The following is a 230,686-nucleotide window of genomic DNA, read 5'->3' on the forward strand; positions in this document are numbered from 1 at the left end:
GTAGTCCACTGGACGACTGATATCGGCGATTTTGTGGTTAATGACGCCAGATCCTCGGGGGATGTTTGACGGTGAACTAAACAAAAAAAAGCCCAGCGCATTAAGGCTGGGCAAAAAACAGTTAGGAGAAACGTCAATAATAAACTGTTGGCCTTATATTAGACCCAAGCGGGCTTGGCACTCGTTTATTATGGGTATCTAAGTGTGATTGCAGGTATCGAGCTTTATACGTAAGATAACTCGCGAATTTTCCAGGATGTATTATGAAAGTATCTGATTTCCATTTTGACTTGCCCGAATCACTCATAGCTCGTTATCCGACACCGCAACGCACATCCAGCAGGTTGATGCATTTGTGCGGTGAAAACGGGGATGTGCATCATCTTAATTTCACCGACATAGTCGGGTTAGTTAATCCAGGCGACTTGCTGGTGTTTAATAATACCCGGGTGATACCCGCGCGATTGCTCGGACAGAAACTATCCGGGGGCAAGGTCGAGGTATTAATTGAGCGTGTCATCGATGAACATAATGTTATTGCCCATGTGCGGGCCAGTAAATCCCCTAAGATTGGCAGCCGGTTATTGCTCGAAGGAGCCCTTGAGGTTGAAATGACAGGCCGTCAGGATGCCTTGTTTGCCTTGCGATTTTTGCATCCCGAGCCTGTCTTGGTTTTGCTTGAACAATACGGTCATATGCCATTACCCCCTTATATCGACCGACCCGATGAGGACTCAGATAAAGAACGTTATCAAACTGTCTATAACCAAAAACCCGGGGCCGTCGCCGCCCCTACTGCGGGTTTGCATTTCGATGAGGGTATTTTGGCGCAACTCAAAGACAAAGGCGTCAATAGCGAATTTGTCACCTTACATGTAGGAGCGGGTACCTTTCAGCCGGTGCGTGTGGATAATATTCTCGAACATCAAATGCATTCAGAATACGCAGAAGTACCTCAGCGGGTAGTCGATGCCGTACTGGCTACCAAAGCGGCAGGTAAACGCGTCATCGCCGTAGGGACGACGTCGGTGCGCTCCCTTGAATCTGCCGCCCAGGCATCTTTAGCTCAAGGGTCGGAACTGCAACCCTTTTTCAGTGATACCGATATTTTCATTTATCCAGGGTATAAATTCCAGTTGGTAGATGCAATGCTGACCAACTTTCACTTGTCAGAATCAACATTGATCATGCTGGTCAGTGCGTTTGTCGGCAAGCGCAATATCATGCAAGCCTATAGCCAAGCAATTGAACATCAATACCGATTTTTCAGTTACGGCGATGCTATGTTTCTAGAAAAATCGCTGACTTAAGGTCGTGCAGTATAAATAAACTGTTATTAATTTTTATCGGCTCGATGATTCGTATATAATCCGGCCTCTTTTTTCCTGCCACGCCACATGTGGGGCAGTTTTTGAACAGTTGAATTACCACGCTGGTGTCTGAACTAGCCAGCAGGAATGTTTTTATGCAATTTGAATTAGACAATACAGATGGCAGGGCGCGTCGCGGACGCTTGAAATTTGCCCGTGGCATAGTGGAAACGCCGGCATTTATGCCAGTGGGTACCTATGGCACCGTGAAGGGAATGACCCCGGAAGAGTTAGATGAAACCGGAGCGCATATTTGTTTGGGTAACACCTTTCATTTGATGTTGCGCCCGGGTACGGAAATCATCAAGCAACACGGTGACCTGCACGATTTCATGAACTGGCATAAACCTATTCTGACGGATTCCGGCGGTTTTCAGGTGTTTAGCCTAGGGGATTTACGCAAGATTACCGAAGAGGGTGTGACCTTTCGCTCACCGATAAATGGTGAGAAGATCCTGTTAACGCCGGAAAAATCCATGCAGGTGCAACGGGATTTGGGGGCCGACATCGTGATGATATTTGATGAATGTACTCCGCACCCCGCTACTGAGAGCGAAGCCCGTCAATCCATGGAATTATCGTTACGCTGGGCCCAGCGCAGTAAAGCAGAACACGGGGATAACCCCGCCGCCCTATTTGGTATTATTCAAGGTGGCATGTATGAGGGCCTGCGGGATGTATCTTTACAAGGCTTGGAAGACATTGGTTTTGATGGTTACGCCATTGGCGGTCTGTCTGTGGGGGAGCCCAAAGAAGATATGATGCGCATTTTGGATCACACCACTGATAAAATACCTGCGGGGAAACCGCGTTATTTGATGGGCGTGGGTAAACCTGAAGACCTAGTCGAAGGTGTACGCCGTGGTGTGGATATGTTCGATTGTGTGATGCCCACGCGAAACGCAAGAAACGGTCACTTGTTTGTCACCGACGGAATTGTCAAAATTCGTAATGCGGTACATAAAACCGATATCGGTCCTTTGGATCAAAAATGTGACTGTTACACTTGTAAAAACTATTCCCGGTCATATCTCCATCATCTGGACAAGTGCAACGAGATCCTTGGGGCGAGACTTAATACCATACATAACTTGCGGTATTATCAGCGGATTATGCAGGGCTTAAGAGATGCAATTGCAGAGCAACGCTTAGATGCCTTTGTGACTGAATTTTATGCACAAAAAGAAATGCCGGTACCGGCGCTATAACTACAAAACTTTAATGGGGAATTTATGAGCTTATTTATCTCTGACGCGTTTGCGCAGGCAGCACCAGGTGGTACGTCAGGTGGCGGCTATGAAATGTTAATTATGCTAGGTGTTTTCGGCCTGATTTTTTATTTTATGCTTTATCGTCCTCAAGCCAAACGGGTTAAAGAACATAAAAACCTGGTGAGTTCGCTTAGCAAAGGCGATGAGGTCCTGACGCAAGGCGGCATGGTTGGCAAGATTGTTAAAGTCGCAGAAGACAAAGACTTTATCGAAATCGCCCTAAACGACACCACTAACATAGTGGTACAAAAATCGGCCATCTCGGCAGTGTTACCTAAAGGTACCATGAAAGCGATTTGATTCGTTTTACCTTAAATAAAGCGGGCCAATGCCCGCTTTATTTATGTTTACGTCAGAAATACGGAAGGATGCTCTAGTGTTAAACCAAACTCCGCTATGGAAGTACTTGTTGGTGATCTTATTGGTCGGCATATGTACTTTATATGCGTCTCCAAATTTGTATGGTGAAGATTATGCTGTGCAGATCTCCGCTGGAAGTAACGCAGTAGTTGATGCAACTACTGTTGAAAAAGTTAGGACTGAATTGGCTGCCGCCAATATCATCAGTAAAAGTATTGTGCTTGAAAATGAACAAATACTGGTTCGTTTAAGTGACGCTGATACTCAGTTAGTGGTCCGTGAAAAAATAGAAAAAGCGCTTGGGGAAGGCTATTTTGTGGCGATGAATTTAGCCCCTGATACTCCCCAATGGTTGGAAGCGTTGGGTGGCACCCCGATGAAGCTAGGCTTGGATTTACGCGGGGGCGTGCACTTCTTGATGGAAGTTGATATGAATTCTGCGGTGGCCAAATCTCTTGAAGACATGGTGGGGGATTTTCGCACCGCTCTTCGAGAAGAGAAGATCCGTTATCGTACGGTTAAGCAGGGTGATGCCTCAGTGGACATCTATTTCCGCGATGAAGATGCCCTGGATGAAGCGCAGTTTTTTCTCAGAAACCGCAACCGTGATCTGGCATTTACCGAAAAAGACGGCTTGATCCTGCGTGCCAGTATGTCTGAGCAGAAACTGGCTGAAACCCGGGATTACGCGGTAAAACAAAATATTACGATTATTCGCAACCGGGTCAATCAGTTGGGCGTGGCTGAGCCTACCGTGCAAAAGCAGGGGCCAGACCGCATAGTGGTTCAGCTACCGGGTATTCAAGATACAGCCAAGGCGAAAGAAATCTTAAATGCAACAGCCACCTTAGAATACCGAGAAGTTGACCTTGAGCATGATGTAAGAGATGCAATTAACGGTCGTGTACCTGCTGGCTCTGAATTGTTACCTTACCAAAAAGGTGGCCCGCAATTACTCAAGAAAAAGGTGATTGTACAAGGTAGTGAGATCATTGACGCGACGAGTGGCGTTGACCAGTATGGTTCGCCTAAAGTGTCTATTTCACTTAACTCCAAAGGTGGAGCTAAGATGCTCAACTTCACCAAACGTGCGGTAGGTAAACCTATGGCTGTGGTTTTTATCGAATATAAAACCACAGGTGAACGGGATGAAAATGACAAGCTGATCTTTGAAGAAAAGAGGCGGATTATCAGTGTGGCGACCATCAACGGTATATTTAGTAATGCCTTTGAAACCACAGGTTTAGATTCCCCTCAAGAAGCTTACAACTTGGCTTTACTGTTAAGGGCCGGGGCGTTGATTGCGCCAGTGCAAATTATTGAAGAGCGCACTGTTGGCCCTAGTCTCGGTCAAGAGAATATCGATTTGGGTATGCAAGCGATCGTTTGGGGCTTTGTGGCTGTGTTAATTTTTATGCTTATCTATTATAAAAAGTTTGGAATTGTCGCGAATATGGCTTTGACCCTGAACTTGGTGATGATCGTAGGTATTATGTCGATGATCCCAGGCGCCACGTTAACTCTACCCGGTATGGCCGGCATAGTCTTAACCGTTGGTATGGCGGTTGATGCTAACGTATTGATTTTCGAGCGGATAAGAGAAGAATTGCGCGATGGCCGTAGTCCACAGCAAGCCATACATCACGGTTATGACAGTGCATTTTCAACCATTTTAGATGCCAATATCACTACTTTCCTTGTAGGTTTAATATTGTTTGCTGTGGGAACGGGCCCGATTAAAGGGTTCTCCATTACCTTGATGATCGGGATCGCCACGTCTATGTTCACTGCCATTATAGTGACACGTACCATTGTTAATGCATGGTGGGGCGGAAAACGCCTGACCAAGTTGTCAATATAGGATCACCCACATGCAAATATTAAATATGAAAGACACTATCGCCTTTATGTCGCTGAAAAAACCAGCGGCAATACTATCGGCGTTGATGATAATTGGTTCGCTGGTGTCACTGAGCATCAATCAGCTTAATTGGGGACTGGATTTTACTGGAGGCACGCAGATTGAAGTGGGTTATGCGCATACCGCTGATTTAAGCCAAATCCGAAAACAACTAGAATCTTCTGATTTTAAAGATGCCGTGGTTCAAAACTTTGGCAGTAGTCAAGATGTACTGATCCGCTTAGCGTCTCGTGAAGGTGTTAAACCTTCTCAGTTGGGTGATGCAGCGATAAAGGTATTGAAAGAAGCCGACAGCACCGCTGAAATGCGCGGTAGTTCTTATGTGAGCTCAAGTGTTGGTGAAGAACTCACCGAGCAGGGTGGATTAGCCATGCTGGTGGCCCTGATTTGTATCCTCATCTATGTAGCGCTGCGTTTTGAGTGGCGTTTTGCGTTGGGTTCGGTTGCGGCATTGACCCATGATGTGATCATTACCCTAGGCTTGTTTTCAATTTTTAGACTGGAATTTGATTTAACCGTTCTGGCAGCAGTGTTGGCGGTGATTGGGTACTCCTTGAATGATACAATCGTGGTGTGTGATCGTATACGTGAAAACTTTCGAAAAATACGCAAAGCAGAGGCAGAGGAAATTATTAATATTTCTCTCACACAAACGTTGAACCGAACCATCATTACTTCGTTAACCACTATCTTAGTGTTACTTGCCTTATTCTTCGTGGGGGGAGCGACTATTCATGGTTTTGCCACAGCGTTGTTGTTTGGAGTGGTAATAGGCACTTATTCTTCTATCTATGTGGCTAGCTTGGTGGCTTTGCGACTGGGGATAAGCAGAGAAGATTTAATGCCCACAGAAATAGAAAAAGAAGGTGCCGACCAGGAGCCAATGGTTTAGGTCACTTGAGATATAAAGCCATCTGGGTGATCAGATGGTTTTTTTTGCTTTGGTTTAAGTATTATCCACTAGGATAAAGCCTTCATCCAGCCAGCCTGTTACTCCTCCAATCATTTTTTTTACCGGTCTGCCCAATTGTGCAAGTTTGACTGCCGCTTTTTCGGTGGCATTACAGTGTGGACCTGCGCAATACACCACAAATAATGTCTCTTTAGGGTATACACTCAGGGTCTCAGTGTTTATGTTTTTATGGGGTAAATTTATCGCCTGTTCAATATGCCCGGAAGCAAACGGCCCGTGGCCGCGAACATCAAGCAGTACAAAATCTTGCCTGTTGTTAGTCATAGCAAAATGCACATCCCAACAATCTGTTTCAAACTGCAGTAGCTGCCCAAAGTGGGCCAGAGCTAGTTCGCTGCTGGCGGCAGGTATACGTGAAACCACTGATGCCATATTGTACTCCATCAAAAATCGGTTAAAGAAGAAGACAATTATGCCGAATCTGGCATAGATTGAAATTGGCATAGCGGCCATTATTCGATAAAAATACGCCAAATAGCGCTTTATTGGTGTCTGTTGCGGATTTTCGGTCGTGCCATTGGCAACAGAAGAAGAGAAATACAGCTTTATTTGGGACACGCTAAAAACAAAAAAAGGGCGAACCTAAGGTTCGCCCTTTACAGCAATTGGCTTATGCCAATCGGTACTAATTAGCCTTTTAAATATTTCACTAAGGTTTGAACTACTTTGGGGCTACCGGCCACTATCTCGCCCTTGTGCATGGGGTCATTGCCACCACTGTAGTCAGTGACCAGACCACCTGATTCACGCACTAACAACTCACCTGCGGCGATATCCCAGGGTTTCACGCCCTTTTCCCAATAACCATCATAACGTCCAGCGGCAACATAGGCTAAGTCTAGAGCCGCGGAGCCACAACGACGTATGTCACCGGCTTGCATATAGATTTGGCGGAAACTTTCCAAGTAGGTGGGTACTGAATCTTTGTTTTTAAACGGCAATGCAGTGGCCAAAATGGTTTGGCTGAGTTCTTTGGCTTTACTGGCGCGAATGCGGAAACCGTTAAGCTGGGCACCGGCGCCTTTGCTGGCGGTAAATAACTCGCCACGGATAGGATCGAAGACTACTGCTTGGTCTAATCTGCCTTTATGCATCAGGGCGATGGACACGGCAAAATGGGGGATACCCTTGATGAAATTGGTGGTGCCGTCTAATGGATCAATGATCCATTTGAAATCGTCGTCACCTTTAACTACGCCACCCTCTTCGCCGATAAAACTGTGTTCAGGAAAAGACTGCTGAATTTTGCGAATGATAGCCTGTTCGGCTTCTTTATCGATACGGGTCACGTAATCGTTGTTGCCTTTGGCTTCAATCATCAACTCGGATTGATTCTCGAAACCACGAGCGATAATGTTGCCCGCCACGCGTGCGGCACGTACCGCTATATTCAGCATAGGATGCATAGTTAAACCACCAATTTTAAAAGAACGTTAAATAATACAGGTTGCCCACCACAGTAGCTGGGCAAAAAATCGCCGGCTAGTCTACCAAAACTACTAACAGAAGCAATCATAATCTGTCTTTATCCCTGGTATGTTAAGATAAGGCCCTTAAAACCGCCGCCTCCCAAGACGAGATCACACTATGTTAAAACGTATCCACCATGCAGCCATAATCTGCGGCGATTATCAGCAATCAAAACATTTTTACACCCAAATATTGGGCTTGCAAATTATAGCCGAAAATTACCGTGTCCAGCGAGACTCCTATAAGCTTGATTTAGCCTTGCCCGAGGGCGGGCAGATTGAGCTTTTTTCTTTCCCTGACGCGCCGCCCAGACGCAGTAGACCAGAGGCCCAGGGGTTACGGCATTTGGCGTTTGTGGTCGACGACGTTGAGCAATTTAGTGCACACCTGACGGCCCTCGGCGTGGCCGTCGAAGCCATACGTGTAGATGAATATACCGACAAGAAGTATACTTTTTTCAGTGATCCGGACGGGCTGCCGTTAGAGTTATATCAACAATAAGTGAGGCTGGTTGTGCACCTAATTAACCCATTAAACATGCTTTTAATCCCCACCCGGGGCGCTAGCTTCCGCCTGGGCTAAAATATGCTATTATGCGCGCCCTAAAATCCTATCCGCGTCACGGAACTGGTTGTTATGCTTGAAAATATAAAAATTGTGCTGGTGAAAACCTCACATACGGGCAATATCGGCTCCACTGCCAGGGCCATGAAAACCATGGGGCTGAGCCAGTTGGTATTAGTCGACCCTTTAACCCCACCTGATGGCAAAGCCAGTGCCTTGGCGGCTGGAGCCGGGGACGTTTTAGCCAACGCCCAAACAGTCAGTACGTTGGCCGAAGCGGTGGCGGATTGTGGATTAGTCATAGGCACCAGCGCCCGTTCCCGTACGTTGTCTTGGCCCATGTTGGAACCACGGGAATGCGGCACGAAGTTAGTTGATGAAGTAGCAAAAAAACCTGTTGCCCTGGTGTTTGGCCGTGAAAATAACGGTCTGAGTAACGATGAGCTGCAACAGTGCCATTTCCATGTATGTATTCCTGCTAACCCTCAATACAGCTCGTTGAATTTAGCGGCCGCGGTACAAACCTTATGTTACGAAATTCGCATGGCACATTTGGCGCAAGTTCGCCAGCCAGAAACCCCGGTTGAATATCCGTTGGCAGGGGAGCTGGAAGGTTTTTATAGTCATTTGGAACAAACCCTGCACAAAACGAATTTCATTATTCCCCAACACCCAGGTATGGTCATGACTAAACTACGTCGCTTGTTTAATCGTGCGCGACCCGAGGCCCAAGAGTTAAATATTCTGCGCGGCATATTAGCATCAGTTGATAAATCGATGAAAAGCAGTAAATAGCTATGTTTGAACGTATGAAAGAAGATATTCAAAGCGTTTTTCACCGGGATCCTGCGGCGCGAACCCGCTTTGAGGTAGTTACCAATTACCCAGGTTTACATGCCATCTGGATCCATCGCCTGAGCCATCGACTTTGGAAGGCCAATTGGAAGTGGCTAGCCAGAAGTATTTCAACTTTCTCACGCTGGTTAACCGGGGTAGAGATCCATCCCGGGGCTAAACTGGGGCGTCGTTTTTTTATTGACCATGGTATGGGCGTGGTGATCGGTGAGACTGCCGAGATTGGTAATGATGTCACCCTTTATCACGGCGTGACGTTAGGGGGGACCAGCTGGTCGGCGGGAAAACGCCATCCTACCTTGGAAGACAATGTCGTTATTGGTGCCGGAGCCAAAGTGCTGGGGCCTATTACCATGGGCAAAGGGGTAAAGGTCGGCTCAAATTCTGTGGTGATCAAAGATGCGCCAGAAGGCGCCACTGTGATTGGTATTCCCGGGCGCATTGTTATGCCTGTCTCACCGGACGTTTCCCATAAAAACGGTCAGCGAGAGAAAATCGCTCGTAAATATGGTTTCGATGCCTACGCCGTTGCCTTGGATAATCCCGATCCTGTCGCCAATGCTATAGGCCTGATGTTAGACCATGTGCATTTGATCGATACCAAAGTGGAAGATATGTGTAAGGCAATTAACCAGATGGGCGGTGACGTTTGTGGTAAGTCCTTACCCACACTGGAACTGGATACCTTCACCGAATGTGTCACAAGTGTTGACAAAGCGAAAAACAAAGAGTCCTTCGATCCCCATATTTAAGCCCAGATTAGTCGTGAAATACAGTGTAATACTTGAGTAAAACAGTAGGGTAAATACTTGACTGAAATAGTAGGATAAATACTTGACTAATTTAGTCGGGTTTGGGACAATGGCGCCAGGTTATTAGATAGGTGTTCAGTATGAAATTAACTTCTAAAGGACGTTACGCGGTGACCGCCATGTTGGATGTAGCATTGCATTCCCAACGTGGCCCCGTGTCGTTGGCTGATATATCTGAACGCCAAGAGATCTCGCTTTCTTATCTCGAACAACTGTTCTCACGTTTACGTAGAGAAAAGCTGGTCGACAGTGTGCGGGGCCCCGGTGGCGGCTACAAACTCGGGCGCAAGCCTGATGAAATCGCCATCGGCGCAGTGATCCGGGCGGTGGACGAGTCCGTAGACGCTACGCGCTGTCAAGGGCAATCAGACTGCCAAGGTGGCGAACGTTGTTTAACCCATAGCCTATGGCAAGACTTGAGTGAACGTATTAGTGGTTTCCTGGACGGGATCACCTTAGGTGAACTTATGGCGCAACACGATGTGAAATTTGTGGCGAGTCGGCAAGATAAAACCAAACATCTTAATTATATTGCAGCGCGCGAAATAGAAATTAGCCTGCAGTAATAAGCGGAGTAAACAATGAGCGACATTAAGTTACCAATTTATTTAGATTATTCCTCAACTACCCCAGTGGATCCTCGGGTTGCAGCCAAAATGGCCGAGTGTTTAACCAACGAAGGCAATTTTGGCAATCCGGCATCCCGTTCACACCGCTTTGGTTGGCTAGCGGAAGAAGCTGTTGATGTCGCCCGTAATCAAATTGCGGATCTGGTTAACGCCGATCCCCGGGAAATAGTATTTACCTCTGGTGCTACTGAATCCAACAACCTGGCCATCAAAGGCGCCGCGCATTTTTACGGTAAAAAAGGTAAACATCTGATCACCGTTAAAACCGAACACAAAGCGGTACTCGATACCTGTCGCCAGCTTGAACGCGAAGGTTTTGAGGTGACTTATCTGGATCCAGAGCCTAGCGGTTTACTTGACCTGAATAAGCTGTTGGCAGCCATTCGGCCAGACACCATCTTAGTCAGTGTTATGCACGTGAATAACGAAATTGGTGTCATCCAAGACATAGCCGCTATTGGCGAAATATGTCGGGAACGGAAAATAATATTCCATGTTGATGCGGCCCAAAGTACCGGGAAAGTGCCAATTGATTTACAAGTTTTAAAAGTCGATTTGATGTCCTTTTCAGCCCATAAAACTTATGGTCCTAAAGGGATAGGCGCATTGTACGTAAGCCGTAAACCTCGGGTGCGTCTGGAAGCGCAAATGCATGGCGGCGGTCACGAACGCGGTATGCGCTCGGGCACCATGGCGACCCATCAAATAGTGGGCATGGGTGAAGCGTTCCATTTGGCCAAGGTAGAAATGGCCAGTGAAAATGAGCGCATCTTGGCTCTGCGTAATCGTTTATTGAATGGCATTAGCGATATCGAAGCGGTTTACGTCAACGGTGATTTAGAACATCGTGTGGCGGCCAACTTAAACATCAGTTTCGCTTATGTCGAAGGCGAATCATTGATTATGGCCTTAAAAGATATGGCGGTATCGTCCGGGTCTGCCTGTACTTCGGCAAGCTTGGAACCTTCCTATGTGCTTAGAGCACTGGGATTGAATGATGAATTGGCGCACAGCTCAATTCGTTTCACTATCGGTCGTTTTACTACTGAAGCAGAAATCGATCATGTGATTAGTGTCGTACGTAATGCGATCGACAAATTGCGTGATATGTCACCGCTTTGGGATATGTACAAAGAAGGCATCGACTTGAGTACCGTAGAGTGGGCTCACCACTAAAGGGTGATCCGCACAACTGGAATTTTACAGTAAGGCGCAAGCCTTTCACTAATGAGGTAACCATCATGGCTTACAGCGAAAAAGTTATAGATCACTACGAAAATCCACGTAACGTAGGTGGATTTGACAAAAATGACCCCAGCATAGCGACCGGCATGGTCGGGGCACCCGCTTGCGGTGATGTAATGAAATTACAGCTCAAGATTGGTGCAAACGGCATTATTGAAGATGCCAAATTTAAGACTTATGGCTGTGGTTCGGCAATTGCGTCCAGCTCGCTGGTCACCGAGTGGGTAAAAGGCAAATCAATTGATGAAGCCGTGTTGATTACAAACACCCATATTGCTGAAGAATTGGCCTTACCGCCGGTTAAAATCCACTGCTCTATTCTGGCAGAAGATGCCATTAAAGCGGCAGTTGCGGATTACAAAAGCAAACGTAGTTAATAAACGTGGTTAATAAACATAGTTAAACCCTAATTAGTAAGCATAGTGATAGCAGAAAATCAGTATAAGGAGCAAAGTGTGGGGATTAAAATATCCGACGCCGCGGCGAAACGAGCATCAAGCTTTCTGGAAAACAGAGGCTCAGGGCTAGGCTTGCGCTTGGGAGTGAAAACCACAGGTTGCTCTGGTTTAGCCTATGTTTTAGAGTTTGTTGATGATCTTAATCCAGACGATCACGTGTTTGAAGACAAGGGCGTGAAAATCATTATCGACGGTAAAAGTTTGGTCTACTTGGACGGTACCCAATTGGATTTCGCTAAAGAAGGCTTGAATGAAGGCTTTCAGTTTAACAATCCCAACGCCAGTGGTGAATGTGGTTGTGGCGAGAGCTTCAACGTTTAAAGATCATCACAGGCTTACCCAGCCTGTTTGTGGCGTTGCATACTCGGGGTAAATGATTATCCCGGTTTGCACTTGTCAAATAGGATCCAGAAGAATGTCCCTTATATGAACTACTTTGAGCTATTTAATTTATCGCCTGCCTTTAAGCTTGATACCGCGCAGCTCGCCAAAACCTATCAAACACTCCAACTGCTTACCCATCCGGATAAGTTTGCCACGGCAGGGGAGCGTGACAAACTGATTGCCTTGCAAAAAAATGCGCAGGTCAATGACGCCTACCAGGTGTTAAAATCCCCCTTAAGCAGAGCTGAACATATGCTTGAGCTGCGTGGCGTAGAGCTCAAACATGAACAGCAAACCATGCAAGATGGCATGTTTTTGATGCAGCAAATGCAGTGGCGTGAACAATTGGAAGAGGTGGATAATACCAACGATCCCGTATCTGAACTGGACACGTTGACTGAAGAGATTGAGCAACACATCCAGCAACAGCTGGAGCAATTGGAAACCCTGTTATCCCAAAACAGTGCTCAGGGTGATGAGGCTGGGGCTGATGTAGTGAGAAAATTAAAATTCCTTTATAAGCTCAAACATGAAATAGCAATCAAAGAAGACGCCCTAAGCGACTTTTGAATTAACCCAACGGCATAAATTTATGGCATTACTACAAATAGCAGAACCTGGATTAAGCGCGGTTCCACATCAACGCAAGTTGGCTGTGGGAATTGATTTAGGTACCACCAATTCTTTAGTGGCCACTGTTCGCAGTGGCCAGGCAGAAACCCTAGCCGACAGTCTAGGCCAACATTTACTGCCCTCAGTGGTGTGTTATCAACCTCAAGGTGCAGTGGTGGGAGAACTGGCGAAACGTGATGCTAGCCTGGATCCGGCCAATACAATAGTGTCAGTTAAGCGCTTTTTGGGACGCAGTTTGGCAGATATTCGTCAGGCTTACCCTAACTTACCCTACGATTTTGACGAATCAAATCCCAATTCTCCGTTGATTAAAGTGCGAACAAAAACGGTCAATCCTATTGAGGTGTCGGCAGAGATCCTATCTACCCTTAAGCTGCGTGCCGAACAGAGTTTGGGGGAAGTGTTAAACGGTGCTGTGGTGACGGTACCTGCTTACTTTGATGATGCCCAACGCCAGAGCACCAAAGACGCGGCAAAGCTGGCAGGTTTAAATGTACTGCGTTTGCTCAATGAGCCAACCGCGGCGGCTATTGCCTACGGGTTGGATTCAGGCCAGGAAGGCGTTATAGCCGTATACGATCTTGGCGGCGGCACGTTTGACATATCAATATTGCGTTTAAGCAAAGGGGTGTTTGAAGTGTTAGCCACAGGCGGTGATTCTGCATTAGGCGGCGATGACTTTGATTTGCTGCTGGTGGAATATATCCGCCAGCAAACCGGCCTGGATTCTAAACTTTCACAAGGTCTGCACCGTACATTGCTCGACCAAGCCAAACTGGCCAAAGAAACACTCAGTGATAGTCAGTCGGTTGCCATTGAAATAATAAATGACAGCGGGCACAGTTATTCCCTCGATATCACCCGAGAGGTATTCGAACAATTAATTGCTGATAAGGTGAAAACCACCTTACGTGCCTGTCGACGCGCATTAAAAGACGCCGAACTGAGCAAAGAAGGGGTATTGGAAGTTATCATGGTGGGGGGCTCTACTCGTGTACCTTTAGTACGCACCCAGGTGGGCGAATTTTTCGCCAAGACACCCCTGACCTCAATCGATCCGGACAAGGTAGTAGCAATTGGCGCAGCGATACAAGCTGATATCCTGGTTGGCAACAAGCCTGACGACGATATGTTATTGCTCGATGTGTTGCCTCTTTCCCTTGGGATCGAGACCATGGGCGGATTGGTAGAAAAGATTATTCATCGCAATACGACTATCCCTGTGGCCAAGGCGCAAGAGTTCACCACCTTTAAAGATGGCCAAACGGCTATGATGGTACACGTGTTACAAGGTGAACGGGAACTGGTAGATGATTGCCGTTCCCTGGCAAAATTCACCCTTAAGGGAATTCCCCCTATGGCGGCCGGTGCGGCACACATTCGCGTTACTTTTCAGGTAGACGCCGATGGTTTGCTCAATGTCACCGCCATGGAAAAATCTAGCGGGGTGCAAACACAAATTCAGGTTAAGCCATCATATGGCCTGGATGACAGTCAGATTACTGAGATGCTCAAAGCATCGACGGAACACGCCCAGGGCGATATGCAAGCGCGTATGTTAAAAGAGCAACAAGTGGAAGCTGCCCGCGTTCAGGAAGCGTTGCAGGCTGCCTTGAGCACTGATGGTAAAACGTTGCTCTTAGCAGATGAGATCGACGCCATCCAACATGCCTTATCGTTTCTGGCAGAGGTAGCCAAAGGTGATGATGTTGAAGCGATTAAGCATGCCATTGAAGCTGTAGATAAAAGCAGTCAATTGTTTGCAGAACGGCGAATGGATCATTCTATAAAACAAGCGTTTGCCGGTCACTCGGTAGACAGTATTTAACGCTCTTAACGCAAAGCGTATAGTAGTTATCAAGCATTAGAGGAAACGCAAGCATGCCACAAGTGATTTTTTTACCCCACTCGGAACTATGCCCAGATGGCGCGGTAATTGAAGTTGACAGCGGAACAACAGTATTGGATGTAGCCCTAAAAAACGGTATTGGCATAGAACACGCCTGTGAGAAATCCTGTGCTTGTACGACTTGTCATGTGATCATTCGAGAAGGTTTTGATTCCCTGGATGAAAGCGATGAATTGGAAGATGATTTGTTGGATAAAGCCTGGGGTCTGGAGCCTGATTCACGTCTGGGATGTCAAGCTATCATCAAGGATGAAGATCTGGTGGTTGAGATACCCAAATACACAGTCAATCAAGTGAGTGAAGGCCACTAGGACGCCATTCGCCGTTACATCAGATTACCTTAATAAAACCAGCTCTTTGCTGGTTTTATTGTTATTGGCATTAAGTAAATGTTAACTGTACATAAACACAGTGATTGTGTTATCTTTTTAGGGGTTCAAGCAAACAGGAATTAAATATGACCATCATTACCAGGTACGTTGTAGAACATAAAGGGGTTGAAAAGTTTGTGACCACGGATAAAAAAGAGGCCGATCAATACGATAAAATGCTGGATGTAGCAGATAACTTAGCTGAGTATATTGAAGCCAAAGGCATGAAATTCGAAGCTAATATGTTAGAAGACTTAGCTGTGATGCTGTCAAAAAATAAAGATGCTGTGGCGAAATTGTTCAAAGGAACAGAAGCTAAATCCCTATTATCTGAAGAAAAGGCAGAGGTCGTGTCCCTGGGCAAAAAGAAAGCCTAGTGATATTTGTAATTCATGTCGAACCTTAGCCCGGTTGCCCTAACGTAATCGGTTTCGCTGCTGTCTGCTGTGGAGCTTGTCAGTAACCCTCAAGCGTTTTACCCAAGGTTAAAAGGGAGTTTTGACACTGAGGTGAGGGTATTTTGAAAATATGATGATAGTGCACTTAAGATTAATAAAACGTTTCAGCCAAAGTGCTATTTTATCTGACTCAATCCAGTAGCTGGCTTAAACGGTTTTTTAGTTCGATCTCCTGGTCTTGCGTTAAGGCCTTATTCTGCTTGTTGCTAATGATAAATAAATCTTCAGCACGCTCGCCTATGGTGGTGATTTTTGCCATGCGCAGAAAAAATTGCATCTCTACCAGCAGGTTGCCTACCTTGGCCAGTAAGCCCGGCGCGTCCAGAGCCTCTAGTTCTACCAGAGTGACATCCGGTTGGCTGGAATAGAAACGTACTTTAGTGGGAACAGCCAGTTGCTTCATCTGTCGGGACATTTTGCGTCTGTTTTGGTGTTCCTGTCCTGGCTTGTTTAATTGATCGGCCACCGCGTCGGTCAAGCTTTTTAGGCGACTGGAGGAGTTGATACGATCACCGTTATGTTCCAAGATAATAAAACTGTCAAACACATAACCATCATGGGTTTTCATGATTTGGGCATCGTGAATGGAGCAATTACGGCTATCGAGCACCGATGCTACCTGAGCAAACAGGTTAATTTTATCTTTACCGAAAACCAACAATTCGGTACCGGACTTTGCGGTGTTTTCATTGGCATCGACCAACAAAAAATCGTCTGTCATGGGATGAGAGGCCAGGATAACACTTGCATGCCAGGCAATTTGCTCTGGCTTAAAACGCACAAAGTAATCATCGCTAAGACGGGTCCAAAACTGTTCAATCTGAGTTTGGTTAATGCCTCTATCCAGTAAGATTTTTTTGGCCTTGGCCTGGTGCTCATCGATGCGATCTTGCAAGGCAACTTTGCATTCCAGGCCGTTATCCAGGGCTTTCTGGGTCAACAGGTAGAGCTCACGTAACAGAGTGGCTTTCCAGTCATTCCACAGGCTGTCATTAGTAGCCCGGATATCTGCCAAGGTCAGTACGTACAAATGGTTTAATCGATTATGAGTACGCACATTACCGGCAAACTCGTTGATCACATCGGGATCGTATATATCCCGGCGTTGGGCCACAACAGACATTAACAAGTGGCTTTCCACTAACCAACTGATGAGTTGCGCATCCTTTTCGTCAATATTGTGATTCTTACAGAATTCCATTACGTATTTGGCGCCAAGTTTGGAATGATCGCCATTTCGGCCTTTGGCGATATCGTGAAAGATGGAGGCGATATACAACAATTCCGGTTTATCTAAATTACGCACTATGCGTCCGCACCTGGGAAACGCAATATTGCTTGGACGGCCGTATTCATAAACATTTTTCACCAGGCGATGGGTATGTTCATCAACGGTATAGGCATGGAATAAATCAAATTGCATCATGCCTACTATATGGTCCCATTGGGGTAAATAGGCTTGTAAGACACCATGTTTGTACATGATGTCCCAAGCTAAACCGAAAAAATCTGGGTGCTGTAGCAGTTTAATAAATAATGTTCTGCATTCGGGACGTTCACAATAATACTGACTATGGAATGTCCGTCTGGCATTACGCAGTTGACGCAAACAGGTGGAATGCAATCCTTGTACTTGTGGGTTGTCTGCGATGAGTAACAAACACTGCAAAATATCTTCAGGTTTGGTAAATACATTGTCGTGACGGATGGCCAATAAACCATCGGCGAGTTCAAAACTATTATTGATCACTACTGTGTGTTGAACCTTGATATGCAACACATCCTGACCAAAACGTTGCAGCAACATCTCGTTTAGTTCACTGATGCGCCTTACCGTCCTGAAAAATGATTTCATCATGCGTTCAACTGAGGCTTTACCGTCATCGCCATAACCTAGTCGGCTGGCCACATCATTTTGGTAATCAAACAACAGGCGGTTTTCGCTGCGCTGGGCTTGCAAATGTAATGCAAAGCGGATGCGCCATAACGTTGAGCGACACTCCAGCAGCTCCTGGAATTCTTCCTCGGTAAAATATCCACGTTCTACCAGTTCGGTGCCCTTGAGCACTTTAAAATGTTTTTTGGCGATCCAGCCAATATTTTGTATATCCCGCAGACAGCCAGGACTTTCTTTGACATTCGGTTCAAGATTGTAAGATGTGCCTTTGAATTTCGAGTGACGGATGGCTTGTTCTTTGGATTTTGCCAGGAAAAAATCTTTGCTGGTCCAATAACCCCGAGAGTGAATTTTCTTGCTCAGTTGCTCAAGAGTGTCCTGATTGCCTATAAGCAAACGTGCCTCAATCAGGTTGGTGGCTATGGTGACATCGGCTTTGGCCAGGGTGACTGTTTCTTTGATGGTGCGTACTGCTTGCCCCACATCCAGACCAATATCCCACAGGAAAGTAATAAATTGGCCCATTAGCTCTTGCTGGGCCGACGAGAATTTTTTGGGGCTCAGCAGTAGCAGGTCGATATCGGAATAGGGTTGCAGTTGCCCCCGTCCATAACCGCCCACTGCAATGAGCGCCAACTGACTTTGTTTATGTAAATCCAGTAGCTGCCAGGCGTGGCGCAGCATAGCATCGACAAAGGTAGCGCGGCTTGTAACCAAATTATCTACATCGCAGCGGGAAAACTCACTATTTAGCCACTCGTAACTGTTGCTGATACATTCCTTGAAGGCAGGGATATTATCCGTTGAACTAATAAGTTTGATTTGGCGCAGTAAGCTTTGAAGCGACAATGAACTTTCCTCTATCAAAGTTGAACCCTAAGCTGGATTTTACTCCCGGGTAACAAAGTTAAACTACTAAGGGTTATCTTTTTAACTGTTATCAGAGCCTGGGATAAATAATCAATTCATCAAGAAATTCATTATTTATCATAAGGTTAAATAATTCATATTAGTGAGTAATGATGCGGTCGATTTGCTCGTCGTCGCGCAGGGTCAAAATTTCGACCCCATTTTCGGTCACAAGTAGGGTGTGTTCCCACTGGGCACTTAGGCTGCGATCTTTAGTTACCACTGTCCAGTCGTCGGGCAAAACTTTGGAATAACGTTTGCCGGCATTCACCATAGGTTCAATCGTAAAACACATGCCGGCTTGTAACATCTCACCGGTATTGGGTTTGCCATAATGCACGACCTGAGGTTCTTCATGAAAGTTCGCCCCTATACCATGACCACAATATTCCCGCACTATAGAGTAATCATTACTTTGGGCATGTTGCTGAATAACATGGCCTATGTCTCCCAGACGTATCCCAGGGCGCACCATTTTAATGGCCATGTATAAAGATTCCTGAGTGACCCGGATCAACCGCTCAGTCATAATGCTGGGTTTACCCACCACAAACATTTTCGATGTATCGCCGTGGTAACCATCTTTGATCACCGTCACATCGATATTCACGCTATCGCCGTCTTTGAGTTTTTTGTCTGCAGGTATGCCATGACAAATTACATGGTTGACTGAGGTGCAAATGGATTTTGGAAAAGGCGGATTACCATAATGCAGTGGCGCGGGTATGGCCTGTTGATGATTAACGATATAATCGTGACAAATCTGATTTAATTCATCCGTAGTCACGCCTTTTTTTACAAAAGGACCGATCATTTGCAAAACGTCTGCGGCAAGTCTGCCGGCGACGCGCATTTTTTCTATTTCTTGCGCTGTTTTGATGGTAGCTGGCAATTCAATTTCCTAATTTGTTTGGTCTAAAACTAGTGTGACTATATTAGCGTTTAGCGGCGCTGGTGTATAGGGCAGGGATCCTAAACTTGAATAATTCCCGCAGCCGTGGTATAAAGCGCCCCGCTGAAATTAATCATTGTTTACCAATGATTAATTTGCAGCGAAATAATCTTAAATAACACACATACATCGACACACTTTTCGGGGTGTTTGCATAAACGTAACCGTTATACGGTAAACGTTATGCAGATCGAGAATTGGGATGTATGGAGGCCTAACCCCATATAAAGGAAACTAAAATGGCAAATGTATCAATGCGTGATCTGCTCCAAGCAGGCGTTCACTTCGGTCACCAGACTCGTTATTGGAACCCAAAAATGAAACCTTTCATCTTTGGTTCACGTAACAAAGTTCACATCATCAACTTGGAAAAAACCGTTCCAATGTTCAACACTGCGTTGAATTATGTTGGTAGTGTCGCTTCCAAAAAAGGAAAAATCCTTTTTGTAGGCACCAAACGCGCAGCCAGCGATGCCGTGCGTGACGCAGCAATCAAGTGTGACCAATTCTACGTGAATAAACGTTGGTTGGGTGGCATGTTGACTAACTGGAAAACCGTTCGTCAATCAATCAAGCGCTTGAAAGATTTAGAGCAGCAGAGCCAAGATGGAACGTTTGACAAAATCACTAAAAAAGAAGTGTTAATGTTACAACGTGAAATGGCTAAGTTGGAAAACAGCTTAGGTGGGATCAAAAACATGGGTGGTCTTCCGGACGTCCTATTTGTTGTTGACGCCGATCACGAGCACATTGCGATCACCGAAGCACGTAACCTGGGTATCCCAGTTATCTCTATCGTTGATACCAATTCAAACCCGGATGGTGTGGATTACATCATTCCAGGTAACGATGATGCGATCCGTGCCGTTCAATTATATTTGAACACAGCGGCAGACGCGGTTATCGACGGTCGTGAGAAAAATATTGAAGTTCAGGCTGAAGAAGGTGAATTTGTTGAAGCTGCTGAATAATCAGCTGTTCTGCATTCGCTAGACAAGTCTGCTGATACACCCATGTGTATCACGTAAAAATTAAACAGGGGCTGATGCCCCTGTTTTTTAATCTTAAACAGTACCACTTTTTGCTGAGGAAACGACAATGGCAGTGACAGCAGCCCTAGTTAAAGAATTACGCGAGCGTACCGCTGCAGGTATGTTGGATTGTAAAAATGCGTTAGTTGAAGCCAATGGTGACATTGAGCTGGCAATTGAAAATATGCGTAAAAATGGTCAAGCCAAAGCCGCCAAAAAGGCCGGCCGTATTGCCGCCGAAGGCGTGATCCTGACCAAGGTTGCCGACGGCGTGGCAACGATGATCGAATTGAACAGTGAAACAGATTTCGTTGCTCGTGATGACGGTTTTGTTAAATTTGGTCAGCAATTGATCGACGTGGCATCGGCTAACAGAATCAATGACATCGACACCTTAAACAATGCCACAGTTGATGGCGTTAAAGTCAGCGAAGCTCGTGACACCCTGGTTGCCAAGATTGGTGAAAACATTAATCCACGCCGGGTAGTTTCGGTTGAAGGTGACAACCTGGCAGCCTACGTACACGGTGCACGTATCGGCGTTATCGCCATACTGCAAGGTGGTGATGAAGCCTTGGCTAAAGACATTGCCATGCATGTTGCCGCGGCTAGTCCGCAATTTGTCAGACCTGAAGATGTACCGGCTGAAGTTGTTGAAAAAGAAAAAGAAATTCAAATCGACATCGCTATACAGTCAGGCAAGCCAGCGGATATCGCTGAGAAGATGGTTGCAGGTCGTATGAATAAATTCACCGGTGAAGTGAGCCTGACCGGTCAACCTTTCATCAAAGATCCGTCTATGACCGTGGCGCAATTGCTTAAATCAAAAGGTGCTGAAGTCATTAACTTCGTACGTTTTGAAGTGGGTGAAGGTATCGAGAAAAAAGAAGAAAATTTCGCCGCAGAAGTTGCCGCTCAAATGGCTGCCGCTAAGAAATAATTGTGCCATTGGCTTTTGCCAAAAGCTAATGTCATATAAACTACAGGCACCTCAATTTGAGGTGCCTTTTTATATGTGTTTCAAACAGTAAAACGATATAAGTGATTGGCAATTTCAGGGGGGCTGTATCATGCACTCGCATTTGACCTGGTTATATTTTAATTAGTGCTTGTGGCGAGTAAACGACTGTTTTTTGATTGCCTATATCGTTGTACCGATTGTTATTTTGACCCTCATTATTCGTAAAATAAGGAACTGCCAGCCGATGAGTACTGCACCTAAAACTGCCTACCGAAGAATATTATTGAAGCTAAGTGGCGAAGCCTTGATGGGTAAAGAAGGCTTTGGGATCGATCCTAAAGTCCTTGAACGCATGGCCCAAGAAATTAAAGAACTGGTGGAACTTGGCATTCAAGTTGGTCTGGTCATTGGTGGTGGCAATCTGTTTCGTGGCGAAGGTCTGGCGAAAGCGGGCATGAACCGGGTGGTAGGCGACCACATGGGTATGCTGGCTACCGTCATGAACGGCTTGGCGATGCGCGATGCCTTACATCGTGCCTTTGTTAATGCGCGACTTATGTCGGCCATTCCCCTCAACGGTGTGTGTGACGCCTATAATTGGGCAGAAGCGATTAGCTTGCTTAAATCTGGTCGGGTAGTGATTTTTGCTGCCGGTACCGGCAATCCGTTTTTTACCACCGATTCTGCCGCCTGTTTACGTGGCATTGAGATAGAAGCCGATGCCGTGTTAAAGGGCACTAAAGTGGATGGTGTCTATGATTCAGACCCAGCTAAAAACCCCCAGGCGACCCTATATAAACAGCTGAGTTATAGCGAAGTATTGGATAAAGAACTTAAAGTGATGGACTTAGCGGCATTCACCCTGGCTCGGGATCACAATATTCCCATTCGTGTATTTAACATGAATACTCCTGGCTGCTTACGCTCGGTGGTGATGGGTGAAGACGTCGGGACAATCATTTGCCATCCGCAGAAATTAGATAAAAGATAGGAAGAGACATTATGATTGATGACATTAATCTGGACGCGCGTGAGCGCATGGAGAAAAGTATTCTAGCCTTACGTGGGCAGTTTACTAAAATTCGCACGGGTCGTGCTCATCCAAGTTTACTTGATAGCATTATGGTGCCTTATTACGGCGCACCGACACCTTTAAAACAGCTGGCGAATGTTATCGCCGAAGATTCTCGGACGCTGGCACTGACCGTGTTTGACAAAAGTTCGGCCCAGGCCGTAGAAAAAGCCATTATGCAATCGGACTTGGGTTTAAACCCCATGAGTGCCGGGTCTGTGATCCGTATTCCTATGCCTGCGTTGACTGAAGAGCGCCGTAAAAATTTAATTAAAGTGGTTCGCGGCGAAGCTGAACAGGGCCGGGTGGCTATACGTAACATCAGGCGGGATGCCAACAGTGACATCAAAGAGCTGCTCAAAGAAAAGGAAATCAGTGAAGATGACAGTCGTCGCGGTGAAGAGACGATCCAGAAGTCAACTGATGAATTTGTCAAACAGATAGATGAGATTTTGGTTGCCAAAGAACATGAATTAATGGAAGTCTAGTGGCTCACTGAACTATGAATTCAGAATCACTCAGTACCTCAAAATTTGTACCCCAACATGTGGCTATTATCATGGATGGTAATGGCCGTTGGGCAAAAGAAAAAGGCAAAATCCGCACCTTTGGCCATAAAGCCGGGGTAAAGGGGGTGCGAGCCTCGGTGTCGTTCGCCTTGAAAAACGGCATAAAAGCTCTGACCTTGTTCGCCTTTAGCAGCGAAAACTGGAACCGTCCCCAAGAAGAAGTCGGGGTGCTGATGGAACTGTTTAAAATGGTCTTGGTTAGTGAAGTCAAAAAGCTGCATAAGAACAATGTTAGACTTAAAGTCATAGGTGATACCAGCAGATTCGACAAGAAGCTGGTGCAGAAAATTGACGAGGCGGAACAACTTACTCAGCACAATAATGGGCTGGTGCTCAATATCGCCGCCAATTACGGTGGTCGCTGGGATATAGTGTACGCCGCTAAACGTCTCGCCCAGCAAGTAGAAGAGGGCCACATTAACAGTCAGGAAATAGACGAAGAGAAGTTTAATGCCTTGACCTGCCTGGGATCCTTACCCGCCCTGGATTTACTTATTCGCACTGGCGGTGAAACCCGTATCAGTAATTTCTTGTTATGGCAGATTGCTTATGCCGAGCTGTATTTCACCGATACTTATTGGCCAGACTTTGACGAACATGCGTTTCAAATGGCGATCAATGATTTTGCTGACAGACAGCGAAGATATGGGATGACGGGCGAACAGGTCAGCTGATGGCTGTCACTTACGCTGGTTTCTTATCTCTTTTTATAGAGGGCTCACTATGTTGAGACGACTATGTTGAAACAACGAATCTTAACTGCACTTATACTGGCACCGCTGGTATTATTCGCTATTTTGTTCATGCCTATGTTCAGTTTTCAAATGGCGATGACCTTGGTTATGGGGTTGAGCGCGTGGGAATGGGCCAACATGTCCGGTTTTATCACGCCCAAGACTAAAGGTGTTTATACCTCCATCATAGTGGCCATATGCCTGGCCTTTACGTTCTGGGTGCCAGTTGACGCTATTTGGTATCAAGGACAATTGGTCGACGTTTATCACTATGTGTTGGGCATCGCGGCCGTTTGGTGGGCTGTATCCTTGCTCATGATCATCGCTTATCCAAAATTTAGCGCCTTTTGGCGCACGAATCGTGCCATTCAAGGCCTATTTGGAGTATTCACCTTGGTGCCTACCTGGGTAGCGGTAGTGTCACTGCGCACTAGTCTCTACGACGTAGACAGTTTTTACGGTGCTTCATTAATATTTTATGTATTGGGCATAGTATGGGCCGCAGATATCGGTGCCTTTTTTGTCGGAGTTAAGTTTGGTCGACATAAGTTGCGCCCCCGAGTATCGCCGGGTAAAACATTCGAAGGGTTAATGGGCGGGGTTGGGGCTTCATCTTTGATCATTGCTTTTGCCGCGCTGCATTACGCGGTGGATCCCAGCCGCATATGGCTAAATATTTTGATCGGTGGCCTAACGGTAGCCGTTTCAGCACTGGGGGATTTAAATGAAAGTATGCTTAAGCGCTGTGCTGGTATAAAAGACAGCGGTACATTATTACCCGGGCATGGTGGGCTACTGGATCGTATCGATAGCCTCACCGCAGCTTTCCCCGTGTTCGCATTCTGTTACGTGTCGTGGATGGCCTGATGCAAAATATCTGTATCCTGGGGTCAACGGGTTCTATCGGTCAAAGTACTATAGACGTGGTTTTGCGCCATCCTGAGCGATATCGGGTATTTGCTTTAACCGCCAATAACAGTATCAGCCCGTTAATTGAGCAGGCGCGTCTGTGCCAACCTGAATATCTGGTATTGGCCGATGAACTGCAATATGTCCAGGCAAAAAAACAACTGGCGGATGCAGGCTTAAGTTGTCAATTATTGGTTGGCGCCGATGCGCTTGAACAGGTATCCGCTGCCTCGGAAGTCGATATTGTTATGGCCGCTATAGTCGGGGCTGCCGGATTGTTACCCACCCTAGCTGCCGTACGGGCAGGCAAAAAAGTGCTGCTGGCCAATAAAGAGTCTCTGGTAATGTCCGGCGAATTATTTATGAGCCAGGCGCGCAGCAGCCAAGCCCAGCTGTTACCTATTGACAGTGAACACAATGCTATTTTTCAGTGTTTGCCGCAAAATTATCAATATGGGGACTTATGCGCTTCAGGTATCAACAGCATATTGTTAACCGGCTCCGGTGGTCCATTTTTACAGACGCCATTGGACGAGCTGGCAGGTGTGACGCCGGCCCAAGCTTGCGCGCATCCCAATTGGGATATGGGCCAAAAAATATCTGTTGATTCGGCCACCATGATGAATAAAGGGCTGGAATTCATCGAAGCGCGCTGGTTGTTTGGTCTGCAAAGCAAGGATATTCAAGTGGTCTTGCATCCGCAAAGCATTATTCACTCCATGGTGCAGTATCGTGATGGTTCAGTTATAGCCCAGATGGGAAACCCGGATATGCGCACCCCTATTGCCCATGGCTTAGCCTACCCGGAGAGAATTGATTCCGGGGTTGCCCCCTTGGATTTCCAACAATTAGCCGCCTTTAGTTTTTGTTTGCCAGACAAGGCACGCTACCCCAATTTATATTTGGCCATCGAGGCCGGTGACGCCGGCCAGTATGCAACCACTGTCTTAAATGCTGCCAATGAAGTGGCAGTGGCCGCATTTTTGGCCGGTAATATAGGTTTTGGGCACATCGCCCAGGTAAATCAGGAATGCTTGCAACAAACCGCCAGTAGCCACCTAGCGGATATAGATGCCGTTATAGCCTGTGACCAGCAAGCCAGACGAATGGCCTCGCGTATTATTACCAATCTTTCTACTGGAGCTGTGTAAATGTTGTCTTTTTTGTGGACTTTAGGCTCTTTTGTCGTTGCCCTGGGTATTTTGGTGGCGGTGCATGAGTGGGGGCATTTCTGGGTTGCCAGGCGCTGTGGTGTCAAGGTCGAACGTTTCTCCATCGGCTTTGGCAAAGCACTGTGGCGCCGTACCGACAAGTTAGGCACCGAATATGTGATCGCTGCCATTCCTTTGGGAGGCTATGTCAAGATGCTCGATGAACGAGTGGACGATGTCAAACCGGAAGATTTAGCTTTTGCCTTCAATCGCCAGCCTGTGCTCAAACGTATCGCTATCATTGCAGCCGGACCTCTGACCAACTTTGTGTTTGCCATATTCGCCTTGTTTTTGATGTATCTCATTGGGGTGGAATCTGTCAAACCTATGGTGGGAGAGATCAAACAGGACAGTATAGCGAGCATTGCAGACGTACCAGCAGGGGCCATAATAAAAAAAGTCGGTGAGCGGGAAACCCAAGACTGGCAGGCCGTCAACCTTGAGCTGATTTCGCATATTGGCCGGGATCAGATGCAGCTCACCCTGACTTTGCCAAATAGTTCGGTCACACAGACAAAAACGTTAGATATACGGTCTTGGGCCTTTGATCCGGATAAAGACTCCGCTATTAGCAGTTTAGGCTTGTCTGTATACCGTCCCGCGATCTTGAATGTGATAGGCTTAGTGGCCGAAAACTCTGCTGCCCAAGCAATAGGCCTGCAAGTTAAGGATAAAATTCTGCAAGTTGATGGAACTCCAATGGAAAATTGGGAACAAATAGTCAGCTACATTGCGCAAAATCCCAATACCGCTATCGAAATAACGGTATTGCGGGACAACCAAACGGTAAAATTAACTGGAATGGTTGGAACTCGGGAAGATGATGGTAAAGTACTGGGCTATTTGGGCGTCAGCCCAACGCTAGCCCCTTGGCCTGATGGGTTGTTATTTACTCATCAGTATGGTGTGTTAGCCGCGGCGGGACAAGCTACACAGAAGACCTGGCGGCTTATGACCCTTAGCGTTGAGATGTTAGGGAAATTGCTGACAGGCGATGTGTCAGTGAAAAATCTCAGTGGACCCATAGCGATTGCCCAAGGAGCTGGCATGAGTGCGAGTTCGGGTTTAGTGTATTTTTTGAGCTTTTTAGCGTTAATTAGTGTCAATTTGGGAATTATTAACCTTTTACCCATTCCTGTGCTTGATGGTGGCCACTTACTCTATTACTTTATAGAGCTTTTGAGCGGCCGACCTGTACCTGACTCCGTGCAAGAGATTGGCTTTAAGATTGGCGGTTTATTGTTACTGCTGTTTATGAGTATCGCCGTAATAAACGATATTACGCGTTTGTAATTTTATCGGCCAATATGGTCAAAACACAAAATATGTGCGCTTAGGAAGAATTTTATTAAATGAAGTTTAAACAGTTAGTTGTTGCCGGATTCATGCTATCCATTGCTAGCTTCGCAGAGTCGGCTCAAGAAAGTGAATTTATCGTTTCAGACATCAAGGTAGAGGGCTTGCAACGTGTTGCCTTGGGCGCCGCCTTAACATATATGCCGGTAAAAGTCGGTGATGAAATGAACAGCTTTCGTATTGGCCGGATCATCCGTTCGTTATACGCCTCCACTCACTTTGAAAGTATTGAGGTCTTGCGAGATGGCGAGGTATTAGTTGTGCGCGTCAAAGAACGGCCAACGATCAGCAATATCATTTTGGAAGGCAACGATGATATCAAGGATGAACAACTGCAAGAAAGCCTGGATGGCAGCAACATAAGATTGGGAGAGCCGCTGGACAAAACAGTATTAACTTCAATCGAGAATGGCCTGAAGGATTTCTATTACAGCATTGGTAAATATAATGCCGATGTGAGTGCGATCATCACGCCCTTACCGCGCAATCGGGTTGATTTAAAGGTACTGTTTGAGGAAGGCGATGCGGCCAAAATCGAACAAATCAATATAGTGGGTAACGAAGTCTTTGCCGATGATTTGTTATTCGAACAGATGGAACTGAAATTTGATGCACCATGGTGGGACTTCCTATCAGAAACTCGTTATCAGAAACAGACTCTGTCCGGGGACATGGAAACGGTTACCAGTTATTATAAAGACCGGGGTTATTTACGTTTTAGTATAGATTCCACCCAGGTGTCCATGACACCTGAAAAAGCGGGTATTTATATCACCCTTAATGTCGACGAAGGCGAGCAATATAAAGTCTCGGAAGTGGAATTAGTCGGTGATATGCTCGGCCATGAAAATTATTTAAAACTGGTGTTACCTATTACCCCTGGGGAGCTCTATAACCAGGCTGAAGTGACTTATACTGAAGAGTTTATCAGCAAATACCTGGGCCGCTTTGGCTATGCTTACCCCACAGTGACCACCATTCCCGATATTAATGAAGAAAACAAAACCGTGAAATTGACCCTGTCGGTTGATCCGGGCAAACGCATTTACGTGAGACGCATCAATTTTGAAGGCAACTTAGGCACAGCCGATGACGTATTGCGTCAATCAGTTAATCAAATGGAAGGGGCCTGGTTATCAAACGCCACCCTGGAATCGTCGAAAAATTCTTTATCACGTTTGACTTACATGGAAAGTGTGGATTTTGAAACCATTCGTTTGCCGGGTGAAGACGACAAGGTTGATGTTAATTTTACGGTAAAAGAACAAGCCTCAGGCTCGTTTAACGCCGGTATAGGTTACGGTGACAGAACCGGACTGAGCTTGCAGGCAGGGATCCAGCAGGATAACTTCCTAGGTACCGGTAAACGTATCGCGCTTAACCTGAGCACTAATACCTATCAAAAAAGTGCCCAAGTTTCCTATACTGATCCCTATTTCACCATTGACGGTATCAGTCTGGGCGGCTCCATAGGCTACAGTGAATTTGACGGTGAAAATGCCGGTTTCATTCAGTACAACTCCAAGCAATACTCAGTCGGGGGCAACATAGGTTATCCCATAGATGAATTCAACCGCATCAACTTCGGGTTGACGTACAGTAATGTGGAGTTATTCCAAAATACCTCTTATGAACAAACTACGCGTTTCTATAATCAGTTTCTGGATATTAATAACCAAGATGCATCGATAAAATACGAGAGTTTTCTGGCGTCAACGGCATGGACACGCTCGACCTTAAACCGGGGGGTCTTCCCCACTGCAGGTTCGTCCCAGCGCGCTTCTTTCAGTATTACCACGCCAAATTCTGACGTTAATTATTTTAAGACTGAGATAGATACCAAGTTCTATTTTCCGTTATCACAAAATCAGCGCTGGTCAATTTTGGCCCGTTTGAAATTGGGTTATGGTAACGGTTATGGCACGGCCAATGGTGTTGACCAAATATTACCCTTTAACCAAAACTTTGGCGCCGGTGGCAGTGACTCACTGCGGGGATTTGAAAACAATACCGTAGGCCCTCGTGGTGTTCAGTTAACTCCAACAGCATTGCGGGATATTGACGGCAATGTCATTTATGGTAGCCCAGAAACAGATTCTCTGAGCATTTCAACTCGCTCCTTAGGTGGCAATGCCATGGCCCTTGGCGGAATTGAGTTGATAGTGCCTACACCTTTTGTCGAAGCTGACTTTGATAATTCCGTACGTAGTAGCCTGTTCGTGGATGTGGGCAACGTGTGGGATACAGAATTCAGGTACGATAGATATAAAGACCTACAGGTGAATCAGCAATTTAACAATGACCCATTAGCAGATTATAGCGATTACGCTCTGTATAGAGCTTCCGCTGGAGTTTCTGTACAATGGTTGTCACCTATGGGACCCATGGTGTTCAGTTTTTCCAGAGCTATTAAGGAAAGAGAAGGGGATGACATTAAGTTCTTCTCCTTTAATATCGGTCAAACATTTTAAAGCAGTAACGCGAGTTAGCGTTGAACTAGTATCAGAAATAGGAGTTTCTTTTGAAAAAATTTACCAAAAGTTTAGTTGCAGGCGCATTATTTAGTGCCACAGTGTTGAGTTCAGCGGCTATGGCTGAGCAGAAAATTGGTGCCGTAAACGTACAAGGTATCTTCCAGTCAATGCCTCAGGCTGCAACCATTCAACAGGACCTGGCAGCCGAGTTTAAAGATAAAACTGAAGAAGTCAGCCGTCTGGAAAAAGACATTAAGTATTACCTTGAAAAAAATCAGCGGGATGCGGCTACCATGAGCGCCAAAGAAAAATCTGGTTTAGAAACAAAACTTAATGAGTTGCGCGAACAATACAGCGCCAAGGCTCAGCCATTACAACAAGAAGTTCAGGGTCGTTTAAAAGAAGAGCAAAATAAATTGCTGGGTTTTATTAAACAATCCATAGACGTTATTGCCGCCAAAGAAAAATATGACGTGATCTTAAACGCCAATGCCGTGGCATTTATTAATCCTGATCACGATATCTCGAAAAAAGTGTTGGAGCAGGTTAGCAAAGTTAAATAATTAACTTTGCTAACGTTAGAATATTCGCCTAAAAAGGGAAAACATTGAAGCACTCTGTCAGTTTACAAGACTTAGCATTGCACATAGGTGCACAGCTGCACCTGGTGGGCGCAGATAACCAGGATACCGTTATCAATGGTTTATCGACCTTGGCTTCAGCGGGTGATGGTCAGATTTCCTTTTTGTCCAATAGTCGCTATCGTAGCCAGCTTGAAAAAACCGGCGCCCAAGCTGTTATCTTGCAACCTGACGATTTAGCACATTGCCCCTGTACTGCACTGGTAATGGTTAACCCCTATGTGGGGTTTGCTTTGGCCGCGCAGCTATTGGATACCACGCCCAACTCAGCCCAGGGAGTTTCAGCCCAGGCAGTTATTGCCGATGATGTGGAGGTGGGAAAAAACGTCAGTATAGGTCCTTTTGCAGTACTTGAAGCAGGCGTTAAGCTTGGGGACAACGTGCAAATTGGTAGTGGCTGTTTTATCGGTAAAGAGGCTCACATTGGTGCCAATACCAAACTTTGGGCGAATGTCAGCATTTATCACCGGGTTAGATTAGGCCAACATTGCCTGGTGCAAGCGGCCACCGTCATTGGCGCGGATGGTTTCGGTTATGCTAATGATAAAGGCACGTGGATCAAGATCCCGCAGCTGGGTAGCGTTATCATCGGCGATAGGGTCGAGATAGGTGCCAGCACTACCATAGATCGCGGTGCCCTGGATGATACTGTAATAGACAATGGGGTGATTATTGACAATCAATGTCAGATTGCCCACAACGTCGTCATCGGTGAGAACACGGCTATAGCAGCTTGCTCAGTGGTGGCAGGTAGCACTATTATAGGCCGTAATTGTAGTATCGCTGGCTTGGTCGGCATAAACGGACACATCGCCATTTGTGACAACGTGCATATTACTGGCATGAGCATGATCACTAAGAGTATCGATCAGCCTGGGGTTTATTCTTCTGGTATGCCAGCCATTGCCAATCGAGAGTGGCGCAAAAATGCGGCGGTGTTGCGTAATCTTAACACCCTCAATCAGCGTGTCAAAACACTAGAAAAATCGCATTTATAATAAGTAACCCTTACTGGACAGTTACTTTATTGAGGAGATAACCTGTTGGTTAAAAATATAAATCAGCTCGACATTGAAGATATACTCGAGCTTTTGCCCCACCGTTACCCGTTTTTATTGATCGATAGGGTCACCGATTATAGCCTCGGTGAGTCAATTACAGCCTATAAAAATATTACCTTTAATGAGCCATGTTTTACCGGTCATTTCCCCGGTAAACCCATTTTCCCAGGGGTATTGATCCTGGAGGCCTTGGCGCAAGCTGCGGGTGTACTGGGGTTTAAAACCGCGGGTAATAGTGATGATCTGTATTTATACGCAGGCATCGACAAAGCGCGCTTTAAACATCCCGTCGTACCCGGTGATCGTCTCGATATGGTGATCACCTTGATTAAAGAACGCCGGGGGATTTGGAAATTCCATGGTGTCGCCAGCGTCGCAGGTAAAGACGTGTGCGTCGCTGAATTTATGTGTGCCATGCGGAAACTTTAAACGTGATCCATCCATCAGCAGTTATTCATCCCACGGCTAAATTGGCCGACAATGTGAAAGTTGGTCCATTTTGTCTGATCGGGGCTAATGTGGAAATAGGCGCCGATAGCGTTCTGGAATCCCACGTTGTGGTAAAAGGGCACACAACAATTGGTAAGAGTAATCGCTTCTTTCAATTCGGTTCAATTGGTGAAGATTGTCAGGATAAAAAATACGCAGGCGAGCCCACCCAACTGATCATAGGTGACAACAACGTATTTAGGGAATCGGTCACCGTGCACCGGGGTACCGCTCAGGATAAGGCTTTGACCCAGATTGGGTCGGACAATCTATTTATGGCCTATGCCCACGTTGCTCACGACTGCGTGATAGGCGATCACAGCATTTTGGCTAACAACGCCACCCTGGCTGGGCATGTACATGTGGGCGATTGGGTGATATTGGGCGGCATGAGTGCTTATCACCAGTTTTGTCATATCGGCTCCCATAGTTTCGTAGCGGGTGGTGCGATAGTGCTACGAGATGTACCGCCCTACGTTATGATAGGGGGGGACAAAAGTGCTCCCCACGGGATCAACAGTGAAGGTTTAAAACGTCGGGGCTTCGACAAGGACACTATCTTGCAGTTGCGCCGAGCCTATAAGATTTTGTATCGTAACGGCAATCGAGCCGATGAAGCGGTGGAGTTACTCAGGCCGATGGCTAAAGACACGATAGAAGTGAAAATGTTGGCGGATTTTGTGGCCTCCTCAGCAAGAGGTATCGTGCGCTAAATCATGAGCGAACAAGCTATTAGAGTGGGCATAGTGGCCGGAGAAGCCTCTGGTGACATCTTGGCCAGTGGGTTAATTCGCAGTATTAAGCGTCAATACCCCAATGCTACCTTTGAAGGCATTGCGGGGCCGCGTATGCAGGCCCAAGGTTGTACGTCCATTTTCGAAATGGAAGAATTGTCGGTGATGGGACTGGTCGAAGTGCTGACACACCTGCGTCGCCTGTTATTTGTACGCAAGAGTTTGTATGGACATTTCAGAGATAATCCACCGGATATTTTCATCGGGGTTGACGCCCCGGATTTTAACCTGCGTCTTGAACGTCCCCTTAAAAAAATTGGTATCAAAACTGTGCATTATGTCAGCCCAACCGTTTGGGCCTGGCGTGAGAAACGGATCTTTACTATTGGCAAAGCTACTAATCTGGTTTTGAGTATTTTCCCGTTTGAGCAACAGCTCTACGATAAACACCATATACCTTGTCAATATGTGGGCCACACTATGGCTGACGCTATCGCGCTTGTGCCTGATAAGCTGGCTGCGCGCAAATTCCTGGATGTGCAACCGTCTGCTAAGGTCTTGGCCGTATTACCCGGCAGCAGACACAGTGAAGTGGAAATGTTACTGGGTATCTTTATGCAAAGTGCCCTGGGATTAGCACAACATATACCCGAGTTAAGTGTGTTAATTCCCGTGGTCAACAAACAACGTAAACAACAGGTCGAAAGTTACTTACGGGAAAACCCTTTGTCTGTGCGGCACCGGATAGTCATCGGCCATGCCCGTGAGGTGATGATAGCATCAGATGCGGTATTATTGGCCTCAGGTACGGCCACCCTGGAGGCCATGCTGTGTAAACGCCCCATGGTTGCCGCTTATAGATTGAATTGGTTAACCCATCGGATGATGAAGCGCCTTTATAAGGCCAAATATTTTACTTTGCCTAATATATTAGCTGATGAATTGTTGATCCCTGAATTGTTACAAGAAGCGGTTAATCCCGAGAATATTATCGCTAATTTATTGCCCTTTTTTAATGAGGACACAACTGCGACGGACAAACTGGTGCAGCGATTTAGCGAGATACATGAACTTTTAAAACGCGATGCAGACAGCCAAGCAGCCCGAGCGGTTATCGACCTGGTTAGAGCGGATACAAAGGCTAAAATATGACCTACTATATCGCCGGGGTCGATGAAGTCGGCCGTGGGCCATTGGTGGGTGATGTGGTCACGGCCGCGGTGATACTTGACCCAAACAAACCTATAATCGGTCTTGCGGACTCGAAAAAACTGTCTGCGAAAAAACGCGATGGTCTGTTTATACAAATCACTGAACGTGCCTTGGCCTGGTCTGTTGGCAGAGCCTCACCCCAAGAAATTGATCAGTTGAATATATTGCATGCCACTATGCTTGCGATGAAAAGGGCTGTACAAGGGTTATCTATCCAGCCCCATCATGTCAGGGTGGACGGCAATCGCTGCCCGGACTGGCACTATTCCAGTGAAGCAGTCATTCAAGGTGACAGTTTGTTTGCTGACATTTCCGCAGCCTCTATTATTGCTAAAGTGACCCGGGACGCAGAAATGCTAGCCCTGGATTTACGTTACCCTGCTTATGGTTTTGCCCAACATAAGGGTTATCCCACTAAACTACATATGCAAAAACTTGCACAACTCGGCCCTCTGGCCGAGTATCGTATGAGTTTTAAGCCTGTTCAGCAGTCACTTGTGAACCGCCATGGACAACTAGCAGGAAAATAAATGTCTGAATGCAACTTTGTGCACCTCAGGATGCACAGTGATTATTCCATGCTTGACGGTCTGAATAAGATCAAGCCACTTATCGCCCATGTTAAATCCCTGAATATGCCAGCCGTGGCGCTTACCGATCAAATGAATATGTGTGGCCTGGTTAAATTTTATAGCCAAGCCCATGCCAATGGCATCAAACCTATTATTGGCACCGATTTTTGGGTGCAATCGGCAGCCCTGGAAGGGGCTGTTTTTCGTCTTACTTTATTGGCCACCAACAACAAGGGTTATAAAAATATAACCCTATTGATTTCCAAGGCGTACTTGCGAGGCAGTATTGAAGACAAAGCGGTCATCGATCAACAGTGGCTGGTAGAACACAGTGAAGGGGTGATTATTCTCTCCGGCGGCCGCTTAGGCGACCTGGGCGTCTTTTTAACCAAAGGTAATGTACCCGCCGCCCAGCAAGTTACCCAGTTCTATCAACAGCATTTTGCTAACCGTTTTTATATCGAACTGACCCGCACAGGTCGTCCAGGGGAAGAGGAATATTTACATCGCGCCGTGAAATGGGCCAGTGAACATGACTTGCCTGTGGTGGCAACCAACGAAGTGTGTTTTATTGCTCCTGAGGGCTTTGACGCCCATGAAATCCGGGTGGCTATCCATGATGGATTTACTCTCAATGATCCACGTCGGCCTAAGCTTTACAGCGAGCAACAATATCTGCGTAGTAGCGAAGAAATGCTTGAGCTGTTTGCCGATATCCCGGAAGCGATTCAAAACACGGTGGAAATTGCTAAACGTTGCAATGTTACTGTCTTACTGGGTACCTATTTTTTGCCGGACTTCCCCACAGGGGATATGTCCATCGCCGATTTTTTAGTAAAAGTATCCGAAGAAGGGCTGGAAAAACGCCTCGAATTTTTGTTCCCCGAGCAAGAAAAACGCATGGCTGCTCGTCCTTCTTACGACGAACGTTTGAAGATAGAGCTGGTGGTGATCAACCAGATGGGATTCCCGGGTTATTTCCTGATCGTTATGGAATTTATCCAGTGGAGTAAGGACAACGGCATTCCCGTAGGCCCAGGGCGTGGGTCAGGCGCAGGCTCATTGGTAGCATATGCTTTGGGGATCACCGATCTGGATCCGCTGCAGTTCGATTTGCTGTTTGAGCGTTTTTTGAATCCCGAGCGGGTATCCATGCCGGATTTCGACGTCGATTTTTGTATGGACAGGCGAGACGAGGTTATCGATCATGTCTCGCAATTATATGGTCGAGACGCGGTATCCCAGATCATTACATTTGGTACCATGGCCGCTAAAGCTGTGGTGCGAGATGTGGGACGGGTCTTGGGTCATCCTTATGGTTTTGTTGATCGCATATCCAAGCTGATCCCCCCCACACCGGGCATGACCTTGGCTAAGGCTTTTGAAGAAGAGCCGCGTCTGCCGGAACTTTATGCCCAGGACGAAGACGTTAAAGATCTGATCGACATGGCGCGTATCCTGGAAGGGGTTACTCGAAATGCCGGTAAACACGCAGGTGGCGTGGTTATCGCACCCAATAAGATCACTGATTTTGCGCCTCTGTATTGTGACAATGAAGGCAAAAATCCGGTTACCCAGTTTGATAAAAATGACGTGGAAACCGCCGGACTAGTGAAGTTCGATTTTTTGGGGTTGCGCACCCTGACTATCATTCAATGGGCCATCGATATGATTGCCAGTGGCCGTGGGGTCAACATTGATATCACTGCTATTCCATTGGTTGATGCCAAGTGTTTTCAACTATTGCAGCGCTCAGAAACTACAGCCGTTTTTCAGCTTGAATCCCGGGGCATGAAAGATCTGATCAAGCGCCTCAAACCCGATAGCTTTGAAGATATTATCGCCTTGGTTGCCTTGTTCCGACCCGGTCCATTGCAGTCCGGTATGGTCGATAACTTTATTGATCGTAAACACGGCCGGGAAGAAATCTCTTATCCCGATGCCAAGTATCAACACGAATGTTTAAAAGAAATACTGCAACCCACTTACGGTATTATCCTGTATCAGGAACAGGTCATGCAGATTGCCCAGGAAATGTCAGGGTACAGCCTGGGGGGGGCAGATTTATTGCGCCGGGCAATGGGCAAGAAAAAACCCGAAGAGATGGCCAAACAACGGGAATCCTTCGAAACCGGAGCTAAAGATAACAATATCGATCCGGAGTTAGCGATCAAGATTTTCGACCTGGTAGAAAAGTTTGCCGGTTACGGTTTTAACAAGTCCCACTCCGCGGCTTATGCCTTGGTATCCTACCAAACCTTGTGGCTTAAAACCCATTATCCCGCCGAGTTTATGGCCGCTGTTATGTCAGCGGATATGGATAATACCGACAAAATTGTGACGTTGGTGGATGAGTGTCAACGTATGGGGATCACCCTTTTACCCCCTGACGTTAACGCCGGTAGTTATAAATTTACCGTGGATGCAGAAGGTCGCATTGTGTATGGCATAGGTGCAATTAAAGGGGTAGGTGAAGGTCCCATAGAGGCGATTATTTCAGCTCGAGAGGTGCATCATAAATTTACTGATTTGTTTGATTTTTGTGCCAAAGTGGATATCAAAAAGATCAATAAACGAATTCTTGAAAAACTGGTCTATGCTGGCGCACTGGATACGCTCGGACCCCACCGTGCATCGATTATGGCAACCCTGCCCGATGCCATAGCCGCTGCTGACCAGCATGCAAAGGCAGAATCCCATGGTCAATCGGATATGTTTGGTTTATTGACCACCGAGCCTGAGCAGGTTCAACAAGCTTTTGCCAATGTGTCAAAATGGCCGGAAAAGGTCTGGCTGGATGGTGAGAAACTTACCCTTGGACTATATTTAACCGGTCACCCTATTAATCAGTATCTTGAAGAAATAAAACATTATTCCACCGGACGACTGATCGATCTCAAACCCACTAATAAGGATCAAATGTCTTTTGCAGTTGGTCTGGTTTTAGGGGTGCGGGTGATGACCAACAAACGTGGGCGAAGATGGGCCATCGTTACCTTGGATGATAAAAGTGCTAGAATTGATGCGCGTTTTTTCCCAGATTTATTTGAACAATACGAAGAAATACTGCAACCTGACAAGATCTTGCTGATAAGTGGACAGGTCAGCTTTGATGATTTCTCCGGGGGCAATACAATAGCCGCCCGCGACGCCATGGATATAGTCCAGGCCAGGGAGAAAAACGTCAAATGTTTAAGCATGCAACTTGAGTCCGACTGGTGTAATGAAACAACAGTCGCTAAACTGCAAACAATATTGGCCCCTTTCCAAGGTGGCAGTTGTCCAGTACAAACCAGGATCACACATCCTGATGTAGAAGTTTCTTTAGCCTTTGGTGTCCAGTGGTATGTTACCCCTGAAGACCAACTGCTGTTTGAATTGCAGCAACTGTTGGGAACACAACAGGTATCGCTGGAATTCCATTGATTTAAACGGACAATCCGTTAGTTAACAAATAATAAATTAGGTGTGGAATGAGCTTGAACTTTTTGGATTTCGAAAAACCGATCGCCGATCTCGAAGCTAAGATCGAAGGTTTGCGTCAGGTAAATCAGGGCGGTGAATTTGACATTAGCATTGAAGAAGAAATTACCAAGCTAAGAGAAAAAAGCGCTGAGATGAGCAAAAAGATCTTTGCGGACCTAGGAGCTTGGCAGGTTTCGCAATTAGCCCGCCACCCCATGCGACCTTATACCCTGGATTATATACCACGTATATTTACCGACTTCGACGAGTTGGCCGGTGATCGTGCCTTTGCTGATGACAAGGCCATATTGGGTGGTTTGGCCATGTTGGACGAGCAGCCAGTCATGGTTATCGGTCACCAAAAAGGTCGGGATACCAAAGAAAAGATCAAACGTAATTTTGGTATGCCTAAACCCGAAGGCTATCGAAAAGCCTTGCGTTTGATGCAAACCGCCGAGCGCTTTCATTTGCCGATTATTACCTTTATCGATACGCCAGGAGCCTACCCCGGGGTAGGTGCGGAGGAGCGAGGACAGAGTGAGGCCATTGCCCGTAACCTCAAGGTTATGGCTGGTTTGAAAGTGCCGATCATCTGTACCGTTATCGGTGAAGGGGGATCGGGCGGCGCCTTGGCGATCGGTGTGGGGGATAGGGTCAACATGTTACAGTACAGTACCTATTCTGTTATCTCTCCCGAGGGCTGTGCTTCCATTTTATGGAAAAGTGCCGATAAGGCCGCCGTTGCCGCTGAAGCCATGGGCGTGGCTGCTGGGCAAATAAAAGAGTTAGGTTTGATAAATAGCATAGTCGAAGAACCTTTGGGGGGAGCCCATAGGGATCATGATTCTGCCGCGGCCAACCTCAAAGCCACCCTTAAACAACAACTGGCTCAGTTACAAACCTTAAGTATTCATGATTTACTTGAGCAACGTTACGAGCGTTTAATGTCATTCGGTTATTGTTAAGCGAGTTGTTGCGGGTAGCAAACAAGTATTAGGGGAAATTGCGACCACGGAGGGTGTAGAGCCCCTGGTCGCTCGGTTAACATTTATTTTATGAGCCTCATCGAACATATACAGCAACAAGTCTCAGCACTGTTGGCTGAGCTACCTCCACAATCCCGGTTATCTCTTGTGGTGGCCTTTAGCGGTGGTGTTGATTCCCATGTTTTGTTGCACGCCCTGGCTAGCCTAAAAGCGCACCAAGGCAGCACCCAGCCCGTGTTACCAGATTTCGAATTAAGCGCCATCCATATCCATCATGGTTTAAACCCCAAAGCAGATGCCTGGCAGCAGCATTGTCAAAAGGTTTGCAGTCAGTTGCGGGTTGTGTTTCACAGCGCCCAGGTCAAGGTTACCAAACAGTCACGGCATAGCCTGGAGGCTCTGGCCAGGCAAGCCCGGTACAGCAAATTAATTGAGCTGGCGCCGTCCCAGAGTATTATCGTCCTAGGGCAACATCAGGATGATCAGCTCGAAACCGTCTTGCTGCAACTTAAACGCGGTGCGGGGCCAAAAGGTTTATCGGGCATGGCTCGCCTGACCGCCAGTAAAAATGAGGCGGCGGTAGGGGCGAGATTATTCCGACCATTACTGAATTGCACTCAGCAACAGATCCTGGCTTATGCCCGCCAGTATAACCTGAGCTGGCAGGAAGACGATTCCAATCAAAATACCGATTTTGAACGCAACTTTTTGCGTCATCAAATTCTGCCCCTGTTAACTGACCGCTGGCCTCGGTTGGCCCACTCGGTCGCTCGTAGTGCCCAATTATGTGCTGAGCAACAAGCATTATTGGATGAAGTGTGTGAGCAAAAACTGGCAGAACTTTGTGCTGATGATAACTCTTTGGATTTATCTCAACTGCATTTACTCAGCGAAACTTGGCAAAAACAGCTCATCAGAACATGGCTGGCCAAGCAAGAGGTGCAAAGTCCGTCCCAGGCGATTTTGCAGCAACTTATCAGGCAGTTGTCTGATGCAGCACAAGACGCCAACCTCCTGATACAATGGCAAAACTGGCAATGCAGACGTTTTCATCAGCGCTTATACTTGCTGCCCTTGTCAGCGGATTTATCTGGCACCCGTTTAGTTTTCGGCGACAAAGATGAATTGCAATTACCCCAACGATTAGGCTGTTTATATTTAGTTCGGGGGGACTTGCACGGCGATCAATCTGCAAATTTCATCACCTTTATGGGCGACAAAAATCAGCTGCAGGTGTGTTTTGGCGGCTACGGTATTAAATTTAAACCTGCCCACAGCAGCTATAGCAAGCCGCTTAAACAATGGTTCAAGCTATGGGAAATCCCCCCTTGGCAACGGGATAAAGTGGCTATTATCAAACACGATGGTTATATCCTTGGGGTGGTCGTCGAGGGAAAATTGATTGCAAGGGAGCCATGCCCTAAAGGGGGAGATCAAACCCTAAAACTGACGTATAGTGCTGATTTGAAATAGTGACGCTTGTAAACTAGTTCTTAATTGCGCGCCCAATCAGCAGGTCATGCCTCTGTCATACTTACCCTGTAGCTTGCCCTGAGTGTTAACTTCGAACTGTATCACTGTTGAAAAAACTTAAGCATTATCAATATGAGCGTTACGCATTGCTGAGCTGAGCTGAGCCGAAATTCATTGTATTTTCAGCTCGCACTACAAGGTTAGCCGGTGGGCGATGTAATCTAAAAAGGCAGAAATACGTGAGGATAACGCGCTGTTACGGTAATAGACGGCGTTAACGAGCTCCCTGGGGTGAGGGCTGGTAATACTGTTGTTTAATACGGGCAGCAGTTTGTTGGTCGCCAGATCTTGTTCGATCATAAAGTTGGAAAGTAAAGCGATACCGTTTCCTGCTAAACACAATTGACGAACGGTTTCACCACTGCTGGCCAATATGTTTGCTTGGATAGGGGTATCTTTGTCTAACGGCCAGATATTGAGCTGCAGGGGGTGGGCAAAACCGATTAAGGCGTGGTGGCTTAAGTTGTCTGCAGAGTCTGGTTGTCCGTGGATGGCAATATATTCCGGGCTGGCTACCATGGATAGTTTACTGCGCCCAAGTAATCGGGCATGCAGGTTTGAATCACTTAGTTGGCCAATACGGATCGCTATATCGGTACGTTTTTCTATGAGATCAATGAAATTCTCACTTGAGATCAACTCCAGTTGAATTTTAGGATAAAGCCGTGTAAATCCCGCTATCAAAGGCACCAATTGGTGCAGGATAAAAGGGCTAGCAGCGTCGACCTTTAAACGACCACGAGGGGCACCGCGCAGATTACGTAAACGCTCCTCTGCTTTTGCCAGCCCCGCCAAACTGTCTCGAATGTCCTGCACAAACACCTGTCCTTCTTCGGTGAGTTCGACCCTGCGGGTGGTGCGATTAAATAAACTGCAGCCTAAGTCTTGTTCGAGTCTGGCGATTGCTCTGGACACTCGGGCCACCTGCACATCCAGTAGTTTTGCTGCGGCGGTAAACCCCCCGCAATCCACTACGGCAAGTAACAACTCCAGATCTTTGTTTTGGGAGATTATTGTCATAATTGATAAGGTGTTTTGTCTTTATTGCTGTTTTTTGCAACAATATCAGGGCGCATACTCTCCGGCAATTCAAATTAACGGAGTAGCTATTATGCCTCTTGCTTTATGGGCGCTGACTCTCAGCGCATTTGCCATCGGAACGACTGAGTTTGTTATCGTTGGCTTGATCCCGACTATTGCCTTAGATCTGAATGTGTCGTTACCTTCAGCGGGTTTGCTCGTTAGCCTTTATGCCTTGGGTGTGGCAATCGGTGCTCCTGTGTTGACTGCACTAACGGGACGGTGGCAGCGTAAAACCGTGTTATTGAGCTTGATGCTGGTCTTTATTCTGGGCAATCTACTGGCATGGTTAGCACCGGGTTACGATACCCTGATCGCCGCCAGAATATTAACCGGACTGGCACACGGGGTGTTTTTCTCTATCGGTTCGACCATAGCCACAAGTTTGGTAAGTAAAGACAAAGAAGCTAGCGCCATTGCCCTGATGTTTACCGGGCTTACGGTTGCTTTGGTTACGGGTGTACCACTTGGCACCTGGATTGGCCAGGGATTTGGCTGGCGCGCCACATTTTTAATTGTGACCTTATTGGGGCTTATCGCCTTGATCGGTAGTGCATTATTGGTGCCGGCTAATCTTAAACAATCGGTGCCGACAAATATTTCGCAGCAGTTGAAGGTTCTGACACAACCCCGGTTATTGCTGGTTTATGCCATGACGGCCGTGGGTTATGGTGGAACGTTTGTAGTCTTTACATACCTGGCGCCCATTCTGCAACAAGTATCAGGCTTTCAGGCCGGCGCCATTAGTTTGATCATGTTGGTTTATGGCGTATCTGTCGCTTTGGGTAATATATGGGGTGGCAAGTTGGCGGATAAAAAGGGACCGATTAAGGCCTTGTCTATTATATTTGCTGCTTTAGCCGCGGTATTGCTGGTGTTCACTTTTACCGCAGACAGTAAGATTGGTGCGCTACTGACAGTCTTGGTTTGGGGAGCTTTCGCTTTTGGCAACGTGCCTGCGCTGCAAGTTTATGTGGTGCAACTGGCGCAAAAGCACACTCCCCAAGCTGTGGATGTGGCATCCGGGCTAAATATAGCCGCGTTTAATTTGGGAATTACCATAGGTTCGATCATTGGCGGAAGTGTGGTAGCGAACATGCGTTTAATCGATACCTCATGGATTGGTGCGTTAATTGTTGTTCTGGCACTTATACTGACCCGCTTGTCTGGCTTTTTGGATAAACGCGAAACCCAACTAGTGGAGCAATCCCAGTAAATGTTTAGCTAAACAAACTGCTAGTCCCAGACCTTCAATTTTATATGTATTTTCGGAGGGGTGGGCCTGACTCGCCACGTTTAAGATCAAATTTTCTATCTTTTGGCGGCACTGTCTGGTGCGATGCATAAGGGGCTATTTTATAAATGCCCAGCCAATGACAAAAAGCGGTCCCCATGACACAGATATGAAACACTTCATGGGGTCCCGCTACACTTGGGATCACCACTGACCCTTGGAAAAAATCGAGCAAAATGTCCAGGGTATACACAAGGCACCGGCAAACTGGGCAGGCGCAGCTTGTCCCCGCGTCCCCGTTGTATTGTCAATACCAGAAACAAGACGGCAGTAAACAACTGTGACATGGCGCTAATGGCTCGCTAAAACCTATAAAGGGCAGGGTGTGCATGTCGACGCAAGACAAGATAATTGCTACCTGTATGTATCTCGATTATGACAATTAGGTGGCAGGGATAGTAAAACGTTAGGTATACAGGCGGAAACCAATAGGGCTAGCGACAAACACTGGAATAGAGTCGCACCAGGATTGGAGTTTTAAGGGGATAGGAATAAACACACACGCATATCGCATATCGCATATCGCATATCGAAAATTGCTTAACACAGCGGCAATATTTTGCCTATTAAAGTCACTCTATTGCAGATTTTGTTAACTTAACTGAATTGGCTAGTTTGTACCCCGGTCTTTTTGATTTGATACATCGCATGGTCGGCGCGTAAAAATAAACTCTGCTCAGTGTCATTAGTCTGATAATTGGCACTGCCTATGCTACAGCCAACTTTGTATTGGCATAATACTGGCTGTTGGGCAATGGCGCGGGTGATCCGCTCGACTACCAGTTCATTGGCTGCAGGATCGCTGTCGGTCAACAAACAACAAAACTCATCACCCCCAAATCTAAAGGCAAAATCCGTATCCCGTAAACAACGGGAAATGGTCTGGGCGCAGGCAAGTAAGACCTTATCACCCTCCATATGACCGAAATCATCATTGATTTTTTTAAACCTGTTCATATCAATGACCAACAAACCAAACTGGCTATTGTGGCGTTTAGCTTGGCTAAGTAGACGCCCAATGGCCTCATGATAACTACCACGGTTGCCTAAGGCCGTCAGGAAATCTTTCATCGCCATTTGTTTTATTTTGTGATGTTCCAGCGCATTCTTGAGGGGGTTTTTGAACAATATATGCAGTTGTTGTAGCGTTTGCCAGTGGCCTGTGGTCAACGTCCTGGTAAAACCGTATTTGACGGTCGCAACCGTACCATCAAAACTCTTATAACTTAAGGACTTAATATTACTCGCATTATCTAAATCGCCAAAGCTGTAATCCGCATGATTAAACTGGATTTTTAGGGCGGACAACTGTAACGTATTTTGTAACTGTTGATAAAATAATTCGCTCAGTACTGACAGTTCGATGCTGGTTAACAACCGTTGCATAAAGCTATTGAGATCACCCGGACTCAAGACTTGATTTGCCTGGTTTGCATTGAAAAAGTTTTCGCCAACGTTGTGCTCGTATAACGGGGATAGTTGTTCCAACGTGTTCTCCTGCCAATATATTGGCGAATAAATTAATTTATGATTATTCTGGGGTTTACAGCAATAGTCGTGCCCAAAGTTCTTTTATTCTACTATTGAAGGTTCACATCATCTTATGCATGGAATTTTCGGGAATATATTAATTTTGATGTCAGTGGCCGTCGTCACTGTCTGGTTATTTAAACGGATTAATTTGCCGCCTATATTGGCGTACCTGTTTTGCGGGATCTTGGCCGGACCCGATTTACTCTCCTTATTTGAACACCCTGAGAGCATGCAAATCTTTGCTGAACTTGGGATCGTATTTTTGCTGTTTTCGTTGGGTCTTGAATTCTCTTTGCCAAAAATGCTTGCTATGCGTCATCTAGTGTTTGGGGTGGGGCTGGGGCAAATGGTATTGACTACCCTGGTCTTTATGGGCTTAGGTCTGGTCTTGGGTTTAAGTATTAAAGCGGCTTTAGTCGTGGGAAGCATGATCGCCCTGTCTTCAACCGCCATAGTGATCAAACAAACCAGCGATCTTGGCATTCTCAACACCCCCAGGGCGCAAATGGCGGTTAGTATTCTGCTCTTTCAGGACCTGGCGGTTGTACCCCTTTTGATCATTGTTCCCCTGTTGGCAGCCGGTTCAGAGCAAAGCCTTGCCAGCGCCATTGCTCTGGCATTTGTCAAAGGCGTGGTGGTGGTGGTCATTTTATTGTCAGTGGGCAAATGGGTATTGCCAAGGATCTTTAGCGAAGTGGCCCGTACACGGACCGATGAGCTTTTTGTACTGACCACCATATTGGTGGCCTTGATGGCTGCCGGACTAACCTTTTGGTTTGGGCTGTCCATGGCCCTTGGTGCTTTTTTGGCCGGGATGATGTTAGGTGAAAGTCAATATAAACACCAGTTAGAGGCTGATATCAGACCTTTTAGAGACATCCTCATGGGATTGTTTTTTATTACCATAGGCATGAGGTTAAACCTTACCAGTCTCGCGGGCCAGTGGCATTGGGCCTTATTGGGATTGATTATCATGCTGGTATTAAAAGTCTTATTGATCCGTTTTTCGGCGTGGATTTTCCGGGCCGCCAAACAAGACGCCTGGGCCGCGGGCTTTAAATTGTGCCAAATGGGCGAGTTTAGTTTTGTGCTTGCCGCTCTGGCTGTGGATCATGCCATTCTCACCGGTGCCCAAGGTTCATTACTTTTGAGTATCGGCCTGATGAGTATGGCGCTTACCCCATGGTTGGTAGATAAAAGCCCGGACTTTGCCCGCATGATTGTCAATGCTCCCAAACCGGATTTTGATGATAATGCGGTCATAGGGGCAAAACACGAAGGAATGAAAGATCACGTACTGATTTTTGGTTTTGGCCGGGTTGGTCAATCCGTCAGCCGGCTACTTAAGAGTGAGGCCATCCCTTATATAGTGGTCGACGCGGATCCCGTGCGGGTACAGGAAAGCCAGAGTGCCGGTGAGCCTGTGTATTTCGGTGATGTAAAACAAAAAGACATTTTGCGTGCGGTGGGTATTGAGCGGGCAAAATTAGTATTGTTAACCTTCGACGAACACAATAAGGCCATAAGTGTGATCCAACTGGTGTCCAGTATGTACCCTGATCTACCCATAGTGGTTCGTACCCGCAAAGATTATCGCATGGAAGAGTTGTACATGGCGGGCGCCTCGCAAGTTGTGCCGGAAATACTTGAAGGCAGCCTGATGCTGGTATCCCAGGTCTTACACTTGTCCGGGGTGCCCATGTCACGAATTTTAAAACGAGTTCGCAAGGAGCGCAAAGGCCACTATGGTAATATGCACGGTTTTTTCCCCGGCGAAACCACGGAATTAAGTTATGGTACCCAGGACAAACTTGAATTCATGCATGCGGTAATTTTGACCAATGACGCCTATGCCGTGGGTAAAAGCCTCGAGCAGCTCGACATTCAGCGTATGCGCATCAAAATTAAAGGTTTGAGGCGGGACAATATAGAATTATCTGAACCCGAACTGGCCACGATACTGGTGGCCGGGGATGTTCTGGTGATCACCGGCAAACCAAGGCGAGTTGAACGGGCAGAGAACCTGTTGTTAGAAGGACGTTGATGCCGGTAGCGTTTAAACTATCCTGAAAAATATAAAGTAAAAGTCATGATAAAACCTACACTATATAATCAGCACGCCCCTTAGCCCCTGTTATATCATCCGTTGGTCGGTCGCCCAAGTCGGATTTTGGCGCAGTTTTTTGAGGTTTACCTGGTTTATAAACCCGTGAAATCAGATGTTCGCCTAGACGGCTTGGCTATTTTTGTTATTTATTGCGCTTTTTATCGTTATCTAAAATCAACATGGGTATCATACCGCCATTCAAATGTTGAGCCTTTAGGTTTGATGTTCACAGCACATAGGAATTACCATGATAAATAACGATGTTATGCGTCGTATCCGCTATATATTCGATTTTAGCGACAAACAAATGATAGAGGTGTTCGCCCAGGCTGAATATGAGGCCAACCAGGCACAATTGCACAGCTGGTTACGTAAAGAAGAAGATCCAGAGTTTGTGCGATGCACAGATTTACAGTTTTCATTATTTCTAAACGGGCTGATTAATTTCAAGCGCGGTAAAAAAGAAGGCGCACCTGCGCCAGTAGAGCGAGTGCTGACCAATAACATTATCTTGATGAAGCTGAAGATCGCATTAAATCTCAAAGCCGAAGACATGCTGGAGATCATGGATTTAAGTGAATTTAAAATCAGCAAACACGAGCTCAGCGCTTTGTTTCGCAAACCTGAGAATCGCCATTATCGTCAGTGCCAGGATCAAATCCTGCGTAACTTTCTTAAAGGTTTACAAATTAAAATCCGCGGTGAAGCCGACAGCGAAGACTAAACCTCGTTAACCTGTAACTATGCGCCTAGCCCCTTAGGCATTGCCAAATTGTTGGACGAGGGGCTGATCCATGCTGTGTTGGCGACGACTCTGGACGGCCAGGAAATTATCTGCGCCGCCAAATACCCGTGTTATTTCTTCAAACCGGAACCCGGATTTATGCGTGATAGCTATCACTATCTCAATAAAACCACTAGAATTTAGTTGCGTCCCTGAGCCAATCTATTCGTTACTTGCGTGAGCAAGGCAAATTAAATATAGATAAAACCCTGCAACAATTGACGGATTACACGTGTGGTAACACCGTGACTATCGTCTAGATTTCCAGGAAACTGCGTATTTCGTCCTGGCGTGCTAAACCGTCCTGATAGCCCAATTCGATAAGCTCTCGACAATATTCTTTTTCAAACAACAAATAACTCAGCAAAGTGGTATCTGCTTTATTGTGTAATCCCATCAATCGCAGCAAGGATTTTATGCCCGACGGCATGTGGTGGTAATGTTTGTTAGCCATCTCATTGAAATTGATAGTCGGATTGATCACCAGGCAATCTATGGTCTTGAGTTTACTCTGTTGACGCTGTTTAGTGTTTAACATGGCTATAGTCTGGTTGATACGATCCATGCGTTCTAAATCTGAGCGTAAGGTATCAGCGAAGATAGTATCGAGTAGGTGTCCGGCTATGGACATGTTACTGGGATAATGTTGCATATCGGTAAAACGTGAAACCACTTCAGGTTGTTCTACCCCTATTACCAGTATTTTCTCGGCGCCTAAATGAATAGCCGGGCTAAGAGGTGATAACTGATGTACTGAACCATCACCCAAAAATTCACCATCGAGCTTAACCGGCGGAAATACCATCGGAATGGCCGATGAGGCCATTAAATGTTCCGAATGCAAGGCACAGGCGATACCGCGACGCTTCTCTCTGTGCCATGGCTGAATATCGCTTTGTCCCTGAAAGTAGTTAATAGAATCATGAGTGGTGTAACTAGAGGTACTGATACTGATGGCCCGCAGATATCCCTTGGCAACGTTTTGATCAATGCGATGAAAATCCAGTGATTGTCTGATCAAGCGGCGCAGGGGTTGATTATTTAATAGACTATTTGGGTGCTTCTGATTCAGCTCAGACTGGAAGTTGCGAAAGTAACTTGTAAACAAGTGACTGTAGATTTCACGGACACCGGCTGCGTATACCTGTCTGGTGGTGAAATTTTTCCAAACGTATTCAAGCTTCCTGATCCCTAAATGGTAACAAGAGGCATAACAAGCAAGGCCAGTGGCATTAATGGCGCCCGCTGAACTGCCACATACTATGGGAAAGGGCAGCCCCTGATTGCGGGGTAAAAAGGTGCTGATGGATTTTAATACCCCTAGCTGGTAAGCGGCTCTGGCCCCTCCTCCAGATAGTAATAATGCATATTGATTGCGCTCAAACATAATGTGCGTATTACAGAGCCAGGCTCATTCCTTCAGCGGCAGCAAACAATTCCAGATCCGCCTCGGCAATTCTGACTAACTCCTGGCAATGGGACTCAACCTGGGCAATATTGTCATCGGTACGGGTATGATCGTGGCTATATAGGGCCAGGCGTTTGGCCCGACACGCCATGCTTAACTTCACCGCTTCTTCTGCTACTGAATGTCCCCATCCAGATTTGGTGGGCATATCAGCTAACATATATTGTGCGTCATGAATGATCAGATCTGCGTGCATAGCAAAGTCTACCCATTGCAGAAAATCAGTTTCCTTGCGATAAGGCGGATAAAGTTCATTGTCGGTAATATAGGCAATTTTCGCATTGTCAGCTTCGATAACATAGGCGCTACCGCCACCGGGATGATTCATCACCCGCCGGCTAATGGTGGCACTGTTGAGTTGCCAACGAACGGTATCATTTCCCTGGGGAATGATCTGAATATTGGATGGTAGGCTATGGTAATCAACAGGAAAATAACTGCCACTCATTTGCTTGAGAATATTCTGGTCTTCGGGTAAAACGGTTTGCCCGGGGGTGATAAATATATTGCGCTTGGGTTGGTAGATTGGGGCGAAAAAGGGGAAACCCTGAATATGATCCCAGTGATTATGGCTAAGCAATAAATGAATATCGTTTTGATTTTGGATTAACACCTGACCTAGCTCCCTGATACCGGTGCCTGCATCCAGGATAATATCGGTACCGTCGTCTAATCTGATATGCACACACGCAGTGTTGCCACCATATTTGATGTATTGGGCACCAGGTGTAGGAATAGAACCGCGAACACCGAAAAAGGTCAATTGCATCTGTTAACTCGACTGTATTGGGAGAACAAAAGTGATACCACTTGAGATGGAAAGCCGTGACATTAGCATTATTGTGCTTCGGCATTAAGTGCTAGTTTAATTCTAGGGTATAAAAATAGACACCAAGCGCCATAAGGCGCTTGGTCACGGCAATTTAAAGTGCCAGTACCCATTGCTCGACTTGCTGAATATCCAGCAGTTGTTTTTCTCCGCTGCGGCGGTTTTTATATTCCACCTTATTGTCATCCAGATTACGCTCCCCAATGACTAAGGTATGGGGCAAACCGATTAATTCCATATCGTTGAACATCACCCCTGGGCGTTCTTTTCTGTCATCAAACAATACGTTCACCCCAGCCGCCAGTAGTTTGCCGTAGAGCTCTTCGGCAACCTGTTGAATGCGAGGAGATTTATGCATGTTCATGGGAATAAGCGCCAGCTCGAAGGGGGCGATGGCTGAGGGCCAGATGATCCCGTATTTATCATGGTTTTGCTCAATTGCCGCGGCCACAATACGAGACACTCCTATGCCGTAACAGCCCATAGTCAAAATTTGGTTTTTGCCATTTTCGTCCAGCACACCACATGCCATGGCTTGAGAGTATTTTTTACCGAGTTGGAAGATGTGCCCCACTTCTATACCACGTTTTATTTCCAGATTACCGCAACCGTCAGGAGAGAGATCTCCCGCTTGCACCTTGCGAATATCTGCCACCTGATAATGGTTTGCATCCCGATCCCAATTGACTCCGGTATAGTGAAAATCGGTTTCGTTAGCACCACACACAAAATCGGCTAACACAGCGGCATCACGGTCCACTATCACCGGGATGTTCAGACCAACCGGTCCGATAGAGCCTAAACCGCAGCTAAGGGTCTGTTCAATCTGTTCTTCGCTGGCCATAGCAAGTGGTGTGAATACCCCTGGTTGTTTTTCGGCTTTAATTTCGTTTAGCTGGTGATCACCGCGCAGTACCAGGGCCACCAAAGGATGCTGACCTTTTTTGTCTGGCTCACCCAGCACTATCAGAGTCTTAACAGATTGATTGCTCGGCAGGTCTAATAAACGGGAAACTTGCTCTATGGTTTTAGCGTTAGGCGTGGCCACTTTGGTCAGGGCTTGAGCCGGATCAGGGCGTAGGGTCTGCGGTGCAAGGGCTTCGGCTTTTTCCATATTGGCTGCGTAATCAGAGCCAGTGCTAAAGGCAATGTCATCTTCCCCAGAATCGGCTAATACATGAAACTCATGGGAGGCATTACCGCCAATGGAACCGTTATCGGCGATGACCGGGCGGTATTGAAGGCCAATACGCTGGAAAATATTACAATATGCTTGGTACATATCCTGATAGGTTTTTTCCAGACAGGCATCGGTTAAGTGAAACGAGTATGCATCTTTCATGGTGAATTCACGGCCGCGCATCACCCCAAAGCGTGGGCGTACTTCATCCCGGAATTTGGTTTGAACCTGATACACATTCAGGGGTAACTGTTTGTAGCTGTTGATTTCATTTTTAACCAAAGCCGTTACCACCTCTTCGTGGGTAGGACCGAGGACAAAATCACGCTGCTGGCGATCCTTTATGCGCAGTAACTCGGGGCCGTATTCGTCCCAGCGACCAGATTCCTGCCACAGATCCGCTGGTTGCACCACAGGCATCAATATTTCCAACGAACCGACCTTGTCCATTTCTTCACGCACAATTTGGGCGACTTTATTTAACACCCGTAAGCCCGTTGGTAACCAGGTGTAGAGCCCGGACGCTAATTTTCGTACCAAACCGGCACGCAGCATGAGCTGATGGCTGATCACTTCGGCATCAGCCGGGGTTTCTTTTTGGGTCGATAATAAATATTGGCTTGTGCGCATTGGCTTAGAGGTCTCGAATAAAGGCTAGGTAATAAATCGGCGGCCATTCTACCAGCCGGGAGGGTTGGGCTAAAGTGTAAAGGGCGTAATTAATGAAATTGTCTAATCTTGGGCTGGGTGTTCGATGCTTAATACGTAATTAGCCTGCTCTACGACCTGCCAGCGTATGTTGAGATCAAACAGCGACATGCCAAAAGATTCCTCACTGGCGCGTTTGGCTTTATAGGCTGGGCGCGGATCCTGGGCTAGAACCTGCTCGATTAATTGCGCTAAATTGGCATAGGTTTGTCGCCAGTGCTCAAGTTGTTGCTCGGCTTGGGGGCTGAAATATACCGCCATGTGTTTGGGTGCCTGGGCTGCAAAGCCGCCTGTTGCTTCAGGGATCGCGTCTGCCCAGGGCACATATGGTTTTATATCTAAAATAGGCGTGCCATCGAGTAAATCGACGCCTTTGACGCGTAAGGCTAAACAACCATTTTTGTGGCTAAAAGAGTCAAACTGTACCACTGACAGCCCCAAACCGTTTGGTCTAAAGGTGCTGCGGGTAGCGAGCACCCCTAGTTTATTATCGCCCCCCAAACGCGGGGGTCTGACCGTGGGTGTCCAGCCTTGCTCTGCGGTCTGATGAAAGTGAAAAATTAACCATAGGTGACTGAATTGATCTATTCCGCGCAGCATATTCGGGTCGTTATACCCAGAGTTAAATACAATTTCCCCCACTGCAGCGACTAAATTCGGCTGCCGGGGTATGGCAAACTTCTGTTTATAAGGGGTGTGGATTATGGCGATAGGAGTGAGATCAACAGTCATGGGGATATTTTCTAAAAAGTCAGGGGATATTGTTGCATGGGTTAGGCACAGTTGCTATTGGCTAATACCAGTTTGCTATAAAGTATTGGTATACAAGGTTGTGCGACCAGGAATACCAATTTGGTTGTAAGCCCAATGCTGTGTTATTTGTACCTCTGTTGACATACCTTAGTCCATTAGGTATTGGAAATAGTCGAGCGCTTTGGGTACCATCGGCGAACTGTTATTAAAAGGATCATCTGTAGTGTTTGAACGTTCTATTACCCCTTTACAGCTTGCCTCCAGCCTTTTTCTCAACCAACTTTTAGAGGATCCGCATTTCGATACCTTCGGCTTTGCCCAAGATCGTTTAATTAGTGCCAGTCAATATGAGAACTTTTCCCCTAGCAGTATCAATAGCCGGGGGTTTATCGCTGAAGGCGAACATGCCAGCCTGGTTATTTTTGCTGAGGGGTTAAGTTTGGCGAAAATAGTTGCGGCGACTTTATCGTTATCAGGGCATTTTAATATCCTGTATTTTCAAATGCTGCGTATGCCCCAGTTAACGGGGCAGGGGGTAGTGGTCAAAGTACAGAAAAAGACTGAGCAAGATTTGCGGCCCATGTTGGAAAAAGTGGCCAACGAGCAAAGAGTCGAGCTGTGTTTGGTGGATAACCCGCCAAGCCTGCACAAGCCTGGTTTATTGCTTATGGACATGGACAGCACGGCTATAGCAGTCGAGTGCATAGATGAAATGGCGATACTGGCCGGGGTGGGTGACGAAGTGTCCAAGGTGACCGAGCTAGCCATGCAAGGCAAACTGGATTTTGCCCAAAGCCTGTTAAGCCGCGTGAGCTGTTTAGCCGGAGCGGATGAAAGCATATTACGCCAGGTACGTTGCGCTTTACCGTTAATGCCCGGGCTCTACAATCTGGTTAAGGTGCTTAAAACGTACCACTGGAAGTTGGCGATTGCGTCTGGGGGCTTCAGCTATTTTGCGGATCATCTGAGCGAGCGTTTGGAACTTGACTGGGCGGTGGCCAATCAACTTGTGATTGTTGATGGTAAATTAACTGGCCAGGTTGCAGGTAACATAGTCGATGCTCAGATCAAAGCAGATACATTACTCGAATTAGCCACTCGCTGGGGGATCAGTGCCAGTCAAACAGTAGCTATGGGAGATGGTGCCAATGACTTGCTGATGATGAATGCTGCGGCTCTGGGGGTGGCATTTCACGCTAAACCTGTGGTGCGTCAGCAGGCGGACATATCCGTTAGGCAAGGTGGGCTGGATGCCTTGTTATGGGTCTTGGCTGTTTCATCTGCAGCATAAAAAGCCGTCCGTAGTGGACGGCCGCTGCGTGTTTATGTATTTCCAGCTCAGGTTATTTTGTGAAACGTCCGTCCCAATCTGCGGCGATTTTCACAAAGATAATCCAGGCGGCGACATTTTGCGCTAACTCTTCAGGGTGTACCTTATTGAGTGTGTCATCCGGGGTGTGATGAATATCAAAGTATTCTGCGTGATCCTGTTCCAGGCCCACCGCTGGCATACCCGCTTCAACCATAGGGCCAAAATCTGCTGAGCCATCCGCTACTTTGGCACTGCGTACTATATTGAGCGGTTTCATCAAGGTTAACATGGCGTCAATGGCAGGCAGAGATTGCGGGCCCACATTATTCGATAAAGCCAAAACCCTGCCGGCTCCGCCATCTGATTCAGCGCCGATAATATGATTGTCCAGTTCATCTTTGTGAGCCAGTGCGTATTGGCGCCCGCCATATACCCCTATTTCTTCCGCGGCAAACATCACCACACGTATGGTTCTTTTAGGACGTTGTTGCTGGGCAATTAACTTGGCGGCGGCAACAGTGATAGCAATACCGGATGCATCGTCCACCGCACCTGTACCTAAATCCCAACTGTCCAGATGCCCGCCTATGGCGACTATTTGTTCCGGGTGTTCACTACCTGTGATTTCACCGATAACATTATAAGACAGCGTATCTTCGGCTGTGTGAGTTTTGATATCCAGGCCCAAAATTACCTTTTGCTTGCGGCTCAAGATGCGATCGAGTTGGTCAGCATCGGGATTGGATAAGGCGGCCGCCGGGATCTTGTTAACGCCCTGTTGATAATTGGTCATTCCTGTATGGGGAGATCGTTGACTGTCTGTTCCTACTGAACGGATCACCAGGGCTATGGCGCCTTTTTTGGCAGCCTCGGCCGCACCATTAAATCTCGCAGGGCCAGATTTGGCATAACCACGGCCAGAAGGATGACGTTCCATTTTATTGGAAATATAAACAATTTTTCCTGTGGCGCTGTCGGCCGGCGAGGCAACTAAGTCTTCATAGGTGGAAAAATGCACTATCTGAGCTTCTAACCCACCTTCAGGGGTACTGACCGAACTGCCAAGAGCGGTTATGGTCAAAGGCTGGGGGAAGGGACTAACCACATAGGCACTTGCGTGCATCCGTTGCCAGACCGGTACGGTAACTGGCTCGGTCCAGACCTTATCGAAACCTAATGCTTGCAGTTTAGCTACCCCCCATTTCACTGCCAAAGCATCAGCAGGACTACCGGTCATTCGTGGGCCAATTTCAGTGGTCAGAGATTCAAGTACCTCCCATGCTAAGTTGCTTGTCAGAGCTTGTTCTCGCAACTCTGCAGCTTGTTGCACAGTGATGTTGCTAAGTTCTTGAGCTCCCAGTGACGTTGATAATGCTAGCGAAAGCATTAATCCCGTTATTGTCTGTCCCATGTATCGTTTCCATTAATTGTTAGTTTTGCCAGTTTATTGATAATTAAGGCTTTTGTAATCTTGATTTCGATGAACCCACTATTTAAGCCGGTCGTTCCCCTGAGGAAACTAGATCTTCAATAATTGCTCGATACCTGGACTTTTGCTGTTTTGGTTTACAGGGGGTTGATGATTATCGGCTATGGAGGATCCGTTGAAACCATAACGCTGCATGACTTCATCGGTCACGTCGATTAAATCGCCTACGCCATTTACACTCCACAGCTTTTCTTCCAGTATTTTTGCGCGGTGCAGAGCATAGACTCCCACATAATTTATTTCAGACTGAAGGGTGTCAATATCCGGGCGACCGGTGCGGGATAAAAATACTTTGATCGCAATGAATTGACCGTTTAGGGTGGCCTGGGTAATAAATTCATGGCGCTGTTTATCACTGTCGAATTGCTCCACAAAACAACTTTTTATTGCCTCGCCGATCTGAGTGTCGCCTGGGGAAAAGGCCACAAAGAGTTCGCGCATAACCGGGTGATGACTGCTTTTAATACGGTTTAGGGTGGAGGTGATAAAGTCCAGTTTTCCGCTCATTCCTTCAAATAGGGGGTACAGGTTCATCTGTCCTGGTTGTGCCTGGTAACTGAGTAATATGGCTAGTCGGGTACGAGTCGACCAGGTAGCTGTTGCATCGGGCAGAAACTTGGCCCCATCTTTGCGGATAAAAAAGGCCACATTGAACATATTATTAGCATAGATATTGCGCAGTGCATCTCCGAATCCGGGGATTTCATCTTCATCTCGGTAGGCTTTTAACGTGGAGCGATTGTTTTTAATCAGCTCGTCGAAAAACTCTCTGGTGACATTATTGGACTGGTCGTTTACGACGCCCAGATGCAGCACATTACGATCCTTGGAGATATGCCTGACGTTATAAGATAATTCACTGAGGTCATATTTTTTGGTAACTTGCTGCAGCTGGGGGAAACTTACCTGCACAGCGCTATCCTTTTCCCGGTGAAAAAAGGTCTTGAGCTCCAATTTCAGACCATTGACGGATACATCTTCGGTATTGCCCTCAAAAAGTAACTCATCTATCTTAAGGCGTATCTTGCTGCGCAGCAAAAAACGCGTCTCACGCCTTTGATTGGTATATTTAAATCTGAAGCTACTGACCACAGCTGGCAATCGATTTCGGGGGTGGCCAAATACCTTGAGTTCGACCAGTTGTGAGCGGGTAAGCTTAATTTTCTGGTAAATTTCTGTATTGTGTTTATCGGTTATATTGGTTAATAACGCGATATGACTAAGATGCTGCAGCTTGGACATCAAACGTGGAGTCGGGTGCTGATTCTGGCGCTTTACGGACTCACTGATTGAATCGGCGAGGGACAGAGGCCTGTGGCTTTGTTCCGGTCGCATTTCACTAAACTGTAATTTGTATACCCGCCAACTGGCTTTACGCGCACCATAACCCAGAAATATGGGTTTGAGGTGCGGGCTGGCATTCAACTCATCTTCAGTGGCTGAATAAAAATAGATCTTTTCATTTTTGATGTGATGAAATACATAAATGAAGGTTTCCTGGCACCCTTTGGGCAACGTCAGGCAACGTTTAATGCGCTGATCACTAAGTAGATAACCAATTTTGAGCTCTTGTAATTCATTTGTCCAAAAACCGATATCTCCCCGGTTACGATCATTGGCCAGGGCATAACGGGGTTTAAATTCCCCTGCTTTGTGTTCGATATAAATCGGAATCGAGGTGAAATTAGGGATGTAATACTGTTCATAGGTCTTGTTGTGGATGGCATCAAAGGTGTTGTCCATATTCACTTTATAGCGGCGTTTATTGCCGTGAATAAAACTCTGTAAAAATTTATCAAACCCTGGATCCGGACTATCGGATAAACGTTTGAGCTTTACACGCTGCTCGTCCTTGGAACGATCTATGCCTTCTATTTGATATTGCACGCCTTGGCGTTTATCCAACAAAAACTCCTGTTCCAGACTACGAAATAACACCGACAGACGTTCGCCTAACTTAAACAGATGTTCTTTACTGACCTTGATTTTCAGTCCGCTGACAGATACGTCAACAGTGGTGGCCTGCACACTTTTATTCAGCTCGCCAAACAATTCGACTGTCATGGCGTAATTCATGCGCTCTTCGTTGCGCTGAGAAAAGTTACCAAATTCGATATTGGGGACTAGGTAACTTTGCGTGATCTCGTTGACAGAGTGGTTGTCAGTCTGGCGACCGGACGCTTTTTCCCGTAAGCGGCGATGGATCACACGGTAATTGTTTTCGGTATTGATAACGGCTTCATAGACGCCAATGGTGTATTGTCCAAATGATCGCACCTGGCGCTCGAATACATCAATGGCCATGTCGTCAAGGTAGTGTTCTTTGTTTTCGAACACAAATACCCGACATTTGCCGTCAACGTGACCACGCAAGTCAATAAGGCGAAAGCAGGGTCTGGCCAAACGCTTAAGTTCCATCTTGAGCAAAAAACGCTTTTGTTTGGGTATCGACGCTGCAACCTGAGTTAAAATCTGATTAAACTCGGGTTCATTTATCATAGGTTTAAGCTGTTCTATAATGTCACGGTATTGTTCTAGGTCTTGACTCATAATTAGTTGAATACTTGTTATGTGGCGTTACTGGCACATGTGATAATCTCTTATCGGCATGTTAACGGATTTACGTAGTACATGCTTGCTGGCAGGCTATGTTCTGCTCAGCACTATGGGCCTGCGGATTATTATTAGTCCGGTATTATGTTCGCACCCACCTTTTAGTTAACCACACTGTAGTGAATATTTATGGCAAAACGTAAAACCGCCTTCGTTTGTTCCGACTGTGGCGCAGAGTATCCCCGTTGGCAAGGCCAATGTAATGATTGTAACGCCTGGAACACTATTACCGAGTTTGTCGTTAGCCCAGCTCATAGTCAAGTGGAGCGTAATCTGCGCGGCTATGCGGGGCAAACCGGGGCAAAAATAGAAACTTTGGACAATATCGATCTCGAAGCCTTACCTCGTTTTGCTTCAGGTTTTACCGAGCTAGACCGAGTACTAGGAGGCGGCATAGTACCTGGCTCGGCTATATTAATAGGCGGCTCTCCCGGTGCCGGAAAAAGCACTTTATTGTTGCAGGTGATGTGCCAATTGGCCGTTTCGCGCAGTGCGCTGTACGTCACAGGTGAAGAATCATTGCAACAGGTGGCCATGCGCGCTCAGCGTTTGGGATTACCCAAGGAACGTCTAAAGATGTTGGCCGAAACCAGTATTGAAACCATCTGTGAACTTGCCCTGGAGCACAAGCCGGCAATTATGGTCATCGATTCGATCCAGGTGATGCATGTCGCCGATGTGCAATCGGCACCAGGTAGTGTCTCCCAGGTTCGGGAGAGCGCGGCCTTTTTGACCCGTTTTGCCAAACAGCACCATATTGCCATGTTCCTGGTGGGACATGTGACTAAAGATGGCAGTTTGGCCGGCCCTAAAGTACTGGAGCACTGTATCGATTGTTCCATGATGCTTGATGGAGAAAGTGACAGTCGTTACCGCACATTACGCAGCCACAAAAATCGGTTTGGCGCCATCAATGAGTTGGGCGTATTTGCTATGACCGAAAGGGGCTTGCGCCAGGTGAGCAATCCTTCGGCCATCTTTTTAAGCCGTGATGAGCAACAATCGCCGGGCAGCATTGTCATGGTGGTGTGGGAAGGTACCAGACCGTTATTAGTGGAAATACAGGCTCTGGTGGACTATTCACAAACCGCTAATCCCAGACGTGTAGCCGTAGGCTTGGAGCAGAACCGTTTGGCTATGTTATTGGCTGTATTGCACCGTCATGGAGATGTACAGATGAATGATCAGGATGTATTTGCCAATGTGGTTGGGGGGGTAAAAGTCACTGAAACCAGTGCGGATTTGGCATTGTTATTATCCATCGTTTCAAGTTTTCGCAATCAGGCGCTGGACAAGGAGTTAATTGCCTTTGGCGAAGTGGGGCTGGCGGGGGAAATTCGTCCTGTGCCTAATGGTTCACAGCGCATCAGCGAGGCAGCCAAACATGGTTTTAAACGGGCGATTGTGCCCAAGGCAAATGTGCCCAAAAATCCCATCCAAGGTATTGAAATAATCGGTGTATCCAGATTAAGTGACGCATTGGAGGCATTATAAGGATGGGGTGATTTTTAGCGTTTGCCGATGTTTCAGGACATACATAATAAAAACAATGATTTAGACCTGTTTTTTTAGCCTTCGTTTTATATTAGCACCTTGGCGTATTATTGAACTTTTGTCGATGACTTGTGGCAGACAAAGGGATTGAAGATATAGTGCAATCCATCATAGCCGTGGGTAACAGCTTAAATTTGCAGCGGGTTGCAGAATGTGTTCAATATCAAATGAATATTTTAGCCGTAATGGGATGCAGCGGTATTCAAGATGACTACTTTGCTCAACCCCTAGGTGCCACCAGTACCGCTGCATATCTGGAAAAACACGCTATGGTGAGCAAAGTTAGTTAGTGTTTGTCTGTTTGCTCAGCCAATGGCTACTTTTCGCTGAGCTGGCAGCGCGGTTTCGTTGATCGCTATATTCATAGGCATGAATTTTTAACAGATGCTCAACAAAGCGGTTCTTGGACTGAGTATGTTGCTGTTGAATTGTCATGATTTTTTCTTATTCAGTTGTCGCTAAAGTGGATAATTGTGTGACAGCCACCAAAACAGTAGCTGGAACAGTAGCTGTCACAGTTCATTAACTAACAAGCTTAATCGTTAGCTGCATCCTGAACAGCTTCGCCTGCCGATTCAATATCTTGTCCGGCCCCATCAACCGTGGCACATGCCGACAGTCCTAACGCTAAGAAACCAACTAACATGAATGAATTAAGTAAAGACTTTATGTTTTTTCTCATGGTTAAACACCTTATAAACAGTTAACTCGACAGTTGACCAATTGCCTGTGAAGAGCACGACTTAGTCAGCTAGATTTTCTGTACAACGCACTTTTTAAATACAACATCAGTCTAGCTATTACCATGCCAAGTGCTCAGGCCTTATCTGTTATAGGCTGTACGGCAGTTAGAGCTTTTTTACTACCGGTAAAATGCAATTGCTACATTGAGCTGTGGAAGTTTTTACCTGATACATAATTCAATAGCATTACCTGACTAAGCAGCGGATCAGTGTTGACCTTAGTTTTGGGGATTTAGGAATAAGTTGACGGGGAAGGATAAACAGATATATAGCCAGACCGATTGCCACAGACTTGATGCCAGCAATCGGTCCAGGTAAATTAATTCAGGCTGCGAAGCACATACTGCAAGATACCCCCGTCGTTAAAATAACTAAATTCGTTGGGGGTATCGATTCTGATTTGGGCATCAAAGCTATATTCTGTGTCGTCCTTTTTAACCTTGACCTGGACTTCTTGTTGACCACTGCTAATTGGGTCAACGGAGAATTGCTCTGTGCCATCAAGTTTGAGGCTGGCTGCATTGTCTCCGGGCTTAAATTGTAGGGGCAATATGCCCATACCTATTAGGTTTGACCGGTGAATACGTTCATAACTCTCGGCAATCACTACCTTTACCCCTAACAATAACGGGCCTTTGGCCGCCCAGTCCCGAGAGCTGCCCGTGCCGTATTCTTTGCCGGCAATGACTATGCTGGGGATCTTCTGTTGCTGGTAGTGCATAGCAGCAGCAAATACACTCATTTGCTCGCCTGACGGTTGCAGTCTGGTCCATCCTCCTTCGGTGCCTGGTGCAAGCTGGTTTTTTAATCTGACGTTAGCAAAAGTGCCACGCATCATGACTTCGTGGTTGCCTCGACGTGAACCAAATGAATTAAAGTCTTTTTCTTCAACGCCGTGTTCCCGTAAATACTCAGCAGCTGGGCCATCAGGGGCAATACTGCCCGCAGGGGAAATATGATCCGTGGTCACAGTGTCTCCTAGTTTTAGCAGACAGCGGGCATCGACTATTGCCTCAATGGGTTTAGGTTGGGTCTTAATTCCGTCAAAAAAGGTCGGTTTTTTCACATAGGTCGATTCCGGCCAATTGTATTGCACGCTGTCAACTACCTCCAGGTTATTCCAGGTTTCGTCACCCTCATAGATATGGGCGTAGCGTTCTTTAAACATCTCGCTGGTTACGACAGTACTGACCAATTGTTGAATTTCATTGTTAGTTGGCCAAATATCCCTTAGATAAACGGGTTTACCGTCTGTTGAAGTGCCTAAAGGTTCGTTGAGCAAATCAATGTTCATATTACCCGCCAAAGCATAGGCGATCACCAAAGGTGGCGAAGCTAAATAGTTGGCTTTCACATCTGAGTGAATGCGGCCTTCAAAGTTGCGGTTACCGGATAAAACTGCCGTGACATTGAGTTTTGCCTTGCGAATGGCGTTGCTGATAGGTTCTGGTAGAGGCCCAGAATTGCCTATGCAGGTGGTGCAACCGTAACCGACCAGATGAAACCCTAGGTTTTCCAACTCAGTGGTCAACTTAGCTTTGTTCAAATACTCAGTGACTACCTGTGAACCGGGAGCAAAACTGGTTTTCACCCAGGGTTTAACTTGCAGTCCCAGTTCACTGGCTTTTTTGGCCAGCAGGCCAGCGGCGATCAGTACAGAGGGGTTCGAGGTATTGGTACAACTGGTTATTGCAGCAATGACTACCGCCCCATCTTTAAGCGCAAAATGCTGCCCTTTGTATTCACAATTGGGCTCATGGGTGGGCGGATCCATTTGCTGGCCACCCTCACTTTCGAAACGGCCCTGTTCGGTATCTTGGGTAGAAACAATCAGTTTTTCCTGTTCAGATAACCAACTCGTAAAACGGCTAGCGGCTTCAGTCAACGGGATGCGATCTTGGGGACGTTTAGGGCCCGCAATAGAAGTGACAATGTCTTTGAGATCCAGCTGCAACGTGGCGTGATAAACAGCAGTTTGCTGGGCCTGGGTTCCCCACATGCCCTGGGCTTGGGCATAAGCTTTGATGATTTTGATGCGTCGCTCATCTCTGCCGGTCAGGCGTAAATAAGTTTCAGTTTGTTCATCCAGTGGGAACAGGCCGCAGGTTGCACCATATTCCGGAGACATATTGGCTATGGTCGCCCGATCTGCAACCGTTAGATGTTTGACCCCTTCACCGAAAAACTCGACAAATTTTCCCACTACGCCAAAGTTTCGCAAGGTTTCGGTAATGGCTAATACCAGGTCGGTGGCTGTGGTCCCCGGGGGAAGTTCCCCAGTGATTTCCATGCCCACAACTTCGGGGATCAGCATAGTAACTGGCTGGCCAAGCATGGCGGCTTCAGCCTCGATACCTCCCACGCCCCAGCCTAAAACGCCTAAGCCATTGATCATAGTGGTATGGGAGTCGGTACCTACCAGTGTATCCGGGTAAAGCGTAGCCTGGGCCGTATCTTGTGCATCACTGGCTTGTTGTTCATCGATAAATACGACGCGAGCCAGGTATTCCAGATTGACTTGATGCACTATGCCTTTTCCAGGGGGCACAACCTTGAAATTGTCGAAGGCATCCTGACCCCAGCGCAAAAACTGATAACGCTCTTTGTTGCGCTGCACTTCTTTTGCGGTATTTTTACTAAAGGCATCTTTTTCAGCGAAAAAATCCACCATCACCGAGTGGTCAATAACCAGTTCTACGGGTTTGAGCGGATTTATTTTATGAGGATCCCCACCTAATTCAACCATCGCATCACGCATGGCCGCCAAGTCTACCACTGCCGGTACGCCGGTAAAATCCTGTAATACGACTCTGGATGGTACGAAGGCAATTTCTGTTGGGGTGGTGCTGTTGATATCCCATTTTGCCAGTTTTTCAATATCTTCCTGTTGCACAAAAGGGTGCTGACTGTGACGTAACAAATTCTCCAGCAGGATTTTTGCCGCGAAAGGTAATCGCGAAATCTCGAATGACTCTGGTAAGGTATCGAGGCTGTAATAAGAAAAATCTTCCCCCTCAACTGATAACGTTTTTAAATAAGGTGATGAGTCCGGCATATTATTCTCCGTTTGGTATGTTTTTCCAGGCAGTGTTATTTGACCGGAGGAACGGCCATTACGACCATTCCCCTTGGTTACCTGGTTATTCAGGCTAAATTATTCGGCTTCGCTACGGGGCAGGGCCATCATTTTTTGTTTGATGCTCTGCAGGTAGCCAGGTTCGTTTAGACGCTCGTGATCACATTCTGGACAATGCTCAATCTCCTCAACTTTTAAGTTGCAAATCACATCTTGTTCCAACCAATTAATCGATTTAATGTGTTTGGGGGCGATAAACACTTTCTTGCCACCTGGCAACCATTTATTAGTATCCACTACCAGTAGCGGAATTTCCCAGTTAGTGGTATCCAGGATCAGATCATGTACTTGACCAATGCTGCCGTCGAGGGCCTTAACTTCGTAGCCATGCAACTCGTCAATAGAGCGCAAATGGTTAGCATGAGCTTTATTATCACCCTGTTCTTGTGATTCGAGCTCGTCGGCCAGAGTCTGCTGGGTTAGATCCGGTTGAGCCAGGGCGGTTGGATTGGCATATTCCCCCCACGCTCCAGGACCGGTCCAATAGTAGCCATATCCCAGGTACGAAAAGAGTAATTCTTCGTACTCCCTGGACACGGGTTTGTGTTCATCAATGGAGGGGCTGTCCTTTACTTGCTGCTTGGACAAAGCGACATGTATTTTTTCTTCGTCACTGTCAATTTCACGCAGTGCAATAGGTGAGATAAGCACTTTTTCACCCAGTGGCAGCCACTTGTTGGTATCGGCGTACATATACCTGACCGCCCAGGCGCGATCGTCAAACAGAAAATCTTTACTTACACCTATGTCGCCATCCGTTGCTGCAATCGTAAATCTCTTAATATCTCGTAAACCTGCAAACATAATGTTCTCCCTACCGGTTGATACAAAATTGGCCGTGATCGAAGCTGGAGCTGGGCGCGCTAATATTGCGTCTATTACCCAGAGCCACCGTCAAAACCATGGTCATCCTTAAAATTAGTTATTATTAAGCATTAACACAAGTATCAGCAAAATGCACGCCAGCTCAGCAGGCTAACAAGGGGCGGTGGGTTCAATGGAACTGCTTGATTTCTATACGAATAATATCCGCTAAAAAAGGTAACAATTATCCCTCGGGTGTAATATTTACATGAGTCGGCAAAGGTTCATTACGGGCTGTTACAGGGCAGGGGACATATACTACGTGGGGCCCTGGTCATAACCCGGTAGGCCGTTGATCTTTTCTAGCCATGATTGAGCAGACTGGGACCAAATTTGCAACTTAGGTATAAGTTCATTGCGCTGGTCAACGGCCCCAGTGCGTAAGTTATATGCCTTGGGCCCAATACTGTCAGAGGTTGCGTAAATCCCTGTACCACAATGTTGGCAAAAACCTTGTGCTCGGCGGTTACCGCTGTGAGCAACCTTAATGTATTCCTGAGGCTGGCCTTTGTTAAATGTTAGGCCCTCAATTTTTGTTACCACCACAGTACGAAATGCGCTGGCAGATAATACTGGCAATCCGTACAGTAGCAGATCGTGGCGGTTTCAGGCATAACATCCGCGCTGAATTCAAGTTCACCGCAATGACAACGAGCGGTTATCTTCAGGCTAATTCCTCAATTAAATGTAAAAGTGACACGGCATAACGGTGCAAAAAAACTAACCCAAGATTTTCCAACATACAAAAAACAGACTAAATAAAGTTAGTATGCTCAAACAGCACAGGGTATAAACTCGAAACCAGCCTTGAGGTTTATACTCAGGGCTGACGTCAACGCCCATCATGACTTTGTAATTTAACCAGGCATAAATTGGTGCACTGACAAAAGACACGGTCGTGACAAAGTCTAAAAGGCTTTTAATGTCGGCGCTGAAATCGGTGATGATCCACCAACTGCCCGCGGCTAAAACCCCTAGAGCAACGCTATAGACAACTCCGCCTGAGCGATTTTTGGGCTGGGTATTTGGTGCCGCGTTACTTTGTTGGTGAGAGGCAGGCTGTTCGTCGCGACTTAACAGATAGGCGCGTTTCCACACTTGCGGAAAGCCATCTGCCACTGCGAAGGTAGTAGAAAATAATGCCACAAACGTCACCACGGCCATCAATAACCAGCTCCAGTCGCCTAACGCATTGCTGTATATGCCCACCAGTTGACCGGCAAATGCGGCCGCCGAGTCGGCGAATCCCTCTCCTTGGCCGAACATCAATAATGCCCCTAACCATAAAAAGATGATGGCTAACAGCAAACTGACACCATACCCGATATTAAAATCTGTGGTGGCATTGCGAGCATTTTCTGGGCCTGGTTTGGCGCCACGGGACAAGATCCAAAGTGAGTGCCATACGGATACTTCAACTGCGGTGGGCATCCAGCCAATCAGAGCGACGATAAAGGCAATGCTTGCTGTTACACCTAAATTGATAGTTGGCGCTGCGTTAGACGGGGTAAAGCCTAAACGGCCAATGGCGGCAAACCAGGCAATCACGCTGCATATCACCAGTATGAACATCATCCATTTGAGTAGGGTGTTGAGCACCTTGTAATGACCAACTAACAATACCGCGCACACTACGCCTAATACCAATGCCGCCCACTGAGAAAGGGACAGCATATCGCCAAATAGATTCATGGCTAACGCGGCTGTGACTATGGTCACGCCTGATTGCACAAAAAACATAGTGATAAAAGTTAAGACTAAAAAGAGATAAAACGCCCAATTACCCACAGCGCGATAACCGTCGAGTAAACTCTTTCCGGTTAATCCCGCGTATTTAGGCCCGAATAGGAAAAAAGGATACTTAATAACGTGGGCGAGTAAGATAAAACCCAACAGTGCAAAGCCGAAATCTGCCCCAGCCCGGGTTGCTTGAACTATGTGCGACACACCAATGCTGGTGGCGGCCCAAACGATACCCGGGCCAAGCAAAGCCATAATTTTAGTTAATTTCATTGTGATTGAGGTCCTATGTGCCGATATTTTTACGTTTTAACAGACAATGCCGGGCAATGGCTAAAGTGCGCGCTATTGTGACAAATATCGGAATTAATGCAGTTAGAACGAAATATTTTTGAGCCTTTTGCTATGACAATCAGGCGGTTGTACAAGGAACATTAATTTAAGTTATGTATGAGCGTTTGTAAAATGTAGTTGGCAACCAGGCGCGGTGTTAATTATAATCATTCGTGAGCAAAATATTGGTTCAGCAATATACATACTTGCTATCTCAATCTTACTATTACCGCAGTTAGGATCCCCAAGGTGTTTGATTTTCAAGTATTGCTTACTTTTTACTGGTTATGAACGAGTAAATTCCCCTATCTGATTAATAGACCCTCAACTTGTTAGCTTGAGGGTACTGCGTTTAGTAATTCAAGTAATGCATTCAGAGCAATCGGTTTGACTATATGATGGTTAAAGCCTGCGGCAGATGATTTGCGTCTGTCTTCTGCTTGCCCCCAACCGGTTAGCGCAATGATCGTTATGTCTTTACCCCAATCGTGTTGGCGAATGGCTTCACACACTTGGTAGCCATTAAGTGTCGGCAGGCCAATATCGAGTAGTATCACATCAGGCTGGTATTGCTTTGCGGCGATAAGCGCCTGTTCGCCATCATAAACCACCCTTGTGTTGTGGTTGTGCATCTCAAGTAACATTTGCATACTGTCAGCGCTGTCTTGGTTATCATCGACTATCAGCACGTTGAGAGACACTGAGTGAGCGGGCTTAGGATGTTTTTCGATTGGTATCGGTTGAGTTATTTCTGCCGGCTCACAGGGTAAAAAGACCGTAAATTTGCTTCCATAACCTAAACCTGGGCTTTCACAAACTACTGTGCCACCGTGCATTTCCACTAAACGCTTGACTAAAGAAAGCCCAATACCTAGGCCTCCTTCTGATTGCTCTAGATGATGATGAACCTGAGTAAACAACTCAAACACTTGGGGTCGCATTTCCTCGGCAATCCCCAAGCCGTTGTCTTTGACACTGATTTGTACTTGCTCGTTATGTTGGCGCACACTCAGGGTGATTTCCCCCTCTTTGGGTGTGTATTTGCAGGCGTTATTGAGTAAATTCCCCAAGACCTGGGCCAAACGAGCGGCATCGGCATTGAGGTAGATAGGGTGCTCAGACATATTGACTTGCAAGTTGTGGCCTAAACGCTTGATATAAGGACGGGCCATTTCCACCGCATGTTCAATGATCTGCCTTACTTCTATCTGCTGGCGCTTAAGGGATAGCTTGTCTTTTGATATTCGACTGATATCCAGTAAATCGTCTATAAGACGGACCATTTGCACCACTTGGCGCTCCATTGTTACCACGGCAGTTTGCACCATTGCAGGTTCAGTTTGCACGCTACGGATAAGCTCCAATGAGTTAAGTAGTGGTGCCAGTGGGTTACGTAATTCATGGGCCAAGGTGGCTAAGAATTCGTCCTTACGCCTATCCGCGGCGGATAGTTTATTGGTGAGCTTGGTGAGTTTTTCGGCCATTTGTCGTTGCTCTGTCACATCGGTATTGGTTCCAAAGAAACGCACTAGCTTGCCGTCTTTGTCGTGAATGGCATTCATCCGCGACAAGAACCAGCGAAATTGCCCATCGTGCCCTCTTAGAGGAAAGGTGTCTTCCCAGTCAATGCCTTGCGTTAAACAGGCGGTGAATTTGGCGAAAACTGCCCTTTCATGATCTGGATGATGAAGGGTTCTCCAGCCGCCACCTAGGTTTTGCTCTAGAGTCGTGCCAGTATAAGAAAGCCAACGCTGATTAAACCATTCAATTTCACCTTGGGCGTTGGCCATCCAAGCCAATTGAGGGACATTGTCTGCCATCGCGCGAAAACGCTCTTCACTTAGACGCATGGCGACCTCGTTCTGACGCCTTTTGATGACCAGCTCCGCGGTACGCATGATGATGTCCAGACTATCGAAATCCACTCGATCCGGTGATTGAGGAGTCGGGTAATACATGGCGAAAACACCCAGCACGTCTTTTCCTGACATTATGGGCAGGGACCAACAAGCCTGTAAATTGTGTGAAAGAGCCAGTTCTTTGTAGTTTAGCCACAGGGGATCGCTGGCAATATCGGCCACAAACACCCCTTGTTTGCTCGCAGCTGCTGTGCCACAAGAGCCATTCCCCTCATCAATCGCTAATCCGTTTATTTGCAGTGCATAGACCGCTGGTAGGCTAGGCGCAGCAACAAGCTTTAAGGTTTGGGTATGCTCGTCAACCAACATAATGCTGCCGATCATGCCGTTTTTAGAGTGCTCTTCTAACGACAGGATTAGGGTTTCAAACACGTCGTTTAACGGGGCTTCTTGAGCCATTAATTCTAACGCATTGGTTTGGGCAATTTGTAAGGCTTCGGTGCGTTTGCGATCGCTAATATCTGCCACTATCCCTAACATACGGGTGGGTTTGCCGACATGGGGATTATACAGACTGCCGTGTACGGCTATCCAATGTATGCTTTCATCGGGCCAAATAACCCGGCACTCACAGCGAAAGTCGGTCTTTTGCTCAATGGCTTGAGCGAACTTGTGTTCAACTTCATGTCGATCCTCCGGATGCACATGGTCCAAGAAGCCTTTGCGTCCCCATAGTTCTTCCGGAATGGCTTCATTGTAGCCAAAACAGCGATCGTGATGCAGGGAGCGCTTCGAGGTATCGTTTATTAAATCCAAGTCCCAATCGCCTACTTGGGCCGCTTCTAAGGTTAAATCTAAGGTGGCTTTGCTGGCGCGTAAGGTATCTAAAATACGTAGGTGCTCTGTCCTCACCCAAAAGCGCCGAGCAAATTCAATCACCAGCTCAATTTCGTCGTCCCGCCATGTATAGGGGGGATTACGATAAACCCCTAGTACAAAGTTATTATTTTTCCCTAAGCTAATGGGTACACATATCAGTGCACCTATACCTCTTTGGTTGCCGTCACCGTTGGTGAATCTGGGATCGCTGGCCACATCGTTAACCACTAACGTGAGGTTTTCCGTTTGGCACATTGCTACTTCAGGGGGGATTTCCCCGGTGGTGCTAAATATGGCGAGTTGAGGATTTTTTTGCCACTGATGGGTAATGGCCAGGCGTTCTGAAATAGGGTGAGTTTCAGTAAAAACACAGGCACTTAATGCTAAGTGGTCGACTAAATGTTCAGTGATGATGGTTTTAATTTTGCTTAGGCTGTCGGCACTCAGTAGATCGGCGCTGACTTGTGTGAGCATAGTAGAATTACGCTCTGCCCGTTTGCGCTTGGTGATATCGATGCCCGATGGGATCAATTGTACTACTGTGTCGTGCTCGTCGAAAATGGGGTGAAGCATGAAATCCACATCGATATACTGCCCATCGCCAACACGAGCTATGGTATCAAAGCGAGAGGATGCCCCCCGTTTAGCGTTATTAATTGCCCTGAGTATTAACCGCTGAACTGCCGGATCATAAGACCACCAATAGGTTTTTTCAAAAGCTAATCCGATCACCTCGCTTCCTGTTAGCCCCGCAGATGCCAATGCTGCTTTATTTGCTTCACGCAAAATACCGTCAGGTGTCATGACCCCCATAAAAACAGCGAGTCGCTCTAACACGTCGGTGACGACTTTACCGCCGGCATCGTCGTTGAATACTTTTTGGTTATCGTTGTTGGTCGTCTGGCCCGCACCGCGAGGGGAACGTTTCGCTAATAGGCTGCCTATGCCAGCGCAAATTAATATAAACCACAGGGACTGCATGGAAAATGCAGACACCAGAGAATATGGTATTTGATGACGAAAAATATAACTGACAGCGCACAGGGCAGATAGTGACATTACGTTTGCCACAGCAAAACCTTTACGCTGTGAAAGGTATAAAACGCTGGGTAAAAATAACCATAACGCTTCCCCGGGTGTAAAAACCGTAACCCTGTTATTAGCGACAAGGATCGCCAAAAAAAACATTAATAATGCCCATAAATAGGCAATAACCGATTGCCGTGAATAGCGTACTTGAGAGCGAAAATGCATCATCAATATCCGTCTGTTGAAGGTGTGTTTTTCCTTCCTAATATGGTGGCGATTCTGCACGGTTTTACAGTTATTTCAAGCGACGTTGAAAAATAAAAAAGCCGCCTCGGCTTTTCCTAAGCGGCTTTCAATACGTGGGAATTACCTGGGCAGGTTATCCCGATCCGGGCTCAGATTATTTACTGATTTTTTTGTATTTCAAGCGGTGGGGTTCGACTACATCGTGGCCGTAAGTCAATTTTAACCAGGCGGCATATTCACTGTAGTTCCCATCGAAGAAGTTGATTTTTCCTTCGTCACGGTAATCCATAATATGGGTAGCGACGCGGTCTAAAAACCAGCGATCATGGGAAATTACCATGGCACAGCCGGGGAATTCCAAAATGGCGTTTTCCAGGGCGCGCAGGGTTTCCACATCCAAATCATTGGTGGGTTCATCGAGCAGCAATACATTGCCTCCGGCTTTGAGTAACTTGGCTAAATGCACCCTGTTACGTTCACCACCAGATAGATCCTTGATGAATTTTTGCTGATCGTTACCTTTAAAGTTAAAGCGGCTGCAATAGGCGCGGCTGTTAAGCTCAAAATTGCCTATGCGGATCACCTCAGAATCATCGGAAATTTCTTTGTAAACCGTGTTGTTGCCGTTCATATGATCGCGAAATTGCTCAACACTGGCCAATTGCACCGTTTCACCGACACTGATGTCACCTGAGTCCGCCTGTTCATCACCGCTAAGCATTTTAAACAGGGTAGATTTACCCGCGCCGTTGGGGCCGATGATCCCCACTATGGCCCCTTTGGGCATGGAGAACGTGAGATCGTCAATCAACAGACGATCGCCGTAAGATTTACGTAAATGGCTGACTTCAATAACCTTGTCACCCAGTCGCTCTCCCGGGGGGATAAAGAGCTCGTTGGTCTCGTTGCGCTTTTGATAATCCCCGGTATTGAGTTCTTCAAAACGCGCCATACGTGCCTTGCTTTTGGCATGGCGGCCTTTGGCGTTGGAGCGAACCCATTCCAGTTCGGTTTTGATGGATTTTTGTTTGGCGCTTTCAGTACGTTCTTCCTGAGCTAAACGGGCGTCTTTTTGTTCCAGCCAGGAAGAGTAATTGCCTTCCCATGGGATCCCCTGACCTCGGTCCAGTTCGAGTATCCAGCCTGCTACATTATCTAGGAAATACCGATCGTGGGTAATAGCGACCACTGTGCCTTCATAATCATGTAAGAAGCGCTCTAACCAGGCTACCGATTCTGCATCCAGGTGGTTGGTTGGTTCATCGAGCAGTAACATGTCGGGCTTTTCCAGTAACAAGCGGCACAAGGCAACTCGGCGGCGCTCACCACCAGATAATATACTCACGTCTGCATCCCAGGGGGGCAGTCGCAGGGCATCGGCAGCCCGCTCTAAGGCGTTATCCAAGTTATGCCCATCTTTACTTTGAATAATAGCTTCCAGTTCGCCTTGCTCTTTGGCCAGGGCGTCAAAGTCGGCATCTTCTTCTGCGTAGGCAGCGTACACTTCATCTATACGTTTTAAGGCATGCACCACATCGGCTACCGCTTCTTCAATATTACCGCGCACATCTTTACTTTCATCCAGCTGGGGCTCCTGGGGCAGATAACCAATTTTTAGACCTGCCTGGGGAATGGCTTCACCTTCGATGTCTTTATCTAAACCGGCCATAATGCGCAATAAGGTAGATTTACCTGAGCCATTAATACCCAGTACCCCGATTTTGGCACCGGGGAAAAAGCTCAAAGAGATATTTTTTAAGATATATTTGTTTGGGGGCACGATTTTGCCCACGCGATTCATGCTATATACGTATTGCGCCATGATTTAAACAACTCCATAAAATTTTACCTATTGTAAACACTGGGCATACGTGATGAAAGCACAAGCTGAGACTATTTTTTTATTTTTGTGTTTTGCCTGCAAAAGGGGACGTTAGGCTTTTTTTATTCGGTTTAAATTGTGTGATAGAACCAAAATAGGCCGTGGCTATAATACCCCAGCTATTTTGAAAAATTCGGTGTGCATCCCCTTCTTCACTCGCGTAGTATTTGGCTTGTTAAGGTGCCTTAAGAGAGAGCTATGTTAAAAAAATCATCCGTTTTAGTTATTTGTGTAGGGCTATTTTGTCAGCCTGTACTGGCCAGTCAGTTGATTGAAAATGCCCTGATTGAACACGTTAGCCAGGGGTTAGATGAGACTAAAACCTTGCTGATTAAAACGGTCAATATTAACAGCGGGACCATGAACTTCCCTGGGGTTAAACAAGTAGGTGATATGCTTAAAAAAGAGTATGACGCTTTGGGCTTTACCACCCAGTGGATTGATGGCAGCGAGTTTAATCGTGCCGGGCATCTGGTTGCCACCTATGAGTCACCCTTAAACCCCACAGGGCAAAAATTATTGCTTATTGGCCACCTGGATACGGTTTTTGCCAAAGAGGATACCTTTCAACGAGCCAAGGAAATTGACAACACCCATATCGCCGGGCCAGGCATTTCTGATATGAAAGGTGGCAATGTGATCATGTTAGCGGCGATCAAAGCCTTAAAAACCCAAGGGTTGCTGCAAGGCTTAAATATTAAAGTGGTGCTGACTGGCGATGAAGAGTCTAGCGGTCGGCCGTTAGCAAAATCGAAAAAAGCCTTAATTGATGCGGCCATTTGGGCAGATGTAGCCCTGGGGTTCGAAGATGCTGATGGGGATATTCGCACGGCTGTCACTGCCAGGCGTGGTGCTGCTTCATGGCAATTAACTACAACGGGTAACGCTGCTCACTCATCCCAAATTTTCACTGACAAAGTAGGGGATGGGGCAATCTTTGAAATGGCCCGTATTTTACAAGAATTTCGTTTACAGTTAGCCGACTTGCCACTACTGAGTTTTAACCCTGGGGTGATTGCCGGTGGTACGCGGATTAGCCAAAGTCAGGGCGGGGATGAGATAAGCGCTTTTGGCAAAACCAACGTGGTGGCGCAACATGCTATGGTCAAAGGTGGTTTGCGAGCTGCGTCATTGGAGCAGCTCAAAGGATCCCGTGGCATCATGCAAAACATTGTTGACCAACACCTTGCCCATACGGATGCAACGTTCACCTTTGATGATGGTTACCCGCCGATGAAAGAAACCAAGGGAAATAAATCGTTGCTCGCTCAGTATAGCCAAGTAAGTGTGGATTTGGGCTACGGGCCTATTAGCGCAGTTAACCCCAGAAATGCCGGTGCCGCGGATATCTCTTTTACCGCTGGGCACGTAAAAATGGCCATTGATGGGTTAGGGCTAATGGGAGATGGCGGACACACCAAAGATGAAATCGCCGACATGACTACCTTTAAACAGAACATCGAGAAAACAGCCGTATTAATGTACCGCCTGTCTGGTCTTTAATTTACCCAAACAAGCGGTAAAACAGCTAGGCACTATGCAATTGATACATTTAGCACTAACAGCTTTTTTTATGACCTGCGGTAGTTAAACGGCTAAGCCATTTAGCGCGTCACCCACAACCAGTGCAATGCGCTTGATATGTAACGAAAAGGATCAATATGAAATCGTGTAATTGGGGAATAATAGGCCCTGGCTTTATAGCTGATATGTTTGCCGAGGCGTTAGCCCCCTCACCCCGTGGCCAGTTATATGCCGTGGCAAGTCGCAATGTGACTAAGGCGCAAACCTTTGCCGATAAATACAATGCGGCCAAGGCGTACGGTAGCTACCAAGACATGTTAAACGACCCCAACGTAGATGCGGTATATATCGCTACGCCCCAGAGTTTGCATTACCAGCAAGCAAAAATGTGTTTGGAAGCCGGCAAACACGTATTAATGGAAAAACCCCTGACCATAAACGCCGCGCAAACTGAGTCTCTAATTGCCCTGGCCCAGCGTAAAAATTTGCTACTGCAAGAAGGGCTGTGGAGTCGTTTTATGCCTTGTTTCGAACAGGTGAAAGTGTGGTTAGATGAAGATCGTATCGGCGAACTGCAGTATATTTGTTCGGATATAGGTTTTGCTTTTGGACACCATCAAGGGCATCGATTACACGATCCTAATTTGGGCGGCGGCGCCTTACTTGATTTAGGTGTGTATAGCATTACCCTTAGCCAATATTTGCTGCAAGAACATCCTAGCGAAATCAGCGCCATGAGCCATTTTGGCACCCGCCAAGTGGATGAGAATACTGTGGTCAATATGCGTTACCCTTCGGGACGTTTTTCCCAGTTCACTTGTACTATTGCTGCCCAAGCGAGCAATTCCATGACATTGATGGGCAGCAAAGGGCGCATTGTATTGCCGTATATGTTTTGGAATGGCAACAAGATTATTTTGCAGCAAGAAGACAGGCAAGACGAAGTGATTGAATTTGCCCACCGCGTGAACGGTTTTGAATACCAAATTGAAGAAGCCATGCATATGATGGATAAAAAGCAATGCTGCAGTGCCTTTATGCCCCATGCAGACAGCTTGGCTGTGATGCAAACCATGGATGAAATTCGACGTCAAATCGGCCTGGAATTTAGCCCCGATGCAGAGCGTGTTTAACGTCAATAAGCCGAGGCCGCACAAGCGGCGATCTATCTTTACATCATTAGGTTATAGGTCATTGCACAAAACCTATGTACAAAAAATCCAAAATGACTAGAATATGCGCTCTTTTATGAATCTTAAATAGCCCGCGTATATACCCAAAATTTATGGAATTGCATGGCGGCTGTATATCAATGCAGCCAACCAATATGCCGTTTCAAAGACTAAGCGTATAAAGGCTTTCCCGAGGAGAACTGATGTTATCACGTGATATGAATATTGCCGATTTTGACCCTGAACTAAGTCAGGCCATCGCCCAAGAAACTCAGCGCCAAGAGCAGCATATTGAGTTAATAGCCTCTGAAAATTACTGCAGCCCGCGGGTATTAGAAGCCCAAGGCTCACAGTTAACCAATAAATATGCCGAAGGTTACCCACACAAACGTTATTACGGCGGCTGTGAATATGTGGATATCGCCGAAGATTTGGCCATAGAGCGGGCTAAACAGTTATTTGGTGCCGACTATGCCAATGTGCAGCCGCACTCAGGCTCACAAGCTAACTCTGCGGTGTTTATGGCCTTGCTTGACGCCGGTGACACCGTGCTGGGTATGAGTTTGGCCCATGGCGGTCACTTAACCCACGGATCACACGTGAGCTTTTCTGGTAAAACTTATAACGCGGTGCAATACGGTATAGACGAACAGACCGGTAAAATTGATTACGACGCCATTGAAGCCTTGGCGGTTGAACATAAACCCAAAATGCTGATCGGTGGATTCTCTGCGTATTCAGGCATCATAGATTGGCAGCGTTTTCGCGCCATTGCCGACAAGGTGGGTGCTTATCTGCTGGTGGATATGGCCCATGTAGCCGGTTTAGTGGCCGCGGGTTTATACCCTAATCCGCTACCCCATGCCCATGTGGTGACCACGACTACCCATAAAACCCTGGCAGGCCCACGTGGCGGCTTGATTTTATCGGCCTGTGGCGATGAAGCCATCTATAAAAAACTCAACAGTTCGGTATTCCCGGGTAACCAGGGTGGTCCGTTGTGTCATGTGATAGCGGCTAAAGCCGTGGCCTTTAAAGAAGCCTTGCAGCCTGACTTTAAAGTTTACCAACAGCAAGTATTACTGAATGCCAAAGCTATGGTGGCTGTCATGCAAGAGCGGGGCTATAAAATTGTTTCTGGTGGTACCGAAAATCATTTGTTTTTGCTTGATCTCATCGACAAAGACATCACCGGTAAAGATGCTGACGCTGCCCTGGGCAACGCCAATATTACAGTTAATAAAAACTCGGTGCCTAACGATCCCCGCTCACCTTTTGTTACCAGTGGTTTGCGAATTGGTTCTCCTGCTATCACCCGCCGGGGCTTTAAAGAAGAACAAGCCCAACAAGTGGCCACCTGGATGTGTGACGTGCTGGATAACATTCAAGACACTTCAGTAGTTGAACGTGTTAAGGGTGAGGTTTTGGCCTTGTGTGAGAAGTTCCCGGTTTACGCTTACCGCTAAATCAGTTGCATAATAAAAAACGCACCGACTCAGGTGCATTTTTTATGTCTATCGAAAATCTGCGACAAAAAAGTCAATTATTTGACTTGGATAGTTATTGACTTTTTTGCATACCAGTACTGCTGGTGCAGTTACAACTGATCGCACAGCTCTTGCGTAAATATTTTATTCCCCTGCGAACAACTAAAACACAAGTTAACTTGGCTTATAAGTTGCTTAATAAAAGCCCAAGATCACGAAAAACGAAATGCTGATAAAAAAATGACACTCTTAACTAAAATGTTCCCTATTGGCCTGACAACATACATGTTAGTAGGTTGTTCGTCTTTTAATTCAATGGACTCGTTTAATCTTTTTACGAATGATGACCCCGATGCAAAAACCAGGCTTTGTGCCCGGGATACCGGCGAATTTTATCAGTGTCATGACATAATGATTGAAAATAAAAAAATCGATAAAGACACCAGCTTGTTTAGCACTGACTTGCATTTTCAACTTCTGGGTGAATATACCGAACAAATGGCAACGGATCTTCAGCACGACCTAAAAGGTGTGGTTATTGACGCCCCCATAGTTGTCGCTTCTTTTGTTTATTTAGATTCGACGCTGCAGACGACCAATAACCTAGGTATTCAACTAGCCGAGTATTTTATCAATGATCTGCAGGAGATTGGCTTACCGGTTAGTGATCATAAATTGACCGGGTGGCTTAACGTCAATGCCCAAGGGGATTTTGTATTTTCTCGCAACCAAGATGAATTACGAAATGATCTCGAGATAGGTTATGTCGTCACCGGGACTATGCTTAAAAACGACCGTGGGGTAATAGTTAACGTGCGACTGATCAATTTTAACACGAATGAAATTGCCGCATCAAGTTCGAAGTTTTTGCCCAGTATATTAACTGATAATTTGTTGTAGCCCAATAGCCAAGGGCTAAACGGGTATTCAAAACGAATTGAGTCAATGGGCATAAAATAAAAATTACTGCTGGACAATCAGCACTAGCAAAACTAGCAAAAGCAAATAAATGAGATTATAAACAAAGTTCTGCGTCTATTCCTTCTGAACATTGTTGGTGATCCTCTTTTCTTTGGATTTTACCAAAAAGCCAGCGCCGTAGGAACAATATTACCGGTTAAGACTAGAGACGGTGATTTTTTGCCGGCCAAGGCTGTTAGTTTATAGTTGGCAGCTTGCTGCGAGTTTGTGGTTTAAACAGCAACACTAGGGTTCATCGATCGCACAGACCGTCAGCGCCAAATCGTAAGGTCAACAAACAATCCTCCCAGCTATTATCCTCATTTTAATTTTTCATCTGGCATCCTATTTGCTCACGATTTTACTTTAAGCCATTTATGAGCCGATAAAATATAACCTTAACTGAGAAATATTAGCGCGGATTGCTTTTGCCATAAGCAGTTTATCTAGGTTGGCTCCTTTGGTGATTTGCTTGCACTTAGCAACTAACGAGCACAGAATGCCTACCTAACAGGCTGTATTACCTAATGATTTTAGGCTAAATCAACTATTGTTAGAAAAACTTAAGATTCAAGCTTTTCAGTCGATGCAGATATCGCGGGGTAGTGTCCGTATGAAGTGTTATCGGGATGTATAGTTGTAAACACCTACTAAATTGAGGTTGTAAAGTAAACTGATTAGCACGGCGGCCTGAACATTGGAATGTTAAGCGAACGATTTTTATTAAAGGTTTGCGAACAGAAGCCGTTAAAGTAATTGTACACCCGTAATGTTTCATTAAGCATTACTAAAGACCTTGATTGAAGAGCATAGATACGTAGTTATTTAGTGCCTAATCAATTAATTAATATTTGTTAAATAGGAGTGTTGCTATGCAACCAAATAGAACAAAACTAGCTCTTCATATAGGGGCTGTTGTATTGGGAGCATCGTGTGCTTTTAATGCTGCAGCTGAGACATTTAACGTAACTGTCAATACTATTTCAGATGTAAGTATTCTTGAAGTTACGCAGCTTGATTTTGGCGAAAACATTACCACAGACGCCAGCCAATCTTGCGTCATGGATGCAGATGTTCCGCCAAATACTGCGGTGTTTTCTGATGTTGTTGTAGCGGGAACAAACTATGGATTAATTACTGGCTTGGCTTGTATAGGTTCTGGTGTCACGGTCGCGACGCCTGGTGTATACAGCATCACAGGTGAGGCAGGGCTAGATGTCAATCTGACCCTAAATACTGAAATACAAGCCGGCGGGGATTTTACTTTTTCTCCAGGCCAAGGGTGTGGAGTGGATCATGACGGAACGTCGGCGCTTGATGCGTGTAATGCTATCACGGTCGGGACGCCCATTCTATTGACTATTGCAGACGGTGTAGATGGTGCGCCAGCTATTTCAGGTCAGACCCATTTTACCGTTGGTGGCACCATTGCCATCGGTGCAACAGGCCTTACGTCTGACACTAACTATAACGCCACCTTTTTAGTTAACGTTATTTATTGATCGCAGATCGATTATTAATAATTTAACTATCGTCTGAGAGAATTGGAGTTTCACATGAATTTAAAATTACGCTATATTGCCGCCGGTTTGGCCATTTTACCCGCTTGTACCAATGTTTTTGCAGCTGATGCAACGATGACTGGTTTATTTAAAACCATTAAAAATGTCACTATTAGCCAGGTTGCCGGCTTTGAAATGGTAATCAACGGTTTGCAACCTGCTTCAGGGTCAAATTGTATTATGGCTACTCCTACTACGGCTGCCGACTGGGCAGGTGATGCCAACATGCTTATGTCCAGCACTGGCGCACTAGCAGCCAGTGCTAGCTACGGTGCTATGACAGGTGTAGGCTGTTCTGCTGCGACGCCAGGTGTACCGGGTATTTTCGAAATCGACGGTGCCAGCGGTGCTGACGTTACTATTACCCTAGCCAACGCTAATGCCGGGGGGATAGCCTTTGTACCAGCAGGTTGTGTAGGTGATTATGACGGCCTTGCCGACGGCGATGTATGTACTGCAATGGCAGTAGGTGTTAATGCTCCTATTACTTTGGCTAATGTGGCGGATCAAACCGTCAGTGCCGGTAATGGTGTACCGGTTGCCGGTAAAGCCCGCCTGGTATTAGCTGGTAATGTAACTTCGTCAATCGGCTTAACCGCCGCGACGGCTTATGTGGTGCCGTTTGATATTACGGTCACCTACTAAAAGCTTGGCATTAACGTTATACATTTTAGTATCGAGTCATTATCATCTTGGGTGATGATGACTTTTTTTTCGGAGAGTATTTGTGCTTAAACAACGTATAATCAGAAGCTTAGCATTCACACTAGCTGTTTTGTCTTTATCAAGTCAAGCAATGAGTATTTCAACCTACCGCATCTATTTGGATAGCGATAATAGTAGTGCTTCTTTTCTTATGTTTAATAAAACAGCTGTACAGGAGAAGTGCAGGTTGTCTTTAGTACATAATAATTTTGACGAATACGGCAAGATGAGCCACGTTGACGGCGATGATTTGCCGACTAACTCGGCCGAGCCCTGGATCCGTTTTTCACCGAAGAACTTCACCGCTGAGCCCTTGTCGCCACAAACTGTCCGTTTTAGCCTAAGACGTAAAGCTAATTCAGAGGCCAAAGAGTACCGTTCATACTTGGAAGTATTTTGTGATGAGGTTGAAAAAGCCACGGCAAAATCTGACAATAATTCCAAACTACCCAATATCAGTATCAAGCCAAGATTAGTGCAAAACGTGCCTATTATTGTACGTACCGGAAAACTCGACGCTCAACTCAGCTTTAGTGAATTTGAACTTATTGCAGACAAGTTGTTTTTTAATATCAATCGTCAGGGAAATCGTTCGGTATACGGTAGTCTGGAGTTGATTAATAAACAGACGGATGAGGTTATTAATTATCGCAAGAATGTTTCGGTATACACAGAAACCAACCAGGTCAGGTATGATTTGACCGTGATTGATGTGCCCCGGGATCAGCTGGCAGTGCGGTTTGTGGAAGATAAGCAATACGGTGGTTCTATTACGTATCAGCAAGACGTAGTATTAAATTAGCGATATTGGCATAAAAGTAGCAGGGTCATTGAATATGTTGTAAGAGCCACTGGCTTGTCAAATTAATGGCGTTGTTATCAGAATGTTCAAGTTCCCTATTCGTTTGTTTTTAATATTTTGTGGCTTGTTGCTTACCCATAATTTGGCAGCCCAAGCCCAGTCATTAAACAAAGTGGCACTTGATGAAGAACAACTTATATTACTGGATGTCATACTCAATAATTCTACTATTACCCGCTCCATAGAGGCGTATCAACTCAACGACAAAGTGCTACTGTCCATAGAACCCTTGTTCGATGCGCTGAAAATTCGTTATGTCATCTCAGGTAATACACTGAGTGTCTGGCAAGATGAAGTAGAGCAGCAGTTTGACCTAAGCCAGGTTACGCAGGAACCGGGATCCAATAGTTATCTGTGGGCCTCTGATGATTTTTATTTTTTTACTGAGCTAGCTCTGTTTGAGAGCCTATTTCCGACCAAAATGGAAGTTTCCTACACAGCTCTAGCGTTAAAAATCACCACCCCCGAAAAAGTCGCCATTTTCCCACTACAGAAAATTTCCCAACAGGATCGCTTACGGGAACTCAACCGTATTAGTGGTGGTGGTGCACAACGAGTCGAAAATCAGTTGCCGATCACTATCGCTGACCAATATCGACTCTTTACCCTTCCCCATGGCCGGGTAAATATTGCTGCTGAAACAAATGATAATGAATCCGGATTCAACGGTTCTGTGCAGTTAACGGGCGATTTATTATACCATTCTGCAAATTTGACCATTTCAGACACCCAAAATACGGATGTCGCAGCACGCTTGAATTTAAGCCGTTATAAAACCAAACCTGATGATTATATTTTGGGATTATATGATCAGTACGAGTTTGGTGATGTAAGCAGCCTAACTAATAGCGTCAGCACCAGCACCAGCAGTGGGATTGGGCTGGCCTTTTCCCGGCGTCCAAACAACTATCGACAGAATAACCAGGCCATAACGCTGCAAGAAACCGCACCTCCAGGTTGGGAAGCTGAATTATTTAGGAATAATATATTTCTGGCCGCGACTACCGTGCCTGCAAATGGCTTACTAAATTTTGAAAATGTAGAAGTTATTTATGGCAACAATAAGTATGAAATTAAATTATATGGCCCATTTGGCGAAGAAGAGGTCATCACCAAGTCAGTCGACCTAACCCGAAACTCTCTTGGCAGAGGTGAGTTTTCGCATTTTTTATATGGTCTGGATAAAAATCATCGCTTGATTAATGATAACAGTGATTTGGATTATGGTATTACCGACTATGGTGGCAGTTTTGGCTATGGTGTGAGTGATAATTGGCAAATTGGTGTTGGTTATTCAGTCATTGAAAATGATCGACAATTTTTTAATCTGACAAACGCCCTTACCCTACCTGGGATGGTATTTGAAAATGATCTATCTGTGGACCAGGACGGTAACTATGCACAGTTAAGCACTATAAAGGGCAGTGTATTTGAACAAGATCGATTTTCGTTGTTTTTTGAATCCGCAGAGGATTTTAATAGTGATCGCATTAATGCTTTGGGTAAAAGCAAGGCATTTCAAGCCGCATACTTTCACCCCAGCCGGACAGTAAATGTTGATTTTAATAGCAGTTATCGTGAAGATGATTCCTTCCAAGAACTGAACTTTAGTAACCGCCTGTCAGGTAATATAGGTAAACTTAGACTAAGGCATTCTCTGACGTATTATAACAGCACTATTTTTCAACCTCAGGAAGTCGAGACCTCAGGTTTGTTAGGATCATTGGGCATTAGTGGTAATTTACCCTATGATTTTCGTGTTAGCGCTGACATAAACTATGATCCACAAGCCGATGATCCTATTTTGAAGTCTTCATCTGTTATTGTGCAAAAACGCTTTATCGATCCCTGGGATACCTCTCATTATTTAACTTTCAATTATGCTCCTCTGGCCAATGATCTCGGCACAAGTTGGCGCTTGTCCCATCGGGTAGCCTGGCAAAATGATCAGTTTCAAGTGAATCTATCAAGCTCTTATGCCGAACACGACCGCTGGAGTATTCAGCTAGGCTTACAATTTTTCCTTGGTTATGATTATCACAACAATCGTTTATTATTGAACCAAAGAATTCAAGGTAGCTCTGCGACCTTAGATGTACATACTTATTTGGATCGCCAATTAAACGGCGTACCCGATCCCCTGGATTTTAATTTATCTGACGTAGAATTTATAGGTAATCCTGAGTGGCAACACATTCCAAGCGGTGATAACGGGCGTACCATATTACCCGGCGTTTACGCTGCAACTCCATTTGGATTCTCGGCGAATTGGAAAGAGGGCAGTAACACCATAAACAATGATTACGTGGTGTATACCCATCCTGGTGCCTATGTGGATGTTAATATGCCATTCGTATTATCTACGGAACTGGTGGGTTTCGTTTTAAGGAATAAAAACGGAGAGGAAATTGGCTTACAAAATTCCATTGTCGAGCTGTTTGACGGCGATGATGTATTAATACAAATACAAGATACTGATTTAGATGGTTATTATGAATTTCTTGGTCTTACACCGGGCAAATATAAAGTTCGACTCGCACAAAGCATGTTGCAAGAAAAAGAATATACCGCTGACATAATTGGATTCAACGTATTGGCTGGCGGTAGCGGTGGTTATATGGAGTTGCCTGCGCTGGATGTGCGGCGGGTTGGTGATACCGGAACTAGAGAAGCTGAACAGATAATTACCATCTCGTCAGATGCGGAAAACACTGAAGCGGTTATTTGGGATAAAGATAGCAACAAGCGTAGAGATTATTTTACCCTGCCCACTAAAGAGAGGATAAAGGCCAAACATTCTTTGACACAAGCTAGTGCTGCGGCGAAGTCACTGATAAAAGCAGCTGGTAAGGAAAGTAGTATTGATGCGACTAACAGGATGGCGCCGCAACAGGTGGATCCCAATGCTTCGATGGAGCCCGCAAAAATTTCATTCTTGAATAAAAATACCACTTCAGGTGGATTACCCACGCTGACTATTGGTGCCAATTCAATAAGAAAATTGGGTAATATGGTCACGCAGTCTGCTGTCTCAACTAATGAAATGGAAAATGCGCCTAGGCCAGCGGAGGGCGAGTATGTCATTCAGTTAGGTGCGTATAATGATAAACAATATATCCAAGAACTTATTGAAAGTATGACATCTGCGGTATTTCTGCAGGAAAATTTTGCCATATATGAAAATTCCGTTAGTGGTACTTATCATTTGACATATGGTGCTTTCCCCTCGAGAAGTAGTGGCGTAGAATTTGCTCAAAAAAATATAAGTTCACGACAATCTTTTTTTGTACGTAAAAATGACATGACTGCGCCAATTGCTCAAGACAGTGCTTCCCCCCAGTTGCTTAACTCAGGCTGGGTGATCCAGTTTTTTGCCTCTGAAGCTCCTATAGCTAAAGGCTCTGTGAGCACAGAGTTTGATGCTATAGAAAGTTTGTATCTAGCGACTAAAACGACAGGAAATAAGACTGTGTTCTATTGTTTAATTAGCCACATTTTTAGCAATAAAGAGGCAGCCAACGCTGAGTTAGCCCGTTCCGGTTTAAGCGGGTGGGTGAGCCATAGCAGCAGCTATACAAGTATTAACGAGTTGTAGAAGTACACTTTAAGTAGCAACTCCTTGCATTGGTTAAGTGTCAATCGGTCATTTTGCTATTTTCGTGTGTTCACTGACGCTAATTACAGAGAGAGAATAATATGTTCAGGTTTTTATTGCGTATCAGTATTGTTTGCCAGTGCCTGACGCTGAGCTTCAATACATTCGCTATTACTCCCACTTTTAACCTCGTTCAGGAGATTAATTTTGGCACGGTGATTCAAAGCACGGGGAGTTGTTTAATGATACCTGCTACTGGAGCCCTTACGATTCATCAGGGTACTTTTATTTGCACTTTGCCCGAGGAAGCTAAAAACGGACGTTTTAGTATAATAGCAAATCCCTATAAAACGGTTCAGGTAAAAATGTTGCCTAATCTGGACAATGGTAACGGCTATATGTTTAACCCTAAAGCCGATATGACCAGCGATGCACAACAAAAAGTTATTTACAACAATAATAATTTTGTTGAAATTAATAGTGGTGCTTCTGGGATTATTAACATTGACTTAGGAGGGGAGTTAACCGTTTATAATATTCTTGCTGACGGTCAAACAATTAACTTTAGCTACCCTGCCTCTATAGTCTGGAATGAGTTATAAACGTTCAGCAACTGGCTCCGAAAGCTTTAGAGTCGAGCTATGTAAAGATTGGTCACAGACTTTGAAATACTTAATTGTGTTTGTCGTTTTTATTCTACAGGCGTGTACTACGCCTATCCAAAAAGCGGGGGAACAACATCGCTCAGCGGCCCAGAAGTGGTATGCGTTATCTCAATATACCTCTAGTCATTTACCTTTAAGTGGTTTTACTGTCACTGCGGGTTTGAGCGCTAATACAATCGATGGAAAAACGATGCTTTCTCTGTCAAATATAAGATTAGAACCTAAAGCTAACAGTTTTAGATTTGATTTATTAGAACCACAGTTTGAACATAAATATATATGTAGTCCCGAATGTGTGCAATTCGTTGAATACAAAGCTTTAGAAGGCGAGAATGCCAATACTATATTGGCTAAATACCTCATGAAGTATGAGTTTGATTTGTTTCATTTCTATGGTGAGATGTTTGTATTAAATGAATCACTGGACGGTCTTAAAAAAGAAAATGATCAAATATTGCATGATTATTTGACTTATGTGTCGCATCAACAAAAGGAATTTTCAACGCTAGATGATTTTATTGGTTATTTGAAACAACAATTAACTTTAAATACATTCAAAAAATTTATTAATGATCCCGAAGCTCGCTATATTAACTTAGTCCAAGAATCGTTTAGCGATAAAAATTTTTTTAGGTTAAATCAACCCGATGAATCGTGGAATAATGATATTTTTACTAATCCCCCTGAGAATACGTGGGATGCTGATGAAGGGCTTAACAACCCTGCTACTCGAAGGGGTACAGTGGGCAACAGTCCCGCTGGGGCTTGGGGATCATACGATGAGACTGATGGTCCAGCCCAAGGGTGGGATGTATTTACCATAGGTAAGGAACAGGAAAAATGGCAGTTATCTCAACAAGTCAGCGTCGATGATTTTAAGTGGGCAGACGCCAGAAAAATAATGATAGAAGAAGGTGATGTAGTGTGCAGTTTCGCTGAAAATTATTTTGGTTTAGTTCGTTCGGTATCACCAACTCAAGTTGAGTTGTTTGTACAGGGACAAGCCAAGAAAAATGCGGATGATGTCATTACTAATTTAGCCAGTGGTAGTTTGTTTCAAGAAAGTTCTGGTGTTGCATTTTTGCCTATGACTGAAAATAGACGGTTTCCGACATCCGATATTGCCCCATGTAATATTCAATAATAGTTAGAGTGTGTTTTTTTAGTATTACATTCATAGCTCTGGTCTCCCCTGGTGCTGACGTTTGTCGTAACAATGTCAACAGAATCTTCTTACTCAAGACTCCTAGGTAGGTACTTAAGCTCATAAATTAGCCAAATCCGCTTTTGTGAACGCAGGGTGGCAACCAAACTTGAACAGCGCGGTGACCTTATCGCGCTTCATATTCGCGCGTTTGGCCGTGATGAGTAAGTCTCTCGCTATTTCATGCAATGTTGTTTCCAGGCGACCAGCCGAGTTAAGCAAACCGTATAGCAGGCGGGGCAACCAGTCCGGAGCGCAGCGCGCCACTTTCTGGGTAGATAAACACACATGCGTCATCCCCATTATTCCATAGGTCATAAAACGTTTGAGTAAGGCATTTAATACACTGGCCCAAATCAGCGTGTGAACCCGTTCAGGTTGTTGGGTATTCACTGTTCGCAAACCATTGTAGGATTTGAATTCTTTAAACAGCAATTCAATTTGCCAACGTAGGCTATAAAGTGACAGCACCTGTTCGGCGTTGAATATGTCTCTGGACAAGTTGGTGATGATGTAGCCTCGGCGGGATTTGCGTTTATCCCAAAAAGACACTAAGCGATAGGTGCCGGGCCGTCGCGGCCATTGCACGGTGATATCCAGCAGTCCTTGTTTACATGGCGTCAAAGATGACAGCCGTTTACCCGCCGCTTTTTTGAGGGCTTTACCCTCTGCATTAAACGCCTCAACGATAGAGGGGTTGATAGTATTGTTGGTACGAATAATATAATAGCCGCCTGCCTGGTCAATTTGATGGCAATAGTCAATATCAAAATACCCTGCATCCTCTAAAGCCAGTGTGCCTTCAAGCTCTTCCGGGATAAGCTGGTAAAGACGCTCACTTTCTTTATCCGGCACAATCTCGAGGTAGTTAATCCCGCCCTGGAGCAAATCCATGGTCATATGTAATTCAACCGCAGCAGGATGGGTTTGAGTGAAGCGTCCAGGGAATTGTGAGGCCAACTTAGGATGTAAGCTCAACGAGCTGCCATCATGCAGTTCAATCCGTTTAAACGGATAATGCGCAGGCAACGTCGCACAATGCTGGCTAAACCAGTGCGCAAGTACTTGTTGTACCAGCTGTTTGAAGAAATCGACCATTTCTCTTTTTTTAAGTTGATTGTGAAAAGGCTTGTACTGCATCTCACGCTGGCTGACCTGACAAAAGGTGCGATGAATATCCGCCAGATTGAATTCACTGCGCGTGCCCAGGGTCTGAATAAACGCTTGTACCTGATGATGCCCCTGAAGTTGGCGGCAACGTTTTATCAACCCGCACTGGCGAGCATGGGTCTGAAGAAAAGAAGGGTTAAAAATCGCTGTTAGCTGTTGGCTCAAGTCGGTTATAATGGCGGTGGCGCTCATGTTGTGTACTCAGTTTTTTTCGCGAAATTATTTGATCATGCCTTGAGCGCCATCTAAAGCCTTTATTTCAATATCTTATCTCTTAAGATCCTACCTATGACTCAAGACTAACGATTAAATTAACACAATCGTTACCTGGAATTCGAACGGGGCGTTTCGCTAAGTTTAATTATTGCAGTCGATATTTTGACGCGGTTTTAATCTTTTTGTTACTAACCTTGTACAATAGATATCAGTGGTGTGCGTGTGACGGGCTTAACCTCTAATGGGGCAGCGCCTGTGGTACTTAGCATGATTGCATTAACCACCCCATCGGGAATAAAACTCTGCGCAGATGCCACTACCGCTTTAGATTCAATGCCTACTATGCGGGCATTAACCAAATAACCGTCATTGTATTTTAACAAGGTGCCGCCAACCACATAACGGATGGGAGAATAACCCGTTAAATCTTCATAATCCTTACTGAATGCGAAATCTCCTCTTGGGGTCACCCTAATATAATCGGTGGTTTTATAATCAATAACCGGAATACCTAATTTATGCACTTCGTGCATCAGACTTTCTGATATTTGATTGCCTAACAAGTTTGTTTGGTTGTAATCACTGTCGAGCATCACAAAACTGGTGACCGCTACCGGGGTGGTATTGTTAACATATTGCAGATTGCCCACAAGGTCTTGCATTAAACCACGGACATAATAGTTAATGTTTTTGCTGTTAACCTGGGGTTCATCCGTTTGCTTAACTAACTGCTGTTGAGCTTGTGCAACCTGATTATTAAACAATCTTGCCTGTACCTGATTGTGGAAATTGACACTGGCATCTACCGCCGAGGATGAAGGGGAGTCAAGTCCATTGTCGTTTTGATAATCAGGTACGTATGAAAAGCTAGCTAATCCGCTGTTGTCCGCATTATTTTGTGGTGCTGTGGTAGCTAGTATTGAACAGCCACCGAGTAGGCAAGTGCTTATCGTTATTAGTAAGATGGATTGCATGTTTAACTCCTAATATGCCGTACGGTAAATATTTTTATCATTCATCATCACTTTGCCTTGATGCCACATTACATTACTGGGGATAACGTCTGTTGCTGCGGCGATGACTTTTTGGCTGCTAGTTTCGATTAGTCGGGCGTTTATAGCGATATTTTTCTGTTGTACGGTATAGGTTCCGGTCAAATAGTAATCTGCCTGAACATAAGGGGTTATCTCACTGATCTGTCTGGATAACATTAGATCTTGATTTTGTTGCATTTTAATCGCGGTTGCCGTCTTAAATTCAATCACGTTGAGTCCGGCTTGAGTAGCAAGCGTGACAAAACTCTCCTGAATTTGTTGCCCTAATAGATTTGCTGCAGGCATGTTTTTGCCATCAATGCGTTCAGTGGGCAAAAATGTGCCTACCGCCACTGATTGTTCTAACTGTATGGGTTTTGCGGTGTAGAACAATTGTTTGGCTAATTGTTCTACATAATGATGAATGCCTTGTTCGGCATTGCCTGCCAGCGGTTGTTCATTTGCTGTACTCCGAATGGGAGAAACAGCACAGGCACTCAGTAGTGAAACTACAACCCCGCTTATTATTACGCTAAATATTTTCACGTGCCATCGCCCTGAAATTGATATTTCTAAATCTCTGTTGCATAGATTAAGCGATTTCTGTGCCATTAAGGCACATGGAGCGAATATAAGGCCCACACCTTGCTAAAGTGGCTTTTTAATTGCCGTATCGGCATACTGTGGGCCACTAATTATCTGATTGAAGAGTAATCGCTATGTTTTGTCCCTTCTGTTCAGTACAAGAAACCAAGGTTATTGACTCGCGCCTGGTGGCTGATGGTCACCAGGTTAGGCGCCGCCGGGAATGTACTGTGTGTAAGGAGCGCTTTACCACCTTTGAAATGGCTGAATTAGTCATGCCGCGCGTGGTAAAACGAGATGGCTCACGTGAGCCCTTTAACGAAGACAAGCTTAGAGCCGGTTTGCAGCGCGCTCTGGAAAAACGCCCCGTCAGCACCGAGCAGGTCGAGCAATGTATCAGTCGTTTGAAATCGGCCTTGCGGGCCACTGGTGAACGTGAGATCAGCAGTGAGTTTTTGGGCAACCTGATCATGGATGCCTTAAAAGAACTGGATAAAGTAGCCTATGTGCGTTTCGCTTCGGTGTATCGTTCCTTCGAAGATATTCGCGAGTTTGGTGAAGAGATTGCGCGTTTGGGTGATTAACTTGCGCTTGATGGCCAGCCTTAGCATTAATCATTCTTTCACCAAAGCTTTCACCAGAGCTTTCACCAGAGCTTTCACCAGAGGTGCACAGTGAGCCAATTTACCGCCCATGACGCAAAAATGATGGCGTTAGCCATTCGCTTAGCTGAAAAGGGCCAATATACTACTTCGCCTAACCCCAATGTGGGCTGCGTCATCACTGACGTACAAGATAATATTGTCGGCCAGGGCTGGCATCAAAAAGCCGGCAGCGGCCACGCCGAAGTGCATGCTTTGCAACAGGCGGGCACTAAAGCCAAAGGGGCCACAGCTTATGTGACCTTAGAGCCTTGCAGTCACCATGGCCGCACTCCCCCTTGTGCAGATGCCCTTATATCCGCAGGGGTTAGCAAGGTTATTGCCGCTATGGTCGACCCAAATCCGCTGGTGGCGGGCAACGGCCTTAAAAAACTGGCTAATGCAGGCATTAGGGTAAGCAACGGCTTACTTGAACAAGCCGCCATAGAGCTCAATCGTGGTTTTACAAAACGTATGCTAACTGGCCAGCCTTGGGTGACGGTTAAACTGGCCGCTAGTTTGGATGGCAAAACCGCGCTCAATAACGGCCAAAGCCAATGGATCACCGGGCCACTTGCCCGTCAGGATGTGCAGCGTCACCGCGCCAAAAGCTGTGCGATTTTGTCTGGCTCTGGTACGATATTGGCCGATAACCCATCGCTAAACGTGCGTTACAGTGAGCTTGGACTGACCCCTGAACAATTAGCACCAGAGGCCTTGCGTCAACCGGTGCGGGTATTGCTCGACGGGCGCAATCAAATCCATCCTGATTTACATTTATTTAGTTTGTCGTCGCCTATTTTAATGATTAATAGCCAGCCCAATAACGCAGCGTTTCCTGCACACGTAAGCCAATATCAGGCTCAATCAAACGGGGCTCAGCTTGACCTGCACAACGTGATGCAGCACCTGGGGCAGCTTGGTTTTAATCATATTTGGGTGGAAGCGGGGGCTAAACTTGCCGGTGCCTTATTACAGCATAAACTCATCGATGAATTGATCTTGTATCAAGCGCCCAAACTATTAGGTGACAAAGGACGGGATTTGTTTGCAGTGGACGAATTAACCCAAATGCAGCAAGCTTTTGACTTACAATGGCAAGATATTCGACAAGTAGGCTGTGATCTTAAACTCACGGCTTACCCCAAATTTAGTGTCGAGACACAACCGCACTCGGCAGTGGCGGGCTAAATATGGCCGCCATGTATCAATCATACATAAGATAAGAAGGCATTATGTTTACCGGAATTATTGAAGATGTTGGCCATATCCAGTCATTAACCCCCAGCGGCGATGACATTCGCCTTCGGGTGAGTGTCAATAAACTGGATATGTCCGATGTGGCACTGGGTGATAGTATTGCCAATAACGGAGTATGTTTAACGGTGGTTGATATGAATGCTAGTGGCTTTAGCGCGGATGTATCACACGAAACTATCAAACGTAGCGGTTTTGCCGACTATAAAGCCGGCAGCAAAGTGAACCTCGAAAAAGCCATGTTGCCAACCTCGCGCTTTGGCGGGCATATTGTTAGCGGTCATGTGGATGGTGTTGGCCAGGTAATATCCATTAAACCGGTGGGCCGTTACGTGGAAATTTGGCTGCAAGCGCCCGATGAGTTGGCCCGTTATTTAGCCGAAAAAGGCTCGATCACTGTCGATGGTGTCAGCCTGACCGTAAATGGGATTGATGGCGCCAAGTTTTTAATTACCCTCATACCTCACAGCTTAGAAGAAACCATAATCGGCGGCTATAAAATGGGCACGAAAGTCAACCTGGAAGTGGATGTGGTTGCCCGTTATCTGGAGCGTTTAATGCTGGGTGATAAAGCGGCTGGGTCAGGACAACAACAAAAATCAGATATTAGCATGGCGTTTCTAGCTGAAAATGGCTATTTACGTTGAGGCTCAATGAGCTGAATAACACCGTGGTGTGTGCCACATAAAATCATTTATGCAGAGAACTGCTTAACCCTACAAAGAATTATAAAACTATGCCAATGAATACTACAGCAGAAATTATTGAAGACATTCGCCTTGGAAAAATGGTCATTTTGATGGATGACGAAGATCGGGAAAATGAAGGTGATCTGATCATGGCGGCACAGCATGTTACGCCCCAGGCTATCAACTTTATGGTGACCCATGCCCGGGGACTGGTGTGTTTACCCATGACGGCTGAGCGTTGTAAACGTTTAAATTTACCTTTGATGGTGGATAACAACGGTGCCCAGTTCTCAACTAATTTCACAGTATCGATTGAAGCGGCAGTAGGGGTAACAACAGGTATTTCAGCGGCAGATCGAGCCCAGACTATACTGGCCGCTGTAGCGGTTGATGCCAAAGCCACTGACATCGTGCAACCTGGGCATATATTCCCCCTTATCGCCAAAGAAGGTGGGGTGTTAAACCGGGCTGGGCACACCGAGGCTGGTGTCGATTTACCGCGATTGGCTGGGTGTGAGCCCGCTTCGGTGATCGTCGAGATCCTTAATGAAGACGGCACCATGGCCCGGGGTCCTGAACTGCAAACCTTTGCCAAAAAACATGGTCTTAAGATCGGCACCATTGCCGATTTGATCGAATACCGTAACTTGAATGAAACGACCATCGAACAAGTGGCCAAATGTAAGTTACCCACGGAGTATGGCGAGTTTGAGTTAACCACCTTTAAAGACTCCATCGACAATCAAGTGCACTTTGCATTGTGTAAAGGCGAAGTGAAAGAAGGTGTGCCAACTCTGGTACGAGTGCATCTGCACAATACCCTGAGTGATTTACTCGGTTCTGAACGTTCCATCGAACGCAGTATGAGTTTACCCCAGGCGCTTAAACGCATCGCCAGTGACGGCGGGGTGTTGGTATTGCTTGGTAAAGACGAAGATTTATTGACCCAAGTGAAACAATTTCAGGCTCAAGATAAGGGTGAACAACCCACCGCCGCCGATTGGGTAGGCACTTCTCGCACAGTAGGTGTGGGCAGTCAGATTTTAGCCAGTTTAGGGGTCAAACAAATGCGTTTGCTCAGCAAACCCAAAAAATACCATGCCTTGTCAGGTTATGGTTTGGAAGTGGTGGAATATGTTGAGCCCTAGGGTTTAAAAAAACAAAAATCTGATTAACCTACAAGGCGCTTGTGCTATGATACGCGCCATTTTTTCTAGTTAAGGCTTGTTAAGCATGAATATCATTGAAGGTAACATTCGCGCCACCGGTAAAAAGTTTGCTTTGGTTGTGTCGCGTTTCAACAGTTTTGTGGTTGAAAGCCTAGTGGATGGTGCCCTTGATACACTTGAGCGCCATGGTGAAGTCAATACCCAAGATATCACTCTGGTACGCGTACCCGGTGCATATGAATTGCCTATAGCGGCTAAAAAACTGGCGGAAAAAGGCACTTTCGATGCGATCATTGCATTGGGTGCGGTTATTCGTGGTGGTACGCCGCATTTTGAATTTGTCGCCGGTGAGTGTAATAAAGGTCTAGCCCAGGTCTCCCTCGAGTACGGTATTCCGGTTTCTTTTGGTGTGATCACTACCGACAGTATTGAGCAAGCGATTGAGCGCTCAGGTACCAAAGCAGGCAACAAAGGCGCTGAAGCGGCTTTGGGGGCATTAGAAATGGTAAATGTTATGGCCAATATCGCCGAGCAAATTGAAGGGAAGAACTAGGTGAAACCATCAGCCAGACGCAAAGCCAGAGAGCTAGCGGTTCAAGCCATTTATTCCTGGCAAATGTCGAAAAACCCCGTGGAACAAATCGAGTTAAGCATAGTTACCAGCAACAATATGCAGAAAGTCGATAGCGACTATTTCCTCGAGATATTGCGCGCGGTGGTGCGTAATAGTGCTGAACTCGATATTAAGATAAAACCTTATCTTGGGCGTTTGCCCGAAGAACTCGACCCGGTCGAAAAAGCCATTTTACGTTTGGCAACCTATGAACTGGTAGAACGTTTAGACGTACCATTTAAAGTGGTCATCAATGAAGCCATTGAATTGGCCAAATCCTTTGGTGCTGAAGAAAGCCATAAGTTTGTTAATGGGGTTTTGGACAAAGCTATTAAAACCTTACGTAAGCACGAGTTGTCATAAAAGACGTTTATCCTTACTGGCTTTAAAGTTGGTGTTTTAGTAATAATTTTTTTGAGTATTAAAAAATAAAGTGAAAGAGTTTTCCTTAATAGAAACCTTCTTTAAAACGGTAAGTTTTAAGCGCAAGGATGTATTGATAGGTATTGGTGATGATTGCGCCATTACTCACATTCCGCCAGGGCAGGCATTAGCAACGACCACAGATACCCTTGTTAGTGGCGTGCATTTTTTCGCGGATGCCCCACCCCGGGCGATAGCGCAAAAAGCCATAGCGGTTAATCTTAGCGATTTGGCGGCTATGGGAGCAGAGCCCGCCTGGATCAGCCTGTCGTTGACGCTACCGACTATCGATCAAGTCTGGTTGGAAGAGTTTTCCCGTGGCCTTAAAGAATCGACAGAATATTACTCTATCCAGCTTATCGGCGGCGATACTGTGCAGGGGCCATTGGCTATTACTATCACTGCACAAGGTTTTGTGGCGGCGGATCAGGCATTAACCCGCTCTGGTGCCCAACCTGGCGACTTCGTGTATGTGACAGGCACCTTGGGTGATGCTGGGCTAGGGTTAGATTTGTTGCAAAACAAACTAGAATTACCCAATCCTGAACATAGCGGTTTTTTATTAAAGCGCTTGTATTACCCCACCCCAAGGGTATTTGCCGGTACCAGTTTACGCCGGGTCGCCAGTTCGTGCATCGACATCTCAGACGGCTTAGTGGCCGATCTCAAACATATTTTACAGGCTTCTCACTGCGGGGCGACTTTGCAGCTGGATAAATTACCCCTATCTGAGGCAATGGTGCAAAGTGTGGATATTCATGATGCCTACCGTTATGCATTGAGTGGGGGAGATGACTACGAATTACTCTTTACTGTCAGTGAAGAGCAGAAAAACAGCGTAGATCGGGTTTTGGCCTGCAGCAATGTGCCAGTGACGTGTATTGGCCAGCTCAATGGCATGACCGGCAAAGTTGATTTGCGTTTGCATAATGAACCCTACGATTTTATTGATGCAGGATTCGAGCATTTTCAGCCAAGCTCTGACATGCCTAGCGCCAAGCGCGGCCAATGAACGCCGATATTCGTAAGCGGGTATCACTGGCTAATCCCGTGCATTTTCTGGCCTTGGGTTTTGGCAGCGGTTTAGCTAAAAAAATGCCGGGCACCTTCGGTACGTTGGCCAGCATTCCGTTAGTCGCACTGTTATGTACCTACAGTTCGCTGACAACTTATGCCTTATTGACGTTATTGGCCAGTGTAGCTGGTATCTGGATCTGTGGTAAAACCGCCGACGATATGCAGGTACACGACGAGCCGTCTATCGTCTGGGATGAAGTGGTTGGCATGATGATCACTATGTATGCCGTGCCGTTAAGCTGGCAAACCCTGGTGTTGGGTTTTGTGGTATTTCGTGTGTTTGATATTTTCAAACCCTGGCCGATTAGTTATCTGGATAAACAGGTACATGGGGGCTTTGGCATTATGGCTGACGATGTGCTCGCCGGCGTTTTTGCCATGTTGTGTGTACACCTGGTGTTATATATAGGCTGGTTGTAACACGCCTATACCCTTAATCTTTGAAACTGACTGTTTGGTGGCTACACTCATTTGGCGCCGCCATGTAATTCCAATGATTTTGGGTATACGTCGCTCACTAGGGCATGGGGCCGGCTATTGCAATGAATGCAGGCCAAACATATTGCCTTCGGTATCTGTGGCCAGGGCAATAAATCCGTAATCGCCGATAGACATTTTTTCCCGCTGCACTGTGCCACCTGCCTCGTTGACTCTTGCCGCTTCAACTGCGCAATCCGGGCAGCCAAAATACACTAAAATACTGTTGCCGCCAGAGGACATACCGTCCATTTTAACCAATGCACCTCCGGCTCCATACTGGGTCATGTCTGACTTGAACGCCCACATTTCAATTTCAGCGGCGGTTAACTTTTCTAACTGGGTTTCCAGCACGGTTTCATAAAATTTTTTGGCTCGAGACATGTCCTGAACATAAATTTCAAACCAACCAATAGGATTTTCTTGCATAAGATTGCTCCTGCTTAGTGGGGGATAAAGATAAGGTTTAGCCCTTGGGATGAGATTTTTCAAGTTTGCCAGTCTTCGGTGTCAGTGGGGTAGGGCAATCGCATTAAAAATGGCTTGACACAGATCCCCTAATTTGATCTATTACTTCGCTTTACGCGACGTAATATGACCAAATACAAGCCCACACTTATCGAACATTTCAAAGACATCGAAGATCCTCGTCTTCTAAGAAAACAATTACATAAATTAGATGATATCTTTTTTATTACCCTATGTGCCGTTATCTGTGGCTGTGATGGCTGGGTTGCCATTGAAAAATTTGCCAACATTAAACGCACGTGGTTTGAACAATATTTATCCCTAGAAAATGGTATTCCGTCTCATGATACTTTGGGGCGTATTTTTTCCTTAATTGATCCTGAGCAATTTCAAACCTGTTTTTCTAGCTGGATCAAAGAGATAGTAAAAAATGTCACGGGGGATGTGATCGCTATTGACGGTAAATGCCTTCGACGCTCTCATGATAAGTCATCTAATAAATCAGCTATTTATATGGTTAGCGCATGGTCACATGATAATCAGCTGGCACTTGGACAAGTGAAAGTTGATGAAAAATCGAATGAAATAACCGCCTTACCTTCCCTACTCAAAAACTTAGACATCACAGGCAGTATCATCACAACCGATGCATTAAACACACAAAAGAAATCGGCTGAACTGATCGTGAGTAAAGGCGCTGATTATTTAACCGCACTGAAAGGAAATCAAAGCACCCTACATGATGATGTGATTTTATTCTTTGAAAATACCCCTAAAAGTTATGAGGGCATGTTAAATACTTATAAGAGTATTGATTCAGGGCATGGCCGTATTGAAGAAAGAACAGTGACTTCCTGCAACCGAATTGACTGGCTTACTGAGCATCATACTCACCCACACCTTGCCAGTATTGTTAGCGTTAAATCAAGAAGGTTTCTTGCGAACGAATGGTCAGAAGAAACGCGATACTTTATTAGTAGCGTTAAGCATAACGATGCAGAGAAATTTGCTCACTATGTACGTGCTCATTGGGGGGTAGAGAATAATCTTCACTGGAGATTAGATATGGCATTTGACGAGGATCATTGTCGAATTCGTCAAGGATATGCAGATCAAAACATGGCAATATTACGCCACATATCTTTGAATTTATTAACGTCAGATAAGGATAATAAGGTAGGTATTAAAATTAAGCGGCAAATGGCAGGTTGGGATAATGATTACTTGCTGAAACTGCTACAAATATTTTAATGCGATTGCCCTGGTCAGTGGGGGGAGCACCGAAGGGACAATTTATAGGCAGGCTGTTGTAAGGGGGAGTTAATCCTACAAGGCTTTAATCTGAGCCAGGATACCATCGGTGTCCATGCCTAGCTCAGCATACATTTCCTGTTGTGTGCCTTGCATGATAAATTCATCGGGCAAACCAATACGCAATAGTCGGCAAGTATAAGATGATGTTAACAGTTGTTCACCTACTGCACTGCCAGCCCCGCCCATAATGGCGCCATCTTCAAGTGTGACGAGCAGCTCATGGTCAGCGGCCGCTTTTTTTATGGCGGCGTTGTCCAGGGGTTTGACAAATCGCATGTCGATGACTGTGGCATTTATTTTTTCTGCCGCTGCCTGGGCGTGGGGTAAAAGTGCCCCAAAGTTGAGTATGGCGACTTTTTGACCCTGGCGAATTTCCCGACTCTTACCTATTTCAATAGCTTGCATGGTGGTTTGTGGAACAATACCTGTGCCGGCCCCTCGTGGATAACGTACCGCTGCAGGTTTATTCAATTTGTGGCCGGTAAAAAGCATTTTGCGACATTCATCTTCATCTGCCGGGGCCATGATCACCATGTTGGGAATGCAGCGTAAAAAGGGAATATCAAATGCCCCTTGATGAGTTGGGCCATCGGCACCGACTAATCCTGCCCGGTCAATGGCAAACAATATGGGTAAATTCTGCAAAGCCACATCGTGGATAAGCTGATCATAGGCCCGTTGTAAAAACGTGGAATAGATCGCCACCACCGGGTTTAGCCCTTCTTTGGCCAGTCCGGCGGCAAAGGTCACCGCATGTTGTTCGGCAATGGCCACATCAAAATATTGTTTGGGGTAAGCCTGCGAAAACTCAACCATGCCTGAGCCTTCACGCATGGCCGGGGTAACCGCCATCAATTTGGGATCGACCGCGGCCATATCACACAACCAGTCACCAAATATTTTGGAAAAAGTTGGGTTACTCGGCGCCGCTTTGGGCAACCCTTGAGCTGCGGGATTAAATTTGGGCACAGCATGAAATTTAATCGGGTCTTTTTCGGCTAACTCATAGCCTTTGCCTTTTTTGGTTACCACGTGCAGAATTTGTGCGCCTTTGATATTACGCATATTTTTGAGCGTATCCACCATGGCGCTGACATCGTGGCCGTCAATTGGGCCTATATAGTTAAAACCTAATTCTTCGAAAATGGTGCCAGGTACCACCATACCCTTGAGATGCTCTTCGGCGCGGCTGGCAAACTCCTTGATGGGGGGCACGGAGCTGAGTAGTTTTTTGCCGCCGTCGCGAATTGAATTGAAAAAATTGCCCGTTAACAGACGGGCTAAATGGCTATTTAATGCGCCAACATTTTCGGAGATAGACATCTCGTTGTCATTGAGGATAACCAAGATGTCTTTATCTATATCACCGCCGTGATTTAACGCCTCAAAAGCCATGCCTGCGGTCATCGCGCCATCTCCAATCACCGCCACGACTTTACGCCCCAAGGCTTCCTTGTCGGCGGCCACGGCCATACCCAAAGCAGCACTGATGGAGGTTGAAGAATGCCCTACGGCAAAGGTGTCGTATTCACTTTCTCCTGGCCAAGGAAATGGATGCAGGCCACCCTTTTGGCGGATAGTGGGCATAAGCTCACGTCTGCCGGTTAATATCTTATGAGGATAGGCTTGATGACCCACGTCCCAAATTAGTCGGTCAAACGGGGTGTTATACACATAATGTAAGGCGACGGTCAGCTCGACAGTGCCCAGGCCTGAAGCGAAATGCCCGCTACTTTGGCTGACACAGGTGAGTAAATATTGACGTAACTCGGATGCCAGTTTCTTCAACTTGTCTTGAGGCAACTCCCTGAGTTGGGCGGGAGTATTGGCCAAGGCCAAAAGAGGGTAATGGGCTAGATCCAGAGTCATGAGTTGTGTATCTACTATTATTTGAATTTGGGTTTATCGATCACTTTTAGTGATTGCGAATAATGATGAAGTCGGCAAAGGACTGCAAAACATCAGTATTGTAGGGCAAAGCGGCCAAAGCTTGAAGTGCTTGTTGATGCAGTTCATGCAGATACTGGGTTGCGCCGTCTATACCTAGCATAGCAGGGTATGTGCTTTTGTTTTGCTGTTGATCCGATCCTTGGGGTTTACCCAACACATCCGATTCGCCAATCACATCCAATATATCGTCTTGTACTTGAAAGGCAAGGCCGATAGCCCGTGCATAGCTGAGCAATGATGCTTTGTGATTTGGGGCTAGATTGGTGGCCAGCTCCGCCGCCATTTGCACCGCGGCAACGATCAAAGCGCCGGTTTTTTTGTTATGTAAACTTTCCAATTCATCCTGGTCAATGCGTTTATTGGTGGCGGCCAAATCCATGGCTTGTCCACCGCACATGCCGTGATAACCAGCCGCGTTGCTTAGTATACGAATAAGACTGATGCGCTTTTTTTCGTTGCCTGGGGTGAGCGGGAAATTGGCTAAAACTTCAAAAGCCAGGGTCTGCAGCGCATCTCCGGCCAAAATAGCGTTAGCTTCGTCAAATTGAATATGGCAGGTGGGATGACCTCGGCGCAAATTATCGTCATCCATGGCTGGTAGATCATCATGTACCAAAGAGTAAGCATGGATGGCTTCAAGCGCCAGGGCGGGGGGATCGAGATCCGCTGGTATTACGCTTAACATGTCTCCCACGGCATAAACCAGAAAAGGGCGCATGCGTTTGCCGCCCATCAGCAAGGCATACTGCATGGCCTGCTTAAGCGTGCTGGCATGTTCAGGCAGTGAAGATATTTGGGCTTTTAACAATCCATCAATACGTTGATGGCTTTGCTGTTGTATGTGTTTGAAGGTCATTACTCGGGGGCGACTGAAGTGTCAAAATCGAGAAGCGATGTTTGGCCATTCTGCTCCATCAGTATTTGCACTTTTTGTTCGGCTTGTTTGAGTTTTTGCTGACTGTGGCGAGCCAGTGTTATACCACGTTCGAAGCTTTGCAGGGCATCTTCCAGGCTAAGCTCGCCTTGCTCCATCTGATTGACTATGGTTTCTAACTCCTGCATAGATTGCTCGAAGCTTAAATTTTCAGTTTTTTTGCGGCTGGTCATTGGTTTCAGTTTCGTTGTAATTTGCTCTACTGAGAGTTGAGCGCACCTTACCTGAGGGGGAAATGTCGGTCAAACACTTTTCAAGTTACTGCTGTGTTAAGCTACTTGCTAGGCACAGTCAGTCTTGACTTATTCTCAACCAATAGCAATTATAATTTGTTGAACTCTCCTACAGAAAAGTTCTACTTTGTCGATAAAATAGTGAGCCAAGGTTTTTATAGTGTATAAACCACCGCATACATGAGCCTGCTCCATTTGGGTTATCGTAGAATCTATGACTGTTGATGTCGGGCATCGCATGTCGGGCATCGCATGTCGGGCATCGTATGTCGCACATCGCATGTCGTATATTCCATGTCGGGTATTAGATATGGCATAACGCGTAATACGCTATTTGTTAGGAGTACAGTGTGGATTTAGCAACCATTATAGGCATTATTGGTGCCATGGGTTTTGTAGTCATGGCCATGGTGCTAGGCGGTGATCTTGGTATGTTTTTCAATGTACCTTCCATTCTGATTGTATTTTGTGGCACCTTGTTTGTGGTGTTGTCACAATTCACCTTGGGACAGTTTTTTGGCGCGGGTAAAATTGCTGGCAAAGCATTTATGTTTAAAACTGATTCGCCTGAATCACAAATTGAAAAAATTGTTGAAATGGCCGACGCCGCCCGTAAAGGCGGTTTTTTAGCCCTTGAAGAAGCTGAAATTGAAAACCCTTTTATGCAAAAAGGGGTCGATATGTTGGTGGATGGTCATGATGTAGAGGTAGTGCGCGAAACCTTGGCCAAAGATATTCATATGACCACTGAGCGCCACGAGTTTGGTGCGAGTATTTTTAAAGGCATGGGGGATGTGGCTCCGGCGATGGGCATGATAGGTACTCTGATTGGTTTGGTGGCAATGTTATCTAATATGGATGATCCTAAATCCATTGGCCCGGCGATGGCGGTGGCCCTGTTAACGACCTTATATGGTGCGGTACTGGCCAATATTGTGTGTTTGCCTATTGCCGAAAAACTCGGTAACCGCGCCGTGCAAGAAAAACTCAATCAAAGCCTTATTCTCGATGGCATCATTGGCATTGCTGATGGCCAAAACCCCCGGGTAATTGAGGGAATTTTGAAAAGTTATCTGGCTTCCGGCAAACGTGGCGGCACTGAGGAAGAAGGTTAACTTATGGCCGCAGCGCAAGAGTGTCCTAAATGTCCCCCAGCAGGGCTCCCGGCTTGGATGGGCACCTTCGCCGATTTGATGTCACTGCTGATGTGCTTTTTTGTATTGTTGTTATCATTTTCAGAAATGGATGTGCTTAAATTCAAACAAATATCAGGCTCGATGAAATTTGCATTTGGGGTACAAAACAAAATTGAAGTTAAAGATATTCCTAAAGGTACCAGTGTGATCGCTATGGAATTTCGTCCAGGGAGACCGGAACCGACCCCCATTGAAACAATCCAACAGCAAACGATCGAGATGACCCAACAAATGCTCGAATTTCAAGCTGGTAATGAAGATTCCGCCGGTGGCAGGCAAAAACAGCGCGGGGAACAAAGAGGGGGGGCAGCACAACAAACCGCCAGTGAACAATCGACGTCTAACGACAAAGCTAGCCAAGAAGAAATGAATGAAAAACTCAAAAAAGTGGCCCAGAAACTGGAAAAAGAAATCCTCGATGGTGCCATAGAGATGGAGGCCCTGGGGCAACAAATTACCATCCGCATCCGTGAAAACGGCTCATTTGCTGCGGGTTCGGCTTTTTTACAGCCGCAATTTAAACCCATTTTACGTAAAATTGGCACTTTGTTAGCTGATATGCCTGGAGACATAGAAATATCCGGGCACAGTGATAGTCAGCAAATCTCTAATGAGCTATATCGCTCCAACTGGGATCTGTCTGCTCAGCGCGCAGTGGCGGTGGCAGAAGAGCTACGCAAGGCCCCCGGGTTTGACGAGAGCAGAATGTCGGTGGTGGGTAAGGCTGACACTGCGCCATTACTGGGCGATGATGATGCTACCGCCAGAGGTCGTAACCGCAGAGTCGAGATATCCATTAATCAGGGTAAAGCCAAAATTTCAGAACCTATTTCTGTCCTTGAGTAGATGACAATTTGCGGCGCTAGATTAGCACCAATAAATTGTGTATCCCCTCAGGTATTACGTTCAGTGCTGCTGACAGCGGCGAAGGGGTGGGGTTTTATCGAAAAATATTGAGAACTCCGCCACCGTTACGCCAAATTTCTGCATGTAAGAACGGTTCATCATGCGCACGGCGTCAAGCTGATACATCCAGTCATCAATGGCAAAATCGTATTCACTGCCATCAATCGGCACGGTTAGGGTGTAGGTCCAGTGAAATGCAGAGCCTGAAGCGGCGCCTTGAGCGACCCCTACAATATCTCCAGCGGTACCTGCCACCGTGCCATCAGGTTTGACTTCAAGCTGCCAGACGCGGGTCTGCTGGCTACCATCATTGAAATAAAATTGTTCGTTTAACTGACCTTTGTTGCCATTCCAACTGCCAGTAATATCGACACAAAAACGCTTGGTAAGTTTGCGTGAATAATCCTGCACCACACCCCAGGCCGAGATATCACCGTTGAAATATTCTTTAAGGGAAAATTCCGGTTTGCTATTTTGATACTCATCCAAGGAAGTACTACAACTTGTTAGCACTAATGTTGAGGTTATCAGCGTCGCTGCAGTATATAAATTCACTTCACTTCTCCAATAAGTTGTTGGCGCAATTTTGGAAAACTGCTGTTTTTATCCAACCATATCCGCAGAAAACTTGGACCGAATTCTGGATCCTGGATATTATCCAATAACCTTTGATTATAGAAAAAGGTACTGCTGGAATCTTGGTCAACAATCACTAGCAATTCATCTCCTTTTTGTAAATCTGGCCAAATAAGTTCTAAACGATCGAGCCATGTCTGAGTTTGGGCGGATTTCAATCCCAACTTTTGCCATTCATCTGCGGTTTTATGCAGCAACTCGTTTGCCTTGATATCCCGTAGGTAATGAATTTTCAGCCCCAAGGGCAGTTGCTGTTCGATGTATTGCCCATCTAGGCTGTATAGGCTGGACTGGTATATATCCCAAAACCATATTTGAAGCTTGGCTTGTCCGACTTTTTGCATCTTGGCCAAAGGCTCGGCTAAAGAAATACTACTCCAAGCCAGAACTACCCCCAGTAACACTGCTGCGGGTACATAGTTACGGCTCATCGAGACACTGAGGCGCTAAACGCCGGTTTACTGAGCACCAGTTGCACTGTGCTGATAGTACGTTCCAAAAAACCTCCCTCACAATAACTTAAGTAATAACGCCACATGTTGATGAAGCGTTGGTCATAACCATCTTTGGCCAGTAGCTCATGGTTGGCTAAAAATTGCCTATGCCAATCTTGTAACGTTCGCGCGTAATCCAGGCCAATGTCATGTAAATCCCGGATCATCATGTCGGTATGTTGTTTGAGATGTTGATTGATCAGTAGCTGAGAGGGTAAAAAACCACCGGGGAAAATATGTTTCTGAATGAAATCCACACTCTTGCTGTAACTATGTAATCGATGATCGCTGATGGTGATGGCTTGCAGCACCATTAAACCTTGCGGTTTTAACAACCCCGAACATTGCGCAAAAAAGGTGGGTAAATATTCCTTGCCTACAGCTTCAATCATTTCTACGGATACCAGTTTGTCGTATTTGCCTTCAAGTAAACGGTAATCTTGTTTAAGTAAGGTGATCTGGTGCTGCAAATTTTCTCGCGCCACCCAGTCAATGGCATATTGGTACTGCTCCTGTGAAATGGTAGTAGTTGTGACTTTACAGCCGTAATGTTTGGCCGCAAATACCGCCAGACCACCCCAACCCGTGCCGATTTCAAGTAGATGGTCAGTTGAATTGAGCTGTAACTTGTCACAAATCGCCTTCATTTTGGTTTGTTGAGCCTGCTGTAAAGATGTGGTTGGGTGGGGATATATGGCGGCGGAATACATCATGCTGTCATCTAAAAAGCGGGAATATAGTTTATTGCCCAAATCATAATGGTCGGCGATATTCTTTTTTGCTTGAGTGGCTGAGTTGCGTTTCGCCATATGAGCAATTTTACGCAGGGGCAGGGCAAGCCATTCCATCTTCGCCTCCCAACGGTCTAGCATAGGCAGGTTTCGGGCGAAAATACGGATCACATTGGTCAAGTTAGGGGTTGTCCACAGACCTTCACTATAGGTTTCTCCCGAGGCAACACTGCCACCAAATAATAAACGCCGGTAGACTCGTAAATCCAGAAAATTGATTTCTGCATGTAATTCAGCGCCTTTTTGGCCAAAAATGTCGACCAATACGCCATTCTCTTTAATCACCATCTCACCTTGAGGCAAGCTGGCAAATACTTTTAACATTATCTGCCGACTGATTTTATCCTGCCAAGATAGTTGATCTGCAACTTGGAGTATTTGTTCGCCGTTTGTCATATCTACTTCTTACCTTGTGTTTGGTGAGCATAAAATGGCACACGCTTAATAAATAATTTGGTTGCCTGCCAGTAAATGCCGAAAATAGTTTTTAGGGCCATACTGGGGATTTTTAACAATACGTTGAAAACAGATTTTGAGTTCATTTCCCTGCGTTTTAAATCTAACCGGGTGTCGAGATGGGTAATTTTTTTAATACATTTCAATGACAGATTAAGACGTTCATTTGGCTGCGCAATATTCCACTTATACTGCATGTCCATTGGATTAAAAGGGGAGACGTGAAATGCTTTTGCTGAATCTTGCTGTTGCGCTAAATCGATAAGATAACAATGGCGCTGATCCCAGGGAGTATTGCTGACTTCTGCCAGAGTATGGCTATAGCGGCCGTCTGGTTGGCGCAAATAGTAAAAATTTACCGGGCTAAAATACAGACCAAAGGTTCGAACCTGACCCAATAGGTAGACATCGCCGGTTAAGGGTTCACCTGCCAGCTGTGACATTTTCGCTAATACGGCTTGTTTCAGTGACGTGTTAGGATCACCCAGATAATCCGTACGTCTAAATTGCAAAGGGGCCCAGCCTGACCCGGAGAAAAATCTGACGTTCTGCTCCAGAGCCGGGATCTCGTCCAGTTGCAGCCATAATAGAAAAATATCGTAGCTAAAGGCATGTTTTTTGGGATAATGGCGAGCGTGAAACACGCTGCCTTGATAGATAGCGCTTTGCATTAGAGCTCTTCCCCGAAGTGCTGGCATACATCTAATGCACTGCGTACCCCGTCTTCGTGAAAACCGTTGTACCAATAGGCGCCACAGAAATGTAACCCGTCTACTCCGGATATTTCAAAGCGTCTGGCCTGAGCGTTGATAGCCCCTTGATCAAATTGGGGATGGGCATAATCATAACGACCGAGAATTTTTTGCGGGTTAATATTTTCACTATTATTTAAGGTCACACAGAAAGTCTTATCCGCTTTTAGGCACTGCAGAATATTCATATTATAAGTGAGTACTGCAGGCTCTTGGTCTTCGTTACTGACACCCTTAATCAAATAATTCCAGCTAGCCCAGGCAAGTTGGCGCTTGGGCAATATGCTGCTGTCCGTATGTAACACCACGTCATTCGGTGCATATTTAATTGATCCTAAGATGGCTGTGTGATCCCCAGTAGGGTTAGTTAATATGCCCAGCGCTTGATCGCTGTGGCAAGCAAATATCACCTCATCAAACAATTCGGATTTAGTGTGCTGCACAAATACCGCGTATTTGTCTTCACGTTTAGCCACCGAGCTGACGGGGCTATTAAGGCGGATATTGTGTTTAAAATCTTGAATGAGAGGTATTATATATTGGCTTGAGCCCCCGATTAACGTGTACCACTGGGGGCGGTTGGTAATGTTAAGCAAGCCGTGATTGTTAAAAAATTTCAGGAAAAACCCGAACGGGAATGTTTTGATATTAGCCAAGCTGGTAGACCAAATTGCGGCGCACATTGGCAAAATATAGTTATAGGTAAAGGTGTTGCTGAACTTATGCTCGTGAATAAACTCGTATAGGCTTTGCTGTCCGTGATCCCTTTGCTGGGTTGATTCAGCCTTGCATAACTTGTTGAAACGCACGATATCTCGAACCATACGTATAAACTTAGGCCGGAAAATGTTACGCCTTTGAGCAAACAGACTGTTCAGTGTATTACCGTTGTATTCCAAATCTTCCGCCACATTTTTCACACTGAAACTCATTTCTGTGGGTTGTGATTTAACCTGTAATTGATCCATCAATTTGATGAAATTTGGATAGGTCCAATCATTAAATACAATGAAGCCAGTGTCGATTGAGTAGGCCTTGCCGTCAACTTCAACGTCCTTGGTTGCGGTGTGACCACCTATGTAATCACTGGCTTCATACAAGGTTATGTCGTGATTTTTATGCAGTAAATAAGCGCAGGTCAAGCCTGATATGCCGCTACCAATGATGGCAATTCGTTTGCCCATTTAGTGTTTATCCTGTTGTTTTGTTTTCATTTTTTTACACAGCGCCACCTGCAATGAACTAGGCATTCGCGTGAGTGTACGCAAGATTATGCTAAAAAAAGTCGGAAAATAAATACTCGTGGTTTTTCTGTTTATGCCGGTCATTAGCCCATCTACCGCTCGTTCGACACTGATTTTCATGGGCATGGAAAAATCGTTTTTGGCGGTAAGAGGCGTATTAACAAAACCAGGAGAGACGCTTTGCACAATAATTCCTTGGGAGGCTAAATCGACCTCCATCGTTTTACAAAAATAATGCAGGGCCGCTTTGCTCGCGCCATAGGCTTGGCTTTTGGTAAAGGGTAACAATCTGGCCATGCTATCAACAATCAGCACCTGATTACCTGCCCGTAGATTAGGTAATATGGCAGCAAAACAGTTAACTACGCCAAAAAAATTAGCGGCAAATACGCGTTCAAACATCTGTGTTTCAAATTGTTCTACCTGCACGTATTCACATATGCCGGCATTTAATACATAGATGTCCGCCGCTTGATTTTCGAGGCTCTTCCGGCATTGCTGTTCATCACTGACATCGAAAGCCAGGGTGTTGACGTTTTTTAACCTATCAAGTTGGACTAATTTTTGCGGGTTGCGGCCACAAGCCGTCACCCTAAAGCCGTCTGCGGATGCACGTTTAACCAAACATTCCCCTATGCCTGAGGTCGCACCGGTGACCAGTATATGTTTCATCCAGCAAGTTTCCTTTTTAGATAGCGCACCACCCAACCTATTAAGGGCAGGTGTTCGTAAACCATACTACCCAGATCGTAATAATCATGCTGGTAAACTATCTTGTTGTTTTTTACCAGGATACGGCTCATACCTTGCACCAGTAGGGGACTGCCAGCATTTAGTTTTGGGTGGGAGAAGTTCATTTGCCAACTAACAAAAAGCCTATCGTCAACTTGGCTAATATCGTCAATAATAAAACCACATGAGCCAGTATTGCTTAACAGACTGGCAAAATACTGTTTCAATGCCGGTAACCCCCTATAAGTGGACACCGGATCGATCAACGTTATATCGTCGTGATATAGCTTGGATAGCTGTTTAACGGAGTCTTTATCCAGATGTTGATAAAATTCAACAAAATCTTTTATCACAGTCATGTTTAGATCTTTTTCAGTTTTGATAATTTATATCCCAACTTTTAGTACCTGTGGAAGATAATTTAAGATCAATCTTTACTGCGTAAAATGATTTCGATCTAAATTGTTGGGCACACGTAAAGAGAATATCCTGAGCAAGAGTAAAGTTGATTTGAACTACACGCCTTTTAGTACTCCACTGTTTCCACTGTCGGCGCATATCCTGCCTGAAGGCAAGATGTTGCTTAGGATATTTGAACCCCGTTACCTGACGATGGTAAAAGAGGCTTGTGCCTCTGGACAAGGTTTTGGCATTTGTATGTTAAACCCCCAGGGTAATGAACATCTAAATAAACACATTTACCCCATTGCTACCTATGTCAAGGTCATCGATTTTGACTTGCTGCATGATGGTTTGTTGGGTATCACGGTGGAAGGTCAAAGATGCTTCAGGATCAATAAGATCCAGACTAAACAGGACGGCTTGCGCACCGGAGATTGCCAGTGGCTGGATACCTGGGAAACAACAGATTTGCAACCAGATATCGGTCCATTGGTTACCAACCTGCAGGATATTTTTGCCAAGTATTCGGAGTTGCGAGATTTGTATCATCAGCCTAAATTTTATGACCCTATATGGGTTATCTATCGGTGGTTGGAGCTTATACCTGTGTCTGCTCAGCAGAAGCAGACCTTTATTGATCAACTGGACTATGGGCAAGCGTTGAAATTTCTGACACACTTAATAGAATGATCCTTTACGTTTAATTATCAGTATCAGTTAACATCCCAACAGATGGTGACAGTGATGCTCGTCGGAATACCTTTGCAAGCTAAATACACAAGCCAGGTTGCGCCCAAGGAATGTGCAGACGAAATGTCAGCGTGTTTAGCGCTAATTGGATCCCAGCGTAGTAAGCGGGCTTTTTCAGTGGTGTTTAATTATTTTGCCCCGCGTTTGCGCTCATTCGCTTTAAAACAAATGGGTAACGAAGCATTAGCCATGGAGCTGGTGCAAGATACTATGTCAAATGTGTGGCAAAAGTCCCACTTGTTTGACCCAGAAAAGGGTGCCCCTTCTACCTGGATTTTTACCATAGCCCGCAACATTCGTTTTGATATGTTACGCAAACAGCGTAATCGTAAAGAGGATATTTGCGCCGATGATTTATGGCCTGTGCTGTGCGAACAAACTTCCAATCCTAATGATATAGCCTTAGACGACCAAATTATGTTGCAACAATTAAGTCACCTGTTTGAGAAATTACCCCACAAACAGCGTGTAGTGATTGAAGCTATCTATATTCAAGGCAAATCCCAACAAGAAGTGGCTGACCAGATGTCAGTTCCCCTTGGAACCATAAAATCCCGCATTAGATTGGCTTTGCAGCGTTTAAAAGAGATATTGAAAGATAATGATTAACTTCCACCCTGATGCGGGGCAAATAACAGACTTTGCTGCTGGAAATTGTGCCGCCAATGTGGCATTAATACTTTCGGCGCATATTGATATGTGTCCGCGCTGCCAAAGTCTTTGTATGCAAGCTGAGGAAGAGCTGGCAAAAGAGGTGTTTTCAGTACCGGCAACGTTAAGTGATGATTTTGCCAATATGATGTTAGACATTACCCAAACTCCCTTGGCTGAGCCTAACCAGATTGTAGCGCCGGCAGGTGTACTGGAGCTGGATGGACGTTTTTTTCAGCTGCCACGGGCACTTCACCGCTATACCCAAAAAACCGGCAATTGGTCCCGTTTACTAGGTAAACTTTGGCAAGCTCCCGTCGATATTGGGGGGATAGGCCAAGCTACTTTTATTTACATGGAAAAAGGCGGGCGGGTACCCGAACATACCCACCGCGGTACTGAATTTACCTTGGTAATTGACGGCAAGTTCAGTGATGGATTGGCAGATTATGCTGTGGGAGATTTGACGCGCATGGATAGTCAAAATACACATATGCCCTATTCTAATTCAGATGATGGTTGTTTAGTCTTTGCTATCCTGGATAAACCGCTGCATTTCACCTCGGGTATTGCCCGCTTACTTAATCCCTTTAGCCACTTATTTTTTAAATAACAATAATAAACAGTCATAAAAAAACGCGCAATTTGCGCGTTTTTTATGCCCGGGGCGAGCGATTTTAGCTAATAAAGCTGCTATCGGGATAATTTAACTTTAATGTTTTCATGACGTTATCTTTCAGTTCATCCAATTTTAGTTGACTGTAACACTCAACCATTATTTCCAGCGCCTCTTGCACATGACCCGTGTCCGGATAATATTCAATCACATAACGTCCTCTATTGGCGGCTGCAACATAGGCCTCACGGCGCATATAAAAACGCGCGATGGCAATTTCATATTTGGCTAGGCGATTCTTAATATGCAACATACGTTTCTGTGCATCGGCTGCGTATTTACTCTCTGGGTATTTTTCAATTAAGCGGCGGAAATCTTCAAAGGCTTCCCGAGATTTACTGGGATCGCGATCCGAACGGTCGATGCCGACCAATTCTTGAAATAAATTAGTGTCTGACTCCATATTGGTTAACCCGCGCATGTAGAGTGCATAATCAACGTCTGCATGGTTTGGGTTGAGGCGAGTGAACCTGTCGATGGTCGATATAGCCTCATCGGCTTTGCCTGACTTGTAATAGCTGTAAATTAAATCAAGCTGCACTTGGTGAGACAAAGGGCCAAACGGATAGCGGGAATCTAAGGCACTTAGGGTTGCCGTCGCTGCGTTGAAATTCCCAATCTCCATTTTTTGTTTTGCATCGTCATAGAGGGATTGAGCGCTACGATTGCTGGCCACTAATTCGTCTTCATCCGGGGATGAGGAACATGCACTAATTGTGATGATTGCTGCTGCGAGAAAAACTTTGGATAACGATAATTTTCTAATCATATTGCTCTTATTTGCTGTTATTTATGCGTGCGAAACACGGTATGCGATTCATTACGTTAAAAATCCGCTAGAATAGGGTTTTATTGAACCGATAACTGTCGCGTATTCTAACCTAGCGTATTGGGCTATGCACATATAAATCGTTCCGAAACACTATTAGGGTCTTCTTTGCATGTCTAGCAGCTATGAAAAAATACAACTACAGGCAGTGGTGCCGCACACGTTATTAGGTAAACGATTAGATCAAGCTTTGGCGGAAATGTTCCCCGATTATTCACGTTCTCGACTAAAAGAATGGATATTAGCTGATCAAGTCGCGGTGGACGGCCAAGTTGTGAACAAACCAAGAGAAAAATTGCTTGGGGAGGAGCTGATTGAAATTGATGCAACTATTGAAATTCAGGCTCAGCACCAAGCCCAAACTATCGATCTGAATATCGTATACGAAGATGAGCATATTCTGGTTATCAACAAGCCTGCTAACTTAGTGGTGCACCCGGGCGCCGGTAATGCAGATGGTACAGTGCTGAATGCCTTATTAAGCCATGCGCCAAGCATTGCCATGGTACCCAGGGCAGGAATAGTCCATCGTTTGGACAAAGATACCACTGGTCTTATGGTTATAGCCAAGACCATTACCGCGCAAACACACTTAGTTGAAAAGCTTCAGGCTCGTAACATCAGCCGTGAGTATGAAGCCGTGGTATATGGCACTATGGTGGCAGGCGGCAGCGTAGATGAACCCATTGGGCGTCACCCGACTAAGCGCACCAATATGGCTGTGGTGCAATCTGGCAAACCCGCATTGACCCATTACCGAGTCAAAGAGAAATTTCGCGCCCATACCCATCTGCGCTTGAAACTGGAATCTGGACGTACCCACCAAATACGTGTGCACATGTCACATTTACGTTTCCCCTTGGTGGGAGATCAGGCCTACGGTGGTCGCCCCCGTCTACCCAAAGCGGCTAGTGATGAGATGATTGAAACTATACGCGGATTTCGCCGTCAAGCATTACATGCCATACAGCTAGAACTGGAACATCCGGTGACGGGTGAATGGATGAAATTCCAGGCGCCTCTGCCTGAGGATTTTGTGCACTTACTGCAGGTGCTCAAACAAGACACGGCACTGAATATGGATGATATGGAATAATGCATGGCCGAACCTAAATTCATAACCCCCGAATGGCCAGCTCCATTAAATGTGAAGGCATTTTGCAGCACCAGAGGTGGTGGATTTAGTCATGCACCCTATGACTCGTTGAATGTTGGGCCCCATGTGGGGGACGATCTTAACTTGGTTAATGCCAATCGTGATCTATTACCTCATACACAAAATATCATGTGGCTCAAGCAGATCCATAGTGCAACTTGTATTGAACTGACCAGTGCAAGTCGTCAAAATATGGCCGCTGACGCGGGTTACACCGCTATGCCTGGGATCATTTGTGCCGTAATGAGTGCAGACTGTTTACCTATCTTATTGTGTAATAAAAGCGGCTCCTTAGTGGCAGCCGTGCACGCGGGTTGGAAAGGATTAGCCGCAGGAGTTATCGAAAATACCTTGCAAAAGTTCGACTGTGAAAAAAGTGAAGTTTTGGCCTGGCTCGGCCCGAGTATCAGTCAGCAACACTTCGAAGTGGGAGAAAACGTGCGCAGTGCCTTGGGGAATTATTCTGGTGCGTTTAAAAGTACTAAGCACAAAGATAAATACATGGCCGATCTGTATCAAATCGCCCGAGAAAAGTTAGTCGCCACAGGGGTGCATGACGTATTCGGTGGGCAATACTGTACTTACGCTGAGCCCGAGCTATTTTTTTCTCATCGAAGAAGTACCCATCAAGGGATTATTCATACCGGCAGAATGGTATCGGGTATTTACATCAAGCCAGGGCCTAGCTTAAAACATTGATGTAGCTCAACAATTGCCGTGTCTAAAGTGAAATCCTGCTTGAATATCTGTTTGTTAGCACCCATTAATAGTTTAGTTAATACTCTATAAAATTAAGTGAGCTGCCCCATGCGTTTAGATAGTTTTACTAGCAAATTTCAACTAGCCATTTCAGATGCCCAGTCATTAGCACTTGGCCGTGACCATCAATATATTGAACCTGTGCATTTAATGACTGCGCTGCTTAACCAGCAGGGGGGGTCAGTTCGCTCATTATTCGATCATGGCAAAATGAACGTTAATGCCTTGCGCTCTGCTTTGGCTAAGGCAGTAGACCAACTACCGCGAGTTGAAGGGGTTGGTGGTGATGTGCAAATGGGCAAGGATACCATCACCTTGCTGAATCTGAGTGACAAGATCGCGCAAAAACGTAAAGATCAATACATCACCTCGGAAATATTTGTACTGGCTGCTTTGCAGGACAAAGGCAAGTTAGGAGATATGTTACGTCAGACGGGAGCGACTGAAGACAAGCTTGAACAAGCTATTGAATCTATGCGGGGTGGGCAAAAAGTTACGGATCCTAACGCTGAAGATGTGCGCCAAGCTTTGGAGAAATTTACCACGGATCTTACCGAGCGCGCCGAACAGGGCAAACTCGATCCGGTTATTGGCCGTGATGATGAAATTCGTCGTACTATTCAGGTTCTGCAGCGTAGAACCAAAAACAATCCGGTGTTAATAGGTGAGCCAGGCGTGGGCAAAACCGCGATTGCCGAAGGGTTGGCGCAACGTATTATAAATTCTGAAGTGCCCGAAGGGCTCAAAAATAAGCGCGTATTGTCTCTGGATATGGGGGCGCTGGTGGCCGGCGCTAAATACCGGGGAGAATTTGAGGAGCGTCTTAAAGCGGTACTTAACGAGTTGGCAAAAGAAGAAGGCCGGGTCATTCTGTTTATTGATGAGCTGCACACCATGGTAGGGGCCGGAAAAGGCGAGGGGGCAATGGATGCAGGTAATATGCTCAAACCAGCCCTGGCGCGAGGCGAATTGCATTGTGTGGGTGCCACTACACTGAATGAATATCGGCAGTTTATTGAAAAAGATGCAGCCCTGGAGCGTCGCTTCCAAAAAATACTGGTGGAAGAGCCAAGTGTTGAGGATACCATCGCCATATTAAGAGGCTTGAAAGAACGCTACGAGTTACATCATTCGGTTCAAATAACCGATCCGGCCATAGTGGCCGCCGCCTCGTTATCCCATAGGTACATCAGCGATCGCCAACTGCCCGATAAAGCCATAGATTTAATTGATGAAGCCGCATCCAGTATTCGCATGCAGATGGATTCCAAACCGGAAGACATGGACAGGCTAGAGCGACGCATTATTCAGTTAAAACTTGAAGAACAAGCCTTGGCCAAAGAAAAGGATGAAGCCAGCCACAAACGACTTGAGTTAATTGAGCTGGAGCGTGAACAAGCGGAACATAAATTTTCTGAGTTTGAAACCATCTGGAAATCTGAAAAACAGGCCATGCAGGGTACCCAGAATATCCGGGCAGATTTAGAACAGGCCAAACTGGATTTAGAAATTGCCCGTCGTGCATCGGATCTAAGTCGCATGTCGGAATTGCAGTATGGCCGTATTCCTGAGCTGGAAAGCAAATTGGAGCTTGCCTCGGAGTCCGAATCCAAAACAACGGAAAATCAGCTGCTTAAAAGTCGTGTCACCGAAAACGAGATTGCCGATGTATTGTCGCGCTGGACCGGGATCCCGGTGTCTAAAATGCTTGAGGGCGAAAAAGCGAAACTGTTGGGCATGGAGAGTGCCTTACACCAACGGGTGATCGGTCAGGGTGAAGCGGTCAACGCGGTTTCCAATGCGATCCGCCGTTCCAGAGCAGGTTTGTCGGATCCTGACCGTCCCATTGGCTCTTTCTTGTTTTTGGGCCCTACAGGGGTGGGTAAAACCGAACTGTGTAAGACTTTGGCGAATTTTTTATTTGATACCGAAGATTCCATGATACGCATAGATATGTCCGAGTTTATGGAAAAACATTCAGTTTCCCGTTTAGTGGGGGCACCCCCAGGTTACGTGGGATATGAAGAGGGTGGCTATTTGACTGAAGCGGTGCGCCGTAAACCCTATTCGGTGATTTTACTGGATGAAATTGAAAAAGCTCATCCAGACGTGTTCAATATTTTGCTGCAAGTGTTAGATGCCGGCCGGCTAACGGATGGCCAAGGGCGCACGGTGGATTTTAAAAATACCGTTATTATCATGACCTCGAATTTGGGCTCAGACATCATTCAGGAGCGACATAAAGAGAATAATTATGAGCAAATGAAAAACATGGTACTAGAAGTACTTAACGATCATTTCAGACCTGAGTTTCTCAATCGAGTAGACGAAACCGTGGTGTTTCATCCATTAGGCGTAGAGCAAATTACCGCGATTGCCAAGATACAGTTACAGTTCCTACATAACCGTTTGGAGGCCAAAGGTATTGCACTTGAGGTGACCGACGCGGCGCTACACAAGCTGGCTGAGGCAGGTTTTGATCCTGTGTACGGCGCGAGACCCTTGAAGCGTGTAATTCAAACCGAGATCGAAAATCCCCTGGCTCAGAGGATATTGTCTGGTGACTTGCTCACCGATGGAACGGTGCGCATAGATGCGAATGAACAAGGGATAATCATTCAATAATTGGCAATGGTTAAACCAATAGCGGCAAGTTCATCGGACTTGCCGCTATTGTCATTTAAAGCGTCGATAATAACTGTTCGGCTTCAGGCCTTTCATTAAATGCGACCTTTGATGCTAAGGCATGTTGCAATTCTTCTGTAGCTTCAGGAGTACGTCCTAATTTATCTAGGGTGTAGGCAATATGGTAGCGAATTGCGGGGTTATTAGAATTAGTCGCATATGCCTGACGTAACGACACTAAACCATCCTCAAAGCGTTCCAATTTGACTAATATCCACCCATGAGTATCTAATACCGCAGGTACAGTACTAGCATTGGCAACCGCCTTCTTAGCGTAACTTAAAGCAGTGGTTAAATCTTCAGTCATATAGATATTGGCGAGATTGTTTAAAATCGAATAGTCATCGTTCAATTTATCTTTTTCGACCAATTTTAAATAATGCGATTTAGCCTCTTGCCACTTGTTTTGGTTCATCAAATGGTCAGCTAGTACTTTTCTTCGCCAGTTATTAGTCGGTTGTTCTTCTACTAAACGGATAACCAAAGCCGAGAACTCTGGCTCTTTGACTCCTCTGCGCGCAAGTTCGTACAGTCGAGTTAACGGAAGTTGATAGTCATTCTCTAATTTAATTGCTTGAGTATAAGAGTTATGCGCTTGAACAAATTCTTGCCGAGCTAAAGCTATATCGCCTTTTAATAAAAAAATACTGGGATTTTCGCCGTATTGTTTTTCCAATTTATCCGCCACTTCCTGGGCTACATCGTTTTGATTTAGCTGCAAGTTCAATCTAGCGTATTCCAAATTAAGTAATAAATGCTGCGGTAAATATGTAAGCGCTTTGAGTAATGTATTATTAGCGCCCTCATAGTCACTGACACTTTGCTGCATTGAGCTTAGGCGAAATAATTTTTGCGGATTTTCCAGCCACATATTGTACAATTTTGCTAACTGTAATTTGGCTTCATCAATGTCCCTGTTGGCAATCAATACTTCAGCTTTTTTGATCGAAAATTCAGGCTCAAAGGGAAAATCTTTGACTAATTTATTAACCAGACGCAGTGCCACATCAGCTTGTTGGTTCTTCAAGTAAATATCGAGTAAAAGTAGTTGGGCACTTCTATTTCGTGATTCAAGTATGACTAAGGTTTCAAGTCTGGTAATAGCTGGAATGAAATCATTGTCCTCAGCTTCGACTATTGCCAGCTGTAATTGCGATGCGCTATGACTCGGTTGTTCTGCAACCAATGTATTTAATAGCGTTTTAGCCTGGGAAAAGCGAACTGTATTTTTCAATAACATCGCTTGGTTGAATCGACCTGCAAAATGAGTAGGTGAAATTGCAAATACATTGTCAAGTGATTGTTGCGCTTCATCATATCTACCTAACCTTAGTAAAGCCGCCGCCTTGAGGTTCCAGTAATCCACGTTACGATCATTATTATCAGTGAGTATATCGGCGGTTTTTAATGCATCTTCAAAGCGGCCATTTTGGATATATAGAAAACCCCGGGCCATCAGAAATGCACCATTGTTGGGATCTTTTTGGTTACTTTTTTCAATTAGGCTGATTGCCTCGTCTAATTTCCCCCGCGCAACTAGTGCTTTTGACGACATTAAAATCACCTTCATATTATCAGGGTATATCCCTCGAAGAGTTGATAACCAGTAATCAGCTTTGAAATCTTTGTCATTTCTTAAATATAAATCAGCAAGCTTTAATGCAACGTCCAAATGATCGGTTAACTGTTCTTCTACGCGCTCCAATATGTGCATGGCCGCATCATTTTGGCCCATAGCAATATATATTTCCGCTAACATCGCTACGGCATTAATGTCGCCACGGTTCCTCTCAACATATTTGGCTAAACTTAATCTGGCCAACTCAAAGTTACCTTGAACATATTCGGTCATGCCTTTGACGAACAGTAAGGAATCTTGTTTGTCATATTGCTCATCGGTGACTAAGGTTAACTTGTTACTCAAATTGTCCAAAATATTATTGGCCAATTCACCTTGTTCATCTTTAGATAATATCCAACTGCTTAGTAGCATGGCAAATGGGTCATCGGGTGTTTGGGCGATAATCTCCTCGGCGATGGTTTTTGCTTCGTCTATTTGATCGTTGGAAATTAAAGCATAGGCTAAGGAACGTCTGACGACAGGGTCGTCTGCTTCGATTCTTAATGCGATGCGATAGGCGTCTATCGCAGCTGACAGGTCTTTATTAGCCTCAGCAATCTTCCCTTTTAGGTGCCAGGTTCGATGGTCGTTGGGGGCTATTTTCAAAGACTTGATACTTTGCCTTTCTGCACTGGCTAACTTATTATCACTTAAATCCATATAAGCTAGGCTATTAATGGCTCTGGTATTATTCGGAGACAGATTTAATGCCGCATCGTATTCTGCTCTGGCTTGGTCAGGTTTACTCAAGTTACTGTAAGCTGTAGCTGATAGCATTTTCCATTCAAAGTTACTTGCATCTGTGAGCTTAAAGCCTTTACCTAAATCGATTACGTCTTGATATTGCTGATTGAAAGTTAATACATTTCCTAACGGCAATAATACTAAATTCATATCAATTTTATATTCAATTGCTTGTCTGAAAACTTTAATTGCCTCGTCATAATAGCCATTTCGAGTTAATAACTTGCCCATAAGCAATTTGGCCGGCAAGTTTTTTGGATTGGCTTGTAACGCATTTTTCAGGTAAATATAGGAGGCATCATATTGTTGTTGTTGATAGGCTTGTAAGGCAGATTCATAAAAACGATCGGCAGCCTGAGTCTGAAAAGTGCATAAATAAATCAAGCAAGATAAAGTCACTGCTTTTAATCGAAATGTCATAATGTAAGCCTTATATATCATGCCTACTCTATCTGAGTGCATGCCGGAAATCGCTGGATAACCTACTAATGGTGTAATTAAATGAAATCTGCTAATAACTCAATTTTATTTTTAGATTAAAAAAAAGAAATGGGTATCCATCTCTTTTTTTAATCATTTTATAGGGTTATGTTTACGATTGTTTTCTTCTTCGAGCAAACAAACCTATTGAACCTAACAACATTAAACCTAAAGTCGCTGGGGCTGAAACTTCGCTCGGCGGATTCTCCGTGCTAGTTATCCCTTTAAGCTGCCTGATTTTGAAAGCATCGTCATTGCTATCTATACGGCTGTCAGTAGCGGCACCGAAAACACTGTTATAGGCGCCAACTAACCAATATTGAGATGTTACATTACCCTCATTAACAGAATAATAACTGTCAGTTACCCCGCCATTATATTGGCCCACAGTAAGCCAATTACCTGAATTTTTTTGATTAGCCCAAGTACTCCCATTGAGGTTGTTACCTGAGAAACTGCCACCGCCATTGAATGCCAATAAGGTAAAGTCACCGTCTTGTACCCAACCAAAATCAATTCCTGTCAGTGCAATTGAAGTGTCAAAACTCACTAGCGCCATATCGTAGTCCACGTACCCGGCATTCCCTTGGTTATCGAACGCGTGCCCTGGATAATCTCCGCTACCCTCATCTGAGTTAACTGCGCCCCAGCCGTTACTATTTCCCCAATAATACATTTGTGCTTGATCTATATATGGGTCTTTATCATCAGGATCTGCCCCATCATTACCTTGGGTATCTGACCAGGCACTCAAATCAGCTGTTATCGAGTCACTGCCGTTGGTATCGGTAACTGAAAAATTGCTCGTAGGGCAATTGTTAGAACATGTTTGCACGCTATTATTAGTACTTCCTGGTCTTAAATCCCATTGCCAGGTGGTGGTACTGGCGCTAGCGTTGCCTGCGATTAGGAGCAATATCGTTATAGTTAAACTGCTAAACAGTATTATTTTCTTCATTTTTTATCCATTATTGTGAAAATGTTGTGCGTTTTGATGTTTGCCAACCATTTTAGGCAATATTCGAGCCTTTTGTATTTTTATTTAATAATCAAATGGTTGTAATTGTTTTTGTAAAATAAACCCATTGATTGTAAAAATTACTGACACTCTCATGGCTGCACCGTCTCTTTTCTTGTAGTCAGTTTAAACTTAACTAAGAGGACAGACTATATGTGCAGTTTTACCTAGGTATAAACGCAAATACCGTCGTAATTATTGCTACCAGACATTTGCTGTGGTGACGCAAATCATCAGTTTATGATATCTTTACGCCCTTACTATATTAGAGGGACAGTAATGTCGGAATCCAAGCGTAAAGGCATTTATCTTTTGCCAAACTTATTAACCACTGCGGGTCTGTTTTCTGGCTTTTATGCGGTTGTTGCTTCTATGAACGGCCACTTTGAAGCCGCTGCCGTGGCGATATTTATCGCCATGATCTTTGATGGACTCGATGGCCGAGTGGCAAGGATGACCAATACCCAAAGTGAATTTGGTGCCGAATATGATTCGATGGCAGATATGGTCTCTTTTGGTGTGGCACCGGCATTGGTAGCGTATAATTGGGGACTCAGCGGCCTCGGTAAAATTGGTTGGTTAGCTGCCTTCATATATGTAGCTGGCGCTGCCCTGCGGCTTGCCCGCTTCAATACCCAGATTGGCGTGGCCGACAAGCGCTATTTTCAAGGTTTAGCTAGCCCGGCGGCTGCAGCTTTAGTGGCCGGTTTGGTCTGGGTTGGTGGTGAGTATGATATTGATGGCAACGATTACAGTGTAATAGTGGCTATCGTGACAAGTTTGGCGGGTATGTTAATGGTCAGTAATTTCAAATATAACTCGTTTAAAGAAGTTGATTGGCACGGTAAAGTGCCCTTCGTTGCCTTACTAATAATTATGTTGGTGTTTGTGGTCGTGGCCACTGAGCCTGCATTAGTCTTATTTGTGGTGTTCGCCTTATACGCATTGGCCGGGCCTATTAATACCTTTAGAAGTGTGGACAAGGTCAAGTTAGAACACGTAGTAGGGGATGCGGATGAAAGTGATGCAGATTTCGCCAAATCTGAAAGCGAAGACAATACAGACCCCGATAAACCCAAGGACTGACTAGACACTCTATTAAGATGTTAAGCCGGGCCTGGATTTCTGATCCAGGCCCGGTTTTGCTTAAAGCGTATGTGAAATCTTGTGGGCATCGTTTTGACAAAAAAATGCGCCGCAATAATACCTTCAAGTGTCAGTATATTTTACACATTAAACTTGCGTTTTTAACTTTTGCTTTTAATTATTTGATTTATATTTAGTTTTTTTTCAGGTTTAATTTTTGCATAATTTGTCTCAGGTTGAGCGAAAGACGATTCAGCCACTAAACTAAAAAATAATAAGGTATGGGACATGAAATATTTGAAAAAAATCGCTGTGGTAGCGACGTTAGTTTTCGCAAGCTTCGGATTTACCTCTATATCGGCCAATGCCGCAGTCATTTTCCAAGATGTTTTTATTGATATCGACGTCGCTGACGATAGCAATGTATGGGGGATCACCGAAGCTGACAGTGGATTGTTCGGAACACTAAGATATTCTCCGGGTTTAGTCTTAGGTGGTGGTATTATCACCCCTGAAGATGACCCTTATTTTACTTTTAGTTTTGCCTTAGCAGGGTTAGCTTTTTCCGCGATGGATGATTTTGGTTTTGGTTTTGGTGGCCCTTTTGCATTTACAGATGAATTCGATTTCTTCTCTGGTGTTGTTGGGATAGATTTTTCTAATAATGAAGAGACTGTTTTAATTAATTTTGATGTATTCGAAGTTTACGATTCTTTCTCCGATATTGACCCATCCGTAGTTGGATTTTTATCCTTCGGTGAGACTACACTCGTATCAGAGCCTTCAGTGTTAATCTTGATGTTGGGTGGTTTGGTTTTAGTAACACGTAGAAAATTCACTGCTTAATTCATTTTTTTGAAATTTTAAAAAAGGCCTTTAAGGCCTTTTTTATTGCCTGTTCCGTGGATAAAAAGTCAGGTTATTTATGCTCTTTTATATCGTTAGAGCTTGCCGTGTTATATATAACACTCCACGGCATATACAGCGGCGGTAGGGCAAAGCGCTATTAAGTGTCAGCATTTTTAACAAGACTTGGTTGTCGCATGATCATGCGTTATTAGGGGCACTCGACTAGGTCATTCGACCGAGTCCCCCTTTTGTTCACTTATATTCAAACGATAAGGCAACACTTCTTTTCCCTGCCGAGTTCATATTTTTGCCTTGCCCCCCCGGGACAGTCGACTTGCAAAGAGCAAAAGAGCATGGATAGCAATAGGTTTATACTGCAACATATTCCAGTTGATAAACTGATGTTTGGGCTATTAACAGCTGGCTTATTCTCAAAACCGTCCCCTTAGCTCAAGTTGGATCTGCATTGCTTTCGATAAACCAAGAGAGCTTAAAACCGCAACTTCACAAGGAGGTTGTTTTTACCCTCAGCATATTTTTGGCAGTAAGTTTGACTGGCCGCTGCACTTTAAACCTTTAGCGCATTAAGGGGCAGATGAGGGGAATTGACGGGAGGTAATTTCAGTCTTATTTTCAGCATAAAAAAGGCCGTGCAATTGCACGGCCTTAAATGGTTAATAACGACTATTGAGGGGTATTGAAGTCTGCTTCCACTTCTAATACCGTCATACCGTTCTCATCACCGTTTTCATCAGTATAGATAACGCCACCTAGGTAGTCCTGACCATCTTGTAGTTTAGTCATACCCACGTAAACCCTGTTGGTTTTGCCTTCTCTGGCGATGGTACGGGTTCTAACTACCATTCTCTTTGGTGCAGATTCATCAACATTCCATACATGAAGCGGCGCGTCAACCGAATCCAGTCCTGCTAGACCCCAGCCGTGCACAAATACCAGGTAAGTTGCCGCATTAGCTATTTCTAAAGGCTGTGGATCAATCAGTAGTACTGATTCATCCGAACCACTGGCGGCACTGGCCCCTATCTGAGCACAAGTAGAAAAGGTAGGGCAAGCATAGACATATAGATCTAAATCTATCCCAGCGATAGGCATATCTTTGTCTCTAAGTGCAAACTTAGTGATGCGCGTACCTTGTGGCACATCAATCAAGAAGAAACCTAACCCCGGTTCATTGAACGTAAAGGTACTATCGGGATCTTGTGCAACCGTGTCTACTATTACATCCGAACTGTCCATACCAATGCCTGTGGCAAAAAAACGGCCGTTATAGTTGGTTTGTACCGATAAAGTCGTGCGCGTGGCGTGTTGCGTGGCAACTAACTGCACTTGATCCGGCGCCACTACTTTGGGAGGCAGTACAGGTTTGACGGCAATCGGACTACGTACCGAGTGCGAGCCGTCATCCCAAGTCAGTGAACCAAACTGCCATTGGTCAAATACAACCCCTGCACCATGATTAAATACCACTTGGTAGTAACCGTTGGTGCCTGGGGCGATAGTCATTGAATTGCTTACTTCCCAACTTTCGGAATCAAAATTGTACACTAACAATTCAGCTGCAACCCCAGTTGGTGTTTGTAAATTGGCAGTGTAAGTTGATTCACGATCACTTACATTTGTGACTACGCGTAAAACAGATTGTGGGAAGCCCAGTTCTGAAATGGCGATTGACGCAAGGTTCAGATCACTTGGATCTAAAGACCAACCAGCATTTTGCAATGCTGCGCACGCACCACCAAAGAAATCAGCATCAACAAAGTTACTTTCACCCGCTCCACAGAGGTAGGCGTAGTAATCATTAATACCGATGTCATAGACTAAACCAGGATCAACCATGGAATTAGGCACTACATGGCCTGCACCAAAATCGAAAGGGTCAGCAGGTGTGCTACCGTCTTCTTTGGTTACGTTTTGACGGGCAGAGGTCATCATTGCAGACTTCATGGCCGCAGGTGACCAGTCTGGATGAACTTCACGAATTAATGCGGCTAAACCGGTAATGTGGGGTGAAGACATAGAAGTACCACTGAGGTACTTATAAGACTCACCCATCACACCGTTGTCAATCTGGGAACCAGAGGTACCAGCAAGTATGCGTGCACCTGGGGCAGTGATATCCGGCTTAATAATATCGTCGATTGCTAAGCTAGGTCCACGTGACGAAAAGCCCGCCATTTGGTTGCCAACTTCGGTTTGTTCAATAAAGATATCCGGCCCCATATTGACAGTGATAATCTCACCATCATCGATGGAAGTTTTTAGCTCCTCACCGTCTTCGGTGCTGATCATGACACCGGCAATGTCATAGGATCCGTTACCACCCAGGCCAGTTATCGGGCGTCCGTCACTATATACTATGACTGCAGACGCGCCTGCCAACTCAGCCCGTTCTACTTTTTCGGTGAAGTTACATATACCTCGCTTAATAAGCGCAATGTTACCTGCAATTTCAGCGGCATTATCAAGTGGTGCGCTGCCACCATCAAAACAACCTAGCAAAGGCTGTGCAATTACCAGTTCCCCTTCTATGCTGCCAGTTAGAGCCAATGCTTTTGTAATATTACCTTCTGCAAAGCCGATGGCTTCTTCTGGATCTCTTGAGGTAACTTTTAATACATTAATTAAGCTCGTGCCATCGTAAGTTGATGCACCTACTGTGGTTACCCAAGGAACGTTGTGAGCGACAGTTTCTGGGTCTGGGCCACTATTGCCGGCAGAGTTTGCCGAAAATACCCCGCCTTTAGCGGCGTTAAAAAACGCAATGTGCACCGGATCGGTGGAGGAGGTGGTGCTACCGCTTATTGAAAAGTTAATTACATCTACACCGTCAGCTACTGCGGCGTCGATTGCCGCCACAGAATCTACAGTTGAACATCCACTATTACCATCATCTGAACCGTTCCAGCAGACTTTATAAGCGGCAACACGGGCTCTTGGTGCCATTCCTGAAAGTATACCTGTATTGACCCCAAACAGATTACCGTTAACGCCTTCATTTCCGCCTGCAGTGGTTAGTGTATGAGTACCATGTCCATCAGCATCACGTGGCGAGTCAAACTCGCCGGGTAATAAGGTATTATTCTGTACAAAGGATGCGTTAAAATAGCGCGCGCCTATTAATTTATTATTACAGCTAAAGTCCGGATCAGTACCCGTATCACAAACACCTGCCCAATCCTGACGCGTGACAGCAATGGGGTTAAAACCTGCATCTTCTAAACTTGGGTTTTCTGGCCATACACCAGAATCCACTATTCCTATGATGACGTCTTCACCTTTATTGCCATTTGTATGTAATCCCCCAGGAGCAGTTAACCCCAGAAACGATGGAGTATTGGCCGTATCCATCTTATATAGTTCTTCAGGCCATACATTAAGTACATTAGGATTGGATTTTAATTTCAATAATTGTGTTTCTGATAGTTGTGCAGCAAAACCATTAAAAGCATGTTCGTATTGATAGGTTGCTTTTGCTATACCGGCATTTGCCATTACGTTCATTCGCTGGTTTCGTAATTTCTTCCGATAAATCGTTGAGGCTGTTGAGTTTGGATTGTATTTGGCGTTTTTTAGGACACCTGCAAATCTGTCTGAGATAGTTTGACTTTGACCCATCGAGGCAGCTGGGTTTCCTTTCAGCTGAATAATATAGCGTGATTTTGCAACCACACTACTGGTACTGCCTTCAGTTAAAGTAAACTGACTGCGCTGAACTTCTGTCTGGGCTAACGCTGCTTGAACACTGAGAGTTAATAAACATGCCCCGCCGAGCACTTTAAGCTTGTTGCTAAACATATTGTTTTGATCCTTCATCTAGTTATTGTTTTTTTATTTCTAGTAGGGTGGTTTATGACCTGTTATCCGAAATGGTAAAAATCACTCCCCAACTATAATAAGCTTTAGTTGTGAAGAGCAACCCTTTCAATGATCAATAATTCCCCCCATCGCTATATAATTGAAAAATAAAGATATTTCTCAGTTCATCATTTCTAAGGGATAGTTAAGTGTTCAATTAACGGACGCTTCGCTGTTGTTCAGCAATATGTCTAATGAGGTGGTTAGTGTATCAATTGAATATAAAACAGGCAGTTGAACAATTATTTGCAAATAAGGGTTGCGCTCATCGACGGGGTGTCTATAATGCGCACCTCGCTTCGGGACAGCAGGTTAAACCGCTGAAACGACACCGGCTCAGGCAGGGGGTTCGAGACTCGTAAGAGTCAAGAGATTAGCGGGTTGCAAGGCGGTTTAGTTTGAGATTAAAATTAAATAATACCTTGACAACCAAAACGAACAACGTAATATACGCCTCCCGCTTAAGAGGGTCTTCGGACAACTTAAGCAGAAAGATTAACTAGGCGACGTCATTGAATGGCCGTCACCTTGCGCTGATGAAATCGAAGTACGGTGTTCATCGCCGCGAAACGCTCTTTAACAATTAATAACAAGACAATCTGTGTGGATACTCACTTGATGAGTGTCTACCAACAAAAATTCATGTTCGATAAATATTTAATTGAAGAGTTTGATCATGGCTCAGATTGAACGCTGGCGGCAGGCCTAACACATGCAAGTCGAACGGTAACATTTCAAAGCTTGCTTTGAAGATGACGAGTGGCGGACGGGTGAGTAATACTTAGGGATCTGCCTTTGTGTGGGGGATAACCATTGGAAACGATGGCTAATACCGCATAACGTCTTTGGACCAAAGGGGGCTTTCGGGCTCTCGCGCAAAGAGGAACCTAAGCGAGATTAGCTTGTTGGTGGGGTAAAGGCTCACCAAGGCGACGATCTCTAGCTGTTCTGAGAGGAAGATCAGCCACACTGGAACTGAGACACGGTCCAGACTCCTACGGGAGGCAGCAGTGGGGAATATTGCACAATGGGCGCAAGCCTGATGCAGCCATGCCGCGTGTGTGAAGAAGGCCTTCGGGTTGTAAAGCACTTTCAGTTGTGAGGAAAGGTTGACGGTTAATACCCGTTAGCTGTGACGTTAGCAACAGAAGAAGGACCGGCTAACTCCGTGCCAGCAGCCGCGGTAATACGGAGGGTCCGAGCGTTAATCGGAATTACTGGGCGTAAAGCGCACGCAGGCGGTTTGTTAAGCTAGATGTGAAAGCCCCGGGCTCAACCTGGGAATAGCATTTAGAACTGGCAGGCTAGAGTTTTGGAGAGGGGAGTGGAATTCCAGGTGTAGCGGTGAAATGCGTAGATATCTGGAGGAACATCAGTGGCGAAGGCGACTCCCTGGTCAATAACTGACGCTCATGTGCGAAAGTGTGGGTAGCGAACAGGATTAGATACCCTGGTAGTCCACACCGTAAACGCTGTCTACTAGCTGTTTGTGGATTTAATCCGTGAGTAGCGAAGCTAACGCGATAAGTAGACCGCCTGGGGAGTACGGCCGCAAGGTTAAAACTCAAATGAATTGACGGGGGCCCGCACAAGCGGTGGAGCATGTGGTTTAATTCGATGCAACGCGAAGAACCTTACCTACTCTTGACATACTGGAAATTTAGCAGAGATGCTTTAGTGCCTTCGGGAATCCAGATACAGGTGCTGCATGGCTGTCGTCAGCTCGTGTCGTGAGATGTTGGGTTAAGTCCCGCAACGAGCGCAACCCTTGTCCTTAGTTGCCAGCCTTAAGTTGGGCACTCTAAGGAGACTGCCGGTGACAAACCGGAGGAAGGTGGGGACGACGTCAAGTCATCATGGCCCTTACGAGTAGGGCTACACACGTGCTACAATGGTGAGTACAGAGGGAAGCGAACTTGCGAGAGTAAGCGGATCCCTTAAAGCTCATCGTAGTCCGGATCGGAGTCTGCAACTCGACTCCGTGAAGTCGGAATCGCTAGTAATCGCAAATCAGAATGTTGCGGTGAATACGTTCCCGGGCCTTGTACACACCGCCCGTCACACCATGGGAGTGGGTTGCAAAAGAAGTAGTTAGTCTAACCTTCGGGAGGACGATTACCACTTTGTGATTCATGACTGGGGTGAAGTCGTAACAAGGTAACCCTAGGGGAACCTGGGGTTGGATCACCTCCTTACTATTAGGCAGACCTTGTCAGGTCGAGTGTTCACACAGATTGTTTTGTTGTTAATAAAGAAGAACCGAGAGACTCTTTTGAGGCCCAATGGCCGATAAGAGGGGCTATAGCTCAGCTGGGAGAGCGCCTGCCTTGCACGCAGGAGGTCAGCAGTTCGATCCTGCTTAGCTCCACCAAATTGCTTGCGCAATAATAGGCTTGTAGCTCAGCTGGTTAGAGCGCACCCCTGATAAGGGTGAGGTCGGCAGTTCAAGTCTGCCCAAGCCTACCAAATTCTCGCTTGTGCTGCGTTGGATAGCGCGTCGTTTAGTGGACTAAACGTCCTCCCTATCCGCCTTGCCTAAGCAAGAGTTGTGACTCTTCGGTTTTAAGTGAGTAAGGTTAGCCTTAATCAATGTGTACTTGTTAAGTATCTATTGATTAGGGTTTTTTAAACCCTAAATGTTCTTTAACAATATGGAAAGCTGATAAAGTAATCAAAACGAAGAGAACGCTTTTAAGAGCTTACTCTATCTGATTTGAATGAATACTTGTCACGCATACAACGGCAACGCAAGTTGCACCTAACTTTGGATAAAAGGCCAAAGGGTAGGGCGAGTTATTTCGACGTGCAGACTATGATTGTTTGCTACGAGGAAATAGCGAGTTAGGTTGTTCTAGGCAAAGCCGCAGGAGGAACGAGTGAGGGAATGTACGTCTGTACATGACCGAGTGAGAGACGCCGAAGGTGAAGCATAGGGCAAGCTAAAGAAGCTATTTGGGGTTGTATGGTTAAGTGACTAAGCGTATACGGTGGATGCCTAGGCAGTTAGAGGCGATGAAGGACGTGTAAGTCTGCGAAAAGTTGTGGGGAGCCGACAAAATGCTTTGATCCACAAATATCCGAATGGGGAAACCCACCGCTTCGGCGGTATCATTAAGTGAATACATAGCTTAATGAGGCAAACGAGGGGAACTGAAACATCTAAGTACCCTTAGGAAAAGAAATCAACCGAGATTCCCCTAGTAGCGGCGAGCGAACGGGGACTAGCCCTTAAGCTGATTGTAAGTGAGTGGAACATACTGGAAAGTATGGCGATACCAGGTGATAGCCCTGTACACGAACACGAACTTTAAGTGAAAACGAGTAGGTCGGGACACGTGTTATCCTGACTGAATATGGGGGGACCATCCTCCAAGGCTAAATACTCCTAACTGACCGATAGTGAACTAGTACCGTGAGGGAAAGGCGAAAAGAACCCCTGTGAGGGGAGTGAAATAGAACCTGAAACCGTATACGTACAAGCAGTAGGAGCAGACTTGTTCTGTGACTGCGTACCTTTTGTATAATGGGTCAGCGACTTATATTTTGTAGCGAGGTTAACCGAATAGGGGAGCCGTAGCGAAAGCGAGTGTTAACTGCGCGTTTTAGTTGCAAGGTATAGACCCGAAACCCGGTGATCTAGCCATGGGCAGGTTGAAGGTTGAGTAACATCAACTGGAGGACCGAACCGACTAACGTTGAAAAGTTAGCGGATGACTTGTGGCTGGGGGTGAAAGGCCAATCAAACCGGGAGATAGCTGGTTCTCCCCGAAAGCTATTTAGGTAGCGCCTCGGACGAATACCACTGGGGGTAGAGCACTGTTAAGGCTAGGGGGTCATCCCGACTTACCAACCCTTTGCAAACTCCGAATACCAGTGAGTACTATCCGGGAGACACACGGCGGGTGCTAACGTCCGTCGTGAAGAGGGAAACAACCCAGATCGCCAGCTAAGGTCCCTAAGTTATCACTAAGTGGGAAACGATGTGGAAAGGCTAAGACAGCTAGGAGGTTGGCTTAGAAGCAGCCACCCTTTAAAGAAAGCGTAATAGCTCACTAGTCGAGTCGGTCTGCGCGGAAGATGTAACGGGGCTAAGTGATACACCGAAGCTGCGAACGCATAGCTTGCTATGCGTGGTAGGGGAGCGTTCTGTAAGCCGTTGAAGGTGTGCCGGGAGGCCTGCTGGAGGTATCAGAAGTGCGAATGCTGACATGAGTAACGATAATGGGGGTGAAAAACCCCCACGCCGGAAGACCAAGGTTTCCTGTCCCATGCTAATCAGGGCAGGGTAAGTCGGCCCCTAAGGCGAGGCAGAAATGCGTAGTCGATGGGAAACGGATTAATATTTCCGTACTGTTAATATCAGTGAAGGGGGGACGGAGAAAGTTATGCAAGCCTGGCGTTGGTAGTCCAGGTGAAAGTGCGTAGGGCGTTGGTTTAGGTAAATCCGGACCGACATATAACCTGAGACACGAGACGAGACACCACGGTGTTGAAGTTGCAAATACTATGCTTCCAGGAAAAGCCTCTAAACTTATGATATTAATAACCGTACCCCAAACCGACACAGGTGGTCAGGTAGAGAATACTAAGGCGCTTGAGAGAACTCGGGTGAAGGAACTCGGCAAAATCGTACCGTAACTTCGGGAGAAGGTACGCCGCTGTTTGTGATGAGACTTGCTCTCTAAGCGAATGGCGGCCGCAGTGAAATGGTGGCTGGGACTGTTTATTAAAAACACAGCACTGTGCTAAATCGAAAGATGACGTATACGGTGTGACACCTGCCCGGTGCCGGAAGGTTAATTGATGGGGTTATCTTCGGAGAAGCTCTTGATCGAAGCCCCGGTAAACGGCGGCCGTAACTATAACGGTCCTAAGGTAGCGAAATTCCTTGTCGGGTAAGTTCCGACCTGCACGAATGGTGTAACCATGGCCACGCTGTCTCCACCCGAGACTCAGTGAAATTGAAATCGCAGTGAAGATGCTGTGTACCCGCACCTAGACGGAAAGACCCCGTGAACCTTTACTATAGCTTGGCACTGAACATTGACCCTACATGTGTAGGATAGGTGGGAGACTTTGAAGCGTTGTCGCCAGATGACGTGGAGTCTACCTTGAAATACCACCCTTGTACGTTTGATGTTCTAACGTTGGCCCCTTATCGGGGTTGCGGACAGTGCCTGGTGGGTAGTTTGACTGGGGCGGTCTCCTCCCAAAGAGTAACGGAGGAGCACGAAGGTTGGCTAATCCTGGTCGGACATCAGGAGGTTAGTGCAATGGCATAAGCCAGCTTAACTGCGAGACAGACACGTCGAGCAGGTACGAAAGTAGGTCATAGTGATCCGGTGGTTCTGAATGGAAGGGCCATCGCTCAACGGATAAAAGGTACTCCGGGGATAACAGGCTGATACCGCCCAAGAGTTCATATCGACGGCGGTGTTTGGCACCTCGATGTCGGCTCATCACATCCTGGGGCTGAAGTCGGTCCCAAGGGTATGGCTGTTCGCCATTTAAAGTGGTACGCGAGCTGGGTTTAGAACGTCGTGAGACAGTTCGGTCCCTATCTGGTGTGGGCGTTGGATGATTGAGGGGAGCTGCTCCTAGTACGAGAGGACCGGAGTGGACGAACCGCTGGTGTTCGGGTTGTCATGCCAATGGCATTGCCCGGTAGCTACGTTCGGAATCGATAACCGCTGAAAGCATCTAAGCGGGAAGCGAGCCCCAAGATGAGTCATCCCTGGCAATTTAATTGTCCTAAAGGGTTGTTGAAGACTACGACGTTGATAGGCAGGGTGTGGAAGCGTTGTAAGGCGTTGAGCTAACCTGTACTAATTGCCCGTGAGGCTTAACCATACAACGCCCAAATAGCTTTTTATAAACGCGCTATCGCGCTGTCGTGATAATATGCTTAAGCGCAGGGGTACCCTGCTGACATATTATCTACTCGCTAAAGTAAAAGCGCAGCGACGGTCAAGTGTGTAAATAATAGTAGACGTGTATGAATGACAAGTATTATTAATCGACAGAGTAAGACTAAACGTTTTTTAGCATTGATTACCTCAGCTTTTACATATTGATTTATGCAAGATGAACACGACACGTCATATAGACAGGTCGACTCACCTTGCGTTAATTCATCGCACACAACGCGACTGAATTAACACTTAAAAGTTTAAAGCAGGATGAAGACGACACGTCACTTAGACAGTTTGACTCACCTTGCGCTAATTTACCGCAAAAAGACGCGGATAAATCAGCACGTTTTTTGTCTGGCAGCCATAGCGATACGGCCCCACCTGATCCCATTCCGAACTCAGAAGTGAAACGTATTAGCGGCGATGGTAGTATGGGGTCTCCCCATGCGAGAGTAGCACACTGCCAGACTCCCATTTAAGAAAAAAGACTGCCTTCATCGGCGGTCTTTTTTTGTATCAGGGGTACTGATAATATCAGTGTTTCTATCAATCCTGTATCAGGCAATCTTTATTCTTAATAGCAGGTGGTGTGCTAATCCTGCGGTCGTCCGTCGCTAAGCGGACCCCCAGCCTCTCGCAGAGCTCGAGTCGTTCAGCCGGTTACGCTTCTTCGAAGCTAAAAGCCAACCGTCCTCACCCCCATGCGAGAGTAGCACACTGCCAGACTCCCATTACACGAAAAAGCCCCAACCAGAATACGGTTGGGGCTTTTTTCGTATAAGCGCATTCGCGCACGTGCAAATCCACATGAAAGACCTAATCCATCGGGTAAGGTTTACCTTTAGGTTTTTTGCGTTGACGACAGAGTAACAACCCACCCATGGCGTGTATATCTTCGCATTGTATAAATGAATACGTATGTAGTTCATTGCGGTTTGTTAACATTTAGTTAACATGGGGACTGTGAATTATACTGCGATTGGAATGAATACGTGAAACTTAAAATTGTAACTAACTCGGTGTTACTCATCGGGATCTTTTTTTTATCCGGGCTTAGTCAAGCTGCCGTTAATTTAAATAATCTGGGTGCGAATTATAGTATTGATCAACAACAGATCAATTTTCGTCTTTACTCATCCAGGGCAACTAAAATCGAACTTTATCTGTATGACCAAAGTTCGGGGGTAGGGGAAATATCTCATCACCCTTTGAGCAAAAATGCACAAAATATTTGGACGGTATCTCTGCAGACTAGCGAGTTAGATAGCCGTTTAAGTGGTGCTATATATTATGGCTACCGCGCCTGGGGACCCAATTGGGATTATGACCCTGCATGGCAGGAAGGAAATGATGCTGGCTTTGTCAATGATGTAGATAGCCAGGGCAATCGCTTTAATCCAAATAAATTATTATCGGATCCTTATGCTAAAGAACTCAGTCATGACCACATGACGCCCCAGTGGCCTGACAAGACTGTTTATGCGTCGGGCGTTTTGTATCGTAACTTAGATAGTGGTCCCTTTGCACCTAAGGGGATAGTGTTGGGAATGAATAGTCAGTCAACCGGGACAAAGCCCACCCGCGCGCTAAAGGATGATGTGGTCTATGAAGTTAATGTTCGTGGATTTACCATGAACGATGCAAGCATTCCCGTGCAGTACCGCGGAACTTATAAGGGGGCTGCGTTAAAGGCTGGCTACTTAGCGGATTTGGGTATTACTGCCGTGGAATTTTTGCCAGTACAAGAAACACAGAATGACACTAATGATGTGGATGACTCTTCCACTGATGGTGACAATTATTGGGGCTATATGACATTAAATTATTTTGCTCCAGATCGTCGCTATGCCAGCGATAAGTCAGCTGGCGGACCAACCAACGAATTTAAAGCAATGGTGAAGGCCTTTCACGATCAGGGTATAAAAGTGCTGATTGATGTGGTGTATAACCATACCGGTGAAGGCGGAGCCTGGACCAGCGGTGATCCCACTACTTACAACCTTTATTCATGGCGCGGATTAGATAACCCAACCTATTATTCTCTTACCAATGATAAACAGACTTCATGGGATAACACCGGGGTTGGAGGCAACTACAATACCGTAAACCCCATTGCTCAAGATGTGATCATCGATTCTTTAGATTATTGGATTGAAGAATTTGGCATCGATGGTTTTCGCTTTGATTTAGCCTCGGTACTGGGTAACACCTGTGAGCATGGTTGTTTTAACTATGACAAGCTCGCCTCTAATACGGCACTAAACCGTATTATTAGTGAATTTGCCGAGCGCCCTGCACTAGGTGGTCAAGGCATAGATTTTATCGCCGAACCTTGGGCTATAGGTGGAAATTCTTATCAGGTGGGAAATTTTCCTGCAGGCTGGTCCGAATGGAATGGTAAGTACAGAGACACCATTCGCAAAGATCAAAATCAGATTGGCGTGGAATCCGTCACGCTTGGGCAACTGGCTGACTTCTTTGCCGGTTCAGCTTCGTTGTTTCAAGATGATGGGCGTAAACCTTGGAATTCAGTAAATTTCGTCGTAGCGCATGATGGTTTTAGCCTTAAGGACCTCTATTCCTGCAACGCTAAAAATAACATACAACCATGGCCATATGGAGAATCTGACGGTGGTGAAAGCAATAATCATAGTTGGGATCAAGGAACGTTTAATCAAGCACAAGAACAGCGCAAGGCCGCCAGAAACGGAGCGGCCTTATTATTATTAAGCGCGGGTACCCCTATGATTACTGGGGGAGATGAATATCTTCGCTCACTCAATTGTAACAATAACCCATACAACCTTGATTCTGTAGCTAATTGGCTGAATTACAATTGGGACGCGGATCAAATTAATTTTAATAAGTTTGTAAAAGGGATGATTGAATTCCGAAACAGCCATCCTGCCTTGCGCCCTGCTGATTTCTATCAAAGTGGCGACACAAATGGCAATGTCATGGAACAATTGCGTTGGTTTACGCCCAATGGGGTAGTCGCTGATGCTGGCTATTTTAATGATCCTAATAATCATGCTATTGCTTATCGTATTGATAGTACTGAATTTGGTGAACAAACCTCTGCAATTTATATCGCCTATAACGGCTGGTCCGGTAATGTAAACTTCACCTTACCTTGGCCTGGCCAAGGTAAGGATTGGTACAGAGTTACCGATACCGCAAATTGGAATGAAGGAGCTAATACAGTAAGGTTAACAGGCAACGAAGACTTTATTGGTGGTGAAAATACCTCATATGGTTTAAACGGCCGGGCTGTATTGGTATTAATTTCAAAATAACGCTTAACATCTAGAACGAGTCGATTCGCTGTAGAGTCTGTCGACTGCCTGATTTGAAGACTCTGCCGTTGTCTTTAAAAATACATACCCCGGCGCAGGCTTTGAGCTGGATACTGCTTAGCAGTAACCGGCTTGCCCCCAATTTTCTTTTAAGCCAAAACAGGCACGCAGTGATAACGCTATTTAGACCAGTGTGGTTGCTGCTTATAGTGTTTTTGAGAAGGTGCGGGGCATTATTGGCACGCAGTTCGGTTGCAATACTCATACCTAATGGTCTTTAGTTGTGATCTTTTAAAAATATTTTTTACAACTGACCGAATCCTTTTACTTCAAAATGTTGAAGTGTACAACTCGTTCGGCCTTCGTCTCAAATCGAGAAACTGCGCTGATTATTTGCCTTGGATCTTTTCTTGGCAGCAAAAAATAACCCAGACGTCGCCAGCACATAGAAAATCAAACGCGCCAGCGTCAACTAATAGTTCGCTGCCTTTTTGCCAAATGGTCTGCAATGACTGAATAACAAACTCCCAGTGTGACGACTTTGAAGCATTTATCAGGTGTTAGGCCAATAACTCCTACATTTCGTTGAGGTCGGTTAGCAGGGCATGATGTAGCCAAAAAATTAGACAGTCTCAATGATAAAAAATCGCATCTTGGTGGCCAGAACATAATCTCTTGAGACAGGTTAAGTGCGGCAGTTGAATATACTCTACGATATTAGTTATTTATAAAACAAGCAGTTAAAGCACCTTTTGCGGAGGCGGTTTTATGTACTGTGCAGCGCAAAATCAATTAGCACATTTTCAGGACAGCACCTACACTTGATTCGGGCGGTTAAAAAACGACCAGGCAAAAAAGGTCTGCTTAACTTAAGATCAGCATGTTCAATTAGTAAGAGCGCAAATATGCGGAATGAGCTTGTAGGTTATTTGCTCTAACCGAAGTTGAAAAACTGTACAAACACTGAGTCTGTTACAACAAAGGTTTGTGTGAATGGCTATTGCAATTGCATTAATTTTAATCGTTGTTGGTTCCGTCATATTTCATTTTTGGTCTCCCTGGGGGTTAGCTCCTTTGGCGTCCAATTGGGGTTCCATAGACGACACTATTGTCATCACGCTAATCATTACTGGTGTGGTATTTATCGCTATCAATTTGTTTATGGCAATAGCGATCCTCAGGTTTCGTCACAAAGAAGGTCGCAAAGCAAAATACGAGCCTGAGAATAGAAAGTTGGAAATGTGGCTCACGCTTGTCACTAGTGTTGGGATTATCGCGATGCTCGCTCCCGGCTTATTTGTATATAGTGACTTTGTAAACGTTCCAGAGGATGCAATGGAAATGGAAGTGGTTGGGCAGCAATGGAGTTGGAGTTTTCGCTTCCCGGGCCCAGATCTTACCCTTGGAAAGAGTGACGTTAAAAATATCAGTATTAGTAATCCATTTGGTCTGGACTCATTAGATAGCAATGCCCAGGATGACATACTGATACAAAGCAACCGGGTTTATTTGCCTGTCGATCAACCCGTAAAGATATATATGCGCTCCAAAGACGTGTTGCATGATTTTTACGTACCACAATTTAGAGTCAAGATGGATATGGTTCCTGGCAATGTGTCGTATATTTGGTTAACGCCCACAGTTCTGGGGGAATTCGAAATTCTCTGCGCTGAATTCTGTGGGGTAGGGCATTTTAATATGCGGGGTTATGTGCAGGTAGTGAAGCAACCTGAATATGAGCGATGGTTGGCAAGGCAAACTGTCTTCGCTACTTCTATGCAAGAAAGTAGCGCTTTGCAACTGAGTGCAAGTGCACAAAGTGGTCAGCAATTGGCGCAGACTAAGGGATGCTTAGCGTGCCACGATTTTATGGGCAACTCTATTGGCCCGTCCTGGCAAGACCTTTTCGGTAGTACCCGCAGCATGAAAGATGGAAGTACTGTGCAGGTAGATCATCAGTATTTGAAAGAATCGATCATCGCCCCTGGCGCCAAAGTAGTTAAGGGCTACGCGCCAATAATGCCAACTATTTTATTGACTGAGCTGGAAGTGGATTCCCTTATTGCTTTTATCAAGGAAAATGGAACAAACCTTGCGGATGGGGCTCCAAAAAAAGAATTATCTGGGCAAAAATTGGTCGGGGAGAAAGGCTGTATCGCCTGCCATAGTGCTGATGGAACGAAATTGTTGGGGCCAAGCTGGAAGGGGCTATTTGGTAAAACCCAGACTTTAGCGACTGGGCAGACTCTGAAAGTAGACGAGGCTTATTTACGTGAGTCAATGTTTCAGCCTACCGCTAAAATTGTTGCTGGTTTTCCTCCGATTATGCCGCCTCCTTTGCTTAGCGAGCAAGAGGCACAAGCAATAATTGATTATATAAAAACGTTGTAAACAGTCGAGACAGTATTGCGGAGCACAGATATGGAATTAGATACCGACCATGACATGCACGAACCGCAAAGCTTTTTTACCAGGTATGTCTGGAGTCAAGACCATAAGGTTATTGCCATCCAGTATTCCGTCATTGCTATATTAGTCGGCTTGGTAGCTTTGGTTCTTTCTGGTTTGATGCGTTTGCAGTTAGGCTTTCCTGGCTACTTCGATTTTATCGATCCTAGTGCCTATTATCAGTTTGTCACCATGCACGGCATGATCATGGTTATCTACTTGCTAACGGCTATTTTTCTTGGTGGTTTTGGCAATTACCTGATCCCATTGATGGTGGGAGCCAGGGACATGGTTTTTCCTTTCGTAAACATGCTTAGTGTGTGGTTCTATCTGCTTGCGGTGATCGTCTTGATGGCTAGCTTTTTTGTGCCGGGCGGACCCTCAGGAGCTGGCTGGACCCTGTACCCACCTCAAGCCATATTGCCGGGAACCCCTGGCTCAGATTGGGGCATTATTTTAATGCTGGTATCCTTGGCAATTTTTATCGTCGCGGCCACTATGGGTGGCTTGAATTATGTGACTACCGTTTTGCAAGCTCGCACCCGCGGTATGACATTGATGCGTATGCCGCTTACTGTATGGGGTATTTTTATGGCGACCATATTGGCATTGCTGGCTTTTCCTGCGTTGTTTGTCAGTGCCGTTATGATGTTGTTCGATAAGACACTGGGCACCAGTTTTTTCATGCCTGCTATCTTGTCTATGGGCCAGCAACTGGATCATGAGGGAGGAAGCCCGATTTTATTTCAGCATTTATTCTGGTTCTTTGGCCATCCTGAAGTTTATATAGTGGCACTGCCAGCCTTTGGGATAGTTTCAGATTTAATCAGCACCCATGCCCGCAAAAATATCTTCGGCTACCGAATGATGGTTTGGGCCATTGTGATGATAGGAGTAATGAGCTTCGTTGTTTGGGCTCATCATATGTATGTAAGTGGCATGAATCCTTATTTCGGTTACTTTTTTGCCACTACTACACTTATTATCGCGGTACCAACGGCGATTAAGGTCTATAACTGGGTCCTGACCATTTGGCATGGCAACATCCATTTAAATGTGCCTATGTTATTTGCGTTAGGCTTTGTCTGTACCTTTACTATTGGGGGCCTGACCGGATTATTTTTGGGCAATGTAGTCGTTGATCTGCCATTGTCTGACACCTATTTTGTAGTCGCTCACTTTCATATGGTCATGGGAGTGTCGCCAATCTTGGTAGTCTTTGGTGGTATTTACCACTGGTATCCCAAAATTACTGGGCGAATGCTTAATAATCGATTGGGCAAAATGCATTTTTGGGGAACATTTCTTGGAACCTATGCAATTTATTTCCCCATGCACTATTTGGGCATACTGGGTGTACCTAGACGTTATTTTGCCATCGAAAACTATGCATTTATTCCTGAATCTGCAAAAGACCTAAATGCCGTAATTTCGGTGATGGCGATCTTTGTGGCTCTTATACAACTAGTCTTTTTATATAATCTGGTGTGGAGTTATTTTAAGGGAAAACCTGCGGGTTCCAATCCATGGGGGGCCGCTTCGTTAGAGTGGCAAACCGAGAATACGCCTCCGACACATGGCAACTGGGGGAAAAATTTACCGGTTTGTTATCGCTGGGCTTATGATTACAGTGTGCCCGGTTACCAACAAGATTTTTTGCCGCAAAATTACAAAGATGAGCCAGTAACTAGCAATGACGAGGCGCGGCTATGAGTTTCTTGAGCCCGCTGTTGGAAAAACCCTGGGAGCAAGGTGGGACGGCCCATCACCAAGCTCGCAGTCGGGAGTACACCAGACGTGCGGGTCTACGTTTATTGTTACTGGTAGTATCAGTTTTATTTTTGTTATTCATAATTGCATTTTTAATGCGCTCGCAATATCCGGACTGGCAACCATTAGCGGAAGTACCCGATAATCCCCTGTATAACCTGCGCGCGTTGTGGTTGAACACTGCGTATCTGGGGTTGGCAAGTCTAAGCATTCAATGGGCCAGAATAAGTACTAACAAGGTCGGTTCCATTGGCTTAAAATTGGGTGTGCTCCTCGCCGGCTTGTTCTCCATAGCGTTTGTCACTGGACAATTATTGCTTTGGCAACAACTTTATCAACAAGGGTTTACGGTGAATGAGAACCCGGCACTGAGTTTTTTCTATTTGTTGACCGGGTTGCACGCAATACATGTTGGGATCGGTATTTTAATATGGGTTTTTGCTTTCACCACGCTTATTGCAGGCAGCCCTAGACTGAAACAATACGTGGAGCTGTGTGCCATATATTGGCACTTTTTATTTGGGTTGTGGTTAGTGTTATTTGTCTTGTTGGTGAGTAAACCTGAGACTTACGACGCTATTGTCGCATTCTGTGGGTTAGGCCGAGGGTAACGCAATGACTGCAAAACACTTAATACAAAGCCAGCACGGAGTAGAGGGCTTGGTGTCTGACTGGTCAGCTGATGAGGAAACATTCAAGATCCCTTGGGGGAAAGCCATGATGTGGATTTTCCTGGTGAGTGACACTTTTGTTTTTAGCTGTTTTCTCATCGGCTACATGGTCGTGCGTATGTCTGCGATGGATACTTGGCCCAACTCCAGTGAAGTATTTGCTTTGACTATTGGTGGGCAATCTATTCCGCTGCTTTTGATTGCCATCATGACCTTTATTCTTATCACCAGTAGCGGGACTATGGCGATGGCCGTCAATTTTGCTTATCGCAAAGACAAAACTCGTGCCGCGGTCTTGATGCTGGTAACCGCATTGCTCGGGGCTACATTCGTCAGCATGCAAGCCTTTGAATGGAGTAAGTTGATAGCTGAAGGAGTGCGCCCTTGGGCTAATCCTATGGGCGCTGCGCAATTTGGGGCGGTGTTTTTTATGGTAACTGGTTTTCATGGCCTGCACGTGTCAATTGGTGTCATTTATTTAAGTATTGTGGCGCTGAAGATCGCCAAGGGTCATTATGCAAAACGGGGAAATTACGAAATAGTCGAAATTACCGGGCTGTATTGGCACTTTGTTGATCTGGTATGGGTGTTTATCTTTGCTCTTTTTTATTTGTGGTAACGACACCGATTAATGTCGGTAAAGGGGGTATTTCTGTGGATTTACAAACTCCGGTTGATGCACATGTCCATCAACAGCATCCTGTCAGTCTATATCTGAAAGTTTGGTTACTGTTGTTTGTGCTAAGTGGTCTGTCTTACATGGTTGACTATTTACAGTTGCAAGGGCTGTTACGCTGGTCACTCATTTTGTTGTTTATGGCATTAAAGGCAGGTTTAATCATCAGTATTTTCATGCATATGATGTGGGAGAGAATGGCACTTATCTGTGCAATATTACTACCCCCGCTTTGTCTTTGTTTGTTTATCGCTATTATGGCCATCGAATCAAACTATACGTTTTTTACTCGCATGTTATTTTTTTCCAATGGTTAGACAAGGCGGAGCCCATTTTCTAAGTAAAGGGCCCCAGCCTTTTTAAGACCTAGGGCATAGATTTCATAAACTTATTATACTTATCTTGACCTTTTACTACCCAAGTTGGGGTAGCTACTCCAGTACCTGCATGTTTTAACCCTGCGTGATTAGCGACTACATCCTGGAGTACCGCTTCCTGCTCGGTATCGATATCTACAAAAAATACATGTTTACCGGTTTTTAATAATTTTTGAAATCGTTTAAATTCTTGATTGGGAATTTGAATACCGATCAAGCCGCCTTCCCAAGTACAAAAACCTAATACAATGACCGCCAAAAATCCAAAAGGTAACCAACCGACTTCCGTCAGGTGCCATTCCATAAAATAAGCGATTAACAGCACGACGGCCGCAGCAATAAAACCAACCACTGCGCCCAACTCAGTGGAGTGCACCACATCTTGTTTGAGGACTGCTTCGATGGCGGGTAAATGATGTTTCTCAACTTCAGCATCGTTCTCACTTAATACATGAATTTGAGGGGTAGCCAGACCTTTTGCTTCTAATTCTTGTTCGATAACTTCCAGGTCGTCAAGGTCATCACTGATATAGTAATGTCTCAACATATTTTATCTCCAATTGAGTTACGAAATACAACCTGATAAATAATCAGGTTGCCGACAAGCTTAGTATAGCAGTATTTTTTAATGTAAATTATATGTTATAAAATTCAGGTGCCTGCTAACTTTTTAAATCACGTTGCCAATGTTTTTTTCAAAGGCTTCTTACCTAATAAACCGTTGATCTATTATTAATATCGTCATGAGTAGGGGCAGATACACAATGCTGGCCAAAAAAACTTGCCGAGCATTTTGCAAGCTGTATCGGTTATACAGCTTTAATGATAAAAATAGTAAGCTGAAACCTAATAGTAGTGCTGCTACAAAATATACGTATTTACCTAGGCCTAAAGCGGGTGCGAGTAGAGAAATGGCTAACAGGGCCCCACTAAACACTGAAATTATACTGCGAGTCGCGAGATCAATTGCGGGATTGTCAGGTAATAATTGGTAACCGCCAGCCGCATAATCTTTTTGATACATAGTCGCCAGAGCCATAAAGTGCGGGATTTGCCATAAGTATAAGATACAGGCTAACAACCAAGCTTGGGCTGAAAATTCATTGGTGGCCGCCGTCCAACCCATAATTGGGGGGATGGCTCCTGGTATTGCTCCGGCTAATACAGCTATAGGGGTGTAAGGTTTAAGGGGAGTGTAGATAAATAAATAACAGCCGAGACTGAATAAGGCCAAATAGCCTGTTAGGGGGTTTACGCCATAATATAGCAGCAATACACCACACATCGATGCTATTAAGGTTACAGCATAAGCGTGTTTAATTGACATTTTACCCGAAGGGATAGGTCTATTTCGGGTTCGTTTCATCAAACCATCTCTGTGCCATTCCATGCATTGATTCAAACCATTGGCACCCATAACAATGAGTAAAGTGCCAATAAATAGGCATATAAGTTGCGAATAATTAACTCGAGTGACACCTAACCCATAACCAATAGCGGTGGTGAATAACACTAATAATGACAAACGCAGTTTACCTAACTGTCTATATAACTTGAGGTAGTGCTCTATTGACGCTATAACTTTGGCCATTTTTCTCGCTCCAAAACAGGGTATAGGAGACATATGCCAATAATATTAGGTCACTAATTCATTGACCGCTATTCTCTTTGGCCGACCTCACAGCCTTACTTTATCTCCAAGAAAAATTAGTTAGCTCAGTTGCTTAACCAGCTTAAAGAATTAAAAGTGATGGTTGATATAAGTAACAGCTTAAAATATACGACCGCCGCTCAGTAGTGAAGGTTTCTCAACTTAAGTATTGTTTGTAGTATCTTTCTGCTCTTCATCCGGGGTAGATTCGGCCAACACCACGTGCGATCTCAATGCAACGGGGGACGTTATTTTTGTTGGCTGCTTGGCTGTCGCTCATCACCAGTAGATAAATTTATTTCTACTAATTTTGAAATGGAATGAAATAAATGAAATATTAGCAAACGGTCTTGGGTCTATAATGAGGTGTCTAATAACTATATAACATAAATTACAAAAGGTAGCCGATATGAAACAGATCAAACAAACTACTATTGCAACCGCCATTGGCGCTGTTGTATTAGGTTCACTAGCTTCCGTTAGCCTTCAAGCGAACGCTAATCCATTCGATATGCAGACGTTAGAGTCTGGTTATATGCAAGAAGTCGCTGAAGGCAAGTGTGGTGGTGATAAAGCCGCTAAAGAAGGCACACACGGTGACGATAAAGCCAAAATGGAAGGTAAATGCGGTGGCGACAAAGCTAAGAAAGAAGGCAAGTGCGGCGAAGGCAAATGTGGCGCTGATAAAGCTAAAATGGAAGGTAAATGTGGCGGCGACAAAGCTGAAAAAGCCGATCACGAAGGTAAATGTGGCGGCCAAGCCTAGCAGTCGATAGTTTAGTGCAAAGGCCGGATTAACCGGCCTTTATTTTTTTCGCTTGATAAATAAGGTAAATAGAATCAGTGGTGGCAAAGGGGAATATCTATGGGGCATGAAACTTTCAGTGGTGTTGGGTTGGGTTTACGCCGTGAAATGATGGATGAGCTGTTAGCTGATATCCCCCAATCTGTGAATTTTTGGGAAGTGGCTCCTGAAAACTGGATCCCTCTTGGTGGTAAATACCAACAGCAACTGCGTACGTTTACCGAAAATTGTCAATTTGTCACCCATGGCCTGTCGCTTTCTATTGGTGGCCCTGAACCATTAGATATCAATTTTATCAAAGATGTAAAAGGTTTTCTGGATCAGCACAATATTACTCATTACAGTGAACATTTAAGCTACTGTTCAGGCAAAGGTCACCTTTACGATTTGATGCCCATTCCCTTTACCGAAGAAGCGGTTAACTATGTCTCCCTACGAGTAAAAACAGTCCAGGACATACTTGAAAGACCCCTGGTTTTAGAAAATGTTTCTTATTATGCCGCACCCTCCCAAGCCATGACAGAGCAAGAGTTTACCTTGGCCGTGCTGGACCAAGCGGATTGTTTGATGCTGTTGGATGTAAATAATATTTATGTGAATTCCATTAACCATCAGTATGATGCCCAAGCGTTTCTTGCTGCTATGCCCACATCCAAAATTTTATATGGACACATTGCTGGCCATTTTGACGAAGCGGATGATTTGAAGGTGGATACTCATGGTGCGGATGTGATCCAACCGGTGTGGGATTTACTCGATAAAGCGTATGCACTGCACGGTGTTTTTCCAACCTTATTAGAACGTGACTTCAATATCCCACCTATTAACGAGCTACTTCGTGAAGTTGAAAAAATTCGGTCGATACAGCAGAAATATCAAACGACATCGTATGAATCACAACTTCGAGGTTTGGCGTAGATGTATGATTTCCAAAAAACGCAATTGGCATTTATTGATCATCTAAAAAATCCTGAGCTCAATCCGTTAGATTTAGGTATTGAAGATCGCCGCTTAAAAATATATCGAGAATTATTTTTTAATAATATTAAAGGCTTTCTCAGTTCTGGATTTCCAGTATTACAAAGCTTATACACCGAACAAGCCTGGAACCAGCTGGCGAGACATTTTTTTGCTCAACACCAGTGTCGCTCTCCCTATTTTATCGACATCAGCAAAGAGTTTGTGGAATATTTAAGTAACGCCTATCAACTAACGGAGGACGATCCGCCTTTTTTGCTTGAATTGGCGCATTACGAATGGATGGAATTGGCAATAAGCGTACGAAAACAGTGCCACGAGCTGACACCCTGGGATGGCAAGTCCGTAATTGAAGCAGTTCAATTGTCAGCTTTGGCCAGTGTTGTGAGCTATCAATTCCCGGTACACCAGATTAGCCAGGAATTTCAACCGACAGAAGCTGGCGAAACGGTATACCTGGTGATCCACCGAAATGATCAGTATGAAGTTGGTTTTACCCTGATTAATGCTCTAACTGCACATTTATTGCAAACTATAGAAGTGCAGCAAAATATAAAGCTTGAACACCTGATTAAATTGATGACCGAAAGTTTGCCTCATCTTGACGAACAACAAGTCACAATGGGTGTCAGACAGTTAGTGGAGCAAATGTTGCAACAGCGTATATTATTTCCCTATTAGATTTACTGGTAATTTGGCTATCAATTTGTTCGACTTTGAATTAACATTTGCGGCTGAATCAATATTAGTAAAATCGCGATGTGTGGAGTTTTCAATGCAAAATAATAATGCTACTTATGACCCCTTCAATTTGGGTTACTTGGCAGTGGCGCTTGTGACGTTGTTGGCATTACCTTTAATGCATGTGATCCTCGGCTGGTTCGTTTTTTATCTTTAGCCGTCGTATATTTACTTGTCAATAATAACGGGGAATGCTGTGCCCGCCGCTTATATAAAGTCGGTTATTAAAACCGTACCAGACTATCCCAAGCCTGGGATTTTGTTCCGAGACGTCACATCTATCTTGGAAGATCACAAAGCCTACACGTCAAGTATTGAGTTATTGGTCAAGGAGTTTGCTCATTATAACTTTGATAAGGTTGCAGGTACTGAAGCCCGTGGATTTCTGTTTGGTGCTCCGTTGGCTATCGAACTTGGTATCGGTTTTATTCCGGTCCGTAAACCGAATAAATTGCCACGTAAAGTAATAAGTGAAACCTACGAGTTGGAATACGGTACGGATTCGTTAGAAATTCATGAAGACGCCGTAAAACCTGGTGAAAAGGTATTAATGTTAGATGATTTGCTGGCAACTGGTGGCACTATGATAGCGACTGCTAATCTGATCCGCAGACTGGGCGGTATAGTGGAACATGCCGGTTTTGTTATTTCGCTTCCGGCTTTAGGTGGAGAAATCAGACTCAATGAAATCGGTGTGCAAAGCCATTCAATATGTGAGTTCGAAGGCGAGTAATACTAACTTATGAGTTATCAAGTTCTAGCGCGAAAATGGCGGCCAAACAATTTTAGCGAATTGGTCGGTCAAGAGCATGTGGTGACGGCCATCTCCAATGCGTTAGACAACGATAGACTGCACCATGCCTATTTGTTTACCGGTACGCGAGGGGTCGGTAAAACGACTATCGCCCGCATATTTTCTAAAAGCCTTAATTGTGAACAGGGAATGGGCTCCAAACCCTGCGGTCAATGCAGTACTTGTAAAGAAATTGAGCAAGGTAACTATGTTGATCTGTTAGAGATAGACGCCGCCTCTCGAACCAAGGTAGAAGATACCCGTGAATTGTTGGATAACGTGCAATATCGCCCTACAAGGGGCAGGTATAAAGTGTACCTTATCGATGAAGTTCACATGTTATCCAAGCATAGTTTCAATGCGCTACTTAAAACGCTTGAAGAACCGCCACCTCATGTAAAGTTTTTGTTGGCGACCACAGATCCGCAAAAATTACCCATCACTATTTTGTCTCGATGTTTGCAATTTAACCTCAAAGCCTTGTCCAGAACTCAAATTGCCAAGCAGTTGGAGTATGTATTCCAGCAAGAGCAGATCAATAGCGAGCCTGAGGCGATTAGCCAATTGGCCAGAGCAGCACAAGGCAGTATGCGAGATGCTTTGAGCCTATCAGATCAAGCGGTCGCCCAGGGAAACGGTCACGTTAGTCTGGCAATTGTGACCGATATGCTTGGCTTGATGGATAAAAATCAAGTATTAAAACTGCTAAATTTTGTGTTACAAAAAGATAGTCAGGCAGTTTTCGCCGCTGTTGATAAAATGTCTGAACAAGCACCTGATTACGGCCAAATCCTAAGCGAAATAATGAGTTTACTGCACCAGGTTGCTTTGACCCAATTTGTTCCTGAGGCTTGTAAATTAGAAACGATTTCAGCCAGAGCTATATTTAAATTGGCTAAAAGTGTCGCACCCGAACAAGTGCAACTGCTTTACCAGATTGCACTGCAAGGCAAGAAAGATTTGCCTTTTGCGGCGGATGCCAAAACCGGTCTGGAAATGACTCTGTTACGCATGTTGGCTTTTAGCCCGGTTAAATCATCGTTGGGTATAGATGATCTAGTTGTTAAAATCCCGAACATGGCGAATGATCTCAGTGAGCAAGCGTATCAGCAAGAAACTGACCATCAGGGGACTGTGGTATCTGATGATATACACAAGACTGAAGAGCAAGATGCCAGTTCCAATAAACCGGTATCATCCAAGGTGTTGTCTGATACATTAAATCAAGCTGAATCGTCAATCCCGGTTTGTGCAACGCCAATAACCGCACAACCCACTGAAGCATTATACTCAAATACGGAACAGGATGATTTTGAACAACAACAAGATTTGATCGCCCAGCAACAACATATAATGCAAGAAGCAGAGACGTTTATCGCGCCCGACGGTCCTCACGGGGAAGTTGAGAGATCTGCTACAGCACAAGTCTCTGACACTTCAGCAGAATTACTGGTTAAAAAAAGTGACACTGATAGCACTAGCTCTACCGAGAGCTTATTAGCCTTAAAACGTAAATTGCACCAGCGTCAGCTTGACCAAGAGGAGCAATCTTCTTCGGTAAAAAAGTCTGAAAGAACCTTTGATCCCAGTAGTTTTTTACCTGGCGCTGGGGGCGCGGACGCATATCGTCCTTCGCAAAGCGACAATATCCTAGCTGAGACACAGATTATCCCCGTAAATGAGGCTCAATCTACTCAATCTGACGACGGTGAGTCGCTACCACCCTGGTCAACGGGCGATGAAGCGGTTTCTGAAGTCAGCATTTCTGTGGAGCGTCAGACATTGGTGTCGGGTAAGCCTGAGGAAGTGGCGGACGCCTTATTTGATCCGACTTCACATTTATCCCAGGATCTTGATTGCCAGGTTGATTACGTGGTTCCCGCATTCCTGGAAAATGGCGAGAAGGTGATATCGGCACAACAGCTTGACAGCTGGAGCCAGTTAATCGGTCAGATGCAAGTTGCAGCATTGACCAAACAACTTGCTTTGCATTCCGAGTATTCTCATCAGGGTGACAGCGTCACTTTGAATTTACTCGGTAGCAAACAGCATTTGAATACCGAATCGGCCCACTTGCAATTGCAACAAGCATTGAGTGAAGTGTTGCAACGGGAAATTAAACTTGAGATCACAGTGGATAAGGCCCTTAATACGCCTTTTGCACTGCAGCAAACTATTAACAAAGTTCGCCTCGAATATGCACATCAGGTGGTTGAAAGTGATCCAAATATCAATAGGATCAAGGATACATTCGCCGCTCAGGTGTTAATCGATACGATAAAACCAACTTAATTACCATTAATAAGAGGATAAAGAGCATGATGAAAGGTGGTATGGCTAATATGATGAAGCAAGCGCAACAGATGCAAGAGCGCATGCAGAAAAATCAAGAAGAGCTGGCTAACATCGAAGTGACCGGCGAAGCGGGCGCAGGTTTGGTTAAGATCACCATGACTTGTAATCACAATGTACGCAAAGTGGTTATCGATCCTAGTCTGTTGGACGACGATAAAGACATGATCGAAGATTTGGTGGCAGCAGCAACCAACGACGCCGTGCGCCGGGTTCAAGAGATGACAAAAGAGAAAATGGCCGATGTGACTGGCGGTATGCCGTTGCCACCTGGCTTTAAGATGCCGTTTTAATACGCTTTTATCACTGGTATTTGACAGGTTCAATTGTTGTATTGAGGCGGCGTAATGAAACTTAGTCCACTTATTTTGGAGCTGATCAGCTCGCTAAAATGTTTGCCAGGGGTCGGTCCCAAAAGTGCTCAACGCATGGCATTTCACTTGTTAGAGCGCAATAGGCTGGGGGCTTTGCAATTGAGCAAAGTGTTGCACGATGCCATGGAACATGTCGGCCATTGTCATCAATGCCGAACCTTCACCGAAAACGAGTTGTGCGAAATATGTGCAAATCCTGCGCGAGTGGGTTCAGGGCGATTATGCGTGGTCGAATCGCCTCAGGATGTGATTGCCATCGAGCAAACAGCCGAGTTTAAAGGCTTGTATTTTGTATTAATGGGGCATTTATCGCCGATTGATGGCATAGGCCCTGGCGAAATTGGCCTGGATGAATTAGCGGATTTGATGGACAAAAATCAGTTAAGTGAAGTGATTTTGGCCACCAACCCTACGGTTGAAGGGGAGGCCACTGCCCATTATATCGCACAGATGTGTAGTTCCCGAGAGATTCAGGCTAGTCGTATCGCCCATGGTGTACCTGTGGGAGGAGAGCTGGAGTATATAGACGGCAATACCCTTACCCACGCCTTTGTCGGCCGGCGCTTGATCTAATTGATTGCCCGTACCGGTTGTGTAGCCGGTAACGGGCTTGCATAACGGGCAAATATCGACACAGCCATAGGTGTAAGGTCAGCGATTGACCGTCATCGAATATTGCCGCGGGGCTTAATATAAAAACAAAAATACAAAATTCGGCTTGAAATGTAGCAAACCGGCCTCATCTCCTAATTCATCGTATTTAGTGCTATGAATTAGGAGAATAATACCCATGGCCGAGACCATCCAAAAAGAAACTTATGGTTTTCAAACGGAAGTAAAACAGTTACTCCAGTTAATGATCCACTCACTTTATTCCAATAAAGAAATATTCCTGCGTGAACTTGTTTCCAATGCCGCTGATGCTGCCGACAAGTTGCGTTTCAAAGCCTTGTCCAATGACAGCCTATACGAAGGTGATGGCGATCTGTGTGTAAAGTTAAGCATAGATAAAGAAGCCGGCACGATCACTATAGTCGATAACGGTATTGGCATGAACCGTACGGATGTTATCGAACATCTTGGCACTATTGCTAAATCAGGCACTGCAGAGTTTTTCAACCATCTTTCCGGGGATCAAGCAAAAGATTCTCAGCTAATTGGCCAGTTCGGGGTTGGATTTTACTCATCATTTATCGTGGCTGACAAAGTCACTGTGCGCTCTCGTGCAGCCGGTGATGACGCTAGCAAAGGTGTGGAGTGGACTTCCGAAGGTGAAGGGGACTTTACCGTTGCCGATATCGAAAAAGCCGAGCGCGGAACAGAGATCATTCTACATCTACGTGCAGAAGAAAAAGAATTCGTCGATGATTGGCGTTTACGCTCTATCGTTAGCAAGTATTCTGATCACATCAGCATCCCTGTGATGATGTACAAAGAAGAAGTGCCGGAAAGTGAAGGGCAAGATGGCGAGAAAGAGCCAGCAGTACCTGGGCACTGGGAATCCATTAACAAGGCGACAGCCCTTTGGACACGTGATAAATCAGACATCAGTGACGAAGAATATAAAGAGTTTTACAAACATATCTCCCACGATTTTGGTGACCCTTTGGTCTGGTCTCACAACAAAGTTGAGGGCAAAACGGAATATACCAGTATGTTATATATTCCCGCCAAAGCGCCCTTTGATATGTGGAACCGTGACCAGAAACACGGCTTAAAGCTCTATGTGCAACGTGTATTTATCATGGATGACGCCGAGCAATTTATGCCAACCTATTTACGTTTTGTAAAAGGTTTGCTGGACTCAAACGATTTACCTTTAAATGTATCCCGTGAAATTCTACAAGATAACAAGGTGACCCAGGCAATACGTCAGGGGTGCAGCAAACGTGTATTGCAAATGCTGGAACGCATGGCCAAAAACGAGCCAGAAGCCTATCAAGGTTTTTGGTCAGAGTTTGGTAATGTTCTAAAAGAAGGCCCAGCGGAAGATGTCGCCAACAAAGAAAAAATTGCGGGTTTGATGCGCTTCGCTTCCACTCATACCGACAGCGATACTCAGAATGTGTCTCTGGCCGATTACGTGGGCAGAATGAAAGAAGGTCAGGATAAGATTTATTACATCACGGCTGATAGTTACAAAGCCGCTAAATCCAGCCCTCATTTGGAAATATTCCGTAAGAAAGGCATAGAAGTATTGTTAATGTCAGATCGTGTCGATGAATGGTTGATGTCACATTTAACAGAATTAGATGGCAAAAGCTTCCAGTCTATTACCCATGGCGCGTTAGATTTAGGCGATTTAGAAGACGAAGATAGCAAAAAAGCCCATGAAGACGCAGAAAAACAAGTTGAAGGTTTGATTGAGCGTGTTAAAGCTGTATTGGGTGACAGAGTCGTTGGCGTTAAATTTACTCATCGCTTGACCGATTCTCCGGCTTGTATTGTGGCCGATGAACACGGCATGACTACTCAGATGATTAAACTGATGCAGGCTGCAGGTCAGCCAGTGCCTGAGGCCCAGTATCATTTTGAGCTTAACCCGGAACATCAATTAGTTAAATTGCTAGCAGATGTGCAAGATGAAGAACAGTTCGGTCAGTGGACTGAGGTGCTATTTGATCAAGCCGCATTATCTGAACAGGGTAACTTGAAAGATCCAGCGAGCTTTGTGCAGAAACTAAACAAGCTGTTAATTAACCTGGCTAAATAGGCGTGAATTGCTATAGTTAACTTAAAAAAATGGGCTTTTTAGCCCATTTTCTGTGTATATTACGTTTTAATCCATGTTTTCACTGGTCAAATAAGACATAAGTCTTATACATCTTGTAACTAAAAGGCCGAATGTGTAAAGTTCAGCACTGGATTTTTAAACTTTATAATAAGGCGAGGGAGAGAATATGCGCATTATTCTTCTTGGTGCTCCTGGTGCTGGAAAAGGCACACAAGCTCAGTATCTAATGGGAAAATACGGTATACCACAAATTTCTACCGGCGACATGTTACGTGCTGCGATCACCGCCGGCACCGATCTGGGCATGACCGCAAAACGCGTTATGGATGAAGGCAAGCTGGTTTCTGATGAGCTTATCATTGGTTTGGTCAAAGAGCGTATCGCACAACAGGATTGTGAGAATGGTTTTCTGTTGGACGGTTTCCCACGCACTATCCCTCAAGCTGACGCTATGAAAGATGCCGGTATAATGGTCGACCATGTTATCGAATTTGACGTACCTGATGAGGTGATAGTTGAACGCATGGCTGGTCGCCGTGTCCACCCTGCTTCCGGTCGTGTTTATCACAGCGAGTATAATCCGCCTGAGGTGGAAGGCAAAGACGACGAGACCGGGGAAGACCTGATTGTGCGTCCGGACGACCAAGAAGCGACAGTACGTAACCGTCTGGGTATCTACCATGATCAAACCAAGCCATTAATTGATTATTATAGAGCCGAGGCCGAGGCCGGTCATTGCGCTTATCATAAAATCGATGGAACAAGATCTGTTGATCTGGTCAGTAGCCACCTCTCTGAACTACTCGGTTAAGATATAATAAATATCGTATAATTAAAGCCCACTGTTTACGTGGGCTTTTTTGTATCTAAACAAATTTGTACCGAACTGTAACTAAATGAGCTAATGCATATGTATACACCCATCACTGCTTTTTATGCCGGGTTACTGGCCATGTTATTTTTGTATCTGTCCGTATTGGTGATAGTAAACAGGCGAGGCAAGAAAATTTCCCTTGGGGATGGAGGGGACAAACATTTTATGCAGTTCATCCGTGCCCATGGGAATTTCAGTGAGTATGTTCCCCTTGTATTGGTGATGCAGTTAATTGCTGAAATCAATCGCAGCCATGAGCTTCTGGTGCATCTGATTGGTTTGACGCTGCTGTTTGGTCGACTGATCCATTCCTTTGGTCTGAGACGTCATACAGGCGCGAGTTGGCAGAGGCTCATGGGCATGTTACTGACATTCGCGTCGATGATCATAGCCGCAGTAATTAACCTGACAGTATTATATTAATAGTGGTGTTATACAGCAAAAAAAAACGGCGCCTTAAGGCGCCGTTTTTATTCACTGGGAACATACATATATGGCTAACAACTATTCTTTATTTTCGATCAGTTGGTTGCCGATTTCAATTTTTCTTGGCTTTTTAGCCTCAGGTACTACCCGCTCAAGATCAACGTGTAGCAGGCCGTTTTCCATATCGGCGGCAAGCACTTTAACGTGGTCACCTAATTGGAAATTACGTTCGAAATTTCGTGCTGAAATGCCTTTGTGAAGAAATTTTCGCTCTTCGTCGTTAGTCGCTTTATTACCGCTAACCTGCAAGGTATTTTCTTGCACTTCGATAGAGACTTCATCTTTTGAAAACCCGGCTACGGCCATAGTTATTCGATACTTATCCTCTGCCAACAACTCTATGTTATAAGGAGGGTAAGAAGATTGTTTTTCGTTTCGTGACGCAGAATCAATCATTGAGGCCAGGTGGTCAAAACCAATGAATGAACGGTATAGTGGAGATAGATCAATATTACGCATTTTGCATATCCTCGTTATGAAGCAATATGTTAATTATGTGCCCCGACTAGCGGCGGCGTTCGTTATTCTGGTATCCAAACCTTCCCCTTAAGCGGGCAAATTCAATTCCGTTGAACTTGGGTAGTCCCTTGCGGCGACTACCCTTTCTATCTAAGGGCAGGGTGATAAGTTTTCAATAGATAGACCTAAAGTATTTCGAATTAAATCTCAAGTAATTGATTTTAATAACTATTATAAATTCATCAAAAACAGTATTAAATTAAATCCCGTAATATACGTTCTGATCTGGGTAAATAATAATGTTCGGGATCCAATGAAATTAATATTTTAAACGCTCTGCCTTGGAGTTCCGCTGCAGGCACAAAACCATAGAATCGCGAATCCGCACTATTGTTACGATTGTCACCCAACACCAGATAGTGCTCATTTGGTACGGTAACAGTCGCAAAACTGTCAGCTGTTTTGTTTGCGGGTATTAAACGGATCTTATGGGTAATTCCAGCTAGCTGTTCGATTAGCTCATTGCTGTCGTTTGTAACGCTGTAGGGGACGGCTTGTCCGTTGATCGTTAATTGATTATTGTCCATGGCGATCCTGTCACCTGGAAGACCTACCAGTCGTTTGACTAATCTGTTATCTGCAGCTTTAGATTTAAATACCACTATATCACCACGCTGTGGTTCTCCGGTTTTCAATAACGCAATATCGGTAAAAGGCAGTTCCAGTTGATAGGCCATTTTATTAACCAGGATCCGGTCACCTTCTACTATGGTGGGCTGCATAGAGCCGCTGGGCACAACATACCAGTCAGCTAAACTGCTACGGGAAGCAAACAAGGCAACGACAAGCAACAAAAATAGTGCATTTTGGCGAACAAGCGTATTTATTTTGGTGACCAGGTTTTTCATATTTTTTCCTTAAAAGCTATTCAGACCGTTTAGGTGTTATGAGGTTCCATACGCCCATTGATGTAGGCTAAATCGGCAGGTGAACAGTATCGGCCAGGCTTGCCTCTACCGCGGCCAGAGCATGGATTTGGGTGGTATCATAAAGAGGCACCTGAGTGTGATTTTGTTGTAACAACAAAGCTATTTCAGTGCATCCCAGGATAATGCCCTGGGCTCCTTTGTTATGCATAGCTGCAATGATTTTAACAAATTGCCGGCGTGATTCATCCAGGGTTTTACCCATACATAATTCGTCATATATAACTTGATGAATTATGTCTTGTTCCAGTGGAGTAGGAACAAGGGTATCAATGCCAAATTTGTTTTTTAAACGGGTTTTAAAAAATGCTTGCTGCATGGTGAACTTGGTTCCTAACAAGCCAATTTTTGTCATTCCATCTTCGACTAATTTTTGTCCTGTGACGTCTGCTATATGTAGCAGGGGAATGCGCACTGCTGCTTGAATCGCATCGGCGACATTGTGCATAGTATTGGTACAGATAAGGAAAAAATCGGCACCAGCGGCTTGTAAACTCTTCGCCGCATCGCTCAGTACTTGGCCCGCTTTGTGCCAATCACCGGTTCGCTGATATTCAGCGATTTCGGCAAAGTCCACACTCACCATTACTATTTTTGCCGAGTGCAACCCGCTGAGTTTGGCGTTGGTTATTAAGTTTATGGCCTGGTAATAACTGGCCGTTGATTCCCAGCTCATGCCACCAATTAAGCCTATGGTTTTCATTTTCTTTTCTCATTGAGTTAGGGGGAAGGCCATAGTGACATAATATAACCTTTAAACAGGCATAAAAAAGCCCACTTAAGTGGGCTTATTCACACAAAGAGAGTTCACTTTATTGTTGAATACCTTCGATATTCAAAGATAACTCTATATGTGTTGATGCTGGGCCCAGGTTTTTGGTTATGCCATAGTCAGCCATAGCGATACGAGTCGTGCCTTCAAAACCCACACGGTATCCGCCCCATGGATCTTTACCTTCACCGATTTTAGTGGCCGTAATAACGATGGGTTTAGTAATGCCATGTAAGGTGAAATCACCGAATATTTTTAGCTTTTCACCGCCGACATCTTCTACTTTTTTGCTGACAAATTTGGCTTTTGGATATTTACTCGTATGTAAAAAATCGTCGCTGCGCAAGTGTTTATCACGTTCAGCGTGGTTTGAATCAACACTTTGTGTGTCAATATTAACCTGGATTTTTGCTTGCTCAGGTTTGGCCGGATCGTAACTGAATTTACCGTCGAAGGTATTAAAACGGCCTGTTAGCCAAGAATAACCTAAGTGTTGTATTTTAAAGTTAATCGATGCGTGAGCGCCGTCATTATCAATAACATAGTCTGCAGCCGATACATTGCCCGACATCATGGCTATCAAGCCTATAGCTAAAAGTGATTTTTTCATTTTTATTCCTTGTTGGTTGTGGGGGTTAGCATTCTGCTAAGAGTTAAGTCTTTATTTATAAAGTGGTGTTTTAAGGCTGCCAGGGCATGTACAGCAGCTAAGCTGATTAAGGTATAGGCCAACCACTCATGGACTGTTCCCGCTAAATCAGCTTGTTCGTCGAATAATTTACCAGCAGAGGGCACGGTGAACCAGTTAAAAACGTCAATGCCCCGCTCATCGGCAGTAGAGATTAAATAACCACTAGAAAACAATGCAAAAATTAATAAATAGAGAACAATATGTGTGACCTTGGCAGCTTGTTGTTCCCATTTAAGGCCTAGCTTGTGCGGCGAAATATGACTGAACCGCCAAGCTAACCTGAAAAGGGTTAAGAGCACTAATAATATGCCAACACTCTTATGGTAGAAAGGTGCGGTTTTATACCACGAACTGTAATAATCCAGCTCTACCATCCACCAACCCGCGGCGAACATGGCAATTACGACCAAAGCGGAAAGCCAATGTATACTGATAGTTAGCCATCCGTAACTGTTCAGGGAATTTTTAATCATAGTGTGATCTAGTCAGACAAATGTAGCGCTACTATATGATTAGAATAAACAGATTAATATGGCTAAAATGTGAAAGTTGTCTTCGATTTAATCGACAAGTCGAATTTATACCGTTCGGTATTGAATGTATCAATAAATTTTGGTGAATGACGTGTTTCGTTCTAACCTCAGCCAACAGTGTTGCTTTGCCCCAATCGGTATAGCCTAATCCCACTTCAGTGAGTTAACCCTCAAATTCAGCTTAGCTACAGGCTGAGTTTCTGACGCCGCTGATCTTAGCTAGGTGGCTACGATGAACGGCGGGCGTAATCTGTTAGGTTATTTATTGTTACTCGCAGTGTGGCGGGTCTGTAATACGTCTATCACGTCGTTCAGTGACAAATCGCTAGCCTGGAGTAAGACGATCAGGTGGTATAACAAATCGGCAGATTCATTTTTAAGCTCGTCGAGATCTTGTACCGTGGCAGCCAGTGCAGTTTCTACACCTTCTTCACCCACTTTTTGGGCAATCCGTTTAATGCCTTTACTAAATAAATGTGCCGTATAGCTGGAATCTGCTGATGCACCTTTGCGCGAGGCAATAACCTGTTCCAGGTGGGCGATAAAACTGAACGATGGGCCTGCGCTATCAAACCAGCAACTCTCGGTGCCCGTATGACACGTGGGGCCATTTGCATGGACCAGTGCCAGTATGGAATCCTGATCGCAATCGGCACTTAGCTCCACTAAATCCAGAGTGTGGCCCGAGGTTTCGCCTTTGGTCCACAGACGCTGTTTGGAGCGACTAAAAAAGGTGACTTTTTTGCTTTTCAGGGTTTGGGTCACTGCGTCGTGATCCATGTAACCCTGCATCAAGACTTTGCCGCTGGTGGCGTCTTGAACTATGCAAGGCAGTAAATTGTCCATTTTTTGCCAGGCGAGCCGGGCAATATTATCTTGGGTAATAATCATTTTATTCTCAACAATGTGTTTGGTTCGCAACTCGCAGTTCGCAACTCGCAGTTTGCAACTCGCAGTTCGCAACTCGCATTTCTCAGCTACCGTTTTTTAATCCCTAATTGCTACCTGCTGCTCACGCAAGTAGGCTTTTAATTCTGGAATGGGAATTATACCTTTGTGAAACACAGAGGCTGCTAATGCGCCATCCACATCCGCTTGAGTAAAGACATCTTTAAAGTGGATTTTTTCACCTGCTCCACCAGAGGCGATAAGTGGCACCTGACAACATTGGCGTATGGCAGCCAGTTGCACGATATCGTAGCCTTGACGCACGCCGTCCTGATTCATACAGTTCAGTACAATCTCACCGGCTCCCCTGTGCTGTACCTCTTTAACCCAATCTGCCGTTTGCCAGGTGGTGACCTGGGTGCGACTTTCATCCCCAGTGTATTGATGTACTTGATACTGACCGGTTTTTTCATTGTAAAAACTGTCAATACCCACTACAACGCATTGCTGACCAAAGGTGTCATGTAACTCGGTGATAAGTTCAGGATAAGCCAGGGCAGGGGAGTTAATCGAAATTTTATCCGCGCCCATTTCCAAAATACGCCCGGCATCCGCAACCGATTTGATGCCACCGGCCACGCAAAATGGAATGTCAATGACCTGAGCAATACGTGTTACCCAACTTTTATCCACCACTCGGCGATCGCTTGAGGCCGTAATATCATAAAAAACCAGTTCATCGGCCCCTTGCTGGGCATATTGCTCAGCAAGGGGCACTATGTCGCCGATGATTTCGTGGTTACGGAATTTAACTCCCTTAACCACTTTGCCATCTTTGACGTCTAAACAGGGGATGATGCGTCTTGCGAGCATAAAAAACCTTTGGTTAAAAACTATGTTAGTGGCTGGTGCAAGCCACGGGTAAATAGGGCATGCACAATTACTATTTTACGCGTTGTAACCAGTTGTGGGTATCAGCTGCCTTGCCCCACTGAATATCATTTAATGCCTGGCGTAGTTTGGCTGTGGTAGGCCCAGGCTCACCAGAACCAACCGTATATTCCCGTTCATTATGGATAAAGGTCCCAACGGGGGTCAACACCGCGGCCGTGCCAGACAGGGCCGCTTCTACGCCGGGTTTGGCAGAGCGTTCTAATAGCTCAGTCACGCTGATATTTCGCTCACTCACAGTCATGCCCATGTCTGCTGCCAGCGTCAAGATAGTGCTGCGCGTGACACCGTGCAGAAATGACGGATCCAGACCCTTGGTAATAATTTCATTGCCATCGATCAATAAAAAGTTAGCGGCGCCGGTTTCTTGCACATCGCCATTGGGACAGAACAGAATTTGGTCGGCATTAACACTGAGCCTGGCTTTAGCAATGGGGCCCAATGCGCTGGCATAGTTTCCACCACTTTTAATCATGCCCATATGCGGTGCACAGCGCATACCGGTTTCATCTAATAATAAGCGTAGAGGTTTGGCACCGCCGGTAAAATAATCGCCAACAGGGGAGAGCAAAACGTACAACATAGACGTCATAGAGGGAGCCGCGGCTTTGCCAATAGACGCTTCGGTTCCAATATGGGTGGGGCGAATATACATAGAGCCCGGAGGCTGAGGCACATCGTCAGCATACTGGGCGACTATCTCCAATATCATTTGCGCCACCTGCTTTTGATCGATTTCAGGTAGCGAGAGCAATTTAGCGCTTTGGGCAAAACGTTTGATATTTTGATCCATGCGAAATACATGTACGCTGCCATCCGCATGACGAAAGGCTTTGAGGCCTTCAAAACAAGTGCTTGAGTAATGTAAAACGTGTGCACCCGGGTGCAACTGCAAGCTATCGGCCGGCACAACTTTAGCCGGACTCCATTGATTGTTCTCGAAAGTGGCTAACGCCATCTGTGGCATAAAAACTGTACCAAATACCGCCATTATTATTTCCTAAATCGTTGAAATCTATGTTTCACCTGGTAAAGCCGCGGTGAACAAACGTATTAATCGTATATTTGCTAATTATTCAGCATGCGCATTTAAGGTGCAATCACTAAGGCAGATCTTGTGCAATTAACCTTAGTGGTTTCATCACCTCAGTCTGCTGTGTGCCAGCTAGTTTTGCCAACAGTCAATGGCTTGGGCAACAGTGAATTTACCTTCCAACAATGCCCGACCCAAAATTACGCCGCTAACCTTGGTGGGTTTAAGCCGGGTAATATCATCTAACTTACCGATACCGCCAGACGCCTGCCACTCAATGGATGGAAAGTTCTCAGTCATTTCTCCATAAAGGGCTTCATTTGCCCCTTGCAGGGTGCCGTCGCGGCTGATATCTGTGCACAATACATGTTTAGCACCTACGGATAGAAAGTCATTGAGCAAGGCTTCCAGGGACACACCTGAGTTTTGTTGCCAGCCGTGAGTGGCAATGAATTTATTGCCACTTTCATCGATGTTAATATCCAGTGCCAATACTATGGCTTCGCTACCGTATTTAGTGATCCATCTTTTAACTAGCTCGGGTTCCTTGACCGCCAACGAACCAATCACAACCCGCTTAACTCCCAGATCTAATAATTGAGCTACATCTTGTTCGCTGCGGATGCCGCCGCCGGCCTGAAATTGCATTCGACCAGTGGCAACCATTTTACCGATTAAGGACAACTGACGTTTGCTGGTATCTTTGGCGCCGGTTAAGTCCACTATATGCAACCACTTAGCACCTTGATCTGCGTAGTCATTGACCACTTCGACGGGATCTAAGGCGTATTGAGTTTTCTGCTCGTAGTCACCTTGATAAAGTCTAACTACTGAGCCGTCGATTAAATCTATTGCGGGTATGATCATAATTTTGCTTATAGCTCGATAAAGTTTTTAAGTAATTGGGCACCGGCGTCGCTGGAGCGTTCAGGATGAAATTGCACACCAAAAAAATTGTCTTTGTGCAAGGCTGCAGAAAATGGCATGCCATATTCCGTAATCGCTAAGGTGTATTCACTGATGGCTACCGCAAAACTGTGTACAAAGTAAAAATAGCTGCCCACGTCTATACCTTTAAATAACGTGTTTTGCTCTGTGGGTGTCACGGTATTCCAACCCATGTGTGGCAAACGCAAATCGCCTACTTGCATGCGCTTTACTTCGCCTGGGATCATTCCCAAACATGGGGTGCTGTCTGCCAGGCTTTCTTCTGAGTAATCAACCATTAACTGCATACCTAAACAGATGCCTAAAACCGGTTGGCTGAGGCCTTGTATGCATGTTTTTAGCTGTTTTAGCTCGATACTTGCCATGGCGGCGTTGGCACTGCCCACGCCGGGTAAAAATACCTTGTCAGCATTTTGAATGATCTGAGTATCGTCCGATACGGTGACTTGCACACCCAGGCGCTCTACGGCAAATTTGACCGAGGAAATATTGGCACAGCCGGTATTGACTATGACGATGTTTTGCATGCTATTACTTTTGCTTATTGGGTCGCTCACTACAGGGTCCCTTTACTGCTAGGCAGCGCTTCGCCTTGTTTGTGAATAGCTTGGCGCAGTGCCCGGCCAAATACTTTAAACAAGCTTTCTACCTGGTGATGGGCGTTGCCCTCAGAGGTAGATAAATGCAAAGACAAACCCATAGCTTGGGCGATCGAATAGAAAAAATGCGAGACCATTTCCGTGGCCATGCCACCGACAGTATCGCGACTAAACTGGGCATCAAATTTCAGATGGGGGCGGTTGGAAATATCCAGAATACATTCCGCCCGACATTCATCCATGGGCAAGGCAAAACCAAAACGGCCGATGCCTCGTTTATCCCCCAAAGCCTTTCTCAAAGCTTCGCCTAAGGCCAGAGCGGTATCTTCTACGCTGTGGTGATCATCAATGTGCAGATCACCATCTACCGATAAATTCAGTTCAAAACCGCCGTGGGTGGCGATCTGATCCAGCATATGGTCAAAAAAACCAATCCCGGTTTGGATAGTGGACTTTGCTGTGGAGTCTAAATCCACCCGCACATGGATATTGGTTTCAGAGGTTTTACGCACCACTTCAGCCACCCGGCTTGAAAGCAAGAGTTGTTTGGCAATCGCTGGCCAGTTATTGTCCACGGGATGGTAACGGATCCCTACTATGCCCATATTTTCTGCTAATTGAATATCGGTTTCACGGTCGCCAATGACAAATGAACGGCTAAAATCCACTTTACCCTGTTGCAAGTAATCTTTTACCAGGCCTAACTTGGGTTTGCGGCAGCTGCAATCATCTTCTGGCAAGTGTGGGCAAATTAATACATCGTCAAAATGTATGCCCTGACTGGCAAAAATAGCCATCATTTTGTCATGTGCCAAATCAAAATCAGCCTGGGGAAAGCTACTCGTCCCCAGACCATCTTGATTAGACACCATGATCAGGCGGAAACCGGCTTGTTGTAACTTGGCTAGTACGGGAATAACCAACGGCTCAAATACCAGTTTTTCCAGGCTATCGAGTTGTTTATCTGTAGGTGGCTCTTCGACCAAAGTACCGTCGCGGTCGATAAAGAGAATAGATTGCTGAGATAAGGACACGTTAGGCCTCCTGCTTGGTTGACTGATTAGCGAAATAATGGCGGATTTCTGCCAGTAACTGGCTGTTTTGTTGTTCGTTACCCACTGTAATACGCAAGCAGTGGTTTAAGTTCAGTTGTTTGGACTGGTCACGGATCAAGATCCCTTTACTGACCAGATGATCCATCAAGGCCTGTTTGTGGGCACTGCGAAACAAGACGAAGTTAGCTTTATCATCTCCTACTAGTTCAACTTGTGGTAACTGTCGCAATGCGTTTGTGAGTTTGTTTTTCTCACTTTGAATGCTGGCCACTTGTTCTTCAAGCAGACTTAGGCTTTGTGCACTTAAGGCTTGGGCGGCGATCTGTGCTACCGGCTCAGCAATGGGGTAAGGTGCAATCACTTTCATCAGAGCTTGTATAATGGGTGCTTGTGCGAGGGTGAACCCACAACGTAAACCCGCCAGGGCAAACGCCTTGGACAAGGTGCGTAAGATAGCAATATTCGCGTAGCTTTGCAGCTCACTTGCCCAGCTATTGTCTTTATCAAACTCGATATAGGCTTCATCGATAACGACTATGGCACTGTCGGCGAAGTGCTCAATAACCTCACGTAGCTGGGCCTTATCCACAGTCGTGCCGGTGGGGTTATTCGGCGAACAGATAAAAACCAGGTTAACCTTACCTTTAAATGCCTTGATCGCCTGTATATTCAAGGAGAAATCCGTCAGTAACGGCGCAGTTTTTATGTCCACATCACAGGTTTCGGCACTGATGGCGTACATACCATAAGTTGGTGGGCAAATAAGAATACTGTCTTTGCCTGGTGTACAAAAGGCACGAATAAGTAGCTCAATACCTTCATCTGCTCCACGACTCACCAATAACTGGTCGTGGGTAATACCGGCATAGGCTGCATAAGCATCGATAACCGCGGGTGGCTGACAATCGGGATAGCGATTAAAACGCTGGGTATCAATATCATAGGGGTTGGCAAAAGGAGATTCATTGGCATTGAGCCAAATCTGTCTATTTTCACCTTGACCGCTTGCAAATAATCGCCGGGCAGATTCATAGGGTTTTAGCCCTTTGATATTGTCATTTAAAAGAGATGTGATTAACTTACTCACCCTGTACTCCCTTAGTTTGATTTATTGCAAATAGGCGCAAGGCTACCGCTTGTTTATGGGCGTCTAACCCTTCTGCATCGGCTAAATCCATAATCGACTCAGCGATATTTTGCAAGCCAGTTGCGCTGAGTTCTTGTACGGTATAGCGGCGAATAAAATCAGCAACGCCCAGGCTTGAATAATTGCGTGCATATCCGTAAGTGGGTAATACATGATTGGTGCCACTGGCGTAATCGCCAGCAGATTCAGGGGACCATTTACCCACAAAAATTGATCCTGCGTTGTAGATAGTGGCCAAACAATCCCGAGGGGCTTCAACCTGCAAGATTAAATGCTCAGGTGCATACTGATTACTGACCTCGATGGAGGTTGCCAGTGAATCCGTCAAGATAAATCGGCTGTGAGCCATGGCTTGAGTCGCAATATCTTTGCGGCTCAAGCGGGGGATTTGACTGTCGACCTGGCTTTTCACCTCGGCTATCAACGCTGGGCTATCACACACCAAAATGGCCTGGGAGTCTGCACCATGTTCCGCTTGTGATAACAAATCGGCTGCCACAAAAACCGGATTAGCCCGGCTATCGGCTATAACTAGTACTTCAGAAGGGCCGGCGGGCATATCAATAGCAGGGCCAGCGGGAATTCGGCTCACTTGTTGTTTGGCTTCAGTGACAAAACTGTTGCCCGGGCCAAATATTTTATCGACTTTAGCGATAGTCTCAGTGCCTAAAGCTAAAGCGGCAATGGCTTGAGCGCCCCCGACTAAGTATATTTCGTTGATATCACACAAACTGGCTGCATAACGTATTTCTGCAGGTACCTCACCTTGTTTATTTGGCGGTGTGCAAAGCACTTTTCGCGGGCAGCCTGCTACTTGGGCGGTCACGCCTAACATAAGTACTGTTGATATCAGTGGCGCACTGCCTCCTGGGATATACAAACCAACAGATCCAAGCGGTGCATGTTTTAGTTCACAGACGACCCCGGGCGCAGTCTCAACTTTGACATCCACCGGATATTGGGCTTGATGGAAGGCGCGTATGTTGGCATAGGCTTTATCGATTGCAGCTTTTACTGAAGCACTGACTTCGCTTTGCAAATTTACCAATGCATTCGGAGCTAAGGTTAGGGTATTTAACTGAATGCCGTCAAAACGAGCTGTCAGTTCACGCAGCGCATCATCACCGTTGGCGGCTACGTGCTGAATAATCTCAGCCACGGCATTACTTAGTTTTTTGTTGTCAGCCATTGCTGGACGACTTAATAACACCTGTTGTTGGCCCCGATTTAGGCCCGACCATGTTTGCATTTTGTCTATCTCTCTTCCTGCTTTTGTTAGCAACGGTATAACCTTAAGCGCGATATTGAGTGCGCTTAACTATTCAACTAGCCCATCATTTTCTCAATGGGCATTACTAAAATTGAACTACAGCCCAAAGCTTTCAACTTTTCCATGGTTTCCCAAAACAGGGTTTCTGAACTGACTACATGCACGGCAACGGTTTTATCGTCTGCCGCCAGGGGCAAAATCGTTGGGTTACTTGAGCCTGGTAATAAACTTTTCACTTGTTCAAGGTAGGCTTTGGGAGCATGCAGCATGATGTATTTGCTTTCCTTGGCCTGCATCACGCCATCAATTCTGGGTAATAAGCGGTTGATGAGTTGTTGCTTGGCTTCCGGTAACTGACCGGCACGTTGGATCAGCACGGCTTTTGATTGAAAGATTTCCTCTTCTTCTTTTAAACCGTTGGCTTCGAGCGTTGCGCCTGTGGATACCAGATCACAGATTGCATCGGCGACCCCTGCTCGGGGTGCGACTTCAACGGACCCGGTCAGCATTACGGCACTGGCATTAACCTTGTTTGCCTTGAAAAAACGCTCAAGCAAATAGGGGTAGGTGGTGGCAACTTTTTTGCCTTCCAACGACTGTACACCCTGATAATCAAACTCGTTAGGTACCGCAATTGACAAACGACAGCCACCATAATCCAGACGGCGTAACGTTGTGAAATCATACTCTTTACCCGAGGCTTTGCGCTCAAGCATTTTTTCTTCCAGTTCGTTTTCCCCGATAAATCCTAAATCCACCACACCATCCATGACTAAACCCGGAATATCGTCATCTCGCACCCGCAACAAATCGATGGGTTGATTGGTCGAATGAGCGATCAACAAACGGTCACGGATCTGCAATTTAATGCCTATGGCTTTTAATAAGGCAATACTGTCGTCGCTCAAGCGTCCGGATTTCTGGATTGCGATACGTAATCTTTTGCTATCACTCATAGGTTATTTGTCCTGTTTTATATCTGTGTTAATCAATTGGTGTCTAAAGACCTAATATTATGTTTGAGTTTTCAAAGCCTTAAACGAAAAACCCCCGGAAGTTTCCTTCCAGGGGCTTGTAATTCTTTACGCCATAGGAAGGAATCAATAGACCTTCCAGCACGAACCTGAAAGGTTATGCCATATGATGGTGGTTGTTCGTTTGCGTATATGAATTTAACATTGTAATTTTATGGTCGTTGTTCGACTGAGGGCGCAAACATTAGCGAATCAGTCAGCCTATTGCAACAGTAATTTACACTGATGGGGGCACAAAAGTAACAAGCGTAATGAAAGGCATAAGTTACAGCGAAAAAGAATAGAAATAGCCGGTTTTTGATGGTTTGCAAGACTTGCATTTTTGCTGGATACTTGCTGGATACAGGTAAATTGAACTTGTTTGTTCAATTTAAATCTATAATTGTAGGATTTTTTTAAGGTTTATTCTCACAGCTATCATGGTTGTGTAGGATTGTTAATCTTGCTAGTGCTTAGAGGGCGTGACAGGTGACTACCGATTTACTTTTTTCCATATTGCCCAGAGAGGGCAAAGTGCCCATTGCTCATGATGAGCAAAAGGTACAAAAGGTCAATAAAGAAACGGCATTGCGTCAAATAAACGAAGACGATAAACCCGTTAACTTTAACCGCCGAAAAGCGGGGAGCGGTAAAAGACGTAGTGGTAATCGCTCTGGTCAAAAGGATAGACGCTCTTCTGATCTTAGGCGGGGTAAACGGATCGTACAGAAGGCAAAGGAGTCGCTTAGTGAAAAAGCCCCTGTAGTTGAGCCAGCAGAAGAGCCAAAACAGCTTAAAGGACCCAAACATCTGGACTTGTATGTATGAGACTTGTTGATGGCTGAGCAATTTGTATGCTGGAGGTGTGGGGCCCAACTGGTGGGGGTCATTTTACCCATGTCGCGCCGCGAAGAATGCCACCAATGCCACAGCGATCAGCATGTATGCAAGTTATGTATACATTACGACAATGCCAGTCGCACCAGTTGCCTGGAAGATCGTGCAGAATACGTTATCGATCGTGAAAGGGCCAATTTCTGCGATTATTTCTCCCCTTCTACTGCAGCGTTTAGCGCGAGTGCCACGTATAAGCAACAACAAGCAAAAGCCAAGCTGGCAGCCTTATTTGACGATGAGACGCCACCCATAATCTCGCCTAAGAGTGAAGAGACTACCCAGGTGACAGAACATAGCCAAACTGAAACCCCTAGTGAAATCGCCGAACGAAAGCTACGCGAGCTATTGGGCGATTGATGGCTAAATATTTTATGCCAACCAATAATATATTGCTGAACGACCTTAAATAACTCCCCCGGCTGGGCCTAGCCGACTCCCCTGTTTGGTATAAAAGCAGGCTAAATTTGACAAATTTTCAACATTACCTTAACTTATGTCTTATATAAGATATAATATTGTCTATTAACAGCCAAAGCAGGAAAAATATACATGTCATTAAGTCAGACAACAATGCCTAAAGTTGGGTTCGGCCTGTGGAAGATCTCTCAGGATATATGTGCCGACGCTGTATACACAGCAATCAAAGCCGGTTACCGCCATTTCGATAGTGCCTGTGACTATGGCAATGAGGTGCAGGTAGGTGAAGGCATTAAACGCGCTATAGAAGAGGGGATTTGTACCCGTGAAGATTTATGGATCACCTCAAAACTATGGAACACCTATCACGCTAAGGAACATGTACAGTTAGGCATAGAGCGCAGCCTTTGTGACTTACAGCTTGATTATTTAGACCTATATTTGATTCACTTCCCGATTGCCCAGCCGTTTGTAGACTTTGACGATCGTTATCCCCCTGAGTGGATCGCCGATCCAAGTGCACAAAACCCAAAAATGGAATTGGCTCCCGTGCCGCTTTATGAAACCTGGCATGCAATGGAAGCGTTAGTTGAAAAAGGTTTAACTAAGGAAATTGGTGTATGTAATTACAACACGGGTTTGCTTAACGACTTAATGGCCTATGCCAAAATTAAACCTGCTATGTTGCAAGTTGAGTCACACCCATATTTGACTCAAGAGCGCCTGATGAAATTGGCCAAGCAATACGACATACAGGTTACCGCGTTTTCACCTCTTGGTGCGTTGTCTTACCTTGAGTTAGATATGGCAGGTGCCGCTGAATCGGTATTGGAACAAAATGTGGTAAAAGCAGCCGCTGAGCGTTTGGGCAAAACACCCGCGCAAGTGGTACTTCGCTGGGGCGTACAGCGTGGTAATGCCATTATTCCTAAAACCTCTCGGCCTGAGCGTTTAGCGGAAAACCAAGCCATTTTTGACTTCGAACTCACGCAGCGAGAAATGGACGATATCAGTGCCCTTAACAGTCATCGCCGCTTTAACGATCCAGGTGATTTCTGTGAAGCCGCATTCAATACTTTTTATCCAATTTACGATTAGGGTGTAATCAATCATGTCAGTAAAATCTATTAATTATGTTGACGTACCGCAACAACTAAAAAGCGGTGATTCAGTTTTTCCTCGAGTGGTACTTAACAATGGCGCGATAAAAACGCTTGACGATTGTGCTGCATGGATAGAAAAACACAAAACCGAGCTTGAAGCCGAGCTAAAAGAATCCGGAGCCATATTATTCCGTGGTTTTCCCCTTGATTCAGCAGAAACCTTTGATGAATTTTCAAATGCCTTCGGCTACCCAAATTTCACTTACAAAGAATCATTGTCAAACGCGGTGCGTATTAACTTCACTGAGCGTGTATTTACCGCTAATGAAGCCCCTAAACACGTAGAAATATTTTTACACCACGAAATGGCCCAAACACCTATTTCGCCGAGCAAGGTTTTCTTTTTCTGCAAAACCGCCGCTGATGAGGGCGGAGCAACGCCTTTATGCCGTTCTGATCTGCTGTTTGCAGAGCTTAAATCACGAGCGCCGCAATTGGCTGAAGACTTCACCCATAAAGGTCTGAAGTACACCACCCACATGCCGGCTGAAAATGACACGTTGTCTGGTCAGGGGCGTAGCTGGAAAAGTACTCTAAGTGTTGATACACAACAAGCCGCAGAAACCAAGTTAGCTGACCTGGGATACAGTTGGTTATGGACAGATGACGGTGGTTTAAAAGCCACGACTCCAGTATTACCTGCGGTGGTTAAACTGCCCAATGGCAAAGAAGTTTTTTACAATCAGTTAATTGCTGCGTTTATGGGCTGGAAAGGTGTACGCGAAAACCCTTCAAGCGCTATTACCTTTGGTGATGGTAGTGCCATCCCTGTTGAAGGTTTGCAACTGGCCACAGATTTAGCCAAAGACTACACCTTTGACTTGCCATGGCAGGACGGTGATGTGGCCTTGGTAGATAACTACATGAGCATGCATGGCCGTCGTCCTTATTCAGGAGAGCGTAAGCGTGAGGTTCTCGTCGCTTTAGCCATGAACTAAACCTAAACACAGTCCACCTTAATTTCAGGTAGCGATATATATGCATAAGATAAAAACTTTGTTACCTGGCATTATGGTGGCAACAATTGTGGGTTTGGCAGCGCTTTTTCTGAGCGAACATTACGGTGCGCCTGCCATGTTATTTGCTTTGTTGCTGGGCATCGCTATGTCCTTTTTGCATCAAGGCACGCAATGTAAGTCAGGTATAGAGTTTACCGCCAGTACCGTACTGCGTATTGGTGTTGCGTTACTTGGCTTGCGAATAGCCTTTGGTGATCTATTAGCACTTGGCTGGAAAACAGGTTTGCTGTTAGTCGTTGCCATTATGAGCACCATTTTGTTTGGCGTGGTGTTGGCTAAAGCGTTCGGTTTACAAAAGCGGTTTGGCGTGCTTACAGGGGGCGCAGTGGGCATTTGCGGTGCATCTGCGGCCATGGCGATTGCTGCTGTGTTGCCTGAAAGTAAAGACAAAGATCGCGATACATTGCTGACTATTATCGGCGTGACCGCACTATCAACAATGGCTATGGTACTCTATCCCATTATTGCCGGTATCCTTGGTTTGGACGAAACTGCTACCAGTATTTTCCTTGGCGGCACCATTCACGATGTCGCCCAAGTTGTGGGGGCAGGTTATTCGGTGTCTGAACAAACCGGCGTATTAGCGACCCTTACCAAACTTGTGCGTGTGGCCTTATTGATGCCCGTAGTGCTGTGTATTTTGTTAGTTTTTCGCCTGAATCTAGACAAAACCAGCCAGCTTAAAACACCAGGTATTCCGTTGTTTTTAATCGGTTTTGTTATTTTAATGAGCATTAATAGCCTGGTCGACTTGCCTGATACATTGACCAAAATATCTGGCGATATCTCACGCTTTGCACTGGTTATTGCCATCGCCGCCATTGGCATGAAATCCAATTTAAGTCAGCTGCTTACGGTCGGCTTCAAACCTATCTTATTGTTAGTGCTGGAAACCGTATGGATTGCAGGTTTAATATTAGTTTGTATTCCTTATCTTTAAATTTTTCTAAATGGGGTGATGTCATGAAATCAATACAGGCTAACATTATTTCGACTGTTTCTTCTGCCGATGTTTCTGCGGCAATTTCCAATAATTCAAGCACCGAGCTATCTTCAACTTTTTCCTCTGATTCTTCTACAGACACTTATTCCACTCGGGCTTCAGGGAGTGGGCAGCCTGCTCAAGTTGCCTCTGCGCACTCTGATCAAAGTGATGTGCAAAACGGGCGCAGTGTTTTATCAAGACGTCGTTTTTTAATGGGTATCGGCACCTTTGGCGCACTTACCGGAGCACAAACCCTGTTAGCGCCAATATTACCCTCGGGCATGATTTCCAGCGCCTTTGCCCAAACGAGCGACCCATCTACCATTATCGGTAAGAGCGCTGGGCTGGTGGTGTTGAATGATCGACCGATTAACGCTGAAACACCGGCACATATGCTTGATGACAAGATAACCAAAGCGGAAAACATGTTTGTGCGCAACAATGGGATCCCGCCCAGCGACATTGATGTGAACAACTGGGTGTTAACCATAGAAGGCGAGTCAGCACAGCAAACCAAGCAATATTCCCTCGATGATCTTAAGCAGAAGTTTACCCACCACAGCTACCAGCTCACGCTAGAGTGCGGTGGTAATGGCCGGGCGGAATTTAGCCCGGGTGCCAAAGGCAATCAGTGGACGACAGGCGCGGTGGCATGCCCTAAGTGGACTGGCGTGCGCCTGGCGGATGTGCTCAAAGACGTGGGCATCAAAGATGATGCTGTGTACATAGGTTATTACGGCAAAGACACACACATCAGTGGTGACCCAAGCAAAGAAGCAATCTCCCGTGGCGTGCCCATTAACAAAGCGCTTGAAGATGAAAACCTCCTCGCCTGGGCGATGAACGATGCTGATATCCCCTTTATGAATGGCCACCCGTTACGCTTAGTCATAGGCGGCTGGCCAGCATCCACTTCTGGCAAGTGGCTTGAGCGCATCATAATACGTGACCGGGTACACGACGGTGCAAAAATGGCGGCCCCAGCTTATCGCGTTCCCTGTGAGCCCGTGGCTCCAGGCAGTAAAGTGGCAGATGAAGATATGTGTATTATTCACGCTATGCCGGTCAAGTCGTTAATTACTTACCCAAAATCGGGTGAGAGTCACAAAAAAGATGAGCAATTTACTGTACGTGGCCATGCCTGGGCAGGGGATAAAGCCGTTCGTGATGTGCACCTTTCAGTCGATTTTGGCCAAACCTGGCAATCCGCCTCCTTAGAAAAGCCAGTGAATCGCAATGCATGGCAACACTGGCACAGTCAAATTCGTTTTCCGACCAAGGGTTATTTTGAAGTGTGGGCGAGGGCGACCGATAATGACAGCGTGAGTCAGCCGATGATACTGCCTGGTTGGAACCCTAAGGGGTATTTAAACAACGCCTGTCATCGCGTTGCTGTGCAGGTGGTGTAGCCATGGCGACATCACTTATCACAAAGCAAAAATGTCTGACGCTATGGGCAAGTATGTTTGCTCTGCTAATTGTGGTTTTATTGGTTCCGATGAGGTCAATCGCAGAAACCGACAACGCAGATGGCAAGAACGACCCTACGTCAGGCTTGGTGATCAAGCCGGGTTTTGAAACCGTGCGGGCTCATTGTACTGCGTGTCATTCCGCTAAGTTGGTCACGCAAAACCACATGAGTCGAGAGCGCTGGTTAAGCACTATTCGCTGGATGCAGAAAACGCAAAACTTGTGGCCTTTGCCAAAAGAGGAACAAATCCTCGATTACTTGAGTGCTAATTACGGCGAACGCACTACCGGGCGCCGGGCCCCGTTACCGGCGAATTTAATGCCAGCAAAGCAGGTTAAGTAGCCAGCCGTATTGTCAGGCGAGCGGTTCCAAATGCTATGCCCATTCCAATAAAAAGACCTAGTGTGACTAGCCTTTTTTTATGAACAGAAAGTATGTGCGGAGATTTAACTTTTAGACCTCATTCTCTTGCCACGTTAGGGAACGGTAGATCGTAAACTAGATCTTGCACCCGATTAGGTGCAGCGCGAAAGGATTGCTCGATTTTTAACTTAGCCGCCAACATCTCTTCAAACAACATAAAGTGGCGTAACAGGCACTCGTCCAGTTCATCGGTTTCATCTATCCAGGTTTCTTTTAAAAATGGGGTGAGCGACGCTGCTGCATGGGCATACATAATAATTTGCCATTTTAAATCCCACATGCGTATTTGTGCATCTGGAAAGTCATTGTTGTGCGCATTCACCAGACCTTCAACGAAGTTTTCGATTTCATCGCCACTGTCAATAAAATAGTCCAGCAAAGTATCTTCTTGGCGTACCGCGTCAGCTATTAACTGAATGGGCTGCTTGAAGGTCATCATGTAAGCCAACATGCGTTTTGCAAATTCGAAAAGCTTTACGTTTGACGGATATTCTTGGGGCATATTTTGATACACCACAGCGACATATTTGACAATAAAGTCATGCAGGTCATCGCTAATGTTATGCCAAATTTTTTCTTTACTACCAAAATGATGACGAATTAGGCTGTGAGATACGCCCGCTTTTTCGCTAATATTTCTAAGGGAAACACGCTCATATCCCAGCTCACAGAAAAGCTCTGCGGCGATCTGTAAGATCTCAGCTTTGGTTTGCTGTGCATCTTCGGCACTTCTTCGACCCTGCTTTCTTTCACTCATAATTTTTCTTCTTAATGGCTAACAACACTGTTTTAGCAAATCTTACCAAGGTTTTCATCTTTATATTGTCCAGGTGGTAAATAATAGTTGATCTTGAACCAAGTATCAATATACTGCACGTCCGTACAGTAAATAGCTGTGCAACCGGTTAATAAAATAGAGATTAGAGTAATGCGAAGTAAAAACTTACATCACATCGTCGGCTTGATAGGGGCCATACTGCTAATAGGTGGGGGTCTTTCTGGGTGTGATAACGTGAACTCCCAGGAAGTGAATACCATTATCAAGCCGGTTAAACTGGCAAAAGTACCGGATCTGAACAATCAACATGCTGACAGTTTTATCGCCAAGTTAGATGCCACTGAGCGGGCTGTGCTGTCATTTAATGTGGCGGGCGAAATTGCATCTAACATGCCGCGCATGGGTAAACAGGTTAAAAAGGGCGAGGTACTGGCCTACCTTGATCCCACGGATTATCAACTTGCCTTAGATGCACGCCAAGCTGAGTACGATTTGGTAAAGACCCAATATCAAAGGGCAACAAAGCTAATAAAAGATACCTTGATTAGCACAGATCAATTCGAGCAGAGTGAAACCAATTTTAAAGTTGCCCAGGCAAAGTTAGCACAGGCGAAAACTGACTTAACCTATACAGAAATCGTAGCGCCATTTGATGGCATTGTGTCATTGACCAATGCAGAATCTCATCAAGTGGTTGCAGCAAACCAGGCCATCTTGAAAGTCCTCAATAATTCGGTGATGGATGTGATTTTTACAGTGCCTGTGAGTTATGTGGCGAAATACAGCGTCGATAAAATCAGTCGATCAAACGTGTGGGTGACCATGGACGCCAAACGTGGCTTTAAGATCGATGCCCGCTTTAAAGAAATATCTACCCAGCCGAATCAAGACACCAATAGTTATACCGCACGGGTGACGATCCGTCGCCCCGCTGATTTAACTCTACTTTCAGACATGACTGGCCAAGTTCATTTATCTAACGATGACCAAGCGGCGTTATTTAGCCTGCCAGATACTGCATGGATCAGTCGAACAGCTGAGCAGGGGTACCTATGGAGATTCGACGAGTCAGAACAGTGGGTGACAAAGGTCGCCGTGTTTTTAGACGACCAAGGTAATATCACTGGCGGCTTAAAGCAGGGAGATTTGGTGGTTGAAACGGGCATTCAAGGACTGAGTGAAGGACAGCGCGTCAAAGCCTGGGTTGAAGAGGGGGGAATTTAATGAACATGACTAAATATATGTTTATTGGTTTGGCCTTGTTTGGCGCTGGGGCTTGCACACCCAATATTGAACATAGGAAAAGACCGCCTTTGGTGGTGGATACCATTCACGTGGCGGCCCCCATTGAAACGAAGTTTCGTACCTTTAATGGCCAAGTTGTACCGCCAGAATTAACGCCATTGGCGTTTCGCTTAGAAGGCGAGATAATGGACGTGATAGTGCAAGAGGGCGATGACGTCAAAAAAGGACAGGTGCTGGCGATCCTTGATGATGCCCGACTTAAACAAACCTTGAATGACGCCCAGGCAAAACTCGATTTAGTTTCTCGCCAATTAGAAAGAGGTAAAGAGCTGCGCGCCAGAGAAATGATTTCCACATCTGAGTTAGATGAGTTACAAGCAAACTACAGCCTCGCCGTGGCAAATGCCAATTTAGCCCAAGTCCGCTTGGGTTATACGCGTTTAATGTCACCGGTCGATGGTGTTGTATCCCAAGTGGTGAAACAAGATTTCGAGCGCACGGGCGCCGGTGAAACCGTACTGAGTCTTTATCAAAGCCAGGATGTGTACGTTGAAATTTCCGTATCTGATTCGGTGCTGACACGCTTAAAGCCATTGTTAACCCATGAAAGTTATCGACCAATAGCACACTTTAGCGGTCACCAAGGTGACTTTTCTCTTAGGTATTTAGAACATACCAGTGAGCTAACGCCTCAAACTCAGACCTATCAATTTTGGATGAAAATGACCCAAGTGTCGCCTCGTATTCTGCCGGGTACCAATGTGCAGGTGAGTATTGATATGGTCAAGTCAGAAATGACCTTACCCCAGGGTTACCAGTTACCTATGACTGCTATCGATAGCACCCGGGTTCATGGTCAGTTTAAGGTATGGAAGATACAAGACGGCAAAATCCTTGCAGTGCCAGTGGAAGTCGGCGAGGTTAATTCCAATGGCGTCATTGTTCTCAGTGGAATACGCGAAGGTGATGTACTGGCCAATTCAAATCTACGTAAATTACGCCAAAACATGACCCTAGCAGGTGCGACACTGTGAATATCGCTGAGTACTCTATTAAACACAAAGTCATTAGTTGGTTGTTTCTGGTTATTCTAACCTTAGGTGGTATTTCTGCATTTAATGGTTTAGGTCGCCTTGAAGATCCGGCTTTCACACTCAAAGATGCGTTGATTATTTCTACTTATCCGGGGGCGACGCCACAAGAAGTGGAAGAGGAGCTGACGTATCCATTGGAAAAAGAAATACGTCAGTTGCCCTACATTGACAACATTACTTCTATTTCTTCCAACGGTATGTCCCAACTAAAAATCAGTATGAAGTCGATTTACGGGCCTGAAATTTTGCCGCAAATTTGGGATGAGATGCGCCGTAAAATCAATGATATTCGTCCTACCTTGCCCTCAGGTGTGAGTTCATTGCAGATCCTGGATGATTTTGGTGATGTGTTCGGCATTATGCTCATGATCACCGGGGACGGTTTTGGTCCAGTAGAACTCAAACGATACGCTGATCAACTCAGGCGTGAGCTCGAGCTGGTGCAAGGGGTGGGTAAAGTGTCTATTGCCGGTGACCAACAAGAGCAGTTATTTATTGAGGTATCCTTACAACGACTCACGTCACTGAATCTGGATATGAGTACCATTACTGGTTTGCTTAATCAGCAAAATAGCGTGCAAAAATCCGGTCAGGTGATGGTTAATGGTCAATCTTTGATCATCCGCCCTAGTGGTACTATGAGCTCGGTTGATGAACTGGAAAACTTGATTATTCATGGCCGTGATACAGGCAACCTGATACGCCTCAAAGATGTGGCTAAGGTCACACGAGGTATAGCCGAGCGCCCCGGTAATGTGGTGACATTCAATGGCAGTCAAGCGATTAGCTTAGCGATTTCCTTCGCCCCGGGGGTGAATGTAGTGGAGATCGGCGCGCATATTGAAAAAGAGTTTGAAATTCTGCAGAGCATCAAACCTGCAGGTGTGCAGTTGAATTATTTTTACAATCAGTCCGCTGAGGTTGACAAATCAATACAGGATTTTGTGATCAGCTTGGCTGAGGCCGTGGCCATAGTGATCATCGTACTGCTGTTTGCCATGGGGCTGCGTAGCGGGATCATTATCGGTACAGTTTTACTATTGACCGTGTTTGGCACCTTTATGCTCATGAGTTACAGCGGCATCGAGTTACACCGAATTTCCCTTGGTGCACTGATTATTGCGCTAGGTATGTTGGTTGATAATGCCATAGTGGTAGTAGAAGGGATCTTGGTGGGGCTTAAAAAAGGACGCACCAAGTTGCAAGCGTCGGTGGATATTGTCAAGCAAACCCAGTGGCCGTTGCTCGGTGCTACGGTTATTGCGATCACCGCTTTTGCGCCTATAGGTTTATCAGAAGACGCTTCCGGTGAATTCATGGGATCGCTGTTTTGGGTGCTGTGTTATTCCTTGTTCTTGAGTTGGATAACAGCCCTCACGCTGACGCCATTTTTAGCCAATATATTGCTTAAAGAAAACAAAGATGGCACCGGTGCTGATAATGCCAATAACGAAGAGACCGATGCTTATAAAGGAGCCTTGTTTGTGGTGTTTGGCTCAATGCTCAGATTCGCTCTGCGTTTTCGTTGGGTTACGGTAGCCAGCATGGTGGCGCTGCTAGTGGTCGCGATGATAGGCTTTGGCAACGTCAAGCAGTCATTTTTTCCTGCCTCCAATACACCTATGTTCCATGTGGATATGTGGATGCCTCAAGGCACGGATATCCAACAAACCGTCAAACAAAGTGCACAAGTTGAGGCCTACTTGGGGGAAATCGATCATGTTGAGTTTGTGGCCTCGTCGGTGGGACAGGGGATGCAACGTTTTATGCTGACCTATCAGCCTGAGCAAAGTTACGCCGCGTTTGCCCAGATGACAGTGCGTGCCGATAGCAGAGAACACATGTTTGCCTTGCTTGATGGCCTTGAAGCTAATTTGAACAAGCAATTCAGCCAGCCGATGTTTCGTATCCGCGTAATGGAATTTGGCCCAACACCGGCATCCAAAATTGAAGCGCGGCTCACCGGCTCCGATCCGCAAATCTTGCGTGATATTGCACGGCAAGTTGAAGATATTTTTCAGGCTGATCCGGGGGCTCGTAATATTCGCCACAATTGGCGAGAACGCACCAAAGAACTCGTGCCACAGTTCAATGAATCAAAGGCGCGCCGTCTGGGTATTTCAAAACAAGATTTGTCGGAGACCCTGCAAATGGCGTTTGGCGGCAAAACCATTGGTATAATCCGGGATGGCACTCACATGTTGCCAGTTATTGCGCGTTTACCCGAGCAGGAGCGAGTAGATTTCGAATCCCTAGCCAATCTGAATATATGGAGCCCATCGTTACAAACTTATATTCCTGTTGAACAAGTGATCGACGGAGTTGAAATGGATTGGAACGAACCACTGATTTTGCGCCGAGACCGGAAGCGCACCCTGACGGTAATGGCCGATCATGATGTACTTGGGGATGAAACCGCCGCCGCCTTATTTGCCCGCCTAAGACCAAAAGTGGAGATTTTACCCATACCCGATGGCTATCAGATTTCGTGGGGCGGGGAATATGAGTCTACCAACAAGGCGCAAGGAGCCATGTTTAAATCTTTACCGCTTGGCGCATTAGTGATGTTTATTATCACGGTCTTTTTATTCAATTCTGTGCGTCAGCCTTTGGTGATCTGGCTTACTGTACCTTTAGCTATCATCGGTGTGTCGGTGGGGTTATTAGCCACGGGTATGCCATTTAGCTTTACCGCGTTACTTGGTTTACTCAGTTTAAGCGGCATGATCCTTAAAAACGGCATAGTGTTGATGGATCAAATCAATATCGAGTTGCGTTCAGGAAAACAAGCTTATGACGCGGTGTTTGATAGTGCTATCAGTCGCGTTCGCCCAGTGAGTATGGCGGCCATGACCACCGTTTTAGGCATGATCCCATTAATGTTTGATGCATTCTTTGGTTCAATGGCGATTACAATCATGGCAGGATTGAGTTTTGCAACGGTATTGACCCTGATAGTGGTGCCTGTGTTATTTGCAATTTTCTACAAGGTCAAACCTGAGCCGAACTGAAAGACTTAATCGGGCAACATTTAGCAGTCTTCTTGGGCACTTTTGGCCCTACATATGCCGGGCCTTTTTTAGTTTGCAAACGAAGGGTTAATCAGACCGTAAATGTTGCAGAATTTCGCAATCTTTAATCTGCTTATTCTCACAGCAATTCGCCAGGGCTTGCAGATTCTGCTCGAGTTGTTGCAACTCATACTGGGCGATATGGATTTGTTCGAGTTGTTGGGAAATTAATGCGTCTACTTGTGCGCAAGGGGCGTTTCCATCGCTTTGCACGGCGACGAGCCTTTTAATGTCAGCCAGTGGCATACGCAGTTCTTTACAGCGACGAATGAAATTTAACGATGCTACATCTTTTGTTTGGTAATGGCGGTAGCCATTATCGCCACGCTTTGCCTCGGGTAACAAACCAATGTCTTCGTAATAGCGGATCGTTTTAGGGTTTACCCCGGTAACAATCGCCAATTGTTTTATTTGCATGAGTGGTTGACCTTCCTGTAACTGGAAGCTTTATTCTACGCCTAATGAATATTAAAGTAACGAGAACCCCATGAGTGAATGCTGCGGCGTCAATGCCCAAGATAAAGAACAACGTACCTTATTGTGGACAGTACTGGTGCTTAACGGTGGCATGTTTTTTGTGGAATTTATCGCCGGTTGGCTGGCACAATCCAGTGGGCTAATGGCCGACTCACTCGATATGTTTGCGGATGCCATGGTGTACATGGTTGGCTTATATGCCGTGGGAAAAGCTATCCAGTATAAAGCTAAAGCGGCATTGTTTAACGGTAGTTTACAGTTGCTGTTGGCCGGGTTCATTATGCTTGATGTGGTGCAGCGCTTATTTCTTGGCAGCGAGCCTCAAACTCAGGTGATGTTGTGGATCTCGCTTTTAGCATTGGCGGTGAATTTGTTCTGCTTTATTTTGCTGTCACGCTACCGTGCGGGTGACATTAATATGCGGGCCAGTTGGATTTGTTCGCGTAATGACATGATTGCTAACGTCGGCGTGATTGTATCTGCTGGGCTGGTGATTTGGCTCGACTCAGCGATCCCGGATTTAGTGATAGCAACGATTATTGCTCTGGTGATCGTGCAGTCATCACTGAAAATCGTCAAAGAGTCCAAAGTGATGCTCAAAGGCGAGGATAAACCTAAGTCGTCGTGCTGCGGCTAGTTGTTCGGCCATGTTGAAACAAAAAAGCGACTCGAAAACAGTCGCTTTTTTGGATGTTTAGACATACACCCTAAGGCATTAATCGTAATTGGTCTGTGCATTACCTTTGTAGGCGTCGGACCTGTGCCCTTCTGAAAGCGATAAAATAATCGCATCAAGCTTGTTTAGCAGCGCAATAGATTCGGCTGTAAAACACCCACCTATCACCACCAGACTTGGATCAGTTAACTCACCAAGCTTATTTAGGGCTTTTTGCACTAAACTACTTTTCACCACGTTTTTTCTGTCGTGGGGAAAAGTGATTAAGGTCGAAGTATCTTCGAGCTGTGACTCACAACTCATAGCTAACTTCTTGTATTCGGTTGGCACACGCTCTTTAACCAAAAGCGAATCCAAATTTTTCTGAATGTGAAATTTCATAATTAATTAATAGATCATCTATAAAAAGTAACAACGTTGCGGTGCGACGTCAGTATATGTACTACTCATTCGGAACGCAAAGGAGTAAAGCACACGATTTTAAGCTAAATAATTGAATTCAAAATGCTTATTTACTCGAACATGTGATGATTAAAGGCCGATTATAGTTAAAGTTGCCCTAGTCGCAAATGGAATTAATCGATTGTTGCATATTTGTTCAACAATGTCCGTTGTACTTGCTTGTTGGACATAAAAAAAGGGCGCTTAATTAAGCGCCCCACACACACATAAAATTGCGATTTTGGTTAGAACTTTGCCCGCAGTTGCACACCGAAGTAACGATCCGCATCACGGGGGACTTGATAACGAAAGCCATCACCGCTATAGCTGGTGAAATACTTTTCATCCGTCAAGTTCTTAGCAATTAGCGAAATACGATATGCATCATCATTGAAGGCGAACGCGATACTCGCATTAAGTAATGCGTAGTCCGGTAATAACACCGCAGGACTAAAATTACCTATGTTGTCGGGTAAAGTGGCTTGTTGCTCATCGGTATAAACATAATTAGCGTTCCAGATAATATCCATGTCATCAAGCATCATTACGTAATCAGCACCGAGTGAATATTTTAGATCTGGTGAAAAGGGAACATCCAATCCAGAACGGCCTGTGCACTCATTTTCATCTTTATCACTTGGACAGAAAAACTCATCAATTTCCGCATCGATTTTGGCTAATCCGGCTGTCAATGTCAGATCATCTGTGGCTTGCCAGACAAGATCAAACTCTATTCCCTGGGTAGAAACATTACCGGCATTAGTTAAGCGCGTGATAGTTACCCCTGTTGAGTTATCAAAGTTATTGGCTTGAAAACCTTCAATTTCTGTTTTGAAAATAGCAGCATTGAACATAAAGTTATTAGACGCAAACTTATAGCCCAATTCATAGGCATCAGACGTTTCCTCAGCAATAGGCAAGGTGTCATTTGGCGCCATGTTATAAAAGACATTAAAACCTGGTCCTTTATAACCCTGCGCATACGTGGTGTAGACCATGCCAGCATCGCCAAGATCATACTGAGCACCGAGTTTAACCGATGTATTGGTTTTACTGGTTCCGCCTGAAAAGTTAGTGTTTTCTGTTGCTGGTCTTACCCCAACACCGCGACGTCCGTAAGGATCGTTGCTAACACGTGTATGGATAAAATCCACTTGGTCATCAGTATAACGCATACCAAAGAGGAGTCTGAAGTCTTCTGTGAAGTGATATTTGCCATCGCCAAACAATGCCCAGTTCACAAATTCTGTTTTCATGAATGCCGTCGCACTAACAATGTCATTGGCATTACAACTTAAGCCTTCACTGGCAATAAAATCAGTGACTTGCTGATCGTCGGGATTGTTGATACCCAATTCAGTGTTTAAATAATTAGAAATGGCGTCAGCGAATTGTCCTCCGTTATTTTGACAACTGGCGTCACGGGTAAAGTTACGATCCGAGTCCATTTTCCAGAAAAAAGCACCGGCTTGCCAATCTAACTTTTCACCTATCGGTGAGGCAATTCTCAACTCCTGAGAAAATTGACGCCAGGTTTGCGGGCCAACATCGTGGAGTTGAAAAGGCACCCCAAAAACTTCTTCATTTGAATCCCCGGCTATAGACGTAAAATCACCTTCGCGAAACTCAGTATTATCCCATTCTCTGTAAGCGGTGATTGACGTTAATGAATGCTCACCCAATTCAGTATCAAATTGCACGGAAAATGCGGTGGTCTTATCAATTGTGCGTGATTCGAAATCATGGTCAATTTTTCGTTGATTTAAGTCTAAATCGGCCACGCCGTCAACGATACCATTACTGTTTGGAGCCGCGGCTGAATCTGGATTACGTCCACTCGGTAGGCCTTCAATATCGGCACAACAATCATCGTTTGACTCTGCACTTTCGAAGATGAACAACATACTGCTGTCTTCGCTAACGTCCACGTCAAGCATCGCTCTAAAGCCTTGCTTGTCGTAACCATTCACTTGCTCGTTGTTATAAACGTTATAGATATTTCCATCAAAAGCCGACTTAGTGACAATTAAGCTGCCTGCAGCATTATCACCAATTTCACCTTGAATTTTTGCTTTTAAGCGATACTCATTGTCTTGAAACATTGTTGCTTCAAGCATTCCCTCAGTATCTCCAGAAGGGCGTTTTGTGGTAATATTTACTACGCCCGCTGAGGCATTTTTACCGAATAATGTGCCTTGTGGGCCACGCAATACCTCGATACGTTCTAAATCGTATAGATCAGTAAAGGCCTGGCCTGATCGACCCAGTACCACACCATCAACCACAGTTGACACGCTAGGCTCAGCGGCCACACTAAAGGAAATTGTACCGATCCCTCTGATAGTTATCGCAGAATTTCGACTGGTGGTGCCTTTTTTGAAGCTCACTGATGGGACCAGACTTTGCAGGCTTTCAAAACTGCTTGAAAAGGCCGAATCAATTTGACCACCGCTAATCACGGAAACAGCAACCGGTACTTCAGACAGGCGCTCAACTCTTTTTTGTGCGGTAACAGTTATTTGTTCGAAGCCTTTGTCTTCTGCTGGCGCCGCATCTTGTGCGTGGGCCGCGAAGCCGATTGTCATACACGTACCTATTGCAAGTGCGCGCGTGATAGCTGTGTGTAGTGTGCTAGCTTTTAGTAACATGGTGTTCCTCACGATTTCTATTTTGAGGTAAGTCCGATTTCATGAGCGACAAAATGCGATCTAAGTCTACTACGTTGGCTTACCATTCTTCATTTAATATTCGGTTTCACCCATGTAGGGAAATGGACAGGGTGAACACGTATAGAGTATCTTGTGTCAAACATTAGTTGTCTTATATAAGACAAAAGATAACTAAAACTTAACCATAAAGTTAAGCAATTGCAATCTTTTTGTTAAAAGATTTTATTTTTGGATTAATGTATCAGCCCAGGCGTCTCATCCTTGAATGTTCGGGCAAGTAAGGCATGTGAAGCAGTAAATGGGGATAAGGTTAGAGCGGCTTAGCACCGCAATAAATATAACTGATACATGTTAGTAACATCATTAGGGTGTTTTACTGGTGCATTGCGCCACTGAATTTTCTAAGAGGTTCAGCCAATCGCTGCCATAGTTATCTTCAAACCATTGGCGCATATTGCCAGCTGCATCTTTAAATGCCTGTTTTTCGTCGATGGTAGGGCGATAAACGGTGCCCCCGGCTTTTTCAAACAGCTTATATGAATTGGCTTCTTGGTTCGACACTAAATCATGGGCGGCTTTTTGCTGAAGCACAAAGCCTTGCTCGATGATTTGCTGAATGTCGCCGGGCAGCGATTGCCATACAGGCTCTGAGAACCACCACAAGGCCGCCATGTAAGAGTGCCCGTCGAGAACAATGTATTTCAAGTGTTCTTCTAATTTGGCCCCGATAATATCTTGAATGCCGTTTTTACTACCCTCGACCACGCCTGTCGCCAAGGCTGTATACAACTCAGCCCATGATACCGGCGTAGGGTTAGCACCCAATTGGCGAACGAGTTCTTGTTGAATTTTGGCCGGTGTGGTGCGGATCTTTTGGCCGGCTAAGTCATCGGGATGATGTATCGCTTTACTGGTGGTGGCGAAATTGCGCCAACCCCCAGTATTGGTGACACCCATCAGGCGAATATGCAAGTTTTGGCCTAACACTGTTTCTCGCATTTTACTTAAAATAGGCCCATCAAGCACACATTGGGCTTGTTTGTCGTTATCAAATACATAGGGTAAATCAAGAACCTGCGCAGGCGCGAAAAAGTTACCCGTACCCCCCGCCGTGGTAGGGAACATCTCCAATACCCCTTTTTGCAAGTTGCCAATACACTCTGGCACCCCCCCACAAAATTGTCCCGATGGATACAATTGCACCTGTACTCGGCCGTCACTGGTCTTTTCAACGTACTGCTTGAATGCTAATAAACCCACGTAGTCTTCATCCTGGGTTGACGCCTGTATGGCTGCTTTAATGGTAAATTCGGCCCGATCGGAATTTGAGTTAACAATACCGCTGACACAGGCCAGGGCAACTACAGCATAAATTGTAAGTAAAACAACGCGTTTTGTATTCATATCATGCAAACCCAAACAGACGAGGTAAGGTCATAGTGACCGCTGGAAAATAGGTGATAATGAAGATGACCAACACTTCTACCGCCAAAAAGGGCAGCATCTCATAAGCGATATTTTCGGCTTTCTCACCAGACACAGACGCGGCCACAAAGAGCACCAAACCCATGGGTGGGGTAGCCAGCCCAACGGTCAAATTAACACACATGATCACTGCAAAATGTAGAGGATCGATGCCTAATGTGATGAAAATAGGTGCCAACACCGGCCCCAAAATGAGTATTGCTGGGCCTGCATCTAAAAACATGCCAATGGCAAACAAAAACAAGTTAATGATCAGCAGCAACAACAGCACGTTATCGGTAATGCCGACGATCTCGCTGGCCAGCATATCGGCCATACCCGAGACGGTAATGATCCAGGCAAAGGTCACCGCAGAACCGACTAGTAATAAAATGGTCCCAGATTGCACCGCTGCATTAACTAAAATATGCGGTAACTTGTGAAATTTTAGGGTATTGGTGACAAACAGGGTAATGATAAGGGCATAACCTGCGGCGACGGCAGCAGCTTCAGTCGGCGTAAAGACCCCAAGTACAATGCCGCCAAGTAAAATAACCGGGGTCAGCAGCGGCAAAAAAGAACTTTTCAGGGCACTGCCACGCTCATGCCAAGTGGCTTTTTGATTGGCGACCGGGTAATTGCGTTTCTTGGCGATACGGCTGGTGACTATCATTAAACCGGCACAAATCAATAAACCGGGTGTGATGCCAGCTAAAAACATGCCGGCCACAGAAACGTTCATGATAAAGGCATAAAGGATCATTATGCCCGAGGGCGGAATAATCGGCCCAATAACCGAAGAGGCAGCGGTTACTGCAGCAGCAAAGCGGCGGCTGTAGCCATTTTCTTCCATGGCGGGAATAAGCATTTTGCCTAGAGCAGAGGTATCTGCTACCGCTGACCCAGACAACCCGGCAAAAAGTACCGATGACAAGATATTCACCTGAGCTAAACCACCACGGTAATGGCCAATTAACGTTTGGCTAAAACGCACAATCGCTTGAGTGATGCCGCCTTGATTCATCAACTCCCCCGCTAAAATGAAAAAGGGCACGGCCATAAGTGGAAAGGAATTCATGCCTGAATATAAGCGGGTTAACAGCGCAGAAAAAAACACCTGGTTTCCATCTAGCAGTAAGCTGACGCCAGGGCCAATCAACAAGGCAAATACCACAGGTGTACCGGCGGTTAACAAGAGAATGAAAACCCAAAAATAACTGATTGACATATTATTCTACTTCCATGGGGGGGATGGTTTGTGGGGTTAGATAGTCTTTGAGACAAAGCTGTTTAATCAGGTTTTCTATACCGACCAAAAACAACGCCGCAAACATTAAGGGTGCGCAAGCGTAAAAATAGGCGAGTTTGACGGGCATGGAAGAGGCATAAATTTCCATCCCCCCTTGCCAAAATGCGACGCTTTGCTTAAAAAACATGGCACTGATCACTATCACCAACAGGGTAATAATGATTTCTGTGGTGCGGCGTAACCCATCAGGCAGGGCATCGGCGAACATCTCGATGGAGACATTCAGGTTCTCGCGATAGGCCCAAGGGGCGACGAGACAAGCCACCCAGACCATAAGGTACTTGGCGAGCTCTTCGGTCCAGGCCAGTGAATCATTGAGAACATAACGATAAAAAACCTGGGCTAAAATCATCAGCAACATGGCGCTCAGTAACATGCCAGCGATATTTTTACCCAACGAACTCAGGGCATAATTGAGCTGCCCTAGTGGACGATTTAACGCCAATAGCCCTCGGCTGACAGCATTTTGCATTAGATATTCTCCAGCTCAGTGGTCGCGTTATTGAGGCCAATAGTGGCTAATTTGGGGTTGTTGGTCCGTCAATGCATTTGTGTGTTCAACATCTGGCCCCTGTGGAATGCGCTTACCTTTAGGCACAAACACCGCCATTTCCAGTAAAGCAAGAGTTAGGTTATAGCTTTTACCACCTTGATAGGTTTGTTCGCTTGGGAAGCGTTGCCACTGACCTTCTGGCAAGTAAAACTCCACTTCGCCACCTGGTTTTAAACAGGGGATCACCAACATGTCATCGCCGAACATAAATTGCAGTTCAAACCCCGCAGCCAGGCGATCCTTTGGAAAGGCCAGAGGCATGGCGCGCATTAGTGGTACACCAGTGCGGGTAGCTTGTTGCATGGCGAGATAGATATAAGGCAATAAACGGTAGCGCAGCACCAGTGCTTGATTCACCGCTTCTTCTGCTTCTACCCCGTAACTCCATGGTTCTCGCTGACCTATGCCATGCAAACGCATGTGGGCACTGAACACCGCAGCTTGCGACCAGCGGATAAAGAGCTCTTGGTCTCGGGTATCCTTGTAAAAACCGCCCACATCGGTGGCGAAAAATGGTGCACCAGACATGCCCCAAGATAAGGCACCACGTATGCTCGCCCCGAGTCCGCCCCAATCGGCTTGCGGATCACCACCCCATTGACTCGGGAAACGCTGTGAGCCAGTCCAGGCTGACCGACTAAACAAAAAGGGACCATTTTTGGAATACTTTTGTGCGGCTTCATATACACACTTGTTATATAAAAAACTGTAAACATTGTGCAGGCGGTCGCCAGAGTCGCCGTTGTAAGCCAACATATTGTTATCTTCTATTTGCTCACCGAAATCGGCTTTGATCATATCAACGCCTAAATCGAATAGTGGCTTGTGGGATTCTAACCAAAACTGATACGCATCAGGGTGGGTGAAATCCACGATGCCAGATTCTGGCAGTGGCGTGAGTACTTCGGCGAAGGCGCTCATATCCCATTGATATTGATAGGTTTCACCTGTGCGTTTATCTTTTAATAACCAACCTTTTTTGGCCATTTCAGTAAACAGGGGGTGCTGCACTGAGACTAACGGGTATTCCCAAATACAGACCTTGAAATTGTCGGCTTTGAGTTTGTTAATCACCGCAGCGGGATCGTCAAAACGTTTGGGATCCCATTCAAAGGCGAATCGGGTATCTGTGTCTTGCCAGGCACGACCATCTAGGGTGATAACATCACAGGGCATCTTATGATCCCGTACGGCTTTCGCCGTGGCCAATAACTCAGGCACGTCTTTGTAGTAGGCCTTGGATAAAATCACACCCAGGCTCCACACAGGGGGCGTCGGCGCTTTACCGGTTAAATCGGTATAGGTGTTGATCATGGCTTGGCCGTCTGCACCGTGCATTAAGAAGATATCTAAGGTTTCATCTTCAACCAATACAGCATAAGCACGCTGTGACCAGGTGGCATAACCCACTGCATGGGTAACCGCAGCAGGGGTGTGCACAAATACCCCCCAGCCGCTGGGACTCCAACAAAAGGGGGTGTTTTTATAGGAAATCTCGGCGTTTACCCCTAACGCATCGTGGTTGTAAGAGCGTACTAACTGACCGCGTTTGTTTAACCCCCCCCATTTTTCCCCAAGACCATACACCGCTTCTTCGGTGGCCAGTTCTAAACTTAACAACCAGCCTTCATCGACTTTTGCCAAAGGTGGTAAGCGGTAACGGCGCACAAAGTGCCCATCGTTGGCGGTCTGTTGTACGATTTTGTTGTCTTGGAGCAGCTCAAAAGTGAAAGGGCAGTGGTTGACAACTAACTTGTTGTCGCCGGCGATGAGCGTGGTTTGTTGCTCATTTAAGATTATGTCTGCGCCAATAATATCCGGGGTACAGACCAATAAACCATAGTCTGGTTGCTGACTTGCGCCAATACGCAAACGCACCCCAAAGGCATGAAACGTGATGTGTAAATCACCCTGTGATGTAGGTAAAAGTGCACTACCGTCACTTAATACGCTGGCCGAGCCAATGACTTCGGCTTGTTTTATTTGGTTCCAGTTTGGGGCGCTTATATCAAATGCAGACATCAAATTTTTCTCACTGGTGATAATGACACTTTGAGGCTAAACGCGAATGCAGGCATAGGTGCATTCGCGTTTAATTTCTCTTATCTTATATAAGATATAAGTTATAGTAGTGTTAATTTGTTGTCAATCTTTGTTGAGTATTAGTTGCAGGGCTGGCTTGTAGCCAACCGAGGAAACTATGTTAAGTCATTGAAAAAATGTTTAAAAGAGGCATTAAATTACAGTAAATGTGTTCTCTATACAGACACACAAGTTCGATCCAAAACAAAGTTTAGCGTAAAGCAATCGATATTATCTTGTATAAGATATACAGTTAATATTACTCTTCTATTTTGTTTTAATAAATTTGCCGCATATGAACGAGAATCGCTTCGACAATAAACTCAGTCGCCCCGGATTAGCATTCCAGCCTCTTTACAAACAGGTAGAAGAGCACGTGACCCAGCTAATTGTTGAGCAACGTTGGCGCGCCGGTGATATGTTACCTAATGAGTTTCAATTGGCCAGTGAGCTTGGCGTGAGTCAAGGAACAGTGCGCAAGGCCCTGAACAGCTTAACCAGCGCCAAGATCCTCACCCGTCGTCAGGGTATAGGTACCTTTGTTTCTGAACATACCGGACACCATGGTCTTTACCGTTTTTATCCTTTGATTGCAGATGGTAAAAGCCCTGAATTACCCAAAGCAGAATTAATCTCTATGCAAACTCACGTGGCCAACAAACAAGTGGCCAAAGCCCTGGAGATAAAAGTTAAAGATAAGGTCATCGTTTTGTCGCGTAGGCGGATTTTGAACAATGAGTTTTGTATCGCTGAGACCATTTATTTGCCCTATAACCTATTTAAAACCTTACTCGACGAACCTGAAGTGCCTCACACCTTATATCATTTTTACCAAACTAATTTTAACCTGACAGTGCATAAAATTAATGACAGTATCAAAGCTGACTTGGCTACCAAGCAGGATGCCGAGTTATTGGATATCAGCATTGGTCAACCCATATTGGAAGTGACCCGCATAGCTCGCTCGTTGAATGATAAGGCCATGGAGTTTCGCGTTAGTCGTTGTCGCAGTGATAAATATCACTACTTGGTGGAATTGAATTAAGCAGGTATGTGCGATTGTCTAATTAAGTGGAATGTGCGTATATCTCGCTAGATGCGATCACGTGAAATGCGTTGTTCATTAGGGCTAGAATGCCAAAGCAGGGCCGCACAAACTGCTGTGCTGACACCAGCCTAGGGCTAATTTTAAGGTTACTTCCAGATGATAGGTAAGCATATTGTCATTTCTGCCGTACCTCGGTTACTCCACGCATAGTAGGGTACAAATTCAGTACGAATAGCATCCCACTGAGGTTTTACTACCTTATTATACATTTCATTAGTGCTGTCTTTACGGACTAACAAGTCCGCTGAAATAGTGGTCATATCGCCTAAGAAATCATCGCGATAATTGGCTTTTAATGCAGAGTCTGAGCCAATATACACATCTAGAATGCCGCTTTTCTCAGGGATATCGGGCGTCTCGATACAATAAACCAAAGGACCACGTTTAATCGCGACTTGGTTACGCACTTCTTCGATGCGTGGGTGACCTTCAACGAATTGAATATCCATCGGCATGTTTAATACAATTTCGTCGCCTGCTTGCCACTGACGTTCAATTTTAGCGTATTGACCTGCTTCGGCTGCCATAACGGCTACGCCGTTTACACTCAAGGTGGCACCTTTTTCCCAGCTAGGTATACGAATCTGTATGTCAAATGCCGACGCTTTACACGCTTGCACTTTCATTGAGACTTTGCCATCCCACGGGAAGTCAGTCTACAGGCTTAAACTTAGCGATGTACCATCGAGCAATGTGGTGCTTAGCTCGTTGCTACCAAATAGATTTACCGCGACACCAGCATCCGTCAAGCTGTAAGCCTATGCAGATACTTGGGCAATGGTACGTACTAAGTTTGGCGGACAACAGAAACACTCAATGTATGCTTCTCCATCTGGTGACTCGGTACAATCAGCATGATCTGAATATTCTCGCTGGCTAAAGTTCATCCTAAGTGGATTGGCGTAAAAGTATTTATCCCCTTCGTTACTTTCGCATATTCTGGCCCATCGGGATCACTGATTTTGGTTTCATCCATGCTCGTTTGCGTTTTGCCGTTATGCTGCCTTTTGAAGGCTCTGCTCTGAGCATATTTAGAGAGAGTTGCCTTAACATTGTCCAATTCTCAGCACTGTTCTGGTGATGAATTTAGCATTGGTCTTCTCTCAAGCTGACATTTAATACCCAGTGCAAACTATTTTCGATGGACCAATGGGCGCGTACAGCTTTGGCTAACGCTTTTTCGCTAAGCTCGGCACAGCTAATGTAATAACGATAACCTAGTTGTGGCGCTTTATCTTTGACTTGACGAAACCCTATGCTCAAGCCAATGCTGCGCAGATTAGGCCATTGGGGGAAGTGAGTTGCCAATTCGCTGGCTTTGATTACCTTTTACGGCTAACAGGTAATCAGCTTCTTTTTCTACTATTTGCTGTGCTATCTTTGTTTGGCTGCCCATCGCATCAATGGATACCAGCGCACCTTTTACCTCCAGTAGCTTAACGAGTGCTGGGATGGCGGTAATTTCATTCGATTTTTGTTCAGTTTTAAGTTGTGCCATCACCACTTTGTTGGCACACGCAAAGGCATTTACCATGTGAATAGTGGACTGCCTATCACCTCGTTGGTATGAGCTACGTAAGGTTTTTCCGTCGATGGCGACCACTTCGCCTTCAGTCACCTGAGCCTTCAGTCACCTGATGCACCGCCTGCATCCAATTCATAAAGCATTGCCGGAACTGCTCAGGTTCAATTTTAGAGATAATACGGGCAATGGTGTCATCGACCGGCACGTCATCGATAAGAAAACCCTGTTGCTTGAACCAGTCGTGGTGACCTTCAGCGTAATCATAAATCTCAGACCAACCTTCTGCGCCTGCTATCACGCCACAAAGTGTGACGAACAATACATCACACAAGGGGTAGGTGACTTTAGCGGATTGACGTTGGTCGATAATGGCACTGAAATGAGTCGTAAACGCTTCGAGATACATAAAGGCCTCCACAAAAGGGAGTACAAGATCACAGCTACCCATAAAATCAAAGAATTATCTTAACGAAAAATTCTAATTGTCTAAAAAACGTTCACGATCTCGCCTTGACACAATGAGTCTCAATTTCTAAATGAAAAGTTATAAATGCGGCTTGTGGTAATAGAGGCAAATGGCAGATTCAACGTAAAAGAGGTATCTCAGCCAATTTTGATCGAAAAGTTTACCTTTATACCGATTAAAAACATACTCGAAAGATCAACAGACCCTATGCTACGCCTTGTTAAACTTGCTGATCGGAAAGTCTTGTGGATGGACGGAAATTTGATTCAAATGGTGTAAATGACTTCAGATTGCTTCATGTGACCACTGTTTGTTGTAGGTGCATCTAATTTGATGTATTGTCAAATTTATTGGCGATTTATAATGCCTCCTTCACTTTGAACTTAATTAGACAATGTATTGGTTAAAGCTGGGTGGCGTCCGAAAACTTCCGAGGACATATGAATGAATATAGCTGCAAAACGAAACGCTCAACTTAGCGATAAAAGTACAATGCATGCTCAAGACATACGTGAGCAGCCTCCGCTTGATTGGCATAAAATAAGTTATTTATTATTATTATCTCGCGCTATGGATGATATTGAAGAAAAAGAATTAGTTCCTGAGAAATTAGTGTTTAACCAGTTTTCGGCGCGAGGCCACGATTTTGCCCAAATTTTACTGGGCACTCAATTAACACATCCTCATGATGGTGCTACTGGCTATTATCGTTCTCGTCCATTTGTATTGTCGCTGGGTTTAGATATTGATGACGCTGTTGCTTCTCCTATGGCAAAATCAGGTGGATATAGTGATGGGCGTGATATTGGTGTGGTCTGTAACTACCCTAATGTTGAACGTACTGGCGCAATGTTATTTCCTATGTGTGGAGGTGTTGGTGCACAGTATTCACCTATTGCTGGCTGGGCTCAATCTATTGTTTATCATCGAGATGAACTTGAAGATGAATCTTATCGTGGTGCGTTAGGGTTATCGATGGGGGGGGACTCGTCGATGTCAACAAGTGGTTTTTGGGCGTCATTAAATATTTCGACTACAAATAACTTACCGCATTTATTCTACATTGAAGATAATGGCTACGGCATTTCAGTACCACAAACCGTGCAAACACCTGGGGGAGATCAAGTAGCTAACTTAGCCGCTTATAAAAACCTTAAAATTATTGATGGTGATGGCACTGATCCCATACTTACGCCTCAATTAGTGCAAGAAGCGGTTGATTATGTACGTAGCGGTAAAGGAACTTGTTTATTACGTTTAAAAGTGCCACGTTTATGTGGGCACACTTTTCAAGACACTCAAATGTACAAACCTGAAGGTATGGTTGCACAAGAGCAAGCTAACGATCCTTTACCGAAACTGAAAACGTATTTAGCACAAGAAAATATTATCAGCAACAGCGAATGGCAGTCATTAGAAGAAAAAGCCTATAGCGACATACGCGCAAGTGTTGAAAGAGCTAAACAACGCCCAGAGCCAGATGCTAACAACGTAAAACGTTATGTTTATGCTGAAGTGGATGATAAAGGCCAACCTGAGGTTCAGTTGCGAGGTGGTTTGCATGGTGATAACTACCCATTTCCAACAACGAGTGAAATTGCAAAACCTGAAGGCCAACGCCTCAACATGCAAACAGCGATTCGAAAAGTATTGGAGCATGAGCTTGAAACCAACCCCAAAGTACTTGTTTTTGGTGAAGATGTTGGTCCTAAAGGTGGTGTTCATGGGGCAACTTTAGGCTTAAACGAAAAATTTGGTGATCATCGCGTATTTGATACGAGTTTATCTGAAGAAGGCATAATTGGTCGTGCTGTGGGTATGGCACTATCTGGTCTGATGCCTGTTCCTGAAATTCAATTTAGAAAGTATGCTGAGCCAGCTGCTGAGCAAATTAGTGATACGGGCATAATGCGCTGGCGAACGAATAACCAGTTTGCCGCTCCTATGGTTATTCGTATTCCTGGTGGTTTTGCTGGTCGTGGAGATCCATGGCATTCAATGAGTGATGAAGTTGAATGGGCACATAAAACCGGTTGGCAAGTTGTTATGCCTTCAAATGCTGAAGATGCTGCCGGTTTATTGCGTTACGCACTTCGTGATAATAATCCTACAATATTCTTTGAGCATAGATCATTACTTGATAATCGTTGGGCGCGACGTCCATACCCGGGTGATGACTTTGTTATTCCATTTGGTAAAGCCAATACATTGTGTGCCGGTGACAAGCTAACGCTTGTAACATGGGGAGCAATGGTTGAGCGCTGTGAAATGGCTGTTGAAGAACTTAAAAAAGAGCATACGCCAGACAGTATTGAACTCATTGATTTACGCACCATAGCGCCATGGGATAAAGCCACTGTATTAGCCAGTGTGAAAAAAACCGGTCGTTGTTTAATCGTTCATGAAGATAATATGACCGCTGGTTTTGGTGCGGAAATCGCAGCCGTCATTGCCAAAGAAGGCTTTTTTGACTTAGACGCCCCTATTGAACGCTTAACCATGCCGGATATACCCAACCCACATAATATTCATTTATTAAATGCAGCAGTACCTACTGTTGAACGAATAATATCAACCATTATTGACATTGTAGAATTTTAACTAAAAGCGAGTAATAAAAATGAGCATAATAGATATCATATTACCCGCAGCACAGTTAGAGGGTACTTCAGCAACCTTGTCAAAGTGGTTAGTAGAAATTGGTCAACAAGTTAACGCGGGTGATCCCTTAATAGAATTAGAAACAGACAAAGTGTCGATGGAAATATGCGCCCCCCAAAGCGGCACTTTACGTGATGCTATTGCCTGTGAAGGTGAAGAAATAGCTGTTGATGCTATATTAGGCCATCTAGATACTAACCCTTTAGCAAGTAGCACTGATAGTGGCCATGTTAATCAAACCACTGAAAATACGGTAAATGATCAAACAGTCGCTCGTTCACAAACAATGGTTAGTTTTGAAAACATTAAAAATGATGACGAGAATAGCAGTTATGAGCTTATTGGCCCTGCTGCGCGTCGCTTGTTAAAAAGTAATCATTTAGATCACAATCTCATTACTGGCTCTGGGCGACGAGGACGAGTGACCAGAAATGATGTGCGAACTTATATAGAAAATCATCCGCTTGCCAATCCCCCCATTCTTGAAAATACGCCAATGTCAGCACCGGAAACGACTAGTAGACCACTTAAAGGTACGATGATAAAACACACTAATATGAGAAAAGCTATAGCAAATCATATGGTTAGTAGTTTATTGGAAACATCTCCTCATGTAACCAGTATCTTTGAAATGGATATGAGCAATATTATTGAACATAGAAAATGGCATAAAAAAGAATACGCTGAGTGTGAGGTTAACTTAACTTTTACGGCCTATTTTTTAGCCGCAGTTGTTAAAGCCGTTCAAGAAGTACCTCAAGTTAATGCACGTTTTCATGAGCATGCATTGGAACTGTTTAGTGATGTTAACATTGGTGTTGGTACCGCTTTAGGAGACGCTGGGCTCGTTGTACCCGTAGTACAGCAAGTGCAATCACTTAACTTATTTGGAATTGCTAAAGCATTAACGGCACAAACAGAAAAAGCCCGCAGTGGAAAACTAACACCAAGCGACATGAAAAACGGTACCTTTACCATTTCAAATCATGGTGTTAGCGGTAGCTTAATCGCCACGCCGATTATTATAAATCAACCAGAAGTCGCTATTTTAGGTGTAGGTAAATTAGAAAAACGCGTGGTAGTTGAAGGCGTGGGCGATGTTGATTCTATAGTGATCAAACCGAAGTGTTATGTTTCGTTAAGTATTGATCATCGGGCACTTGATGCGCATCAGACCAATCTTTTTTTAACTAAATTTGTCGAAGTTATTGAGAATTGGGGGAATTAACAAAATATTACCTGATTACCCACTTTGCTCAGTCACCGTTGCACAGCATATAACACCAGTTATTTTGGGGGAAGCCCATGGCTAAGAACCACGTGCAGCTCCAGCAAAGGTAAAGTTTGTTTGAATTTATAGAAGACTATGGCATGGCACAGAACAAGAGTGTGAAGAAGCCTTGTTCAAATGGCGTTTTCCAAGTGGTTATGTGTGCAGGGACGGCGGTAACAACACGTATTATCAGTTGAAGTGTCGCAAACTTCTGCAATGTAACCGCGGTGGTCATCAACATTCTCTGAACAGCGGAACTCTATTTGCCAGCACCAAATTGTCTTTAACAAAGTGGTTTATGGCAATTCATTTTCTCACTCTATCCAAAACGGAACTGTCAACGATGGAACTGAAACGTCAATTGGGCGTCAACTATGACACTGTCTCGAAGATAAAGCATAAGCTGTTACAGGCAATGAAAGAAGCGGATGATAAGTATTCCATTGGCGGCATAGTACAACTAGATAATGTGTACTGGGGAGACGAGCGACGAGGAGTAAGGCGTGGTCGCGGTGCAGCAGGTAAAACGCCGTTTGTTGTCGCAGTAGCCCTGAATGAGCAAGGCCACCCAGTTTGAATGAAGATGAACGTGGTGAATGGATCCAAATCCACAGCGATTTCCCAATGGTCCCAGCGACAGAGGCGGCCTGATGTTTGTGGGTAATCAGGTCACCTTATGATTGTTAACCCTCATTATCCACGAAAAACTATCAGGTAATATTTATGTTTAGTCATTTAAACGCTATGCCAGATGATCCAATTTTAGGGCTGCTAGTTAAATACAAACAAGATGAAAATCCTAAGAAGATTGATTTAGGTATTGGGGTATGCAAGAACGAATTAGGACACACTGAGATCCTAAATTGTGTAAAAAAAGCAGAAAAGTATCGTTTAGATACAGAAGATACTAAGGCATATATTGGTCGAACTGGTTCGACACAATTTAATGATGAAATGAGTAAATTAACTTTTGATGCTCATAAAGTTTTAATTGAAGACCGTGTTCGCACCATTTCAACAATTGGTGGAACAGGCGCATTGCGTGTAGCCGCTGAATTTATTAATTCTTGTGTGCCTAACGCTACTATGTGGGTAAGTGATCCTACTTGGGAAAATCACTAGGCAGTATCAGTGCAAAACGCAAACGAGCATGGATGAAACCAACCTTCTTAGAGGCTGTTTTAAAAGGGGGATTTAGCGAGATGTGTAAAAATTAGACACTCATGCGGTTGCCCTGCTCATTGTGTTGTATCGAATGAATTTTGGGCAATATCGTGTTCTTTTATTTGAATATCGTACCGCAAAGATCAACACGTTCTAATGAAATCAATTAATAAATTGATCTTTCATTACTATATAAAGAGCTTTATTATGCTGTTGAAGTCGATAATTATATAAATGAAGCTATGTCTGATGAATCAATTGTGACGAATAAAAGTGTAAACATTAAGAAGCAAGCAAAATTTCCTAAAGGTAAAGTTAATTCAAACTTAGATTTACAAACATTTTTACCTTATAGAATGTATTGTTTGGCTATCCAGATGTCACACGCGGGTAATGATTTATCTGAATTGTTAAATGATACCGACATTATTATTGGAGAGAGAGAATGGCGTGTTATTTCAATTTTGGGGGCATATGGAGGGTTAACAAATGGTAAAGTTTCTAACATACTGAAATCCGACTCAGCTACTGTTTCTCGCGCAGTGAAGGTTTTAAAAACTTTAAACTTAATTGATACATTAAATTCAAAGAAAGATAGACGCAAGGTTTTGATCTATTTAACAGAATCTGGTGCTAAACTTTACGACAAAGTAACTCCTAAACGTATAGAAACCGGACAAATGATCGATAGTTGCTTCACACACGAAGAACTGTCTACTTTGCATCACTTATTAAATAAACTTGATCGTCATTTGCAACATATGGAAAATGAATTCGAAGATGAATGGGAGTAGATAAAAACATCGCATTCACTAACATTATGATTCACCTCTATTTTCATCTCCTTTATAACAAATTCGCTAAATATCATATTCGACTAAATTAAGAGAAATTGAATATGTATCGTATAAAATTAACAATATTATTATATAAAGCCCCCCGGTGAACGGTTACGAGCCCAAGTTTTTTGCTAAAGATACTCCAGAGATCGTAGCAATGAGCGCCAAAGACGCTTGCATAGACGCGGCCCTACGATAACTGGGGCCAAAAACGGTTGCAGCCAGTTTGGTACCACACTCTAAACGAGCTGGATGCTCAACTAAATTGATATATATGGCTGCCCCGGCAAATATGGTGCAAGACAAAATAGCAATGATTTCCAAAATTAACACTGCTCCTCTCCCCGAATATATAATTAGTAACCTAATGCGCGAATGTTGTGGTCAAGCGAGCGCAGTAGCAAAGCCTGCGTGAAAGCCCCCCAAGGCTGCTTGCAGCCTGAACAACATTTGTTTGTTAGGGCTTTAGGGTTAAATAAACCTGCACATACCTAGACCAAGTTGGTTGCCATTATGTACAGAGTAGCCAATTTTGCTATAAAAAGCCTCTTTGCCTTTTGCTGCAAACTTCCCGATAGCAACTGCGGCTTGTCGCATGGCCAGACATGGACGTCTGGACAAGGCGAGCGTTAAACCGGTAAGTTACCTCTGATCAGTTTGACATTAAACAAGCAAACAGATTAATTCACCAAAAGTAAAGTTCATACTGTACAACTTTCACTCAGCTAACCACGGGCCATAGGCGAGTGTTTGCGATTAGCAGATCACATTTACGATGGATTTATTTCTAATTAGCTAGAGATTGAATTCATTTATTAATTTCTGTTCAATAAGTAGTCTGCAAAATAATGGTTTTTATCAGTAAACTTCGCCGTTATCAAAAAATCGGTTTTGTGTAATATTCCAGATAAAATTTCATCATTATATTTACGTGAAATTTCCGTATGAATTTTCTCTCCTGCGCGAAAATGATAGGTTTTTCCGGTCGCTTTGATTTCGACGGATTGCTCGCAGTTACTTAATAAATAGCTTTTGGCGATGCCTTCGCACTCGTTGTATTCGGGGGCGTGTATAAACGCGTCTAGGTCAAAACTTGCGCCTAGTTCTGAATTCATGCGATGCAAAAGATTAATATTAAACGAGCGTGTTATGCCATTTTCATCGTTGTAGGCGGGCAAGACAATATCGGCAGACTTGATCAGGTCTGCGCCCAATAGTAATTTGTCATGTTTGCCTAAATTTGCGCCAAGTTGATAAAGAAAATCGCTGGCGACCGCGTCAGTCATATTGCCAATGTTAGAGCCCAGAAAAAGCACGATTTTGGGATGATGACTATTTTTAACGGAACCTAACATATCAAAATAGTCGCCATGTTTTGGTATGACCGATACCTGTGGCAAGCTTTGTTGCAACGATTTTTCAAGTTTATCTAATGCATTTTTAGAAATATCAACAGGCATGTAGTCATATTGATACCCCTCTTGGCTAAGGGCTTCAAGAAGTTTATGGGTTTTACTACCATCGCCCGCACCGAGTTCAATTAACTCAAAATAAATATTTTTATCAGCTTGAAATGACTCGATCAGCGCTTGAGTTTGGCTGGTAAATATTTCCATTTCACAGCGGGTTAGGTAATATTCGGGCATTTTCATGATTTCCACAAAAAGCGCATCGCCTTTTTTATCATAGAAATATTTAGAGGGTAGTGTTTTTTCAGATTGACTCAGACCAACATCTACATTTTTAGCAAATTGTTCTCTCATGTTGCTTGTCTATTCCTTGTAATTTTAATACTACTTGCTTATTTGACTAAGCGAATGCCAGAATATTGCCATTGAAAATGCGGCTGGAAAAAATTTCGATAAGTGGCTCTTGAGTGTTTCTTTGCGGTAGCAACAGAGCCGCCGCGTAAAACCATTTGATTAACCATAAACTTTCCATTGTATTCCCCAACCGCACCTTCACTCATGCTAAACCCCGGATAAGCTTGATAAGCCGATGATGTCCATTCCCAACGCAGGCCCCAATCAAATTGTGATGAAGCAACTTCCCATTCAAATTCAGTGGCTAGGCGCATACTTTTCCAGTTAGCAAAAGCATTCGCTTCATAATACGAAATGTGCGACACAATGGCCTGTCTATCAACTGCTTTTATACCCGCTAATGTATAGTAATACCATTGGCCATCAATGTTTTTCCAATACAAAGGGCTGTTGATTTGATTGTTGCCCAGCCATGCCCAGCCATCGTCTAACCAATAGCTAAAGGTGTTATAGCCCCCGCTTTCTATAAATTCAATATACTCATCATTGGTAACCAGAGATGCTGCAATCTCAAAGTGTGGTAAGTAGACTTTATGGCGTCCTCGTTCATTATCAAAACAAAAACTATCGTCTGCATGACCCACTTCATAGACGCCTTCCTCGATAATTAGCCATTGTTTATCTTCTGGATTAACGCTATTGCGATCACGTACAAGGTTATAATCTTGGCGATATACGGGGTAGATAGGATTTAACGACAGTGTGTATTTTAGGTCGGTCAATAATAATTCTTGATGCTGTTGCTCATGATTTATGCCAAGAGTAATGAGCACTTTGATTGTGTCCGGAATATCTTCACAGAGCAAACGCTGGATGTGTTCATCCACATAATGCCGGTATTGATACACCTGCTCAACAGTGGGCCGTGTGATTATGCCACGTAGGGCGCGCACGGCTTTTTCACCAACGCTTTGGTAGTAGCTATTAAACAAAAAACCAAAATGCGTATCAAATACGACATAATCAGCAACAAATTTTGTCAGGATCATTTCTTCAAAAAACCAACTAGTATGCGCCAAATGCCATTTGGGCGGGCTCGTGAAGTCAACCGCTTGCGGAATATAGTCTTCAACGTTAAGTGGTGCGCAAAGAGACTCGGTGTATTTCCGTGTTTGTTGATACTGGGCTAATAGCATAGTGCTACACCTTAAAAATAATATGTTGAACCTAAAGGCTGCTTCTCTTAAGCCTAATATTCAATACAAGGGCGATCTAATTCATTGCGTCAAACTGCTTGACATATTTTCTATGTAAGCGGAGATGAGGCAATACCTGGCTTATCAACAGGGATAAGTCACGGAAAAGCTCGCGCCCTATCTTTATTGATTATACCTTTGCTTTAATACGTGCTAAGTAGGACTGCCAGCTTTCATGCTCTTTGCCTGCTGCCGCAAAGAAATGACTGACATTATCCGCTTTCCCTTGGCGAATCCCCTGATAAAATCCCGCAATAACAGTACCTAGAAATTCACTCAGTTCCGTGACGCGTTCCTCGCGGTATTTCTCTACGGTCATGGGGCATAGCTTAAATCTGTATCAAACCTAATATTAAAATAATCCGCAAGTTGGTATTGAGTGATTGCTTCACCGTGCAAATTGTAGGTTTGAGCATTGTGTTTGTCCTCGGATAGCATTTTTGCGTACGCATACACTAACTCGGTTCGAGAGGTATAGCCCCATCTACCATTACCGGCGCAATTAAAAATTCCACCCGCTTCTTTATAGACTTCGATATATTCAACATCAGGCTCGATATAAATCCCATTGCGCCCAACGACCCAATCCAGGCCACTGTTGCAAACATCTTTTCAGTCAGTTACTTCGAACGACTGGCGAAAAAGCAGTATTTTCTTCTGCCCCCTGAACACGGGTATAAACAATCTTTTTTACCCCCGCGTTCTTCGCAGCTTGGATCACATTAAGATGCTGCTCAATGCGCTTTTCAGGGGCATCCATACCGGATACCAATAATAATGTGTCCACAGACTGCAAAGATTTTTCTAACACGCTTTTATCATTGTCATCACCAGGACGAATGTCAATGCCCAGCTGTTTAGCCTTATCTGGTGTTCGCGCCAACCCGATTACATCGTCTTTTGATAGCAAAGCGACAGTGGCTTTGACTATCTCTGTTCCTAAATGCCCACTTGCCGCTGTTATTGCTATTTTCAATGTCTTCTACTTTAACGTTAAATAATGCGTTAACTCGCTGCCATGTTTTAGAATTATATAGTCTCAACGTTTCGCTTTTATAGCGTTTGCGAACGCTGTGGCGCAGCCAGGGAGTGATTTTCGATGAGTTGATTTATGCAGATAAAAACCCATCTAAACAATCTCTTTTGTAATGAGTTTAACGAGCTAAGAGGTGTCCAGTAAATAAGAGGCGATTCACACCGTTAAGTTTCTAACAAAATATACTATTTAGAAACGCCTCTTTTTGCAAAAAAAAAACAGTGCTCGGTGCACGTAGTGTGTGTGACCGAAGACATGCCTTGGCGACTCCAATTTTCCCGATAACAAGACACATGTAATTGGCCATTTATATAATTCCAAGAACAATTATATCGACTCACGGATCTTCGAGTATTGAAGGCTATCACTGGATTAATTGCCGGGGTGAAACTGGACTATTTAGCGACACAGTAGCGCCCAAATGAACGGCTCGGTAAGTGGGTGAGAATGGGGGATGACCATCAGGGATGATGTTTTTACTTTCGACAATTAGGCCAAACGCTTCAGCTGGCCTTTAGGTTCAATGCATGAACGCATTTAATAAAAAAGTGACTGGCAGATCATGGATGGTCTGTTATATCTCGCAAGCGACCAACATCGTTGGAAGGTAGAACAACGCTGGGAGCACCGGGCTGGCGTTCCACCGGGCTGGCGTTCCAGTTGTAGAGACGCGGGTAAGCGAAGCGCATATCTGAGTTCAAGCAGTGAGTGCCTTGTGCGCGTAGCGAATACTTTTGAAGTAAGGTTGCGCTCAACCAGCGCAACTTTTTTAAAACTCCGCCATATCCGTGGCTAATTCCACTGGCTCTAAATAGTTCTGCTTAATGTACTCAATGCTTGCTTTGCTATCCTTACGGGTGCGATTCATAAAATGCGACAACACTACGCGTTTGGCATTGGCTTGTTTAGCGATTTTACCAATATCAACAGGGCGCATATGCAGATTAATCGCTGCACCTTTTGCACTTTGCGGCACAGCATTGTGCATAATGAGTATGTCGCTGTCTTTGGCAAGTGTGGCTAAGGTGTTGTATTGATTGCTCATATCCCCGGAGAAGGTGATGCTGCAACCTGCGATATCCACCCGCCAAGCAACAGCTGCGATAGGTCCGTGGTGCACTGGGCTAGCGGAGATGGTGATGTTATTGTTGATCTTAACGCGGTGCTGCTTGTGCGGTGTGAGGGGAATATTGTGCGCCTTTATGTGATAGGCCGCCTGGCTATCTGGCTGGGTATAATCGCTTAGGTAGGCAAAGGCCCCTTTATCGCCCATTAAACGTTCTACATAGTCCTTGGTAGAAGGCATTAATGCATTGCTGCCGGGGCCCCAAATTGGCAGGTCTTGGCTGCGTGAGGTGAAATGCGAGCCTTTTATAAAGGCGGGTAAATCAGCGCTGTGATCTACATGTAAGTGGGTGAGCAACACTACTTGTAAATCGGCGAAATTAGCCTTAGCGGCACCGAAGTTCACACTGCTGCCCGCCCCAGCATCCACTAATACTCTTGCTTTATTGTGATGCCAAATTAGATAGCTACTGGATGCACGTCCATCGTCTAATTCTGGTCCTCCTGAACCCAATACCTGCAATTTAACTTCGTTGGTGAAGCAGCTTGTTTCGGCTCGGGCCTGAGGCGCACCTAGCATTAACAACGTGGCGGTTATGTATGCAGATTGCCTAAAGAAACGGAATGATTTTGATAAGTCCACAATGTGTCTCGGTTATTGCCGTAAAGCAAGTTATCAATGCCTGTTATATGCGCGTATTCAAAAATATGATGCCGATTTAAAACCAATCATTTCATTTAAAACTTATGATTGCTCGGAGCATTTTTATTCATCATCTGGGGCGGTCATGGCACATAACAATCTACAGGTTAACGAAATTTGGCTCAACAAAAACGATATCAGCCAAACCAGAATAGTCAAAACTGAGCTTAACACAGATAGCTTGGGAGCCGATCAGGTACTGCTTAAAACCGATTCCTTTGGCTTTTCTGCTAACAATATCACCTATGCACTACTTGGCAATAAAATGGGTTACTGGGGCTTTTTCCACGCAAATGAGGGCTGGGGGAAAGTGCCAGTGTGGGGCTTTGCCACTGTAGTGGCATCCAGACATCCCAATGTGATGGTGGGTGAAAAAGTGTTTGGTTATTTGCCTATGGCCTCCCATTTAGTGATCACCGCGGGTAAAACGTCGGCCAGTCACTTTTTTGATGTTAGCGCCCAGCGCAAGAGTATTTCCCCCGTGTACGACAATTACTTGCGCTGCGCCAAAGATCCCGGCTATCAGGCCAAACGCGAAGCTTGGCAGCTGAATTATCGCCCGCTGTTTATGACTTCTTTTGTATTAGATGATTTTTTAGGAGATCACCTGCCCCCCAAAGTGCAGCATATTTTGCTGACCAGTGCCTCGAGCAAAACGGCCTATGGCACGGCTTTTTTATTGCAGCAGCACAAAGCCGACCGTGGCCAGCAATACAAAGTTGTGGGGCTAACATCAAATGCCAATAAGGCTTTTGTTAATGAGCTGGGTTGTTATGACTACGTATTAGACTATACAGATATTGACGGGTTATCCACCCACGGTGATAGCTGGTTACTGGATTTTGCCGGCAACAAACCTTTGCTGGTGGAATTGCAAAAACAGTTATCGGCTAATCTGGCCAGAATGATTTTTATTGGAGCCACAGATGTAAAAGCCCAAGAAAACAAACCCCAGGGGCAATTGCCGGGAGAGGTGTTTTTCGCCCCAGCTCAAGTCAAAAAACGCACTTCCGAATGGGGTGCTGAGGGTTTTAGCCAAAAATATGCCCAGGCCTGGCAGCAATTTTCTAAACATATTGAAGGTAAAGTCAGTGTGGCAAATTATAGCGGAGTAACAGCCATAGAAGCAGTATATCAACAGGGGCTGGCAGGTACCCTGGATAATCGCAAAATTAATGTTTTGGAATTTTAATTCAATACCCCTGGTTTAAGGGCGGTGCCACCACTTGTTGCTTTGTACCCGCAGGCCCTGTTGCTGCAGATAGACCAGGGCAAGTTTGCGGTCGTGTTGATTTAAAAAGTTACCGATTTCAACCATTATTTGTTCGTCATGTAACCTAAGCTCAGTGGTGGAAAATTCATTATCAGCCTGGGCCTCAATAATCGATAAATGCATATTTTGGCGTTTGAAAACCCATTGCTGTTGTGGATAATAAGTGCCCATTTGCAACACCAAGGTGTGAGTAGTGATAGTGATAATTTGCTTTTGATAACTGGCATAAGAAACGCGATACATCAAATAAGTCAACAGGCAGATTTCAAAGCCTGCAAAGGGCAATACTACCCAGGCACCTACTAAGCTCCAGGCCAGTGCGATGATCAATATTACGGTGGCCATAACACAAAGCAATATTTTGCACTGGTGCCAATTTGCCGAGCGATTTGGGCTTAAAGTAATCACTGTTTTTTGGGTCAGTTGCTGTAGTTTTACCATGGTTCACTCTGCTATCTGCACCCGCTTTGCCATTTTCCTGTAGTAACCTATCCGCCAAATAATAGACTACCTAAATTCGCTACTTTGTTTTGCCAGCCAATAAGATTTCTGGCAAAGTCCTATACCTTGTAAAATGTAGCGTAAAAGTCATGTTTTCCCAATTTTCAGTCGTACAAGTTCGCCTGGCCATGTTGTTGATTTGGTCGGCCATTTTTTTGTTGGATCCCCAACCCTTAACCCTGCTGTTGGAATATGGTGGTTTTACTATTTTAGGAATTGTCGGGGCTACGTTTGCCAATGCTACCGGTGCCGGTGGAGGGGTAGTATTTGTGCCGTTTTTCAAGCAAATGGCTTTCTCGGCCGAGACGACCGTAGCTACCAGTTTTGCTATCCAGTGCTGTGGCATGACAGCAGGCGCGCTTACCTGGTGGGCCTTTTATCGACAACAGCAACGCCAGTCGTCAGATTGGCAACGGTTACCGAGGGCACTGCTGCTCACCGTGCCAGCGGCCATCTTCGGATTATTACTGGTACAGTTAAATCCGAAATGGTTCGGCGAATTTGCGTCATCCGAACTGTTACATAGTGGATTTGGGGTGTTTTCAGTGCTGTTGGCGTTGACGCTATTCGCCACGGTACCCTTACTAAAGCGTCAGGTGTTTCGCCACTCCTTTGGCACCTTTGACAAGTTCTGCCTGCCGCTTATTGCCTTTTTAGGCGGCGGTATTACTGCTTGGTTATCTATAGGGGTAGGTGAGCTCGTGGCCGTGTATTTAATTATGCGCGGCTTTAATGTGACCTTTGCCATAGCCTGTGCGGTGATCGTCAGTGCGTTTTGCGTTTGGGCAGGGATATTATTTCATCTTCTGCAAACGCAGGCGGTGTATTGGCCTGTGGTGCTTTTTGCCGGAGCGGGGGCCATTATTGGCGGCATTTTAGCTAAACATTTAGTATTAAAATTCTCGCCTAAACATTTAAAAATGTTTTTTGCTAGCTGGATATTGTTGATGGGATTGTCGACCCTATTATTGTAGGGTGATGTCTCAGCACCCGTTTGATAAGCAAAGGCTAACAGGCAACAAGGTAAAACAGGGCGTGTAAAAAGTGTCAGAGCTGAAGTCATTTCACATTCACAAAGTAAAGCTTGAGCCAGGCGACACTCACTCTGTGGTGAGTAGGGGCAGTGCAGTTGGGTACCAGGTGAATCCCTGCGCTGATACTATCGCCAGCGAAGAACCATTGGAAGTTTGGTTAAAGTTACAACTCCCAGGCGATTCCCGCCCTACTAAGCTGATCACTACCATGCGCAGCCCCGGGGATGATCTGAATTTGGTGCGTGGCTGGTTACATACTAGCGGTTTGGTGACCGACAGTGGTCATATTCACAGCGTGACTCATACCGGTACCGGCCGTGTGCAACACGGTCAGAGTAATCAGGTATTGGTGACCTTACGCCCCAATATCAACTTGGATACCAGCGACTATCAACGCCTGGAGTATGTCCATTCAGGTTGCGGAGTATGTGGTCAGCAAAGCATAGAGTCCTTGCTGGCCAAACTGCCAGCCAGCTTAGCTGGTGCCGGCTTACCATTGACTCTCGCCTGGGTTTACCCCCTGGCTCAAATGCTCAAATCACAACAACCTATATTTGCCCAAACCGGGGGTAATCATGGCGCCGGGCTGTTTGACCTAGCAGCGCTTACTTCGGATAAACTCACCCTGATAGACGTATATGAAGATATTGGCCGACATAATGCGTTAGACAAACTCATTGGCGCCCATCTGCCGACCTTACTCGCACCAGGCAAACACCAATACGGTGTGGTACTCAGTGGCCGCATCAGTTTCGATCTCGTGCAAAAGGCCGCCATGAGCAATATTACCTTAGTGCTGGCCATGGGTGCGCCATCAAGTTTGGCCATTGAACTGGCGATAGAATGTGATATTTGTTTAATTGGTTTTATCAAAGCTGGCAGTCTAAATGTATACAGTGGCTCTGAGCGTGTGCGGTTTGACTGAACAGCGAGTAACATTAGAGGGCATATTCTACATCGTTTGAGTCGGATTTTGTGACTGATAAAGGTGAACTTAGCAGCAGATTTAGTGCTCACAGAGGTAAATTAACCAATTCGGAGCTTAGTTAGCCCGGCTGACATTTTGAGTGAGAGACATGAAAGACACTAACCAGCAAAATACCAACGCCCAACCTATTGAAGTCAGCGAGCCTAAAAAATGGGCCGCCGGGGTACCGGCTGTATTATCCGCCTATAAAAATGTCAGCATGAAAGCCGGCGCCATAAAAGGCACGCGTTTATTGTTTGAATTAAACCAAATTGAGGGGTTCGATTGCCCAGGTTGTGCCTGGCCGGACCCCTTGTACAAACGCGCCACCTTCGAATTTTGTGAAAACGGTGCCAAGGCGGTAGCCGATGAGGCAACTAGCGCCCGAGTCACAAAAGATTTTTTTGCCCAGCACAGCATTACTGAATTACGTAAGCAGTCTGATCGCTGGTTAAATAGCCAGGGGCGACTAGTCGAACCTATGTGGTTAGCGCCTGGCACGGAGCATTATCGGTCCATAAGCTGGCAAGATGCCTTTAGACTGATTGCAGAGCAACTTAATGCTTTAGATTCACCTGATCAGGCAGCATTTTATACCTCTGGGCGCACGGGCAACGAAGCGGCTTTTTTATACCAGCTGTTTGTGCGCCAATATGGGACCAATAACCTGCCAGATTGCTCAAATTTATGCCACGAATCCAGTGGGGTAGGGTTAGGCGAAACCATAGGTGTGGGGAAAGGTACAGTCAGCCTTGACGATCTGGAACACAGTGAAGCCATCTTTATATTTGGTCAGAATCCAGGGTCGAATCACCCGCGTATGTTGTCGTCTTTACAGGCCGCCAAGCGCCAGGGGGCCAAAATAGTGGCGATCAATCCCCTGGATGAAACGGGTCTGCAACGCTTTAAAAACCCCCAGGAAGTGTCCGGTGTCATAGGCCATGGCACGCCATTGCGGGACTTACACTTGCCGGTCAAGGTCAATGGTGACGTCGCACTGCTCAAAGGCCTGTGCAAGGAACTCATTGCCAGAGATAACGAGGGGAAAGGGACGGTGGATCATGATTTTATCGGCCGTTACTGCCACGGTTTTGATGCATTCAAACAGGACATAGAACAAACAAGCTGGCAAGCCATTGAACTGGGCAGCGGAGTAAGTCAGGCACAAATATGCCAAGCGGCGGATATTGCCTGTGGGTCGCAAAAAACCATTTGCTGTTGGGCGATGGGCATGACCCAACATAAAAATGCGGTAGCGAATATTCAACTCATGACCAACTTTTTGATGTTGCAGGGCAACTTGGGTAAACCCGGCGCCGGAGTATGTCCGGTGCGTGGCCACAGCAATGTGCAAGGTGATCGCACCATGGGTATTTGGGAAAAACCTGAGAGCGAATTTTTAGATGCCCTGCAACAAGAATTTAATTTCTCTCCTCCGCGGGTTCACGGTGTGGATGCCGTAGACACGGTCAAAGGCATGGCCGCAGGTCAGATTAAGCTATTATTTGCTCTAGGGGGGAATTTTTATCGGGCCATGCCGGATCACCAAACCACCGGCCCGGCCTTGGCTAACTGTGAGTTAACCGTGCAAGTGTCGACCAAGTTAAATCGCTCCCATTTACATCCAGGTAAACAAGCGCTGATATTACCGGCCTTGGGGCGGACCGAAGTCGACTACCAAACCTCGGGCATTCAAACCATTACTGTTGAGAACTCCATGGGCGTTATTCAAACCTCACATGGTAAAATTCCGCCGGCGTCACAGCTGTTAAAAAGCGAAGTGGCGATCATCGCGCAATTAGCCAGCAATACCTTAAAGCACAGCAACATAGACTGGTTGGCATTAAGTGCCGACTACAGCCGTATTCGTGAGCATATTGCCCGGGTCGTACCTGGTTTTGAGAATTTTAACCAACGACTGGCCGAATCAGGGGAGTTTGTATTGCCCAATGCCGTGCGTGATGCCCGCCAATTTGCTACTGCTACAGGTAAAGCTAACTTTGTGGTGCACAACATAACCCCTGTTGAGGTGCCTAAAGGCTGCCTGTTGATGATGACCATTCGAAGTCACGACCAATTCAATACCACTATATACACCAACAATGATAGGTACAGAGGTATTCATGGTGGGCGGCGGGTAGTATTTATCAGTAAAGCCGATCTGGCCAGCTTAGGGCTACAAGATGGACAAATGGTGAACATTCGCAGTCACTGGCCCAACGACAATATAGCTTTACGTGAAGTACAGGATTTTCAGCTGGTACAATACGCGATACCTCAGGGTTGCTGCGCCGCTTATTACCCGGAAACCAACGATTTAGTCCCGCTAAGCAGTGTGGCAGTTAAAAGCAATACGCCAGCGTACAAGTCAGTGGTGATCAGCCTGCATCCTGTAAGTTAGAAAAATACAACAATGCTAATGGGCAATCGTTACTCTGTAAAAATTGTTGATGGGAGTAAAAGACACAGGCCTTGGATGGCGGGTTTTAAAACCAACAGAGTTTTTATTTGCTTTGCCAGTACATTTACTTAATAAGTAAGGATAATTAGCGAACTTTAGTCGTTTACCTGGAGCGCTGATTAGCCATGAGGTTCAAAATACCTTGTCAGCTAAAAGGGACATGTTTACCGGAAACGCATTTTAGCTGCTAAAATCACCTTAATGTGGCAGATCCGAGGCGGTTATCTTGAACGTCACACTGTGGAGTTTGTGGCCGCAAGACAACAAAAACGGGATGATAACCCTCATGAAGCACTTCTGTTGACGTTGACGTGTCGCTCTAGGCCTTATTAACCACAAGGATTTTGGATTTCATGCACACCTCAAGCAAATTTTTGTGGCTGATTTTATTTTGCAGCTGTGCGTCACTGATGTGTTTTAAAAGTCACGGCAATGAGAATGTATCTGGCTGCGAGTCTTTGCAGTCCGTCGCGTGGTTGTTGGGGGATTGGCGTAGTCAAAGGGGTAAAAATATCTTATTTGAATCCTGGGTAGAGATCAGCCCTAAAACCTTCGAAGGTAAGGGTGAAACTCGTTCTAACTCAGACAATGCACTGCAAAGCCAAGAAGCATTACGGTTGCTAAATATGGAAGGTGATATTTTTTATTTGGCTAAAGTAGAGCATAACGTCCTTCCGGTCGCATTCAAACTGACTCAGTGCTCCAGCAACCATTCAGTGTTTGAAAATACCGCTCATGATTTCCCGCAAAAACTGGTGTATCAGTTGGCGGCTAAAGATAATTTGAGTGTGACGGTCGGTGACAGACACGATAAAGGCTTTACAATAAACTTTAAGCGTGTTGCTGATGAACAATAAGCCTATATACCCAAATCGATGAACTATCTATTTCCAGGTTTAATTGCTTGGGTTTAAGCACCAGTAATAAATTGTCCAACATAATCAATGGCCGTATTAAGGCTAAGCGACCTTGTCCTCGACAGTCGATTCACGATGCTCCAGGCTATCGAGACCGCGTAATTAATGCCATCAAAAGTGGAGCCAATAGACTAAAATAGTCACAATTTTTAGGGAGAGTTACATGTCTGATAAATCTGCTGTCAAGGTGTACAAACCCTGTGCTGATCTATATCCGGATATAGAAGAACAGCTGGTCGACGACAAACGATGCCCCTGTTGTCACAAAGCCAATAATTGTATGCGCATTAACGCACCTCATTGCTGGTGTTATGCCAGCAAGATCCCATCTGAATTGCTCGCGATGTTACCGTCAGGCACCACAGGCCAGTCCTGTATATGCATGGAATGTATTTCGGCTTTTAGCGCTAACAGCGCCGACTTTATTGCCAAATACGCCTTAACCTAAAGTTACACCTGCCAGAGTCACGGCGGGTCAATGGTGATTAATGTCCACGAGTTAGATCCAACTCGCTGGGCACTTGGCAATAGGAAGTATTGGAAAATACAATTACAGCGTATTACTGTCTAATTGCTCTGTGGTTAGCGTACAAAAAAATTCAAGCTGACTCTACTGGGGCTTGGCTATGTATGTTGTTTCGACAGATTAATCCAATTAAAGAGGAGAAATACCTTGTCTTCAGCCCATCCTGTACCTGGACTGGTTTAATCAGCTGTTCATAATTTGCATGAACGCAGTGTTATCAACCTCGATGCTTGGGGATTTAAGATCTTCGTTGTTTAAACCCAGAATTATGCTCCAATAATTTATCTTGTTTAGGTCGATTAAACTCTGAAAAATTTTTCAGAGTTTGGCATAATCCCGTGTCTTTTTTTCCGTACGGGTTTTAGTTTCACGCGTTATGTCGAATACTTCTGAGCTGTTTGCCAAAGATGGCATTTTATCCAAAGCCATCACTGGTTTTACTCCGCGCCAGGCGCAAACTGACATGGCCAGTGCTGTGGGGGATGCTATTGCAAATAAAATTCCGCTAATAGTAGAAGCCGGTACGGGCACGGGTAAGACCTTTGCCTACCTGGCGCCAACCTTACAATCCAACAAAAAAACCATAGTCTCAACAGGCACTAAAAACCTGCAAGAGCAGTTGTTCCACCGGGATTTACCCCTTATTAAAAAGGCTTTGGGCAACAACAGCAAAATTGCCTTATTAAAAGGCCGGGCTAACTATTTATGTTTACATCGGTTACGTCAGCATGGCGGCAACAGCACCCTGGTGGATCGCAACACTATGGTGGAATTGTCGGAGGTTCGGCAATGGGCGTCCAGCACCAAAACCGGCGATATGGGCGAGATGAAAAGTCTGGCAGAAGATGCCAAAGTTTTACCCTTTGTAACCTCCACCGCAGACAATTGTCTGGGTAAAGATTGCCCAGATTACGAGGATTGTTACATGATTAAAGCCCGTCGCAAGGCGCTGGACGCGGATATAGTCGTGGTTAATCATCATCTGTTTTTTGCGGATATGGCGTTAAAGGATACCGGCTTTGGTGAACTGATCCCAGAAGCCGATGTGGTGGTGTTTGATGAAGCCCATCAAATTCCCGATATTGCTAGTGAATATTTCGGTGAAGCATTGTCCAGCCGCCAGTTGCAGGACATCAGTCGTGACATCGAGCTGGTGTATCGCACCACGCTTAAAGATGCCAAACAGTTACATGCCAGTGCTGATAAATGTAAAATGATTGCCGCCGATCTACGTTTACTGTTTCCGGAAAACGCCCAAAAAGGTAACTGGCGGGAAATGCTTGGTCGTGACGAAGTGCAAACCCAGATCAGCAAGCTTGGGGATTCGCTCAATGTGTTGTACGAAGTGATCAAACTGCACTTGAACCGAGACAAAGATCTCGACAGTATTTTCGAGCGGGTCAGTGAGGCCAGGGGTAAGCTTGAGCGTTTGACTGATGCCAACAAACAAGGTGTCAGTTTGTGGTATGAAACGACCCTGCGCCATATAGTGTTGCATCTGACCCCATTGAGCATCGCCAAAAAGTTTGCCAACTTTGTCGCCAGCCCCCAGCGTACCTGGATCTTTACTTCAGCGACACTCATGGTAGGCAACGGGTTCGAACATTTTCAGCGACAAATGGGCTTAAACGACGCCAAAACGCTGGCCCTGGATAGCCCTTTTGATTATCAGCAACAGGCAATGCTTTGTGTACCCAGGTTTTTACCTGAGCCTAATGCCAGAGAAATGCGCGCCACCTTATTGGATATTTCCATTAAGTTAATTGCTGCCAGCCGTGGTCGCTGTTTTTTGCTGTTTACCAGTCACGCTACCTTGCGGGCCATTGCCGGATTATTGGAAGGCAAAATTGAAAATCCGATCTTAGTGCAAGGCACTACCACCAAACGGGCCCTGCTCGAAGAATATGTAAAAAATAAAAACGCCGTGTTGCTGGGGACAGGTGCATTTTGGGAAGGGGTCGATGTACGCGGTGACGATCTAACCTGTGTGTTGATTGATAAATTGCCTTTTGCTTCGCCGGATGACCCGCTGTTACAGGCCAGGATTGAAGATTGTCGTAAAGGTGGTGGTAATCCCTTTGCACAAATTCAGATCCCCCAGGCGGCCATTGCCTTGAAACAAGGAGCAGGACGTTTGATCCGCGATGAAACTGACAGGGGGGTGTTGGTTATATGCGATAATCGCCTGGTCACTAAAGATTATGCCAAGATATTTTTAGCCAGTTTGCCTGATATGCAACGCACCCGGGACTTACCCAAAGCCTTGGCGTTTCTCGAGCAAATTCATGCGGACGCTGAACTGAAAATTAGCGACATTGAAATAAGCATTGAGGAAGTACAATGAACCTGTTGGTGATCGATACCGCTACTGAGGCCTGTTCGGTAGCGCTGGAAATAGACGGCGAGATATTTCACCGCTTTCAAATATGCCCACAGCAACACAGTCAGCGTTTGTTGCCTATGATAGATGAAGTATTAACAGAGGCGAACATCAGTCTTAGCCAGCTTGATTATTTAGGTTTTGGCCGAGGCCCAGGCAGTTTTACCGGCGTGCGCATCGCCACCGGTATGATGCAAGGGTTAGCCCTGGGAACGGGGTTACTGGCGGTTGGGGTGTCTACTTTGGCAGCAATGGCGCAACAAGCTTTGGTGCTGACTAAAACCCAAAGGGTATTTTGCGCCATAGATGCCCGCATGAGTGAGGTCTATTTTGCCCAGTACGAAGAGCAAAAGGGGGTGGCGACTCTGGTGAATAAAGAGCAGGTGCTGCCGCCTGAACAGGCCAGCCAATTGCTGATATTTAGTGGTTTTGCTCAAGGCGTAGGCACGGGTTGGGCAGCCTATCCTCAGTTAATAGCTGCTTTAGCACCCCAGAACAAGTTGATAGTAGCTGAAGGTATTCTTTATCCCGATGCGCGTTTTATGTTGCCACTGGTTAAACAGTCAATAGCCCTAGGTCTGGCCCAGGAAGTCGAAGAGATACTCCCTGTGTATTTACGCGACAAGGTGACCTGGAAAAAGCTGCCGGGCAGAGAATGACTTAGGGCACGTTACAAGGGTGAGTAATAAATAGACATAATTATTGCGCATTGATGTGCATAAATATGCTATAAACTGACTTTATTGTTTAATTAGTCTTACGCCACATAGGTCTGTTTATTTGAAAGTTGAATCGTCGTTAGGTGCCTTACAGAGCCCAATTGCCCCTAAACTGGCAAAGCGCGATCCCCAGCGCGACACTGACAATAATTATACTGATGTTGCTGCCATACTAGGCGGTATTGAGCAAGGTCGCTCTGCTATCCGCCAAGGGGGAGTAGAGTCCTTCAATCAAGCTGAGAGCTACCGCCAGCAACAAATTAACACCGAACAATTCAGCCTGCGTAGTCAAAATGCTGTGCATGCTTATCAAAGTATTTCCAAAGAACAACAAAGAGGCGAAATCCAGCAACTGCTTGGGGTTGATACCTTCGCTTGAAAGGCAGGATCACGTTAAAACCTATAATTCAGTGACTGTTCAGTTAATATCCAGCATTATCTGTAGTACCTTAGTCTAATTACGTTTCTATCATCATTGAGGACATTATGTATTCTAAAATAAGCATATTGTTAGTAGCCCTTTGGATTACTGCTTGTTCCACGTTACCAGAACCTATCCAAATGCCGGATGGTGTCAAACTTATCAGTTATGAAAATGCCGCATCAAGTACCGAAAAAGCCATAGGACAAAAAGTTCGTTGGGGCGGCGTTATTGCCAAAATTGAGAACAAACCAGAAAATACCATGCTTGAACTGGTTTATTACCCTTTGGCCAGCTACGGGCGGCCTATTGCGGGAGATGAAAGCATTGGTCGGTTTCGGGTGTACGTAAACGGTTTTATGGATCCTATGGTTTATCAGAAAGGTCGCACTATGACCTTTACCGGTGACTTTTCGGGACTGGAAGACGGTTTGGTTGGGGAGCATCAGTATGTCTTTCCCACGCTTAAAGCCAGCGGTTATTATTTGTGGAAAGAAATTCAGCGTGTCGATGTTAATATGATCAGTGTCTGGCCTTATGACTATTGGCGTTACGGCGGATATTACAACAGACCCTTCTATAACCGGGTGATATTACGTACCACCCATCACACTCGCAGTAATCCGACCCCGGTTAGACAAACGAGCACAGAGGCGTCGAGCACTAAATAACGGTTGAGACCCAATACGGTGGCCTTCGCGGGGCGCCTTTTAAAGAGCGGCTATAGGCCGCTTTTTTATGGATAAAATATGCAAGAAGTGGACTTTACCCTGAGTAACATTACCCTTGGCGGTTTGGCTTTTGGCGATCCCCATAAGCCATTAATGATCGCCTTGCATGGTTGGTTAGATAATGCGGCGAGTTTTATTCCGTTAGCTGCCTATTTGACTGATTATTACGTGGTGGCATTAGATTTTGCCGGTCATGGGCATTCGACCCATCGTGGCGTAGATTGCCACTATCAATTATTGGATTACGTGCATGATCTTCATGAGCTGGTGGAACAACAGCAATGGCACGACTTTATCTTGCTCGGCCATTCAATGGGCGGCATTATTGCTTCGCTCTACAGCGCCAGTTTTAGTGAAAAGGTAAATAAATACATTACCATCGAATCATTGGGGCCTATTACCCAGGATGCTAAGAGTAGTGCGTTACAACTTAGGGAATCTATCCTCAGCAGGTTGGCTCATCAGAGTAGCAAAGCTCGGCATCCTCCCGACAAACACTCGATTATTCGTGCCAGAGCCATAGCCGGCAAATTTAGTGAGCAGTGCGCCGAATTGCTGGTGTCCCGCAATCTGCAAGACCTTGACGGCAAACTCACGTTTCGCACAGACAGACGTTTGCGTACCTTATCTTCGCTGCGCCTGACTGAGAGTCAGAGCAAGGCATTTCTCATGGCAATTAGCTGCCCGGTTTTGGTGATCATCGCCAAGGATGGTTATGACATGATGAAAAAATGCGTTGAACAGCGCCAGTCTTGGATCAAAGAGCTGACTGTGGAGCAGTGTTTGGGCTCACATCATCCGCATATGGATAATTCGGCTAACGTGGCTAAACATATTCTTAACTTTCTCAATACGCCATATTGATAGAATGTTAAGCACTTGTATCCTTGGACGTTTATCTTTGTGCCCGCTTTAGTTATCATGCGCGGCTGTATGAATTTAGTGTAATAGAAAGCCTATAATTTACTAACGATTGGGGCGATGCCGGGGAGGCAATGTGGAAAAAATCTGGTTAAAACATTATGATCCTAAAGTGCCTGAGACAATCGACCCAGAGCGATATTCTTCATTAGTCGATGTATTCGAACAATCGGTACAGGCCTACGGAGCCCACACCAGTTACATAAATATGGGCCAGAGTATAACCTTCAGTGAGCTTGATAGCTTATCCCGTAACTTTGCTACCTACTTGCAACACTGTGGACTGAAAAAAGGCGATGCCGTTGCCATCATGATGCCAAATTTATTACAATATCCAGTTGCACTCTTTGGCATTTTACGGGCAGGCATGGTGGTGGTGAACGTTAATCCCCTGTATACCCCCCGAGAGCTCAAACATCAGCTGGTGGACTCTCAGGCAAAAGCGATTGTGATAGTCGAAAACTTTGCCGGTACCTTAAGCAAGGTAATAGCCGATACGGCAATTGAGACCGTGTTTATGACAAAGTTGGGTGACATGCTGTCGCCGATCAAAAAACTGTTAACCAATTTTGTGGTCAAATATATCAAAAAGCTCGTGCCGGATTATGACCTTCCAAAGGCTATGTCCTTCATGGATATTCTGCAGCAGGGCCAAAACCTTGTTTACCAGCGGCCTGATCTTAACATCAATGATGTGGCTTTTTTACAATACACGGGTGGAACCACTGGGGTATCCAAAGGTGCCATGCTAACCCATCGCAATATGCTGGCAAATTTGGAACAAGCAGCCAGTATTTTCGAAACGATGATCATTCCAAATAAGGAAATCGTGGTCACGGCGTTACCGCTTTATCATATCTTCGCTTTACAGGCTAATTGCCTGTTGTTTGTAAAATTTGGTTGTGCCAATTTGTTGATCACCAATCCCCGGGACATGTCGGGTTTTGTTGCCGAGTTAGCCAAAACCCCTTTTACTGTATTAACGGGGGTAAACACCTTATTTAATGGACTACTTAATACCCCAAGTTTTGCCGAACTGGATTTTAGCCAGTTGAAGTTTTCTCTGGGAGGCGGCATGGCAGTGCAAAGTTCCGTAGCCCAGCGCTGGGAGAAGTTAACCGGGCAAGTATTATTGGAAGGTTATGGATTAACCGAGTGCAGCCCGATAGTGACAGTCAACCCTCCGCAATTAAAAGCCTATAAGGGCTCTATTGGTTTGCCGGTGCCCTCTACCGAGATAAAATTGGTAGACGATGAGGGTAACGAAGTGGCTGTCGGTGAGCCGGGTGAGATGCTGGTGAAAGGTCCCCAGGTCATGTTGGGTTATCTGAATCGTCCGGAAGCGACACAAGAATTAATTAACGATGGCTGGCTGGCAACGGGGGATATCGCTCGTTGTGATGAAGAAGGTTATTTTTATATAGTAGATCGTAAAAAAGACATGATCCTGGTTTCGGGGTTTAATGTATTCCCTAACGAGATAGAAGAAGTTGCCGCCATGCACGACGACGTCATTGAAGTGGCGGCGGTTGGGGTCCCCGATGAGGCATCAGGTGAAATTGTTAAGTTATTTGTGGTACGCAGAAATGACTCACTAACCGAAAAAGCCTTGATCGAACATTGTCGTCAACACTTAACTGGATACAAAGCTCCGAAAATAGTTGAGTTTAGAGACGAGCTTCCAAAATCGAATGTTGGTAAGATACTACGTAGGGAACTGCGCGACGAATAAGTGCCTTTTGATCATCGCATATTAGTCATAAACGCCGGCTTTCGCTGGCTTTTTATTATTTTGGAAACTAGTGCAATATACTTCAATCACCACCAATGAAGCATTACAGACGTTTTGTGAGCAAGCAACGAAGGTCCAGGCCATAGCGGTAGATACCGAGTTTGTTAGAACTCGTACCCTTTATCCTCAGCTGGGCTTGATCCAGATTTACGATGGGCAGCAAATAGTGCTTATCGACCCGCTGGCTATTAGCGATTTTACGCCGTTAAAATCCTTATTAACCGATCCGCAAGTGGTGAAAATTATGCACTCCTGCTCAGAGGATCTCGAAACCTTCTGGTATGCGTTGCAGGTGATCCCAACACCGGTTTTTGATAGTCAATTTGCCGCCGCGCTAGTGGGTATGGGTCCCTCATTAGGATATGCCAAATTGGTTGAGGTGATGTTAGGAGTACATGTAGACAAGGGAGAATCCCGCACCGATTGGCTGGCCAGGCCGCTTTCCCCCCAGCAGTGCCAATATGCTGCCTACGACGTACTATATCTTTTGCAACTTTACCCTGAATTACATGCCAAAACAGTTAGTCAGAATAAACTGGCGTGGGTCTACACTGAAATTGGCAATTTGGCCCGTAAAAAGCAAAGTCAAATACCCTACGAATTGCTCTATTTGAATATCAAACATAATTGGCATCTAACCGGTAAATCACTTTATGTGTTACAACAACTGGCTGCCTGGCGGACTAAAGAAGCCCAGTTGCGGGATCTGGCTCTTAACTTTGTGGTACGTGAAGCGCACTTGCTGGAGGTGGCTAGACACCTGCCAACGACCAAAGCCGCTTTACAACAAGTTCCTGGTTTAACCCCTCAGGAAATTCGCATTAACGGGCAGGCAATGCTTGACATAGTGCTGAACGCCGAGACGTTACCTGCGGATGCCTACCCGCCTAATGTTGAACGCCTGGTTGACTTTCCTGGTTATAAAAAAACCGTTACTACCGTGCGCGAAGTCTGTGTGAAAGTTGCTCAGGAGTGGGAAATCCCGCTAGAATTGATCGGTTCAAAAAAACAGGTTGAACAATTATTGAAGTGGTGTTGGTTCAGTCTGGATGACACTCGGGCACAACAGCTGCAGCCAGACTTGCTTGACGGTTGGCGAGAACCCCTGTTACGTCAAAAATTGGCCAAAATTGACAGCTTGAAGTTGCCCAGTGATGAAAAATAGCCCCTTACTTTGTGCGATTTATAAAAGTAGCAAAAAACGGGACACGTATTTATATGTGCCAGGGCGTGACGATTTTTCCAAGGTACCAGCTGCACTGTTGAATATGTTTGGTCCGCCGGTATTTATTATGATCATGCCCCTGAAAAAAGACCGGGCATTGGCAACACTGGATATGCAAACCTTGCGTTTACAGCTAACCACTAACGGGTTTTATCTGCAGCTACCGCCGCCAGAGGAAAACCTGTTGGAAACCCATCTTGCCCAGAATCCCAAAGACTAAGTCGGGGCATTAACCCCCAGACGTTATCTTTTGAGAGCATCTGCATCGATAGCGACGAAAAGCGCGTTTAGGTGGTGGTTAAAACAGTTTCAGTTAAAAATGACTTAGGAGTTAATGTGCAGATCAAAATATGGTTAACGGCATTTTTGTGGGCAGGATTAACCACCAGCCTACATTGCCGGGCGGACGAACAAAAGACCCAGGCGGGATTTGAGCAATATATCGTTGATGTCAAACACGAGGCATTGGCAAAAGGTTATAGCCAAGCTTTTCTGGATAAGGCCTTTGCGGGGGCGACGTTTCGGCAACGGGCGGTAAAAGCAGATAAAAATCAGCCGGAAACCAAACTAACCCTGGATACCTATCTGGCCACCAGAGTACCGGATTGGAAAGTCGATCAGGCCCTGGCATTTTATCAACAACATGCAGAGTTGCTCGCCCAGGTGGAGCAAAAGTTCGGGGTACAGGCCAGGTTTATTTTAGCGCTATGGGGCAATGAAAGTAACTTTGGCAAGCTCACGGGTAACTATCCTGTGATTTCATCTTTGACTACCATGGCATATGAAGGACGCCGGGAAGCCATGTTTAGAAAACAATTGTTTGCGGCCTTGGAAATTTTGCAGCAAGGACACATTAGCCAGGACAAATTTTTGGGTTCCTGGGCCGGTGCTATGGGGCAAAGTCAGTTCATGCCGACTTCCTTTTTACATTATGCCTATGATTTCGACGGTGACGATAAAAAGGATATTTGGAGCAATCAAGCCGATGTGTTTGCCTCCATCGCTAACTTTTTGAAGAATGAAGGCTGGGATGATTCCATCACCTGGGGGCGACAGGTCAAGCTGCCTGCTAATTTTGACAGTAGTTTGGCAGGACTGGATAAAAGTAAAAAACAATCCCTGACTGCCTGGCAAAACCTGGGGGTACGCCGTTATGACGGCACGGACTTACCCGTTAACGAGCTTCAGGCCTCGTTGATCATGCCTGACGGGGGAAAAGGTCGGGTATATTTGGTCTATGAAAATTACCATACCTTGATGCGCTGGAACCGATCAACCTATTTTGGCACGGCGGTGGGGTATCTCTCTGATCGCATTAAAAAAGGCGGTTAGATGTATTATCACCAGGACCCGGCAGGACATAAAATTGATTTACCTGTGGGTAAGGTCGTCTGTGTGGGGCGCAATTATTTAGCCCATATCCAGGAACTAAATAACCCGGTGCCAGACGAGGCATTGTTATTTATTAAACCAAGCACTGCCTTGTGCGCCTTGGCTAAGCCGCTGGTTATTCCTCATGACAAGGGCAGTTGCCACAACGAAATCGAACTGGCCTTGCTGATTGGTCAACCCCTGAGCGGCGCCAGCATTAGCCAAGCAAAATCGGCCATTTATGGCGTCGGTCTCGCCCTGGATTTAACCCTGCGAGATGTACAGGAAAAACTTAAAGCCAAGGGACTGCCCTGGGAGAGGGCTAAAGGCTTCGATTATAGCTGTCCGGTGACGGGTTTTGTGCCAATGGCCCAGATTAATCTCGAACAAGATATCCAGTTTAATTTGTCGGTAAACGGGGTCATCCGCCAACAGGGCAACAGTAATAATATGCTGCGTAATATGCCTGCCTTAGTGAAGGAAATATCCGAGTCGTTCACTCTGCTGCCCGGTGATCTAGTGTTAACCGGCACCCCTGAAGGAGTAGGGCCGTTACTTTCAGGTGATCGGTTAGCTGTGGAGCTAATCGGCCACTTTAGCATCCAAACCCATGTACGCTAGTTACTCAAGGGGTAACAAATGATATGCTCAATTCTGGCTTTTTTCCGATAACGTCAATGGTGTCACAAAAGAATGAGTTTCCAGCAAGAGCACTATTTAGATGTGCCCAACAAACTTGTGATATACCAAACCAAAGGGCTGGTAAGTGAGCCCGATCAAATCGAGAACTTGTTTAAAAATGCCATACAGTTAGCCAACGCCCATCATTTTTTCGGAGTTTTGCTGGATTTGCGTGGATCGGGGGTGGATTACGATAGGGTTTTGATGCTGGATATTTTAATCCGTATGCGCGATGAAAATTGGTTTGGTGAATTGCGAATGGCTCGGCTCGTAAACCAAACTGGCAATATTAATCAGTTAATTGCCGATATATGTCAGAAATACAAGTTGCCGATCCGCAATTTTGAGTCCAGAAGTAAAGCCATAACCTGGTTGGTAGACAAACGATGATTGATAAATTTTGGCTTACTACGCCTTTAGAACAAATGAACGACGCCCAATGGGAATCGGTTTGCGACGGCTGTGCCAAATGCTGCTTACACAAGTTCATTGAAGATGAAGACGTGGAAGAGGTCGCCACTACTGCCCACATTGAAGCGGGCGAACAAATACATTATACCAATATCGCCTGTGGTTTGCTCAATACTAAAACCTGCAGCTGCACCCAATACGATCAACGTACAAAGCTGGTGCCAGAATGTGTGAAGTTAACCAAGAAAAATATCGATGACATCTTTTTCATGCCCACCAGTTGCAGTTATCGTCGCTTGCATGAAGGTCGGGGCTTGCCTTCCTGGCATCCCCTACTCAACAAAGGTAAAAAAGCTAAGATGCACAAGGTGGGTATGTCAGTACGGGGTAAAACGGTATTCGATCACGATGTCGACCTGGAGCATTTTGAAGACTATATAGCGATGTGGCCGTTAAAGGATTTGGAGTGAAAAGCTAGCCTCACTGGTGAGCATTGAGGGGAACACACAACAGCATTGGTAATCATTAATGGGGCGCTTATCCTAGGGGTATCTTTAATCCCGAGAAGCTAATGTATGGCTGTGTGATAGTGTTCATCTCCGATTGGGGTCCCTAAAAATGCGATTTTTACACATGCCCAATTGAGCGAAGCAGAATACTGGTTTCGCTGTTTATTACCCCGGGCGTCATACGCACCATACTTAGCACCCGATCAAACTCGGTTAGAGTCGTGGTTTGAATATTGGCAATTAAATCCCATGCACCATTAGTGGTGTGCAAATGGGTTAGCTCTGGTATACCGCGAAGCTTTTGAATAACTTGCGAAGTAGATTTTCCCGCTACTTCGATCATCATGATGGCTCTTATCACATTCTGCTCTACTTCATGGTGGGCCCGAATGGTAAAACCTAAAATAGCCCCTGAACTGAGCAGTCTGTCTAAACGGTTTTGCACCGTTGCCCGTGATACCCCTAAAATTTGCGACAACTTTGCCACAGGTGCACGCCCATCCTTGCGCAAAATAGCAATTAAGCTGATGTCCAGGTCGTCCAGTAACTGAGTTTCTTTCATGTGTATACCCCTGTAACACCTTTCCTCTTATTTGACTTGGCATATTGTAAGTCAAGACTTAACTATTTGCTTAATTTGTTAGCATAAATTGCAGTTTTTTGACATTTAAACTGACGGATTAGGCATTTACCATGGTTGTCCGATGAATTCAAAGGGTTGAAGTTATGCAACTGGTAAAACAACAACAGGTATCTCAAGTGGCATTTTTAAGTGTTCAAGATATGCTCGATTTAGTAACTAAGGTGGGGATAGAGCCTTTTATCAAAGGGTTAGCACAATACATCAAAGATGATTTTAAGCGCTGGGCATGCTTCGACAAGTCACCACGTTTTGCTGCTCATTCTGCCCAGGGTGTGATTGAACTTATGCCTACCAGTGATGGTCAGCGTTTTAGTTTTAAGTGTGTAAATGGTCACCCAAAAAACACCCAAAAGGGGCTACAAACAGTGACTGCCTTTGGTGTATTGGCTAAGGTTGAATCAGGTTACCCGGTTTTATTGTCAGAAATGACCTTGCTGACGGCTCTGCGTACCGGCGCTACCTCAGCATTAATGGCAACCTATTTAGCGCCGGCCCGTCGCCAATGTATGGCGCTGATCGGCAATGGCGCGCAATCTGAGTTTCAGGCGTTTGCCTTTCGTGCCTTGTTAGGCATTAAGAAGATCCGCCTTTTTGATGTAGACGTAAATGCGAGCCAAAAATGCTATGCAAATCTGGTAAAACAGGGTTTCGAAGTCACGATTTGCCTCTCTCCCGAAGCCGCAATTGTAGGGGCAGATATTATTACTACCTGTACTGCGGACAAACGCAACGCAACGATTTTGTCAGACAAAATGATCACGGGTGCAGTGCAAATCAATGCGATTGGGGGCGATTGCCCGGGCAAAACTGAAATTGATAAAAAGTTGTTATTGCGTGGCGAGGTATTTGTCGAATATGAAGAGCAAACCCGGGTTGAAGGGGATATTCAACAATTGCCCGCTGACTTCCCTGTTGTTCAGATGCACAAGGTCATCAATGGGCAGTTACCCGGACGCACGTCAAGTGACCAAGTGACTATTTTTGACGGGGTAGGTTTTGCGATAGAAGATTTCTCGGCTTTGCGTTATGTACACCAACTGATGGCGCAATATATGACAGTCAACGAGCTGGAACTTATCGCCACACCTGATGATCCGCCCAATCTATTTGGCTTGTTTGACAGCCAACCAGCTACCGCTTTGAAGGCTGTTAGTTTATGAAAAAACGTAATCCTCAGGCTCCGGCGGCAGTGATTATGATCCGTCCCCATCATTTTTATGCCAATCCACAAACCCAAGGCGACAATGCATTTCAGTCTCTAGCGACTACAACTGCAACTGAGGCACTAGATTATAAAGCATATGAGCAAGTCACCGCGGCGGCCAAAACCCTGGAAGCTTATGGCATCCGTGTGCATATATTTGAAGATGAGGATTCACAAACACCGGATTCAGTGTTCCCTAATAACTGGTTTTCAACCCACAGCGGCGGACACATCGCAATTTATCCAATGTATGCGGCCAATCGGCGTAAAGAGCGGCGCAGTGACATTATCGATATGCTCAAACATGAATACCGGGTACAGGATGTGGTTGACTATTCAGGGCTTGAGCAGGACCAGCTATATTTAGAAGGGACGGGGGCAATGGTCTTGGACCATATCGAACGGGTTGCCTACGCAGTGCAATCAAATAGAACTAATCCCCTGGCTTTAGAACGCTTCTGTAGTCACTTTAATTATGAGCCAATGTTGTTTGATGCCAAAGACGCCAATGGCGTAGCCGTTTATCACACCAACGTTTTGATGTGTATTGGCACGGACTTTGTGTTGTTGGGCACTGATATGACCACCGATGCTGTTCGTAGGCATGAAATTATTGCACGCTTTGAAGAGTCAGGACGAGAAGTTATATCTCTATCCCCATTACAGATTGCTGAATTTTGCGGCAACGCGTTAGAGCTACAAAGTGATAGCCAACGTTTATTGGCGTTATCCCATAGAGCATTTCAGGCGTTGACGGCCAAACAATGTGCTCAACTAGAAAAGAGCCTAACGTTAGTGCCACTAGACGTGTCAGCCATTGAGACGGCAGGAGGCTCAATTCGCTGTATGTTGGCAGGCGTGCATCTTGCCGCCCGTAAAGTGTAAATTGACCAGCGGCGTCACTAAAATAATGGTTAGGGACGCGCGGCTAATAACGCGCTAAATAGCGCGTTTTATCATGAGCCGACTAGATACTACTACCAACCAAATTACTGAGTAGATGGCAAAAATAACCATCATCCACTGGGGCATGCTCAACTGCAAAAATGACCAGTTTATGTCGCCACAGTCGCCAGTGGCTGCGAACAGGTTAGGCAACCATTCATGCAGGGGCAACCAGGATGGGAAGTTTGGTACGATTTCACAGGTTGCGAAAAAGGAATTGCTAGCACCCTGAATATCCACATGTTCCAAAGCGATTAAGAACCCCCAAATCGCCGAAACGCCCCAACCTACAAAAGCAATCAAACGCGTTAGCATCGTGTTGGTTATCCACACCGGTATGCAAGCGAGCATAATGCCAAACACCGCTGTACGCTGATAAATACACATAATGCAGGGTCGAAGCTCAAGAGCGTATTGAAAATATAGGGCGCAAATCTCTAGGCTCAAGGTTGTAATCAACAAAAGCCCCCAGGGCCAGCGATAGGTAGACAAATTGGACAGGTAATGCAAGGCGTTCATTGTTACTCTCAATATCTAACGATAAAACAATAAAAAGCACCTCTTTTGAGGTGCTTGTTCAAGGGCTGGTAATTAGTGCGCGACAGGAACGGCTGGGGCTACTCCACTGTGATGCCCAATCAACTGCATATCATAAAGCCAAGCGGTCAGATCGGTCAAACCGAAATAGGTGCCCGCTAAACCCACTATAGTCAACACTATAGTGTACGGTATTGCCATATACACCATCGTGCCGTAAGACAGCCTTAAGAGCGGGGCAATTGCAGAGGTTAACAAGAACAAGAAGGCTGCCTGACCATTTGGAGTGGCGACACTTGGCAGGTTGGTACCGGTATTAATGGCAACCGCCAGCAAGTCAAATTGATCTCGGGTTATCGCCCCACTGTTGAGAGCCGCGGTGACTTCGGTGATATAAACCGAGCCGACAAACACGTTATCACTGACCATGGATAACGCCCCGTTGGCTAAGTAAAACATTACCAGTTGGGTGCGACCTTCAAAGGTCAATACCCAATCGATCACCGGGGTAAACAAGCCTTGATCGATGATCACCGCTACTATGCCAAAAAACACACATAGTAGCGCAGTGAAAGGTAGGGCTTCTTCAAACGCCTTACCCAAGGAGTGCTCTTCGATTACGCCGTTTAACGACGTGGTTAACACAATAATCGATAACCCGATTAAACCCACAGCAGCAAAGTGACCGGCCAAGCCTACCACCAACCATACGGCAATTAAGCCCTGGACCCACAATTTGGCTTTATCTTGGGGAGTATGGGCGTCGTTTTGATGTTTGCTAAAGGCGGTTAAGATGTCGCGTACTACCTCAGGCAGTTTGGCCCCGTAACTAAATAAGCTAAACCTTTCTAATACATAGGTTGTCATGAGTCCGAAGAAAAATACCGGAATAGTCACCGGTGCCATACGGGTAAAAAATTCAACAAAACTCCAGCCAGCTTTATCGGCAATGATTAAGTTTTGCGGCTCGCCGACCATGGTCATTACACCACCTAGCGCGGTACCCACAGCGGCATGCATCATCAAATTACGTAAAAAGGCGCGGAAGTCTTCCAGATCTTGACGTTTAAGTGAATCGACGTTGTCATCGCTGCTATGGTCGTGATCGGCCAAATAGTCTTTACCCGATGCCACCTTGTGGTATATGGAATAAAACCCCATACCCACGGCGATGATCACCGCCACCACAGTCAGGGCATCCAGAAACGCGGATAAAAACGCAGATGCGGCGGCAAAGGCAATCGACAACATTGCCTTGTTTTTCAGTTTCAGCAACAACTTAGTAAACAACAGCAGCAGCAAATCTTTCATAAAGTAAATGCCGGCAACCATAAATACCAGTAGCAGCACGACCTCGATATTGACCACAATTTCGTGTTGCATGTGTCCAGGCGTGGTCATGCCGATGAATAAGGCTTCAATTAATAACAAGCCCCCTGGTTGCAGCGGATAACATTTAAGGGCCATAGCCAAGGTGAAAATAAACTCTAATACCAATGCCCAGCCCGCTAAATACGGGTCTAATAGAAACAACAGGGGATTGATTATTAGGAAAGCGACTATGGCTTTTTTATACCAACCAGGGGCATGGCCCAAAAAGTTCGTATAGAGTGCTTGAGTGATGGATTGTTGCATAGATTAAAACCTTTAAAATTTTCTAGCTTTTATAACTACTTTGTAAGTTTTGTGACTCAAAAATGCAAGGAAAATCGCATGCTTAATAACATTTAACTGACAAAATGGAGGCGGGTAGCATACAACGTCTATATTACGATTTGCATAATACTTAACATCTTGTTAAAGATTCGTTGTTCCCAGCAAAAATCATCTGGTACAATCAGTTGCAAGTCGAATGACAACTTATAACCTAGCGAGTGAATGAATGATTTATAAGGCACAGAGTCCTGCAGGATTTGCCGAAGAATACATAGTCGAATCCATCTGGAGTGGTCGCTTTCCTCCGGGAACAATTCTTCCTGCTGAACGTGAGCTTTCGGAATTAATTGGGGTAACACGCACGACCTTGCGAGAAGTCTTGCAACGTTTGGCCCGGGACGGGTGGCTGACTATTCAGCACGGCAAGCCGACCAAGGTAAATAATTTCTGGGAAACCTCTGGTCTGAATATTCTAGAAACGCTGGCGCGCCTGGACGAAGAAGGCATACCAGAGTTGGTTGACCATCTCCTGGCGGCTCGAACTAACCTCAGTGCGGTATTTATTCGCGGTGCGATCCGTAATAATGCACAAAAAGCCGTAGAAATACTTGAAGGATACGTACATATCCCAGAAGACGGTACGGCATTTGCGGCACAAGACTATCAATTAAACCATGACCTGGCATTTGCTTCGGGCAATCCGGTTTATGTGTTGATGATGAACGGCTTCAGAGGCCTATATTCGCGGATCGGTGGGTATTATTTTTCAAAAGCGAAGTCCCGTAGCCTGACGCAGGGCTATTATCAAAAGCTGCTAGAGCTGGCCAAGATCGGTGATTATGAACAGGTACCTTTAGTGATCCGTCGATATGGCATCGAAAGCGGTAAAATCTGGCAAGAGCTAAGAGACGACATGCCCAAAGGCCTGGTGGACTAGCTAGGAGTCTTAACTGCATAAAAAATAGTGGCCAGCACAGTATTGGTCACTAATCTTCCTACTTGGAAAATATATTTCTCAATCTACTTTGATGTATTTCATTGTCGTACATCATCAGTCTCGCAACCTTTCTTCAGTTATGTGCTGTTATTGCCCGTGGATAAGCGGTTTATAAGGGCGTTGGCAAATTATTGCCCTCGATGGGGCCATACGGCGTAATTGCCTTTGCGCCACAGCACCAAGCTAAACAAAGCTCGCTCAGCTTGGTTACTCGATGATTAAACACTAAAACATCATTAGGTACATATATGTCTTTTAAATTCGGTCTTAATCATCTAAGGCACTAAAATAAAACTACTACATCCAGGACTGTTGACTCGATTCCACTTTGTATAAGCATTTATTAAGCAGTTGGTAGGCAGAGTCCTCATCAATAAGCGGCATGGTAATACTGCCTGAGGCGAGGATAAGTTTGACGCTGGCAAGCCGCCGTCTTTTCATTAGCAGGCTTTGTTTGAACTGAGTTTGCTGTATTTTGTAAGCGGGAAAACAGTAGTAATCGACGCCAACGAATCCCTTTCTCAGATAAACATAGCCTTGATCATGGGCATAAGCCCAGCGCTTCCAACGCAGCACAATCAATGCAGACAAACATACCAGGGCCAGCGATAACCAGAGTGCCAAACTGGCATTGTTATTTTGCAGGGCAAACGCGCTGCTAATAAGCCATGCTGGTAGCAAATAATATCCTATATAGCGCAACATAAAATGTTTACTAATGGGCACAAACTCGATCTTATCGAGCTGGTTGTCAGGGTAAGCATCGCGGATAAGTTGCTCAGATTGCTCGGTATTTATCGAGGGGACTACGATTTTACCGTTTTGGGTGGATGGGTCTGGGTGGCTGAGATTGTCGTTGCTTTGTTCGAATTTAAGGTTGATACGTTTAAGTAACATATCCAGCCAGTCTTGCTGACGTACGATCATTTGCAGACGACTTAAACGCATGTTCACTTCGTGCTTGGTAAACAAACCGCTGCGACGAATGTAACGATCATCCAGCTTACTTAAGGTATAACCGTAGAAGGTAATAATCGAGCCAATCACCGACAAGCTGACCAGCACCAGCATAACCAGCAAGCCCAACGACAGTGTGTACAGCCCGATTTTCCAAAGTGAGAGGCTCTCAAGGCTAAATAAGCCTTTGAAATCAAGGCCTATACTGGCAAACCATGATCCTGTTTGATTTGCCATATTGTCGAAAAAGGGCGCCAGAGCGCCAAGAAAAATCCAAATACGGTTACTGCTTATGCCATGTACCACTAAATCTGCCAGGCTTCTCCGATTGAGAATACGCTCTTCAGGTTGCTCTGGCTCAGTAATTTCTGCTCCCTCAATCTGCGGGGTTAGCTCCTTCGCCTGACTCAATATTTGTTGCTTTAATTGCTCGGCAAATGCAAGTGGTAGGGCCACCACTTTAGCTTCTTGGGCTGCCGAGCCTGCGGTATCAAGCTGTAAACAGGCGAAACCTGTCAGGCGATAGTAAACGGGCTGTTCGATTTTGACATTTTGAATGCGGTTAAAGGGCAGATTTAGATGTTTCTTTTTAAAGATCCCTGACCGTATTTCTATGTTATTTTCCGTCACTCGGTAGCGATAAACTCGAAAGTTTAACACCGCGAACAGCCCGAGTAGGCCAAGCAAGGCCGCTATAATAGGTAGCCAAAACTGGGGGTTTTCACTGATGCGCGAATAGCCGATGACGATGGCGGGAAGTAAATACACAATATTACCGATCATCGATTCAATGGTACTGATCGCAAAATAGACAATGGCAATGGGTGGCAAACACTGCCACTGTTGATCATTCGCTGCGGCTGGTTGTGGCGAGGCTATACCCATGTTACCTCTGGATCCGTTGTTGTGAGATCATTTGGATATATAATCTTACCCATACAAGGCCACATCTTTGTGTCGCAAAATAAAGTGCCGTAATTTTTGTGCTGTATCTACCGCAAGGCCTGGGATTTCAAAGGTATGGGTCGCACCGCCTGCACTAAATACCTGCAAAGAAGCTAAACCGACACAGCGTTCAATCGGTCCACGTTTAAGCTCAATATGTTGTATGCGGGTAATGGGTTGGCTGATAATTTTGCGAAAAAAAAGCCCCGATGAGTAATTCAAATCCAATTCCCGCAGGGAATACGTTTTACGCACATCAGCGAGGCTGGAATACACTGCATTCAGTAAACCAATCACAGCTGAGCCCCAGATGATAAAGGGTAGGGTAGAGTCCAGGTTCTCAGGTAGTTTGATCCATGGTTGAAAATATACAGCGCACGCCAGCAACACCAGGATTAACGTACTCATCAGGTTAACCAGGCGGTTTACTGGCGCATATTTTTCAGATAGGGCTTGCGGTGATATATCTTGAATATCAGGCAGTTGTTGCGCTGTGATAGCTTCGTTGGAAAAAGGTGTATCTGCCATGCTTGACCCTAAGAGGTTGACGTTTGATTCGTTGCATAAATTCGCACATAGATGACAGGTATGTACCCCCTTCATCCTTGAAACTGCCTGTTTGTTGGCTGTACTCACTCGCCCCAATCACTTTGCCTCCGCCATGCAATGCCAATGATTTTGGCTATAGTGTCGTTCAAATATAATGCAATTGTAAATATGTTAGATCCCATTCCTAGGGTGGTGAGTAAGCGCTCACAGCTAAACTTGCTTTAAAAAAAAAAGGCGATACACCACCACGGCTTACTTGTCTTCAGTCATCTATCGACATATCTAGCATAGAAGCAGAAACCGCTCCAAACGGGATTGTCCAACAACAGGATCAAGTAGCGGAAAAAGCTCGCGACCTATTCTCGTTTATTAAACATCTCTAGCAAATTCATCTAACAGCCACTGACGGAAAATTTTCACTTTTGGACTGCTTTCACGATGAACTGAGGTCAACATATAGTACGTCAATCCTTCTAGTGTTCCACCCTTAGGATGTTTTTCCAACCATCCTTGCCCCAAGGCCGTTTTAACCAATAACTCACTAACAAGAGCGACCCCTTGGCCAGCTAAAGCCGCTTGGATAACATGATGCTCTTGGTCATATGACCGAATACGTAATGTTTCAATATTAGTATTTTTATTCTGAAAATATTGTTTCCATGTTATTGGCCGCAAACCAGAATTTTTCCATACAGCTTCAAGCAAAGTTGCCTCCTCAATATTCGAGTAAGTTTGCAAATATTGTTTAGTCGCAAACATACCAAAGCACTCAGTTACGAGTTTTGTCGAGTGCTCGATATTTCTATCAAATTGCCCATATCGGATCGCTACATCTATTCGTCTGTCTTTTAATAGATCGTCAAGTCCTTCGCTTGTCTTAATTACCACCTTAATTCCACTGTTGTGCTGGTGAAAACTTTCAAGATTAGGCACTAAGCACTGCGCAGCAAAAGATGCCGTTGTGCTTACCGTGAGAACGGATTGTTGATTTGATATTTCTTGAATAACATCAGAAATTTGTTGCAACGAGTTATTTGCTACTCGGGCAAGTAGCTCTCCCTCAGTAGTTAAGCTGATCGCGCGCGTTTTTCTTTCAAAAAGCAGCGTTCCTAGTTTTTTCTCCAAAGCTCGTATTTGGTGCGAAACAGCTGTTGCAGTAACATTTAGTTCCAGAGCTGCGGCTTTAAAGCTTGAAAGCCTGGCTGCCGAATCAAACACTCGAATACTGTTTAATTGCGGTAATTGAGAATACATCACAACTCCCATAGATGAATTTATCTCATTCATGGGAGAGTAACTATCGTTTGTCACTAAGTCAATTTCAACCCAGTATCACTGCGATTGTAATCAAATGAACTGAAGACTAAGGAAATTTTATGGCAACAATACTTCACCTAGATACAAGTGCACGCACCTTGTGTCAATCGAAAAGAAGTCATCAATCTATATCCAGAGGGCTTGCCTATGACTTTAGAAAGTTATGGGAAAAGAAAATGAGCAATACAAAAATTATCTATAGGGATCTCGGTGCAAATCCCCCCGATTTTATTAATCAAGCATGGATCACGGCGGTATTTACGCAAGATGCACAACGAACTCCAGAGCAAAATGCTTTGCTTGCTCTATCCGATGAATTAATCGATGAAGTGGTTAGTGCTGATATTATTTTACTGTCAACACCGATGTATAACTATGGTATGCCTGCTGTACTAAAAGCCTGGTTCGATCAAGTCATAAGAGTGAATAAAACATTCACCTTCGATTTGAGTCGAGGTGACTTTCCATTGGAACCTATCCCATCAGGAAAAACGATGATACTTATTACATCCTCTGGTGAATTTGGCTTTCAGGCTGGGGGGATCAGGGAAAAAATGAATCATTTAGGTCCCCATATTGAAGTGGTCAGTCAATATCTAGGTATCGAAAAGTTTTATGAAATTCGCTCTGAATACCAAGAGTTTGGTGATCAACGGCATCAAGAATCACGTAATAATGCGTATGCCGAAATTGTAGATCTGGTTGAAAGGCTCAGTAGAAAGGATGCCTAACGCTTATTATAGAAAATGCCGCTTTTGCTTTTCTCAAATTGAATAATTTCATTTTTGTCTGGATTGGTCAGTAGTGTAAAATAAACAGCAGTAATCAGGCTTTATCGAGCCCCAGACGCTTACTATTGAAAACCATGTGATAATTTTTTTCCAGATATAAATTAAAGGCTAAACAGTTTCATAAAAGAAAAAAGGAACCGTACTAAAAGGTTGTCTGTCGCTCCATGCAGTGACTAATAATTCATGTAACCCTTCCTCTAGAATAAAGGCTCACTTATTGACGAGGGCTGTGATCCACAGCCATTGCCTTATGCTGGTCTTTATCATTGAAATCACCGGTTGTTAGGA

At 45.4% G+C, this 230,686-nt stretch carries 200 protein-coding genes, 2 tRNA genes, 3 rRNA genes, 4 pseudogenes and 1 other annotated feature (1 of these 210 cut by a window edge); of the genes and pseudogenes, 131 read left to right on the plus strand and 78 right to left on the minus strand.

Annotation, left to right across the window (positions count from 1 at the left end; genetic code table 11):
- The 6 genes from AC3RV5_RS05965 to secF all read left to right on the plus strand — a co-directional run.
- Window positions 1–20, plus strand: partial view of a DUF6471 domain-containing protein gene (locus AC3RV5_RS05965; RefSeq protein ID WP_489731043.1) — the 3' portion only. Its footprint begins 289 nt before the window's first position; 20 of the gene's 309 nt are visible here — the last part of the coding sequence; its start codon lies off the left edge, out of view; its stop codon occupies window positions 18–20.
- 243 nt (window positions 21–263) lie between these two features.
- Window positions 264–1,310, plus strand: a complete 1,047-nt coding sequence (gene queA, locus AC3RV5_RS05970; protein ID WP_489731044.1) for a tRNA preQ1(34) S-adenosylmethionine ribosyltransferase-isomerase QueA — start codon at window positions 264–266, stop codon at window positions 1,308–1,310.
- Window positions 1,311–1,465: 155 nt separating this feature from the next.
- The gene (gene tgt / locus AC3RV5_RS05975; protein WP_489731045.1) at window positions 1,466–2,578 is read left to right on the plus strand and encodes a tRNA guanosine(34) transglycosylase Tgt; all 1,113 of its coding nucleotides are present in this window, start codon (window positions 1,466–1,468) and stop codon (window positions 2,576–2,578) included.
- A 24-nt stretch (window positions 2,579–2,602) separates the two neighbouring features.
- Entirely contained in the window at window positions 2,603–2,941 is a 339-nt protein-coding gene (gene yajC / locus AC3RV5_RS05980) for a preprotein translocase subunit YajC (protein ID WP_489731046.1), read from the plus strand.
- Window positions 2,942–3,017: 76 nt separating this feature from the next.
- Window positions 3,018–4,862: a protein translocase subunit SecD gene (secD, locus tag AC3RV5_RS05985; protein WP_489731047.1), complete on the plus strand. Its 1,845-nt coding sequence runs from the start codon at window positions 3,018–3,020 to the stop codon at window positions 4,860–4,862.
- Between the two features lie 10 nt (window positions 4,863–4,872).
- The gene (secF, locus tag AC3RV5_RS05990) at window positions 4,873–5,814 is read left to right on the plus strand and encodes a protein translocase subunit SecF (protein ID WP_489731048.1); all 942 of its coding nucleotides are present in this window, start codon (window positions 4,873–4,875) and stop codon (window positions 5,812–5,814) included.
- 54 nt (window positions 5,815–5,868) lie between these two features.
- Here secF and AC3RV5_RS05995 read toward each other — a convergent pair whose 3' ends face one another.
- Both AC3RV5_RS05995 and suhB read right to left on the minus strand, forming a co-directional pair.
- On the minus strand, window positions 5,869–6,453 hold the full coding sequence (locus tag AC3RV5_RS05995; protein ID WP_489731049.1) for a rhodanese-like domain-containing protein: 585 nt from the start codon (window positions 6,451–6,453) through the stop codon (window positions 5,869–5,871).
- Between the two features lie 71 nt (window positions 6,454–6,524).
- Window positions 6,525–7,301 (minus strand): inositol-1-monophosphatase, encoded by a 777-nt coding sequence (gene suhB, locus AC3RV5_RS06000; protein ID WP_489731050.1) that lies wholly within the window; start codon window positions 7,299–7,301, stop codon window positions 6,525–6,527.
- Window positions 7,302–7,482: 181 nt separating this feature from the next.
- Here suhB and gloA2 point away from each other — a divergent pair, with 181 nt between their 5' ends.
- The 11 genes from gloA2 to AC3RV5_RS06055 all read left to right on the plus strand — a co-directional run bounded on the left by gloA2 (window position 7,483) and on the right by AC3RV5_RS06055 (window position 15,602).
- Entirely contained in the window at window positions 7,483–7,866 is a 384-nt protein-coding gene (gene gloA2 / locus AC3RV5_RS06005) for an SMU1112c/YaeR family gloxylase I-like metalloprotein (RefSeq protein WP_489731051.1), read from the plus strand.
- Window positions 7,867–8,001: 135 nt separating this feature from the next.
- Window positions 8,002–8,724: a tRNA (cytosine(32)/uridine(32)-2'-O)-methyltransferase TrmJ gene (gene trmJ, locus AC3RV5_RS06010; RefSeq protein WP_489731052.1), complete on the plus strand. Its 723-nt coding sequence runs from the start codon at window positions 8,002–8,004 to the stop codon at window positions 8,722–8,724.
- A gap of 2 nt (window positions 8,725–8,726) precedes the next feature.
- A complete protein-coding gene (gene cysE / locus AC3RV5_RS06015; protein ID WP_489731053.1) occupies window positions 8,727–9,536 on the plus strand; it encodes a serine O-acetyltransferase in 810 nt (269 codons plus the stop codon).
- A gap of 140 nt (window positions 9,537–9,676) precedes the next feature.
- A complete protein-coding gene (gene iscR / locus AC3RV5_RS06020) occupies window positions 9,677–10,162 on the plus strand; it encodes a Fe-S cluster assembly transcriptional regulator IscR (RefSeq protein ID WP_489731054.1) in 486 nt (161 codons plus the stop codon).
- Between the two features lie 15 nt (window positions 10,163–10,177).
- Window positions 10,178–11,401: an IscS subfamily cysteine desulfurase gene (locus tag AC3RV5_RS06025; RefSeq protein WP_489731055.1), complete on the plus strand. Its 1,224-nt coding sequence runs from the start codon at window positions 10,178–10,180 to the stop codon at window positions 11,399–11,401.
- Window positions 11,402–11,466: 65 nt separating this feature from the next.
- Entirely contained in the window at window positions 11,467–11,847 is a 381-nt protein-coding gene (gene iscU, locus AC3RV5_RS06030; RefSeq protein ID WP_489731056.1) for a Fe-S cluster assembly scaffold IscU, read from the plus strand.
- A gap of 78 nt (window positions 11,848–11,925) precedes the next feature.
- The gene (iscA, locus tag AC3RV5_RS06035) at window positions 11,926–12,249 is read left to right on the plus strand and encodes an iron-sulfur cluster assembly protein IscA (RefSeq protein ID WP_489731057.1); all 324 of its coding nucleotides are present in this window, start codon (window positions 11,926–11,928) and stop codon (window positions 12,247–12,249) included.
- A gap of 105 nt (window positions 12,250–12,354) precedes the next feature.
- Complete coding sequence (hscB, locus tag AC3RV5_RS06040) at window positions 12,355–12,882, plus strand: co-chaperone HscB (RefSeq protein ID WP_489731058.1); 528 nt, start codon at window positions 12,355–12,357, stop codon at window positions 12,880–12,882.
- A gap of 22 nt (window positions 12,883–12,904) precedes the next feature.
- Entirely contained in the window at window positions 12,905–14,773 is a 1,869-nt protein-coding gene (gene hscA / locus AC3RV5_RS06045) for a Fe-S protein assembly chaperone HscA (RefSeq protein WP_489731059.1), read from the plus strand.
- A gap of 53 nt (window positions 14,774–14,826) precedes the next feature.
- Window positions 14,827–15,165 (plus strand): ISC system 2Fe-2S type ferredoxin, encoded by a 339-nt coding sequence (fdx, locus tag AC3RV5_RS06050; protein WP_489731060.1) that lies wholly within the window; start codon window positions 14,827–14,829, stop codon window positions 15,163–15,165.
- 146 nt (window positions 15,166–15,311) lie between these two features.
- Entirely contained in the window at window positions 15,312–15,602 is a 291-nt protein-coding gene (locus AC3RV5_RS06055) for a YebG family protein (RefSeq protein ID WP_489731061.1), read from the plus strand.
- Between the two features lie 211 nt (window positions 15,603–15,813).
- Here the strand turns inward: AC3RV5_RS06055 and glnD are convergent, their stop codons facing one another.
- On the minus strand, window positions 15,814–18,429 hold the full coding sequence (gene glnD / locus AC3RV5_RS06060) for a [protein-PII] uridylyltransferase (RefSeq protein WP_489731062.1): 2,616 nt from the start codon (window positions 18,427–18,429) through the stop codon (window positions 15,814–15,816).
- Between the two features lie 160 nt (window positions 18,430–18,589).
- The gene (map, locus tag AC3RV5_RS06065) at window positions 18,590–19,381 is read right to left on the minus strand and encodes a type I methionyl aminopeptidase (RefSeq protein ID WP_489731063.1); all 792 of its coding nucleotides are present in this window, start codon (window positions 19,379–19,381) and stop codon (window positions 18,590–18,592) included.
- Between the two features lie 299 nt (window positions 19,382–19,680).
- Between map and rpsB the strand changes: the two genes are divergently transcribed.
- The 18 genes from rpsB (at window position 19,681) to tilS (ending at window position 40,391) form a co-directional block, all read left to right on the plus strand.
- Entirely contained in the window at window positions 19,681–20,412 is a 732-nt protein-coding gene (rpsB, locus tag AC3RV5_RS06070) for a 30S ribosomal protein S2 (RefSeq protein WP_489731064.1), read from the plus strand.
- Window positions 20,413–20,539: 127 nt separating this feature from the next.
- Entirely contained in the window at window positions 20,540–21,412 is an 873-nt protein-coding gene (tsf, locus tag AC3RV5_RS06075) for a translation elongation factor Ts (RefSeq protein ID WP_489731065.1), read from the plus strand.
- A 265-nt stretch (window positions 21,413–21,677) separates the two neighbouring features.
- On the plus strand, window positions 21,678–22,424 hold the full coding sequence (gene pyrH / locus AC3RV5_RS06080) for a UMP kinase (RefSeq protein WP_489731066.1): 747 nt from the start codon (window positions 21,678–21,680) through the stop codon (window positions 22,422–22,424).
- A gap of 11 nt (window positions 22,425–22,435) precedes the next feature.
- The gene (gene frr / locus AC3RV5_RS06085) at window positions 22,436–22,993 is read left to right on the plus strand and encodes a ribosome recycling factor (protein WP_489731067.1); all 558 of its coding nucleotides are present in this window, start codon (window positions 22,436–22,438) and stop codon (window positions 22,991–22,993) included.
- A gap of 14 nt (window positions 22,994–23,007) precedes the next feature.
- Window positions 23,008–23,748 (plus strand): polyprenyl diphosphate synthase, encoded by a 741-nt coding sequence (gene uppS, locus AC3RV5_RS06090; RefSeq protein ID WP_489731068.1) that lies wholly within the window; start codon window positions 23,008–23,010, stop codon window positions 23,746–23,748.
- A gap of 63 nt (window positions 23,749–23,811) precedes the next feature.
- Complete coding sequence (locus AC3RV5_RS06095) at window positions 23,812–24,675, plus strand: phosphatidate cytidylyltransferase (protein ID WP_489731069.1); 864 nt, start codon at window positions 23,812–23,814, stop codon at window positions 24,673–24,675.
- Complete coding sequence (gene ispC / locus AC3RV5_RS06100; RefSeq protein WP_489731070.1) at window positions 24,675–25,868, plus strand: 1-deoxy-D-xylulose-5-phosphate reductoisomerase; 1,194 nt, start codon at window positions 24,675–24,677, stop codon at window positions 25,866–25,868. The genes AC3RV5_RS06095 and ispC overlap by 1 nt, the downstream gene beginning before the upstream one ends.
- The gene (gene rseP, locus AC3RV5_RS06105; RefSeq protein ID WP_489731071.1) at window positions 25,869–27,221 is read left to right on the plus strand and encodes a sigma E protease regulator RseP; all 1,353 of its coding nucleotides are present in this window, start codon (window positions 25,869–25,871) and stop codon (window positions 27,219–27,221) included.
- A gap of 59 nt (window positions 27,222–27,280) precedes the next feature.
- Complete coding sequence (gene bamA / locus AC3RV5_RS06110; protein ID WP_489731072.1) at window positions 27,281–29,755, plus strand: outer membrane protein assembly factor BamA; 2,475 nt, start codon at window positions 27,281–27,283, stop codon at window positions 29,753–29,755.
- 50 nt (window positions 29,756–29,805) lie between these two features.
- A complete protein-coding gene (locus AC3RV5_RS06115; protein ID WP_489731073.1) occupies window positions 29,806–30,321 on the plus strand; it encodes an OmpH family outer membrane protein in 516 nt (171 codons plus the stop codon).
- Between the two features lie 44 nt (window positions 30,322–30,365).
- Window positions 30,366–31,397, plus strand: coding sequence for a UDP-3-O-(3-hydroxymyristoyl)glucosamine N-acyltransferase (gene lpxD / locus AC3RV5_RS06120; protein WP_489731074.1), 1,032 nt, complete (start codon window positions 30,366–30,368; stop codon window positions 31,395–31,397).
- 45 nt (window positions 31,398–31,442) lie between these two features.
- Window positions 31,443–31,889, plus strand: a complete 447-nt coding sequence (gene fabZ, locus AC3RV5_RS06125; RefSeq protein ID WP_489731075.1) for a 3-hydroxyacyl-ACP dehydratase FabZ — start codon at window positions 31,443–31,445, stop codon at window positions 31,887–31,889.
- 2 nt (window positions 31,890–31,891) lie between these two features.
- A complete protein-coding gene (lpxA, locus tag AC3RV5_RS06130) occupies window positions 31,892–32,662 on the plus strand; it encodes an acyl-ACP--UDP-N-acetylglucosamine O-acyltransferase (RefSeq protein ID WP_489731076.1) in 771 nt (256 codons plus the stop codon).
- A gap of 3 nt (window positions 32,663–32,665) precedes the next feature.
- Window positions 32,666–33,835: a lipid-A-disaccharide synthase gene (lpxB, locus tag AC3RV5_RS06135; protein ID WP_489731077.1), complete on the plus strand. Its 1,170-nt coding sequence runs from the start codon at window positions 32,666–32,668 to the stop codon at window positions 33,833–33,835.
- Window positions 33,832–34,425 (plus strand): ribonuclease HII, encoded by a 594-nt coding sequence (rnhB, locus tag AC3RV5_RS06140; protein ID WP_489731078.1) that lies wholly within the window; start codon window positions 33,832–33,834, stop codon window positions 34,423–34,425. Before lpxB ends, rnhB begins: the two co-directional genes overlap by 4 nt.
- Window positions 34,426–37,893: a DNA polymerase III subunit alpha gene (gene dnaE / locus AC3RV5_RS06145; protein ID WP_489731079.1), complete on the plus strand. Its 3,468-nt coding sequence runs from the start codon at window positions 34,426–34,428 to the stop codon at window positions 37,891–37,893.
- A 47-nt stretch (window positions 37,894–37,940) separates the two neighbouring features.
- Window positions 37,941–38,897 carry an acetyl-CoA carboxylase carboxyl transferase subunit alpha gene (gene accA, locus AC3RV5_RS06150; protein ID WP_489731080.1) on the plus strand — a complete coding sequence of 319 codons (957 nt, stop codon included), beginning with the start codon at window positions 37,941–37,943 and terminating at the stop codon, window positions 38,895–38,897.
- A gap of 90 nt (window positions 38,898–38,987) precedes the next feature.
- On the plus strand, window positions 38,988–40,391 hold the full coding sequence (gene tilS, locus AC3RV5_RS06155) for a tRNA lysidine(34) synthetase TilS (RefSeq protein WP_489731081.1): 1,404 nt from the start codon (window positions 38,988–38,990) through the stop codon (window positions 40,389–40,391).
- Between the two features lie 192 nt (window positions 40,392–40,583).
- Here the strand turns inward: tilS and AC3RV5_RS06160 are convergent, their stop codons facing one another.
- Window positions 40,584–41,471, minus strand: coding sequence for a LysR family transcriptional regulator (locus tag AC3RV5_RS06160; protein ID WP_489731082.1), 888 nt, complete (start codon window positions 41,469–41,471; stop codon window positions 40,584–40,586).
- 91 nt (window positions 41,472–41,562) lie between these two features.
- On the opposite strand from AC3RV5_RS06160, the gene AC3RV5_RS06165 reads away from it, so the two are divergent.
- On the plus strand, window positions 41,563–42,747 hold the full coding sequence (locus tag AC3RV5_RS06165) for an MFS transporter (protein WP_489731083.1): 1,185 nt from the start codon (window positions 41,563–41,565) through the stop codon (window positions 42,745–42,747).
- 675 nt (window positions 42,748–43,422) lie between these two features.
- Here AC3RV5_RS06165 and AC3RV5_RS06170 read toward each other — a convergent pair.
- Complete coding sequence (locus AC3RV5_RS06170; protein WP_489731084.1) at window positions 43,423–44,313, minus strand: GGDEF domain-containing protein; 891 nt, start codon at window positions 44,311–44,313, stop codon at window positions 43,423–43,425.
- Between the two features lie 115 nt (window positions 44,314–44,428).
- Here AC3RV5_RS06170 and AC3RV5_RS06175 point away from each other — a divergent pair, with 115 nt between their 5' ends.
- Window positions 44,429–46,402: a monovalent cation:proton antiporter family protein gene (locus tag AC3RV5_RS06175; RefSeq protein WP_489731085.1), complete on the plus strand. Its 1,974-nt coding sequence runs from the start codon at window positions 44,429–44,431 to the stop codon at window positions 46,400–46,402.
- A gap of 310 nt (window positions 46,403–46,712) precedes the next feature.
- On the plus strand, window positions 46,713–47,189 hold the full coding sequence (locus AC3RV5_RS06180) for a YehS family protein (protein ID WP_489731086.1): 477 nt from the start codon (window positions 46,713–46,715) through the stop codon (window positions 47,187–47,189).
- A 316-nt stretch (window positions 47,190–47,505) separates the two neighbouring features.
- Here AC3RV5_RS06180 and AC3RV5_RS06185 read toward each other — a convergent pair whose 3' ends face one another.
- The 4 genes from AC3RV5_RS06185 to tsaA form a co-directional block, all read right to left on the minus strand.
- Window positions 47,506–48,636 carry a patatin-like phospholipase family protein gene (locus AC3RV5_RS06185; RefSeq protein WP_489731087.1) on the minus strand — a complete coding sequence of 377 codons (1,131 nt, stop codon included), beginning with the start codon at window positions 48,634–48,636 and terminating at the stop codon, window positions 47,506–47,508.
- Window positions 48,637–48,646: 10 nt separating this feature from the next.
- The gene (locus AC3RV5_RS06190; RefSeq protein ID WP_489731088.1) at window positions 48,647–49,486 is read right to left on the minus strand and encodes an MBL fold metallo-hydrolase; all 840 of its coding nucleotides are present in this window, start codon (window positions 49,484–49,486) and stop codon (window positions 48,647–48,649) included.
- Between the two features lie 154 nt (window positions 49,487–49,640).
- Window positions 49,641–51,356, minus strand: coding sequence for a proline--tRNA ligase (locus AC3RV5_RS06195; RefSeq protein ID WP_489731089.1), 1,716 nt, complete (start codon window positions 51,354–51,356; stop codon window positions 49,641–49,643).
- Between the two features lie 102 nt (window positions 51,357–51,458).
- On the minus strand, window positions 51,459–52,166 hold the full coding sequence (gene tsaA, locus AC3RV5_RS06200; RefSeq protein WP_489731090.1) for a tRNA (N6-threonylcarbamoyladenosine(37)-N6)-methyltransferase TrmO: 708 nt from the start codon (window positions 52,164–52,166) through the stop codon (window positions 51,459–51,461).
- Window positions 52,167–52,410: 244 nt separating this feature from the next.
- Between tsaA and serB the strand changes: the two genes are divergently transcribed.
- On the plus strand, window positions 52,411–53,478 hold the full coding sequence (gene serB / locus AC3RV5_RS06205) for a phosphoserine phosphatase SerB (protein ID WP_489731091.1): 1,068 nt from the start codon (window positions 52,411–52,413) through the stop codon (window positions 53,476–53,478).
- A gap of 52 nt (window positions 53,479–53,530) precedes the next feature.
- On the opposite strand, the gene AC3RV5_RS06210 is transcribed toward serB, so the two are convergent.
- The gene (locus AC3RV5_RS06210) at window positions 53,531–54,910 is read right to left on the minus strand and encodes a M20/M25/M40 family metallo-hydrolase (protein WP_489731092.1); all 1,380 of its coding nucleotides are present in this window, start codon (window positions 54,908–54,910) and stop codon (window positions 53,531–53,533) included.
- A 108-nt stretch (window positions 54,911–55,018) separates the two neighbouring features.
- A complete protein-coding gene (locus tag AC3RV5_RS06215) occupies window positions 55,019–57,538 on the minus strand; it encodes a PilZ domain-containing protein (RefSeq protein WP_489731093.1) in 2,520 nt (839 codons plus the stop codon).
- A gap of 192 nt (window positions 57,539–57,730) precedes the next feature.
- On the opposite strand from AC3RV5_RS06215, the gene radA reads away from it, so the two are divergent.
- Together radA and AC3RV5_RS06225 are read left to right on the plus strand one after the other, a co-directional pair.
- Complete coding sequence (gene radA, locus AC3RV5_RS06220) at window positions 57,731–59,095, plus strand: DNA repair protein RadA (protein WP_489731094.1); 1,365 nt, start codon at window positions 57,731–57,733, stop codon at window positions 59,093–59,095.
- Window positions 59,096–59,226: 131 nt separating this feature from the next.
- Window positions 59,227–59,445 carry a hypothetical protein gene (locus tag AC3RV5_RS06225; protein ID WP_489731095.1) on the plus strand — a complete coding sequence of 73 codons (219 nt, stop codon included), beginning with the start codon at window positions 59,227–59,229 and terminating at the stop codon, window positions 59,443–59,445.
- Here AC3RV5_RS06225 and AC3RV5_RS06230 read toward each other — a convergent pair.
- From AC3RV5_RS06230 to ettA, 8 genes and pseudogenes are all read right to left on the minus strand, one after another.
- On the minus strand, window positions 59,438–59,590 hold the full coding sequence (locus AC3RV5_RS06230; RefSeq protein WP_489731096.1) for a hypothetical protein: 153 nt from the start codon (window positions 59,588–59,590) through the stop codon (window positions 59,438–59,440). The two genes, AC3RV5_RS06225 and AC3RV5_RS06230, sit on opposite strands and share 8 nt — an antisense overlap.
- A 100-nt stretch (window positions 59,591–59,690) precedes the next feature.
- Window positions 59,691–59,837: an entericidin A/B family lipoprotein gene (locus AC3RV5_RS06235; RefSeq protein ID WP_489731097.1), complete on the minus strand. Its 147-nt coding sequence runs from the start codon at window positions 59,835–59,837 to the stop codon at window positions 59,691–59,693.
- A gap of 380 nt (window positions 59,838–60,217) precedes the next feature.
- Window positions 60,218–62,953 carry an aconitate hydratase AcnA gene (gene acnA / locus AC3RV5_RS06240; protein WP_489731098.1) on the minus strand — a complete coding sequence of 912 codons (2,736 nt, stop codon included), beginning with the start codon at window positions 62,951–62,953 and terminating at the stop codon, window positions 60,218–60,220.
- A gap of 99 nt (window positions 62,954–63,052) precedes the next feature.
- The gene (locus tag AC3RV5_RS06245) at window positions 63,053–63,838 is read right to left on the minus strand and encodes a PRC-barrel domain containing protein (RefSeq protein ID WP_489731099.1); all 786 of its coding nucleotides are present in this window, start codon (window positions 63,836–63,838) and stop codon (window positions 63,053–63,055) included.
- 318 nt (window positions 63,839–64,156) lie between these two features.
- Window positions 64,157–64,512, minus strand: a pseudogene (locus tag AC3RV5_RS06250) (GFA family protein).
- 106 nt (window positions 64,513–64,618) lie between these two features.
- Window positions 64,619–65,911 carry an NRAMP family divalent metal transporter gene (locus AC3RV5_RS06255; protein WP_489731100.1) on the minus strand — a complete coding sequence of 431 codons (1,293 nt, stop codon included), beginning with the start codon at window positions 65,909–65,911 and terminating at the stop codon, window positions 64,619–64,621.
- A 392-nt stretch (window positions 65,912–66,303) separates the two neighbouring features.
- Complete coding sequence (locus AC3RV5_RS06260) at window positions 66,304–69,963, minus strand: PAS domain S-box protein (protein ID WP_489732104.1); 3,660 nt, start codon at window positions 69,961–69,963, stop codon at window positions 66,304–66,306.
- A gap of 175 nt (window positions 69,964–70,138) precedes the next feature.
- Entirely contained in the window at window positions 70,139–71,806 is a 1,668-nt protein-coding gene (ettA, locus tag AC3RV5_RS06265) for an energy-dependent translational throttle protein EttA (RefSeq protein ID WP_489731101.1), read from the minus strand.
- A gap of 258 nt (window positions 71,807–72,064) precedes the next feature.
- Here ettA and AC3RV5_RS06270 point away from each other — a divergent pair, with 258 nt between their 5' ends.
- The 10 genes from AC3RV5_RS06270 (at window position 72,065) to AC3RV5_RS06315 (ending at window position 85,542) form a co-directional block, all read left to right on the plus strand.
- Complete coding sequence (locus AC3RV5_RS06270) at window positions 72,065–73,369, plus strand: M20/M25/M40 family metallo-hydrolase (RefSeq protein WP_489731102.1); 1,305 nt, start codon at window positions 72,065–72,067, stop codon at window positions 73,367–73,369.
- Window positions 73,370–73,527: 158 nt separating this feature from the next.
- Window positions 73,528–74,523: a Gfo/Idh/MocA family protein gene (locus AC3RV5_RS06275; RefSeq protein WP_489731103.1), complete on the plus strand. Its 996-nt coding sequence runs from the start codon at window positions 73,528–73,530 to the stop codon at window positions 74,521–74,523.
- A gap of 242 nt (window positions 74,524–74,765) precedes the next feature.
- On the plus strand, window positions 74,766–76,028 hold the full coding sequence (gene glyA / locus AC3RV5_RS06280) for a serine hydroxymethyltransferase (protein ID WP_489731104.1): 1,263 nt from the start codon (window positions 74,766–74,768) through the stop codon (window positions 76,026–76,028).
- A gap of 261 nt (window positions 76,029–76,289) precedes the next feature.
- On the plus strand, window positions 76,290–76,949 hold the full coding sequence (locus AC3RV5_RS06285; RefSeq protein WP_489731105.1) for a FlgO family outer membrane protein: 660 nt from the start codon (window positions 76,290–76,292) through the stop codon (window positions 76,947–76,949).
- Between the two features lie 932 nt (window positions 76,950–77,881).
- The gene (locus tag AC3RV5_RS06290; RefSeq protein WP_489731106.1) at window positions 77,882–78,511 is read left to right on the plus strand and encodes a hypothetical protein; all 630 of its coding nucleotides are present in this window, start codon (window positions 77,882–77,884) and stop codon (window positions 78,509–78,511) included.
- Between the two features lie 54 nt (window positions 78,512–78,565).
- Window positions 78,566–79,216: a hypothetical protein gene (locus AC3RV5_RS06295; RefSeq protein ID WP_489731107.1), complete on the plus strand. Its 651-nt coding sequence runs from the start codon at window positions 78,566–78,568 to the stop codon at window positions 79,214–79,216.
- Window positions 79,217–79,463: 247 nt separating this feature from the next.
- Complete coding sequence (locus tag AC3RV5_RS06300) at window positions 79,464–80,078, plus strand: hypothetical protein (RefSeq protein ID WP_489731108.1); 615 nt, start codon at window positions 79,464–79,466, stop codon at window positions 80,076–80,078.
- 82 nt (window positions 80,079–80,160) lie between these two features.
- Window positions 80,161–83,733 (plus strand): hypothetical protein, encoded by a 3,573-nt coding sequence (locus tag AC3RV5_RS06305; RefSeq protein ID WP_489731109.1) that lies wholly within the window; start codon window positions 80,161–80,163, stop codon window positions 83,731–83,733.
- Window positions 83,734–83,834: 101 nt separating this feature from the next.
- The gene (locus AC3RV5_RS06310; protein WP_489731110.1) at window positions 83,835–84,335 is read left to right on the plus strand and encodes a hypothetical protein; all 501 of its coding nucleotides are present in this window, start codon (window positions 83,835–83,837) and stop codon (window positions 84,333–84,335) included.
- Entirely contained in the window at window positions 84,325–85,542 is a 1,218-nt protein-coding gene (locus tag AC3RV5_RS06315) for a hypothetical protein (protein WP_489731111.1), read from the plus strand. The genes AC3RV5_RS06310 and AC3RV5_RS06315 overlap by 11 nt, the downstream gene beginning before the upstream one ends.
- A 120-nt stretch (window positions 85,543–85,662) precedes the next feature.
- Here AC3RV5_RS06315 and AC3RV5_RS06320 read toward each other — a convergent pair whose 3' ends face one another.
- The 3 genes from AC3RV5_RS06320 to AC3RV5_RS06330 form a co-directional block, all read right to left on the minus strand.
- The gene (locus AC3RV5_RS06320; RefSeq protein WP_489731112.1) at window positions 85,663–86,964 is read right to left on the minus strand and encodes an IS4 family transposase; all 1,302 of its coding nucleotides are present in this window, start codon (window positions 86,962–86,964) and stop codon (window positions 85,663–85,665) included.
- Between the two features lie 212 nt (window positions 86,965–87,176).
- Window positions 87,177–87,962 carry a FlgO family outer membrane protein gene (locus AC3RV5_RS06325; protein ID WP_489731113.1) on the minus strand — a complete coding sequence of 262 codons (786 nt, stop codon included), beginning with the start codon at window positions 87,960–87,962 and terminating at the stop codon, window positions 87,177–87,179.
- Between the two features lie 9 nt (window positions 87,963–87,971).
- Window positions 87,972–88,568: a FlgO family outer membrane protein gene (locus tag AC3RV5_RS06330; RefSeq protein WP_489731114.1), complete on the minus strand. Its 597-nt coding sequence runs from the start codon at window positions 88,566–88,568 to the stop codon at window positions 87,972–87,974.
- Window positions 88,569–88,741: 173 nt separating this feature from the next.
- On the opposite strand from AC3RV5_RS06330, the gene nrdR reads away from it, so the two are divergent.
- The 8 genes from nrdR to AC3RV5_RS06370 all read left to right on the plus strand — a co-directional run bounded on the left by nrdR (window position 88,742) and on the right by AC3RV5_RS06370 (window position 94,896).
- Entirely contained in the window at window positions 88,742–89,191 is a 450-nt protein-coding gene (gene nrdR / locus AC3RV5_RS06335; protein ID WP_489731115.1) for a transcriptional regulator NrdR, read from the plus strand.
- Between the two features lie 90 nt (window positions 89,192–89,281).
- Complete coding sequence (gene ribD, locus AC3RV5_RS06340; RefSeq protein WP_489731116.1) at window positions 89,282–90,439, plus strand: bifunctional diaminohydroxyphosphoribosylaminopyrimidine deaminase/5-amino-6-(5-phosphoribosylamino)uracil reductase RibD; 1,158 nt, start codon at window positions 89,282–89,284, stop codon at window positions 90,437–90,439.
- A gap of 44 nt (window positions 90,440–90,483) precedes the next feature.
- Window positions 90,484–91,152, plus strand: coding sequence for a riboflavin synthase (locus AC3RV5_RS06345; RefSeq protein ID WP_489731117.1), 669 nt, complete (start codon window positions 90,484–90,486; stop codon window positions 91,150–91,152).
- 89 nt (window positions 91,153–91,241) lie between these two features.
- The gene (gene ribBA / locus AC3RV5_RS06350) at window positions 91,242–92,342 is read left to right on the plus strand and encodes a bifunctional 3,4-dihydroxy-2-butanone-4-phosphate synthase/GTP cyclohydrolase II (RefSeq protein ID WP_489731118.1); all 1,101 of its coding nucleotides are present in this window, start codon (window positions 91,242–91,244) and stop codon (window positions 92,340–92,342) included.
- Window positions 92,343–92,427: 85 nt separating this feature from the next.
- Complete coding sequence (ribH, locus tag AC3RV5_RS06355) at window positions 92,428–92,916, plus strand: 6,7-dimethyl-8-ribityllumazine synthase (RefSeq protein ID WP_489731119.1); 489 nt, start codon at window positions 92,428–92,430, stop codon at window positions 92,914–92,916.
- Window positions 92,917–93,339 (plus strand): transcription antitermination factor NusB, encoded by a 423-nt coding sequence (gene nusB / locus AC3RV5_RS06360; RefSeq protein WP_489731120.1) that lies wholly within the window; start codon window positions 92,917–92,919, stop codon window positions 93,337–93,339.
- Window positions 93,340–93,409: 70 nt separating this feature from the next.
- Window positions 93,410–94,411 carry a thiamine-phosphate kinase gene (gene thiL / locus AC3RV5_RS06365; protein WP_489731121.1) on the plus strand — a complete coding sequence of 334 codons (1,002 nt, stop codon included), beginning with the start codon at window positions 93,410–93,412 and terminating at the stop codon, window positions 94,409–94,411.
- Window positions 94,408–94,896, plus strand: a complete 489-nt coding sequence (locus AC3RV5_RS06370) for a phosphatidylglycerophosphatase A family protein (protein WP_489731122.1) — start codon at window positions 94,408–94,410, stop codon at window positions 94,894–94,896. Before thiL ends, AC3RV5_RS06370 begins: the two co-directional genes overlap by 4 nt.
- A 114-nt stretch (window positions 94,897–95,010) precedes the next feature.
- On the opposite strand, the gene AC3RV5_RS06375 is transcribed toward AC3RV5_RS06370, so the two are convergent.
- On the minus strand, window positions 95,011–95,382 hold the full coding sequence (locus tag AC3RV5_RS06375) for a VOC family protein (protein WP_489731123.1): 372 nt from the start codon (window positions 95,380–95,382) through the stop codon (window positions 95,011–95,013).
- A gap of 165 nt (window positions 95,383–95,547) precedes the next feature.
- Between AC3RV5_RS06375 and AC3RV5_RS06380 the strand changes: the two genes are divergently transcribed.
- Window positions 95,548–96,672, plus strand: coding sequence for an ISAs1 family transposase (locus tag AC3RV5_RS06380; protein ID WP_489728476.1), 1,125 nt, complete (start codon window positions 95,548–95,550; stop codon window positions 96,670–96,672).
- 75 nt (window positions 96,673–96,747) lie between these two features.
- Here AC3RV5_RS06380 and dxs read toward each other — a convergent pair whose 3' ends face one another.
- Genes dxs through xseB form a run of 3 tightly spaced genes read right to left on the minus strand, consistent with a single transcriptional unit; the run spans window position 96,748 to window position 99,792 of the window.
- Window positions 96,748–98,604 carry a 1-deoxy-D-xylulose-5-phosphate synthase gene (dxs, locus tag AC3RV5_RS06385; protein WP_489731124.1) on the minus strand — a complete coding sequence of 619 codons (1,857 nt, stop codon included), beginning with the start codon at window positions 98,602–98,604 and terminating at the stop codon, window positions 96,748–96,750.
- 46 nt (window positions 98,605–98,650) lie between these two features.
- Window positions 98,651–99,541, minus strand: coding sequence for a (2E,6E)-farnesyl diphosphate synthase (ispA, locus tag AC3RV5_RS06390; protein ID WP_489731125.1), 891 nt, complete (start codon window positions 99,539–99,541; stop codon window positions 98,651–98,653).
- Window positions 99,541–99,792, minus strand: coding sequence for an exodeoxyribonuclease VII small subunit (gene xseB, locus AC3RV5_RS06395; protein WP_489731126.1), 252 nt, complete (start codon window positions 99,790–99,792; stop codon window positions 99,541–99,543). Before xseB ends, ispA begins: the two co-directional genes overlap by 1 nt.
- A 410-nt stretch (window positions 99,793–100,202) precedes the next feature.
- Between xseB and pomA the strand changes: the two genes are divergently transcribed.
- Window positions 100,203–100,967, plus strand: coding sequence for a flagellar motor protein PomA (gene pomA, locus AC3RV5_RS06400; RefSeq protein WP_489731127.1), 765 nt, complete (start codon window positions 100,203–100,205; stop codon window positions 100,965–100,967).
- 3 nt (window positions 100,968–100,970) lie between these two features.
- On the plus strand, window positions 100,971–101,894 hold the full coding sequence (locus tag AC3RV5_RS06405; protein WP_489731128.1) for a flagellar motor protein MotB: 924 nt from the start codon (window positions 100,971–100,973) through the stop codon (window positions 101,892–101,894).
- A 60-nt stretch (window positions 101,895–101,954) separates the two neighbouring features.
- On the opposite strand, the gene AC3RV5_RS06410 is transcribed toward AC3RV5_RS06405, so the two are convergent.
- From AC3RV5_RS06410 to AC3RV5_RS06440, 7 genes are read right to left on the minus strand one after another with little or no spacing between them, the layout of a single operon-like run.
- Window positions 101,955–102,509: a DUF3833 domain-containing protein gene (locus tag AC3RV5_RS06410; RefSeq protein ID WP_489731129.1), complete on the minus strand. Its 555-nt coding sequence runs from the start codon at window positions 102,507–102,509 to the stop codon at window positions 101,955–101,957.
- On the minus strand, window positions 102,506–103,021 hold the full coding sequence (locus AC3RV5_RS06415; RefSeq protein WP_489731130.1) for a chalcone isomerase family protein: 516 nt from the start codon (window positions 103,019–103,021) through the stop codon (window positions 102,506–102,508). The genes AC3RV5_RS06410 and AC3RV5_RS06415 overlap by 4 nt, the downstream gene beginning before the upstream one ends.
- Window positions 103,018–104,271 (minus strand): class I SAM-dependent methyltransferase, encoded by a 1,254-nt coding sequence (locus AC3RV5_RS06420; protein ID WP_489731131.1) that lies wholly within the window; start codon window positions 104,269–104,271, stop codon window positions 103,018–103,020. The genes AC3RV5_RS06415 and AC3RV5_RS06420 overlap by 4 nt, the downstream gene beginning before the upstream one ends.
- 2 nt (window positions 104,272–104,273) lie before the next feature.
- Window positions 104,274–105,002: a DUF1365 domain-containing protein gene (locus AC3RV5_RS06425; protein ID WP_489731132.1), complete on the minus strand. Its 729-nt coding sequence runs from the start codon at window positions 105,000–105,002 to the stop codon at window positions 104,274–104,276.
- A complete protein-coding gene (locus AC3RV5_RS06430; protein WP_489731133.1) occupies window positions 105,002–106,267 on the minus strand; it encodes an NAD(P)/FAD-dependent oxidoreductase in 1,266 nt (421 codons plus the stop codon). Before AC3RV5_RS06430 ends, AC3RV5_RS06425 begins: the two co-directional genes overlap by 1 nt.
- Window positions 106,268–106,999: an SDR family NAD(P)-dependent oxidoreductase gene (locus tag AC3RV5_RS06435; protein ID WP_489731134.1), complete on the minus strand. Its 732-nt coding sequence runs from the start codon at window positions 106,997–106,999 to the stop codon at window positions 106,268–106,270.
- Window positions 106,996–107,418 carry a nuclear transport factor 2 family protein gene (locus AC3RV5_RS06440; protein ID WP_489731135.1) on the minus strand — a complete coding sequence of 141 codons (423 nt, stop codon included), beginning with the start codon at window positions 107,416–107,418 and terminating at the stop codon, window positions 106,996–106,998. The genes AC3RV5_RS06435 and AC3RV5_RS06440 overlap by 4 nt, the downstream gene beginning before the upstream one ends.
- Window positions 107,419–107,635: 217 nt before the next feature.
- Here AC3RV5_RS06440 and AC3RV5_RS06445 point away from each other — a divergent pair, with 217 nt between their 5' ends.
- Genes AC3RV5_RS06445 through AC3RV5_RS06455 form a run of 3 tightly spaced genes read left to right on the plus strand, consistent with a single transcriptional unit; the run spans window position 107,636 to window position 109,475 of the window.
- Window positions 107,636–108,151, plus strand: a complete 516-nt coding sequence (locus AC3RV5_RS06445; protein ID WP_489732105.1) for an LON peptidase substrate-binding domain-containing protein — start codon at window positions 107,636–107,638, stop codon at window positions 108,149–108,151.
- A 54-nt stretch (window positions 108,152–108,205) separates the two neighbouring features.
- On the plus strand, window positions 108,206–108,820 hold the full coding sequence (locus tag AC3RV5_RS06450) for a sigma-70 family RNA polymerase sigma factor (protein ID WP_489731136.1): 615 nt from the start codon (window positions 108,206–108,208) through the stop codon (window positions 108,818–108,820).
- Window positions 108,813–109,475 carry a ChrR family anti-sigma-E factor gene (locus AC3RV5_RS06455; RefSeq protein ID WP_489731137.1) on the plus strand — a complete coding sequence of 221 codons (663 nt, stop codon included), beginning with the start codon at window positions 108,813–108,815 and terminating at the stop codon, window positions 109,473–109,475. Before AC3RV5_RS06450 ends, AC3RV5_RS06455 begins: the two co-directional genes overlap by 8 nt.
- 64 nt (window positions 109,476–109,539) lie before the next feature.
- Here AC3RV5_RS06455 and AC3RV5_RS06460 read toward each other — a convergent pair whose 3' ends face one another.
- Window positions 109,540–110,307 carry an outer membrane protein assembly factor BamD gene (locus AC3RV5_RS06460; RefSeq protein WP_489731138.1) on the minus strand — a complete coding sequence of 256 codons (768 nt, stop codon included), beginning with the start codon at window positions 110,305–110,307 and terminating at the stop codon, window positions 109,540–109,542.
- Window positions 110,308–110,479: 172 nt separating this feature from the next.
- On the opposite strand from AC3RV5_RS06460, the gene rluD reads away from it, so the two are divergent.
- The 3 genes from rluD to clpB all read left to right on the plus strand — a co-directional run bounded on the left by rluD (window position 110,480) and on the right by clpB (window position 114,907).
- Window positions 110,480–111,463 (plus strand): 23S rRNA pseudouridine(1911/1915/1917) synthase RluD, encoded by a 984-nt coding sequence (gene rluD, locus AC3RV5_RS06465; RefSeq protein WP_489731139.1) that lies wholly within the window; start codon window positions 110,480–110,482, stop codon window positions 111,461–111,463.
- A gap of 3 nt (window positions 111,464–111,466) precedes the next feature.
- A complete protein-coding gene (gene pgeF, locus AC3RV5_RS06470; RefSeq protein ID WP_489731140.1) occupies window positions 111,467–112,222 on the plus strand; it encodes a peptidoglycan editing factor PgeF in 756 nt (251 codons plus the stop codon).
- 108 nt (window positions 112,223–112,330) lie between these two features.
- Window positions 112,331–114,907 (plus strand): ATP-dependent chaperone ClpB, encoded by a 2,577-nt coding sequence (gene clpB / locus AC3RV5_RS06475; protein WP_489731141.1) that lies wholly within the window; start codon window positions 112,331–112,333, stop codon window positions 114,905–114,907.
- A 55-nt stretch (window positions 114,908–114,962) separates the two neighbouring features.
- Here clpB and prsT read toward each other — a convergent pair whose 3' ends face one another.
- Together prsT and xdp1 are read right to left on the minus strand one after the other, a co-directional pair.
- Window positions 114,963–117,752: an XrtA/PEP-CTERM system TPR-repeat protein PrsT gene (prsT, locus tag AC3RV5_RS06480; RefSeq protein ID WP_489731142.1), complete on the minus strand. Its 2,790-nt coding sequence runs from the start codon at window positions 117,750–117,752 to the stop codon at window positions 114,963–114,965.
- A 172-nt stretch (window positions 117,753–117,924) separates the two neighbouring features.
- Window positions 117,925–118,770, minus strand: a complete 846-nt coding sequence (xdp1, locus tag AC3RV5_RS06485; RefSeq protein ID WP_489731143.1) for an exosortase-dependent surface protein XDP1 — start codon at window positions 118,768–118,770, stop codon at window positions 117,925–117,927.
- 339 nt (window positions 118,771–119,109) lie between these two features.
- Between xdp1 and pssA the strand changes: the two genes are divergently transcribed.
- Together pssA and AC3RV5_RS06495 are read left to right on the plus strand one after the other, a co-directional pair.
- The gene (gene pssA / locus AC3RV5_RS06490) at window positions 119,110–119,916 is read left to right on the plus strand and encodes a CDP-diacylglycerol--serine O-phosphatidyltransferase (protein ID WP_489731144.1); all 807 of its coding nucleotides are present in this window, start codon (window positions 119,110–119,112) and stop codon (window positions 119,914–119,916) included.
- A gap of 288 nt (window positions 119,917–120,204) precedes the next feature.
- Complete coding sequence (locus AC3RV5_RS06495) at window positions 120,205–120,762, plus strand: hypothetical protein (RefSeq protein ID WP_489731145.1); 558 nt, start codon at window positions 120,205–120,207, stop codon at window positions 120,760–120,762.
- 687 nt (window positions 120,763–121,449) lie between these two features.
- On the opposite strand, the gene AC3RV5_RS06500 is transcribed toward AC3RV5_RS06495, so the two are convergent.
- A complete protein-coding gene (locus AC3RV5_RS06500; protein WP_489731146.1) occupies window positions 121,450–124,581 on the minus strand; it encodes a S8 family serine peptidase in 3,132 nt (1,043 codons plus the stop codon).
- A 718-nt stretch (window positions 124,582–125,299) separates the two neighbouring features.
- Between AC3RV5_RS06500 and AC3RV5_RS06505 the strand changes: the two genes are divergently transcribed.
- The 11 genes from AC3RV5_RS06505 to AC3RV5_RS06555 all read left to right on the plus strand — a co-directional run bounded on the left by AC3RV5_RS06505 (window position 125,300) and on the right by AC3RV5_RS06555 (window position 139,731).
- Window positions 125,300–126,836, plus strand: a 16S ribosomal RNA gene (locus AC3RV5_RS06505).
- A 100-nt stretch (window positions 126,837–126,936) separates the two neighbouring features.
- Window positions 126,937–127,012 (plus strand) — tRNA-Ala (locus AC3RV5_RS06510).
- A gap of 18 nt (window positions 127,013–127,030) precedes the next feature.
- A tRNA-Ile gene (locus tag AC3RV5_RS06515) sits at window positions 127,031–127,107 on the plus strand.
- A gap of 498 nt (window positions 127,108–127,605) precedes the next feature.
- Window positions 127,606–130,491 (plus strand): 23S ribosomal RNA (locus AC3RV5_RS06520).
- 415 nt (window positions 130,492–130,906) lie between these two features.
- Window positions 130,907–131,022, plus strand: a 5S ribosomal RNA gene (rrf, locus tag AC3RV5_RS06525).
- Together the 16S, 23S and 5S rRNA genes with 2 tRNA genes alongside form the textbook arrangement of a ribosomal RNA operon.
- Before the next feature lie 523 nt (window positions 131,023–131,545).
- Window positions 131,546–133,849 carry a glycogen debranching protein gene (locus tag AC3RV5_RS06530; RefSeq protein WP_489731147.1) on the plus strand — a complete coding sequence of 768 codons (2,304 nt, stop codon included), beginning with the start codon at window positions 131,546–131,548 and terminating at the stop codon, window positions 133,847–133,849.
- Between the two features lie 993 nt (window positions 133,850–134,842).
- Window positions 134,843–136,240 (plus strand): c-type cytochrome, encoded by a 1,398-nt coding sequence (locus AC3RV5_RS06535; RefSeq protein WP_489731148.1) that lies wholly within the window; start codon window positions 134,843–134,845, stop codon window positions 136,238–136,240.
- Window positions 136,241–136,270: 30 nt separating this feature from the next.
- Window positions 136,271–138,010: a cytochrome c oxidase subunit I gene (locus AC3RV5_RS06540; protein ID WP_489731149.1), complete on the plus strand. Its 1,740-nt coding sequence runs from the start codon at window positions 136,271–136,273 to the stop codon at window positions 138,008–138,010.
- Window positions 138,007–138,678 (plus strand): cytochrome c oxidase subunit 3, encoded by a 672-nt coding sequence (locus AC3RV5_RS06545; protein WP_489731150.1) that lies wholly within the window; start codon window positions 138,007–138,009, stop codon window positions 138,676–138,678. The genes AC3RV5_RS06540 and AC3RV5_RS06545 overlap by 4 nt, the downstream gene beginning before the upstream one ends.
- A gap of 4 nt (window positions 138,679–138,682) precedes the next feature.
- Window positions 138,683–139,357: a heme-copper oxidase subunit III family protein gene (locus AC3RV5_RS06550; RefSeq protein WP_489731151.1), complete on the plus strand. Its 675-nt coding sequence runs from the start codon at window positions 138,683–138,685 to the stop codon at window positions 139,355–139,357.
- A 35-nt stretch (window positions 139,358–139,392) separates the two neighbouring features.
- Window positions 139,393–139,731, plus strand: coding sequence for a cytochrome C oxidase subunit IV family protein (locus tag AC3RV5_RS06555; RefSeq protein ID WP_489731152.1), 339 nt, complete (start codon window positions 139,393–139,395; stop codon window positions 139,729–139,731).
- Window positions 139,732–139,780: 49 nt separating this feature from the next.
- Here AC3RV5_RS06555 and AC3RV5_RS06560 read toward each other — a convergent pair whose 3' ends face one another.
- Both AC3RV5_RS06560 and cyoE read right to left on the minus strand, forming a co-directional pair.
- Complete coding sequence (locus AC3RV5_RS06560) at window positions 139,781–140,338, minus strand: NAD/FAD-utilizing enzyme (protein ID WP_489731153.1); 558 nt, start codon at window positions 140,336–140,338, stop codon at window positions 139,781–139,783.
- Window positions 140,339–140,497: 159 nt separating this feature from the next.
- Window positions 140,498–141,382, minus strand: a complete 885-nt coding sequence (gene cyoE / locus AC3RV5_RS06565; RefSeq protein WP_489731154.1) for a heme o synthase — start codon at window positions 141,380–141,382, stop codon at window positions 140,498–140,500.
- 469 nt (window positions 141,383–141,851) lie between these two features.
- On the opposite strand from cyoE, the gene AC3RV5_RS06570 reads away from it, so the two are divergent.
- The 11 genes from AC3RV5_RS06570 to AC3RV5_RS06620 all read left to right on the plus strand — a co-directional run bounded on the left by AC3RV5_RS06570 (window position 141,852) and on the right by AC3RV5_RS06620 (window position 151,516).
- Window positions 141,852–142,208 (plus strand): HvfA family oxazolone/thioamide-modified RiPP metallophore, encoded by a 357-nt coding sequence (locus tag AC3RV5_RS06570; RefSeq protein ID WP_489731155.1) that lies wholly within the window; start codon window positions 141,852–141,854, stop codon window positions 142,206–142,208.
- Between the two features lie 99 nt (window positions 142,209–142,307).
- Window positions 142,308–143,165: an HvfB family MNIO-type RiPP peptide maturase gene (locus tag AC3RV5_RS06575; protein WP_489731156.1), complete on the plus strand. Its 858-nt coding sequence runs from the start codon at window positions 142,308–142,310 to the stop codon at window positions 143,163–143,165.
- Complete coding sequence (locus tag AC3RV5_RS06580; RefSeq protein WP_489731157.1) at window positions 143,166–143,906, plus strand: HvfC family RiPP maturation protein; 741 nt, start codon at window positions 143,166–143,168, stop codon at window positions 143,904–143,906.
- Window positions 143,907–144,000: 94 nt separating this feature from the next.
- Window positions 144,001–144,123 carry a hypothetical protein gene (locus AC3RV5_RS06585; RefSeq protein WP_489731158.1) on the plus strand — a complete coding sequence of 41 codons (123 nt, stop codon included), beginning with the start codon at window positions 144,001–144,003 and terminating at the stop codon, window positions 144,121–144,123.
- A gap of 39 nt (window positions 144,124–144,162) precedes the next feature.
- Complete coding sequence (gene apt, locus AC3RV5_RS06590; RefSeq protein ID WP_489731159.1) at window positions 144,163–144,699, plus strand: adenine phosphoribosyltransferase; 537 nt, start codon at window positions 144,163–144,165, stop codon at window positions 144,697–144,699.
- A gap of 9 nt (window positions 144,700–144,708) precedes the next feature.
- Window positions 144,709–147,051 carry a DNA polymerase III subunit gamma/tau gene (gene dnaX / locus AC3RV5_RS06595; protein ID WP_489731160.1) on the plus strand — a complete coding sequence of 781 codons (2,343 nt, stop codon included), beginning with the start codon at window positions 144,709–144,711 and terminating at the stop codon, window positions 147,049–147,051.
- Between the two features lie 26 nt (window positions 147,052–147,077).
- On the plus strand, window positions 147,078–147,404 hold the full coding sequence (locus tag AC3RV5_RS06600) for a YbaB/EbfC family nucleoid-associated protein (protein WP_489731161.1): 327 nt from the start codon (window positions 147,078–147,080) through the stop codon (window positions 147,402–147,404).
- 54 nt (window positions 147,405–147,458) lie between these two features.
- On the plus strand, window positions 147,459–148,058 hold the full coding sequence (gene recR / locus AC3RV5_RS06605; protein WP_489731162.1) for a recombination mediator RecR: 600 nt from the start codon (window positions 147,459–147,461) through the stop codon (window positions 148,056–148,058).
- Between the two features lie 217 nt (window positions 148,059–148,275).
- Window positions 148,276–150,198 (plus strand): molecular chaperone HtpG, encoded by a 1,923-nt coding sequence (gene htpG / locus AC3RV5_RS06610; RefSeq protein ID WP_489731163.1) that lies wholly within the window; start codon window positions 148,276–148,278, stop codon window positions 150,196–150,198.
- Between the two features lie 187 nt (window positions 150,199–150,385).
- Complete coding sequence (adk, locus tag AC3RV5_RS06615) at window positions 150,386–151,030, plus strand: adenylate kinase (RefSeq protein WP_489731164.1); 645 nt, start codon at window positions 150,386–150,388, stop codon at window positions 151,028–151,030.
- 99 nt (window positions 151,031–151,129) lie between these two features.
- Window positions 151,130–151,516, plus strand: coding sequence for an MAPEG family protein (locus AC3RV5_RS06620; RefSeq protein WP_489731165.1), 387 nt, complete (start codon window positions 151,130–151,132; stop codon window positions 151,514–151,516).
- A gap of 81 nt (window positions 151,517–151,597) precedes the next feature.
- On the opposite strand, the gene AC3RV5_RS06625 is transcribed toward AC3RV5_RS06620, so the two are convergent.
- The 14 genes from AC3RV5_RS06625 to hisG form a co-directional block, all read right to left on the minus strand.
- Complete coding sequence (locus AC3RV5_RS06625) at window positions 151,598–152,038, minus strand: Hsp20 family protein (RefSeq protein WP_489731166.1); 441 nt, start codon at window positions 152,036–152,038, stop codon at window positions 151,598–151,600.
- Between the two features lie 254 nt (window positions 152,039–152,292).
- A complete protein-coding gene (gene lepB, locus AC3RV5_RS06630; RefSeq protein ID WP_489731167.1) occupies window positions 152,293–152,946 on the minus strand; it encodes a signal peptidase I in 654 nt (217 codons plus the stop codon).
- Between the two features lie 67 nt (window positions 152,947–153,013).
- Window positions 153,014–153,727 carry an aspartate/glutamate racemase family protein gene (locus tag AC3RV5_RS06635; protein WP_489731168.1) on the minus strand — a complete coding sequence of 238 codons (714 nt, stop codon included), beginning with the start codon at window positions 153,725–153,727 and terminating at the stop codon, window positions 153,014–153,016.
- Between the two features lie 109 nt (window positions 153,728–153,836).
- Window positions 153,837–154,406 carry a YceI family protein gene (locus AC3RV5_RS06640; protein WP_489731169.1) on the minus strand — a complete coding sequence of 190 codons (570 nt, stop codon included), beginning with the start codon at window positions 154,404–154,406 and terminating at the stop codon, window positions 153,837–153,839.
- Between the two features lie 2 nt (window positions 154,407–154,408).
- Window positions 154,409–154,960 carry a cytochrome b gene (locus AC3RV5_RS06645; RefSeq protein WP_489731170.1) on the minus strand — a complete coding sequence of 184 codons (552 nt, stop codon included), beginning with the start codon at window positions 154,958–154,960 and terminating at the stop codon, window positions 154,409–154,411.
- Between the two features lie 318 nt (window positions 154,961–155,278).
- The gene (hisIE, locus tag AC3RV5_RS06650) at window positions 155,279–155,911 is read right to left on the minus strand and encodes a bifunctional phosphoribosyl-AMP cyclohydrolase/phosphoribosyl-ATP diphosphatase HisIE (RefSeq protein WP_489731171.1); all 633 of its coding nucleotides are present in this window, start codon (window positions 155,909–155,911) and stop codon (window positions 155,279–155,281) included.
- A gap of 96 nt (window positions 155,912–156,007) precedes the next feature.
- A complete protein-coding gene (gene hisF / locus AC3RV5_RS06655; protein ID WP_489731172.1) occupies window positions 156,008–156,781 on the minus strand; it encodes an imidazole glycerol phosphate synthase subunit HisF in 774 nt (257 codons plus the stop codon).
- Window positions 156,782–156,851: 70 nt separating this feature from the next.
- Window positions 156,852–157,850, minus strand: coding sequence for a branched-chain amino acid aminotransferase (locus AC3RV5_RS06660; RefSeq protein WP_489731173.1), 999 nt, complete (start codon window positions 157,848–157,850; stop codon window positions 156,852–156,854).
- 174 nt (window positions 157,851–158,024) lie between these two features.
- A complete protein-coding gene (gene hisA / locus AC3RV5_RS06665) occupies window positions 158,025–158,759 on the minus strand; it encodes a 1-(5-phosphoribosyl)-5-[(5-phosphoribosylamino)methylideneamino]imidazole-4-carboxamide isomerase (protein WP_489731174.1) in 735 nt (244 codons plus the stop codon).
- A gap of 8 nt (window positions 158,760–158,767) precedes the next feature.
- Window positions 158,768–159,367, minus strand: coding sequence for an imidazole glycerol phosphate synthase subunit HisH (hisH, locus tag AC3RV5_RS06670; RefSeq protein ID WP_489732106.1), 600 nt, complete (start codon window positions 159,365–159,367; stop codon window positions 158,768–158,770).
- A gap of 29 nt (window positions 159,368–159,396) precedes the next feature.
- A complete protein-coding gene (gene hisB, locus AC3RV5_RS06675) occupies window positions 159,397–160,473 on the minus strand; it encodes a bifunctional histidinol-phosphatase/imidazoleglycerol-phosphate dehydratase HisB (protein ID WP_489731175.1) in 1,077 nt (358 codons plus the stop codon).
- Window position 160,474: 1 nt separating this feature from the next.
- Window positions 160,475–161,581, minus strand: a complete 1,107-nt coding sequence (gene hisC, locus AC3RV5_RS06680) for a histidinol-phosphate transaminase (protein WP_489731176.1) — start codon at window positions 161,579–161,581, stop codon at window positions 160,475–160,477.
- Complete coding sequence (gene hisD / locus AC3RV5_RS06685) at window positions 161,574–162,890, minus strand: histidinol dehydrogenase (protein WP_489731177.1); 1,317 nt, start codon at window positions 162,888–162,890, stop codon at window positions 161,574–161,576. The genes hisC and hisD overlap by 8 nt, the downstream gene beginning before the upstream one ends.
- Before the next feature lie 77 nt (window positions 162,891–162,967).
- The gene (gene hisG, locus AC3RV5_RS06690) at window positions 162,968–163,867 is read right to left on the minus strand and encodes an ATP phosphoribosyltransferase (RefSeq protein WP_489731178.1); all 900 of its coding nucleotides are present in this window, start codon (window positions 163,865–163,867) and stop codon (window positions 162,968–162,970) included.
- An 86-nt stretch (window positions 163,868–163,953) separates the two neighbouring features.
- Window positions 163,954–164,067 (minus strand) — a sequence feature (His leader region).
- 346 nt (window positions 164,068–164,413) lie between these two features.
- Between hisG and AC3RV5_RS06695 the strand changes: the two genes are divergently transcribed.
- From AC3RV5_RS06695 to AC3RV5_RS06725, 7 genes are all read left to right on the plus strand, one after another.
- Window positions 164,414–164,752, plus strand: coding sequence for a hypothetical protein (locus AC3RV5_RS06695; RefSeq protein WP_489731179.1), 339 nt, complete (start codon window positions 164,414–164,416; stop codon window positions 164,750–164,752).
- Between the two features lie 9 nt (window positions 164,753–164,761).
- Window positions 164,762–165,178, plus strand: a complete 417-nt coding sequence (locus AC3RV5_RS06700; RefSeq protein WP_489731180.1) for a hypothetical protein — start codon at window positions 164,762–164,764, stop codon at window positions 165,176–165,178.
- Window positions 165,179–165,370: 192 nt separating this feature from the next.
- Window positions 165,371–166,336 carry an aldo/keto reductase gene (locus tag AC3RV5_RS06705; protein WP_489731181.1) on the plus strand — a complete coding sequence of 322 codons (966 nt, stop codon included), beginning with the start codon at window positions 165,371–165,373 and terminating at the stop codon, window positions 166,334–166,336.
- Between the two features lie 13 nt (window positions 166,337–166,349).
- Window positions 166,350–167,339, plus strand: a complete 990-nt coding sequence (locus tag AC3RV5_RS06710) for a TauD/TfdA family dioxygenase (protein ID WP_489731182.1) — start codon at window positions 166,350–166,352, stop codon at window positions 167,337–167,339.
- A 40-nt stretch (window positions 167,340–167,379) separates the two neighbouring features.
- The gene (locus AC3RV5_RS06715; protein WP_489731183.1) at window positions 167,380–168,360 is read left to right on the plus strand and encodes a YeiH family protein; all 981 of its coding nucleotides are present in this window, start codon (window positions 167,380–167,382) and stop codon (window positions 168,358–168,360) included.
- Between the two features lie 23 nt (window positions 168,361–168,383).
- A complete protein-coding gene (locus tag AC3RV5_RS06720) occupies window positions 168,384–169,814 on the plus strand; it encodes a sulfite oxidase (RefSeq protein ID WP_489731184.1) in 1,431 nt (476 codons plus the stop codon).
- An 89-nt stretch (window positions 169,815–169,903) separates the two neighbouring features.
- On the plus strand, window positions 169,904–170,218 hold the full coding sequence (locus AC3RV5_RS06725; protein WP_489732107.1) for a hypothetical protein: 315 nt from the start codon (window positions 169,904–169,906) through the stop codon (window positions 170,216–170,218).
- A 118-nt stretch (window positions 170,219–170,336) separates the two neighbouring features.
- On the opposite strand, the gene AC3RV5_RS06730 is transcribed toward AC3RV5_RS06725, so the two are convergent.
- Window positions 170,337–171,056, minus strand: a complete 720-nt coding sequence (locus tag AC3RV5_RS06730) for a TetR/AcrR family transcriptional regulator (protein WP_489731185.1) — start codon at window positions 171,054–171,056, stop codon at window positions 170,337–170,339.
- 171 nt (window positions 171,057–171,227) lie between these two features.
- Here AC3RV5_RS06730 and AC3RV5_RS06735 point away from each other — a divergent pair, with 171 nt between their 5' ends.
- The 3 genes from AC3RV5_RS06735 to AC3RV5_RS06745 are packed head-to-tail and all read left to right on the plus strand — an operon-like array spanning window position 171,228 to window position 176,427.
- On the plus strand, window positions 171,228–172,301 hold the full coding sequence (locus AC3RV5_RS06735; RefSeq protein WP_489731186.1) for an efflux RND transporter periplasmic adaptor subunit: 1,074 nt from the start codon (window positions 171,228–171,230) through the stop codon (window positions 172,299–172,301).
- Entirely contained in the window at window positions 172,301–173,356 is a 1,056-nt protein-coding gene (locus AC3RV5_RS06740; protein WP_489731187.1) for an efflux RND transporter periplasmic adaptor subunit, read from the plus strand. Before AC3RV5_RS06735 ends, AC3RV5_RS06740 begins: the two co-directional genes overlap by 1 nt.
- Window positions 173,353–176,427, plus strand: a complete 3,075-nt coding sequence (locus AC3RV5_RS06745) for an efflux RND transporter permease subunit (protein WP_489731188.1) — start codon at window positions 173,353–173,355, stop codon at window positions 176,425–176,427. Before AC3RV5_RS06740 ends, AC3RV5_RS06745 begins: the two co-directional genes overlap by 4 nt.
- A gap of 87 nt (window positions 176,428–176,514) precedes the next feature.
- Here the strand turns inward: AC3RV5_RS06745 and AC3RV5_RS06750 are convergent, their stop codons facing one another.
- Window positions 176,515–176,904: a MerR family transcriptional regulator gene (locus tag AC3RV5_RS06750; RefSeq protein WP_489731189.1), complete on the minus strand. Its 390-nt coding sequence runs from the start codon at window positions 176,902–176,904 to the stop codon at window positions 176,515–176,517.
- A gap of 70 nt (window positions 176,905–176,974) precedes the next feature.
- On the opposite strand from AC3RV5_RS06750, the gene AC3RV5_RS06755 reads away from it, so the two are divergent.
- Window positions 176,975–177,601 (plus strand): cation diffusion facilitator family transporter, encoded by a 627-nt coding sequence (locus AC3RV5_RS06755; RefSeq protein WP_489731190.1) that lies wholly within the window; start codon window positions 176,975–176,977, stop codon window positions 177,599–177,601.
- 78 nt (window positions 177,602–177,679) lie between these two features.
- Here AC3RV5_RS06755 and AC3RV5_RS06760 read toward each other — a convergent pair whose 3' ends face one another.
- From AC3RV5_RS06760 to AC3RV5_RS06785, 6 genes are all read right to left on the minus strand, one after another.
- On the minus strand, window positions 177,680–178,021 hold the full coding sequence (locus AC3RV5_RS06760) for a hypothetical protein (RefSeq protein WP_489731191.1): 342 nt from the start codon (window positions 178,019–178,021) through the stop codon (window positions 177,680–177,682).
- Window positions 178,022–178,326: 305 nt separating this feature from the next.
- Window positions 178,327–180,729 carry a TonB-dependent receptor gene (locus AC3RV5_RS06765; RefSeq protein WP_489731192.1) on the minus strand — a complete coding sequence of 801 codons (2,403 nt, stop codon included), beginning with the start codon at window positions 180,727–180,729 and terminating at the stop codon, window positions 178,327–178,329.
- Between the two features lie 384 nt (window positions 180,730–181,113).
- Window positions 181,114–182,154: a TRAP transporter substrate-binding protein gene (locus tag AC3RV5_RS06770; RefSeq protein WP_489731193.1), complete on the minus strand. Its 1,041-nt coding sequence runs from the start codon at window positions 182,152–182,154 to the stop codon at window positions 181,114–181,116.
- Window position 182,155: 1 nt separating this feature from the next.
- The gene (locus AC3RV5_RS06775; RefSeq protein WP_489731194.1) at window positions 182,156–183,442 is read right to left on the minus strand and encodes a TRAP transporter large permease; all 1,287 of its coding nucleotides are present in this window, start codon (window positions 183,440–183,442) and stop codon (window positions 182,156–182,158) included.
- A 1-nt stretch (window position 183,443) separates the two neighbouring features.
- Entirely contained in the window at window positions 183,444–183,995 is a 552-nt protein-coding gene (locus AC3RV5_RS06780) for a TRAP transporter small permease (protein WP_489731195.1), read from the minus strand.
- 27 nt (window positions 183,996–184,022) lie between these two features.
- Window positions 184,023–186,098, minus strand: coding sequence for a glycoside hydrolase family 31 protein (locus AC3RV5_RS06785; RefSeq protein WP_489731196.1), 2,076 nt, complete (start codon window positions 186,096–186,098; stop codon window positions 184,023–184,025).
- A gap of 355 nt (window positions 186,099–186,453) precedes the next feature.
- On the opposite strand from AC3RV5_RS06785, the gene AC3RV5_RS06790 reads away from it, so the two are divergent.
- The gene (locus tag AC3RV5_RS06790; RefSeq protein WP_489731197.1) at window positions 186,454–187,203 is read left to right on the plus strand and encodes a GntR family transcriptional regulator; all 750 of its coding nucleotides are present in this window, start codon (window positions 186,454–186,456) and stop codon (window positions 187,201–187,203) included.
- Window positions 187,204–187,352: 149 nt separating this feature from the next.
- Here the strand turns inward: AC3RV5_RS06790 and AC3RV5_RS06795 are convergent, their stop codons facing one another.
- The 3 genes and pseudogenes from AC3RV5_RS06795 to AC3RV5_RS06805 all read right to left on the minus strand — a co-directional run bounded on the left by AC3RV5_RS06795 (window position 187,353) and on the right by AC3RV5_RS06805 (window position 189,197).
- Complete coding sequence (locus tag AC3RV5_RS06795; RefSeq protein WP_489731198.1) at window positions 187,353–187,892, minus strand: hypothetical protein; 540 nt, start codon at window positions 187,890–187,892, stop codon at window positions 187,353–187,355.
- A gap of 132 nt (window positions 187,893–188,024) precedes the next feature.
- Window positions 188,025–188,153 (minus strand): hypothetical protein, encoded by a 129-nt coding sequence (locus tag AC3RV5_RS06800; protein WP_489731199.1) that lies wholly within the window; start codon window positions 188,151–188,153, stop codon window positions 188,025–188,027.
- A 37-nt stretch (window positions 188,154–188,190) separates the two neighbouring features.
- Window positions 188,191–189,197 (minus strand): annotated as a pseudogene (locus tag AC3RV5_RS06805) (ISAs1 family transposase).
- A 504-nt stretch (window positions 189,198–189,701) separates the two neighbouring features.
- On the opposite strand from AC3RV5_RS06805, the gene AC3RV5_RS06810 reads away from it, so the two are divergent.
- From AC3RV5_RS06810 to AC3RV5_RS06830, 5 genes and pseudogenes are all read left to right on the plus strand, one after another.
- Complete coding sequence (locus tag AC3RV5_RS06810) at window positions 189,702–191,858, plus strand: alpha-ketoacid dehydrogenase subunit alpha/beta (RefSeq protein ID WP_489731200.1); 2,157 nt, start codon at window positions 189,702–189,704, stop codon at window positions 191,856–191,858.
- A 19-nt stretch (window positions 191,859–191,877) separates the two neighbouring features.
- Window positions 191,878–193,146, plus strand: coding sequence for a dihydrolipoamide acetyltransferase family protein (locus AC3RV5_RS06815; protein ID WP_489731201.1), 1,269 nt, complete (start codon window positions 191,878–191,880; stop codon window positions 193,144–193,146).
- Between the two features lie 116 nt (window positions 193,147–193,262).
- Window positions 193,263–193,828 (plus strand): annotated as a pseudogene (locus AC3RV5_RS06820) (IS1595 family transposase); the annotation flags it as partial.
- 86 nt (window positions 193,829–193,914) lie between these two features.
- Window positions 193,915–194,310: pseudogene (locus AC3RV5_RS06825) on the plus strand (aminotransferase class I/II-fold pyridoxal phosphate-dependent enzyme); the annotation flags it as partial.
- Window positions 194,311–194,597: 287 nt separating this feature from the next.
- Entirely contained in the window at window positions 194,598–195,149 is a 552-nt protein-coding gene (locus AC3RV5_RS06830) for a MarR family winged helix-turn-helix transcriptional regulator (RefSeq protein WP_489731202.1), read from the plus strand.
- Window positions 195,150–195,305: 156 nt separating this feature from the next.
- Here the strand turns inward: AC3RV5_RS06830 and AC3RV5_RS06835 are convergent, their stop codons facing one another.
- The 6 genes from AC3RV5_RS06835 to AC3RV5_RS06860 all read right to left on the minus strand — a co-directional run bounded on the left by AC3RV5_RS06835 (window position 195,306) and on the right by AC3RV5_RS06860 (window position 200,957).
- Window positions 195,306–195,527: a hypothetical protein gene (locus AC3RV5_RS06835; RefSeq protein ID WP_489731203.1), complete on the minus strand. Its 222-nt coding sequence runs from the start codon at window positions 195,525–195,527 to the stop codon at window positions 195,306–195,308.
- Window positions 195,528–196,009: 482 nt separating this feature from the next.
- Window positions 196,010–196,957, minus strand: coding sequence for an L-histidine N(alpha)-methyltransferase (locus AC3RV5_RS06840; RefSeq protein ID WP_489731204.1), 948 nt, complete (start codon window positions 196,955–196,957; stop codon window positions 196,010–196,012).
- Between the two features lie 38 nt (window positions 196,958–196,995).
- Window positions 196,996–198,153, minus strand: a complete 1,158-nt coding sequence (gene egtB / locus AC3RV5_RS06845) for an ergothioneine biosynthesis protein EgtB (RefSeq protein ID WP_489731205.1) — start codon at window positions 198,151–198,153, stop codon at window positions 196,996–196,998.
- 190 nt (window positions 198,154–198,343) lie between these two features.
- Entirely contained in the window at window positions 198,344–198,532 is a 189-nt protein-coding gene (locus AC3RV5_RS06850; protein WP_489731206.1) for a hypothetical protein, read from the minus strand.
- 297 nt (window positions 198,533–198,829) lie between these two features.
- Window positions 198,830–199,189, minus strand: coding sequence for an NmrA family NAD(P)-binding protein (locus AC3RV5_RS06855; protein ID WP_489731207.1), 360 nt, complete (start codon window positions 199,187–199,189; stop codon window positions 198,830–198,832).
- A gap of 829 nt (window positions 199,190–200,018) precedes the next feature.
- A complete protein-coding gene (locus tag AC3RV5_RS06860; protein WP_489731208.1) occupies window positions 200,019–200,957 on the minus strand; it encodes an MBL fold metallo-hydrolase in 939 nt (312 codons plus the stop codon).
- A gap of 145 nt (window positions 200,958–201,102) precedes the next feature.
- Between AC3RV5_RS06860 and AC3RV5_RS06865 the strand changes: the two genes are divergently transcribed.
- Window positions 201,103–202,209: a DUF2855 family protein gene (locus AC3RV5_RS06865; protein ID WP_489731209.1), complete on the plus strand. Its 1,107-nt coding sequence runs from the start codon at window positions 201,103–201,105 to the stop codon at window positions 202,207–202,209.
- Between the two features lie 15 nt (window positions 202,210–202,224).
- Here the strand turns inward: AC3RV5_RS06865 and AC3RV5_RS06870 are convergent, their stop codons facing one another.
- Window positions 202,225–202,731 (minus strand): DUF2244 domain-containing protein, encoded by a 507-nt coding sequence (locus AC3RV5_RS06870; RefSeq protein WP_489731210.1) that lies wholly within the window; start codon window positions 202,729–202,731, stop codon window positions 202,225–202,227.
- 149 nt (window positions 202,732–202,880) lie between these two features.
- On the opposite strand from AC3RV5_RS06870, the gene AC3RV5_RS06875 reads away from it, so the two are divergent.
- The 17 genes from AC3RV5_RS06875 to AC3RV5_RS06955 all read left to right on the plus strand — a co-directional run bounded on the left by AC3RV5_RS06875 (window position 202,881) and on the right by AC3RV5_RS06955 (window position 219,818).
- The gene (locus AC3RV5_RS06875; RefSeq protein WP_489731211.1) at window positions 202,881–203,765 is read left to right on the plus strand and encodes a sulfite exporter TauE/SafE family protein; all 885 of its coding nucleotides are present in this window, start codon (window positions 202,881–202,883) and stop codon (window positions 203,763–203,765) included.
- A 166-nt stretch (window positions 203,766–203,931) separates the two neighbouring features.
- Window positions 203,932–204,750: a formate dehydrogenase accessory sulfurtransferase FdhD gene (locus AC3RV5_RS06880; RefSeq protein ID WP_489731212.1), complete on the plus strand. Its 819-nt coding sequence runs from the start codon at window positions 203,932–203,934 to the stop codon at window positions 204,748–204,750.
- 151 nt (window positions 204,751–204,901) lie between these two features.
- The gene (locus tag AC3RV5_RS06885) at window positions 204,902–207,193 is read left to right on the plus strand and encodes an FdhF/YdeP family oxidoreductase (RefSeq protein ID WP_489731213.1); all 2,292 of its coding nucleotides are present in this window, start codon (window positions 204,902–204,904) and stop codon (window positions 207,191–207,193) included.
- A gap of 413 nt (window positions 207,194–207,606) precedes the next feature.
- Window positions 207,607–208,110, plus strand: coding sequence for a DUF6265 family protein (locus AC3RV5_RS06890; protein ID WP_489731214.1), 504 nt, complete (start codon window positions 207,607–207,609; stop codon window positions 208,108–208,110).
- A gap of 223 nt (window positions 208,111–208,333) precedes the next feature.
- Window positions 208,334–208,618 (plus strand): cysteine-rich CWC family protein, encoded by a 285-nt coding sequence (locus AC3RV5_RS06895; protein WP_489731215.1) that lies wholly within the window; start codon window positions 208,334–208,336, stop codon window positions 208,616–208,618.
- A 454-nt stretch (window positions 208,619–209,072) separates the two neighbouring features.
- Window positions 209,073–211,040, plus strand: a complete 1,968-nt coding sequence (gene yoaA, locus AC3RV5_RS06900; protein ID WP_489731216.1) for a DNA repair helicase YoaA — start codon at window positions 209,073–209,075, stop codon at window positions 211,038–211,040.
- A complete protein-coding gene (tsaB, locus tag AC3RV5_RS06905; protein WP_489731217.1) occupies window positions 211,037–211,735 on the plus strand; it encodes a tRNA (adenosine(37)-N6)-threonylcarbamoyltransferase complex dimerization subunit type 1 TsaB in 699 nt (232 codons plus the stop codon). The genes yoaA and tsaB overlap by 4 nt, the downstream gene beginning before the upstream one ends.
- Before the next feature lie 121 nt (window positions 211,736–211,856).
- Window positions 211,857–212,174, plus strand: coding sequence for a hypothetical protein (locus AC3RV5_RS06910; RefSeq protein ID WP_489731218.1), 318 nt, complete (start codon window positions 211,857–211,859; stop codon window positions 212,172–212,174).
- 107 nt (window positions 212,175–212,281) lie between these two features.
- A complete protein-coding gene (locus AC3RV5_RS06915) occupies window positions 212,282–212,887 on the plus strand; it encodes a Slp family lipoprotein (protein WP_489731219.1) in 606 nt (201 codons plus the stop codon).
- A 78-nt stretch (window positions 212,888–212,965) separates the two neighbouring features.
- Window positions 212,966–213,811, plus strand: coding sequence for an alpha/beta fold hydrolase (locus AC3RV5_RS06920; protein WP_489731220.1), 846 nt, complete (start codon window positions 212,966–212,968; stop codon window positions 213,809–213,811).
- 133 nt (window positions 213,812–213,944) lie between these two features.
- The gene (gene fadD, locus AC3RV5_RS06925) at window positions 213,945–215,600 is read left to right on the plus strand and encodes a long-chain-fatty-acid--CoA ligase FadD (protein ID WP_489731221.1); all 1,656 of its coding nucleotides are present in this window, start codon (window positions 213,945–213,947) and stop codon (window positions 215,598–215,600) included.
- A gap of 70 nt (window positions 215,601–215,670) precedes the next feature.
- Window positions 215,671–216,825 carry a ribonuclease D gene (gene rnd / locus AC3RV5_RS06930; RefSeq protein WP_489731222.1) on the plus strand — a complete coding sequence of 385 codons (1,155 nt, stop codon included), beginning with the start codon at window positions 215,671–215,673 and terminating at the stop codon, window positions 216,823–216,825.
- Complete coding sequence (locus AC3RV5_RS06935; RefSeq protein ID WP_489731223.1) at window positions 216,815–217,105, plus strand: YcgL domain-containing protein; 291 nt, start codon at window positions 216,815–216,817, stop codon at window positions 217,103–217,105. Before rnd ends, AC3RV5_RS06935 begins: the two co-directional genes overlap by 11 nt.
- Before the next feature lie 146 nt (window positions 217,106–217,251).
- Window positions 217,252–218,217, plus strand: coding sequence for a lytic murein transglycosylase (locus AC3RV5_RS06940; protein ID WP_489732108.1), 966 nt, complete (start codon window positions 217,252–217,254; stop codon window positions 218,215–218,217).
- On the plus strand, window positions 218,218–218,877 hold the full coding sequence (locus AC3RV5_RS06945; protein ID WP_489731224.1) for a fumarylacetoacetate hydrolase family protein: 660 nt from the start codon (window positions 218,218–218,220) through the stop codon (window positions 218,875–218,877). It abuts the gene before it with no gap.
- A 72-nt stretch (window positions 218,878–218,949) separates the two neighbouring features.
- Window positions 218,950–219,327: a hypothetical protein gene (locus AC3RV5_RS06950; protein WP_489731225.1), complete on the plus strand. Its 378-nt coding sequence runs from the start codon at window positions 218,950–218,952 to the stop codon at window positions 219,325–219,327.
- Window positions 219,324–219,818 (plus strand): YcgN family cysteine cluster protein, encoded by a 495-nt coding sequence (locus AC3RV5_RS06955; RefSeq protein WP_489731226.1) that lies wholly within the window; start codon window positions 219,324–219,326, stop codon window positions 219,816–219,818. The genes AC3RV5_RS06950 and AC3RV5_RS06955 overlap by 4 nt, the downstream gene beginning before the upstream one ends.
- A gap of 157 nt (window positions 219,819–219,975) precedes the next feature.
- Here the strand turns inward: AC3RV5_RS06955 and AC3RV5_RS06960 are convergent, their stop codons facing one another.
- Window positions 219,976–220,419: an Lrp/AsnC family transcriptional regulator gene (locus AC3RV5_RS06960; protein WP_489731227.1), complete on the minus strand. Its 444-nt coding sequence runs from the start codon at window positions 220,417–220,419 to the stop codon at window positions 219,976–219,978.
- A 164-nt stretch (window positions 220,420–220,583) separates the two neighbouring features.
- Here AC3RV5_RS06960 and ocd point away from each other — a divergent pair, with 164 nt between their 5' ends.
- Window positions 220,584–221,660, plus strand: a complete 1,077-nt coding sequence (ocd, locus tag AC3RV5_RS06965) for an ornithine cyclodeaminase (RefSeq protein WP_489731228.1) — start codon at window positions 220,584–220,586, stop codon at window positions 221,658–221,660.
- Window positions 221,657–222,589 carry a citrulline utilization hydrolase CtlX gene (gene ctlX, locus AC3RV5_RS06970; protein ID WP_489731229.1) on the plus strand — a complete coding sequence of 311 codons (933 nt, stop codon included), beginning with the start codon at window positions 221,657–221,659 and terminating at the stop codon, window positions 222,587–222,589. The genes ocd and ctlX overlap by 4 nt, the downstream gene beginning before the upstream one ends.
- Window positions 222,590–222,643: 54 nt before the next feature.
- Here ctlX and dsbB read toward each other — a convergent pair whose 3' ends face one another.
- Together dsbB and nhaB are read right to left on the minus strand one after the other, a co-directional pair.
- Window positions 222,644–223,159, minus strand: a complete 516-nt coding sequence (dsbB, locus tag AC3RV5_RS06975; RefSeq protein WP_489732109.1) for a disulfide bond formation protein DsbB — start codon at window positions 223,157–223,159, stop codon at window positions 222,644–222,646.
- Window positions 223,160–223,240: 81 nt separating this feature from the next.
- Window positions 223,241–224,821: a sodium/proton antiporter NhaB gene (nhaB, locus tag AC3RV5_RS06980; RefSeq protein ID WP_489731230.1), complete on the minus strand. Its 1,581-nt coding sequence runs from the start codon at window positions 224,819–224,821 to the stop codon at window positions 223,241–223,243.
- A 247-nt stretch (window positions 224,822–225,068) separates the two neighbouring features.
- On the opposite strand from nhaB, the gene fadR reads away from it, so the two are divergent.
- A complete protein-coding gene (fadR, locus tag AC3RV5_RS06985; RefSeq protein WP_489731231.1) occupies window positions 225,069–225,779 on the plus strand; it encodes a fatty acid metabolism transcriptional regulator FadR in 711 nt (236 codons plus the stop codon).
- Window positions 225,780–226,136: 357 nt separating this feature from the next.
- Here fadR and AC3RV5_RS06990 read toward each other — a convergent pair whose 3' ends face one another.
- The 3 genes from AC3RV5_RS06990 to AC3RV5_RS07000 all read right to left on the minus strand — a co-directional run bounded on the left by AC3RV5_RS06990 (window position 226,137) and on the right by AC3RV5_RS07000 (window position 229,577).
- Window positions 226,137–227,681: a PH domain-containing protein gene (locus AC3RV5_RS06990; protein ID WP_489731232.1), complete on the minus strand. Its 1,545-nt coding sequence runs from the start codon at window positions 227,679–227,681 to the stop codon at window positions 226,137–226,139.
- A gap of 45 nt (window positions 227,682–227,726) precedes the next feature.
- Window positions 227,727–228,269, minus strand: coding sequence for a PH domain-containing protein (locus AC3RV5_RS06995; protein ID WP_489731233.1), 543 nt, complete (start codon window positions 228,267–228,269; stop codon window positions 227,727–227,729).
- Window positions 228,270–228,659: 390 nt separating this feature from the next.
- A complete protein-coding gene (locus AC3RV5_RS07000; protein ID WP_489731234.1) occupies window positions 228,660–229,577 on the minus strand; it encodes a LysR substrate-binding domain-containing protein in 918 nt (305 codons plus the stop codon).
- Window positions 229,578–229,666: 89 nt separating this feature from the next.
- Here AC3RV5_RS07000 and AC3RV5_RS07005 point away from each other — a divergent pair, with 89 nt between their 5' ends.
- Window positions 229,667–230,338 (plus strand): FMN-dependent NADH-azoreductase, encoded by a 672-nt coding sequence (locus AC3RV5_RS07005; protein WP_489731235.1) that lies wholly within the window; start codon window positions 229,667–229,669, stop codon window positions 230,336–230,338.
- Window positions 230,339–230,686: the final 348 nt, after the last annotated feature.

Source organism: Paraglaciecola sp. IT1134, assembly GCF_058068185.1.

Excerpts from the sequence above, each read along its gene's own strand:
- AC3RV5_RS06625 (WP_489731166.1), bottom strand. The coding sequence starts at position 152,038 with ATGCGTAATATTGATCTATCTCCACTATACCGTTCATTCATTGGTTTT.
- AC3RV5_RS06935 (WP_489731223.1), top strand. The coding sequence starts at position 216,815 with ATGAAAAATAGCCCCTTACTTTGTGCGATTTATAAAAGTAGCAAAAAA.
- tsf (WP_489731065.1), top strand. The coding sequence starts at position 20,540 with ATGGCAGTGACAGCAGCCCTAGTTAAAGAATTACGCGAGCGTACCGCT.
- AC3RV5_RS06995 (WP_489731233.1), bottom strand. The coding sequence starts at position 228,269 with ATGGCAGATACACCTTTTTCCAACGAAGCTATCACAGCGCAACAACTG.
- AC3RV5_RS06455 (WP_489731137.1), top strand. The coding sequence starts at position 108,813 with ATGATTAACTTCCACCCTGATGCGGGGCAAATAACAGACTTTGCTGCT.
- ctlX (WP_489731229.1), top strand. The coding sequence starts at position 221,657 with ATGAAAAAACGTAATCCTCAGGCTCCGGCGGCAGTGATTATGATCCGT.
- nhaB (WP_489731230.1), bottom strand. The coding sequence starts at position 224,821 with ATGCAACAATCCATCACTCAAGCACTCTATACGAACTTTTTGGGCCAT.
- accA (WP_489731080.1), top strand. The coding sequence starts at position 37,941 with ATGAGCTTGAACTTTTTGGATTTCGAAAAACCGATCGCCGATCTCGAA.
- hscB (WP_489731058.1), top strand. The coding sequence starts at position 12,355 with ATGAACTACTTTGAGCTATTTAATTTATCGCCTGCCTTTAAGCTTGAT.
- htpG (WP_489731163.1), top strand. The coding sequence starts at position 148,276 with ATGGCCGAGACCATCCAAAAAGAAACTTATGGTTTTCAAACGGAAGTA.
- iscU (WP_489731056.1), top strand. The coding sequence starts at position 11,467 with ATGGCTTACAGCGAAAAAGTTATAGATCACTACGAAAATCCACGTAAC.
- cyoE (WP_489731154.1), bottom strand. The coding sequence starts at position 141,382 with ATGGCCAAAGTTATAGCGTCAATAGAGCACTACCTCAAGTTATATAGA.
- AC3RV5_RS06545 (WP_489731150.1), top strand. The coding sequence starts at position 138,007 with ATGAGTTTCTTGAGCCCGCTGTTGGAAAAACCCTGGGAGCAAGGTGGG.
- radA (WP_489731094.1), top strand. The coding sequence starts at position 57,731 with ATGGCAAAACGTAAAACCGCCTTCGTTTGTTCCGACTGTGGCGCAGAG.
- xseB (WP_489731126.1), bottom strand. The coding sequence starts at position 99,792 with ATGACCAGCCGCAAAAAAACTGAAAATTTAAGCTTCGAGCAATCTATG.
- AC3RV5_RS06945 (WP_489731224.1), top strand. The coding sequence starts at position 218,218 with ATGTATTATCACCAGGACCCGGCAGGACATAAAATTGATTTACCTGTG.
- lpxB (WP_489731077.1), top strand. The coding sequence starts at position 32,666 with ATGAGCGAACAAGCTATTAGAGTGGGCATAGTGGCCGGAGAAGCCTCT.
- hisF (WP_489731172.1), bottom strand. The coding sequence starts at position 156,781 with ATGCTCGCAAGACGCATCATCCCCTGTTTAGACGTCAAAGATGGCAAA.
- AC3RV5_RS06310 (WP_489731110.1), top strand. The coding sequence starts at position 83,835 with ATGTTCAGGTTTTTATTGCGTATCAGTATTGTTTGCCAGTGCCTGACG.
- AC3RV5_RS06715 (WP_489731183.1), top strand. The coding sequence starts at position 167,380 with ATGCATAAGATAAAAACTTTGTTACCTGGCATTATGGTGGCAACAATT.
- AC3RV5_RS06635 (WP_489731168.1), bottom strand. The coding sequence starts at position 153,727 with ATGAAAACCATAGGCTTAATTGGTGGCATGAGCTGGGAATCAACGGCC.
- dxs (WP_489731124.1), bottom strand. The coding sequence starts at position 98,604 with ATGACTCTGGATCTAGCCCATTACCCTCTTTTGGCCTTGGCCAATACT.
- AC3RV5_RS06740 (WP_489731187.1), top strand. The coding sequence starts at position 172,301 with ATGAACATGACTAAATATATGTTTATTGGTTTGGCCTTGTTTGGCGCT.
- uppS (WP_489731068.1), top strand. The coding sequence starts at position 23,008 with ATGAATTCAGAATCACTCAGTACCTCAAAATTTGTACCCCAACATGTG.
- hisD (WP_489731177.1), bottom strand. The coding sequence starts at position 162,890 with ATGCAAACATGGTCGGGCCTAAATCGGGGCCAACAACAGGTGTTATTA.
- AC3RV5_RS06795 (WP_489731198.1), bottom strand. The coding sequence starts at position 187,892 with ATGAAAGTGCAAGCGTGTAAAGCGTCGGCATTTGACATACAGATTCGT.
- AC3RV5_RS06345 (WP_489731117.1), top strand. The coding sequence starts at position 90,484 with ATGTTTACCGGAATTATTGAAGATGTTGGCCATATCCAGTCATTAACC.
- AC3RV5_RS06420 (WP_489731131.1), bottom strand. The coding sequence starts at position 104,271 with ATGACAAACGGCGAACAAATACTCCAAGTTGCAGATCAACTATCTTGG.
- AC3RV5_RS07005 (WP_489731235.1), top strand. The coding sequence starts at position 229,667 with ATGGCAACAATACTTCACCTAGATACAAGTGCACGCACCTTGTGTCAA.
- recR (WP_489731162.1), top strand. The coding sequence starts at position 147,459 with ATGAAACTTAGTCCACTTATTTTGGAGCTGATCAGCTCGCTAAAATGT.
- AC3RV5_RS06180 (WP_489731086.1), top strand. The coding sequence starts at position 46,713 with ATGATAAATAACGATGTTATGCGTCGTATCCGCTATATATTCGATTTT.
- AC3RV5_RS06175 (WP_489731085.1), top strand. The coding sequence starts at position 44,429 with ATGCATGGAATTTTCGGGAATATATTAATTTTGATGTCAGTGGCCGTC.
- AC3RV5_RS06780 (WP_489731195.1), bottom strand. The coding sequence starts at position 183,995 with ATGCAAAATGCTGTCAGCCGAGGGCTATTGGCGTTAAATCGTCCACTA.
- AC3RV5_RS06580 (WP_489731157.1), top strand. The coding sequence starts at position 143,166 with ATGTATGATTTCCAAAAAACGCAATTGGCATTTATTGATCATCTAAAA.
- AC3RV5_RS06290 (WP_489731106.1), top strand. The coding sequence starts at position 77,882 with ATGCAACCAAATAGAACAAAACTAGCTCTTCATATAGGGGCTGTTGTA.
- AC3RV5_RS06570 (WP_489731155.1), top strand. The coding sequence starts at position 141,852 with ATGAAACAGATCAAACAAACTACTATTGCAACCGCCATTGGCGCTGTT.
- AC3RV5_RS06730 (WP_489731185.1), bottom strand. The coding sequence starts at position 171,056 with ATGAGTGAAAGAAAGCAGGGTCGAAGAAGTGCCGAAGATGCACAGCAA.
- AC3RV5_RS06275 (WP_489731103.1), top strand. The coding sequence starts at position 73,528 with ATGAAATCGTGTAATTGGGGAATAATAGGCCCTGGCTTTATAGCTGAT.
- AC3RV5_RS06215 (WP_489731093.1), bottom strand. The coding sequence starts at position 57,538 with ATGAGTCAAGACCTAGAACAATACCGTGACATTATAGAACAGCTTAAA.
- AC3RV5_RS06755 (WP_489731190.1), top strand. The coding sequence starts at position 176,975 with ATGAGTGAATGCTGCGGCGTCAATGCCCAAGATAAAGAACAACGTACC.
- AC3RV5_RS06160 (WP_489731082.1), bottom strand. The coding sequence starts at position 41,471 with ATGACAATAATCTCCCAAAACAAAGATCTGGAGTTGTTACTTGCCGTA.
- clpB (WP_489731141.1), top strand. The coding sequence starts at position 112,331 with ATGCGTTTAGATAGTTTTACTAGCAAATTTCAACTAGCCATTTCAGAT.
- AC3RV5_RS06425 (WP_489731132.1), bottom strand. The coding sequence starts at position 105,002 with ATGCAAAGCGCTATCTATCAAGGCAGCGTGTTTCACGCTCGCCATTAT.
- AC3RV5_RS06370 (WP_489731122.1), top strand. The coding sequence starts at position 94,408 with ATGAACGCCGATATTCGTAAGCGGGTATCACTGGCTAATCCCGTGCAT.
- hisA (WP_489731174.1), bottom strand. The coding sequence starts at position 158,759 with ATGATCATACCCGCAATAGATTTAATCGACGGCTCAGTAGTTAGACTT.
- ribH (WP_489731119.1), top strand. The coding sequence starts at position 92,428 with ATGAATATCATTGAAGGTAACATTCGCGCCACCGGTAAAAAGTTTGCT.
- AC3RV5_RS06620 (WP_489731165.1), top strand. The coding sequence starts at position 151,130 with ATGTATACACCCATCACTGCTTTTTATGCCGGGTTACTGGCCATGTTA.
- AC3RV5_RS06270 (WP_489731102.1), top strand. The coding sequence starts at position 72,065 with ATGTTAAAAAAATCATCCGTTTTAGTTATTTGTGTAGGGCTATTTTGT.
- hisIE (WP_489731171.1), bottom strand. The coding sequence starts at position 155,911 with ATGATTATTACCCAAGATAATATTGCCCGGCTCGCCTGGCAAAAAATG.
- AC3RV5_RS06235 (WP_489731097.1), bottom strand. The coding sequence starts at position 59,837 with ATGAGAAAAAACATAAAGTCTTTACTTAATTCATTCATGTTAGTTGGT.
- AC3RV5_RS06760 (WP_489731191.1), bottom strand. The coding sequence starts at position 178,021 with ATGAAATTTCACATTCAGAAAAATTTGGATTCGCTTTTGGTTAAAGAG.
- AC3RV5_RS06260 (WP_489732104.1), bottom strand. The coding sequence starts at position 69,963 with ATGCATTTTCGCTCTCAAGTACGCTATTCACGGCAATCGGTTATTGCC.
- AC3RV5_RS06840 (WP_489731204.1), bottom strand. The coding sequence starts at position 196,957 with ATGAGAGAACAATTTGCTAAAAATGTAGATGTTGGTCTGAGTCAATCT.
- hisG (WP_489731178.1), bottom strand. The coding sequence starts at position 163,867 with ATGAGTGATAGCAAAAGATTACGTATCGCAATCCAGAAATCCGGACGC.
- ispA (WP_489731125.1), bottom strand. The coding sequence starts at position 99,541 with ATGACCTTCAAACACATACAACAGCAAAGCCATCAACGTATTGATGGA.
- AC3RV5_RS06895 (WP_489731215.1), top strand. The coding sequence starts at position 208,334 with ATGTCTGATAAATCTGCTGTCAAGGTGTACAAACCCTGTGCTGATCTA.
- gloA2 (WP_489731051.1), top strand. The coding sequence starts at position 7,483 with ATGTTAAAACGTATCCACCATGCAGCCATAATCTGCGGCGATTATCAG.
- AC3RV5_RS06450 (WP_489731136.1), top strand. The coding sequence starts at position 108,206 with ATGCTCGTCGGAATACCTTTGCAAGCTAAATACACAAGCCAGGTTGCG.
- AC3RV5_RS06645 (WP_489731170.1), bottom strand. The coding sequence starts at position 154,960 with ATGATTAAAAATTCCCTGAACAGTTACGGATGGCTAACTATCAGTATA.
- AC3RV5_RS06920 (WP_489731220.1), top strand. The coding sequence starts at position 212,966 with ATGCAAGAAGTGGACTTTACCCTGAGTAACATTACCCTTGGCGGTTTG.
- AC3RV5_RS06055 (WP_489731061.1), top strand. The coding sequence starts at position 15,312 with ATGACCATCATTACCAGGTACGTTGTAGAACATAAAGGGGTTGAAAAG.
- AC3RV5_RS06405 (WP_489731128.1), top strand. The coding sequence starts at position 100,971 with ATGGCCGCAGCGCAAGAGTGTCCTAAATGTCCCCCAGCAGGGCTCCCG.
- queA (WP_489731044.1), top strand. The coding sequence starts at position 264 with ATGAAAGTATCTGATTTCCATTTTGACTTGCCCGAATCACTCATAGCT.
- ocd (WP_489731228.1), top strand. The coding sequence starts at position 220,584 with ATGCAACTGGTAAAACAACAACAGGTATCTCAAGTGGCATTTTTAAGT.
- acnA (WP_489731098.1), bottom strand. The coding sequence starts at position 62,953 with ATGCCGGACTCATCACCTTATTTAAAAACGTTATCAGTTGAGGGGGAA.
- AC3RV5_RS06285 (WP_489731105.1), top strand. The coding sequence starts at position 76,290 with ATGACACTCTTAACTAAAATGTTCCCTATTGGCCTGACAACATACATG.
- AC3RV5_RS06550 (WP_489731151.1), top strand. The coding sequence starts at position 138,683 with ATGACTGCAAAACACTTAATACAAAGCCAGCACGGAGTAGAGGGCTTG.
- AC3RV5_RS07000 (WP_489731234.1), bottom strand. The coding sequence starts at position 229,577 with ATGAATGAGATAAATTCATCTATGGGAGTTGTGATGTATTCTCAATTA.
- AC3RV5_RS06585 (WP_489731158.1), top strand. The coding sequence starts at position 144,001 with ATGCAAAATAATAATGCTACTTATGACCCCTTCAATTTGGGTTACTTG.
- AC3RV5_RS06095 (WP_489731069.1), top strand. The coding sequence starts at position 23,812 with ATGTTGAAACAACGAATCTTAACTGCACTTATACTGGCACCGCTGGTA.
- AC3RV5_RS06705 (WP_489731181.1), top strand. The coding sequence starts at position 165,371 with ATGTCATTAAGTCAGACAACAATGCCTAAAGTTGGGTTCGGCCTGTGG.
- AC3RV5_RS06245 (WP_489731099.1), bottom strand. The coding sequence starts at position 63,838 with ATGTTTGCAGGTTTACGAGATATTAAGAGATTTACGATTGCAGCAACG.
- ettA (WP_489731101.1), bottom strand. The coding sequence starts at position 71,806 with ATGGCGCAATACGTATATAGCATGAATCGCGTGGGCAAAATCGTGCCC.
- frr (WP_489731067.1), top strand. The coding sequence starts at position 22,436 with ATGATTGATGACATTAATCTGGACGCGCGTGAGCGCATGGAGAAAAGT.
- adk (WP_489731164.1), top strand. The coding sequence starts at position 150,386 with ATGCGCATTATTCTTCTTGGTGCTCCTGGTGCTGGAAAAGGCACACAA.
- AC3RV5_RS06660 (WP_489731173.1), bottom strand. The coding sequence starts at position 157,850 with ATGGCGGTATTTGGTACAGTTTTTATGCCACAGATGGCGTTAGCCACT.
- rpsB (WP_489731064.1), top strand. The coding sequence starts at position 19,681 with ATGGCAAATGTATCAATGCGTGATCTGCTCCAAGCAGGCGTTCACTTC.
- AC3RV5_RS06315 (WP_489731111.1), top strand. The coding sequence starts at position 84,325 with ATGAGTTATAAACGTTCAGCAACTGGCTCCGAAAGCTTTAGAGTCGAG.
- AC3RV5_RS06990 (WP_489731232.1), bottom strand. The coding sequence starts at position 227,681 with ATGGGTATAGCCTCGCCACAACCAGCCGCAGCGAATGATCAACAGTGG.
- AC3RV5_RS06430 (WP_489731133.1), bottom strand. The coding sequence starts at position 106,267 with ATGGGCAAACGAATTGCCATCATTGGTAGCGGCATATCAGGCTTGACC.
- pyrH (WP_489731066.1), top strand. The coding sequence starts at position 21,678 with ATGAGTACTGCACCTAAAACTGCCTACCGAAGAATATTATTGAAGCTA.
- hisH (WP_489732106.1), bottom strand. The coding sequence starts at position 159,367 with ATGCAAAACATCGTCATAGTCAATACCGGCTGTGCCAATATTTCCTCG.
- cysE (WP_489731053.1), top strand. The coding sequence starts at position 8,727 with ATGTTTGAACGTATGAAAGAAGATATTCAAAGCGTTTTTCACCGGGAT.
- AC3RV5_RS06790 (WP_489731197.1), top strand. The coding sequence starts at position 186,454 with ATGAACGAGAATCGCTTCGACAATAAACTCAGTCGCCCCGGATTAGCA.
- AC3RV5_RS06720 (WP_489731184.1), top strand. The coding sequence starts at position 168,384 with ATGAAATCAATACAGGCTAACATTATTTCGACTGTTTCTTCTGCCGAT.
- AC3RV5_RS06785 (WP_489731196.1), bottom strand. The coding sequence starts at position 186,098 with ATGTCTGCATTTGATATAAGCGCCCCAAACTGGAACCAAATAAAACAA.
- AC3RV5_RS06195 (WP_489731089.1), bottom strand. The coding sequence starts at position 51,356 with ATGCGCACAAGCCAATATTTATTATCGACCCAAAAAGAAACCCCGGCT.
- glyA (WP_489731104.1), top strand. The coding sequence starts at position 74,766 with ATGTTATCACGTGATATGAATATTGCCGATTTTGACCCTGAACTAAGT.
- AC3RV5_RS06025 (WP_489731055.1), top strand. The coding sequence starts at position 10,178 with ATGAGCGACATTAAGTTACCAATTTATTTAGATTATTCCTCAACTACC.
- AC3RV5_RS06375 (WP_489731123.1), bottom strand. The coding sequence starts at position 95,382 with ATGCAAGAAAATCCTATTGGTTGGTTTGAAATTTATGTTCAGGACATG.
- dnaE (WP_489731079.1), top strand. The coding sequence starts at position 34,426 with ATGTCTGAATGCAACTTTGTGCACCTCAGGATGCACAGTGATTATTCC.
- AC3RV5_RS06320 (WP_489731112.1), bottom strand. The coding sequence starts at position 86,964 with ATGAGCGCCACCGCCATTATAACCGACTTGAGCCAACAGCTAACAGCG.
- AC3RV5_RS06600 (WP_489731161.1), top strand. The coding sequence starts at position 147,078 with ATGATGAAAGGTGGTATGGCTAATATGATGAAGCAAGCGCAACAGATG.
- AC3RV5_RS06750 (WP_489731189.1), bottom strand. The coding sequence starts at position 176,904 with ATGCAAATAAAACAATTGGCGATTGTTACCGGGGTAAACCCTAAAACG.
- nrdR (WP_489731115.1), top strand. The coding sequence starts at position 88,742 with ATGTTTTGTCCCTTCTGTTCAGTACAAGAAACCAAGGTTATTGACTCG.
- bamA (WP_489731072.1), top strand. The coding sequence starts at position 27,281 with ATGAAGTTTAAACAGTTAGTTGTTGCCGGATTCATGCTATCCATTGCT.
- rseP (WP_489731071.1), top strand. The coding sequence starts at position 25,869 with ATGTTGTCTTTTTTGTGGACTTTAGGCTCTTTTGTCGTTGCCCTGGGT.
- AC3RV5_RS06815 (WP_489731201.1), top strand. The coding sequence starts at position 191,878 with ATGAGCATAATAGATATCATATTACCCGCAGCACAGTTAGAGGGTACT.
- AC3RV5_RS06725 (WP_489732107.1), top strand. The coding sequence starts at position 169,904 with ATGAGGTCAATCGCAGAAACCGACAACGCAGATGGCAAGAACGACCCT.
- AC3RV5_RS06850 (WP_489731206.1), bottom strand. The coding sequence starts at position 198,532 with ATGACCGTAGAGAAATACCGCGAGGAACGCGTCACGGAACTGAGTGAA.
- AC3RV5_RS06495 (WP_489731145.1), top strand. The coding sequence starts at position 120,205 with ATGAAATATTTGAAAAAAATCGCTGTGGTAGCGACGTTAGTTTTCGCA.
- AC3RV5_RS06540 (WP_489731149.1), top strand. The coding sequence starts at position 136,271 with ATGGAATTAGATACCGACCATGACATGCACGAACCGCAAAGCTTTTTT.
- AC3RV5_RS06255 (WP_489731100.1), bottom strand. The coding sequence starts at position 65,911 with ATGAAATTAACTAAAATTATGGCTTTGCTTGGCCCGGGTATCGTTTGG.
- AC3RV5_RS06325 (WP_489731113.1), bottom strand. The coding sequence starts at position 87,962 with ATGCAATCCATCTTACTAATAACGATAAGCACTTGCCTACTCGGTGGC.
- tsaA (WP_489731090.1), bottom strand. The coding sequence starts at position 52,166 with ATGACTGTTGATCTCACTCCTATCGCCATAATCCACACCCCTTATAAA.
- hscA (WP_489731059.1), top strand. The coding sequence starts at position 12,905 with ATGGCATTACTACAAATAGCAGAACCTGGATTAAGCGCGGTTCCACAT.
- AC3RV5_RS06500 (WP_489731146.1), bottom strand. The coding sequence starts at position 124,581 with ATGTTTAGCAACAAGCTTAAAGTGCTCGGCGGGGCATGTTTATTAACT.
- fadR (WP_489731231.1), top strand. The coding sequence starts at position 225,069 with ATGATTTATAAGGCACAGAGTCCTGCAGGATTTGCCGAAGAATACATA.
- AC3RV5_RS06830 (WP_489731202.1), top strand. The coding sequence starts at position 194,598 with ATGTCTGATGAATCAATTGTGACGAATAAAAGTGTAAACATTAAGAAG.
- AC3RV5_RS06870 (WP_489731210.1), bottom strand. The coding sequence starts at position 202,731 with ATGGTAAAACTACAGCAACTGACCCAAAAAACAGTGATTACTTTAAGC.
- AC3RV5_RS06380 (WP_489728476.1), top strand. The coding sequence starts at position 95,548 with ATGACCAAATACAAGCCCACACTTATCGAACATTTCAAAGACATCGAA.
- iscR (WP_489731054.1), top strand. The coding sequence starts at position 9,677 with ATGAAATTAACTTCTAAAGGACGTTACGCGGTGACCGCCATGTTGGAT.
- AC3RV5_RS06890 (WP_489731214.1), top strand. The coding sequence starts at position 207,607 with ATGCACACCTCAAGCAAATTTTTGTGGCTGATTTTATTTTGCAGCTGT.
- AC3RV5_RS06950 (WP_489731225.1), top strand. The coding sequence starts at position 218,950 with ATGAGTTTCCAGCAAGAGCACTATTTAGATGTGCCCAACAAACTTGTG.
- AC3RV5_RS06775 (WP_489731194.1), bottom strand. The coding sequence starts at position 183,442 with ATGTCAATCAGTTATTTTTGGGTTTTCATTCTCTTGTTAACCGCCGGT.
- AC3RV5_RS06915 (WP_489731219.1), top strand. The coding sequence starts at position 212,282 with ATGTATTCTAAAATAAGCATATTGTTAGTAGCCCTTTGGATTACTGCT.
- AC3RV5_RS06765 (WP_489731192.1), bottom strand. The coding sequence starts at position 180,729 with ATGTTACTAAAAGCTAGCACACTACACACAGCTATCACGCGCGCACTT.
- AC3RV5_RS06875 (WP_489731211.1), top strand. The coding sequence starts at position 202,881 with ATGTTTTCCCAATTTTCAGTCGTACAAGTTCGCCTGGCCATGTTGTTG.
- rnhB (WP_489731078.1), top strand. The coding sequence starts at position 33,832 with ATGACCTACTATATCGCCGGGGTCGATGAAGTCGGCCGTGGGCCATTG.
- AC3RV5_RS06810 (WP_489731200.1), top strand. The coding sequence starts at position 189,702 with ATGAATATAGCTGCAAAACGAAACGCTCAACTTAGCGATAAAAGTACA.
- lepB (WP_489731167.1), bottom strand. The coding sequence starts at position 152,946 with ATGAAAAACCTGGTCACCAAAATAAATACGCTTGTTCGCCAAAATGCA.
- xdp1 (WP_489731143.1), bottom strand. The coding sequence starts at position 118,770 with ATGAAGAAAATAATACTGTTTAGCAGTTTAACTATAACGATATTGCTC.
- tgt (WP_489731045.1), top strand. The coding sequence starts at position 1,466 with ATGCAATTTGAATTAGACAATACAGATGGCAGGGCGCGTCGCGGACGC.
- tsaB (WP_489731217.1), top strand. The coding sequence starts at position 211,037 with ATGAACCTGTTGGTGATCGATACCGCTACTGAGGCCTGTTCGGTAGCG.
- ribBA (WP_489731118.1), top strand. The coding sequence starts at position 91,242 with ATGCCAATGAATACTACAGCAGAAATTATTGAAGACATTCGCCTTGGA.
- AC3RV5_RS06710 (WP_489731182.1), top strand. The coding sequence starts at position 166,350 with ATGTCAGTAAAATCTATTAATTATGTTGACGTACCGCAACAACTAAAA.
- AC3RV5_RS06435 (WP_489731134.1), bottom strand. The coding sequence starts at position 106,999 with ATGAAACATATACTGGTCACCGGTGCGACCTCAGGCATAGGGGAATGT.
- dnaX (WP_489731160.1), top strand. The coding sequence starts at position 144,709 with ATGAGTTATCAAGTTCTAGCGCGAAAATGGCGGCCAAACAATTTTAGC.
- AC3RV5_RS06445 (WP_489732105.1), top strand. The coding sequence starts at position 107,636 with ATGTTGCTTAGGATATTTGAACCCCGTTACCTGACGATGGTAAAAGAG.
- AC3RV5_RS06210 (WP_489731092.1), bottom strand. The coding sequence starts at position 54,910 with ATGGGACAGACAATAACGGGATTAATGCTTTCGCTAGCATTATCAACG.
- AC3RV5_RS06865 (WP_489731209.1), top strand. The coding sequence starts at position 201,103 with ATGGCACATAACAATCTACAGGTTAACGAAATTTGGCTCAACAAAAAC.
- pgeF (WP_489731140.1), top strand. The coding sequence starts at position 111,467 with ATGGCCGAACCTAAATTCATAACCCCCGAATGGCCAGCTCCATTAAAT.
- egtB (WP_489731205.1), bottom strand. The coding sequence starts at position 198,153 with ATGCTATTAGCCCAGTATCAACAAACACGGAAATACACCGAGTCTCTT.
- pssA (WP_489731144.1), top strand. The coding sequence starts at position 119,110 with ATGTCGGAATCCAAGCGTAAAGGCATTTATCTTTTGCCAAACTTATTA.
- AC3RV5_RS06230 (WP_489731096.1), bottom strand. The coding sequence starts at position 59,590 with ATGACAATTCAACAGCAACATACTCAGTCCAAGAACCGCTTTGTTGAG.
- AC3RV5_RS06185 (WP_489731087.1), bottom strand. The coding sequence starts at position 48,636 with ATGTTTGAGCGCAATCAATATGCATTATTACTATCTGGAGGAGGGGCC.
- ispC (WP_489731070.1), top strand. The coding sequence starts at position 24,675 with ATGCAAAATATCTGTATCCTGGGGTCAACGGGTTCTATCGGTCAAAGT.
- yoaA (WP_489731216.1), top strand. The coding sequence starts at position 209,073 with ATGTCGAATACTTCTGAGCTGTTTGCCAAAGATGGCATTTTATCCAAA.
- AC3RV5_RS06560 (WP_489731153.1), bottom strand. The coding sequence starts at position 140,338 with ATGTTGAGACATTACTATATCAGTGATGACCTTGACGACCTGGAAGTT.
- AC3RV5_RS06460 (WP_489731138.1), bottom strand. The coding sequence starts at position 110,307 with ATGATTAGAAAATTATCGTTATCCAAAGTTTTTCTCGCAGCAGCAATC.
- rluD (WP_489731139.1), top strand. The coding sequence starts at position 110,480 with ATGTCTAGCAGCTATGAAAAAATACAACTACAGGCAGTGGTGCCGCAC.
- AC3RV5_RS06885 (WP_489731213.1), top strand. The coding sequence starts at position 204,902 with ATGAAAGACACTAACCAGCAAAATACCAACGCCCAACCTATTGAAGTC.
- AC3RV5_RS06770 (WP_489731193.1), bottom strand. The coding sequence starts at position 182,154 with ATGAATACAAAACGCGTTGTTTTACTTACAATTTATGCTGTAGTTGCC.
- AC3RV5_RS06295 (WP_489731107.1), top strand. The coding sequence starts at position 78,566 with ATGAATTTAAAATTACGCTATATTGCCGCCGGTTTGGCCATTTTACCC.
- AC3RV5_RS06575 (WP_489731156.1), top strand. The coding sequence starts at position 142,308 with ATGGGGCATGAAACTTTCAGTGGTGTTGGGTTGGGTTTACGCCGTGAA.
- AC3RV5_RS06700 (WP_489731180.1), top strand. The coding sequence starts at position 164,762 with ATGGCTGAGCAATTTGTATGCTGGAGGTGTGGGGCCCAACTGGTGGGG.
- AC3RV5_RS06960 (WP_489731227.1), bottom strand. The coding sequence starts at position 220,419 with ATGAAAGAAACTCAGTTACTGGACGACCTGGACATCAGCTTAATTGCT.
- prsT (WP_489731142.1), bottom strand. The coding sequence starts at position 117,752 with ATGACATTTCGATTAAAAGCAGTGACTTTATCTTGCTTGATTTATTTA.
- fdx (WP_489731060.1), top strand. The coding sequence starts at position 14,827 with ATGCCACAAGTGATTTTTTTACCCCACTCGGAACTATGCCCAGATGGC.
- yajC (WP_489731046.1), top strand. The coding sequence starts at position 2,603 with ATGAGCTTATTTATCTCTGACGCGTTTGCGCAGGCAGCACCAGGTGGT.
- AC3RV5_RS06165 (WP_489731083.1), top strand. The coding sequence starts at position 41,563 with ATGCCTCTTGCTTTATGGGCGCTGACTCTCAGCGCATTTGCCATCGGA.
- secF (WP_489731048.1), top strand. The coding sequence starts at position 4,873 with ATGCAAATATTAAATATGAAAGACACTATCGCCTTTATGTCGCTGAAA.
- AC3RV5_RS06800 (WP_489731199.1), bottom strand. The coding sequence starts at position 188,153 with ATGAACTTTAGCCAGCGAGAATATTCAGATCATGCTGATTGTACCGAG.
- AC3RV5_RS06305 (WP_489731109.1), top strand. The coding sequence starts at position 80,161 with ATGTTCAAGTTCCCTATTCGTTTGTTTTTAATATTTTGTGGCTTGTTG.
- AC3RV5_RS06735 (WP_489731186.1), top strand. The coding sequence starts at position 171,228 with ATGCGAAGTAAAAACTTACATCACATCGTCGGCTTGATAGGGGCCATA.
- AC3RV5_RS06955 (WP_489731226.1), top strand. The coding sequence starts at position 219,324 with ATGATTGATAAATTTTGGCTTACTACGCCTTTAGAACAAATGAACGAC.
- AC3RV5_RS06415 (WP_489731130.1), bottom strand. The coding sequence starts at position 103,021 with ATGAGCCGTAACTATGTACCCGCAGCAGTGTTACTGGGGGTAGTTCTG.
- AC3RV5_RS06535 (WP_489731148.1), top strand. The coding sequence starts at position 134,843 with ATGGCTATTGCAATTGCATTAATTTTAATCGTTGTTGGTTCCGTCATA.
- suhB (WP_489731050.1), bottom strand. The coding sequence starts at position 7,301 with ATGCATCCTATGCTGAATATAGCGGTACGTGCCGCACGCGTGGCGGGC.
- AC3RV5_RS06440 (WP_489731135.1), bottom strand. The coding sequence starts at position 107,418 with ATGACTGTGATAAAAGATTTTGTTGAATTTTATCAACATCTGGATAAA.
- AC3RV5_RS06640 (WP_489731169.1), bottom strand. The coding sequence starts at position 154,406 with ATGAAAAAATCACTTTTAGCTATAGGCTTGATAGCCATGATGTCGGGC.
- AC3RV5_RS06190 (WP_489731088.1), bottom strand. The coding sequence starts at position 49,486 with ATGCAATTGACCTTTTTCGGTGTTCGCGGTTCTATTCCTACACCTGGT.
- trmJ (WP_489731052.1), top strand. The coding sequence starts at position 8,002 with ATGCTTGAAAATATAAAAATTGTGCTGGTGAAAACCTCACATACGGGC.
- tilS (WP_489731081.1), top strand. The coding sequence starts at position 38,988 with ATGAGCCTCATCGAACATATACAGCAACAAGTCTCAGCACTGTTGGCT.